205 protein-coding genes, 3 tRNA genes, 3 rRNA genes and 3 pseudogenes (2 of these 214 only partly in view) are annotated in these 230686 nt (G+C 66.1%); 103 read left to right on the top strand and 111 right to left on the bottom strand.

Features of this window, described 5'->3' with window-relative positions:
- Positions 1-632, bottom strand: the start of a protein-coding gene (locus tag J0X25_RS25645; protein ID WP_207290379.1) for a DUF460 domain-containing protein. 1345 nt of this gene lie to the left of the window's left edge; the window shows 632 of its 1977 coding nt (coding positions 1-632); it begins with the start codon at positions 630-632; its stop codon lies off the left edge, out of view.
- A gap of 367 nt (positions 633-999) precedes the next feature.
- Complete coding sequence (gene rnz / locus J0X25_RS25640; protein ID WP_207290378.1) at positions 1000-1941, bottom strand: ribonuclease Z; 942 nt, start codon at positions 1939-1941, stop codon at positions 1000-1002.
- A 152-nt stretch (positions 1942-2093) separates the two neighbouring features.
- On the opposite strand from rnz, the gene J0X25_RS25635 reads away from it, so the two are divergent.
- From J0X25_RS25635 to J0X25_RS25625, 3 genes are all read left to right on the top strand, one after another.
- Positions 2094-3224 (top strand): DUF7282 domain-containing protein, encoded by a 1131-nt coding sequence (locus J0X25_RS25635; RefSeq protein ID WP_207290377.1) that lies wholly within the window; start codon positions 2094-2096, stop codon positions 3222-3224.
- Between the two features lie 59 nt (positions 3225-3283).
- Positions 3284-4288: an AAA family ATPase gene (locus J0X25_RS25630; RefSeq protein WP_207290376.1), complete on the top strand. Its 1005-nt coding sequence runs from the start codon at positions 3284-3286 to the stop codon at positions 4286-4288.
- A gap of 75 nt (positions 4289-4363) precedes the next feature.
- Positions 4364-4849 carry an acyl-CoA thioesterase gene (locus tag J0X25_RS25625; protein WP_207290375.1) on the top strand — a complete coding sequence of 162 codons (486 nt, stop codon included), beginning with the start codon at positions 4364-4366 and terminating at the stop codon, positions 4847-4849.
- Here the strand turns inward: J0X25_RS25625 and J0X25_RS25620 are convergent, their stop codons facing one another.
- Positions 4850-6250 (bottom strand): hemolysin family protein, encoded by a 1401-nt coding sequence (locus J0X25_RS25620; protein WP_207290374.1) that lies wholly within the window; start codon positions 6248-6250, stop codon positions 4850-4852.
- Between the two features lie 111 nt (positions 6251-6361).
- On the opposite strand from J0X25_RS25620, the gene J0X25_RS25615 reads away from it, so the two are divergent.
- The 3 genes from J0X25_RS25615 (at position 6362) to J0X25_RS25605 (ending at position 7929) form a co-directional block, all read left to right on the top strand.
- Positions 6362-6679: a glutathione S-transferase N-terminal domain-containing protein gene (locus tag J0X25_RS25615; protein ID WP_207290373.1), complete on the top strand. Its 318-nt coding sequence runs from the start codon at positions 6362-6364 to the stop codon at positions 6677-6679.
- Positions 6679-7191, top strand: a complete 513-nt coding sequence (locus tag J0X25_RS25610) for a redoxin domain-containing protein (protein ID WP_207290372.1) — start codon at positions 6679-6681, stop codon at positions 7189-7191. The genes J0X25_RS25615 and J0X25_RS25610 overlap by 1 nt, the downstream gene beginning before the upstream one ends.
- A gap of 129 nt (positions 7192-7320) precedes the next feature.
- Positions 7321-7929: an L-threonylcarbamoyladenylate synthase gene (locus J0X25_RS25605; protein ID WP_207290371.1), complete on the top strand. Its 609-nt coding sequence runs from the start codon at positions 7321-7323 to the stop codon at positions 7927-7929.
- A gap of 38 nt (positions 7930-7967) precedes the next feature.
- On the opposite strand, the gene J0X25_RS25600 is transcribed toward J0X25_RS25605, so the two are convergent.
- From J0X25_RS25600 to J0X25_RS25590, 3 genes are all read right to left on the bottom strand, one after another.
- Positions 7968-8327 carry a hypothetical protein gene (locus J0X25_RS25600; protein WP_207290864.1) on the bottom strand — a complete coding sequence of 120 codons (360 nt, stop codon included), beginning with the start codon at positions 8325-8327 and terminating at the stop codon, positions 7968-7970.
- 122 nt (positions 8328-8449) lie between these two features.
- Positions 8450-9142 (bottom strand): CRISPR-associated protein Cas4, encoded by a 693-nt coding sequence (locus J0X25_RS25595; RefSeq protein WP_207290370.1) that lies wholly within the window; start codon positions 9140-9142, stop codon positions 8450-8452.
- A 334-nt stretch (positions 9143-9476) separates the two neighbouring features.
- Positions 9477-10067: a conditioned medium-induced protein 4 gene (locus tag J0X25_RS25590; RefSeq protein ID WP_207290369.1), complete on the bottom strand. Its 591-nt coding sequence runs from the start codon at positions 10065-10067 to the stop codon at positions 9477-9479.
- 181 nt (positions 10068-10248) lie between these two features.
- On the opposite strand from J0X25_RS25590, the gene J0X25_RS25585 reads away from it, so the two are divergent.
- A complete protein-coding gene (locus J0X25_RS25585) occupies positions 10249-12453 on the top strand; it encodes a (Fe-S)-binding protein (RefSeq protein ID WP_207290368.1) in 2205 nt (734 codons plus the stop codon).
- A gap of 180 nt (positions 12454-12633) precedes the next feature.
- Here J0X25_RS25585 and J0X25_RS25580 read toward each other — a convergent pair whose 3' ends face one another.
- The 5 genes from J0X25_RS25580 to alaS form a co-directional block, all read right to left on the bottom strand.
- Positions 12634-12912 (bottom strand): hypothetical protein, encoded by a 279-nt coding sequence (locus J0X25_RS25580; RefSeq protein WP_207290367.1) that lies wholly within the window; start codon positions 12910-12912, stop codon positions 12634-12636.
- A 140-nt stretch (positions 12913-13052) separates the two neighbouring features.
- Positions 13053-13796: a type 1 glutamine amidotransferase gene (locus J0X25_RS25575; RefSeq protein ID WP_207290366.1), complete on the bottom strand. Its 744-nt coding sequence runs from the start codon at positions 13794-13796 to the stop codon at positions 13053-13055.
- 132 nt (positions 13797-13928) lie between these two features.
- Complete coding sequence (locus J0X25_RS25570) at positions 13929-15257, bottom strand: class I adenylate-forming enzyme family protein (protein WP_207290365.1); 1329 nt, start codon at positions 15255-15257, stop codon at positions 13929-13931.
- A 318-nt stretch (positions 15258-15575) separates the two neighbouring features.
- Positions 15576-16361, bottom strand: coding sequence for an alpha/beta fold hydrolase (locus J0X25_RS25565; protein WP_207290364.1), 786 nt, complete (start codon positions 16359-16361; stop codon positions 15576-15578).
- Between the two features lie 110 nt (positions 16362-16471).
- On the bottom strand, positions 16472-19249 hold the full coding sequence (alaS, locus tag J0X25_RS25560) for an alanine--tRNA ligase (RefSeq protein WP_207290363.1): 2778 nt from the start codon (positions 19247-19249) through the stop codon (positions 16472-16474).
- Between the two features lie 269 nt (positions 19250-19518).
- Between alaS and J0X25_RS25555 the strand changes: the two genes are divergently transcribed.
- Positions 19519-21696: a GAF domain-containing protein gene (locus J0X25_RS25555; protein ID WP_207290362.1), complete on the top strand. Its 2178-nt coding sequence runs from the start codon at positions 19519-19521 to the stop codon at positions 21694-21696.
- 84 nt (positions 21697-21780) lie between these two features.
- On the opposite strand, the gene J0X25_RS25550 is transcribed toward J0X25_RS25555, so the two are convergent.
- On the bottom strand, positions 21781-24873 hold the full coding sequence (locus J0X25_RS25550; RefSeq protein WP_207290361.1) for a replication factor C small subunit: 3093 nt from the start codon (positions 24871-24873) through the stop codon (positions 21781-21783).
- Positions 24874-25082: 209 nt separating this feature from the next.
- Between J0X25_RS25550 and samp2 the strand changes: the two genes are divergently transcribed.
- From samp2 to J0X25_RS25530, 4 genes are all read left to right on the top strand, one after another.
- Positions 25083-25382, top strand: a complete 300-nt coding sequence (samp2, locus tag J0X25_RS25545; RefSeq protein ID WP_207290360.1) for a ubiquitin-like small modifier protein SAMP2 — start codon at positions 25083-25085, stop codon at positions 25380-25382.
- Positions 25383-25450: 68 nt separating this feature from the next.
- Complete coding sequence (locus J0X25_RS25540; RefSeq protein ID WP_207290359.1) at positions 25451-25987, top strand: peroxiredoxin family protein; 537 nt, start codon at positions 25451-25453, stop codon at positions 25985-25987.
- Positions 25988-25991: 4 nt separating this feature from the next.
- Entirely contained in the window at positions 25992-26459 is a 468-nt protein-coding gene (locus J0X25_RS25535) for a GNAT family N-acetyltransferase (protein ID WP_207290358.1), read from the top strand.
- 124 nt (positions 26460-26583) lie between these two features.
- Positions 26584-26952 carry a hypothetical protein gene (locus tag J0X25_RS25530; protein WP_207290357.1) on the top strand — a complete coding sequence of 123 codons (369 nt, stop codon included), beginning with the start codon at positions 26584-26586 and terminating at the stop codon, positions 26950-26952.
- Between the two features lie 85 nt (positions 26953-27037).
- Here the strand turns inward: J0X25_RS25530 and J0X25_RS25525 are convergent, their stop codons facing one another.
- The 3 genes from J0X25_RS25525 to J0X25_RS25515 form a co-directional block, all read right to left on the bottom strand.
- Positions 27038-28384, bottom strand: a complete 1347-nt coding sequence (locus J0X25_RS25525) for a tryptophanase (RefSeq protein ID WP_207290356.1) — start codon at positions 28382-28384, stop codon at positions 27038-27040.
- 161 nt (positions 28385-28545) lie between these two features.
- On the bottom strand, positions 28546-29139 hold the full coding sequence (locus J0X25_RS25520) for a sugar ABC transporter substrate-binding protein (RefSeq protein WP_207290355.1): 594 nt from the start codon (positions 29137-29139) through the stop codon (positions 28546-28548).
- A gap of 154 nt (positions 29140-29293) precedes the next feature.
- Positions 29294-30472, bottom strand: coding sequence for an aspartate kinase (locus J0X25_RS25515; RefSeq protein WP_207290354.1), 1179 nt, complete (start codon positions 30470-30472; stop codon positions 29294-29296).
- A gap of 274 nt (positions 30473-30746) precedes the next feature.
- Here J0X25_RS25515 and J0X25_RS25510 point away from each other — a divergent pair, with 274 nt between their 5' ends.
- From J0X25_RS25510 to J0X25_RS25490, 5 genes are all read left to right on the top strand, one after another.
- On the top strand, positions 30747-31184 hold the full coding sequence (locus J0X25_RS25510) for a hypothetical protein (protein ID WP_207290353.1): 438 nt from the start codon (positions 30747-30749) through the stop codon (positions 31182-31184).
- Between the two features lie 284 nt (positions 31185-31468).
- Positions 31469-31639 carry a hypothetical protein gene (locus tag J0X25_RS25505; protein ID WP_207290956.1) on the top strand — a complete coding sequence of 57 codons (171 nt, stop codon included), beginning with the start codon at positions 31469-31471 and terminating at the stop codon, positions 31637-31639.
- A gap of 82 nt (positions 31640-31721) precedes the next feature.
- Complete coding sequence (locus J0X25_RS25500) at positions 31722-32888, top strand: acyl-CoA dehydrogenase family protein (RefSeq protein WP_207290352.1); 1167 nt, start codon at positions 31722-31724, stop codon at positions 32886-32888.
- 139 nt (positions 32889-33027) lie between these two features.
- Positions 33028-34833, top strand: a complete 1806-nt coding sequence (locus J0X25_RS25495; RefSeq protein ID WP_207290351.1) for an acyl-CoA carboxylase subunit beta — start codon at positions 33028-33030, stop codon at positions 34831-34833.
- A gap of 29 nt (positions 34834-34862) precedes the next feature.
- The gene (locus J0X25_RS25490; protein ID WP_207290350.1) at positions 34863-35330 is read left to right on the top strand and encodes a MaoC family dehydratase; all 468 of its coding nucleotides are present in this window, start codon (positions 34863-34865) and stop codon (positions 35328-35330) included.
- 130 nt (positions 35331-35460) lie between these two features.
- On the opposite strand, the gene J0X25_RS25485 is transcribed toward J0X25_RS25490, so the two are convergent.
- The 4 genes from J0X25_RS25485 to J0X25_RS25470 all read right to left on the bottom strand — a co-directional run bounded on the left by J0X25_RS25485 (position 35461) and on the right by J0X25_RS25470 (position 38885).
- Positions 35461-36243, bottom strand: a complete 783-nt coding sequence (locus tag J0X25_RS25485) for a DUF7089 family protein (protein WP_207290349.1) — start codon at positions 36241-36243, stop codon at positions 35461-35463.
- Between the two features lie 603 nt (positions 36244-36846).
- Entirely contained in the window at positions 36847-37839 is a 993-nt protein-coding gene (locus J0X25_RS25480) for an OapC/ArvC family zinc-ribbon domain-containing protein (RefSeq protein WP_207290348.1), read from the bottom strand.
- Positions 37839-38240 carry a DUF2073 domain-containing protein gene (locus J0X25_RS25475; RefSeq protein ID WP_207290347.1) on the bottom strand — a complete coding sequence of 134 codons (402 nt, stop codon included), beginning with the start codon at positions 38238-38240 and terminating at the stop codon, positions 37839-37841. Before J0X25_RS25475 ends, J0X25_RS25480 begins: the two co-directional genes overlap by 1 nt.
- Positions 38241-38246: 6 nt before the next feature.
- Positions 38247-38885 (bottom strand): Era-like GTP-binding protein, encoded by a 639-nt coding sequence (locus tag J0X25_RS25470; protein WP_207290346.1) that lies wholly within the window; start codon positions 38883-38885, stop codon positions 38247-38249.
- 1675 nt (positions 38886-40560) lie between these two features.
- Between J0X25_RS25470 and J0X25_RS25465 the strand changes: the two genes are divergently transcribed.
- The gene (locus J0X25_RS25465; RefSeq protein ID WP_207290345.1) at positions 40561-42372 is read left to right on the top strand and encodes a Cdc6/Cdc18 family protein; all 1812 of its coding nucleotides are present in this window, start codon (positions 40561-40563) and stop codon (positions 42370-42372) included.
- Between the two features lie 82 nt (positions 42373-42454).
- Positions 42455-42916: a hypothetical protein gene (locus tag J0X25_RS25460; RefSeq protein ID WP_207290344.1), complete on the top strand. Its 462-nt coding sequence runs from the start codon at positions 42455-42457 to the stop codon at positions 42914-42916.
- A gap of 149 nt (positions 42917-43065) precedes the next feature.
- On the opposite strand, the gene J0X25_RS25455 is transcribed toward J0X25_RS25460, so the two are convergent.
- Positions 43066-44070 (bottom strand): S24/S26 family peptidase, encoded by a 1005-nt coding sequence (locus tag J0X25_RS25455; protein ID WP_207290343.1) that lies wholly within the window; start codon positions 44068-44070, stop codon positions 43066-43068.
- A 308-nt stretch (positions 44071-44378) separates the two neighbouring features.
- Between J0X25_RS25455 and J0X25_RS25450 the strand changes: the two genes are divergently transcribed.
- On the top strand, positions 44379-46028 hold the full coding sequence (locus J0X25_RS25450) for a DNA-directed DNA polymerase II small subunit (RefSeq protein ID WP_207290342.1): 1650 nt from the start codon (positions 44379-44381) through the stop codon (positions 46026-46028).
- A gap of 218 nt (positions 46029-46246) precedes the next feature.
- Here J0X25_RS25450 and J0X25_RS25445 read toward each other — a convergent pair whose 3' ends face one another.
- Positions 46247-46630, bottom strand: coding sequence for a MaoC/PaaZ C-terminal domain-containing protein (locus J0X25_RS25445; protein WP_207290341.1), 384 nt, complete (start codon positions 46628-46630; stop codon positions 46247-46249).
- A gap of 347 nt (positions 46631-46977) precedes the next feature.
- Complete coding sequence (locus J0X25_RS25440) at positions 46978-47556, bottom strand: DUF7090 family protein (RefSeq protein WP_207290340.1); 579 nt, start codon at positions 47554-47556, stop codon at positions 46978-46980.
- Between the two features lie 301 nt (positions 47557-47857).
- Between J0X25_RS25440 and J0X25_RS25435 the strand changes: the two genes are divergently transcribed.
- A complete protein-coding gene (locus J0X25_RS25435) occupies positions 47858-48538 on the top strand; it encodes a class I SAM-dependent methyltransferase (protein ID WP_207290339.1) in 681 nt (226 codons plus the stop codon).
- A gap of 193 nt (positions 48539-48731) precedes the next feature.
- On the opposite strand, the gene J0X25_RS25430 is transcribed toward J0X25_RS25435, so the two are convergent.
- From J0X25_RS25430 to J0X25_RS25420, 3 genes are all read right to left on the bottom strand, one after another.
- A complete protein-coding gene (locus J0X25_RS25430; protein WP_207290338.1) occupies positions 48732-49307 on the bottom strand; it encodes a DUF1684 domain-containing protein in 576 nt (191 codons plus the stop codon).
- Positions 49308-49356: 49 nt separating this feature from the next.
- Positions 49357-49563 carry a hypothetical protein gene (locus tag J0X25_RS25425; protein ID WP_207290337.1) on the bottom strand — a complete coding sequence of 69 codons (207 nt, stop codon included), beginning with the start codon at positions 49561-49563 and terminating at the stop codon, positions 49357-49359.
- A gap of 118 nt (positions 49564-49681) precedes the next feature.
- The gene (locus J0X25_RS25420) at positions 49682-49921 is read right to left on the bottom strand and encodes a DUF7127 family protein (protein WP_207290336.1); all 240 of its coding nucleotides are present in this window, start codon (positions 49919-49921) and stop codon (positions 49682-49684) included.
- A gap of 257 nt (positions 49922-50178) precedes the next feature.
- Here J0X25_RS25420 and J0X25_RS25415 point away from each other — a divergent pair, with 257 nt between their 5' ends.
- Both J0X25_RS25415 and J0X25_RS25410 read left to right on the top strand, forming a co-directional pair.
- On the top strand, positions 50179-52557 hold the full coding sequence (locus J0X25_RS25415; protein ID WP_207290335.1) for an ATP-dependent DNA helicase: 2379 nt from the start codon (positions 50179-50181) through the stop codon (positions 52555-52557).
- 167 nt (positions 52558-52724) lie between these two features.
- Positions 52725-53849, top strand: coding sequence for an AI-2E family transporter (locus J0X25_RS25410; protein ID WP_207290334.1), 1125 nt, complete (start codon positions 52725-52727; stop codon positions 53847-53849).
- A gap of 49 nt (positions 53850-53898) precedes the next feature.
- On the opposite strand, the gene J0X25_RS25405 is transcribed toward J0X25_RS25410, so the two are convergent.
- Together J0X25_RS25405 and J0X25_RS25400 are read right to left on the bottom strand one after the other, a co-directional pair.
- Positions 53899-55230 carry an ABC transporter permease gene (locus tag J0X25_RS25405; protein ID WP_207290333.1) on the bottom strand — a complete coding sequence of 444 codons (1332 nt, stop codon included), beginning with the start codon at positions 55228-55230 and terminating at the stop codon, positions 53899-53901.
- Entirely contained in the window at positions 55230-56063 is an 834-nt protein-coding gene (locus J0X25_RS25400) for an ABC transporter ATP-binding protein (RefSeq protein WP_207290332.1), read from the bottom strand. The genes J0X25_RS25405 and J0X25_RS25400 overlap by 1 nt, the downstream gene beginning before the upstream one ends.
- Before the next feature lie 173 nt (positions 56064-56236).
- Between J0X25_RS25400 and rpiA the strand changes: the two genes are divergently transcribed.
- Complete coding sequence (rpiA, locus tag J0X25_RS25395; protein ID WP_207290331.1) at positions 56237-56944, top strand: ribose-5-phosphate isomerase RpiA; 708 nt, start codon at positions 56237-56239, stop codon at positions 56942-56944.
- 7 nt (positions 56945-56951) lie between these two features.
- Here the strand turns inward: rpiA and J0X25_RS25390 are convergent, their stop codons facing one another.
- The 3 genes from J0X25_RS25390 to J0X25_RS25380 form a co-directional block, all read right to left on the bottom strand.
- Positions 56952-57374, bottom strand: coding sequence for a hypothetical protein (locus tag J0X25_RS25390; protein WP_207290330.1), 423 nt, complete (start codon positions 57372-57374; stop codon positions 56952-56954).
- Positions 57375-57449: 75 nt separating this feature from the next.
- Positions 57450-57869 carry a hypothetical protein gene (locus J0X25_RS25385; protein WP_207290329.1) on the bottom strand — a complete coding sequence of 140 codons (420 nt, stop codon included), beginning with the start codon at positions 57867-57869 and terminating at the stop codon, positions 57450-57452.
- A gap of 143 nt (positions 57870-58012) precedes the next feature.
- Positions 58013-58180 (bottom strand): DUF1931 domain-containing protein, encoded by a 168-nt coding sequence (locus J0X25_RS25380; protein ID WP_207290328.1) that lies wholly within the window; start codon positions 58178-58180, stop codon positions 58013-58015.
- Positions 58181-58446: 266 nt separating this feature from the next.
- On the opposite strand from J0X25_RS25380, the gene larB reads away from it, so the two are divergent.
- The 4 genes from larB (at position 58447) to J0X25_RS25360 (ending at position 60859) form a co-directional block, all read left to right on the top strand.
- Positions 58447-59205: a nickel pincer cofactor biosynthesis protein LarB gene (gene larB, locus J0X25_RS25375; RefSeq protein WP_207290327.1), complete on the top strand. Its 759-nt coding sequence runs from the start codon at positions 58447-58449 to the stop codon at positions 59203-59205.
- Positions 59206-59333: 128 nt separating this feature from the next.
- On the top strand, positions 59334-59483 hold the full coding sequence (locus J0X25_RS25370) for a DUF7563 family protein (RefSeq protein WP_207290326.1): 150 nt from the start codon (positions 59334-59336) through the stop codon (positions 59481-59483).
- Positions 59484-59561: 78 nt separating this feature from the next.
- Complete coding sequence (locus tag J0X25_RS25365) at positions 59562-59810, top strand: GIY-YIG nuclease family protein (RefSeq protein ID WP_207290325.1); 249 nt, start codon at positions 59562-59564, stop codon at positions 59808-59810.
- 92 nt (positions 59811-59902) lie between these two features.
- Complete coding sequence (locus J0X25_RS25360; RefSeq protein ID WP_207290324.1) at positions 59903-60859, top strand: DUF8054 domain-containing protein; 957 nt, start codon at positions 59903-59905, stop codon at positions 60857-60859.
- A gap of 24 nt (positions 60860-60883) precedes the next feature.
- Here J0X25_RS25360 and J0X25_RS25355 read toward each other — a convergent pair.
- Positions 60884-61526: pseudogene (locus tag J0X25_RS25355) on the bottom strand (NADPH-dependent FMN reductase).
- Positions 61527-61665: 139 nt separating this feature from the next.
- Between J0X25_RS25355 and J0X25_RS25350 the strand changes: the two are divergent.
- Positions 61666-63060 (top strand): phosphoglucomutase/phosphomannomutase family protein, encoded by a 1395-nt coding sequence (locus J0X25_RS25350; RefSeq protein ID WP_207290323.1) that lies wholly within the window; start codon positions 61666-61668, stop codon positions 63058-63060.
- Positions 63061-63083: 23 nt separating this feature from the next.
- Here the strand turns inward: J0X25_RS25350 and J0X25_RS25345 are convergent, their stop codons facing one another.
- Together J0X25_RS25345 and J0X25_RS25340 are read right to left on the bottom strand one after the other, a co-directional pair.
- Complete coding sequence (locus J0X25_RS25345) at positions 63084-63404, bottom strand: hypothetical protein (protein ID WP_207290322.1); 321 nt, start codon at positions 63402-63404, stop codon at positions 63084-63086.
- On the bottom strand, positions 63404-63784 hold the full coding sequence (locus J0X25_RS25340; RefSeq protein ID WP_207290321.1) for a MarR family transcriptional regulator: 381 nt from the start codon (positions 63782-63784) through the stop codon (positions 63404-63406). Before J0X25_RS25340 ends, J0X25_RS25345 begins: the two co-directional genes overlap by 1 nt.
- Positions 63785-64112: 328 nt before the next feature.
- On the opposite strand from J0X25_RS25340, the gene J0X25_RS25335 reads away from it, so the two are divergent.
- The gene (locus J0X25_RS25335; protein ID WP_207290320.1) at positions 64113-64493 is read left to right on the top strand and encodes a hypothetical protein; all 381 of its coding nucleotides are present in this window, start codon (positions 64113-64115) and stop codon (positions 64491-64493) included.
- 64 nt (positions 64494-64557) lie between these two features.
- Here J0X25_RS25335 and cysE read toward each other — a convergent pair whose 3' ends face one another.
- From cysE to J0X25_RS25320, 3 genes are all read right to left on the bottom strand, one after another.
- Positions 64558-65067: a serine O-acetyltransferase gene (gene cysE / locus J0X25_RS25330; protein ID WP_207290319.1), complete on the bottom strand. Its 510-nt coding sequence runs from the start codon at positions 65065-65067 to the stop codon at positions 64558-64560.
- 218 nt (positions 65068-65285) lie between these two features.
- Complete coding sequence (locus J0X25_RS25325; protein WP_207290318.1) at positions 65286-65954, bottom strand: metallophosphoesterase family protein; 669 nt, start codon at positions 65952-65954, stop codon at positions 65286-65288.
- Between the two features lie 342 nt (positions 65955-66296).
- The gene (locus tag J0X25_RS25320; protein ID WP_207290317.1) at positions 66297-66887 is read right to left on the bottom strand and encodes an IMP cyclohydrolase; all 591 of its coding nucleotides are present in this window, start codon (positions 66885-66887) and stop codon (positions 66297-66299) included.
- 121 nt (positions 66888-67008) lie between these two features.
- Between J0X25_RS25320 and J0X25_RS25315 the strand changes: the two genes are divergently transcribed.
- The 3 genes from J0X25_RS25315 (at position 67009) to J0X25_RS25305 (ending at position 68873) form a co-directional block, all read left to right on the top strand.
- Positions 67009-67788, top strand: coding sequence for a homing endonuclease associated repeat-containing protein (locus J0X25_RS25315; protein ID WP_225896741.1), 780 nt, complete (start codon positions 67009-67011; stop codon positions 67786-67788).
- 132 nt (positions 67789-67920) lie between these two features.
- Positions 67921-67993, top strand: a tRNA-Gln gene (locus J0X25_RS25310).
- A gap of 130 nt (positions 67994-68123) precedes the next feature.
- Positions 68124-68873, top strand: coding sequence for a rhodanese-like domain-containing protein (locus J0X25_RS25305; RefSeq protein ID WP_207290316.1), 750 nt, complete (start codon positions 68124-68126; stop codon positions 68871-68873).
- Between the two features lie 6 nt (positions 68874-68879).
- Here J0X25_RS25305 and J0X25_RS25300 read toward each other — a convergent pair whose 3' ends face one another.
- The 3 genes from J0X25_RS25300 to J0X25_RS25290 form a co-directional block, all read right to left on the bottom strand.
- On the bottom strand, positions 68880-70268 hold the full coding sequence (locus J0X25_RS25300; protein WP_207290315.1) for an oxidoreductase: 1389 nt from the start codon (positions 70266-70268) through the stop codon (positions 68880-68882).
- Positions 70269-70582: 314 nt separating this feature from the next.
- A complete protein-coding gene (cgi121, locus tag J0X25_RS25295) occupies positions 70583-71128 on the bottom strand; it encodes a KEOPS complex subunit Cgi121 (RefSeq protein ID WP_207290314.1) in 546 nt (181 codons plus the stop codon).
- A complete protein-coding gene (locus J0X25_RS25290; protein WP_207290313.1) occupies positions 71128-73479 on the bottom strand; it encodes an ATP-dependent DNA helicase in 2352 nt (783 codons plus the stop codon). Before J0X25_RS25290 ends, cgi121 begins: the two co-directional genes overlap by 1 nt.
- 108 nt (positions 73480-73587) lie before the next feature.
- Here J0X25_RS25290 and J0X25_RS25285 point away from each other — a divergent pair, with 108 nt between their 5' ends.
- The gene (locus J0X25_RS25285; RefSeq protein ID WP_207290312.1) at positions 73588-74022 is read left to right on the top strand and encodes a universal stress protein; all 435 of its coding nucleotides are present in this window, start codon (positions 73588-73590) and stop codon (positions 74020-74022) included.
- A 91-nt stretch (positions 74023-74113) separates the two neighbouring features.
- On the opposite strand, the gene J0X25_RS25280 is transcribed toward J0X25_RS25285, so the two are convergent.
- Positions 74114-75322, bottom strand: coding sequence for an inorganic phosphate transporter (locus tag J0X25_RS25280; RefSeq protein ID WP_207290311.1), 1209 nt, complete (start codon positions 75320-75322; stop codon positions 74114-74116).
- Between the two features lie 79 nt (positions 75323-75401).
- A complete protein-coding gene (locus J0X25_RS25275) occupies positions 75402-76139 on the bottom strand; it encodes a class I SAM-dependent methyltransferase (protein ID WP_207290863.1) in 738 nt (245 codons plus the stop codon).
- Between the two features lie 210 nt (positions 76140-76349).
- On the opposite strand from J0X25_RS25275, the gene J0X25_RS25270 reads away from it, so the two are divergent.
- A complete protein-coding gene (locus tag J0X25_RS25270; RefSeq protein WP_207290310.1) occupies positions 76350-76595 on the top strand; it encodes a ferredoxin in 246 nt (81 codons plus the stop codon).
- Positions 76596-76651: 56 nt separating this feature from the next.
- Here J0X25_RS25270 and mdh read toward each other — a convergent pair whose 3' ends face one another.
- Positions 76652-77569, bottom strand: coding sequence for a malate dehydrogenase (gene mdh, locus J0X25_RS25265; RefSeq protein ID WP_207290309.1), 918 nt, complete (start codon positions 77567-77569; stop codon positions 76652-76654).
- Between the two features lie 392 nt (positions 77570-77961).
- Here mdh and J0X25_RS25260 point away from each other — a divergent pair, with 392 nt between their 5' ends.
- From J0X25_RS25260 to J0X25_RS25250, 3 genes and pseudogenes are all read left to right on the top strand, one after another.
- Positions 77962-78432, top strand: coding sequence for an SLOG cluster 4 domain-containing protein (locus tag J0X25_RS25260; RefSeq protein ID WP_207290308.1), 471 nt, complete (start codon positions 77962-77964; stop codon positions 78430-78432).
- A gap of 67 nt (positions 78433-78499) precedes the next feature.
- Positions 78500-79228, top strand: a complete 729-nt coding sequence (locus J0X25_RS25255) for an Sjogren's syndrome/scleroderma autoantigen 1 family protein (protein WP_207290307.1) — start codon at positions 78500-78502, stop codon at positions 79226-79228.
- A 149-nt stretch (positions 79229-79377) separates the two neighbouring features.
- Positions 79378-79923, top strand: a pseudogene (locus J0X25_RS25250) (multicopper oxidase domain-containing protein); the annotation flags it as partial.
- A gap of 152 nt (positions 79924-80075) precedes the next feature.
- Here the strand turns inward: J0X25_RS25250 and J0X25_RS25245 are convergent.
- Positions 80076-82616, bottom strand: coding sequence for a DEAD/DEAH box helicase (locus J0X25_RS25245; RefSeq protein ID WP_207290305.1), 2541 nt, complete (start codon positions 82614-82616; stop codon positions 80076-80078).
- A 141-nt stretch (positions 82617-82757) separates the two neighbouring features.
- On the opposite strand from J0X25_RS25245, the gene J0X25_RS25240 reads away from it, so the two are divergent.
- The 3 genes from J0X25_RS25240 (at position 82758) to ppk1 (ending at position 86398) form a co-directional block, all read left to right on the top strand.
- Entirely contained in the window at positions 82758-83258 is a 501-nt protein-coding gene (locus tag J0X25_RS25240; protein ID WP_207290304.1) for a TspO/MBR family protein, read from the top strand.
- Positions 83259-83373: 115 nt separating this feature from the next.
- The gene (locus J0X25_RS25235) at positions 83374-84072 is read left to right on the top strand and encodes a metallophosphoesterase family protein (RefSeq protein ID WP_207290303.1); all 699 of its coding nucleotides are present in this window, start codon (positions 83374-83376) and stop codon (positions 84070-84072) included.
- A 7-nt stretch (positions 84073-84079) separates the two neighbouring features.
- Complete coding sequence (gene ppk1 / locus J0X25_RS25230) at positions 84080-86398, top strand: polyphosphate kinase 1 (RefSeq protein WP_207290302.1); 2319 nt, start codon at positions 84080-84082, stop codon at positions 86396-86398.
- A gap of 39 nt (positions 86399-86437) precedes the next feature.
- Here ppk1 and J0X25_RS25225 read toward each other — a convergent pair whose 3' ends face one another.
- Positions 86438-87622, bottom strand: a complete 1185-nt coding sequence (locus J0X25_RS25225; protein WP_207290301.1) for an MFS transporter — start codon at positions 87620-87622, stop codon at positions 86438-86440.
- Positions 87623-87784: 162 nt separating this feature from the next.
- Here J0X25_RS25225 and J0X25_RS25220 point away from each other — a divergent pair, with 162 nt between their 5' ends.
- Positions 87785-88720, top strand: coding sequence for an ABC transporter ATP-binding protein (locus J0X25_RS25220; protein ID WP_207290300.1), 936 nt, complete (start codon positions 87785-87787; stop codon positions 88718-88720).
- Positions 88717-89556 (top strand): ABC transporter permease subunit, encoded by an 840-nt coding sequence (locus tag J0X25_RS25215; RefSeq protein WP_207290299.1) that lies wholly within the window; start codon positions 88717-88719, stop codon positions 89554-89556. The genes J0X25_RS25220 and J0X25_RS25215 overlap by 4 nt, the downstream gene beginning before the upstream one ends.
- Before the next feature lie 53 nt (positions 89557-89609).
- Here the strand turns inward: J0X25_RS25215 and J0X25_RS25210 are convergent, their stop codons facing one another.
- The 4 genes from J0X25_RS25210 to J0X25_RS25195 all read right to left on the bottom strand — a co-directional run bounded on the left by J0X25_RS25210 (position 89610) and on the right by J0X25_RS25195 (position 93643).
- Entirely contained in the window at positions 89610-89828 is a 219-nt protein-coding gene (locus J0X25_RS25210) for a hypothetical protein (protein ID WP_207290298.1), read from the bottom strand.
- Between the two features lie 124 nt (positions 89829-89952).
- Positions 89953-90543 carry a diacylglycerol/polyprenol kinase family protein gene (locus J0X25_RS25205; RefSeq protein WP_207290297.1) on the bottom strand — a complete coding sequence of 197 codons (591 nt, stop codon included), beginning with the start codon at positions 90541-90543 and terminating at the stop codon, positions 89953-89955.
- A 414-nt stretch (positions 90544-90957) separates the two neighbouring features.
- The gene (gene glyS / locus J0X25_RS25200) at positions 90958-92742 is read right to left on the bottom strand and encodes a glycine--tRNA ligase (protein ID WP_207290296.1); all 1785 of its coding nucleotides are present in this window, start codon (positions 92740-92742) and stop codon (positions 90958-90960) included.
- Complete coding sequence (locus J0X25_RS25195) at positions 92735-93643, bottom strand: CBS domain-containing protein (protein WP_207290295.1); 909 nt, start codon at positions 93641-93643, stop codon at positions 92735-92737. The genes glyS and J0X25_RS25195 overlap by 8 nt, the downstream gene beginning before the upstream one ends.
- Before the next feature lie 130 nt (positions 93644-93773).
- Between J0X25_RS25195 and J0X25_RS25190 the strand changes: the two genes are divergently transcribed.
- The 4 genes from J0X25_RS25190 (at position 93774) to J0X25_RS25175 (ending at position 95856) form a co-directional block, all read left to right on the top strand.
- Positions 93774-93938, top strand: a complete 165-nt coding sequence (locus tag J0X25_RS25190) for a DUF7556 family protein (RefSeq protein ID WP_207290294.1) — start codon at positions 93774-93776, stop codon at positions 93936-93938.
- A 179-nt stretch (positions 93939-94117) separates the two neighbouring features.
- Positions 94118-94633 carry a DUF7974 family protein gene (locus J0X25_RS25185; protein ID WP_207290293.1) on the top strand — a complete coding sequence of 172 codons (516 nt, stop codon included), beginning with the start codon at positions 94118-94120 and terminating at the stop codon, positions 94631-94633.
- 57 nt (positions 94634-94690) lie between these two features.
- Positions 94691-95197: a hypothetical protein gene (locus J0X25_RS25180; protein ID WP_207290292.1), complete on the top strand. Its 507-nt coding sequence runs from the start codon at positions 94691-94693 to the stop codon at positions 95195-95197.
- A gap of 74 nt (positions 95198-95271) precedes the next feature.
- Entirely contained in the window at positions 95272-95856 is a 585-nt protein-coding gene (locus J0X25_RS25175) for a DUF7437 domain-containing protein (protein WP_207290291.1), read from the top strand.
- 162 nt (positions 95857-96018) lie between these two features.
- Here the strand turns inward: J0X25_RS25175 and J0X25_RS25170 are convergent, their stop codons facing one another.
- The 6 genes from J0X25_RS25170 to J0X25_RS25145 form a co-directional block, all read right to left on the bottom strand.
- Positions 96019-96177, bottom strand: a complete 159-nt coding sequence (locus J0X25_RS25170; protein ID WP_207290290.1) for a hypothetical protein — start codon at positions 96175-96177, stop codon at positions 96019-96021.
- 210 nt (positions 96178-96387) lie between these two features.
- Complete coding sequence (locus J0X25_RS25165) at positions 96388-97743, bottom strand: ABC transporter ATP-binding protein (RefSeq protein WP_207290289.1); 1356 nt, start codon at positions 97741-97743, stop codon at positions 96388-96390.
- Positions 97740-98966 carry an ABC transporter ATP-binding protein gene (locus J0X25_RS25160; protein ID WP_207290288.1) on the bottom strand — a complete coding sequence of 409 codons (1227 nt, stop codon included), beginning with the start codon at positions 98964-98966 and terminating at the stop codon, positions 97740-97742. Before J0X25_RS25160 ends, J0X25_RS25165 begins: the two co-directional genes overlap by 4 nt.
- A 2-nt stretch (positions 98967-98968) precedes the next feature.
- A complete protein-coding gene (locus J0X25_RS25155) occupies positions 98969-100006 on the bottom strand; it encodes an ABC transporter permease (protein WP_207290287.1) in 1038 nt (345 codons plus the stop codon).
- A 2-nt stretch (positions 100007-100008) separates the two neighbouring features.
- A complete protein-coding gene (locus J0X25_RS25150; RefSeq protein ID WP_207290286.1) occupies positions 100009-101010 on the bottom strand; it encodes an ABC transporter permease in 1002 nt (333 codons plus the stop codon).
- 102 nt (positions 101011-101112) lie between these two features.
- Positions 101113-102696, bottom strand: a complete 1584-nt coding sequence (locus J0X25_RS25145; protein ID WP_207290285.1) for an ABC transporter substrate-binding protein — start codon at positions 102694-102696, stop codon at positions 101113-101115.
- A gap of 388 nt (positions 102697-103084) precedes the next feature.
- On the opposite strand from J0X25_RS25145, the gene J0X25_RS25140 reads away from it, so the two are divergent.
- Positions 103085-103504 carry a PPC domain-containing DNA-binding protein gene (locus J0X25_RS25140; protein ID WP_207290284.1) on the top strand — a complete coding sequence of 140 codons (420 nt, stop codon included), beginning with the start codon at positions 103085-103087 and terminating at the stop codon, positions 103502-103504.
- Position 103505: 1 nt separating this feature from the next.
- Positions 103506-109271 (top strand): DNA-directed DNA polymerase II large subunit, encoded by a 5766-nt coding sequence (locus J0X25_RS25135; protein WP_207290283.1) that lies wholly within the window; start codon positions 103506-103508, stop codon positions 109269-109271.
- A 269-nt stretch (positions 109272-109540) separates the two neighbouring features.
- On the opposite strand, the gene J0X25_RS25130 is transcribed toward J0X25_RS25135, so the two are convergent.
- On the bottom strand, positions 109541-110449 hold the full coding sequence (locus J0X25_RS25130; RefSeq protein WP_207290282.1) for an alpha/beta fold hydrolase: 909 nt from the start codon (positions 110447-110449) through the stop codon (positions 109541-109543).
- A 454-nt stretch (positions 110450-110903) separates the two neighbouring features.
- Here J0X25_RS25130 and J0X25_RS25125 point away from each other — a divergent pair, with 454 nt between their 5' ends.
- From J0X25_RS25125 to J0X25_RS39790, 3 genes are all read left to right on the top strand, one after another.
- Positions 110904-111242 carry a DUF7130 family rubredoxin-like protein gene (locus J0X25_RS25125; RefSeq protein WP_207290281.1) on the top strand — a complete coding sequence of 113 codons (339 nt, stop codon included), beginning with the start codon at positions 110904-110906 and terminating at the stop codon, positions 111240-111242.
- A 201-nt stretch (positions 111243-111443) separates the two neighbouring features.
- Positions 111444-112343 carry a ketopantoate reductase family protein gene (locus tag J0X25_RS25120; RefSeq protein ID WP_207290280.1) on the top strand — a complete coding sequence of 300 codons (900 nt, stop codon included), beginning with the start codon at positions 111444-111446 and terminating at the stop codon, positions 112341-112343.
- 97 nt (positions 112344-112440) lie between these two features.
- Positions 112441-112572 carry a hypothetical protein gene (locus J0X25_RS39790; RefSeq protein ID WP_284145190.1) on the top strand — a complete coding sequence of 44 codons (132 nt, stop codon included), beginning with the start codon at positions 112441-112443 and terminating at the stop codon, positions 112570-112572.
- A gap of 322 nt (positions 112573-112894) precedes the next feature.
- On the opposite strand, the gene J0X25_RS25115 is transcribed toward J0X25_RS39790, so the two are convergent.
- Positions 112895-113254: a NifU family protein gene (locus J0X25_RS25115; protein ID WP_207290279.1), complete on the bottom strand. Its 360-nt coding sequence runs from the start codon at positions 113252-113254 to the stop codon at positions 112895-112897.
- Between the two features lie 105 nt (positions 113255-113359).
- Positions 113360-113677, bottom strand: coding sequence for a DUF5783 family protein (locus tag J0X25_RS25110; protein WP_207290278.1), 318 nt, complete (start codon positions 113675-113677; stop codon positions 113360-113362).
- A 166-nt stretch (positions 113678-113843) separates the two neighbouring features.
- On the opposite strand from J0X25_RS25110, the gene J0X25_RS25105 reads away from it, so the two are divergent.
- Positions 113844-114236 carry a hypothetical protein gene (locus tag J0X25_RS25105; RefSeq protein WP_207290277.1) on the top strand — a complete coding sequence of 131 codons (393 nt, stop codon included), beginning with the start codon at positions 113844-113846 and terminating at the stop codon, positions 114234-114236.
- Between the two features lie 39 nt (positions 114237-114275).
- On the opposite strand, the gene J0X25_RS39980 is transcribed toward J0X25_RS25105, so the two are convergent.
- Positions 114276-114551, bottom strand: a complete 276-nt coding sequence (locus J0X25_RS39980; RefSeq protein WP_425600933.1) for a DUF7260 family protein — start codon at positions 114549-114551, stop codon at positions 114276-114278.
- Between the two features lie 265 nt (positions 114552-114816).
- Here J0X25_RS39980 and J0X25_RS25100 point away from each other — a divergent pair, with 265 nt between their 5' ends.
- A complete protein-coding gene (locus J0X25_RS25100) occupies positions 114817-115287 on the top strand; it encodes an NAD(P)H-binding protein (RefSeq protein WP_225896740.1) in 471 nt (156 codons plus the stop codon).
- A gap of 461 nt (positions 115288-115748) precedes the next feature.
- Positions 115749-116504 carry a PHP-associated domain-containing protein gene (locus tag J0X25_RS25095; protein WP_207290276.1) on the top strand — a complete coding sequence of 252 codons (756 nt, stop codon included), beginning with the start codon at positions 115749-115751 and terminating at the stop codon, positions 116502-116504.
- 7 nt (positions 116505-116511) lie between these two features.
- On the opposite strand, the gene recJ is transcribed toward J0X25_RS25095, so the two are convergent.
- From recJ to hemC, 5 genes are all read right to left on the bottom strand, one after another.
- On the bottom strand, positions 116512-118041 hold the full coding sequence (gene recJ, locus J0X25_RS25090) for a RecJ family nuclease (protein ID WP_207290275.1): 1530 nt from the start codon (positions 118039-118041) through the stop codon (positions 116512-116514).
- 50 nt (positions 118042-118091) lie between these two features.
- Positions 118092-118451 (bottom strand): hypothetical protein, encoded by a 360-nt coding sequence (locus J0X25_RS25085; protein WP_207290274.1) that lies wholly within the window; start codon positions 118449-118451, stop codon positions 118092-118094.
- Positions 118452-118621: 170 nt separating this feature from the next.
- Positions 118622-119425, bottom strand: coding sequence for a uroporphyrinogen-III synthase (locus tag J0X25_RS25080; RefSeq protein ID WP_207290273.1), 804 nt, complete (start codon positions 119423-119425; stop codon positions 118622-118624).
- The gene (cobA, locus tag J0X25_RS25075) at positions 119422-120240 is read right to left on the bottom strand and encodes a uroporphyrinogen-III C-methyltransferase (protein ID WP_207290272.1); all 819 of its coding nucleotides are present in this window, start codon (positions 120238-120240) and stop codon (positions 119422-119424) included. Before cobA ends, J0X25_RS25080 begins: the two co-directional genes overlap by 4 nt.
- 15 nt (positions 120241-120255) lie before the next feature.
- On the bottom strand, positions 120256-121389 hold the full coding sequence (gene hemC, locus J0X25_RS25070; RefSeq protein WP_207290271.1) for a hydroxymethylbilane synthase: 1134 nt from the start codon (positions 121387-121389) through the stop codon (positions 120256-120258).
- A 163-nt stretch (positions 121390-121552) separates the two neighbouring features.
- Between hemC and J0X25_RS25065 the strand changes: the two genes are divergently transcribed.
- Positions 121553-121918, top strand: coding sequence for a group I truncated hemoglobin (locus tag J0X25_RS25065; protein ID WP_207290270.1), 366 nt, complete (start codon positions 121553-121555; stop codon positions 121916-121918).
- Positions 121919-122013: 95 nt separating this feature from the next.
- Complete coding sequence (gene pheA, locus J0X25_RS25060) at positions 122014-122820, top strand: prephenate dehydratase (protein ID WP_207290269.1); 807 nt, start codon at positions 122014-122016, stop codon at positions 122818-122820.
- A gap of 158 nt (positions 122821-122978) precedes the next feature.
- Here the strand turns inward: pheA and J0X25_RS25055 are convergent, their stop codons facing one another.
- Positions 122979-123404, bottom strand: coding sequence for a CBS domain-containing protein (locus J0X25_RS25055; RefSeq protein ID WP_207290268.1), 426 nt, complete (start codon positions 123402-123404; stop codon positions 122979-122981).
- A gap of 170 nt (positions 123405-123574) precedes the next feature.
- Here J0X25_RS25055 and J0X25_RS25050 point away from each other — a divergent pair, with 170 nt between their 5' ends.
- Both J0X25_RS25050 and J0X25_RS25045 read left to right on the top strand, forming a co-directional pair.
- Complete coding sequence (locus J0X25_RS25050; protein WP_207290267.1) at positions 123575-124033, top strand: peroxiredoxin; 459 nt, start codon at positions 123575-123577, stop codon at positions 124031-124033.
- A 59-nt stretch (positions 124034-124092) separates the two neighbouring features.
- Positions 124093-124515, top strand: coding sequence for an Hsp20/alpha crystallin family protein (locus J0X25_RS25045; RefSeq protein ID WP_207290266.1), 423 nt, complete (start codon positions 124093-124095; stop codon positions 124513-124515).
- Between the two features lie 170 nt (positions 124516-124685).
- Here the strand turns inward: J0X25_RS25045 and J0X25_RS25040 are convergent, their stop codons facing one another.
- Positions 124686-125456: an SDR family NAD(P)-dependent oxidoreductase gene (locus J0X25_RS25040; protein ID WP_207290265.1), complete on the bottom strand. Its 771-nt coding sequence runs from the start codon at positions 125454-125456 to the stop codon at positions 124686-124688.
- A 190-nt stretch (positions 125457-125646) separates the two neighbouring features.
- On the opposite strand from J0X25_RS25040, the gene leuS reads away from it, so the two are divergent.
- The 5 genes from leuS to J0X25_RS25015 all read left to right on the top strand — a co-directional run bounded on the left by leuS (position 125647) and on the right by J0X25_RS25015 (position 134233).
- Positions 125647-128346, top strand: a complete 2700-nt coding sequence (gene leuS, locus J0X25_RS25035) for a leucine--tRNA ligase (protein ID WP_207290264.1) — start codon at positions 125647-125649, stop codon at positions 128344-128346.
- Positions 128347-128699: 353 nt separating this feature from the next.
- On the top strand, positions 128700-130958 hold the full coding sequence (locus tag J0X25_RS25030) for a methyl-accepting chemotaxis protein (protein ID WP_207290263.1): 2259 nt from the start codon (positions 128700-128702) through the stop codon (positions 130956-130958).
- Positions 130955-131731 carry a bacteriorhodopsin gene (locus J0X25_RS25025; RefSeq protein ID WP_207290262.1) on the top strand — a complete coding sequence of 259 codons (777 nt, stop codon included), beginning with the start codon at positions 130955-130957 and terminating at the stop codon, positions 131729-131731. The genes J0X25_RS25030 and J0X25_RS25025 overlap by 4 nt, the downstream gene beginning before the upstream one ends.
- 162 nt (positions 131732-131893) lie before the next feature.
- Positions 131894-132706 (top strand): YqjF family protein, encoded by an 813-nt coding sequence (locus J0X25_RS25020; protein ID WP_207290261.1) that lies wholly within the window; start codon positions 131894-131896, stop codon positions 132704-132706.
- An 87-nt stretch (positions 132707-132793) separates the two neighbouring features.
- A complete protein-coding gene (locus tag J0X25_RS25015) occupies positions 132794-134233 on the top strand; it encodes a sugar porter family MFS transporter (protein WP_207290260.1) in 1440 nt (479 codons plus the stop codon).
- Positions 134234-134272: 39 nt separating this feature from the next.
- Here J0X25_RS25015 and J0X25_RS25010 read toward each other — a convergent pair whose 3' ends face one another.
- The 3 genes from J0X25_RS25010 to J0X25_RS25000 all read right to left on the bottom strand — a co-directional run bounded on the left by J0X25_RS25010 (position 134273) and on the right by J0X25_RS25000 (position 138426).
- Entirely contained in the window at positions 134273-135325 is a 1053-nt protein-coding gene (locus J0X25_RS25010; protein ID WP_207290259.1) for an ornithine cyclodeaminase family protein, read from the bottom strand.
- A gap of 595 nt (positions 135326-135920) precedes the next feature.
- Positions 135921-137582: a thermosome subunit alpha gene (thsA, locus tag J0X25_RS25005; RefSeq protein WP_207290862.1), complete on the bottom strand. Its 1662-nt coding sequence runs from the start codon at positions 137580-137582 to the stop codon at positions 135921-135923.
- 286 nt (positions 137583-137868) lie between these two features.
- Positions 137869-138426 (bottom strand): KH domain-containing protein, encoded by a 558-nt coding sequence (locus tag J0X25_RS25000; RefSeq protein ID WP_207290258.1) that lies wholly within the window; start codon positions 138424-138426, stop codon positions 137869-137871.
- A gap of 173 nt (positions 138427-138599) precedes the next feature.
- Between J0X25_RS25000 and J0X25_RS24995 the strand changes: the two genes are divergently transcribed.
- A complete protein-coding gene (locus J0X25_RS24995; protein WP_207290257.1) occupies positions 138600-139358 on the top strand; it encodes a proteasome assembly chaperone family protein in 759 nt (252 codons plus the stop codon).
- Positions 139359-139437: 79 nt separating this feature from the next.
- On the opposite strand, the gene J0X25_RS24990 is transcribed toward J0X25_RS24995, so the two are convergent.
- The 4 genes from J0X25_RS24990 to rio1 all read right to left on the bottom strand — a co-directional run bounded on the left by J0X25_RS24990 (position 139438) and on the right by rio1 (position 141836).
- Positions 139438-139803 carry a DUF7344 domain-containing protein gene (locus J0X25_RS24990; RefSeq protein WP_207290256.1) on the bottom strand — a complete coding sequence of 122 codons (366 nt, stop codon included), beginning with the start codon at positions 139801-139803 and terminating at the stop codon, positions 139438-139440.
- A 248-nt stretch (positions 139804-140051) separates the two neighbouring features.
- Complete coding sequence (locus tag J0X25_RS24985; RefSeq protein WP_207290255.1) at positions 140052-140552, bottom strand: metallophosphoesterase; 501 nt, start codon at positions 140550-140552, stop codon at positions 140052-140054.
- 115 nt (positions 140553-140667) lie between these two features.
- Positions 140668-140850, bottom strand: a complete 183-nt coding sequence (locus tag J0X25_RS24980) for a hypothetical protein (protein WP_207290254.1) — start codon at positions 140848-140850, stop codon at positions 140668-140670.
- A gap of 110 nt (positions 140851-140960) precedes the next feature.
- Positions 140961-141836 carry a serine/threonine-protein kinase Rio1 gene (gene rio1, locus J0X25_RS24975; RefSeq protein WP_207290253.1) on the bottom strand — a complete coding sequence of 292 codons (876 nt, stop codon included), beginning with the start codon at positions 141834-141836 and terminating at the stop codon, positions 140961-140963.
- A 164-nt stretch (positions 141837-142000) separates the two neighbouring features.
- On the opposite strand from rio1, the gene J0X25_RS24970 reads away from it, so the two are divergent.
- The 4 genes from J0X25_RS24970 (at position 142001) to ligA (ending at position 146438) form a co-directional block, all read left to right on the top strand.
- On the top strand, positions 142001-142387 hold the full coding sequence (locus J0X25_RS24970) for a 2Fe-2S iron-sulfur cluster-binding protein (RefSeq protein ID WP_207290252.1): 387 nt from the start codon (positions 142001-142003) through the stop codon (positions 142385-142387).
- A 71-nt stretch (positions 142388-142458) separates the two neighbouring features.
- Positions 142459-143865 (top strand): selenium-binding protein SBP56-related protein, encoded by a 1407-nt coding sequence (locus tag J0X25_RS24965; RefSeq protein WP_207290251.1) that lies wholly within the window; start codon positions 142459-142461, stop codon positions 143863-143865.
- Between the two features lie 31 nt (positions 143866-143896).
- Complete coding sequence (locus J0X25_RS24960) at positions 143897-144274, top strand: 2Fe-2S iron-sulfur cluster-binding protein (RefSeq protein ID WP_207290250.1); 378 nt, start codon at positions 143897-143899, stop codon at positions 144272-144274.
- Positions 144275-144359: 85 nt separating this feature from the next.
- A complete protein-coding gene (gene ligA / locus J0X25_RS24955) occupies positions 144360-146438 on the top strand; it encodes an NAD-dependent DNA ligase LigA (protein WP_207290249.1) in 2079 nt (692 codons plus the stop codon).
- A 35-nt stretch (positions 146439-146473) separates the two neighbouring features.
- Here ligA and J0X25_RS24950 read toward each other — a convergent pair whose 3' ends face one another.
- From J0X25_RS24950 to J0X25_RS24925, 6 genes are all read right to left on the bottom strand, one after another.
- Positions 146474-146662 carry a multidrug transporter gene (locus J0X25_RS24950; protein ID WP_207290248.1) on the bottom strand — a complete coding sequence of 63 codons (189 nt, stop codon included), beginning with the start codon at positions 146660-146662 and terminating at the stop codon, positions 146474-146476.
- Between the two features lie 157 nt (positions 146663-146819).
- Positions 146820-146990 carry a hypothetical protein gene (locus J0X25_RS24945; RefSeq protein ID WP_207290247.1) on the bottom strand — a complete coding sequence of 57 codons (171 nt, stop codon included), beginning with the start codon at positions 146988-146990 and terminating at the stop codon, positions 146820-146822.
- Between the two features lie 178 nt (positions 146991-147168).
- Positions 147169-148173 carry an ArsA family ATPase gene (locus J0X25_RS24940; RefSeq protein WP_207290246.1) on the bottom strand — a complete coding sequence of 335 codons (1005 nt, stop codon included), beginning with the start codon at positions 148171-148173 and terminating at the stop codon, positions 147169-147171.
- A gap of 88 nt (positions 148174-148261) precedes the next feature.
- Positions 148262-149134 carry an ABC transporter permease gene (locus J0X25_RS24935; protein WP_207290245.1) on the bottom strand — a complete coding sequence of 291 codons (873 nt, stop codon included), beginning with the start codon at positions 149132-149134 and terminating at the stop codon, positions 148262-148264.
- Positions 149131-150048: an ABC transporter ATP-binding protein gene (locus J0X25_RS24930; RefSeq protein ID WP_207290244.1), complete on the bottom strand. Its 918-nt coding sequence runs from the start codon at positions 150046-150048 to the stop codon at positions 149131-149133. The genes J0X25_RS24935 and J0X25_RS24930 overlap by 4 nt, the downstream gene beginning before the upstream one ends.
- A gap of 188 nt (positions 150049-150236) precedes the next feature.
- Positions 150237-150506, bottom strand: a complete 270-nt coding sequence (locus J0X25_RS24925; protein ID WP_207290243.1) for a DUF7967 family protein — start codon at positions 150504-150506, stop codon at positions 150237-150239.
- A gap of 107 nt (positions 150507-150613) precedes the next feature.
- On the opposite strand from J0X25_RS24925, the gene J0X25_RS24920 reads away from it, so the two are divergent.
- The 7 genes from J0X25_RS24920 to J0X25_RS24890 all read left to right on the top strand — a co-directional run bounded on the left by J0X25_RS24920 (position 150614) and on the right by J0X25_RS24890 (position 157182).
- Positions 150614-151381: a hypothetical protein gene (locus J0X25_RS24920; protein WP_207290242.1), complete on the top strand. Its 768-nt coding sequence runs from the start codon at positions 150614-150616 to the stop codon at positions 151379-151381.
- Positions 151382-151638: 257 nt separating this feature from the next.
- Positions 151639-152790 carry a GNAT family N-acetyltransferase gene (locus J0X25_RS24915; protein ID WP_225896739.1) on the top strand — a complete coding sequence of 384 codons (1152 nt, stop codon included), beginning with the start codon at positions 151639-151641 and terminating at the stop codon, positions 152788-152790.
- Positions 152791-152883: 93 nt separating this feature from the next.
- Complete coding sequence (locus tag J0X25_RS24910) at positions 152884-154665, top strand: excinuclease ABC subunit C (RefSeq protein ID WP_207290240.1); 1782 nt, start codon at positions 152884-152886, stop codon at positions 154663-154665.
- 107 nt (positions 154666-154772) lie between these two features.
- Positions 154773-155324, top strand: coding sequence for a DUF192 domain-containing protein (locus J0X25_RS24905; protein WP_207290239.1), 552 nt, complete (start codon positions 154773-154775; stop codon positions 155322-155324).
- 88 nt (positions 155325-155412) lie between these two features.
- Positions 155413-155709, top strand: a complete 297-nt coding sequence (locus J0X25_RS24900) for an SUI1 family translation initiation factor (RefSeq protein ID WP_207290238.1) — start codon at positions 155413-155415, stop codon at positions 155707-155709.
- Between the two features lie 103 nt (positions 155710-155812).
- Complete coding sequence (locus J0X25_RS24895; RefSeq protein WP_207290237.1) at positions 155813-156292, top strand: GNAT family N-acetyltransferase; 480 nt, start codon at positions 155813-155815, stop codon at positions 156290-156292.
- Between the two features lie 407 nt (positions 156293-156699).
- Entirely contained in the window at positions 156700-157182 is a 483-nt protein-coding gene (locus J0X25_RS24890; RefSeq protein WP_207290235.1) for a GNAT family N-acetyltransferase, read from the top strand.
- 56 nt (positions 157183-157238) lie between these two features.
- Here the strand turns inward: J0X25_RS24890 and J0X25_RS24885 are convergent, their stop codons facing one another.
- Positions 157239-158444 (bottom strand): outer membrane protein assembly factor BamB family protein, encoded by a 1206-nt coding sequence (locus J0X25_RS24885; protein WP_207290234.1) that lies wholly within the window; start codon positions 158442-158444, stop codon positions 157239-157241.
- A 221-nt stretch (positions 158445-158665) separates the two neighbouring features.
- Here J0X25_RS24885 and J0X25_RS24880 point away from each other — a divergent pair.
- Positions 158666-159892 (top strand): annotated as a pseudogene (locus J0X25_RS24880) (putative manganese transporter).
- A 388-nt stretch (positions 159893-160280) separates the two neighbouring features.
- Here J0X25_RS24880 and J0X25_RS24875 read toward each other — a convergent pair.
- From J0X25_RS24875 to uvrB, 4 genes are all read right to left on the bottom strand, one after another.
- Entirely contained in the window at positions 160281-160817 is a 537-nt protein-coding gene (locus J0X25_RS24875) for a hypothetical protein (protein WP_207290233.1), read from the bottom strand.
- 134 nt (positions 160818-160951) lie between these two features.
- Complete coding sequence (locus J0X25_RS24870; RefSeq protein ID WP_226776997.1) at positions 160952-161572, bottom strand: hypothetical protein; 621 nt, start codon at positions 161570-161572, stop codon at positions 160952-160954.
- Between the two features lie 4 nt (positions 161573-161576).
- A complete protein-coding gene (locus tag J0X25_RS24865) occupies positions 161577-165215 on the bottom strand; it encodes a vWA domain-containing protein (RefSeq protein WP_226776996.1) in 3639 nt (1212 codons plus the stop codon).
- Between the two features lie 304 nt (positions 165216-165519).
- Entirely contained in the window at positions 165520-167586 is a 2067-nt protein-coding gene (uvrB, locus tag J0X25_RS24860) for an excinuclease ABC subunit UvrB (protein WP_207290229.1), read from the bottom strand.
- A 477-nt stretch (positions 167587-168063) separates the two neighbouring features.
- On the opposite strand from uvrB, the gene J0X25_RS24855 reads away from it, so the two are divergent.
- Positions 168064-168330: a DUF7553 family protein gene (locus tag J0X25_RS24855; protein ID WP_207290227.1), complete on the top strand. Its 267-nt coding sequence runs from the start codon at positions 168064-168066 to the stop codon at positions 168328-168330.
- Positions 168331-168427: 97 nt separating this feature from the next.
- On the opposite strand, the gene J0X25_RS24850 is transcribed toward J0X25_RS24855, so the two are convergent.
- From J0X25_RS24850 to J0X25_RS24830, 5 genes are all read right to left on the bottom strand, one after another.
- Positions 168428-169579 (bottom strand): saccharopine dehydrogenase family protein, encoded by a 1152-nt coding sequence (locus J0X25_RS24850; protein ID WP_207290226.1) that lies wholly within the window; start codon positions 169577-169579, stop codon positions 168428-168430.
- Positions 169580-169686: 107 nt separating this feature from the next.
- The gene (locus J0X25_RS24845; protein WP_207290225.1) at positions 169687-170817 is read right to left on the bottom strand and encodes an ORC1-type DNA replication protein; all 1131 of its coding nucleotides are present in this window, start codon (positions 170815-170817) and stop codon (positions 169687-169689) included.
- Between the two features lie 115 nt (positions 170818-170932).
- Positions 170933-171100: a DUF1059 domain-containing protein gene (locus J0X25_RS24840; protein WP_207290224.1), complete on the bottom strand. Its 168-nt coding sequence runs from the start codon at positions 171098-171100 to the stop codon at positions 170933-170935.
- Positions 171101-171265: 165 nt separating this feature from the next.
- Positions 171266-172468 carry an MFS transporter gene (locus J0X25_RS24835; RefSeq protein WP_207290223.1) on the bottom strand — a complete coding sequence of 401 codons (1203 nt, stop codon included), beginning with the start codon at positions 172466-172468 and terminating at the stop codon, positions 171266-171268.
- Positions 172469-172817: 349 nt separating this feature from the next.
- On the bottom strand, positions 172818-174890 hold the full coding sequence (locus J0X25_RS24830; RefSeq protein WP_207290222.1) for a MutS-related protein: 2073 nt from the start codon (positions 174888-174890) through the stop codon (positions 172818-172820).
- Between the two features lie 81 nt (positions 174891-174971).
- Between J0X25_RS24830 and J0X25_RS24825 the strand changes: the two genes are divergently transcribed.
- From J0X25_RS24825 to J0X25_RS24810, 4 genes are all read left to right on the top strand, one after another.
- Positions 174972-176666, top strand: coding sequence for a SagB/ThcOx family dehydrogenase (locus J0X25_RS24825; protein WP_207290221.1), 1695 nt, complete (start codon positions 174972-174974; stop codon positions 176664-176666).
- Positions 176667-176759: 93 nt separating this feature from the next.
- Positions 176760-176981: a hypothetical protein gene (locus J0X25_RS24820; protein ID WP_207290220.1), complete on the top strand. Its 222-nt coding sequence runs from the start codon at positions 176760-176762 to the stop codon at positions 176979-176981.
- Between the two features lie 77 nt (positions 176982-177058).
- Positions 177059-177238 (top strand): hypothetical protein, encoded by a 180-nt coding sequence (locus J0X25_RS24815; protein WP_207290219.1) that lies wholly within the window; start codon positions 177059-177061, stop codon positions 177236-177238.
- 129 nt (positions 177239-177367) lie between these two features.
- Complete coding sequence (locus J0X25_RS24810) at positions 177368-177589, top strand: hypothetical protein (protein ID WP_225896738.1); 222 nt, start codon at positions 177368-177370, stop codon at positions 177587-177589.
- Between the two features lie 75 nt (positions 177590-177664).
- On the opposite strand, the gene J0X25_RS24805 is transcribed toward J0X25_RS24810, so the two are convergent.
- Both J0X25_RS24805 and J0X25_RS24800 read right to left on the bottom strand, forming a co-directional pair.
- Entirely contained in the window at positions 177665-179002 is a 1338-nt protein-coding gene (locus J0X25_RS24805; protein WP_207290218.1) for an MFS transporter, read from the bottom strand.
- Between the two features lie 331 nt (positions 179003-179333).
- Positions 179334-179642 carry a non-histone chromosomal MC1 family protein gene (locus J0X25_RS24800; RefSeq protein WP_207290217.1) on the bottom strand — a complete coding sequence of 103 codons (309 nt, stop codon included), beginning with the start codon at positions 179640-179642 and terminating at the stop codon, positions 179334-179336.
- Positions 179643-179872: 230 nt separating this feature from the next.
- Here J0X25_RS24800 and J0X25_RS24795 point away from each other — a divergent pair, with 230 nt between their 5' ends.
- Positions 179873-180070 (top strand): hypothetical protein, encoded by a 198-nt coding sequence (locus tag J0X25_RS24795; RefSeq protein WP_141463834.1) that lies wholly within the window; start codon positions 179873-179875, stop codon positions 180068-180070.
- Between the two features lie 232 nt (positions 180071-180302).
- Here J0X25_RS24795 and pheT read toward each other — a convergent pair whose 3' ends face one another.
- Both pheT and pheS read right to left on the bottom strand, forming a co-directional pair.
- A complete protein-coding gene (gene pheT, locus J0X25_RS24790) occupies positions 180303-182066 on the bottom strand; it encodes a phenylalanine--tRNA ligase subunit beta (RefSeq protein ID WP_207290216.1) in 1764 nt (587 codons plus the stop codon).
- On the bottom strand, positions 182066-183592 hold the full coding sequence (gene pheS, locus J0X25_RS24785) for a phenylalanine--tRNA ligase subunit alpha (RefSeq protein WP_207290215.1): 1527 nt from the start codon (positions 183590-183592) through the stop codon (positions 182066-182068). The genes pheT and pheS overlap by 1 nt, the downstream gene beginning before the upstream one ends.
- Before the next feature lie 461 nt (positions 183593-184053).
- Between pheS and J0X25_RS24780 the strand changes: the two genes are divergently transcribed.
- Together J0X25_RS24780 and J0X25_RS24775 are read left to right on the top strand one after the other, a co-directional pair.
- Positions 184054-184995: a UbiA family prenyltransferase gene (locus tag J0X25_RS24780; protein WP_207290214.1), complete on the top strand. Its 942-nt coding sequence runs from the start codon at positions 184054-184056 to the stop codon at positions 184993-184995.
- A gap of 82 nt (positions 184996-185077) precedes the next feature.
- Complete coding sequence (locus J0X25_RS24775; RefSeq protein ID WP_225896737.1) at positions 185078-186784, top strand: histidine kinase N-terminal 7TM domain-containing protein; 1707 nt, start codon at positions 185078-185080, stop codon at positions 186782-186784.
- Positions 186785-186811: 27 nt separating this feature from the next.
- Here the strand turns inward: J0X25_RS24775 and J0X25_RS24770 are convergent, their stop codons facing one another.
- On the bottom strand, positions 186812-188347 hold the full coding sequence (locus J0X25_RS24770; RefSeq protein ID WP_207290860.1) for a hypothetical protein: 1536 nt from the start codon (positions 188345-188347) through the stop codon (positions 186812-186814).
- Between the two features lie 270 nt (positions 188348-188617).
- Between J0X25_RS24770 and J0X25_RS24765 the strand changes: the two genes are divergently transcribed.
- Positions 188618-189403: an AAC(3) family N-acetyltransferase gene (locus J0X25_RS24765; protein ID WP_207290213.1), complete on the top strand. Its 786-nt coding sequence runs from the start codon at positions 188618-188620 to the stop codon at positions 189401-189403.
- A gap of 42 nt (positions 189404-189445) precedes the next feature.
- On the opposite strand, the gene J0X25_RS24760 is transcribed toward J0X25_RS24765, so the two are convergent.
- From J0X25_RS24760 to J0X25_RS24750, 3 genes are all read right to left on the bottom strand, one after another.
- Entirely contained in the window at positions 189446-190648 is a 1203-nt protein-coding gene (locus tag J0X25_RS24760) for a WD40/YVTN/BNR-like repeat-containing protein (protein WP_207290212.1), read from the bottom strand.
- A 157-nt stretch (positions 190649-190805) separates the two neighbouring features.
- On the bottom strand, positions 190806-192431 hold the full coding sequence (locus J0X25_RS24755) for a tryptophan--tRNA ligase (protein ID WP_207290211.1): 1626 nt from the start codon (positions 192429-192431) through the stop codon (positions 190806-190808).
- 81 nt (positions 192432-192512) lie between these two features.
- Positions 192513-192950 carry a helix-turn-helix domain-containing protein gene (locus tag J0X25_RS24750; protein ID WP_207290210.1) on the bottom strand — a complete coding sequence of 146 codons (438 nt, stop codon included), beginning with the start codon at positions 192948-192950 and terminating at the stop codon, positions 192513-192515.
- A 127-nt stretch (positions 192951-193077) separates the two neighbouring features.
- Between J0X25_RS24750 and J0X25_RS24745 the strand changes: the two genes are divergently transcribed.
- From J0X25_RS24745 to J0X25_RS24735, 3 genes are all read left to right on the top strand, one after another.
- Entirely contained in the window at positions 193078-193683 is a 606-nt protein-coding gene (locus tag J0X25_RS24745; protein ID WP_207290209.1) for a DUF8170 family protein, read from the top strand.
- A gap of 114 nt (positions 193684-193797) precedes the next feature.
- Entirely contained in the window at positions 193798-194199 is a 402-nt protein-coding gene (locus J0X25_RS24740) for a methylated-DNA--[protein]-cysteine S-methyltransferase (protein ID WP_207290208.1), read from the top strand.
- A 57-nt stretch (positions 194200-194256) separates the two neighbouring features.
- On the top strand, positions 194257-195186 hold the full coding sequence (locus J0X25_RS24735; RefSeq protein ID WP_207290207.1) for an ornithine cyclodeaminase family protein: 930 nt from the start codon (positions 194257-194259) through the stop codon (positions 195184-195186).
- Between the two features lie 272 nt (positions 195187-195458).
- Here J0X25_RS24735 and J0X25_RS24730 read toward each other — a convergent pair whose 3' ends face one another.
- The 7 genes from J0X25_RS24730 to J0X25_RS24700 all read right to left on the bottom strand — a co-directional run bounded on the left by J0X25_RS24730 (position 195459) and on the right by J0X25_RS24700 (position 203061).
- Entirely contained in the window at positions 195459-196610 is a 1152-nt protein-coding gene (locus J0X25_RS24730; RefSeq protein WP_207290206.1) for an FtsZ/tubulin family protein, read from the bottom strand.
- Positions 196611-196698: 88 nt separating this feature from the next.
- The gene (gene endA / locus J0X25_RS24725; RefSeq protein ID WP_207290205.1) at positions 196699-197754 is read right to left on the bottom strand and encodes a tRNA-intron lyase; all 1056 of its coding nucleotides are present in this window, start codon (positions 197752-197754) and stop codon (positions 196699-196701) included.
- Positions 197755-198025: 271 nt separating this feature from the next.
- Positions 198026-198802, bottom strand: a complete 777-nt coding sequence (locus J0X25_RS24720; RefSeq protein ID WP_207290204.1) for a DUF91 domain-containing protein — start codon at positions 198800-198802, stop codon at positions 198026-198028.
- A gap of 191 nt (positions 198803-198993) precedes the next feature.
- Entirely contained in the window at positions 198994-199710 is a 717-nt protein-coding gene (locus J0X25_RS24715) for a hypothetical protein (RefSeq protein ID WP_225896736.1), read from the bottom strand.
- A gap of 180 nt (positions 199711-199890) precedes the next feature.
- Positions 199891-201060: a DUF7345 domain-containing protein gene (locus tag J0X25_RS24710; protein WP_207290203.1), complete on the bottom strand. Its 1170-nt coding sequence runs from the start codon at positions 201058-201060 to the stop codon at positions 199891-199893.
- 282 nt (positions 201061-201342) lie between these two features.
- Positions 201343-201945 carry a hypothetical protein gene (locus J0X25_RS24705; protein ID WP_207290202.1) on the bottom strand — a complete coding sequence of 201 codons (603 nt, stop codon included), beginning with the start codon at positions 201943-201945 and terminating at the stop codon, positions 201343-201345.
- A 459-nt stretch (positions 201946-202404) separates the two neighbouring features.
- A complete protein-coding gene (locus J0X25_RS24700; protein ID WP_207290201.1) occupies positions 202405-203061 on the bottom strand; it encodes a TlpA family protein disulfide reductase in 657 nt (218 codons plus the stop codon).
- 358 nt (positions 203062-203419) lie between these two features.
- Between J0X25_RS24700 and J0X25_RS24695 the strand changes: the two genes are divergently transcribed.
- A complete protein-coding gene (locus tag J0X25_RS24695) occupies positions 203420-204013 on the top strand; it encodes a DJ-1/PfpI family protein (protein ID WP_207290859.1) in 594 nt (197 codons plus the stop codon).
- A 345-nt stretch (positions 204014-204358) separates the two neighbouring features.
- A complete protein-coding gene (locus J0X25_RS24690; RefSeq protein WP_207290200.1) occupies positions 204359-205009 on the top strand; it encodes an HAD family hydrolase in 651 nt (216 codons plus the stop codon).
- 583 nt (positions 205010-205592) lie between these two features.
- On the opposite strand, the gene J0X25_RS24685 is transcribed toward J0X25_RS24690, so the two are convergent.
- The 3 genes from J0X25_RS24685 to J0X25_RS24675 all read right to left on the bottom strand — a co-directional run bounded on the left by J0X25_RS24685 (position 205593) and on the right by J0X25_RS24675 (position 209411).
- Positions 205593-207950, bottom strand: coding sequence for a DEAD/DEAH box helicase (locus J0X25_RS24685; RefSeq protein WP_207290199.1), 2358 nt, complete (start codon positions 207948-207950; stop codon positions 205593-205595).
- Positions 207951-208003: 53 nt separating this feature from the next.
- On the bottom strand, positions 208004-208600 hold the full coding sequence (locus J0X25_RS24680; protein ID WP_207290198.1) for a DUF7978 family protein: 597 nt from the start codon (positions 208598-208600) through the stop codon (positions 208004-208006).
- 295 nt (positions 208601-208895) lie between these two features.
- Positions 208896-209411, bottom strand: a complete 516-nt coding sequence (locus tag J0X25_RS24675; protein ID WP_207290197.1) for a PH domain-containing protein — start codon at positions 209409-209411, stop codon at positions 208896-208898.
- 194 nt (positions 209412-209605) lie between these two features.
- Between J0X25_RS24675 and lipA the strand changes: the two genes are divergently transcribed.
- The 4 genes from lipA to J0X25_RS24655 all read left to right on the top strand — a co-directional run bounded on the left by lipA (position 209606) and on the right by J0X25_RS24655 (position 214698).
- Positions 209606-210568, top strand: coding sequence for a lipoyl synthase (gene lipA / locus J0X25_RS24670; RefSeq protein ID WP_207290196.1), 963 nt, complete (start codon positions 209606-209608; stop codon positions 210566-210568).
- A gap of 267 nt (positions 210569-210835) precedes the next feature.
- Entirely contained in the window at positions 210836-211963 is a 1128-nt protein-coding gene (gene pdhA, locus J0X25_RS24665; RefSeq protein ID WP_207290195.1) for a pyruvate dehydrogenase (acetyl-transferring) E1 component subunit alpha, read from the top strand.
- Positions 211964-211967: 4 nt separating this feature from the next.
- On the top strand, positions 211968-212990 hold the full coding sequence (locus tag J0X25_RS24660; RefSeq protein ID WP_207290194.1) for an alpha-ketoacid dehydrogenase subunit beta: 1023 nt from the start codon (positions 211968-211970) through the stop codon (positions 212988-212990).
- A 1-nt stretch (position 212991) separates the two neighbouring features.
- Complete coding sequence (locus tag J0X25_RS24655; protein WP_207290193.1) at positions 212992-214698, top strand: dihydrolipoamide acetyltransferase family protein; 1707 nt, start codon at positions 212992-212994, stop codon at positions 214696-214698.
- Positions 214699-214710: 12 nt separating this feature from the next.
- Here the strand turns inward: J0X25_RS24655 and J0X25_RS24650 are convergent, their stop codons facing one another.
- Complete coding sequence (locus tag J0X25_RS24650) at positions 214711-214971, bottom strand: DUF8150 family protein (RefSeq protein ID WP_207290192.1); 261 nt, start codon at positions 214969-214971, stop codon at positions 214711-214713.
- Complete coding sequence (locus tag J0X25_RS24645) at positions 214949-215593, bottom strand: hypothetical protein (RefSeq protein ID WP_226776995.1); 645 nt, start codon at positions 215591-215593, stop codon at positions 214949-214951. Before J0X25_RS24645 ends, J0X25_RS24650 begins: the two co-directional genes overlap by 23 nt.
- A gap of 128 nt (positions 215594-215721) precedes the next feature.
- Here J0X25_RS24645 and lpdA point away from each other — a divergent pair, with 128 nt between their 5' ends.
- Together lpdA and J0X25_RS24635 are read left to right on the top strand one after the other, a co-directional pair.
- Complete coding sequence (gene lpdA / locus J0X25_RS24640; RefSeq protein WP_207290190.1) at positions 215722-217197, top strand: dihydrolipoyl dehydrogenase; 1476 nt, start codon at positions 215722-215724, stop codon at positions 217195-217197.
- Positions 217198-217439: 242 nt separating this feature from the next.
- Complete coding sequence (locus J0X25_RS24635) at positions 217440-218546, top strand: multicopper oxidase domain-containing protein (RefSeq protein WP_207290858.1); 1107 nt, start codon at positions 217440-217442, stop codon at positions 218544-218546.
- 15 nt (positions 218547-218561) lie between these two features.
- Here the strand turns inward: J0X25_RS24635 and J0X25_RS24630 are convergent, their stop codons facing one another.
- Together J0X25_RS24630 and J0X25_RS24625 are read right to left on the bottom strand one after the other, a co-directional pair.
- Positions 218562-218858: a DUF7521 family protein gene (locus tag J0X25_RS24630; protein WP_207290189.1), complete on the bottom strand. Its 297-nt coding sequence runs from the start codon at positions 218856-218858 to the stop codon at positions 218562-218564.
- Positions 218855-219232 (bottom strand): winged helix-turn-helix domain-containing protein, encoded by a 378-nt coding sequence (locus J0X25_RS24625; RefSeq protein WP_207290188.1) that lies wholly within the window; start codon positions 219230-219232, stop codon positions 218855-218857. Before J0X25_RS24625 ends, J0X25_RS24630 begins: the two co-directional genes overlap by 4 nt.
- A 936-nt stretch (positions 219233-220168) precedes the next feature.
- On the opposite strand from J0X25_RS24625, the gene J0X25_RS24620 reads away from it, so the two are divergent.
- The 6 genes from J0X25_RS24620 (at position 220169) to J0X25_RS24595 (ending at position 230346) form a co-directional block, all read left to right on the top strand.
- A 16S ribosomal RNA gene (locus tag J0X25_RS24620) occupies positions 220169-221643 on the top strand.
- Between the two features lie 157 nt (positions 221644-221800).
- A tRNA-Ala gene (locus tag J0X25_RS24615) sits at positions 221801-221872 on the top strand.
- 223 nt (positions 221873-222095) lie between these two features.
- A 23S ribosomal RNA gene (locus J0X25_RS24610) occupies positions 222096-225015 on the top strand.
- A gap of 141 nt (positions 225016-225156) precedes the next feature.
- Positions 225157-225278, top strand: a 5S ribosomal RNA gene (gene rrf, locus J0X25_RS24605).
- The 16S, 23S and 5S rRNA genes sit together here with 2 tRNA genes alongside, the layout of an rRNA operon.
- A 181-nt stretch (positions 225279-225459) precedes the next feature.
- Positions 225460-225535, top strand: a tRNA-Cys gene (locus J0X25_RS24600).
- Between the two features lie 389 nt (positions 225536-225924).
- Positions 225925-230346 (top strand): hypothetical protein, encoded by a 4422-nt coding sequence (locus tag J0X25_RS24595; protein ID WP_226776994.1) that lies wholly within the window; start codon positions 225925-225927, stop codon positions 230344-230346.
- A 77-nt stretch (positions 230347-230423) separates the two neighbouring features.
- Here J0X25_RS24595 and J0X25_RS24590 read toward each other — a convergent pair whose 3' ends face one another.
- On the bottom strand, positions 230424-230686 hold the 3' portion of the coding sequence (locus tag J0X25_RS24590; RefSeq protein WP_207290186.1) for a winged helix-turn-helix domain-containing protein. It continues 76 nt past the right edge of the window; only the last 263 of its 339 coding nucleotides appear in the window; its start codon lies off the right edge, out of view; its stop codon occupies positions 230424-230426.

Here is a 230686-nt window from a genome sequence, read left to right as displayed (position 1 = left end):
TGGGGCCGGGCCTCGACGGTGAACACGGCGTTCGCGAAGCCGCCGTAGGCCTCCCGGACCTCCCGCTCGTACTCGAGGTTCTCGTCCTCGAGTTCGGACTCGACCTCGCGGGCGCGCTTCTTGACGGAGCCGTGAATGCGGCGGGTGTAGCGGTCCTCGCTCCAGCCGCCGCTGCCCGTGGAACGGCCCCTCGAGACCTTGACCTCCGTCGTGTTCGTGAAGGCCGACACCTCGTGACCGACGTTGTGGGCGGCCAACCGGGCGGCGGCCTCGGCCTCCTGCATCGGGTCCTTGCCGTAGGGGATGCCGTGGCGTTTCGCGACGCGAGAGAGCGGTTCGGGTTGCTCGGCGCCGGTCACCTGCACGAGCTTCGTCCCGGTCGGGAGCGAGCCGAGGAAGTGGATGAGCTGGTCCTTGTCCGCGGCCAGCTCGTACATGTTGTCCGTCGCGACGATCGCCGGCCCCTCGTCGTCGATCAGTCGCCGGAGTTTCCGGTGGGAGACGACGTCTCGAGTGACGTCCTCGCCGTCGTAGACCGCCAGCGCGTACGAGGGGGCGTCCCCGCGCACGTCGCCGCTCTGGATGTCGACCCCGAAGACGACCGCATCGAGCGCACTCGTTCGCGTACTCACGGGCGGCCATAGGTTCGAGTCGGGTATAAATCCGGCGCGGGTTCGCACCCTGCCGTAGCTGTGCGCCTTACACTGTGTACTCGAGTCGAACGGACGGAGAGAGCGTCCTGCGACCGTGGCAACAGGGAACTGCCACACCCTCCCCAGCCGATTCGCTCACTCGCGCTCACGGCAAGGCCGTTCGCGTCCGCGGCGCGTTGCGCCGCGCTCTCGCTCACTCATCCCTCGCGCGAGGTCACCGACGCGTCTTCGCTGCTGCTCAGACGCGTCGTCAGCGCACGCCGCCGCACGGTGGGTCACCAATCGGAACGAAGCGCAAACCTACTCGAGGGAGCGAGCGGCGGAGGCGAACGACGGGGGCGAGCAGTTATTCCTCACTGTCGGGATACGAAATCTCGAGCCCCCGCCCGTCGTCGGGGACGAACACGGCATCGCCGTCACCCGCGAAGATCTCGCGGGCCTGCTCGAGGTGTTCGTCGGTCCGGCCCGCGTAGCGCGAGGAGAGGTGCATCAGCGCGAGTCGATCCGCGCCGGCCCGGTTCGCGATTGCGGCGGCCTGACGGGCCGTCGAGTGGGCCGTCTCGGCCGCGCGGTCGGCCCGATCGTCGGCGAACGTGGCGTCGTGGATCAGCAGATCGGGCTCGTCGGCGACCTCGACCGTTGCCGCCGTGGGACGGGTGTCCCCAGTGTAGACGATCGCTCGACCGGGACGGGGTTCCCCGACGACCTGGTCGGGGTCGACGACGGTGCCGTCCTCGAGTTCGACGGACTCGCCCTCGTGGAGTCGCGAGAACTTCGGCCCTACGGGAACGCCCAGTTCTTCGGCTCGCTCGCGGTCGAATCGACCCTTGCGCTCGTCTTCGACGAGGGCGTAGCCGAGCGAGCGGGTGTCGTGGTCTGTCTCGAACGCGCGGACCTCGTACTCGTCGGCGCGGTAGGGGACGTCGCCGTCGCCGACCTCGTTGATTCGCACGGGAAACCCGGGGCGGTTGCCGAGGGCCTCGACCAGCCCCTTTAGCTGGCGGCGCGTGCCGTGGGGCGCGTGGATCGCGAGCGGCGCCTCGCGGTCGTTGAAGTCCATCGTCTGGAGGAGGCCGGGAATCCCGAGGACGTGATCGCCGTGGAGGTGCGTGACGAACAGGTGCGAGATCGAGAAGCCGGTGCCGAAGCGCATCATCTGGCGCTGGGTCCCCTCGCCGGCGTCGAACAGCAACTCCTCCCCCTCGCGGGCGACGAAGACGCTGCTCGGGTTCCGCTCGGTCGTCGGAATCGCCCCGGCCGTCCCCAGAAACGTCACGCGGAGTGGCATCGTGGGATGATCCGTGAGCCGGCGCTAAACCCCCTTCGAAGCGACGGCGTGGTCGACTCGAGGAGAGAGTGCTCCGAATCGATCCGTCTCGTGCGAAGAAACTCTGCGTTTTACGTCACTCGAGTCCCTATCGGCAGACGATACACCCCCAAATGAGTTCAGGACTGACGTTCGGTACGATCAAGCGGATCGTCGCGATCCTGCTCGCGATCGCGATCGTACTCGCCGCGGGGATCATCGTCTTCCAGGCGCCCGCGATCTTCGGCGTCGAGACCGATCCCGAGGCCTCGATCACGTTCGAGGATCAACGGGGCGACGGCGAGTCGGTGGACGTCGCCGAGGTCACCCTCTCGGAGGGCGGCTTCGTCGTCGTCACGGACAGCGACGGCGAACCGCTGGCCGTCTCCGACTACCTCGAGTCGGGCACCCACGAGAACGTGACCGTCGAGCGCGGGGAGGACGGGGCCGAACTCACCGGTCAACTCACCGCGACGGTCCATCAGGACTCGGACGGCGACGAGAGCTACGACTACGCGGACAGCGACGGCGAGGACGACCGTCCCTACCTCGAGGACGGGAAGCCGGTGGCGGCCACCGCGACGGTGTCGACCAACGAGAGCGACGAGGCGCTGTTGAACTCGTTCAGGGTCGACTCGATGAGCGCTCCCGAGTCGGCGACCACGAACGAGACGATCGAGGTCACCGCCCAGATCACCAACCCGACCGAGTTGACGACCCAGCAGTCCGTCGACGTCCGTCTCGACGGCGCCGTCCTCCAGCAGCGGGCCCTGACCCTCGAGGCCGAGGAGAGCCGCGAGGTGACCTTCGAGATCGACACGAGCGGGACCGCCCCCGGGAACCGGACGATCGGCGTCTACACCGACGCCGACGGCGAACTCGCGCCGATCGAACTCTCGTTCCACACCGATCCCGCCGTCGAGATCACCGGCGCGAACGACAGTTCCCTCTCCGCCGACGTCGCGATTCCCGGCGAAGGGTTCGTCGCCGTCGAAGACGCGAGCGGGGCCATCGTCGCCTCGAGCGACGCGTTAGAACCGGGAGAACACGACGACGTCACCGTCGAGATCGACGAGAACGCCTCGATCGAGGACGACGAGCAACTGACCGCCGTCCTCTACGAGGGCGAGCCGGACGACGCGGAGAACGCGACGCCGCTGACGTATCAGGGGGAGCGCGTCGAAACCACGTTCACGCTCGCGGACGTGCCGAACGAGTCCGGCGACGGAGGGGACGGCGGCGACGGAAACAGTAGCGACGCGTAGCGCGGACCGTCGACGGCCAACCGACCGATTCTTACCCGGGCCGGCCCTACCGACGGGCGATGGACGCGCCGCTGTGGACCGACACCCACGCCCCCGAGCTGGCCGAGTTGCCACAGGACGACGCCCGCGAGTACCTCGAACGGGCCGTCGAGGAGCCGATCAACCTCCTCCTGCAGGGACCGCCCGGTAGCGGGAAGACGGCGGCGGCGCGCGCACTCGCACGCGAAGCGCACGAGGACCCCGACAACGACCTCGTCGAGATCAACGTCGCCGACTTCTTCGGCCGCACGAAGACCGAGATCAAGAACGATCCGCGCTTCGCCCAGTTCCTCGTCGGCCGCTCCTCGATGTCCAAACGGGACATGATCAACCGGGTCCTCAAGGAGTCCGCCAGCTACGCCCCCGTCTCGGGGGAGTACAAGACGATCCTGCTGGACAACGCCGAGGACGTCCGCGAGGACTTCCAGCAGGCCCTGCGTCGAATCATGGAGCAACACCACCGGACGACGCAGTTTATCATCGCCACCCGCCAGCCGACGAAGCTCATCCCGCCGATCCGCTCGCGGTGTTTCCCCGTCTCCATCCGAGCCCCCTCGAGCCCCGAAATCGTCGGCGTCCTCGAGCGCATCGTCGACGCGGAGGACGTCGCGTACGACGACGACGGCCTCGAGTTCGTCGCCGGCTACGCCAACGGTAACCTCCGGCAGGCCATTCTGGCCGCCCAGACGACCGTCGAGGACGAGGGCGAACTGACGATGCAGGCGGCCTACGAGACCATCGGCGAGGTGGGGCTCGAGGACGAGATCGAGTCGATGCTAGACGACGCCGAAGCCGGAGCGTTCACGGACGCTCGCAAGACCCTGGACGACCTGCTCGTCGACGAGGGACTGGACGGCGACGAGGTTCTCGATTCGATCCTCGGGATCGCCCGGAAACGGTATCAGGGCGAGAAACTGGCTCGGATGCACCAGCTGGCCGCCGACGTCGAGTTCGAGATGCAGGAGGGCTCGAGCGACCGGATCCACGTCTCGCACCTGCTGGCGGAACTGGGCCGGGACGCGTAACTGCCGACGAAACCGGCCGGGGGCGCGTAGCTGCCGGCCACACTGCTTTTTCCGATTCGGCCGTCCACTACTCCTATGCCGACCGTCCTCGAGACCCACATCGAGAACCGATTCCGCGTCCAGCCCAACCACGCGAACAACAACGAGACGCTCCACGGCGGCAACCTCATGAAGTGGCTCGACGAGGTCGCCGCGATGTCGGCGATGCGCTTCGCCGGCGAGACCTGCGTCACCGCCCGCGTGAACGAACTCGACTTCGAGCGCCCGATCGGCATCGGCGACACGGCGGTCGTCGAGGCCTTCGTCTACGACGCGGGGCGGACGAGCGTCCACGTCGGCCTGCGCGCGTGGCGCGAAGAGCCCAGAACCGGCGAACGGGAGCGGACGACCGAGTCGTCGTTTACCTTCGTCGCGATCGACGCGGACGGCTCACCGATGTCGGTGCCGGAGTTGACGGTCGACTCCGAACGGGGCCGCAAACTTCGAGATCGGATGCTCGAGGCCGACGGCGACGAGTCGGCCGCGGGTGACGCTGACGACGTCGCTGTCGACGACGGCTGACTACTCCGGTGGCACCGACTCTTCGTCGGTCTCCGTCTCCTCCTCCTCGAGTTCGGGCTCTGGAGACTGCTCGAGTTTCCGCAGTCTGGCCTTCATGATCCGAGTGTTCTCGACGGCCTCGACGGTGATGCGGACGCCGTCGTAGGTGATCTCCTCGCCTTCCTCGACGAGGCGGCCCGCGCGGTTGAAGATGAAGCCGGCGATGGTCTCGAATTCCTCGCCCTCGGGGAGGTCGATGTCGAGGGCCTCGTTGACGTCCTCGATGTTGACCTCGCCGCGGACGATCACGGTGCGGTCGTCGACCTCCTCGACCGGTTCGTCCTCGCCGGATTTGAGAATCTCGCCGACGATTTCCTCGATCATGTCCTCGACGGTGACCAGCCCCTCGGTGGTGCCGAACTCGTCGATGACGATCGCCATGTGCATCCGGTTTTCCCGCATCTCGGTTAGCAGTTCGTCGACGTTCTTCGACTCGGGGACGTGCAGCGTCGGCTGGATGAGGTCCTCGAGGGCCAGATCCTCGGCCTCGGTTTCGCCGTAGTTGAGGTCGCGGACGAGATCGCGGATGTGGACGACGCCGAGCACGTTGTCGAGGCTGCCCTCGTAGACCGGGACGCGGGCGTGGCCGCTCTGGATACAGGTCTCGATGGCCTCGTCGATGTCGGCGTCCTTGGGGACCGCGGTCATATCGAGGCGGGGGGTCATGACCTCCTTGACGATGGTGTTGTTGAACCGGAAGATGCGCTGGAGCATCTCGTGTTCCTCCTCCTCGAGGACGCCCTCGCGCTCGCCGGACTCGATCATCTCCTGAATCTCGTCGCGGGTGACGTAGGGAGACTCGATCGCCCCCGTCGAGCCCGTGAGCCGGTTGACCTGCCGCGTGAGGTAATCGAAGAGGACGATGAGCGGGAACAGGAAGTACTCGGTCGCCTTCAGCGGTCGCGCGATGCGGATCGACCACGACTCGGTGTTCTCGACGGCGTAGGACTTGGGCACGCTCTCGCCGAACAGCAACACCAGGGCGGTGATCCCGAACGTCGCGATCAGGACGCCGACCAGACCGCCGAAGTGCAGCGACAGGATCGCGGTCGCGATCGAGGACATCGCGATGTTGACGATGTTGTTGCCGACGAGGATCGTCACCAGCAGCCGGTGAGGATCGTCCTTGAGCGATTTCACGAGCGCCGCCCCGGGGACGTCGTCCTCGACCATCCCCTCGATGCGGTGTTTCGGGAGGTTGAACATCGCGATCTCCGAGGAGGAGAAGAACGCGGAGAACCCGATCAGCAGGAGTACGGCGACGCTGCCGAGCACCGTCACCGTCGTTTCGTCGAACTCGAGACCCACGACTGGTACCTCGTAGGCAGCGACCACGGCCGCAGACAGCGGAGACAACGCCATTGATGTCGTGGATTGTAGCCGGATCGGTTAACCGTTTACCATTTCGGGGATTTAGGGGCCCGCTTCGCCGACGACGACACGTTTACCCGGCCGTTGCCCGTACGATCGGGTATGGAAGCGTCCGCCAGCGCAGCAAGCGACGCGCCGATCACGTTCTACCGGCTACAGGCGTGTCCGTACTGCGAACGCGTCGCTCGACTGCTCGAGGAGTACGATCTGGAGTACCGATCGCGGTTCGTCGAACCGATGCACTCTCGGCGCGACGTCGTCAAGCGGATCGCCGGCGTCCGCTCCGTCCCCGTCGTCGTCGACGAGAACACCGGCGTGACGATGGCCGAGAGCGCGAACATCGTCGACTACCTCGAGTCGACCTACGGCGAGAACGGCCAACAGCCCGACGCCGCGGCGGAAGCCGGAGGTGACGACTGATGCCTGACTTCGAGGTCACCGAACTCGGCCCCGCGGACCACCTCGAGGCGGGCGAGGAGGTACCCGACTTCACGCGGCCGCTGGTCACCGACGAGTTCTGGGAGGACCGCAGTCTCTCCGACGTCGCCGCCGACGAGGGTCGGACGATCCTCGTCTGCACGCCGATGATCAGCTCCTTCGCCGCCAAGTACATCTGGGACGAACTCGACGAACGGGACTGGTTCGACCGCGCGGACCGGATCGTCGGCCTCACGGCCTCGACGCCGTACGCGGTGTCGTCGTTCCTCGACGACAACGGGTTCCCGTTCGCCGTCTTCGCGGATCCGGCCAACGGCGTCGCCGACTCCCTGGGTATCGTCAACGATCTGGACGGCATGGAAGGCATCAGCGAACCCCGCGCCGCCGTCTTCGGCCTCGAGCCGGATCTCACGATCGACAGCGGCTGGGTCGCCACCGAGTGGCCAGAGTTCCCGCCCTACGACGAACTCGAGTCGGATCTGGGCCTCGAGTAACGTCCCTCGACACGACGCCCCTCGAACTCGCTGGAGCCGCCCCTGCGGCACCGAACGGAAATCGCCCCGACGCCACCGACCCGACGGCGTGACGCTACGTTTTTGTCGTCGACGCGGCGATGATCGAGTATGAACGAGGAGGTCCTCGAGCGCGCCGCAACGGCCATCCGCGCGGGCGAACTGGTGGTGTACCCGACCGAGACGGTCTACGGCCTGGGCGCCGACGCGCTCGACGCCGAGGCGGTCGAGCGCGTCTTCGAGGCCAAGGGCCGGGACCGGTCGAAGCCGGTCTCGGTGGCCGTCCCGACGTTCGAAACGGCCGTCGAAGAAGGGTACGTCCGGGCGAGCGAGCGCGAGCGCGCGTTCGCCGAGGCGTTCCTCCCGGGTCCCGTAACGCTGCTCTGCGAGCGCCGGGAGCCGATCCCCGACGTCGTCACGGCCGGCGGCGATCGGGTCGGCATTCGGGTCCCCGACTGCGAGCCCGCACTCGAATTTCTCGAGCGCGCCGGCAGGCCTGTCACCGCCACGAGCGCCAACGTCAGCGGGGAGCCCAGCGCTCGGCGGGTCGAGGACATCGGTCGACGGGTGCTAGACGACGCGGTCGTCCTCGAGGCCGACGACCTGTACGCGTCGATCGAGGAGACGGTCCCGAGCACCGTCGTCGACCTCGAGGCGGAGACGATCCATCGACGAGGTGCGCTGGCCGACGAGATCGAGGCGTGGCTCGTCGAGCACTGAACGCCAATCGGAGTGAAGTCGAGGGAGAACCGCGAGAATCAGTCGGCCGCCTGGTCGACGTCTGCGGTCGCCGTCGGTCCGATGCCGACGGCGTCGGCCACGGAGCGCCGTGCGCGACCGGGCAGCGAGATGACGAAGCGAGCGACGGCTCTCGGTCCGGTCAGGGGCCCGGGCGAGCGATAGCAGGCGATCAGCGACCACATCGTCGCGACGCCGAGCGAGCCGGCCGCCGAGAAGGTCATGCCCATCGTCGCGTAGGTGAACGAGTAGACGGCCCCGACGGTCATCGACGGAACGCTCGAGCCGAGGGGGACCTGCGCGGTCGGATCGCGCACGGTCGGCGCGAGGAAGGTGATCGAGAGGACGCTGCCGGCGAGGAAGACGAAATCTTGCCACATCATCGTATGATTAGACACTCGGTTATGAGTAAAAGCTTCTCGGTATCAGTTCTGCAGCACTACTAACTCGTCCGAAATAGAGACTTTCACGCCGGTTTACTGTGGTTTTTCGTCTCCAACTCTCACGTGCCGAGCCCCGGCAACAACGAGCGCAACGTTCGCGTCTTGACGCCACACTCCGCGGCGAACTCGCAGGCGTCGCACTTCGAGCGGTTGGTGGTCCGGGCCGGCGGCCCGTCGAGTTCCCACACCGTTCGGAGGGCGCGTCGATACCGCGCCTTTCGACGGGTCGTCAGGTCGATCGAGCGAATTACGCCGTACGCAGGGTACTCGAGCCACGCGCGATCGACCGGTTGCTGGTGTTCCCAGGCCAGCGCCTTCGCGGCCGCGACGGCGTGGACCGACTGGGGCTCCCAGACGCCCTGTGTGGGCGGTTCGCCCGTCGAAATCAGGACCGGCTCGAGGGGGACCTCGAGGACCTTGTGGACGACCCCGTGACAGCGGCGGCCGGCCGCGTAGACGTCCCGCTCGGTCGGCGCTCGCAATCGCTCCCAGTGGCCGTCGTCGGCGAGTCGGTTTCGGGTCGCCCCCAGTCGTTCGCGATACCGAACGGGCGGGACGGCGATCGGTTCGTCCTCGAGCGCGCCCGGCGAGGACTCGAGGAGGCCCTCGTAGCGCCGCTCGAGGCCCCGAATGCGATCGACCGACGGCGGTGACTCGCGATCGTAGTCGTCGCGCGTCCGCTGGTAGTAGCACTTCCGGGCGCAGTAGGCGGCCGTCCGCAGGTCGCTGAAGGGAACGAGGTCTCGAGTCACGGGCGGTCTGGCCGCCCCTTGTCGTAAAAAGTCTCGTCCGAAGCCGGCGGAGACGTTGGCTCTGAGCGGGGCTGCAGTAGTGCTGTGCAGAAGCGCAAGCAGTTGTACCGAGCGCGAGCAGAGCGAGCGCTCGGCCTTCCTCGTGAGTTCCGAAGGAACGAACGAGGGCTCGGGAGAGCCCCGCTCTCCCGGTGTTTTTCATCGAAGTTTTTTGACAGCGTGGGACCTCCGGTCCCACGTGACGTGCGAACGGGCGCGAAGCGCCCGTGAGCAGTCGGGGATTGAGGCTGGCGTCGTAGACGCCAGCCGATGCCCCCGTGAAAAAAGTTCGTCGCTAGAACTCCACGTCCGTCTCCATCCCCTCGGTGGCGTCCTCGAGGCCGTCCTCGCGGACGTCGGTGGTCATCTGCTCGGAGAGTTCGGAGTCGCCGAGGACGCTGTCGAACTCGTCGCGGTAGCGGTCGTTGGCCGCGCGGGACTCGTCCTCGGCGGCGGCGACGCGGCGATAGCGCCGGATCTGGGCCTCGCCGACGTCGTACTCGTCGGCGAGCACGGCGTCGTCCTCCTCCCGGTCGCGAATGGCCGCGAGGTCGACCTCGTCGGCGTCGTTCTCGCTCACGAGGTGCAGGGACATTCGGGCCTCGAAGATGTCGTCCTCGTCGACGCCCAGATCGCTGGCGATTTCGCTGTCGCTGTCACCTTCGTAGAAGGCCTTCGCGACCGAGATCAACTCGTCGTCCGAGAGCGACGTCTCGAACTCGTATCGCTCGCGCATCTGCGTGACGACGCTCTCGAGGCGTTCCTCGGTCGTACGTTCGTCACGCTCGAGCGAGCCGCGGGTGTTCTCCTGGGATTCGGTGACCGTTTCCTCGCCGTCGGTGACGTCGGTGAAGATATCGCGGAGTTCCTCGGTTTTGTCGTTCATGGATGGACACTCCCGACGGGTGGCTATTTAAGCCTGTTGCCAGCTAGGATTGGGGATGGAAATCGAACACGGTCGACTGTTATAAACTCGGAATGGTAGGAAAATTTTCGCAACACGGCGTCGTGTTCGCCTCGCGGACGCTGTAACAAGAATTAAGTTACAGCCCCCCACCTCATTGTACATGAACGTCATAGCGCAATCGGAGGTGACCCGAGACACCTATTTGGGGCTGGGTAACATCGGGTACGCGACCTTCTACCTCCTCGTGTTCATCACCCTCGCGGTCTTCGGGTACGGACTGTACCTGCGGTTCAGTCGCTACACCGAGGGTGACGACGATCCGTTCGCTCGGCTCAACGAACTGCCGGGCCGTATCACCAGCGCGGCCAAGATCGTTATTTCGAACGAGAAGCAGTTCAACAGGGATCTCTACGGCGGATTGATGCACTCGTTTATCCTGTGGGGCTTCCTGACGCTGTTCATCGCGACGCTGATCCTGATGGTCGACGAGTACGCCGCCCGGAAGATCCTGCATATGGCCTTCTGGGAGGGTGACTTCTACCTCGCCTACTCGTTCGTCGTCGACGCGATGGGGCTGCTGTTCGTCGTCGGGATCGGGATGGCGCTCTACCGGCGCTACTGGGTCCAGAACCACCGCCTCTGGGGCCGTCACACCTCCAACGAGGACGACGTCTTCGTCTGGACGCTGTTCGGCCTCGGCGTGGGCGGCTTCCTGCTCGAGGGGACCCGGATCTACATCACCGGAATGCCCGACTTCGAGGTCGTCAGCTTCGTCGGCTACGGGCTGGCGCTGCTCTTCAGCGCGATCGATCTCCCGACGACCGGGGCCGCGCTCGAGAGCGCCGACTACAGCGCGTTCGCCGGGCTCGGGTTCAACGCCGAATCGCTCCACTGGGCCGTCTGGTGGAGTCACTCGCTGCTCGCGCTGTTCTTCATCGCATGGCTCCCCTACGCGGGCAAGCCGTTCCACACGATTTCCTCGTTCGCGAACGTCGTCACCCGCGACGAGAAGGCCGGCAAACGGCTGCCGAACGTCCCCTCGGATCTGGACGCGACCAACGCCGAATCCTTCGACGACTTCACCTGGAAGGAGATCTTGGACCAGGACGCCTGCACCAAGTGCGGTCGCTGTTCGTCGGTCTGTCCCGCGAAGGCCTCCGACCGCCCGCTCGATCCGCGCAACGTCATCCTCGACCTCCGGAAGTATCGCGAGGAACTCGACGCCGGCGCCGAGGAGAAGCCGATCATCGCCGACGGCGGGACCTCGGTGATCAACACGGAGACGATGGAGTCCTGCATGGCCTGCATGGCCTGCATGGACGCCTGTCCCGTCGAGATCGAGCACCTCCAGTCCTTCACCCGGCTGAACCGGCAGATGACCGACCAGGGCGACGTCGCCCCGAGCATGCAGGACGTCTTCCAGAACGTCATGCAGAACGGCAACACGTTCGGCGACTCCCCGCGAAATCGCGGCGACTGGAGCGAGGAACTCGAGTTCGACGTCACAGACGCCCGCGAAGAGAAGGTCGACTACCTCTGGTACGTCGGCGACTTCCCGAGCTACGACGAGCGCAACAAGCAGGTCGCCCGCTCGTTGGCGACGATTCTGAAGGAGGCCGACGTCAGCTTCGGCATCCTCTTCGACGACGAGAAGTACGACGGCAACGACATCCGCCGCGTCGGCGAGGAACTGCTCTACGTCGAACTGGCCGGCCACCACGTCGAGACCTGGGAGGACTGCGAGTTCGACAAAATCGTCTGTACGGACCCCCACTCCTACAACACGTTCAAGAACGAGTATCCGGAGGTCAACTTCGACGAGTTCGCCGACGACCCGATGATGCCCTTCGAGTACGACGAGCAGTGGAACGAAGACGGCGAGATCGAGGTCTACCACTGGACGCAGGCCGTCGAAGAGTTAGTCCAGCAGGGCAGGCTCGACCTGACCGGCACCGAACTCGACTACACGGTCACCTACCACGACCCCTGCCATCTGGGTCGGTACAACGACGAGTACGAGGCCCCGCGCGAACTCATCCGCGCGACGGGCTGTGAACTCGACGAGATGCCCCGCAACCGCGACAACTCCTTCTGTTGTGGCGGCGGCGGCGGCGGCCTCTGGATGGACTTCGAGGAAGAGCCCAAGCCCAGCGAGGAGCGCATTCGGGAAGCGCTCGAGGACACCGACGCCGGCAGCGGGATCGAGAAGTTCGTCGTCGCCTGTCCGATGTGCATGACGATGTACGAGGACGGCCGCAAGACCGGCGGCTACGAGGACGAAATCGAGATCGTCGACATCGCCGAACTCGTCGTCGAAGCGATCGGCGCGGAAGAGAAAGCGAATCTCGAGGTCGCGGCGGACTGATCCCGAGTTCGTATCGTCCGGCCAGTAGCAGTGTTCTTTCGGCGTGTTTCTGACAGAGAGAAGGTATTTCTGAGAGTGCCGGAGCGAGAGGGATCTATACCGACGCCGGATCGATCCGATCGACGGATCCGTCGAAGTCGTCGTCGAAGCAGCGTACAGAATAGATGTCGATAAAAACGCTCAATCTCCGTACAGCACGGTATCGATGTCCTCTTCCGTCGTCTCGATTCCCGAGTCGACGGTTCCGGACAGCCACTGATCGATTTCGTCTTCGGACAATGGATCGAAATCGTCACGGTACGAGTCGATCAACTCTTCTTTCGACTCGTACGTGGCGGTGACGATTCGCTCGAGAAGGTCCTGTTCAGTCACCGTCTGTCCCGTCTCGAGGCGGATTTCCGCCCGGAGTTCCTCGAGTCGGGATTTCGTCGTCTCCGTGACCGTGACCGACGTGCTCATACACGGTAGTAGTGGGTTCCACTGGAAAACTGTTCTCCCGAAGGCGAATAGAGGACTCGAGGCCTCCCGAAGGTGATACCGGTGGCTGATGACTGGGTATCCCGAGTTGGAAGACGGAAATGACGGCTCGGTCGCTACAATTAGTCCGAACAGCCGACGGACGCGGACGCGTCCTGCTCCGCTTCGGCGGAGATGCCGCCGGTCTGTACCTCGCGGACAAATTCGAGGAAGTTGTCAAACACGAGTTTCGCCTCGCAGGCCTTCTGATAGTTCTCGTCGGTGATTTCCTCGAGGACCGACTGGCGACGGTCGTCGGAGAGGTCCTTGCGCTCGACGAGTTCGCGGGCGGTCTTCGGGTCGTACTCGGGGTGGAACTGGACGCCGAAGACCCGGTCCTTGCGGAAGCCGTGGTTGGAGTAGTCGTTCGCGGCGAGGGGTTCCGCGCCGGGGGGCAGTTCGACGACCTCGTCGGAGTGGCTAGTGAAGGCGGTGAAGCTGTCGCTAATGTTCTCGAGCAGCCGCGAATCGGAACCCTCGAGCTGGTCGATCTCGCTGTAGCCGACCTCGTAGGCGCCCATGTCCGCGACGGTGCCGCCGAGGACGTCCGCGAGCAGTTGGTGACCCCAGCAGACGCCGAGGAACGGAATATCCCGGTCGATCGCCTCGCCGACCCACTCCTTGGTGCGCTGCATCCACTCTTCGTCCCAGTACACCGACGACCGCGATCCGGTGACGACGGCGCCGTCGTAGTCGAAATCGTCGGGCACCTCGCCCTCGGTCGCGTCGAACTCGGACAGGGAGGCGTCGAGTTCGCGTCGGAAGTTGCGCGTGGTATTCTCGTCCCGATGGGCCGCGTTCAGGACGGCAATACGGAGCTGACTCATTCGTCCCGTACTGGCTACTCCGAAGGCATATGCTTTCCGTCCGTCGCCGGGGTTGCCGCAACCGCGGACGGCTAGGCGTCCGTCGGTTCTCGAGGTCCGGAACCGATCGGGTTCCGGTAGCGGCGGCGGAACTCACTGCGGATAGTAGCTCCCGTCCGCATCGCGCCGGAACCGTTCCCCCGTGTTGAACCAGCCGTCCTCGAACCGGCCGCCGTCCTCGGATTCGTCGTGCTCCTCGCTCTGCATCTCGGCGGAGGTGTACCAGTTCTCGTCGTCGGTTCCGGCAGCGTTTACGTAGCCGTCGGCCAGGACCGGACCCGATAGCTCGAGTCGCCCCTCGCACTCCCCCTCGAGGACGGTCCCGTCGTCGGCGACCAGTCGCGCACGACAGTCCGGAACCGGGTAGCCGACGCCGGTCGACTCCGAATCCGCGTCGGCCGTCTCGAACGACTGGCTCAACGCGGTCGGACACTCGAGTCGACCGTACGCGCGAGCGACCGACACGCCGGCGTCGCGGTACCGCTCGCGGACGTCGGCGTCCATCGGCCTCTCGACGACGGCCCGCTCGAGCGAGTCGACCGCGTCGGCGAATCCCGATTCGCCCGTCAGATCCGACAGCGCCTGATTCCGGCCGGCGAGGAACGTGGCGCTGGCCGTCTCGACGGCGGTCAGGGTGTCGCCGGGATCGAACGCCCGGTCGAGCAGCAGGGTCCCGCCGACGTACAGGACCGACAGCGCGACGCGAACGAGGCCGTCGGCGGCCGAGAGCGGCGTCACGAGCGGCACGACGTCGGTTCCGGAAAGGCCCCACGCGACCGCGCTCGAGACGCAGTTCCACTCGAGGGCGCGCGCCGAGTAGCCGACGACCGGCCGGCCGTCGTCGCCGTGGAGGACCACCAGCGGCGCCGCGGTCCCGTCGCGGTCGCCGTCCCCGCCGTCGCCGTCTTCGCGGTCCGGGCCCGTGTCTGCCGGAATCGACTCCCGGTCGGCCTCGGCCAGTTCCTCGAGCGTCACCGACCGATCGAAGGGAATCGACCGCACGAGGTCGCGCTGGGCCGCCTCGGAGACGACCAGTTCCGGCTCGAGGACGTCGAACGGGCGCTCGACCGACGCCGGCGTCAGCCAGTGAGAGATCGGTGCGAGGGTGGCCTCGAGGCGACGACAGGCGAACAGCAGCGCCAGCGAGGCGACCCGGTTTCGCGTGACGAGACAGACGGTGTCGCCGGCCTCGACGCCGAGTGCCGCGAGGTGCTCGGCCGTCCGCGTCGCCATGGCCGAGAGTTCGCCGTAGGAGACCCGGTTCTCGTGGACCGTCTCCGCGGGCGCGTACAGCCGCTCCTCGGAGACGTCGACGACCGCCGTCCGATCCGGAAACCGCTCCGCCCGACGAGCCAGCGAGAGCGTCACGACCGGGACTGCCACCCCCGCATCCGTAGAAGCTAGGGGGTCAATCGCAAGCATCAGTAGCGGCTCGTCGACTCGAGAAGTACATCGGCGCGCTGAGCCGTGGTGAGTGAAACGCGAACCACGGCTCGAAACGCGAGGGATGAGCGAGCGGAGCGAGCGAATCGGCTGGGGAGGGTGTGGAAATCCCCGTTGCCACGTTCAGCGAGTCGACTGGAACGGAATCGGATCGGTGGCGACTGGAACGAAATAGAATCACTGCCGACCGAAACGAAATCGGATCGCTGTTGACTGGGATCAAGTTACGTCGACGAGGCCAGCAGTCGAACGTGAAACCGACACTGAACTCGAGTCCGAGTCGATCACGCCACTCGATTACCCGTCTTGGTCGCTGTGGGTCTCGAGAAAGCCCAGCAACCGATCGTTGACCGTCCGCGAGCGCTCGACGAAACAGAGGTGACCGGTGCCCTCGAGTTCGACGAACTGCCCGCGGGGCAACCCGTCCGCGAGCGCCCGTCCCGCCGATGGCGCCACCAGTTCGTCGGCGCCGCCGTGGACGACCAGCGTCGGCTGGGTCACCTCGACCAGCCAGTCGTCGGCGTCGAACCCCTCGAGTGCCGCCGTCTGCGCGGCCCAGCCGGCGCGATCGGCGTCGCCGTCGGCCCGCCAATCGACGATGCCGTCGACCACGTCCGGCTGACCCTCGAGGAAGTCGGCCGAGAGCCCCGACTCGAGGGACGACCGAAGCGCCGATCGATCGTCCGGCGGGGCGGACAGGGGTCCGAGATCGAACGCGTCGCCCCGCGAGGCGGTGCCAAAGAGCGTCAACGTCTCGACGCGGCGCGTGTCTCGAGCGGCGCGGAGCGCGATCGTGCCCCCGAGGCCGCAGCCCACGAGGTGGGCGTTTCGGATCTCACAGTCGGCGAGGACCGCCTCGAGGTCGGCGACGAGCGTCTCGAGGGCGTAGGGGCCGGCCGGCGCGTCGGAGCGGCCGGTACCCCGGAGATCCCAGACGACGGCCTTGTGGGGGCCGGCGACGGCGGCGTGTTGCCAGCCCCACAGCCAGCCGCCGAGGCCGGCCTCGGGGACGAAAACGACCGCCTCGCCGTCGCCGTCGCGGGCGTAGTACAGCGAGACGGAGCCGTTCGTTGCGGTGGGCATACGGAGACTGTGCGGGTGGAGCAAGGCGACAGTTTCGATTCCACGCGATCGGTCGGAACGAGGCGAAAAGCAGGCGACCGTCGGCGTCGGCGGCTCACGCGACGGCGAGGTCAGGCGTCCTGTACTTGCCGCAACACGTCTGGGGCGTCCTCGAGCGCCGCGTCGAGATCCGCGACGTTGGGGCCGCCGCCCTGGGCGAAGTCCGGCGGGCCGCCCCCGCCGCCGCCGACCCTCGAGGCGAGTTCGCCGACGACCTCGCCGGCGTTGACGCCCGAGTCGTCCGGCACCGCGACGACGAACTGGGCGCCGCTCTCGCCGCTGCCCAGCACGGCGATCTTGCCCTCCTCGACGAGGGCGTTGGCGGTCGCGCGGAGTTCGTCCATGTCGGCGTCGATCCGGTCGACGACGGCCGTCGTGTCGCCCACGTCGACCTCCTCGCCGCTGCCGCCGCCGCCGGCGCGAGCCGCGGCGAGCTGTTCCGTCAGGTCGCCGATCTCCTTGCCTCGAGCCTTCCACTCCTCGAAGAACCGCTCGGCGGTCTCGGGGACGTCCTCGGGCGAGACGTCGAGGATGTCGGCGGCCTCGTAGAGCGCGTCCTCTTTCACCTGCGTCGCCTCGATGGCGGCCTCGCCGGCGGCGAAGGTGATTCGCTCGACGCCGTCCTGGACGCGCTCGGTGGCGAGCACTTTGATCGTGCCGATCTCGCCGGTGCGGGCGACGTGGGTGCCGCCACAGGCCTGAACGTCCTCGGCGACCTGAATCAGTCGGATCTGCTCGCCCGGCGGGATGCCCCCCTGGTAGAGGTCGAAGCCGTGTTCGGCCTCGGCCTCGTGGCGGTCGGGCCACTCCTGGGAGACCTGGACGTTGTCCATCACGATTTCGTTGGCGACGCGCTCGATTCGCTTCACGTCCTCGCGGGAGATTCGATCGTAGTGGCTGACGTCGATTCTCGAGGAGTCGACCCCCTTCTGGGCGCCGGCCTGACGAATGTGCTCGCCCAGCACCTGTCGCGCGGCGTGGATGACGACGTGGGTCGCCGTGTGGTGGCGCATCAGCTGTCGGCGGCGGGAGCCGTCGATCTGGCCGTTGACGAACTCGCCCTTGCCGGGGTTCTCGTCGGTCCGGTGGCGGATGACGCCGTTCTCGATCTGGACGTCCTCGACCTCGACGGTCGCGTCGTCGGTCGAGAGCGTCCCGGCGTCGGCGGGCTGGCCCCCGCCTTCGGGATAGAACATCGTCTGGTCGAGGACGACGTCGTAGCCCTCCTCGCGCTCGAAGACGTCCAGCACGACGGCCTCGAACTGGGTGCGCTGCTGGTCGTCGTAGTAGAGCTTCTCGGTCTCGGGGAGGTCCTCGAAGCGCGCTTCCTCCTCCTCGTCGGCCGCCTCGACGCTCTCGGGGGTGTCGTGGCGCTCGGCGACGAGGCTGTAGAAGTCGTCGGGGACGGCGACCTCGGCGCCGGCCTCGTCGGCGATCTCCTCGACCATGTCGGGCTGGATGCCGTGGGAGTCGTAGAGTTCGATCAGTTCCTCGGTGGGAACGGGCTCACCCTTCTCGGCGTACTCCTCGGCCAGCGTCTCGACCCGGCGACCCCCGCGCTCTAAGGTCTCGCGGTACTTCTCGACCTCGGTGCGGACGATGTCGCGGATGGTGTCGCGGTTCTCGTACGCGAGGCGTTCGGCCTGCATGTCGACGAGTTCGTCCAGCGGCGCGTCGACGCCGACCGTATCGCAGAGGCGCTTCGTGCGCCGGAGGACCATCCGGGCGAGGTAGCCCGTGCCGACGTTCGAGGGGACGATGCCGTCCCCGAGCATGTACGCGAGGGTACGACAGTGGTCGGCGATGGCGTAGATGTCCTCGAGCGGTTCCATCAGTTCCTCGAGGTCGCCGGCGTCGACGCCGAGTTCGGCGGCGATCTCGCCGCGGGCGGTCTCCATGTCCTCGGCCTCGTCGATGTCCATGTGGCCCGCGAGCTTGGCGGCGCGGTGGACGAGTTCCTCCTGGTCGTCGGTGTGCTCGAGCCCCGCGTTGTCCTTGAGGAAGGCGATCATGTCGGGGTAGACCGCCTCGTAGACGGTCGGCGTCCCCTGGGAGACCCACGTCCAGCGCTCGAGCCCGTAGCCGGTGTCGACGATGTAGGTGTCCATCGGGCTGTAGCGGTTCCCGTCTTTCATCTCGTACTCGCCGTCTGGGTCCTGTTCCATCGACATGAAGACGAGCGTGGCGAGTTCGACGCCGCGGAAGATGACCTCCATGGCGGGGCCGGCGTTGCCGCCGCCGACCCACGGATCCTCGATGTAGATGACCTCGTCGAGGTCGACGCCCAGCGACTCGAAGAAGCCGTCGCAGAGTTCGACGGTCTCGTCCTTCCAGTAGACCTCGCCGTGGTAGGCGTACTCGTCCTCGGGGACGTCCTCGCGCGTGTTGAACGCGTGGTGGGCCATCATCTCGAAGGCCATCGTGTGCCGGCCCGTCTTGCCGACGTTGTCGATGTCCTGCATCCGGATGCAGGGCTGGGAGACCGTCAGCGGGTTCGCCGGCGGCGGCGTCTGGCCGCTCGTCACCAGCGGCTGGAAGTCGTAGATCGACGCCTGCGTGAGCAGGACGTCGTCTCGCCACCGGTTCGCGGCGACGGGATAGGGCTCGATCCGCTCGTGGCCGTTCTCCTCGAAGTACGAGAGGAACGCCTCGCGCATCTCCTCGAGACTGTACTCGTCGTCGAAGCCGGCGTTCTCGATGAAGCCGTACTCCTCGCACGGCGGCTCACCGCAGGTCACCCGGTCGTGGTCGCGGGTCCAGAAGTGAGCGCCGCACTCCGGGCACTCCTTGCGCTCGAATCCTTCCGCCTCGAAGTACTCGAGACGGTACGCTTCGGCGAGTTCGCTCATTACACAACTGTTGGCCAGCCAGCGCCTAAAACAGTTCCGCAACGTTCACTCACGGTGGTTTCCGCACCGCGATCGGTGGGGATCGCTCGAGCGCAACCCGCTGAATCGGCGGTTTCTGTCAGGCGGTATAACTGCCGTCCCCGGCGAGCGGAGGCTAGTCGGGGCGCCCCGACGCCGGGGTGCGATCGGCGCGACTCACCGTTCGATATCGCCGGAGGACCTTTAGTGAGGGAGCAGGTCAGTCCCGACTAGACACGAGAATCGATTCCATGACCTCGTCGCCGCGATCACCGCCGCGTACGGTCTGCTACCTCGCCGAAACGGACGCGACGGCCCGCGAGGGCGCCGCCGCCCTCGAGCGCGTCCCGTCGGGTCCCGAGCGGTCGGTCCAGCCGCTGACGACCGACGCGGTCGACGGACTGGCCGGCTGGGCGGCCGAAGTGGACTGCGTCGTCTTCGCCGAGACCCCGACGACCGCGGCGGGCGCGACCCTGCTCGAGGTCGTCGAGGCCTGCGGGGAGACGCCGCTGGTGCTCTTTTCCGAGTCGTCGTACGCGCCGACGGCCGCGCGCTCGACCGACGGAATCGACGGCTACGTCCGACGAGACACCGACGACGCCGTCGCCCACCTCGCCGACGAAATCGAGTGGGTCTGTCACGGTGCGAACGAGGCTGACGCGGACGAAACCGAGGGCGATGCGAACGCTGCGGCCGCCGGAACCGGCGAGGCGAGCCCCGACCCCACCCCCATCGCGATGCCCGGTGACCACCCGGCGACGACGGACCCGTCGGCTGAGCGGTTCCTCGAGTCGGTCCCCGACCTAGCTGCCAGTCCGGACCGCGACCACCTCTTCGAACTGCTGGTCGAGACCGCGTCCGACGCCCTCGAGCGCGACTACTGCTGGCTGTCGACGGTCCACTTCGGCGACCTCACGCCGCGAGCGACCGCGCCGGACGTGTCGGCCGACGCCCTCGAGACGCACCCCCGCGACGGCGTCCTCGACGAGTGCCTCCGGTCCGGCGACCCGGTACGAATCGACGACCTCGCGACCGACGACCGGCTGGATCCCCCGCTCGAGGGCGTCAGCTCCGTCTGCTGTGCGCCGGTGAGCGACGTCGGCGTCCTGCTGGTCGCCGCCGAGGAACCGGCGGCGTTCGACGAGCGCGACGCGGAGCGGCTCGCCGCGTGGGGCCGCTTCGGCGCCGCCGTCCTCGAGCGCCTCGAGACCGAGACGCGACTGCGAAACGACCGCAACCGACTGCGGCAGGCGCGGGATCGACTCGAGAGCGAACGGGACGACCTCGAAGCCGACCGCGCCGAACTCGAGGCCGAACTGGACCGGGACCGCACCCTGTTCGCGAACGTGCCGGAGCCGACGATTCGCTACGAGATCGAGGACGGCCGACCGATCGTCCGGGACGTCAACGACGCCTTCACCGCGGTCTTCGACACCGATCCCGAGTCGGTCGTCGATCGTCCCGTCGACGAGGAGACCGTCCCGCCGGGACTCGAGCACCGGCGGGCGGCGCTGACGGACGCGCTGTGCGCCGGCGAGCGTCGTCAACTCGTCAGTCGCCGCGAGACCGTCGACGGCGTCCGCGAGTTCTGCCTGACGCTCGTGCCGCTCGAGGCGGCCGACGGGACGGCGCCGGACGCCGAATCCGCCGGCGCCGGAACCGATGCCGACGCCGGCACGGACGACGGCGCCGACAACCCCGAGGGACTGGTCGTCTACAGCGACGTCACCGAGGCGAACCGCCGCGAACGGGAACTGGCCGCCGCCGAGGACCGCCTCGAGACCATCGCCGAACTGATCGCCGAGGACGTCCGCACCCCGCTGAACGTCGCCCGGGGCTACCTCGAACTCGCCGAGGCGACCGGCGACGCGGAACACTTCGCCGAGATCGAGGCGGCACAGGAGCGACTGCTCGAGCGCGTCGAGCAACTGGACGCCATCGCCCGCCGCGACGAGGTGGTCGCCGAGACCGAACCCGTCGCCATCCACGACGTCGCACGGCGCGCGTGGGTCGCCGTCGAGACCGGCGACGCGCGACTCGTGACCGGAGAGAACCTCGTCCTCGAGGCCGACAAGGCGCGGCTGCGCGAACTGTTCGAACACCTGCTCCGCGCAGCGGTCGAGAGCGTCGCCGACGAAGACGGCGCGAACGGACCCGGGCCCACGAACGGCTCCCCCGTCGTCACGGTCAGCGCGGCCGACGACGGCTTCCTCGTGACCGGACACCGACCGGGCGCGGACGTGAGCCGCGCGGGAGCGGAGACGACGCCCGTCGCCGGTCGACTGACCGCCGCGGACGGGACCGGGTTCGGACTCGGCCCCGTCGAACGCATCGCCGACGCCCACGGCTGGACCGTCGGCGTCGCCGAGGAGGAGGGCACCACCGTCGCCGTTCGGGGCGTCGAGCGCACCGACGTCGACGGCTCCTGACGCCCCCGGTCGCGGACGGCGGTCGCTCGGCGAACGGGAATTTTCAGTCGAAAACGAGCAGCGGTTGGACGGCGTTGTACGCTGTCAGGCCTCGTCCTCGAGCGCCAGCGACGCCAGCAGCGCCTCGAGTTGCAGCCGTTCGTTCGCGCCTTCGGTGATCCGGTAGTCGGCTTCGCCGAGGCGCTCGAGCAGTCGCACGGTCGCCCGTTCCGGGATGTCGAACTGCCACGCCGAGCGGTGGAGTTGATCGATGACGTCGCCGCCGGCGAGGCCGCGCTCCATCAGGAGGTCCTCGAGGGCCGCGCGAGCGGCGGTGAAGTCGCCGTCGATGGCGCGTTCGACCATCTCCTCGACCTCCTCGGGACGGGCCGTGGCGGTGATCGCGAAGACGGTCTCCTCGTCGACGGTCTCGCCCATCACGGCCGCGGCCTGCAGGCCGTTGATCGCCTTGCGCATGTCGCCGTCGGCCGCGTAGACGAGCGCGTCGACGCCGTCGTCCGTGACCTCGATATCCTCGTTCGCCGCGATTTCGCGAACCTGGGCCTCGACGGCGTCCTCGGTGAGTTCGGTAAAGCGGAAGACCGCACAGCGGGATTGGATGGGGTCGATGATCTGGCTCGAGTAGTTACACGAGAGGATGAACCGGGTGTTGTTCGAGAACTGCTCCATCGTCCGGCGCAGGGCGGACTGGGCGTCGGAGGTCAGCGCGTCGGCCTCGTCGAGGAAGATGATGCGGTGGTTGTAGCCGCCGAACGAGGAGCGCGCGAAGTCCTTGATCCGATCGCGCACGACGTCGATCCCGCGCTGGTCGGAGGCGTTGAGCTCGAGGAAGTTCTCCTTCCAATCGTCGTCGTAGAGTTCGCGGGCGATCGCCTTCGCTGCGGTCGTGTTGTGCATGACCGTCGGGACATCCCCTGCGACGTAGTTTCGCGTTCCGGGTACCGTCAGATCGTAAACGCGTTGTTCGTCCTGTATTCCCTCGACGTTCGTCACGCGGTCGAAGTAGAGCGTCCCACGCGAGAGTTGGTCGAGCGCGACCAGCTGTTCAACGACCGCCATCGAGCACATTTCGTCGGCCACCTCGAGAATTCGATCGGCCACGGTCTCGAACCGCGGCAGCGATGCGAGGTCGTGATCGTCGTTTTCGATGAGGTTTCGAACGTCCGTTCCGAGCAACTCCGTTTTCTCCGCAATTCGATTGTCAGAGACGCCGAGTGCGTCGATCGCTTCCTGCACCGACTTCTGGATAGATTCGGTGTCCGGCGTTTCGGTACGCGACTCAAGGGTGACGAGCAATTCACCTGCACGGCTCGCAGTCGGCGACCGTCGTCCGTCGGCGTATTCGAGCAGCCGATCCGTCCGGATGCCGGTCGCCGACTCGACCTCCTTTCGCGCTTCGAGCGGTTCCAGTGCGTCCCGCTGATCGACCCAGGCCGTCGGAACAGTACTCACCGAACGGATATCTGATCGGACCTGCTCGAGCTCCTGTTTGACTCGCTGTGCGGCCTCGAGACGGTCCGACGCCGCCTCGAGCACGCGGTCGATGTCCTCGAGATAGGTCTCGCGGCCGGGATTGTCGGGGTTCAGCGTCTCGGTCACCAGCGGCTCCTTTTTCAGTGCGAGCGTTCGACATAGGTCATCTACGGCCGCCTGTGCGGGTATCGTGTCGTAATTCGGATTCCCGGTGCCGGCCGTCGCGTCTGCGAGCCGAGCGCGCTTGTGGTCGATGGTGAATCCGACGGCGTCCTCGAAGCGCGAGAGCGCCGACACGCCGGAGACGTACAGCGCGTGGTACTCCTGTTTCGGCCCAGATCCGTTCGTCGCTCGCTTCTCGACGCGTTTCCGACGCGTCGGGACTCCGAAGGAGGCGAGCAGATACGAACAGAGTGTGATCAGCGATTCGTCCTTCTGCGTCAGTTCGATCGTTCCCTGATCTGCTACGTACGCTTCCGAATCGAAAACGGCCTGCAGGAACGCCGCTCGAACGTCGTCCGGAGCGTGAACGAGGGTCGAACCGATACTCGACTCCGGCGAGTCACCAAAGACGTCGAAACAGGACTCGAGGAAGTGGTGAAGCGACTTGGTTCGAAGTTCGACGTACGGGACGTCTTTCCGTACGCCACGAGTCGTCTCGACATCTAACAGTTCTCGAGCGATCCGCTCGAACGACTCGCATAGTGCGTCGTCGGTGTTGTAGAATTTGATGCGGCCGTTCTCGATGCGCGCTTCGCTGATCGCAAGCCCGACGAACCGCGCCAGATCCGGCGTGAGTTCCCACGGCGGCGTGATCGGACTGGATCGGTTGTTGTACGGCGTAACGTACTGTACGGATTCGACGTTCGCTCGAAGTTCCGAGTGCGCGGCATCGAGCGAACGGAGGTACGCCAGCGAACAGGTCGTCGACGGCACCTCGAGATCGATCGGGGCGTCTCGCGCGTAGTTTCGGGCAGTTTTACGAGTAATATCGTACTCGGCGACTATCTCGTCGACCGAATAGCCTCGTCGAAGACAGCCGATCACCGTTTTCTTCTGACCGACGTAGTTCTCTTCGGCCGGGATATCGTATCGCTCGGCGAACGACTCGGAAACGGTGACGAACGTTCTGTCGCCGTCCATTGCTGAGGGCCAGCCGAGCGACGCGGACGAGCCGTCGTCAACGACCGGCGTTTCCAGCGGCCGAACGATCCGCTCGTCGCCGGACAACGATCCGGCCTGTCGCCACTCGAGTCCCGCTTCGTCCGCTACGAGGAGTTTGTGTTCCGGCGTGACCGTGAACTCGTTTCCGTCTCGCGTTTCGATCGAGACGAGATCAGTTGCTTCTTTCGAGAAGACGTGGGACGGGGCGACGTACTCGAACGATCCATCATTGTCGTAGGTCAAGATCTCGAGCTCGTCATCCGGCGTAGCAAATCCGTCGACCGTGCCGACGACAGTAGAAATCGGGATGACGCCCTCGTTGGTCAGTACCGGCGTCTCACCGGTGACACACTTCCCTGTTCCCGCTGGGCCAGCGAACAGAAGGTGGGGGAGGTCGTCCTGCTCGACGTACCGCTTCAAACGCGGCACGATGTTCTCGTGACCCTTGATCTCGTCGAGCCGTTCCGGCCGGTACTTCTCGATCCAGACCTCGGTCTTGCCGGGAGTCGGCTCCGCCGCCTCGGCGTCGGCCTCGCTCATACCGCTCGGAAGGGGCGGCCGCCAGATAAAACGACCGAACCCCGCCGTCGGCCTCGGGGAGCGATCGCGTCTCGAGTCGAAAGAGGGGGCCGCGAGACGCCGGCACGCTACCGCGAGCGCCCCCGCGTCGACGGCTAGAGCATCGGGCCCGGCGCGCCGTCGGCCGCCGAGAGCGACGCGCTCAAGTCCGCGCTCGCGCAAGGACGGGCATGCGCGTCACCGTGGACGTCAAGGGCGAGGCCACCCACGAGATCGACCTCGACGACCTCGAGTCGGTGTCGCCGGCGGGGCCGACCGCGGGCGAAGCGGCGACCCCGACTCCGGACGACGAGACGTCTCCGACTTCAGACGACGAGACGACCCCGACGTACGCCGACCTCCTCCGCGAGATCGATCTCAGCCCCCACGAGGTGAGCGTGCTCGTCGACGGGCGGCCGGTTCCCGAGGATCAGCCCGTCGAGAGCGATCGCGTGACGGTCTTACGGCTGATCAAGGGCGGCGCCGCGTGACCGCTCGAGCGGGTGGGGAGGCCACTGAAAGCCCGACCGTTTTGACCGGGCGCGGTGTAGCCGGCGTCATGTCAGGTGACGACCTCGAGGAGCGTCTCCCGAACGTCGGTCCGGGGCCGGATCCGCTCGCGCTCGCCGAACTCGCGGCGCCGGTCGCGCCCGCCGATCCGACGACCACCGACGACGCCGACACGGCCCACGAGGCTCTCGTCCTGTTGCTCCACCGCGATCACCACGCCGGACAGTGTCGCCGGCAGGTCCGGGCCGTCGCCGACCGCTACGACGAGTTCCGCGAGCGGGGCTGTCAGGTCGTCTCGGTCGTCCCCGAACCACGCGAGCGCGTCAGCGAGTGGCAGGAACGCTACGACCTCCCCTACCCGCTCTGTGCCGACCCCGAGGCGACGGTCGGCGAGACCTTCGACCAGCCGGTTCGATTCGGTCCGCTCGGGCGGCACTTCGATTTCTTCGGCCGAATGCCCGCCGCGATCGTCCTCGACATCGACGACGAGGGCGACCTCGAGGTCGTCGCCGCCCACCGCGGCCGGACGAACATGGACCGACCCGACATCGACGAGTTGTTGGCCGCGGTCGACCGACGAACCTGACGAGATGGACGGGGGCGACGGAACGAACGAATCCGAGGAAGCGCCCGGTATCGAGGGAACGGGCGGCTACGTCCGCACCGCAACCGCGGCCGACGCCCTCGAGGTGCGGCGCATCCTCGACGGGGCCATGCTCGAGCCCGGCGACGTCGAACCCCGAATCGCGGAGGGGAGCGTCCTCGTCGCGGGCGACCGGCCCGGCAACGACCGCGACGCCGAGCGAATTCTGGGAACCGTCGTCCTCGAGACCGACGGCGAGGCCGGCGCCCACGTGTCGGCGATCGGCGTGCGCCGGCGCCACCGCGCCCGGGGAATCGGCCGGGCGCTGATCGACCGCGCGCTCGATCGCGAGCGCCGACTGACGGCGCGGTTCGACGAGGGAGTCCGTCCGTTCTACGAGTCGCTGTCGTTCTCGATCGAACAGGTCGACGACCAGCGATATCGCGGCGTCGCGGTCGCGACGGATCGATCGTGACGAGCGACGGGCGACGTCGGCGCGTGGCGGTCCCCGCTCGGGGGTCTCTCGAGGCCGTCATTCCGGGCCGTGCCGGCGTGTTCCAGCGGAGGTTTAACACGCAGAACGTGGTACGTGACGGCGCATGAAACTCGGACGGTTACTCAGCGGCGATCCGTCGCGTAACTCCAAACTCTACCTCGGGATCGGCGCCGTCTCGCTGCTCAAGGCGATCGCGGTCCGCAACGACCGGAACCGGTTCCGCCGGGAACTGGTCGACGCCGCCATGTTCATCGGTGTCGGCCTCGCGTTGCGGAAGTACAGCCAGCTCAAGGCGGAGAAACAACAGGAAATCGAGTCGCAGGTCCCCGACTGGGCGGCCGAGCTCGCGACCTCCGCGGCCGCCAAACAGGGCGTCCGGTCCTTCGCGAAGCAGCGAATGGGAAGCCAGCCCGAACCGGAGTCGTCCTCGAGCCTGCGGGACCGCGCCCGTAGGATGCTCTCGAGTCGCTAACCGGACCCGAGTCGCTAACTGGGCCGACTCGAAGTCGCGGCACCCTCGTTTTCGTCGCGCGGCGTCCGTACTCGGAAGAAGACTCTCACGGCGATACCGGCTCGAGATCCGCCGTGAAGTGCCGGAGTTCGGGCGTCTCGGGTTCGGAGACGATCTCGAGCCCGTCGATCGCCGCTCGGTTCTCGAGGACGGACGCGGCGGTCTCGGCGACGTGTTCGAAGTGCTCCGCGTGGTAGGTGCGACGCGGCACCGCGAGGCGAACCAGTTCCGGCCGGTCGGTGTCGGGGAAGGCGAAGCTCCCGAGTTCGACCCCCCGGACGCCGCCCTCCCGATACAGTTCGCAGACCAGCGCCTGTCCCGGGAACTCGTCGTCCGAGAGGTGCGGGAGCGCCGCGCCGGCGTCGAGGTAGACCGCGTGGCCGCCGGGGGGCGTGTAGATCGGGACGCCGGCGTCCTCGAGCAGGCCGGCGAACGCGCCGACGCTATCGAGGCGGTCGGTCACGTAGGCCTCCTCGACGGCCTCCCGGAGACCGACGGCCATCGCGGCGACGTCCCGGCCGGACATCCCGCCGTACGTGGGAAAGCCCTCGAAGAGGATCGCGCGCTGCTTGCACCGCTCGAAGAGCCCCTCGTCGTCCGTCGCGACGAAGCCGCCCGCGTTGGCCAGCCCGTCTTTCTTTCCGCTCATCACGATCGCGTCGGCGTAGGAAAGCTGTTCTCGAGCGATCTCCGCGATCTCGGCCTCGGCGAACTCGTCCTCCCGCCGCCGGACGAAGCCGGCGTTCTCGGCGAACCGACAGGCGTCGATCACGAACCTCGCATCGATCTCGTCCGCGAATTCACGGACGCGGCGCGTGTTCTCGACGCTGACCGGCTGGCCCGCCGTCGAGTTGTTCGTGATCGTCGAGATGACCAGCGGCACGCGCTCGGCGCCCACGTCGTCGACGACCGACCGGGCGCGCTCGAGCGAGAGGTTCCCCTTGAACGGCTCGTCGGACTGGCGGTCGTGTGCGCCCTCGGCGGGGCAGTCGACCGGCTCGGCCCCCTGATTCGCGACGTGGGCCCGCGTCGTGTCGAAGTGGGTGTTGTTGATCGCGACGTCGCCCGCCTCGAGGAGGGCGCCGTAGAGGACGTTCTCCGCGCCCCGGCCCTGGTGGGTCGGGACGACGCGCTCGAACCCCATGACGTCCCGGACGGCCGATTCGAGTTCGGCGAAGCTCCGCGACCCGGCGTAGGACTCGTCCCCGCGCATCACCGCCGCCCACTGGGCGTCGCTCATCGCGCCGGTGCCGCTGTCGGTCAACAGATCGACGAAGACGTCCTCGGCGGCGAGGTCGAAGACGTTGTAGCCGGCCTCGGCGAGCGCTCGCTCGCGTCGGTCCCTGGAAGGTAACTCGATCCGCTCGACGACCTTCGACTTGTAGGCGACCATACCCGCACGACGCCGCCGAGCGTGTTCAGTCTAGTTGGGAGTTCGTGTCCATCGATGGGTCGAACCGTCCGGTTCGGAACGGATCGGCTCATCGAGGGCGAACGTTGGATCGTCCCGCTCCGCGTCGGCGCGATCGAACGCTCTTGTGACCGGACATCCGATCAGTCGCCGTCCGCGTCGGCGCGACTGAACGCGTCGTTGTCGACCCGCGTCGGCGTCGGGTCGGGTCCCACGAGCGTCAGCCCGTCCGTGGTCGTTCCGGCGTCGACCTCGTCCCCATCGACTGTCTCGTCGGCTTCGTCCGCATGGCTCGCCTCGCCAGCCTCGTCGTCGGTGGCCGTCCCGTCGGAGGTGAACACCCGCTCGGCGACGGCGTTCAGTTCGGCGGCCGTCGACTCGACGAGCTCGTCGTCCTCGCGGCCCGTGACCGCGGGCTCGCCGACGAACGCCGCCTCGAACTCCTCGAAAACCGGCGGGGACTCGTCGTCGAACGAATCGTCGACCGCATCGATGGCGCTCTCGTCGGATTCCTGTTCCTCGAGTTCCTGCGTCTCGCGGGCCTGCGCCGCGAGATCCGCGAACAGTTCCGCCGCCGTCGTGTCGTCGGCGTCAACGTGACCGTCGGGGATCGGGTCGTGGGCGCCGCCGGCGTCGGCGACGTCCTCGGGCGATTCCACGTCGAACTCGGCGAGGACCGCGTCGGGATCGGGGTCGACGTCCTCGAACACTTCGGTCGGGGTCGAATCTGTGCTCATGGGATGTGCTCCCACGGAACTCACCTTCGTTACGACCACCGTTACCGCGCTTCCGATCCGGTAATTCACGCATTAAAATCAGTCACGGGATCGGGGTGGTCGACTCGAGGGTCGCCGCGGCAATTCGGGATCGAAAAAACCAGCCGCTCGGTGTCTAGAAGAGGTCCTGGGTCAGCTCGAGGGTCTTCTCGCGGTCGTCCCAGTCGACGAACAGGGCCACGCTCGTCGCGCTGGTGATGATGTCGTTGAGGTGGATCCGGGCCTCGGAGAGGGGGTTGACGATCTCGCTGATGATCCCCGGCTGATTGGGGAGTTCGCCGCCGGTGACGCGGACGACCGCCACCGGCGAGTCGACGGTGACGGAAGAGAGTTCGTCGCGGGCGATGACCTCGCGATGGAGGATGTTCTCGGCGCGCTCGGCCTCCTCCTCGTCGATGTAGAAGGTGACCGTGTCCATCCCGCTGGCGACGGCGTCGATGTTGACGTCGCTCTCGGCGAGCGCTTCGGAGAGGTGGTTGAAGATGCCGGGCTGATTGCGGATCGCACGCCCTGCGACCGTGAGGCAGGCCAGCGGTCGCTCGCGCAGGTCGACGAGGTTCTTGAACTCGCCCTCGATGCTCGTCCCGCCGGAGAGCAGGTCGCCGTGCTGGTAGTGGACGACCCGAACGTCGAGTTTGCCGTCCTTGTAGGAGAGCGCGGAGGGGGCGACGACCTCGGCGCCGCGGAACGAGAGGTTGCGGAGTTCGTCGACCGAAATTTCGCCGACGTTCCGGGCGCCCTCGACGACGTGGGGGTCGCCGGTCATGACGCCCTCGACGTCGGTGACGATGACGACCTCGTCGGCGTCCATGTACTTGCCCATCATGACCGCCGTGGTGTCGCTGCCACCCCGTCCCAGCGTCGTGATCGAGCCGTCGGGGCCCTCGGCGAGGAAGCCCGTAATCACCGGTACCGTGTCCTCGAGTTCGGCGGCGACCTCGAGGGCGCGCTCGCGGGTCTCCTCGACGTTGACCTCGCCGTACTCGTCGGTGACGATCGGCCAGTCGTCGCCGCCCGGTTCGAGGAAGGTCGCGTCGATGTCCCGCGCCGATAGCGCGGCCTTGAGCATCCGAACGGAGGTCCGCTCGCCCATGCTGACGATCTGGGCGCGGTCGGCCTCGTCGGTCTCGAAGGTGATCTCGTCGAGCAGGTCGTCGGTGGTCGACCCCATGGCGCTGGCGACGATCGCGATCTCGTGGCCGTCCTCGACGGCGGCGGCGATCGAGTCCGCCGCGCGGTTGATTCGATCCCCGCTGCCGAGGCTCGTCCCGCCGAACTTGGCGACTACGCGCATACTGCCACCCCGTCCGCGGATCGCGTGACGATAGCTTGGCTCATATGCACTCCCGTTACCAGAGCGGGCAGATAACTGTGTCCCATCGTTCGTATTTTTACGGCCGACTCGAGGCGAATCCCTCGCCCGCCGGGACGGGAAGGTGGCTACCCGGCAGCGATCGATCCGCACGCGTACTCGACACAGTCGGGGGATCGATTCCCTCGAGATCCGACATCTTTGCCTCGCGAGCGCGGACGGGATTTATGTTTGTGCATGGCATTACCACACGACAATGAACGTACGGGACGCTCTCGAGGCCGACGCGGACGCACTGGCGTCGATCGCCGACTCGCCGACCGACGTGATGCGGAACCTGGTCCACGATCGAACCGTCCGCGTCGCCGAGGACGGCAGTCACGATCCGAACGCGGACGTTTCGGACTCGCAGTACGGCGGCTCCGATCCGGAGGACTTGCTGGGCTTCATCAGCTTCGACGCTCGCGAGGACACCGTCCACGTCACCCAGCTCGACGGCACGGCCGAGGCGTGCGAGCGACTGCTCGGCGAGCCGGTCCGCTTCGCCGAGCGCGAATCGATGGCCGTCGAAGTCCTCGTCTCGCCCGGCTCGGAGATTATCGAAGACGCCGCCGAGAAACTCGGCTTCGAGCGACGCGGTCCCGGGCCGCGATTCGACGGCTCACCGACCGTTCGGTTTCGAATGGAACCGTAGGACCGGGTGCCACAGTGGCAGCCACCGTCGACGCGGCGGCGCTCGAGTCCGAGTCGGGCGTCGACGGTCCACCCGGAAGCTTCCGATTCGCGACGACCTGAACGCAACGTCGAGCGCCACCAGTACCACTAGCGCGCTCCACCGTTCTGAGTACGTCTAACGGGACTGGGCACAATGGGATCGGACGGTAACAGCGTTCGACGCCGCGTTGGCAGTTTTAATACGCCCTATTGACATTGCAACTATCCGTAGCGATTATTGCCGCAAGCGGTGGCGTCCGTGATATGGTGTCGGACCACAATATGCCCGACTACGAGCAGGTCCGCGACGGCTTCGCGTGGGAGGACAACCCCCGCGAGATCGAGTTCCGCGACGAACTGCCGAAGACCGTCACCGGGAAGATCCGCCGCACGGAGCTTCAGGACGAGGTCGAGGAGGAAGCCGAGGCCGCCTGACGCCCGCTCGAGGGACGGCGTTCGACTCGAACTCGAGGACTCGAGCGACGACTGACGATATTTCACCACACTATCACAGACCATGAACTTCGAAGACACGCAGGAACGGAAGCTAATTCGACAGACGGCGACCGAAATCGCCGAGCGGTACGGACCCGAGCACTGGCGCGAAAAGGAGGAGGCCGGCGAGTTCTCGAGCGAGTTCTGGGACGAACTCGGCGAGGCGGGCTTTCACGGTCTGCTGGTCCCCGAGGCGTACGACGGCGCCGACATGGGGATGGAGGAGATGGGGCTGGCGATGGAGACCCTCTGCGCCGAGGGCTGCGGGATGGCCGGCACGTGGTACCTCGTGCTGACGGCCGGGATGGCCGCGGTCGGCATCCGCGAGTACGGCACCGACGAACAGAAGGAGCGGTATCTGCCCGACATCGCCACCGGCGAGCGCAACTTTTCGATCGGTATCACGGAGCCGGAAGCGGGGACGAACACGCTGAACGTGGCGACTCGAGCGGAGCAGGACGGTGACGAGTACGTCCTCAACGGCAAGAAGGCGTGGATCACCTTCGCGGATCGGGCCGACAACATGATTCTCGTGACGCGGACGACCCCGCGTTCCGAGGTCGAGCGCGGTACCGACGGCATCAGCCTCTTCGTCGTCGACATGGACGACCCGAACATCGACGTCTCGCCGATTCCGAAGCACGCGATGAACTACTCGAACTCCTGCGAGGTCTTCCTCGAGGACGTTCGCGTTCCCGCGGCGAACCTGCTTGGCGACGAGGACGACGGCTGGTGGGTGCTCGTGGACATGCTCAACCCCGAGCGGATCGGGTTCTCGGCGGCCGCGACCGGGATCGGCAAACTCGCGGCCGACGCCGCGATCGAGTACGCGAACGACCGCGAGATCTTCGGCGCGCCGATCGGGACCCATCAGGCCGTCTCCTTCCCCATCACCGAAGCCTACGCGAGGATGGAGACCGCCGCGCTGATGCGCGAGAAGGCCGCGTGGCTCTACGACCAAGGCGAGGACTGTGGCTACGAGACCAACGTGGCGAAGGCGACGGCCGTCGAGGCCGGCATCGACGCGGTGAGACACGCGATGCAGGCCTTCGGCGGCTGGGGGTACGCCACGGAGTACGACGTCGAACGCTGGTGGCGCGAGATCAACCTCACGCGACTCGCCCCGGTCACCCAGCAGATGGCCTACAACCACATCGGCCGACAGCTCGGCTTCCCGAAATCGTACTGATGCTCGAGATCCGCCATACGGACCGCACGGACCGAATAGACCGCATGGTCTGCTCGACTGTGGCCGTCGCTCGCGGGGCAACACTCGCCACAGCCGATAAGAACGACCCCCTCGTAGGAGCCGTCTAACGGAGCACGAAATGGAACTCAGAGTCAACACCGCCGCGACGGACCAGGAGGCACAGGCGATCGCGAAGGCGCTAGCGTCCCACTTCGGGGAGGAGGTGGAGCTCTACGCGAAGCGGGGCGACGACCTCCTCGCGACGGCGTCGCCGGATTCGAGCGAGGCCGCTGGGGAGGCCGCCAGTGCCTCGGCGGCCGGCAACGGCGGCACGCGAGACGTTGACGATGCGGGCGAGGACGACCTCGGGCCGACCGACCGCGAGCGACGGCTCCGCGAGGAGATCGACGACATCCTCGAGGGCGGCCCCGAGAAGTACCGTGAACGCCTGTCGGAGCAGGGGAAACTGTTCGTTCGGGATCGACTGAACCTCTGGTTCGGTGAGGACGGCGTGGCCTTCGAGGACGGGAAGTTCGCCAACTTCGATTCGTGGCACCCCAGCGGCCAGGACGGCGAGGCGGACTCGGGAGATCGGCTGCCGGCTGACGGCCTGATCACCGGCGCCGCCGAGTTCGAGGGCCGGGACGTCCACTTCATGGCCAACGACTTCACCGTCAAGGCGGGGTCGATGGCCGAGAAGGGCGTCGAGAAGTTCCTCCGGATGCAACAGCGCGCGCTGAAGACAGGCCGCCCCGTCCTCTACCTGATGGACTCCTCGGGCGGACGGATCGACCAGCAGTCGGGGTTCTTCGCCAATCGGGAGGGGATCGGGAAGTACTACTACAACCACTCGATGCTCTCCGGGCGCGTCCCCCAGATCTGCGTGCTCTACGGGCCCTGCATCGCGGGGGCCGCGTACACCCCCGTCTTCGCGGACTTCACGATCATGGTCCGGGACATGTCCGCGATGGCCATCGCCAGCCCGCGGATGGTCGAGATGGTCACCGGCGAGCAGATCGACCTCGACGAGCTCGGGGGGCCGGACGTCCACGCCCGCCACTCCGGCAGCGCGGACCTCATCGCCGAGGACGAGGAACACGCCCGCGAACTCGTCGCGAAGCTGATCGGCTACCTGCCCGACAACGCCGACGAGAACCCGCCACAGACGGAGGGTCGCGAGCCGAAACGGTCGCCCGCGGGGATCGACTCCGTCGTGCCGCAGGCGCCCAACCGCGGCTACGACATGTTCGACGTCATCGAGCGCGTCGTCGACGCCGACTCGGTGCTCGAGTTGCGCCCCGAGTACGGATCGGAGATCATCACCGCGTTTGCCCGCATCGACGGCCGGCCGGTCGGCATCGTCGCCAACCAGCCGAAACAGCGCGCGGGGGCGATCTTTCCCGACGCCGCCGAGAAGGCCGCGCAGTTCATCTGGACCTGCGACGCCTACGACGTGCCGCTGCTGTACCTCTGTGACACCCCCGGCTTCATGGCCGGCTCCGGCGTCGAGAAGGAGGGGATCCTCGAGCAGGGCAAGCGAATGATCTACGCGACCTCCTCGGCGACGGTGCCCAAGCAGTCCGTCGTGGTCCGGAAGGCCTACGGCGCGGGGATCTACGCGATGTCCGGGCCCGCGTACGACCCCGAGAGCGTGCTCGGCCTTCCCAGCGGCGAGATCGCCATTATGGGCCCCGAAGCGGCGATCAACGCGGTCTACGCGAACAAGCTGGCCGCGATCGACGACCCCGAGGAGCGGGCCGAGAAGGAGCAAGAGCTCCGGAAGGAGTACCGCGAGGACATCGACGTTCACCGGATGGCCAGCGAGGTCGTCATCGACGAGATCGTGCCGCCCAGCGAGCTTCGAGACGAACTCGAGGCCCGCTTCGCGTTCTACGAGACCGTTGAGAAGGACCTGCCGGACAAGAAACACGGGACGATCCTGTAACGCGCACTGAGAACACCACAATCCAATCCATGACAGGACGCTACTACGAGGAGTTCGAGGTCGGCGAGACCATCGAACACGAACGACGGCGCACGATCACGGAGAGCGACAACCAGCGCTTCTGCGACATGACGATGAACCAGCAGCCGCTACACCTCGACGCGGAGTTCGCGGGCGACACCGATTTCGGCGAGCGGCTGGTTAACGGGCTCTACACCATGAGCCTCGCGGTCGGGATCACGATCCCCGAAACGACCGACGGGACCATCGTCGCCAACCTCTCCTACGATAACGTCGAGCACCCCGCGCCGGTGTTCCACGGCGACACGATCCGCGTGCAGTCGACCGTCACGGACAAGCGTGAGACCAGCGACGGCGAGCGCGGAATCGTCACTATGCACGTCGAGGCCTTCAAGGTGAACGAGCCGGACGAGCCGCTGGTCTGCCAGTTCGATCGAACCGCGCTCTCGCTGAAACGCGAACACGCCGAGGAGTGAGCGGACAGACACCGAGGAGGCACAGGAACAACGACCCTCACACTACTCCACTTCGGACTGACAATCCGGCGGCCCGTGAGCAGACACCGCGAACGAGGTGGAGACGGTCACGGGGACCGTATTCGGGGCGCTATTCGGCGAGCGAATCGAACGTCTTCTCGGCCCACCGGATCGCGTACTCGGGACCGTGATCCCGGTACGCGTCGGTGTCCAGCGCCGCGAACGGCGCCGGGAGCTCGATCGCGTGCTTGATCGCCGCACACGCCAGTTCCGTCGCGTCGGCGAACTCGGTCTCGCCGCGCGCGACTGCCCTCGGTAGTCCGGCGACGCGGTCCTCGAGTCGCGTCCCGGCGTCCTGCCACGCGTCGGCCAGTTCGGGGTGATCGCCGTGCCACTCCGCGAAGACTTCGCGGCTCTGCAGGCCGACCCAGCCGTCGTACAGGGCCGCGGCCACCTGGTAGGTGCCGTTCGGGCCGAGATCGACCGCGCGGTTCAACTCCGGATACGTCTCCTCGAAGAAGCCGATGAAGTGCTCGGAAACCTCGAGGTCGAGTTCGACGAACGCCTCGGCGAGCAGGAAGTCGATAAACGATTCGGGCGACCCCTGGACCCGCGGTTTCACGATCACGATCGGCGGATCGGTCTGGCGCGTCCAGACGACGCTGCCGTCGCCCGGCATCCCGACGGTGAAATCCGAACTCGCGTACCGGGCGAGCAACTGGGGGGCGTCCGCGGGCAGCCAGTCGGCGGGGTAGCTCGCCGGCTCGAGGGTGTCGACGAGGAGTCCGAGATCCTCGGCTTGCGCCGGCGGGAGGGTCTCGAAATCGCGCTCGCAGTCGACGACCTGAACGTCCGGCGCGTGCTCGTCGCGAATCGCCGCGACCGGCGTCGAGAGGTCGCGAGCCTCGAACATCAGACGAGGACGGTCTGAGCGACGATCAGCAGCGCCAGTAGTGCTGCGACGGCGATCGTGGTGACGACGACCTTGGTGGGAGTGCTCATACGTATGCGCAATCAGTCACGTCGCTTAAATCCATCTTTCTCCGCCAACTATCGGCCGAACGGTCGACCGGAGCGCGGTGCTAAACGGTTGGACAGACCACTATTTCCGCTGGAACCCGATTTTCAAGTGTACTACAATAAGAGATAGTGATATTGAATATTGCAGTCGAAATGGTGGGGTAGGCGGCTCGACCGATCGAGTGAGGGGCAGTCGGATCGGTCGCTGGCTCGGTCGAGGCGGCGACTGTCTCACTCGAGGCGCCAGTCGAACCCGAATCCCGCCGTCTCGCGCTAGCCACTCGGGCCGTGCGTCCCGCCGTCTCGCGCTAGACGCTCGAGCCGTGCGTCACATCGGAGTGTACGCCATCGGATGGGAGTGGACGCCATCGAATGAGAGTGCACGCCATCGGACTGAGTGTCCATTCAACACGAGTCCGTTTCCGACTGTCGATCCGAGAAGCGTCCGTCGTCGAGTCCGAATTCCTCGAGGGGGCGCCGATTCGACGCCGTCGCGTCACTCCTCGTCGGCACGCCACGAATCGGGGACGTCGATGACGTATCGGCCGTCCTCCTGCAGCGAGATGATGTACTCCTCGCGGTTGTAGAGTTCCATCAGATTGAGTTCGTACTGGCCCGGGCTGACGATTTTGATGCTCTCGAACTGCTCGTTGAGCTCCGCGCGCAGTTCCTCGATCGAGGGTTGCTCGCCCGAGGGTTCGCTGACGACCCGGCCGTGTTCCGGCGGCCGGTCACCGGTCTCGTGGACCGGGGCGTCGGTTCGACTGGAGCCGCCACCCATCCCTCGGTCCGACCGGTCGGACCCGGCGGGCAGATCGTCCGAGGAAACGACTTCGCTTCGGGCGTCGGCCTGCGCCGTGTTCTCGTCGTCCGCCATGATCGACCCGTCGTCGACCGCGGCCGAGCGATCGGGCGTCGGTTCGGATGCAGACGCAGTCTGTGAGGTGCCGCGGGCATCGTCACTCGGTGGCGTCGATCGATCCTCGGGCCGTCGCGCCGTCTCCGGCCACTCTGTGAACTCGCCGGTTTCGGCGGACGCGTCCGAATCTGGTCGCTCGTCGCTCGAGGGCCAGGCCGACGTCGACGAATCGCGGTTCGCGTCTGCCGCTGGGTTGCGGTTCGCGTCCGCGGTCGGATCGCCGTTTGTCGCGGTGGTCGGATCGCGGTTCGCGTCGGCCGCAGGCTCCTGACTCGCGTCGGCCGAGTCGGCCGGTCGAGCCGAGCCGGACGAGACCCAGTCGCGAACGGTTTCGGCCGCGCGCTCGACGGTTCCGGTCGACTCTGCGGATCCGGCCGTCCCGGTCGCGTCCGGACGTGACTCGGCCGTCGTCTCGGCCGCCGTCGACTGGGCCGCGTTGCTCGAGCCGGTCGACGCCCGGCCGGCGGGGGCGAACTGGAACTTGTTCCCGCCGCAGTCCGGACAGCCCGACAGCATCTCCTTGGAGCCGTCGGGGAACGTCCGGCCGCAGGTCGTGCATTCGTGAGGCATTAGTCTCGTGACACGAGCGCGCTGATGAGCGTTTCGTCCTTGTGGAGCGTTTCGATCTGGTTGGCCGGTCCGATGACCGTCAGCTTCGCCGCCGACTCGTCGCCGCCCATGATCCGGCCGAGCAGCGAGGAATCGTTCGCCTTGGATTTGGGGTAGGTCTCGATCTCGATCCCGTTGAACTCGTCGGGACTGATCTCGGACATCGTCACCTCGATGAGCCGACTCTCCTCGTCGGGAGTCAGCCCCTCCTCGAGGATGACGATGTTGCCGTCGTGGACGCCGTCGAGGATCATTCGGATCTTCTCCATCGTCGCCATCCCGTCCATGCGTTCGCCGCTGATCAGATCGATCTGGACACCGTCTGGAGCGTCGGGATCGTCCGCGTTAGTTGCTTTTGGCATCGGTAATCACCCGAAGTACTCCGCGATGTTCTCGTAGACTTCGTCCATGTTTTCGCCTTCCTTCGCGGAGAGCGGGATCGTCTTGTGCTGTGGGAACGCGTCCTCGATCCGTTTCACGCTCGAGTCGTCGAGGTCGATCTTGTTCGCGAAGATGAGAACCGGGAGATCGCGAGATTCGATGATACCGATCAGCATCGTGTTGACCTGCGTGATCGGATCCTCGGCACTGTCGAGCACGTAGATAACGCCATCGACGTCCTCGCGGAGCCAGTGCATCGCTTCGGCGACGCCTTCGGTGGCCTCGCGGGAGCGACGGATCGCGTCGTCTTCCTCCATCTCGTCGGTGAATTCCTCGTAGTCGACTTTCGTCGTCACACCGGGCGTGTCGACGATATCGATCGTCACCGACTTGCCGTTGCGTTCGATCTCGACGTCTTCTTTCCTGCGTGCGCGTCGCGTTTCGTGTGGAATGTGACTCTCCGCACCGACGGCGTCACCGGTCCAGTCGCGAGCGATTCGGTTCGCAAGCGTCGTCTTTCCAGCGTTCGGCGGACCGTAGATACCGATACGTTTGGGTTCCTCTTCCGAGAAGAGGCGGTCCGTAACCCGAGAGATACTATCTTTGAGTTCTGTGAACAGTCCCATCTGTGGGGCCCTCCAGCACCGCGGGGTGGTGCATCTGCGCGTACTACAAACTGAACCCACTTAAGCCTACGTCAGACGTGTAGACAATTCAATTCAACTACGTTGTCAGTATGCCAAAAGAGTGATAGGATGGTGTCCAAGGAGTTACCGAACGATACGTCGTTGGACGGTACGGGAAGGAGAGGGTGGGAACCAGTGAACGAGTGAACGAGTGAACGAGGGAGTGTGTGAGCGTGTATCAGTACCTCCGTTCGAGCGGAGAGAATGTGAGATGGTACCAATTGATCTGTGATGTGGTACCAGCCGTGACCGAAGCAGAGATGGGAAAGCTCTCGAGACGGAACCGAACTGGATGGCAAACCGATCGAGCGGTCTCTGTTGTTCGCCCGAACCACCCCCACCCCTTCGTTTCGACTGGAGAGTAGTGAGGGTGTGGGTGAGTGTTCGGTGATGATCGCCGCCGATAGCCCGATACGACACTGCCAGCCGTCCACGAGCAGTCCAGAGAGACGGTGAAGCCGATGAACTCGAGGGTTGAGAGAGTTCTAGTAACATGGGTCGTCAAATAGAGCTATTCTAGCAGAAACTAGTAACAGTATCTAACCGATCTAGTAAAATATTCGCTTTGCTAGTGCTACGGACCGAGTTTCTTCCCCAGATAGATAAAACTGCCTGTCCTAGAACACCCCTCTCCCCCCACCCCCTCCTTCTCCGCGTTCCACCTGAAACGAAGGGGTGGGGGGCTAGCCACGTTACCAGTCAACCAGATCACACAAACAGATCACATCTATTCCGCTGAACGAATCCTTCCTAATTCGCTCTCAGTGATGGACGAACGATTCCGTCGATTCGCCTTGATCGGATCCGAATCGATACGATTCGATCGTCGATTCCAATCCATCACCCGTCAGCGGCTCACCCGTTTCCGATCACGTCTACCAGTGGGACTGCAGATCACGTCAAGCAGTTGGACCGCATTGCGTGCTCGAGTCGGTTCTCGACTCGAACCAATCCGCGTCGCCCTCCGTCTGGTCTCGTGAATTCATCCCCGGGGTCGACGACTGCATGCTGGACGACTCCGTCATTTCCTGACTACGGTCTCTCTTGACTGTGTCATCTTGCGTCTCGCGGGTGGCCCCAGCGCTTCGATGAAGACGATCGTCGATCGTTCGCAGAGCCGCAATCGATATCACTCCGAGGCTTCGAGATATCTCCGCGCGTTAGCAACGCTCGCGCGTATCACCAATATAGATGCTCGAATGAGCGTCTCTCTTCGGAGAGGATGTGGATCCGTTCGCATCAGCCGTCGCTTCGTTTCCCCGATTCCATTCTGAGAACCGAACAATCACATATCCAACAATACCATCCATTCGTGAGTCACATATCGACCTGAAACGGACGTCACGATACCGTCCGCCGCCTTGCGAATTGTCTATAGTTCGGCAATTTGCCCGTTTTAGCCGTTCTCGAGGCTCAACCAATCTCTCCTGGGAGGGTCGGTGCAGTGTGAAGGGAAGAATTTAATAGCGTGGTTTTCCTCTGTTTCGGTTGCATCAACTGGACCCGGGCCGGGGACGCACTGTAGTGGGATGGCCGATTCGGACCACTAACCGAGCGATATTCCTGCTTTCTGGCCCGGCATTCCACTCGAAACGAGGGGGTATGTATACGACGGATGTCAGACGAAGAATCAGAACCCACGGGCTCGGAGCCGGTCGATATCGACGAGAAACGGGAGTTCTCGACCTTCGATAGCGCCGACCTCGCCGAGGAGGAATCGAGTCAGGGATTGTTCGACGACTTGCTCAGCGGCGAACCGATCTTCGAGAACAAGGAAGTGCTTCGGCCGTCCTATACGCCACACGAGCTCCCACACCGGAGCGACCAGATCAACAAGATGGCGACGATCCTGGTCGCCGCGCTGCGCGGCGAAACCCCGTCGAACATCCTGATCTACGGGAAGACCGGAACCGGAAAGACCGCGAGCGCGAAGTTCGTCAGCAAGGAACTCGAGAGCACCTCCCAGAAGTACAGCGTCCCGTGTGACGTCGAGTACATCAACTGCGAGGTCACGGACACCCAGTACCGGGTGCTCGCCCAGTTGGCGAACAAGTTCATCGAGAAGAACGAGGCCCGCATCGACGAGCAGGTCGAGGAACTCGAGCGCCTGCTCGAGGCCGTCGACGAGTACGAAGCCGCTGCGGAAGCCGATTCGGCGGCCGACGCCGGCGACGAGGACGGACTCTTCGAGGAGTTCGACGCGCTCGAGTCGGCACCCGATTCCGACGAATCGGACAGTTCGACTGGAACCACGACCGACGACGAGTCTCGTGATTCTCCAGTCGAAACGGAGGGGTCTTCGGACAATCCGGATACATCGGCGACGGCCGACGGAGCAGCAAGCGACACCACCGACGGCGACCTGACCGACGAGTTCCAGTCGGACGGAACCGAGACGGACGGAATCGAGTCGAACCCGCCGACCGATTCGACCGACGACCGTCAACCGGAACATCCACTCGCGTCGACCGGATTCGAGTCCCGCGCCGCGGTCGAGGCCCGGATCGAGGACCTCGAGGACGACAAGGAGTCCTTCGAGGAGGTCCCGATGACCGGGTGGCCGACCGATCGGGTTTACAGCGTCTTCTTCGACGCCGTCGACTACGACGAGCGGGTCGTCGTCATCATGTTAGACGAGATCGACAAACTCGTCGAGAAGAGCGGCGACGACACCCTCTACAACCTCTCGCGGATGAACTCCGAACTCGAGAACTCCCGGGTCTCGATCATCGGCATCTCGAACGACTTGAAGTTCACCGACTTCCTCGACCCCCGCGTCAAGTCATCCCTCGGCGAGGAGGAGATCGTCTTCCCGCCCTACGACGCCAACCAGCTGCGGGACATTCTCGAGCACCGCTCGGAGGTCGCGTTCAAGGGCGGCGCGCTCTCCGACGACGTGATCCCGCTGTGTGCGGCCTTCGCCGCGCAGGAACACGGGGACGCGCGCCGCGCGCTCGACCTCCTCCGGACCGCGGGCGAACTGGCCGAACGCTCCCAGACCGAGACCATCGTCGAGGAGCACGTCCGGCAGGCCCAGGACAAGATCGAACTCGACCGCGTCGTCGAGGTCGTCCGCACCCTCCCCACGCAGTCGAAACTCGTCCTCTTCGCGATCATCCTCCTCGAGAAGAACGGCGTTCACAGCATCAACACGGGCGAGGTGTTCAACATCTACAAGCGCCTCTGCGAGGAGATCGACGCCGACGTGCTCACCCAGCGACGGGTCACGGACCTCATCAGCGAACTCGACATGCTCGGGATCGTCAACGCCGTCGTCGTCTCGAAGGGGCGCTACGGCCGGACCAAGGAGATCAGCCTCTCCGTACCCATCGAGGAGACGGAGGCCGTCCTCCTCTCGGACTCGCGGCTGAGCGACATCGACGACATCCAACCGTTCGTGCAGGCGCGCTTCGAGAACGGATCGTGACGCCTCGAGAACTGCTCGGGGTCACACGACCACGATCCGACGCGAGGATTCGAGGTCGATCTACGTCGTATCCCGATTCCACATGAAGCGACGGCCCCTCACGAGGCGACGGACGCTCGGTGCCGCGACGGCCAGCCTCGTCGCCCTCGCCGGGTGCGTCTTCACGGACGGCGAGGTCGAGTTCGACCGCGGCGAACTCTCGGTGGTCGTCGACGGCGATCCGGTCGACCTCTCCGCGGATCGATTTCAGGCGGAGAACGTCGACAACGACTCCGTCGCCTTTCACCTCCACGAGCGCGACGAGTACTGGTACATGGAGGGCGAGGAACCCGTGACGTTCGCCGAGGGGATCGATCTGCTCCCCCGCTTCGCCTACGCGAATCGGGAGGACGCTCACGTCGTGACCGTCGACGGAACCGAGTACGACGGTCGCGACTCGAGCACGGCGATCACGTTTCTCGTCGACGACGAGGTGGTGGACCCGACGACCTACGAGGTCCAGAACGGCGAGTCGCTTCGACTCGAGATCGAGACCGACGCGTAGATCATGGTTGACGCGTGAATCGGGAGCCCGTCGTTTCGACTCGAGCAGGGAGAACGCGGAGGAGAGCCGTCTGCCGTCGATAGCGTCGTCAATTCCTGTCGCGTTCGAGTACGGCCGCGGGACGCTTCGACTGCGGCCGAAACGCCGGTTCAGTTCCGGTAGCGTCCGACGGCGACGACGGCGCCGGCGCCGACACCGGCGACGCCGGTTACGCCGGCGAATTCGGCTCCCGGGGATGTCGCTTCCGGACCGGCGGTCGGCGTCTGCGTCGATGTCCCGTCGATCAGCGGCGAGGGAACGACCATCCCGCCGAAGAGGCTGTCGAACGCGAGGCGGACGTGTCCGAGCCACGGGATGCGGAACATCGCCTTGCCGGCGATCCACTCGGGCTTCACGATGTGCGTTCTCGGTCCTCCCGGCCCTCTCTGGGACAGTTGGTCGTAGCTGGGGTTCGCGTCGCCTTTCGTGATGAATCCGGCGTGATCCGCCGGACAGATCCTGTCGTCGACGTCCTCGCAGGTGAGATCACCCACGAGGTCCTCGTCTGCCTTGGTGTCGACCCAGTTCTCGTCTTCTTCGACCCAGAAGTGGGCGCGATGGATTATCGGCGTCTGGCGGTCGTTTCCGTTCGGCTGGAAGACGATCACGTCGCCGGGATTGCCGAATTTATCGTGACCGCTGTCCTGGCCGTTCTCGAGCGTGACCACTCCGGTACCGTCCGTGGCCCCGTCGCCGGCGTACCGATCGTCGTCGACGACGAAGATGAGGTCGCCCCGCTCCATGTTCGGCTCCATGCTGCCGCTCTCGACGGCGACCAGCGGCGGCCAGACGCCGCTGACCGCGAACAGCAGCAGGCCGACGACCGCGACGATCGCGACGCTGCTCAACACGTCCCGAACGAAGATGACGTTGCCGTCCTGCGAGTTGAGAAACCAGCGGACGGCGCCGTCGTCCTCGATCGTCACGGGATCGCCGTCCGTCTCGGCGCCGGACCCGTCGGCTTCGCGTGGATTCGACGAGGTCCCGGCGTCAGCCGGCCCGTCGTCGGTCGCCGGGTCGTCGGTCCCGTTCCGGGCCGGCCGATCGGTGGCGGAATCGGAATTGCCGTCGTCACCGGGTCCGTCGGGAGGGTCGCCGCGGTTAGAACCGCTCATCGTCACCCGTTTTGCCGGGCCACCCAATCAACCTTCTGCTCCAGTAATCGTCACTGATTCCGGCTGTTCCCACCGGGATTGCACCGATTCGGGCGTCGGTAGTCGTCCGGTCGGAGTCACCGATTCCGTCTTCGCGCCCGTCGAATTCGTCGCAGGCTCTATCGCTGAGAGCGTGAGCGATCAACATTGTATCTGGTACGAATTTGATGGAAATAACGCTACTGGTCCGTCTCGCTTCAGGTGGCCCCCCACCGGCCACGGACGCCAATTACGGTATCCTTTTCTCCCCGCTCACGAATGCGAGGGGTGTGCCACTCGAGGCGACGGCCAGGATCGTCAGCGAACTCACGAGCCGCGGCTACAACGCCGAACGCGAGGCCGTGACCCTGCTCGCCTCGGCCGACGATCCGCAGGCGGCCCTCGAGCGCGTCGTCGAGGACCTCCCCGAGGACGCGCTGGTCGTCCGGACCGACCACGTCGACGCGGCGCTCGCCGCCGCGCCGGCAGCCAACCCTGCCGCCGGCGACGGTAGCGCCCCCGATACCGAACGCGCCACTGACGAGAGCGCCGCCGGAAGCGCTCTCGACACGTCGCTCGGGGACGACGACCGAGGCGCCGATGCGTCCCCAGACGCGACCGAAGATCCCTCAATTTCGACTGGAGGCCAATCGGCAGATCACGGGGCAACGGGTGGGAATACTCCAGTCGAAACGAAGGGGGGCGTAACGGTCGAGCGATCGGTCGATCCCGAGTTGCGCTCCCTCGAGATCGCGGGCGACATGACCGGCGAAAGCACGGGGACCGGCGAGTACGAGGATTTCGTCTCGGTGTTCCGGGATCGACTCGAGCGCGTGGGGTCGAAACTGCGCGGCCGGATCAACCACCGGCCGGCGTCGGCCATCCAGAGCATGCCCGGCGGCGACGACGTCGCGATGGTCGGCCTGGTCAACGACATCCGCTCGACCGCCAGCGGTCACTGGTTGATCGAACTCGAGGACGCGACGGGAACCTTCCCGTGGCTGGTGATGAAGGACCGGGAGTACGTCGATCTCGTCGACGAGTTGCTCTGCGACGAGGTGCTGGCGATGGAGGGGACGCTGGCGGACGACTCGGGGATCGCGTTCGTCGACTCGATGTACTTCCCCGATATCCCCAGAACGCACGAACCCTCGACCGCCGACCGCCACGTCCAGGCGGCGCTGATCAGCGACATCCACGTCGGCAGCGAGGAGTTCATGGCCGACGCCTGGAACGCCTTCGCCGACTGGCTCCACACCGAGCAGGCCCAGCACGTCGAGTACCTGCTGATCGCCGGCGACATGGTCGAGGGCGTCGGCGTCTACCCGAACCAAGACGAGGAACTCGACATCGTCGACATCTACGAGCAGTACGAGGCGTTCAACGAGTACCTAAAGAAGGTCCCCGGCGACCTCGAGATCGTCATGATCCCGGGAAACCACGACGCGGTCCGCCTCGCGGAGCCTCAACCGGGGTTCGACGAGGAACTGCGAGCGATCATGTCCGCCCACGATCCGCGGATCGTGAGCAACCCCTCGACGGTCACCCTCGAGGGCGTCTCCGTGCTGATGTACCACGGTGTGAGCCTGGACGAAGTGATCGCCGAACTTCCCGAGGAGAAGGCGAGTTACGACGACCCGCACAAGGCGATGTACCAGTTGCTCAAGAAGCGCCACGTCGCCCCGCAGTTCGGGGGTCACACGCGACTCGCGCCGGAGGAGGAGGACTACCTCGTCATCGACGAGGTGCCCGACATCTTCCACACCGGCCACGTCCACAAACTCGGATTCGGGAAGTACCACAACGTCCTCGCCATCAATTCGGGCTGTTGGCAGGCCCAGACCGACTTCCAGAAGAGCGTCAACATCGACCCCGACGCCGGCTACGCGCCCATCGTCGACCTCGATACGCTGGACGTGACGGTTCAGAAGTTCAGCTAGGACTCGCTTCGCTCTGCCTCAAGGAATCCGACACGCTCTCGATCCGCGTACCGGAGGTGTTTTATGGCGCCACCCGCGAGGAGGAAAGGACGGCACGGCCAGCAGCTACCTTTCAGCGCGCGTGGGTTACCACGGGCGTTCACCTGACTGGCCTACCCCGTTCTCAACAACCCAGAGCGGTTGCTATCGCGGTCGCCGGAATACGCCAAAGCCGTCTATCATTCCCTCCAGATGAGTCCCTCGGTACTGCCGGTCAGCACCGTTTTCCCGTCCCCGTTCTCGCAGTTCACGTCGACGACGATCTCGTAGCGATCGTCGCGCTCCGCGACGGACTCGAACGTCCACCTACAGGTGATCCGCTCGCCGGTGTAAACCGGACGGACGAACTCCAGGTCCATCCGCTGGGCGAGCACCTCGAGGTCGCCGCCGATCTTCGTCGGCAGGGTCGCGGTCAGCAGTCCGTGGACCATCAGGCGGCCCTCCTCGTCAGGTTCGGTGTGGATGTCCTGTCTGTCGCCGGAGAGGTCCGCGAACCGCTCGACGTCGTCGGTCGTGAACGTCCGCTCGAACGTGTGAGTCTCACCTTCTACTGGCCGTGCCATGCGGTGGTCTACCGGCTCTCTCCACCTCGGCAGTGATAATTCCGCGGGATAGCGGGTACGAGGGGAGTCCGTACGTGGGCGGAGACGTCTTCGAGGAACTGCTCGAGTCCGACCCCGAGCTGCGGGTCTGTTGTGCACACGTGGGCACCGACGAGGTCGATCGGTTCCTCGAGTTCGTCCGCAACCTCGAGTTCGCCCACGAGTACGAGCACGCCTCACTCGACACGACGTTCGCGATGTCGACGGCTGCACCGGAAACGATGGGGTTCGCTCCGTCGTCGATTTCCGACGAGACGCTCGGCACGAGCCATCAATACACCGCCCAAAAGCGATTCCGACTGCGACTCTCAGAACTCGGCGTCGATGCTGCCGTCCTCGTCGAGGTCGATGACCCCGTCGAACAGCTCGCGGAACTCGTCGACGAGCGCCTCGTCGTGGGGTTCTTCCGAGACGTGGAAGAGACCGATGGCGTCGTACTCATCGAGCAACTCGAGGATGCGTTCGACCGCCTCGAGGGCCTGGTCGTCGCCGGCGTAGTAGGCGAGTTCGGTGACGGAGTCGAAACTGAGCCGGAGTTTGCCGTCGTGGGCGTCGAGGAAGCCGTCGATGTGGTCGACGATCCCGTCGACGTCGTCGGGGGCGGCGACGTAGTGGACGGTGTCGCTCTTGCGCCGCGAGTAGCCGTGTTCGATGCTCAGCGTGTCCAGAATTTCGGCGCGGTCCTCGTCGACGTCGTAGTACTCGAGTTTCTGTCTGACTTCGCGGGCCGTGGTTCGCGTGGAGACGACGAGGAAGTGATCCGTGTCGACTTTGAGAAAGTCGGTGTCGATACGGTCCGTTTCCCCGGTGCTCGGGTGGAGAAGGAGCACCCCGGTGCCGCCCGGTACCGTCTCCGGCGTGCCATCTATCTCAAGTGAATAGTCCATATTGGAGTGAACAACTTTCGGCACTGACTTAATAGTGCGGATGTCAGTAGTTACTGTTCGCTGTCGGGTCCAGCGACGTCTGATTCGCACGGAAAGAGGATCCACAGGAGCAGTTCGCCCGACCGATATCCGATGCCCACGGAGTTTCGGCCGACCTAAACCTCTCCACTCCTCTCTATTTAGGCCAACCTAAAAAGTCTGTCGGCCTCGAGCGACGCGTCACTGCGGTCACCCGCCGGCGCGTCGATCCGTCGGCGCGTCGACCGAACGCGTTTTCCTCGCCCGGCGTGACGCCTCGAGTATGAGCGTTCGCGAGGAGTTCGACGAGTGGGCCGCGAGCGGCCGGGACAGGGGGATGGAGGAACGCCACTGGCACACCGCGAAGCACGCGCTCGCGCGGATGCCGGTCGAACCCGGTGACGTCGTCCTCGACCTCGGCTGTGGCAGCGGGTACGCCGGTCGCGCGCTTCGCGATACCCAGGATGCCGGGCGCGTCTACGGCCTCGACGGGTCGCCGGAGATGGCCCGCAACGCCGCGGGGTACACGAACGATCCGCAGGCCGGGTTCCTCGTCGGCGACTTCGACGCCCTTCCCTTCGCGGACGACTCGATCGATCACGTGTTTTCGATGGAGGCGTTCTACTACGCCAGCGATCCCCACCGCACGCTCGAGGAGATCGCCCGGATCCTCCGACCCGGCGGCACCTTCCACTGCGCCGTCAACTACTACGAGGAAAACGTCCACTCCCACGAGTGGAAGGAGTTCATCTCGATCGAGATGACCCGCTGGGATCGCCAGCAGTACCGCGCGGCCTTCCGCGACGCCGGCCTCCACGTCGCCGAACAGGACTCCATCCCCGACCGCGAGATTTCGATCCCCGCCGAGTCCGAGTTCCCGACGGACGACTGGGAGACTCGCGAGGCGATGGTCGAACGCTACCGCGAGTTCGGCACGTTGCTCACGGTCGGCGTCGCTCCCTGAACGCCGGGTTCGGCCCCCGGTCTTGCGGTTCGTTCCACGGTCCTGCGGTCCGTTCGCACGCCCCGGTTTCCACTCGAGCTAGCCGCCGACTGACAACCCCCTCGCTTCCGGTCGAGTACCGTCGCAGTCGTCGGGTTTTCGGGCTAGTACTCGACTCGAAACTACCCGTGAACGTCGCGGTCACGCGGTGGCGTTACTCGAACCGTTCGCCGGCCGGAATCGCCACGTCGAGCCAGTTCTCCTCGGGCGGGAGCGGACAGTCGAAGGTCTCGCTGTAGGCACAGAACGGCGAGTACGCGAGGTTGAAATCGATCACGAGTTCGTCTCCATTTTCGAGGTCGCGATCCGACGACAGTTCCATGTACCGGCCGCCGTCGTAGCTCTGCTGCCCGGTCGTCTTGTCCCGGAACGGGACGAAGAGGGGTTCCTCGTTCGGGCTCTCCTGTTGGTAGGCCGCGAGTTCGAAGGTGCCGTCCTCGAGGTCCTCGTCCGCCCGATCCAACTCGAATTCCAGCGTCGCGACACGCAGATACCGCATCTCTCGACCCGCGGTCGTGTCCATCAACACGACCTCTGGGTCGTCGTGGACCGTCGCGGTCGCGGCCACCCGATAGTCGGGAGCGGGCGGGAAGTAGTCGAGTCCGTCGAACGCGTCGCGCCCCTCGGGCGGGATCGGCGACTGCGGGTGGTTCGCGAAGAACTCGTCCTTCTCGGCGCGTTTCGACTCGAGTTCCTCGCGCCAGCGGTCGACGTCGTCGAGAGTGCTCATATCTTCCGTTGGGCGTCGCGACTGGAGTGCGTTGCGTTTGTCGTCGACGCTAGAGGCGATTGAACAGTACCAGTCCGCCGACGAGAAGCGGCCCCCAGAGCATCGTCGAGAGAATCAGGCGGACGACGTGGTGGCTCCCCTTGCCAGTGCCCTCACCGACGTGGAGAAACCCCGCGGCGAGGGTCACGAGGATCAGGACCAGGAGCACGTTCGTCGTCCGTGTCTCGCGTTCCGGCCGCCGATTCGTATCCGACATCAGTCGCCGATAGTCGGTCGAATGACAAATCCGTTTTCATGAATGGCGTTCCGGAAAATCGGCGACGTCTCTTCCCGCGTATCGGTCCCGGTATCGATATCACGTCGCTGATCGCTGGCTATTCGTTGATTGTGAGCACGCCGTTGTGCGCGGAGACGTCGCTGGCCTCCGGCGGCAGTTCGAACTCGAACTGCTCGCCGTTCGCGACGATGATCGCTGTCGACCCGACGATGTCGATCTCGATATCCGCGGCGGCGTTCCCGAAGTCGACGGCGATGACGCTGCCGTCGTCGTATTCGAACGTGCGGATGACCGCGTCGTCGTCGTCGACGTTCTTGAGTGAGTTTGGGACTTTCATGCTCGAGCGTAGGGACCGACCCAATTAAAGGACCACGCTGGCAGCCTCCGGCCGCGACCCGTTCCCGCTAATCGGAAATTACGGGACGTGATATCCGTTAAACCGACGACTGTTCGCACTCGCCGACTACCGCACTCGTGACCAGACGGACGGTCCGCATTCGAGCGATCCATCCATCCATCCACCAGTTTATATATCGGGGCGCGGCCAACTGAGTCCGTCAACGCTATGGCCAACCACCCCCGAGTAGGCGAAGCATGACGGACTGGCGCTCGATCTTCGGCCACGAGCACCCCTACGACGAGCAGGTCGACGGCATCGAAACCGTCGTCGACACCGCTCGAGACGGCGGCTACGCCGTCGTCGAGGGTGCCTGTGGCACCGGAAAGACGATGATCGCGCTCACGGCCGGAATCGACCTCGTGCGCGATCCGGACACCGACTACGAGCGCGTGTTCGTGCTCACGAGCGTCAAGCAGCAACTGCGCCAGTTCGAAGCCGACCTCGAGACGATCAACGAGAACCTCCCGGACGACGATAGACCCGTCTCGGGGCTCACCCTCGTCGGCAAGGCCGACGTCTGTCCGTACAACCGGGAGAACGCGGCCGGGATCGACGACGGCAACGTCTACGACCGCTGTGAGACCCTCCGGGATCGCACTCGCGATCTGACCGGCGAGGGCGGCGAGACGACCGCCGGGAGCCTGACCGCCCAGGCCCGCAGCCAGCAGATGGGATTAGCGGACAGCGGCGCTCAGGGTCGCGGACCGCGACTCCTCCAGACAGCCGACGAGACGGCCCCCTACGCGCCGGATCTTCCCGAGTATAGCGACGGCGGACCCGTCGACGTCTCGACGGAGTACTGCCCGTTCTACGCCCAATACCTCGAGGACCTGCCCGAGGAAGGCAGCGACGGCGACGCAGTCGAAGCGGTCCCCTACGACTTCACCGAAGCGGGGATGATTACGCCCGAGGACCTCGTCGCCCGCTCGGTCGCCCACGGCACCTGTCCGCACTCGGTGATGGGCGCCGTCCTCGGCCACGTCGAGGTCGTCATCGGAAACTACTACCACGCGTTCGACCCCCGGACGGTCGGCTCCTTCACCGGCGCCCTGCTCGACGACTCCACGTTCGTCGTCTGCGACGAAGCTCATATGCTCGAGCCGCGAGTCCGCGACCTGGTCAGCGACGGCGTCGCCGATCGAACCCTGCGCGACGCCGAGACCGAACTCTCGCGAGTCATCCAGCCGATCAAGTTCGAGCGCGAGGGCCGAAACGCGCAAGGCGGCTCCAAAACCGCCGACGCGGACCTCGTCCGCGCGGAACTGAACGACAGCGACGTTTCCTACGACGAACTGAACCGCACCCTCGAGTTCGTCCGGGACCTCCGGAGCGAACTCGATCGCCGAGTCACGGCGCATCTCGACCGGAAACACAGGGGGTGGCAGTCGAACCTCACCGACCTCGGGGACGACGAGATTCCGCTGCGCGATCCCGCGAAACCGGCCGAAGACGAACTGTCCGAGTGGGCTCGCGAGGCGGGGTACAGCGATGCCGACTGGGTCCGCGCCGAGTCCGTCGGCGCCGTCGTCGAGCGAATTCTCAACGAGGCCGAAGACGAGGACCGCACCCGCGCCGCCCCCGCCGTCGGCCGCGTTCTCGGCGAGTGGTACCGTCGGGGTCACACCGACTACTTCCGGGAGATCGAACTCGAGCGCACCTGGGACGACACCGAACCCGCCGATTCGTGGCGCAGAGCGTACAACGCCCGCCTCGCCTTGCACAACTGCGTCCCCAGCGACGCCATCGGCGAGCGCCTCGGGATGTTCGGCGGCGGGATCCTCATGAGCGCGACCCTCGAGCCGATCGAGGCCTTTACCGAGGTGACGGGGCTGGACTACCTCGAGTCCGAAGAAGACCGGCCGGTCGTCGAACGCCGCTACGGGCTTCACTTCCCCGCGGAGAACCGCGAGAGCTTCGCGGTCGCGGCGCCGAAGTACACCTACGACAACCGAGGCCGGCCGGGCGAGGAGAATCCGACCCGAACGCACTACGCCGACGCTGTCGCGAACGTCGCCGACCTCCCGGGAAACGTTCTCGTCGGGATGCCCAGTTACGCCGAGGCGGACTGGATCGCCGGCGTCCTCGAGGACCGCGTCGACAAACCCGTCCTGCTCGACGCGGCCAGCGACGACGAGACCACGCAGGCGCTCAAGCGCGACTTCTTCGCGGGCGAGGGGAAGGTGCTGGTCACCAGCCTCCGGGGCACGCTCACCGAGGGCGTCGACTACAGCGGCGACCGCCTCGCGGCGGCGGTCGTCTGCGGCGTCCCCATCGTCAACACCTCGAGCCCGCGCACGAAAGCGGTCCGGCGGGCCTACGACGACGAGTTCGGGGACGGCTTCACGTACGCGCTGACGATCCCCGCGGTTCGCAAAGCCCGACAGGCCATCGGTCGCGTCATCCGCTCGCCGGAGGACGTCGGCGTCCGGGTCCTCCTGGACGAGCGCTACGCGCGCGACAGCTGGGACTCGGTGCGACCGTACCTGCCCGACGACGGCGAGTTCCAGACGGTGAGCCCCGACATGCTCGAGTTCGGCCTCGAGCGGTTCCGCGACCGGCTCGAGGCCGAGTGAGCGGGCTCGGTCCCGTCGCCCGGCGCGGGCGGAGTCGGATCGGGCGGAATCGGATCGGTTCGACCGTCAGCAGTTCGGTCAGTCGGATCGCTCGAGCGTGACCGTAACTGTCGTCCCAACGTTCACCGGATCCGAAAGGTTTTGTCGTCTCGGTTCCACCCTCGCCTGTGACTGGGAACGCGACTGCGGCCAGAAATCGGCGGTACGTGCTCGCGGGTATCGTCGCGATACTCGGGATCGTGACCGGTGGGATCCTGCTCGACGTGTTGGGAACGATCATGTTCGCGCTGACGGTAGCGTACGTCCTGTTGCCCGTCCAGGGCTGGCTGCACAGACGCGGGCTCTCGGAGTGGCTGTCGGCCGCCGCGGCGACCGTGCTCGGATTCCTCGGCGCCGTCGCCGTCTTCGCGCCGCTGGTCGTCGCCCTCTACGTGCGGTTCGATCAGGTACGAGAGGTCGTCGAAGGCATTCCGCCCGAGGTGACGGTTACGGTGCTGGACGTCGCCTACACCGTCGAGGTCGCCGACGCCAGGTCGATGGCGCTGGACGTCCTCGGGGATGTGGCCGTCTCCTTCGCCGCGTCGTTACCGGTGCTCGCGATCAAGTTCGCGCTGTTCGTCATGGTGTTGTTCGCGCTGCTGTTGAAGGCCGACGACGCCGGCCGCGCGACCATCGCACCGGTCCCCCACGGCTACCGAGACATCGTCTTCGCGCTCGCCACGCGCATCCGCGAGACGCTGTACGCGATCTACGTCCTCCAGCTCGCGACGTCGGTCGCGACGTTCGCCGTCGCCTACCCGTTGTTCTGGCTACTCGGCTACGAGGCGGCCTTCACCCTCGGGTTCGTCGCGGCAATCCTCCAGTTCATCCCGATGATCGGTCCCAGCCTGCTGATCCTGCCGATCGCGCTCTACCATCTCGCCGTCGGCGAACTCGCCGCTGGACTCCTCGTCGGCGTCCTCGGAATGGTCTTCGTCGCCTCGCTCCCCGACGTGGTCGTCCGGCCGCGACTGGCCCGCCGCTCCGCCGGCCTGCCCGGCAGCCTCTACTTCGTCGGCTTCACCGGTGGACTGTTCACCCTCGGCGCGATCGGCGTCGTCGTCGGCCCGCTGATCGTCGCCGTCTTCGTCGAGGCCGTCGACCTGCTCGCCGACGAAGTCAACGGCGACGCGACCTTCGCCGAACTCGCCGAGACCGACCTCGAGGAGCCCCCGGCCGACTCCGTCGAAACCGCCTCCGAGCCGTCGATCCCCTCGCCCGACGAGTCGGGATCGCGACCGGCCGACGACTGACGACTCGCCCTTCGTTTCCGAACCCGCCGCCGATCGCTCGTCTCACCGCTCACTCGTACCGGAGCGCGTCGATCGGATCCGTTCGCGCCGCCCGCCAGGCCGGGTACAGCCCCGCGAGGATTCCGACGAGTACGCCGACGGCGATCGCCACCGCGACGTACTCGTAAGGGTAGACCAGCGGGAGATCGATGTACCAGACGCCGACGTAGCCCGCGAGGAGGCCCAGCAGCGTGCCGAGGATCGCCCCGATGATGCCGAGGATCACCGCCTCGGCGAGGAACAGCCCGAGGACCTCCCGGTTCTGGGCGCCGATGGCCTTCATGATGCCGATCTCGCGGGTTCGCTCCGTTACGGAGACGAGCATGATGTTGGCGATTCCGATCGATCCCACGACCAGCGAGATCGCCGCGATGCCGACGATGAAGTTCTGCAGCAGGTCCAGCACGTCCTCGAGTTGCTGGAGCAACTCCTCGCTCGTCTGGAGAGTGATGGCGAGATCGTCTGTCAGCAGATCGCTCGCGTCGGACTCCTCGCTCTCGAGGTAGGCGGTCGCGCTCTCCTTGGCCCGGTCGATCGCCGCCTCGTCGGCCGACGGGGCCTCGATGACGATCGCGAGGAACAGCGCGTCGGCCGCGTCGCCCCCGTCCCCGTTCGACTGCGTCCCGTTGCCGTCGCTGGCGTTCTCGCCACCGTCGCCCTCGCTATCGCCGCCGCTCGGGAACGCCCCGGCCGCGTCCTCCGTGTAGAAGGGGTCGGTCGGGACGTAGACCTGCGGCGAGGGTTCGAACCCCTCGAACGGGCTCAGTCCCTCCGAGGAGTCGGTGATCCCGACCACGGTGACGGTCGTCCGCTCGCCGCCTTGCAGGGCGATCGTCAGTTCGTCGCCGACCGAGACGGGTTCCTCGAACTGTCCGGCGACGGCCGGATTGATGACCGCCTCGCGTTCGCCCTGTCGGAACTGTCGGCCCTCGTCGAGCGTGTTCTCCCTGATGTAGGACGGTCCCGCGGCGACCAACGCGTCGCTCTGGGGCGAGATCTCTCCCTCGTAGATCAGCGCCTGGGTCGACAGCGGCATGTAGCCGTAGGCCGCGTCGATCCCCTCTCGCTCCTCGAGCGCGTCGAGGTCCGACTGGCTGAATACCGGCTGGGCGCCGGCCAGCGGTCCGCCATCGGTGTCGGGGTCGGCGGCCCAGCCGTAGACGTTGCGCCGGTCGTCGGGGCTGATGTCGCCGATGACCCCCGCCTGCAGGCTCGCGCCCAGCGTGACGAACGCGATGACCGCCGCGATGCCGATGACGATTCCCAGCGTCGTCAGCGCCGAGCGCAGTTTGTGCCCGCGGATCGAACGCCACGAGAGGCGCAGACTCTCGAGGATTCGCATCAGGAACTCGCCCCGTCGTCCCCGTCGGCCGCGTCGGACGGACTCGCGCCGCCACCGATCGACCTCGAGCCCTCACCGGCCGGACGCGAGGCCCCCTCGTCCGACCCATCCAGTTCCTCGATGCGCTCGAGTGTTCCGTCGAGCAGGTGGACGATCCGCTCGGCGCGCTCGGCGACGTGGCGCTCGTGGGTGACGACGATCATCGTCGTTCCGGCGTCGTGAAACTCCGCGAAGAGGTCGAGGATGTCGGCCTCGGTTTCGGTGTCGAGGTTGCCCGACGGTTCGTCGGCCAGCACGAGTGCGGGATCGTTGACCAGCGCCCGCGCCAGCGCGACCCGCTGGCGCTGCCCGCCCGAGAGTTCGTTGGGCAGGTGGTCCGCCCGATCGGCGAGACCGACCCGCTCGAGGAGGTCACGCGCCCGCTCGCGGCGGGTTCCCCGGTCGACGTCCTGGAACAACTGGGGGAGCGCGACGTTCTCGAGGGCGGTCAGTCTGGGCATGAGGTTGAACGTCTGGAAGACGAAGCCGACGGTCGTCCCCCGCAGCGTCGTTCGCTCGCGGTCGGTCAGCGCGGCCACGTCCTCCCCGTCGACGACGACGGTACCCTCGGTCGGCGTGTCCAGGCAACCGACGAGGTTCATCAGCGTCGACTTCCCCGAGCCGCTGGGCCCCATGATCGCCGTGTAGGACCCGCGCGGAATCTCGAGCGAGACGCCGTCTAACGCGTGGACCGGTTCGCCCAGCTGGTAGGTCTTGCGGACGTTCTCGAGGGCCACTGCGGTGCCGATACTGGCGTCGTCACCGTCGGTGCCCCCTGATCCCGATGTCGCCATAGCGGGTCGACCACGGCCCTGACGAAAAAGGTTCGACTGGCGGACGATACCGGCGACGCTCGTCGCGGACCCGACGTTCGCCAGGAGCGCGTTACGGACTCGACGTTCGCCGAGAGGATGTCACCGACCGCGAGAGTACAACGTTTTTCCCGTCGCCGGTCGCGGTAGTAGCCATGAAGACGGCAGGCGGGTCCGACGCAGCGAAACGGGCGGCCGGCGAACGCGCCGCCGAGGCGGTCGAAGACGGGTTCGTCGTCGGACTCGGGACCGGCTCGACGACGGCCTACGCGATCGAGGCCCTCGGCCGGGCCGTCGCCGACGGCCTCGAGATCCGGGGAATTCCGACCTCATTCCAGTCTCGCCGGCTGGCGCTCGAGGTCGGAATCGAACTGACGACGCTCGACGCGGTCGAGACCGTCGACCTGGCGATCGACGGGGCCGATCAGGTGGTCGACGCTCCCGACGCCGACGGCCACGGCGCGCTGATCAAGGGCGGCGGCGCCGCGCACGCACGCGAGAAACTGGTCGATACGGCGGCTGATCGGTTCGTCGTCGTCGCCGATCCCTCAAAACTCGCGCCGACGCTCGAGCGATCGGTGCCGGTCGAAGTACTCCCCGACGCGCACACGGTCATCGCCGATCGAGTCCGCGATCTGGGCAGCGAGCCGACGCTTCGCGCAGCCGAGGGGAAGGACGGCCCGGTCGTCACCGACAACGGCAACCTCGTGCTCGATTGCGCGTTCGGCTCGATCGAGGATCCGGACACCCTCGCGACGCACCTCTCGCGCCTGCCGGGCGTCGTCGAACACGGACTGTTCGTCGGGCTGGCGGACGCGACCTACGTCGGAACCGCCGACGGCGTCGACGTCCGCGAGTACTGACCGACGCTCAGCGGGCGATCGACGCCGATTCCTCGCGGTCGTCCGGCGCGGTCGCGCGCCCCGCGAACAGCCCGACGGCCAGGTAGCACACCCCCAGCACTCGCGCCGCCGGCACCACCCACGGTTTCACCTCGAGGTCGTCGGAATTCTCGTAGGCGATCCGGAGGCCGACGGCGAGCGCGCTGCGGGGTGCCAGCGCGAGGAGCGCGCCCAGCCCCGCGACCGCCGCCGGGAGGACCCTCGGGTTCTCGGATCGCCGTCCCAGCAGCCGGACGAACAGCAGTCCCTTCAGGCGAGCAATCGGGAGCGTCCACGGTCGCAGCCGGCCCGCGTCGGGGTTCTCGAAGGCGAGCCGTTCGGCGGGCTCGACGATCCGTTCCGGGGCGATGGTCACGAGCAGTCCCAGACCGAGTGCGATGGGGCGTCGCATACGGGGAGTTCGCGCGCAGGTCGCAAAACAGTTGTTCGAGAGCGATCCGTCGCAGTCCGAGGGCGGCGCACCTCGCTACGCCGTCGCGATCTCCGCGTCTTCCGCCGCGTCGTCGTCGCTGCGCACCGAGAGGACGACGACGAGCAGGTAGAGCGCACCGAGGGCGCGGGCCGCGGGCTCGATCCACGGCTTCACCTCGAGGTCGTCGGTGTTCTCGTAAACCAGCCGCTGGCTGAGTTCGATGACCGGTTGGGGGAGCAGTACCAGCACGGTCCCGGCCAGCGCGAGCAGCGCGCTGACGAGCGTCGATCCCTCCCGGCCGCGTACCAGCAGCCAGACGAACAGGAGTCCCTCGAGTCGGGCGCCCCACAGGGCCCGCTCTCGCAACTGGACGTCCTCGGGGTTTTGCAGGCCGATCCGTTCGCACATATCGAGGACCGGCTGGGGCCTGACGATCTCGATACAGCCGAAGCCGATCAACAGTTTCCGAAGCATGCTCGACTGACCGGTACCGCGGCCAGCGTCAAAAAACTCGACTCGGCAGCGCCACTGCGAGACGCCGACGCGACCGGATCGCCGGAGAAGGCAGTGGCTACTCGCACACTGGCGTCGATAAAAAACGACTCGCGTGGCGTCCCTTACAGGTCGCGGGGCTGGACCGTCTTCCGGTCGTTGGATTCGGCTCGTCGCGCAGCGTCGTCGAGCAGCTCGGACACTTCGTCGTCGAGTGCGTCGTAGAAATCCGAGGCGACGTTTTTGTCATCGAGCGCTTCTTTTACGGCGGCTTTGACGATAAGGTCTGCCATACGATCTACGGATTCCGCTTAACCCAATATAAGTGCTGTGGTTATGGATTGGAATACGGGGGTTGCAGCGGTTGACCCGGCTGTTTCGGGGGTGGATATCACCGGAAAGTATATGTCCGATGAATCAGCGGGCAGGATTCGACCCTCGATTGCGGGGCGAATCGGACTCGCGCGCGCCGTACGTCCATCTCGCGCGCGCTTTCGTCGCGTCTCGTCTCGAGCGAACGTGTCGACGGATTCGAGTGCGTCCGCCCCCGAGGAATCGTATGCGCGAACTCCTCGAGGCCGTCGCCGACGGCTCGCTGTCGCCGGCGGAGGCCGAAGCCGAACTCAGGGGGTACGTCACCGACGACGCCGGTCGGTTCGACGCGGCCCGCCAGCAACGTCGCGGCATTCCGGAGGCGATTTTGGCGGAGGGGAAATCTCCGCCGCAGGTCGTCGCCCTCGCCGAAACCGCCCTCGAGACCACCGGTCGAGCGCTGGTTACTCGCGCTGCCGACCGGCAGGTCGAGGCGCTCGAGTCGAGTCTCGGAGAGACGTTCCCCGACGCCACCGTCGAGCGACGGGGATCGACGGTTCGGATCGTAACGGCCGACTACGAGGCGCCCTCGCTGTCGGCGACGGTCGGTATCGTCACGGCGGGGACCGTCGACGGGCCGGTCGCCGACGAGGCCGAAGTCGTCTGCCTCGACGCGGGGGCGACGATCGATCGGATCGACGACGTCGGCGTCGCGGCGCTGGACCGCACGCTCGATCAGGTCGATCGACTCCGCGAGGTGGACGTGTTGATCGTCGCGGCGGGCCGGGAGGGTGCGCTGCCGACCGTTATCGCCGGACTGGTCGACACCCCGGTCATCGCCGTCCCCGTCTCGAGCGGCTACGGCCACGGGGGCGACGGCGAAGCGGCCCTGGCGGGGATGCTCCAGTCGTGTACCGTCCTGTCGGTCGTCAACATCGACGCCGGATTCGTCGCCGGCGCCCAGGCGACGTTGATCGCGCGTGCGATCGACGGGGCTCGTGGCTGAGCCGCTCCTGCGCCAATACGAAAAATAATATTCGGGAACCGAAAAGCCAAACAGCGTTTGGGGAAGGTTATTTATCTCCACACCCAGTAGGATTGGGTACCGGCTTCGGCCGGTGTGACCATTGCCCAATGCCCACCTGTGACCATTGCGGCGCGCACGTCTCCGAACGCTTCGCACGCGTCTTCGCCGACGAAAACGGCGAGATTCGGGCGTGTGTGAGCTGTTCGGCCAACGCCGGGATCGCAGAGGCCGCCAGACAGCGCGGCCGCGGCACCTGATCCCGTCGACGTATCGCGACGACGACCATGCGCCCCCGTTGCGTGATGCTTTTTGTGTCCCGGTTCGACCGTGCTCTCATGGCGGATCACGTCGTCTACGTCCTCGAGTGCGCCGACGGCTCGCTTTACACCGGCTACACGAGCGACCTCGAGCGACGGGTCGCCGAACACGACGCCGGCGAGGGAGCGAAGTACACGCGAGGACGGACGCCCGTCGAACTGCGGTACCACGAGCGCTACGCGACGAAATCGACCGCGATGTCCCGCGAGTACGAGATCAAACAGCTGAGCCGACGGGAGAAGGAGCGACTCGTCGGCCTCGAGTGAGGCTGTCGACGCTCCCGAGTTCTTCGTCCATAGTATCTACCGTAAATAGTCCCGAAAAATAGATACTATCGCGGGTCCGTTATCGGGACGAAATGGACCTCGAGATCGTCGACGACCTCAAACAACCGGAGTACACCGGCGAAAACCGGTGTGAACCGTGTACGATACTGAACCTGGCTATCGCCGCGGTCGTCGGATCGCTGATCGCGCGCAAGAGCAGGGTCGGCGGTGCGCTCGCGGTCGGGATCTCGATCGCGCTCATCTCCCTCCGCGGGTATCTCGTTCCCGGAACGCCGACGCTGACGAAGCGATACCTCCCGCCGGAAGTGCTGCGCTGGTTCGGGAAGGAGCCGGATCCCGAACTCGCCAGCGGGCTCGGCCCCGTCGATACCGGGTCCGCCGACGACGAGGACCCCGCTGCCACGGGAGGCGGGACTGATGCCGGCGCGGGGTCGACCGAGGACGCCACCGCGACCGAATCGACGTCATCGATCGATGCCGAGACGCAACCCGAGGCCACTCTCGATCCCACCGACCTCGAGACGTACTTCCTGGAACGCGACGTCCTCGAGCCCTGCGAGACGGTCGACGATCTCTGCGTTACCGACGCGTTCGAGGCGGCGTGGCTCGAGGCGATCGAGGCGCTCGACGAGTCGGGGCTCGACGCGGCCGACGCCATCGACGCCTTCGGCTTCGACGCCGACCCCGAGGAGTTCGCCATCGAGTCCCGCGAGGACGTCCAGTTGCTCGTCTCCCCGGGCGGGATGGCCGGCCGCTGGCCGTCCCGGGCGGCGCTCCTGGCCGACGTCGCCGCCAGCCGGGCCCTCGAGACGTGGACCGACGACTGGGAGGTCTACGAACCCGAAACGAAGGGGCAGGTGCTCAACGGACTCCGGATGTTCATCGAGACGTGTCCGACCGGCGGCGATATCAGCATGACCGAGGAGACGGTCGAGTCCTGCTGTACCTCACACGAGGTCTTCGCGGTGGTCTGCGAGGAGTCGGGCGAACGGCTGTTCGAACAGCGCCTCGACGCCGTCGAGGCCTGATCGGTATCGAACGAGGGTCGCTCGTCAGTCGTCGGCCGCCGCGGACTGCGCCGAGGTGACGCTGGGATCGATGAAGGCGTACTCGGCGAGGCTGCGGCCGAGTTTTTCGACCCGTTCCTGCAGGCCGGGGTCGCGGAACCGTCGGCCGTCGATGGCGTTCGGATCGGACTCGAACTTCTCGCTCGCGTTCCGGAGTCCGACCTGATGAGGCAGGACCCAGCCGTGAACGCCACGGACGGTGATCCGAAGGTGGTCGAGCGTCGATCCGTAGCTGCCGCCGCCGGCGCTGGCCAGCAGACCGACGGTCGTGCCCTCGTACTCGTCGAACCCGCAGTAATCGTGGAAGTTTTTCAGCGCCCCGGAGTAAGAGCCGTGGTACACTGGCGTTCCGAGAGCGAGGCGCGTAGCGCCTCGGAACGGCGAGCGGTGACGAGCCGCAGCGAGCGACGGCGTCCGCCTCCCGGACCAGCCGGGTCGCTTCGGCGGCGTCGCCCTGCTCCTCGAGGTCCGGATCGTAGACGGGAATGTCGTACTCGCGCAGGTCGAACAGCGTCGTCTCCGCCCCGGCCACCTCGGCGGCCCGCAGGACGTACTGCAGGGCCGTCCGCGTGTAGCTGGTATCGCGGAGACTACCGCTGACGGCGACGACGGAGGGAGTGCGGCTCATGGATACGGGGAGGGGCGCGGGCCGGAAAACGGCGCTGCAGTCAGCCGTCGGGTGCGACCCGACCGCTTCGAGCGCCGAATCGGGGTCTGCGTTCGTCGGAGGGCGTCGCCTTTTTCGCCGGCGAGGTAGACCAACACGTATGGAGGCGATCAACTTCGGCACCGACGGCTGGCGGGCGACGCTCGAGGAGTTCACGACGCCGCGGGTGCGAATGGTCGGACAGGCCGTGGCGACGTACCTTCGCGACGAGGGTCTCGACGGCACGGTCGTCGTCGGCTACGACGCTCGGGAGACTTCCCGCGGATTCGCCGAAGAGCTGGCGCGGGTGCTGTGCGCGAACGGCTTCGACGTGATCGTCCCGGAACGCGACCGGCCGACGCCGCTGGTCGCCCACGCGATCGTCGAGCGCGACCTCGCCGGCGGCCTCGTGATCACCGCTTCGCACAATCCACCGGAGTACAACGGCGTGAAGTTCATCCCCGAGGTCGGCGCGCCCGCGCTCCCCGAGGTCACGGACGCAATCGCGGACCGCCTCGCCGAACCCGACCCGCTTCCGGCGGACGAACACGGCGCCGTCGAGGAGGTCGACCTCGTCACCCCCCACGCCGACGCCGCCCTCGAGCTGGTCGAGTCGATCACCGGGACGACCGACCTCTCGGGGCTGCCCGTCGCCTACGACGCCATGCACGGCAGCGGTCGCGGGACGACCGACGCCCTCCTCGAGCGCGCCGGGGCGTCGATCGAACGCCTGCGCTGCGAGCGCGACCCCGAGTTCGGCGGCGGCGCGCCCGAACCCGCGCCGGAGAACCTCGAGACGCTGATCGAGCTGGTGACCGACGACGGCGCGGAGCCGGCGCTCGGCATCGCGAACGACGGCGACGCCGACCGCCTCGCCGTCGTCACACCCGGGCGGGGCTACCTCGACGAGAACCTGTTCTTCGCCGCGCTCTACGACTACCTGCTCGAGGACGACGCGGGCTCGGTCGTCCGGACCGTCTCCACGACCTTCTTGATCGACCGCGTCGCCGAGGCCCACGGCGAGAGCGTCCACGAGGTCCCGGTCGGCTTCAAGTGGGTCGCCGAGGCGATGGGCGACCACGACGCCCTCGTCGGCGGCGAGGAGTCCGGCGGGTTCACCGTGCGCGGGCACGTCCGCGAGAAGGACGGCGTCCTCATGGCCCTGCTCGCGGCCGCGATGCACGCCGCCGAACCGCTCGACGATCGCGTGGATCGGCTGCTCGAGGAGCACGGCACGGTCGTTCAGGACAAGATCAGCGTCGCCTGCCCCGACCACGAGAAGGCGCGGGTGCTCTCCGACCTCGAGGAGGAAATCCCCGACTCGGTCGCGGGAACCGACGTCGAGGGCGTCAACACCGCCGACGGCTTCAAGCTGCAACTCGCCGACGGCTCGTGGCTGTTGATCCGCCCCAGCGGGACCGAGCCCGTGTTGCGGGTCTACGCCGAGGCCGAAGACGAGGAGCGGGTCGGGGAGTTGCTCGAGGCCGGCGAGGAACTGATCGAACCGCTGATCTAAGGAAAACTCGTCTCCCGCGTTCGCTATCTGCCGACGTACTGCGTCATTTCGTCGATGGCGGTTTCCGTTAGCTCCTCGGTCACACGAGCAACCGCACGATCGATATCGATACCCTGTATGGAGACGACGGCCCACGGTGAGACGAACGATTCGCGATTCAACGTTCCCGTTTCGAACGAGCCGGCAAGCGGGAGGCTCTCTGCGTACTCTTTCGTCGTTATCCCCAATGCGATGCACTGCCTCCCGGCGAACGGATGGGTTCCGTCGCTCACGATCAGATACGGGCGGCGCGGCGTGTTCCCGAACGGATCAGCAGCGACGCCGATGACGCCGCGCTCGTGCATTATTCGGCCTCTGGCGAGTTTTCGTCGTTCTCCCGCTCACTGAGATCGATGAGGTTGGCGTCCCAGTCCGGATTCCGATCGTAATAATCCCCCTCGAACTGATCCGCGACGGATCGCAGTCCGATGACGCTCGCCGTGTGAGCGTCGTACGCTTCTGGATTGATCGCCCAGTACTCTCCTTTGTGTCGGACGAATCCTCGACTTTCGAGTCGACTCAGTGTAGTTCCGACGCTCCCTCGGGGAATGTCGAGTTCCTCGGCGAGTTCGCCGGCTCGATACCCCAGTTCGGGATTGGCGGCCAGAAACTCGAGGATCCGTCGACCGTTCGTGTCCTCGTCCGGCAGCTCCGTCGGCTGGTAGTTCTCGAAATCGACGGGCATGTGTAACAGCTAGTCACAGAACGTAATAGGTTTATTGCTGAGGTGATCAATCGTATTGGGTCTGCCGCAGTCGACGAACCAAGTTCTCGAGGTGCTCGGCTGCCGTGGTTGCGATCCAGACTGGGTATGGTCCGTTGTACGTCATTGCTGGTGCAGCCGTAACCGTTCTGCGAGACCACCGGTAACTCGGTCCAACTGACCGTCTGAACACCAGCCAGCTCGGTCGTAGTGGACCTGAAACGAAGCGGTTCCCTCGCAGTCGGCGGGTTGCTACCGGGTTGCGTGCTCCGGGTTCCTTTTTACCAGTTTCGGGCTGTTCTGTACGGGTATGAGCGAACGCGAGCACGCGGACGCCGCGTACACGGAACTCACGCCGGACTCGTGGCACCAGAACGACGAGGGCGGCTACTACCTCGATTGCCCGGAGTGTGGCTCCGCGGCGACGCTGATGAACATCGTCAAACACGGCCGCTGTAACGGCTACATGGACCAACGGGAGGAGGAGACCGAACTCGACGAGGAGGGGGAGGAAGGGCTCGACTGTACGGCGAAACTCACCCTCGAGCTCGGCTACACGTCCGATCCCGATCCCGAGGCGACCGAGTCGGACGCCGAACAGTCTTCCGAGAGCGTCTCGACGGGTGAGGGCGTCCCCGGGGATGGATCCCCAGCGGGCTCGGACGGGACCGTAAGCAACGAGCAACAGTAGGAACCCGGCGAATCCGTGCGTCGACGCTCAGACGGACTGTTGGAAATCGGTACAGCAGCCCGTTTCAGTCGACCCGTTCTGCCGGCACCCCGACGACCGTCGCGCCCGGGTCGACGTCGCTCGTGACGACCGAACCCGCGCCGACGGCCGCGTCCTTCCCGACCGTGATATCGCCCAGCAGCGTCGCGTTCGCGCCGATGTGAACGCCCGTCTCGACCGTCGGGTGGCGCTTGACCGGCTCGTTCGTGTCGCCGCCGAGCGTGACGCCGTGGTACATGTGGACGTCGTCGCCGATCTCGGCGGTCTCGCCGATCACCACGCCCATCCCGTGGTCGATCGTCACCCGGCGACCGATCGTCGCGCCGGGGTGGATCTCGACGCCCGTCAGCAGGCGGACGACGTTCGACAGCAGCCGCGCGGTCAGTTCGAAGCCGGCGTTCCAGAGCCGGTGGAGCAAGAGGTGGGCCCAGACGGCGTGGAGTCCCGGGTAGCACAGCAGGACCTCGAGGCGCCCGGTCGCCGCGGGATCGCGGGCGGCCATCGCCCGAACGTCCTCACGCAGCCGTCGGACCATCGCTCACCTCGGAAGCGAGAGCGGCCGGTACGGTCGCGACACGACGGCGGCGCGGCGTCCCGGTGGAACGGGGCCGACAACAGCACCGGCCAGTGACGCGACGAGGCTGGTCCCTGTCGGTACACGCGGTCTGGCCGGTGAATACCATGTTCGGGCATACCGGCGAGGTCGCCTAAAAGGGTTCGTTTCCCCGCGGTCGGCGTTCGATCAGTGTGCCCTCACTTCCCGCGTGCGAGTCGGCGACCGATCCGGTCGGGGAGGCCGGCCTCCTCGACGGCCGCCTGCACGGCCTCGATATCGTACTCGACGCGGTGGGTCTCGACCGTCAGCGCGTCGAGGTCGACGACCGCGTAGCCCGCCCGCGGGTCGCCGTCGCGGGGCTGGCCGACGCTGCCCGGGTTGACGACGATCCCCTCCGCGAACTTTCTGACGCCCTGGACGTGGGTATGGCCCAGCACCAGCACGTCCTCGTCGCCGAGCAGCCGCGGCGAGAACTCGTCCGGGTGGGTGTAGCGCGTGTACCGGTCCGGATCGTCCGGGTGGCCGTGGACGAGTTTCACCCGCCCGTCGCACTCGAATCGTTCTGCGGGCAGGGCCTCGAGCCACGCCAGTTGGTCGTCGTCGAGGCGTCGCTTCGCGTGTTCGACGCCCGCCCGGGCCATCCCGTTGAAGCGAAACGGCGCGTCGCCCGCGACCGCGGCGTCGTGGTTCCCCATCACCGTCGGGACGTCCCGCTCCCGGAGTTCGTCGACGCACGCCGCGGGCCAGGGGTTGTAGCCGACCGCGTCGCCGGCACACAGCAGTTCGTCGACCGGCGGCATCTCCGCGAGGACCGTCTCGAGGGCGACCCGGTTGCTGTGGACGTCCGAAATGAGTCCGACCTTCATGCTCGGAGATAAGGGGTGCGAGGGGTTTGTAGGTTGGCCGAGTACTCACTCGAGGGGTCTACGTATCACTGGGCACTCGACTATCCGGCGTGCGGTGGCGCGCGCTGTCGGCCGGCCGAACGATAGTGAGGCCGGCTGACGACAGCGCGCGAGGGATGAGCGAGTGAAACGAGCGAATCGGCTGGGGAGGGCGTGGCGATTCCCTGTTGCCACGCTAGCAGAACACGCTGTTCCCTTCTGATCTCCTCCAATTACACCGTTCAATAAGCAAATCGATCGAACAGTGTCAATTACAATCGAAGTGAGTTCGCCGTTCGAAACCCGTGAATCTCGAGGAGTCGATCAGTCGCCGTTCTCGATGGCCGTCTCGAACCCGTCGTCGGTGCGCGCGACGCCGGCCGCGCAGACGGCGTGTTCGAACTCGAGGCCATACGCCTCGCTCGCGGCCGCGTCTGCAGTATCGGCCTCGAACTCGAACGACTCGGGAGCGTTCTTCTCGTAGGTCGCGACCAGCGTCGGCTCGTCGACGGTTTCGACGAGCAGGGCGTCCTTCCGGACGGTGCCGATCAGCGCCTCGCCGTCGGCACCGATCGTCGCCGCGATTCGGGGCGTGTCGTAGTCGTCCTTCTCGTAGTCCAGCGCCAGCAGGCTCTCGGCCAGCGCGTCGCGGGCCGGGTAGCCCAGCTCGAGTTTCTCCGCGATCGGATCGACGTGCGAGCCGTTCCCGAACGCGGCCGTCTCGCCGGTCGGCGTCTCGACGACGCGCAGGCAGTTGTACGAGACGTAGGGGTTGTCCGTCTCCGGGGCGTCCTCGGTGGGGCCGACCGTGAGCGCCTCGTCTCGAGCGGTGAGCTTGCGGTTCGGAAACGAGCGCGAGGAGACGCGGTAGGCGCCGACCTCGGGACCGACGACGACGAATCGTCCGACGTACATACGCGTGAGTGTGCTCGAGCGGGAAAAAGGGGTATCGGTTCGCGTTCGTCGCTCGTCTCCGCCGGCGCCGTTCCGAACGCGCTCGCGAGAGTTTATATTGGAAGGCGCAGCCAACGGGGGTGTGACGACGGAGGCGGACTGTCTCGAGGCGCTGCGGGAGGCCGCCGAGCGACTCGGCGAGTCGCCGACGAAGGCGCAGTACGAGGAGTTGGGATTGACGCCGGCTTCTGCCACGATTATTCGGGCGTGTGGCGGGTGGAACGATGCGAAGGAGAAAGCGGGGCTAGAAACGGCTCCGTCTACTGGATCTCGTGTGAAGCCAAAGTCGGACGACGTCGATCTCCCCGCTGATCTCGTTTGGACGGACCTCTCGGTAGACCAGCGGTGGCACTATCGAAACGTCGAGTGGAATACCGAACGATCGTTACGTCGTCGATCTCGACTTCGTTCGTGGCTCAATCAGGTGAAACGAGGCTGTTCGCAGTGTGAAGTCGATACACCGGCGTGTCTCGATTTCCATCATACCGACGAAACGACGAAAGTGATGGCGGTCGGTCGCATGGTTACGTTCGGCTACGGAAAAGACGCCCTTCGCGACGAAGTCGAGAAGTGTATCGTTCTCTGTGCGAATTGTCACCGCAAGGAACACTACGAGCTACCGCAACGCGAGCCTCGACGATGGATTCATGACCGAAAACGCGATATCGGAGGGTGCGAACGATGTAGAGAGTCGGATCTCGCCTGCTTAGATTTTCATCACAGAAACGATGAGAAGGAATCTACTATCGCAAGATTGGTCTCGGATGACCGAGCGAAAGAGCGAATTCGCACGGAGATTGAACGATGTTCTGTTCTCTGTGCGAACTGCCACCGAATGGAACACACCGATCCCCCATCGTGATAATCGCCGTAAGAGACGAGGATAGATTGAGATGCATCCTCATATCGATCCCGACTGAGTCCGTAACACTCTAATACGAACCCAGACTACAGACTGGTACGTCGTCGGTAATCGAGACCGGCGAACATGTCAAGTCCATTAGGGTAGCGGCCAATCCTGAAGCCTTCTGGGGGCTTCGACGCTGGTTCGAATCCAGCATGGACTACTCCTCCCGTTTTTTCGATTCGAGGCATCCCGCAGCCCCGTCTCTCGATCTCCAGTCGAAACGAAGGGGTCCCGCAGTGACTACTCCCCGACCAGAACCCATATTGAAGTCGAATCCCTACCGTACATCGATGAATCGACGGCAGTTTCTGGTGACAGGGGCCGCGGCCACCGCCGCGAGCGTCGCCGGGTGTCTGAGTGGCGGCGGTGAGAGCGGTGACAACGACGGGTACGGTCCGGAACCGGAGTCGGTCCCCGAAGAACGGTCGATCGACACCAGCGCCTACCGGACGAAGGTGTTCGACGGAACCGAGGTTCCGCTGGCACCGATTGCCGACGTCTTCTACTGGTACCAGCGACGGGAAGCGCGAGTGGCGGATGCGCGCGGTTCGAACCAGTACGAGAACGCACACATCGTCGGTGCGCCGCTGAGCCCCGCCCCGGACGGGGGCTCGGACGACCCGATCGCGGAGTGGTCGACGGACGACCGAATCGTGACCTACTGTGGCTGTCCCCACCACCTCTCCGGACTGCGCGCTGCGTCCCTGATCGACAACGGTTACGAGGAGGTGTACGCGCTCGACGACGGCTTTCAGGCGTGGATCGACCGCGGTTATCCGCTCGCGGGCTCGGAAGTATCGGAGGACCGGGCAACCTACCGCATTCGCGGCCAGTCCGACGTCGCCTACGCCGGCGAGATGGTCATGCTCGAGCAGGTCGACGTCGACCGGCGCGAAGCGGCGCCGATCGCCGACGACGGCTCGTACACGCTGCAACTCCACTACGCGGGCTCGACCGATTCCCGATTCAGAGTCGAAGCCCCGGACTACACGGTCGAGAAGACGCTCGAGGAATTGACGACCACTACCGTTACGGCCTGAGCCGGTTCACTTCGACTCGGCTCGCTCGTAGGCGCCCTCGCGCTCGAGGTCGCCGCGCTTCCGCAACACGTCCGGCGTCCGACAAATTCCGGGTGCGCCCGTGACCTGCGGCACGGTACAGTTGTTACAGCTCTCACAGAGGACGCGTCGATCCTCGCTCGTTCGAGCATCGCCCTCAGTTGCGGACTCGTCCTCGAGCAGCCGCGCCCCTAGCCGCGGTTCGGCGTAGAAGGGGCGAGCCATGCCGACCATGTCGCAGGCCGGTTCGCGATCAGTATCTCCCGTGTCGTCGCTCGAGTCCCCCAGCAGCCGATCCATCCGTGCCCGTTCGCGGATCCCGCCCTCCGCGAGGACGGGGATCGACACCCGCTCTCGTACGCGCCGACAGAAGTCCGCGTTCCACGCGGGTTCGAAATCGTACTGCAGCGACTCGAGCCAATTACCCAGCGCGACGAGTCGTCTGCGCGTCGCGCCGCCGAACGCCGCGTCGTACGCCTCGCGTAGCTGCTCGTTCGACCACGCTCGATCGGGGTACTCCCCGCGGACGATGCTCATGTCCCAGACGACCGACGTCTGGACGGGGACGACCGCGTCGTAGCCGATTTTTTCGAGTCGGCGGGCGATCTCGACGCCGTCCTCGAGCGACAGCTTCCGCCGAACGACCGGCCGCGGAGGTGCCGGCGTCTCCGCCGGCACCTTGGTCATCAATGGGACGTCCCCGGCCCGGTCGCGGATCTCGTCGTGGACGACGGCGAGGAACTCGAGTCTGGCCTCCGGCGAGCCGCCGAACTCGTCGTCCCGACGGTTGTAGAACGGCGACAGGAACTGCTGGACGATTCCCATGTTCGCTCCTGAGAGGTGGATCCCGTCGTAACCCGCGTCGACCGCGGACGCGGCGGCGCGACCGAAATCGGCCGCGAGGTCGTACACCTCGTCGGTCGAGAGGACGTGCGGGTCGTAGGAGAGGAAACCGAGGCGATCGAACAGGCGCAACTGCCACGGCGGCCGCGAGACGGCGAGTTGGTGGAGGTCGGGGTGCTCCCGGCGGTACTCGGCGTGCCAGGTCTCCATGCTCCGCAGGCCGCCGTGCTCGAGTTGGACGAAGATTCGGCTCCCGTGATCGTGGATGCGATGCGTCAGGCGGGAGAGCCGCGAGACGAACTCTGGGTCGTGGACGCGGGTCATCCCCGGCGCGGCGCAGCCGCCGTCGCCGTGGACGATCGTCGCGCCCTGGCAGATGAGCCCGACGCCCGACTCGGCGGCCGGCTCGAGGTCGTCGATCAGGGTATCGACCGCGTCGGGGCCGTTGCCCGCACACTCGAGCAGCGGCGCCCGGTAGAGCCGGTTGGGGATCCGTACGCCGCCGATCTCGATGGGGTTCTCGAGGGTGGCCATGCAGGGCGTATCAGGTGCCCGTACAAGAGGATAGCGCCGATTCGGAGTCGACGGGTGGGTTTCTCGCGTCGAACGCTACGATGTGGTCGGATTCGGTTCCGTCTCGAACCGAAGGAGGGCGGAGAAGAGTGTTCTGCGTACGTGGCCACAGGGGATTTCCACGTCCTCCCCAACCGATTCGCTCCCGCTCTCCGAGCGCTCGCTCATCCCTCGCGTGCATTCGAGCGACAGTTCGCCAGCGGCTCACTGTCGCTCAGCACGCGCCACCGCACGGGGTTCGTCAGGGTGGGGTGTGAGCGCTCCTCGTACCGCGACTACTTCTCGACCTCGAGCAACGCCACTCGTTCGCGGACCAGCGCCGATAGCGAGGCGTCGGTGGCCCCGCGTTCGGCGTCCGTGATCTCGAAGTACGAGCAGAGCGTTTCCTCGTCGGCTTCCGCGAGGGTCGGCCCGGTCGCGACGACGGCCTCGAGGTCGGCGAGGTCCTCGAGCGCGGCCGTCTCGTCAGCCTCGGCGTCACCGCCGTCGCGACCCCCTTCGTTTCCGGTGGAACCGCCGCCGTCGACGAGGATTACGGCCCGATTCTCGCCCTCGTCGACGCCCATCTCGAGGGCGCGATCGATCTGCCGGCGGCCGGCGGCGTAGAGCAGGATCTCGACGGCCCGATCCCGGGCGACGTTCTCGCCGCGGGCGACGGCGCGGTCTGCCAGTTCGACGGCCCGCTCGAGGTGGGCGCGGTCGGCGACGTAGCGCGCGTCGAAGGCCTGCACCGTCACGCCGTGGCGCTCCCCGATCTCGCCCAGATCGGCGACGAACGCGTCGAGGTCGTCGATCGAGAGGGAACACTCCAGAAGTTCCATCAGAAGTCACCCAGGCTCGACTGGCCGTCGTCCGCGTCGTCCGTCTCGCCGGCTTCGCTCGAGGCGGTCGTCACGGCGCCGGCGTCGGCGTCTCCCTCGGCCGCCTCGACGCCGTCCATCGAGGGGTCTTCGCGGCCGGCGTTCTCGAGGATGTTCTCGGCGGTTTTCTTCCCTTTCAGCGCGCCGAGGATCACGCTCTTGTCGGCGCTCCGGAGGTCGGCGGGCTCCTCGATGCCCCGCTCGTAGAGCCGGCGGGCGCGCTTGCGGCCCACGCCGCCGACCGAGACGAGTTCGAGCAACTCCTCGCCGACGCCGTGTTCGACGCGGGCGCGGGCCTCGCGGACGGCGACGGTCCACTCGCTGCCGATCTCGCTCGCCAGCGACTCCGCCGCGCCCAGCAGCCACTCGGCGGTGTCGACCTTCCCGCGGAGGTCGCCGGGCCCGATCTTGTACCGGTCGGTGATCGTCTCCTCGTCGGTCTCGTCGGCCCAGTCCTCGAGCAGTTTGCCCGTCTTCAGCGCGGCCAGCCAGTCCTCGAAGCGGTCCTCCTCGAACTCGCCGGGGGCGTCGCCGAGCAGTTCGGCCTCGCGCTCGTAGAAGAGTTCGCCGAACTTCTCGTCCTCCCCGGAGCGCAGGTAGAGTTCGTACATATCGGGCGTCCGCGAGACCAGCTGATAGAGGCCGAGCGCGGTCGGACGCTCGTCGGCGCGCTCGAGCCCGTGGACGATTTCGGCGGCGCTCATCGGATCGAGGTAGAGCCGCGAGACGGTGTGGCCGAGGCTGGTGGCCTCGAGAGTCTCCTCGCGCGTCGCGGCCTGCTGTTCGGCGAGGTCGGCCGCGGAGGTGAACGCGCCGTCGTCGTCTTCCTCCTCCTCGGTTACGTCGCCTCGCTCGCGCTCGATGAAGTCGTTCCGCTCGAGGTAGTCCAGCACGTCGTCGGTCACGGACTCGAGTCGGCCCGCCTCGGTCGACTGGCTCGCGTAGAGGGTGGCCTCGAGGAACTCGAGGAGGCCGCCGCGCGTGCGGGCGAAGCCGGAGGCGATGGTCGCGAGCACGTGGGTTCTGAGTGCGGGTTCGGCCGCCAGTTTCGAGCGGACGGGCTCCGGGTCGGCCCAGACGTAGCGGTCGAACAGCTCCTCGCTCTCGTCGTGGCTCTTCGCGAGCAGGACGGCCTCGCCGTAGGGGTCGAGGCCGGGTCGGCCGGCCCGGCCCATCATCTGGTGGACCTCGAGGACGTCCAGCGGGGCCATCCCGCCCGCGCTGGGGTCGAAGCGCCGCCAGTCGCGGACGATGACGCGCCGGGCTGGCGTGTTGACGCCGGCCGCGAGCGTCGGCGTCGCCGAGATGACCTTCAGCAGGCGGTCGCGAAAGGCGTCCTCGACGATCGAGCGCTGGGTGCTCGAGAGGCCGGCGTGGTGGAAGGCCGCACCGCGCTCGACGCAGTCGGCCAGATCCGCGCTGGTCTCGGTGTCGCTGTCGTCGCGAATGTCGTCGGCGAGGGCGGCCAGTTCCGCGCGTTCGTCGTCGGTGAGTTCGCGACTCGAGACCTGCCCCAGCCGACTCGCGGCGGCCTCCGCGTTTCGGCGGGAGTTGACGAAGACGAGCGAGGAGCCGCCCTCCTGCAGGATGTCGCGGACGAGCCCGGCCTCCTGCTTCTCCGATCCCTCGACGGGCACCTCGCGGGTCGAGCCGTCGTCGAAGTTCAGCGCGTTCCCGTAGTGGACGCCCATTCGCAGGTCGATGGGGCGCCAGTCGGTGTCGACGAGCGCGGCGTCGAGCCAGTCGGCGATCTCGCCGGCGTTGCCGACCGTCGCCGAGAGCGCGACGACCTGCATGCCGGGGTTGAGCTTCCGGAGTTTCGCGAGGGTGACCTCGAGGGTCGGCCCCCGGTTGCGGTCGTCGATGAGGTGGACCTCGTCGCTGACGACGCAGGTCAGATCGGAGAGCCAGTCGGCGCCGTTGCGCACGAGCGAGTCGACCTTTTCGCTGGTCGCCACGATGATATCCTTCGTCGCGAGCCAGTCGTCGGTGCTCTCGTAGTTGCCGGTCGTGACGCCGACCGTGACGCCGAACTTCTCGTAGGCCTCGAACTCCTCCTTTTTCTCGCTGGCCAGCGCTCGCAGGGGAACGATGTAGAGGGCTTTTCCGCCCCGCTGGATCGCCGACAGCATCGAGAGCGCGGCGATCATCGTCTTCCCGCTGGCGGTGGGGACGGCCGCGACGAGGTTCTCCCCGTCGGTCGCGCCGGCCTCGACCGCGTCGGCCTGGGGCGGGTAGAGCTCCTCGATTCCCTCCGCCCGAAAGTGGTCGGTCGCGCCGGGCGGGAGCCCCGACAGCTCCTCGATATTCATTGTCCGTCCTTGGCGCGTCCCGGGGTTTAAACTGTCGTCTTGGCAGCCCGTCGCGACTCGAGCCCGCGCGGCGATAGACCGATGGGCGTGGCGACCGAACTCGTAGCTATGGTCGATCCAGATCGCGTCCTCGTCCCCACGCTCGGCCGCCCGCGGGAGGACGAGGCATTGGCCTACGCCCTCGAGACGTTTCCCGACGCCGACGTCACCCTGCTGGCGGTCGTGACGCCGCTGGACGCGCCGCTCAGCGAGGGCGGCGTCCTCGAGCGAAGCGAGGAGCGGACTGCACGGGCGAGAGCCAGCGCAACGGACCTGCTCGAGTCGGTCGCGGATCCGACGGCGACGGAGCGGATCCGGGTCGAGACCGCCGACGGACGGCCCGGAACCGTCATCCCGCAGTACGCGAGCACCGAAGGCGTCGATCACGTCGTCATGTACGGCCACGGAACCGACACGAGCGGGTTCGTCCGACGAATCCTCGGTCGGGGAATCGCCGCCACGGTCGTCGAACGGACCGACGAGCCGGTGACGGTCCTCGAGTGAGGCGCTGCGCCTCGAGCGGCTCGACGTCGGCTCTTGCCCCGGTTGCTCACCTCTCACCCGGTTGCTCATTGCTCACCCCTCGTCCGGTGGTTCACCCGCCGATGACCGCCGCGAGCAGCCGGTACAGACCGAAGCCGACGACGATCGAACTCCCCAGCGTCAGCAGCCAGAACGTGATCGTGACGCCGATCTTGCGCCGCGAGACGCCGGCCGACCCGCCGGCCAGACCGCCGCCGATGACCCCGGAGAGAATGATGTTGTTCAGCGAGACCGGAATCCCGAGCGCGATGGCTAGCTGTGCGACGACGAAGCCCGGCACGAGTGCCGCGATCGAACGCCGCACGCCCAGTTGCGCGTACTCCCGTGAGGTCGCCTGCAGCAGCCGCGGCGCGGCCATCCAGGCGCCGGCGAGGATGCCGGTCGCGCCGATGCCGAGCAGGACGCTTCCCGGGAGGCCGAGTTCGACGCGAAAGAGGTTCTCGAGCGGGCCGGTCGCGAGGCCGACCTGCGAGCCGCCCGAGGAGAAGGCGACGATGCCGCCTAACACGAGCAGGAACGAGCGAATTCCGTCCTCGACGGAGGCGCGGACCCGCTGGCGAACCCAGTGGAACGCGGCGGCGCCGGCGGCGACCGTCACGAGGGCGGTTTCCAGATCGAACCCTCCGACGAGCGCCGGTCCGCCGCCGAACTGTCGAGCGACGAAGCCGGCGAGGGTTCCCTGATCGGCCGCGGGATCCGGGATGATCCCGAGGCGGACGTTGGCGACGATCGCGCCGACGAGTCCGGCCAGCAGCGGCACCCCGACCGTTTCGGGAACGTCGTCGCGTCGCAGGACCGTCGCCGTCACGTACGCCAGTCCGCCGGACATGATCGGGACGAGCGCCCAGAAGGTCCCGAGCCGACGATAGGTATCCATCGCCGGGTCCCCGCCCAGCGAGAGGCCGACGCCGACCATCGCGCCCGTCGTCGCGAACGCCGCGGGGATCGGATACCGCGTGTAGATCCCGATCGCCATGAACGTCGCCGCCGTCAGCAGGCCCGCGGTGGCGGCGAGGGACGTGATCGTGACGCCGTCGATGAGGTCCGCGCCGACGGTCTCGGAGATGCTGCCGCCCTGCATGAGCGCTCCCGCGGCTGCGAGCAGTCCGATGACGAACGCCGCCTGCATCGTCGAAATCGCGTTCGCGCCGATCGCCGGGGCGAACGGCGGCGAGTTGCTGTTCGCCCCGAGCACCCACGCCATGAACAGGCAGGTGACGACGGCGGTCCCGACGAGTATGGCGGAAGACAGTGCGACCATTCCGTTTCGTGTCCCGTCGTTTTACGACCCGAAAGAAAAGCGTTGGCTCGGCGGCGACCGTCTGACGACGCCCGTCCGGTCACGCGCGCCCGGTGGGCCGCTTCTCGAGCACCGCTCTGTAATGGGCTCGCCCGTCAGCCCGGAGCACCTCGCGCACGCGCCACGGCGTGTCGGCCGTCGCGGCCCGCAGTCGAGCGGGCGAACACAGCAGGAAGTGCAGCGTTCGCCCGATCTCGCGGAACCGGTCGCCGCTCGCCTGCTCGCCCTCGAATTCGAGGTGAAAACACCGGTGGGCGACGCCCTCGCGGGGATCGGGCCGGTAGCCGAGGAACTCGTCGTCCAGCCGCGTCGGATCGTAATTATCGACGACGGCCACGCCGCCGTCGTCGGTGACGCGAGCGAATTCGCGGCACAGGTCGCGAATTCCGGCCAGCGACCCGCCGAGTCCCAGTTGGGTCCCGACGGCGTGGACGGCTCCGAACGCGCTCGTGTCGACGGGGAGATCGAACATGTCGCCGACGAGAACGTCCTCGAGGCCCCGTTTGCGGGCCGTTAACACCGCGTTCGCACTCGCGTCGACGCCGACGGCGGTCACGTCGCGCTCGGCCCACCACAGGAGGTGTTTGCCCGCGCCACAGCCGACGTCGAGGATCGGTCCGCGGTCGGTGCGACCGACGAGACGCTCGAGAACCTCGATCGTCTCCCGATCCCACGATTCGGCCGCGGAGAAGTAGAACTCCTCGACGTTGCCGTCCCGAATGTCGGCGCCGTCGCGATAGGTGAGCCCTCCCGGTTCCCCGCGGTGGTGAGCCAGCATCGCCCGGCCGAGCGGATCCGCGGTCGCCCGCGTTCCGTTCTGATTCGCCGGCGCTCTCGCCTGCGATTCGGCCGGTTCGGGGCCGTTCCCTCCCATGCTCGAGCAGACGACTCGACCGATAATAAAAACACGATGACGTGTGGTTTCTGTTACCGCGCACCACATCTACCGACCGCTACCGATTTACGGCGATCAGTCCAACCCGCACGCATGAAGGTCGAATTCGACGAGGAGACCTGTATCGGGATGTACCAGTGCGTCGCCGAGTGGGACGCCTTCACTGCGGACAAGTCGAAGGGGAAGGCGATCCTCGAGGACAGCGAGGAGGTCGAGGACGGCATCTTCGTCCGCGAGGTGCCCGAGGACGCGGAACTGGACGCGAAGTTCGCCGCCCGGACCTGTCCCGTCGACGCGATCGCGATCTACGACGACGACGGCGAGCAGCTGATTCCGTAATCTCGAGCGACAGCGGACGAGAGTGACGGCGAAAAAAGCGCACGAATCCGGCTCGACTACGAGATCTCGTCGTACTGGTCCGAGAGCTTCTCGGCGGCCTCGCCGAGCTGGTTGCGCTCGTACTCGGTGAGGTCCCACTCGACGATCTCTTCGACGCCGTCGGAACCGAGCTTGACGGGAACGCCGAAGGCGGTGTCCTCGTGGCCGTACTCGCCCTCGAGTGTGACGCTCGCGGGGAGCACTTCGCCCGTATCGCGGAGGATGGCCTCGACCATGTGGCCGACGCCGGTCGCGGGGCCCCACTCCGTGGCGCCTTTCTTCTCGATGACGTTCATCGCCGAGGCCTGGAGCTCCTCGAGCAGCTCCTCCTTCTCGTTCTCGTCGAACTCGGGGTCCTGGCCGTTGACGCGGACCTTCGAGAACACGGGGACCTGGGCGTCGCCGTGTTCGCCGAGGATGGTCGCTTCGACGTTCTGGACCGGCGCGTCGAAGCGCTGGGAGATCACGTAGCGAAAGCGGGCGGAGTCCAGCCGGCCGCCGAAGCCGATCACCTGCTCGCGGGCGCGATCGCCCGTCTCGTAGAGGTGACGGTTGAGCAAGTCGACGGGGTTCGACGTGGTGACGGTGACGAAGTCGTCGTCGTTGTGCTCGGCCAGCGAGGAGCCGATGTCCTCCATGATCGGCGCGTTGTCTTCCGCCAGATCGATCCGCGTCTGGCCCGGCTGGCGCGGAATGCCGGCCGTGATGACGACGACGTCGGAACCGGCGGTGTCCTCGTAGCCGCCCTGGCGGATCGTCGTGTTCGAGTCGTAGGCCGCGCCGTGGTTGGTGTCGGCGGCCTGCCCGATCGTGTCGTCTTCCTTGTCCGGGATATCGACGAGTACCAGTTCGTCCGCGACGTCCCGAAGCGCGATGTTGTAGCCCGCAGCGGCCCCGACCGTTCCGGCCGCGCCGACCACGCTAACTTTCGTCATACCACGTAATCCTTCACCACCCTACTCGTTAAATCCGTCGGAACCCCCACTATCGCACGGTCTGACGATGGATATTTCGTCAGTCGTCGAACACAACCGGTACCACGCCGTTGCCGTCCCGTTTCGCCCCTCGGAACCGGACGAATCGAGAGGAATACCGCCGATACCGGTGACGAATCGAACGAACGCCGACTCCGGCGCCGTGAGGCAACCACGGCATGAACGACGACGTCGGCGTTCAGCTGGCGGTTCCTCGAGACCCACCGACTCCGACTCGAGGCGCGCCGACGCCGAATTGATCACCCACCGATTCCGAGCCGATCCTCGCCGACGCCAAATCGCGACGCGCCGACACCGAATCGATGATTGTCGAGGCCCGCGGACGCTTCCGTATGCGCGTCAGTGTCATCGGCGGCGGCGTCATCACCGACGAACAGGCGAACCGCGCCGAAGCCCTCGGACGGGAACTCGGAGCCCGCGGTCACACGGTCGTCTGTGGCGGCCGCGGCGGGACGATGGAGGCGGTCTGTCGCGGCGCGAAGGCGGCGGGCGCCGCGACGATCGGGATCCTTCCCGGCGAGCACCCCGAGGCGGCGAACGAGTACGTCGACCACCCGATCGCGACCGGTCTCGGCCACGCTCGCAACGCGCTCGTTCCGCTGAACGGAGACGCGGTCGTCGCGCTCACCGGCGGGGTCGGTACCCTCACGGAGATCGGGTTCGCCGGCATCTACGACCGCCCCGTCGTCGGCCTCGAGACCCACGACGTCTCCGACGTCGATCTCGAGATCACGACGGTCGACGCGCCGGAAGCGGCCGTGGACGCCGTCGAGGCGGCGACCGACGGTCGATCCGAACGGTAACGGCCGCGATCGAACCGCGCCGTCCCCCTTCGCAGCTTTTTCGACGTTCCACCGTCTCTAGACGAGTATGAGCGACTTCGACAAGGAAGCCGAGCGCGAGAAACTCCGGGAGAAGTACGAGCGCGACCAGGAGGAGCGCCAGGCCACCCAGCGCATGAGCGACCTGCTGCTCAAGGGGGCCACGATGACCAACGCCCATTGCGGGACCTGCGGCGACCCGCTCTTCCAGCAGGACGGCACCACCTTCTGCCCGAGCTGTCACGGCAACCCCGACGCCGTCGAGGGAACGGACCTCGAGGCCCGACCGGCCGACGACGCGTCCCCCGAGGGGGCCGCCGACTCTCACGCCGACCGCGAGGCCGCCAGCGGGTCCGCCGCCGAATCCCCAGCGACCGATACCGGCGACGCCGAAGCCGCCGGTACGAACCGACAGCGCAGTCAGGGGACCGACGCCCGCCCCGCGGGGGACGCCCGTTCCTCGAGCGAGGACGCGTCGGCCGCCGCGCCGTCGCGCGAGGCGCGGACGCAGTCGGGCCCGTCGGAGTCGGCGCCCCGAACCGACGCGGGCGCTCCCGACGACGCGGCGTCGTCGACGGCCCGCGAACGGCCCTCGAGCGACCGTCGCGCGTCGGCCGGACGCTCTTCGGACGGCGACCTCGAGACCGCCCACGCCTCGCTCGTCGCCGCGCTCGAGACGTTCGCGGCGAAGGCCGCCGCGACGGACGACCCCCGGTACGCGACGGAGTGTCTCGAGGCCGCCCGCGAGGCCGCCGAGACGCTCGAGACGCTGCGGTGAGTCGCCTGGTCTCGGGTGGACGCCGTCGCTCGTTCGGCAGCGCGGGAGGCCTCCCATGACCGTTCCGGGGAACACGTTCGCGGGACTTCCCACCGGTCAAGAACGGGCTCGCCCCGTTATACATCGGGTGTACTTACGACCGAGTGTCTATGACCGATCGCATCGGCGCACCCGGATCCGGACTCACGCGACGCGACCTGCTGATTGCCACCGGTGGCGCGGCGGCGCTGGCCGGCTGTCTGTCCCGCGGGAACGAGAGCGACGCACAGCCCACGGAAACGGCGGCCGAGGATGCTGACGACGCGTCGTCTGGCCTCCCGTGGACGAGCGCTCCCGAAGTCGTCCAGGCCGACGAGCAGGGCGGTAGCGTGACGCTGCGCTCGGTGACCTCCAGTCACGCCGTCCACCCGCTGGATTCGATGGGCGGGCCTGTCGAACTCCCGCAGGTCTGGGCCTTTCAGGCGGACGACCGCGACCCCAGCGTCCCGGGGCCGATCATCCGGACGACGGAGGGCAACGACGTCGAGGTCACGCTGGACAACACGGACGCCGATCACCCGCACACGCTGCACTTCCACGGGGCGCAGAAGACCTGGGAGAACGACGGCGTGCCGACGACGACGGGGATCACGGTCAACCCCGGCGAGAAGCACACCTACACGATTCCGGCGAACGTTCCGGGGACGCACCTCTACGCGGGCGAACGAATCGTCGCCCGCTCGGAAGACGAGACCGGTCGGATCTCCGTCCCCGGCGACCGGGAGGAGGGGATCGCGTCCGACGCGAGCGATTGAGGCCGTCCCGCTGCGAGCGACCGGGGGTCGACCGCCGGTCAACTGCCGGTCGACTACCCCGTGTAGTCGCTGCCGATGACCTCCCGAATCCGCTCGGCGGTCACCGTCCCGACGCCGTCGGCCTCCCGTAACTCCTCCTCGGTCGCGATCATCATCTCCTCGACGGTGCCGAACTCCTCGAGCAGCGATCGCGCCGTCACGGGACCGATATCGGCGATCGAGGAGACGACGTACTCCTGCTGTTCGGCCAGCGTCTTGGACTGCTTCTCGCCGTGGACGGAGACTTCCCGGTCGGCGGTCTCCTGCTCGCGGCCCGCGATCACCGCGAGCAGTTCGGTCGTCTCGTCCTCGCCCTCGGTCCGCAGGACGCTCGCGCCGAAGTCGACGGCCAGACTCGAGAGCGCGCCGCGGATCGCGTTCGGGTGGACGTCCCGCTGTTCGTAGAGGCCGTCGCCCTCGACGATCACGATCGGTCGCGAGTAGTGGCGGGCCATCGCGCCGACCTGCTCGAAGACCGATCGGTCGCCCCCCACGAGCGAGTCGACGAAGTCCGCGACGGACTTGCGCTCGACGACCACCCGATCCGAGCAGACGTAGTCGCCCACGTCCAGCGTCTCGAGGCGCACCTCGATCTCCTCGCGTCGCGAGAGGTCCCGCGCGATGTTGGCGTCCATCTCCCGCTGGTCGGCGACGATCTCGATCCGGTCGCCCTCGGCGTGGGGTTCGTGGGTCTCGACCGGGTCGGCTTCGGTCTCGGTAACGTCGGCAGCGCCCCCGGTATCGGCCGTCGTCTCGTCGCCGTCAGTCTCACTCGAGTCCGAGTTCTCGGTCGCGAACTCCTGTAGTCCGGGCCGTGTCGAAACCCCTTCAGTTCCGGTGGAAGAATCGCTGACAGCGTCGGGGTTTTCGCCTTGTCCATTCACTTTCACTTCGCCCTCCGCCGCGCCTCGGCTCGCGGCTCCGCCGCTCGCCCCGTCCGAGGAGCGTCGCTCCTCGCTCCCGTCGAAGTCCGTCAGCGCCTGCTGGGAGTCGTCCAGTTCCTCCTCGAGGTCGTCGGCGACCCCCTTCAGGTCGCGCAGTTCCGACTCCATCTCCTTCTCGCGGCGACGGGAGATCCAGAAGTAGGCCTCGTCGCGGGTGTCCTCGGCCATCAGGACGACGACCCGACCCTCGGATTGGCGACCCGTCCGGCCCTTGCGCTGGATCGACCGGATCGCGGTGGGAACGGGTTCGTAGAAGAGCACGAGGTCGACCTCCGGGACGTCCAGTCCCTCCTCGGCGACGGAGGTCGAGACCAGCACCTCGAACTCGCCGGCACGGAAGGCGTCCAGCACCTCCTGCTGTTCCTTCTGAGTCATGCCGTCCGACCCCTCGCGGTCGCCCTGCCCGACGAACCGCTTGGCGTCGAAACTGTCGTTCAGGAACTCCGTCAGCGCCTCCGCGGTGTCTCGGGACTCGGTGAAGACGATGACCCGCTCGCCGCCCTCGAGCCCGAGCGTCTCGGCGAGCAGCATTCTGGTCTTGCGGTACTTGGGGTGTAGCTGGTCGAAGCTCTCGGCCTTGCGCATGGCCTCCCGGACGCGCGGGTCGGAGACCAGCCGCTGGCTCGCCTTCGACGCGCCCGAGGAGCGGGCCTGGTTGCGCTGGCGCTCGAAGTACCGACAGACGGCCTCGACGCTCTGGGTCTCGACGAGCGTCACGGCCTGCCGGAGCTTCATCACCTCCGCGTGGATCGACATCCCCTCGAACCCCTCCGACTGGTCGTTGTTGATCAGTTTCTGGAGTTCGGCGCGCATCCGGTTGAGGTCCTTCTGGGACTGGTCGGGCTGGGTCGAGGACGCGACGCCCAGCTCTTTGAGTTTCTCGAGGCGGTCTTTGATCACCTCGTTGAGCGCGTCGCGGATCTCGAGGACCGCCTCGGGGAGGTCGATGCGCTCCCACTCGACGTCGGTGTCGTGGGTGAACTCGTCGACGTCGGCGTCCTCCTCGGTCATCACCTCGACCTCCTGCAGGCCGAGGTTCTCGCAGACCTCGAGGATGGCCTCCTCGTCGCCGCCGGGGGAGGCCGACATTCCGGTCACGAGCGGGTCGCGCGCGTCGGCGTGGTAGCGCTCGGCGATGTAGTTGTAGGCGTAGTCGCCGGTCGCGCGGTGGCACTCGTCGAAGGTGATGTGGGTCACGTCGGCGAGCGAGATGCGGCTCCCGACGAGGTCGTTCTCGATCACCTGCGGGGTCGCCATCACGACCGTCGCCTCCTCCCACATCGCGGCGCGGTCGTCCGGACTCACGTCGCCCGTAAACACCACGATCTCCTCGTCGGGAATCTGTAGGGCCTCGCGGTAGAAATCGGCGTGTTGCTGGACGAGGGGCTTGGTCGGGGCGAGCATCAGCGACTTCCCGCCGACCTCCTCGAGTCTGCGCGCGGTGACGAGCAGGCTCACCGTCGTCTTCCCCAGTCCCGTGGGGAGACAGACGAGCGTGTGGTCGTTCGCGGCCGTCCCCGCGAGTTTCAACTGGTAGAGTCGGCGCTCGAGGAAGTCCGGCTCGAGGAGTGGATGCTCGATCGAGGGCGGTTCCTCGTCCTGTGCTGCCATTGCCGGCGATTCGAGACGGCTGCGGTTAAGCGTTGAGAAAGCACGGTGGAAGTGAACGCGGTCGCCGCGCGAAGGGCGCCGTCTCCGTGCGAGTCCCGATCGGGACCGCCGCTATAAGCACCTCCGAGACGTAGCGACCGTATGGCTACCCGGACGAGTACCCGTCGCCGTCCCGACCGTTACTCGCTCCTTCGTGCGATCGGCTTCGTCGTGCTGGTAAACGTCGTCGGCGCCGTTCCCGGCGTCCTCTCTTCTCCTAATAGCCCCTGGCTTCGGAGCCTCGAGAAGCCGCCGTTCTATCCCCCGAGCATCGCGTTTCCGATCGTCTGGACGGCGCTGTTTACGCTCATGGGGATCGCCCTGTGGCTGGTCTGGCGCAGCGATAGCGCCGGTCGACGGCTCGCGCTCGGCCTGTTCGCCGTCCAGATGGCGTTCAACGTCGTCTGGACCCCCGCGTTCTTCGCGCTCGAGGCGCCGCTGTTCGCACTCGGGATCATCCTCGTCCTCTGGGCGCTGGTCGTCGGGACTATCGTCGCCTTCGACCGGGTCGACCGTCGCGCCGCGGCGCTGCTCGTGCCGTATCTCGCGTGGGTGACGTTCGCGACCGCCCTCAACTTCGAACTCTGGCGGCTGAACGCCTAATCGGTCCCGCCGCGTCGGGGGCTCGGTACGCTGGCCTACGTAGCGGTACGTACTGCAATTTATCAAACATATAACGGCTTATCATAGATTTTCCGAAACGTCCGGTAGGGAATCCGTGATCGTTCCATCCGCGGCCGACGCCGAAGTATCGATCGACCAGCGCCGAATCGACATCGACGCCTACGACGACGTCTACGTCGTCGGCGACGTCCACGGCTGTCTCGAGGGACTCGAACGGCTGCTCTCGACGCTCGAGTTCGGCGCGGACGACCTCGCGGTGTTCGTCGGCGACCTGGTGCGGAAGGGACCGGAGAGCAAGGCGGTCCTCGAGCGGGTCCGGGAGTCGCCGAACCTGCAGTCGGTCCGCGGGAACAACGAGCAGAAACTCGTCGACGGCGAGGCCGACCTGCCGGGCCTCGAGTCCGCCGACTACCGGTTCATCGAGTCGCTGCCGACCGCCATCTCGTGGGACGACCACCTCGTCGTCCACGGCGGCGTCGATCCGGCGCGGCCGCTGTCCGCCCACTCGGGCGATGAGGTGCTGACGATGCGGAGTCCGGACGGCGACGGCTACGACGGACCGTTCTGGTTCGACGAGTACGCGGGCCCGCCGCGGGTCTTCTTCGGCCACACGGTCCTCGAGGAACCACTCGAGCGCGAGTGGGCGGTCGGTCTCGATACGGGTTGCGTCTACGGCGGCCACCTCACGGCCTACGACGTCCGACGAGAGCGGTTCGTGAGCGTCTCGACGCCCGAACACGAACCGCGTCCGGACGAGAAGTTCGCGACTGCGTCCGAGCACACACACGAGTGACACGGGGATGACTGGGAACGACACGTCCGAATTCGACCGCGCGGAACGGGGGGATCGACCGGTCGAACCGGCGGAGCGACCGACTGAACGGGGTGACGGAACGAACCGCGACGACGCTCCGGCCGTTCGAGCGATGAGCGACGGCGGATCGTCGGCCGACGACGAGGCGGACGAAGAAGGGGTCGACGAGAAGACGCAACTGGCGTTCAGCGCGAGCGCCAGCGGGGAGACTGTCGACCCCGGAGCCGACGTGCCCGAGTCCGTCGACCTCTCCGATCCGAACTACTATCTCAACCGGGAACGCAGCGAACTCGCCTTCCAGCGCCGAGTCCTCCGCGAGGCGCTCGACGAGAAGAATCCCTTGCTCGAGCGCGTGAAGTTCCTCGCGATCTTCACGACGAACGTCGACGAGTTCATCCGCAAGCGCGTCGGCGGCCTGAAACAGCAGATCGCCGCGGGGATCATCGAGGAGACGCCCGACGGGCTCACGCCCCGCGAGCAGTGGCGGGCGGTCCTCGAGGAGGCCCGCTCGCTGCTCGAGCGCCAGAGCCGCTGTTACCGCGAACAGATCCGGCCCGCCCTCGACGAGGCCGGCATCCACATCGTCGACTACGACGAGCTCTCGGCAACCGAGCGACGGGAGGTTCGCGACTACTTCGAGAATTCGGTCCTGCCGACCCTGACCCCGCTGACATTCGATCCGGCCCATCCGTTCCCGTTCATCTCGAACCAGAGCCTCTCGTTGGCCGTCCTGACCCGCGAGCACCCCGGCGACGATCTGACCTTCTCCCGCGTGAAGATCCCGCGCAATCAGGTTCGGTTCGTTCGGATCGGCGAGGACGACCGCTACGTGCTCCTCGAGGACGTCGTCCGGGCGAACCTCGACCTGCTGTTTCCGGACGTGGAGGTCGTCGAAACGACCCTGTTCCGGGTGACGCGCAACGCCGAGGTCGGCCGGGACGAGGAGGTCGCCGAGGACCTCATCGAGATGATCGAGGAGGTCATCGAGGAGCGCCGGTTCGCCACCGTCGTGCGCCTCGAGATCGAACCCGACGCGCCCGATGGCATCCTCGAGATTCTCACGCGGGAACTCGAACTCGACGAGCGGGAGGTCTTCCGCCTCGACGGGCCGCTGGACTACCGCGACTTCTTCGAACTGGCCGACCTCGATCGCGAGGCGTTGCGGCTCCCCGGCTGGACGCCCCAGCCTCATCCGCGGCTCGGCACCCGCGAGGACGGCCGTCCGATCTTCGACGTGATTCGCGACCGCGACGTCCTCGTCCACCACCCCTACCACTCCTTCGAGGACACCGTCCAGCGCTTCCTCGAGGAGGCGGCCGCGGACCCGGACGTGCTGGCGATCAAGGCCGCGATCTATCGCACCGCGAGCGATTCGAAGGTCATCGAGACGCTCATCGACGCCGCCCGCAACGGCAAACAGGTCGCGGTCATGGTCGAACTCAAAGCCCGCTTTGACGAGAAGAACAACCTCGAGTGGGCCAAGAAACTCGAGGAGGAGGGCATCCACGTCGCCTACGGGACGATCGGCTACAAGACCCACACGAAGACGTCGCTGGTCGTCCGCGAGGAAGACGACGGCGTACAGCTCTACTCCCACGTCGGCACCGGTAACTACCACTCCGAGACCGCGAAACAGTACGAGGACCTCGGCCTGCTGACCGCCGACCGCGACATCGGCCAGGACCTCGTGCGGGTGTTCAACTACTTCACCGGCCACTCGATGTACCGCGACTACCGGAAACTCCTCGTCGCGCCCGGCAACATGCGCGAGCGGTTCGTCGACCTCGTCCGCGAGGAAGCCCGGCGCGACCGGAACGGCGAGGATGCCCGTATCATCGCCAAGATGAATCGCCTGGAGGATCCGGAACTCGTCCGGGAACTCTACCGGGCGTCGATGGCCGGCGTCGACATCGACCTGATCGTTCGCGACATCTGCCGGCTCCGGCCCGGTCTCGAGGACGTCAGCGAGACCATCTCCGTCCACAGCGTCGTCGGCCGCTTCCTCGAACACTCGCGGATCTTCTACTTCCGGGCGGGCGGCGAGGAACGCTACTACATCGGGTCGGCCGACTGGATGACCCGCAATCTCGACAACCGCGTCGAGGCCATCGCACCGATCGAGGACCCGCGGCTCCGCTCGCGTCTCGACGAGATCCTCGAGACGCTGCTGGCGGACACCCGGAACCGGTGGGTGATGCGACCGGACGGCTCGTACGAGCCCTGTCGGGAGCGGGTCGACGAGGCGACGACCGACGTGCACGCGACCTTCACGGCGGCGGCCCGGGAGCACACCACGCGCCGCTGAGCGGCCGCGAGGTCGTCGGGGTCCCACATCGACCGGCGATCACCGATCCTCGAGTTCGGGCAGCCATCGAATCAGCACCGTCGCGACGATCGCGAAGCCGGCCAGAACGAAATACCCCTCGTCGAAGTAGCCCCGTTCGGCGAACGCACCGAATAGGACCGGACTCGCGGCGCCGATGGTCATGTAGGTGCTCCGCAGGAATCCAACCCCCGTCCCCTGCATGTCCGCGGGAAACGCCGCCGTCATGTACGGCAGGGTGATCGTCCCGTAGCCGAGGATGCTCGAGAGGAGGACGGTGCCGGCGACGATCGGCCAGAACCCCTCGAGGAACGGCAGTACGACCAGCGCGGCGGCGACGACGAGCAGGATGACCGGCAGCGACCGCCGAATCCCGAGTCGGTCGTAGAGGCGTCCGGTCGCCGGCTGGACGACGATCCCGAGCGCGAAGAACGTGCTGAACAGCGCCGTCGCCACTCCCTCTGAGAACCCCTTGATCTCGATCAGGTACGTCGGGTAAAAGCCCGTAAACGCCTGCCAGACGCAGTAGGTAAGGATCTGGATCGCCGTCACGACGACGATTTCTCGGCGCCGTACCTGCGCGAGGACGTACCGGGCCGTCTCGAGCGAGAGGTCGTCGACGGCGCTGGTCGTCCCCGACGTTCGCCCGGGGACGACGAGCCGGAGCAGGACCGCGACGAGCAGGAAGACGGGAACGGCCAGCCCGAACCCGTACTGCCAGGTGAACGCGCCGGCGATGGCGCCGGCAGCCAGGGGGAGGACGGCGTTGCCGACCTCGCCGGCGCCCATCGTGACGCCGATCGCGGTGCCGTCGTTGTTCGGGAAGACGTCCGAGAGGATCGTGAAGCGAGCGACGCCGTACAGCGCCGTCCCGAAGCCGAAGGCCGCCGTCGCGAGGTAGACGATGGCTGCCGAGTCGGCGAGGGCGACGAGGCTCAACGTCCCCGCCGAGATGAGCGTGCTCAGGACGAGGATGTTCCCCTCGCCGAGTCGGTCGGCGAGGATCCCGCCCGGAAGCTGTCCGAGCGCGTACGCGAGCCACAGCGCCGTCAACAGGAACCCGGCCGTCGTCAGGTCGAGCCCGTAGGCCTCGCGCAGGTAGGGGAGCAACACCGGATAGGCGAGCCGGACGCCGATCGAGAAACACCAGCCAGTCGCGACGGCGAACAGGATCTTCCCGCGGCCGTTCGCGAGTACCGCCTGCATCTTCGATATCCGCTCGGATCCCTGCAACTGAGCCACGGATACGACCCTTCGCCGGTGACGGTGTTGAGGGCTCCTGAACGGTACGGTGTTGCCGATACCGGAACTCGAGACGCCGACTTAATTATCAAAAGACTCATAATATCTCACAGACGTGTCGTCGACATGTCAGCGATCGAACTCCGCGGCGTGACCAAACGCTACGAGCGGTTCGGCCTCTTCGGAAGCCGATCGGTCACCGCCCTCCGCGACGTGGATCTCACCGTTCGCTCCGGGGAGATATTCGGCTTCCTCGGTCCGAACGGCGCCGGGAAGTCGACCACAATCGACCTCCTGCTCGACTACGCCGCCCCGACCGCCGGGTCGGTTCGCGTCCTCGGCCACGACGTCGCGACCGACGGGGCTGCCGTCCGCGACCGAATCGGCGTCCTCCCCGACGGCTACGGTCCGATCGGCGAACGCACGGGCCGCGAACACGTCGAGTTCGCCATCGACGCCAAGGGCGCCGACGACGACCCCGACGACCTCATCGAGCGCGTCGGGATGACCGGCCCGGCCGAGTACCCCGTCACGGAGTACTCGAAGGGGATGACCCAGCGGCTCGTGCTCGCCGTGGCGCTCGCGGGCGACCCGGATCTGCTGATACTCGACGAACCCTCGACCGGTCTCGACCCCAACGGCGCCCGGACCATGCGTCGGATCGTCCGCGAGGAGAACGAGCGCGGCGCGACCGTCTTCTTCTCGAGTCACATCATGGAGCAAGTCGAGGCGGTCTGCGACCGCGTCGCCATCCTCGACGGCGGCGAACTCGTCGCCGTGGACGCCATCGACGCGCTGCGCGAGTCCGCCGGCGGTTCGGCGGCCGTGACGGTCGACCTCTCGTCGGTTCCCGCCGACGTCGTCGACTACGTCCGGTCGATCGAGGGCGTGGTCGGCATCGAGACCAACGGCACGTCGGTGACGATCGCCTGCGACGACGCCGCGAAGGCCCCCGTCGTCGCGGCGTTCCACGACTCGCCGGCGACCGTGACGGACGTCACCACGAGCGAGACGTCGCTCGAGGATCTGTTCGAGCGCTACACCCGGGGTGTCGCCCAGTGAGCCGACTCGCCACCCTCGCGCTGTTCGTCCGCGAGGACGTCCGCGACACCCGTCGCGATCGTCAGCTGTACCTGTTGATCGGCATCTACGCCGTCGTCGGCGTGTTGCTGATCTACTCCGAGGGACGGTCGGTTGGCTTCCGGAGTCGCGGTCCCGAACTGGCGCCGGCGCTGTTCGTGATCTACACGATGCTGACGCCGCTGCTCGCGCTGGCCTTCTTCGCCTCGTCGGTCGTCGAAAAGCGAACGAACGGCGCCCTCAAGATCGTCCTCGGGTTGCCGATCGATCGCGCCTCGGTGGTCGTCGGGACGTTCGTCGCGCGCAGCCTCGTCATCTGCGGAGCCATCCTCGTCTCGATGATCGCCGCCGTTCCGGTTGGACTGCTCGTCGGCGTGGGCGTCGACCCCGTTCAGTTCGCCGGCGTCGCCGCGGTGCTCGCGCTGCTGGCCGTCACGTTCACCGCCCTCGCCGTCGGGCTCTCCGCGGTCGTGAGCACGTCGACGCGGGCGACCGTCGCCGCGTTCGGCGTCTTCGTGCTCTTCTTCTTCCAGCTGTGGGACCAGCTTCCCCGGATCGCGCTCTACGTTCGCCACGGCTTTTCCGCCCCCAGAACGACGCCGGAGTGGGTCTCCATCGTCGACGCGTTGAACCCGATGACGGCGTACTCCTTCCTCGTCGAGGGGTTGTTTCCCCACATCCGGAGCGGGACCTTCGTCAGCCCGCCACGGGAGACGGCGTTCTATCAGGAACCGACGTTCGCGCTCGCGGTGCTCGTCGGGTGGATCGTCCTCTCCGTCGGCGTCGGCTACTGGCGGTTCCGGGCGACGGATCTCTGACGGTCGCTCGGAGCGGCTGTCCGGCGTTCGAAACGAGTCGCGCGAGCGGAGCGTTACCGCTCTCGCAACCCGTCCACGAAGAGATCGAAGATCCAGTAGGCCGCGACCCCTGCGAGTGCGACCCCCAGAACGCCGTACAGCACGCTCCCGTCGGAAATCGCTTCTCTCACTCCACCGATACCGACGAGCCCTGCTGCCGCGAGTAACGCGCCGAGTATCGTGCGGTGGAGCGAGGCGACGAACGTCTCACTGCTGGTATCGTCGGCGCCCATACGTCAACTATACAACTGGATGACAGTAACTCTTCCGTCGTTCGGTTCGCACGGGTGCGGCCAATCGAGTGCTACAGCGTCCGCTTCGAGCCGAATCGAACCGCCCGGACCGGCCACGAGTCCATCAGACCGGCACGAACTCGAGGGCCAGATACGCCAGCACGCCGGCGTAGATGGGGATCGTCAGGTTGTCGTCGACGATGTAGTCGCCCAACTGGAGTTTGACGCCGTCGGCGAGGGTCGCGCCCAGCGCCGCCGCGACGATTGCGGCCGGATGCTCGTGGAGGAACGGGACGGCGATGAGCGCGCTCACGACGAACATCGTCACGAGCACCTTCGCGCTCTTGACCTGCCTGAGCGTGTTGTCTGAGACGGCGCCGCTGATCGGATCGCCGAGCGAGAGCATCAGCATCGCCGGCAGCGCGATCTGCGAGTCGAACAGCAGGACCACGACGGCCATACTGATCATGTAGAGCCCGTAGCCGGCCAGCTGATCTTGTTCGTACTCTCGGGTCAGCGTGTCGTAGAGCGCCCAGTCCAGTCCGATCCGCAGCCGAATGAACTCGAGGACGAGCGCGCCGAGGGCGAGGGCGCCGACGAGGAGCTGAAACCGGCCCCAGGTCAGCCCGAGCTCGAGAGAGTCCGCCAGCAGATAGAGGACGACCAGTCCGGACCCGCTCGCGTGGACGAGCCGTCGCTTGATTTCGTCGGCCATCACGTCACCCCTCGAAGGTGACTACCTTCAGTGCGTCGGTTATCTGTCGGCAACAAGCCTCGAACGTGTGGGGAACGGTCGCCGTCTTCACTGTGCTGGCCGCGGGCGACGCGAACGAAACCGAGCGTCCTGCTCCCGCGGACACTGGGGATTCCACACCCTCCCCAGTCGACTCGCTCAGTCACGTCGTTCCTTCGCTCGTCCAACGGAAGACGCTTCGCGTCTTCCGAGCCGTTCGCTCGCGAGACTCGCGAAGACCTCGCGCAGGTTCGTCGGTGATTCTCGGTATCCCTCGAACCACCGACAGCGCGCGCCACCGCACGCCGGCTGCGCGGCGTGGCGTGAGACGTTCTCAGCGGATATCGACTGGAAAACGTCGCTCGACGAGCCCTCGTTCTCGAGGTCCGCCTCCGACTACAGCTCCTCGAACTCGAGGTCGCCGTCCCGAATCGCCGACAGCGTCTCCGCGAGGTCCTCGACGGGCAGTCGCTTCTGGTCGGTCGAGTCGCGCTCGCGAACGGTGACGGTCGTCTCGTCGTCTTCGATCGTCTCGTAGTCGACGGTCACGCAGAACGGCGTGCCGACCTCGTCCTGCCGGCGGTAGCGCCGGCCGATGTTGCCCGAGTCGTCGTAGGCGACGGAGAGACCGGCCGCCCGCAGGTCGGCGACGATCTCGTCGGCCTGCGCCTCGAGGCCGTCGTCGTTCTGCAGCGGGAAGACGCCGACGAACGTGGGCGCGACCTCGGGCTCGAGCTCGAGGTAGGTCCGTTCCTCGCCGTCGACCTCGTCCTCGCGGTAGGCGTGGTGGAGGACGGTGTAGACGAGCCGATCCACGCCGAAGGAGGGTTCGATGACGTGCGGGATGATGTGCTCGCCCGCTTCGGTCTGCTCTTCGACGGCGAAGCCGGTCTTTTCGACGGGGAGTTCGTGGGTCTCTCCCTCAAGATCGATCTCGACGGTGTCCCCCTCGAACGCGGCGCGGTCGCGAGCCGCGAGGTCCTCGAGTTCCGCGACGACGGCCTGCGCGTCGCCGCCGAACTCCGGTCCCAGATAGCTCATGTCGGGGTCGACCGTGGCGCGCTCGACCGTTTTGGGCTCGTCGTACTGCTTGAAGACGGTGAAGCGGTCGCCGGAGTGTTCGGCGTGCTTCGAGAGGTCGTAGTCGCTGCGGTAGGCGAAGCCGGCCATCTCGATCCAGTTTCCGTCGATTTCGCTTTCGGCGTCCCAGCAGTCGGCCGCGTAGTGGGCGCGCTCGCCCGAGAGGTGCTGGCGGAACCGGAACCGGTCCATGTCGACGCCGACCGCGTCGTACCACGGCTTGGCGACGCCGAGGAAGTAGGCGACCCACGGGCTGGTGATGACGTCGTCTTCGACGGCCTCGCCGATCGTCGTCTGAATCTCCGAGCCGTCCTCGGCGTTCTGCTCGCTGGCCGGATAGAGCGTCACTTCGACGTCCGCGACGCTCTCGAGGTCGGGCTCGTCCGTTTCGGGGTCGATGAAGTACTCGAGTTCGGCCTGCGTGAACTCCCGCGTCCGAATGATCGAGCGGCGCGGGCTGATCTCGTTGCGGTAGGCCCGGCCGATCTGGGTGACGCCGAAGGGAAGCTGGTTGCGGGCGTACTCCTTGAGTCGGGGAAACTCGACGAAGATGCCCTGGGCGGTCTCGGGGCGCAGGTAGCCGGGATCGGAGTCGCCGGGGCCGATGTTCGTCGCGAACATGAGGTTGAAGGTCTCGACGGCCTGGCCCGCCAGTCCCGCACCGCAGTTCGGACAGACGAGTTCGTACTCGGCGATGACGTCCTCGACCTCCGGAATGGGGAGGCTCTCGGCGTCCTCGTACTCCGTGTTATCTTCGATGACGTGGTCCGCGCGGTGGCTCTCACCGCACTCGGGACACTCGACGAGCATGTCGTCGAAGCCCTCGAGGTGGCCCGAGGCCTCGAAGACGGGTTCGGGCATGATCGTCGGCGCGTCGATTTCCATGTTGCCCTCGGCGACGGCGAACCGGTCGCGCCAGGCGTCCTCGACGTTGCCCTTCAGGGACGCGCCCTGCGGGCCGAAGGTGTAGAAGCCGCCGACGCCGCCGTAGGCCCCGCTGGACTGGAAGAAGTAGCCCCGACGCTTGGCCAGTTCGACCAGTTTCTCGCTCGTCGCGTCCGTTTCGTGTTCGGCTTCGTCCGCGTGTTCGTGCTCACTCATAGAGCGCCTCGAGGATGTCGACGTCGCAGACGATGCCGACGAGCTGCTCGCCGGTCACCATCGGGATCTGTTCGATGTCGTTGCTGATCATCCGCTGGGCGGCCTCCTGGATGGGCGTCTGGCCCGAGACCGTCACCACGTCGTCGCTCATGAACTCCCGGACGGGCCCGGCGGGGATCTCGATGTCACGCGTCGGGAGGTAGCGGCTGCCGACGGCCTTGATCCCCTCCCAGGACCACTCGTCGTCCTGGTCTCCGAAGTTGTCGCCGGTTTCCTCTTCGCCCTCGACGATGCGAGCGACGTCGATGACGTCGACCTCGGTGAGGACGCCGCTCATCTCGCCGTCGTCGTCCAGCGCGACGGTGTAGGGGACGTTCGCGTAGGAGAGTTCGCGCTCGGCGACCGGCAGCGGCGCCCCCTCGTAGGTCGTGTTCACGTTCTCGCTCGCGTAGGCGTCGACGGTGCCGTCGGTTTCCTGATCGCCCGTCGCGATCGCGTGGATCACGTCGGTCACGGTGACGATCCCCTCGAACTGGTCGGCGTCGGTCGACTCGTCGCCGTCCGTCGGGTCGGCGCCGGTCGGTTCCGTGCTCCCGACCACGGGGACGCGGCGCGCGCCCTCCCTGACCATCGTCTGCGCGACCTCCTCGAGCGGGGTGCTCGCGGTCGTGGTCGGGACGGTCTCATCCATCAGCATGACGAGCTGGTCCTCGTCGGGCTGTTCGATCAGGACCTTGCGCGAGATCAGTCCCCTGTACTCGGGGCCGTCGTCGGTCGAATCGACGACCGGAACGGACGAGAACGACTGTTCTTGCAGGTACTCGAGGACGTCCGTGCGAGTACCGGGTAGTTCGACGGTTACCACGTCCTCGCGGGGCGTCATCGCGTCGGCTACGTTCATGTCCCCACGGTACGCCCAAAATAAGTATAAACCCAGTGTTTCGCGGGCCCGCGACCGGCCGCCCGATCGGTCGCCGGAACGAACAGTTCGATTCGATGAGTTTATGTGTGGGTGGGAGACTGTCCCATACATGGCGACGAACCCCCACGCCATGACGCCCGACGACGAGACCGTCGTCGGTTCGATCGACTCGACGGACTCGAGTACGGAATACGTCATCGCCGACATCTCGGCCGATGGCGCCTGGCTTTCGATGCGAGCGGACGACGCGCCGACGCTACCGGCATGGCGATAACTGGGGGAGTGGAGGGATTTCGGCGCGGGTTACGCGTCGATCGGTTTCGACCGCGCGGTCACCGTTTTCGATTCACCGTTCGACGAGTCCGGTAGCGACCGGCGTCGACGGCCCCGAGGACCGGCGAGCAACCGCTCGAGGGAACGAATTTTAGTATGTGACCGTTGCAATCCCGGTCGATGGTCGGTCCACAGCCCCGGCGCGACGTCGGGACCGACGCGAGCGACGAGTTCGGCGTCGACCCCGGCGACTCGCGGTCCGGTCTCGCCACGCGCCTCTCGTCGCTCGTCCCCGCAGCGCTCGCCCGGCGCGCGGTCGCCGTCTCCCTCGAGACCGATCGGGACGTCTACGCGCGCGACGACCCCGTCGAGATCACCGTCACCTTCGAGAATCGGCTCCCGGTGCCCGTCGCGATTCCGACGCCCCGGCGGCGCCGCTGGGGGTGGACGGTCGACGGCGATCTCGAGGCCAGCGACGAGCGCCGGTACACCCGCGAGCGGCCCGCGGCGTTTCGCTTCGACGGCGGCGAGCGCAAACGGATCCGGTTCACCTGGCACGGCCGCCTCGAGCGCACCGCCGGCGACGCCCACGAATCGATCGTTCCCGACCCCGGCGAGTACGAACTCCGCGCGTTCGTCGCGACCCACGAGGGGCGATATCGGCCGAGCGACTCGACGACGATTCGCCTCGAGTAGCGACGAGGATCCGCGCCCGTCGGTAACCGTATAATCGTGTGCGCCGTGAGACCGCACATGTCCCTCGAGCAGGTGTTCGTCGGACTGCCGGATCCCCGCTCGCACTCGTTTCCCGACTACTCGCTCCCGCAGGGCGATCCCGTCATGCCCGTCGCCGTGACGCGCGAGGAACTCGATACGGTCCTCGACCTCTACGAGTCCTTCCGGCGCGTCGACCCGACCGGGCTGGACGCGAACCCGTTGCTCGAGGCGGCGACGACGTACATGCAGCAGTCGTTCGGCGTCCCCCAGTATCGGCCGGACGAGCAGTTACACGACGATATCGGGGCGTTGCTCAACGACTTCTCGGACGACCTCGGCGGTCGATCGATGGGCGTCGTCGACGCCACGCCCGACCACCACCGGACGCTGTACTTCTTCCTGATCAGCTGTCGCGGCTATCACGCCGCGCCGCACATCCGATTCGATCCCGACGAGGCGGCTGTCGCGACGCTCTACGACTGGTACCAGCGGGTGACCGACCAGGACGCGTATCTGAAGGATCCGCTCTCGGTGCTCGAGTGAGCGTCGGTTCGCGGGCCGACGGTATCGGGCTGTTCGATCCCAAGGTCTATTACTCAATACACGAATTATGAATTATGTCGAAAGCGGCCGGTGATCCCGAGCGCGCCATCAACGGATTCATATCGATCGCTCGACTGCTCGAGGAGCCGCGGCTCGCGCGGCTCTATACGTACGTCCTTCGGATCGGGGAAGCCACGATCGACGAGATTACAGCCGATCTCGATACGCCTCGAACGACGGCCTACGCCGACACGGCGACGCTCGTCGATCTGGGAGCGCTCGAGCGCGACGACGAGCAGAAGACGCACACGTATACCGCCGTTCCACTCGCGCTCACTGCGACCCTCGATGGCGACGAGTACACGATTACGCCGACGTTCATCGAAGCGTTCGGCCGCACACCGCGAGCGCAGGATCTCGAGTTTCTAATCGACAAACACGGGATCGGCAAACTCGCGGCTGCGCTCACGTATGCCGTTCCCTACGTCGAAGGAAGGATGTCCGAGCGAGTCGCCGCTCGCGAACTGAACCTCCAGCCCGCGGTCGGTATCGCCGTCCTTCAGGCCCTCCGCGAGGTGATCCTCGAGATGCGAGCGCACGATCCGTACTTCGATCGGATTCGAAACGCGCGCGAGCACCCGTCGAACGAGGACGCGTAGGCACCTGCGAGATGGCTGCTGTAGACTACGGCGACGAGACCGCAACGTGGGTGGCGAATCTCGAGTAGCGTCGTCAGTGCCGCGTGAGTCGAGACTGGTCACCGTCGAGTAGCGGGTGGAAAAGGGGAGTCCGCGTCCGCGCGGTCGGTCATCGAGTCGTCCTCACCCGGTGAGGAAGCCACCCGGCGGAATTCGCGTCGCCGGAGTGCCGTCCTCGTTCGTCGCTCGGTCCTCACCGAGCGCCGGGGAGTGCTGGATCGTTCGTCGGGCCTTCGCGATTCGCTGCGTGCCTGCCGTGACGGTTGCGAGTATCTTACTCATACATGAGTAAAAGGGCCGGCGGGTACATAAGTATTTTCGAGATGAAAGTTCGTGTCCTTTCGGCGCGGTTATCCGGGAATCGCCGTACAGAGTAAATCTACTCCCTGAGCCTTTTCGATGAAGAATGCGGGTGATTATCTCCTGACTATTCTCGAATCTAGCGGGCTATTCACAAATATATGAAATCAGACAAAACAATCCTCGTGACCGTCACCGATGCAGGTGACACGCCGCGAAGTGGGTCTCCGTCCCGAGTTCCGACTCGAGGTCGTAGGCGGGTCGTTCGCGAGCGCAGATGCTCCGCTCGGCGAACGACTCGAGCAGGAGATCGGCCGCGTCCGTCCAGCCGTCGCGGTCCGCATCGGTATCGCCAGCCTCGGAACTGTTACCGCCCTCCCGATCGGACGCGACGAGTTCGACGGCGTCCGCGACGATCTCGCCGGCCTCACCGCGCGGGAGGTCGCCGCCGAAGAACTCCCGGCGAATTTCGGTTGCGGGCATCGGCTCGAACGTCCGCCGTTTGACGGCGCGCATGAACGCCCGGGTGTGCGCCCACTCCTCGTCGGTCAGGTCGTACTCGTCGGGCGCGATCAGCTGCGGACATCTGGTCCGAAACCGACACCCCGATGGCGGATTCTGCGGGCTCGGTACTTCGCCCTCGAGGACGCCCCGGACGCCCGACTCTCGGGGATCGGGGACGGGGATCGACTCGAGCAGCGCCTTCGTGTAGGGGTGTTTGGGATTCTCGAACAGCTCCTCCTTCTCGGCGACCTCGACGATGTGGCCCAGATACATCACCGCCACGCGGTCGGAGATGTACCGGATCACGGAGAGGTCGTGGGCGATGAAGAGGTAGGTGAGGCCGAACTCCTCCTGGAGTTCCTCCATCGTGTTCATCACCTGCGCCTGGATGGAGACGTCGAGCGCGGAGACGGGTTCGTCACAGACCACGAAGTCGGGGTCGACCGACAGCGCCCGCGCGAGGTTGATCCGCTGGCGCTGGCCGCCCGAGAACGCGTGGGGGTGGCGGTTGTAGTGGCGCGGATCGAGGCCGACCTTCTCGAGCAACTCCTTCGCGCGGGCCTCCCGGCCCTCGTCGTCGAACATGCCGTGGGCCCGCATCGGCTCCTCGATGATCTGGCCGATCTTCATGCGGGGATCCAGCGAGGACTGGGGATCCTGGAAGATCATCTGGATCTCCGAGCGCTTCCGTCGGAGTTGCTCGTCGCTCATCTCGGAGAGGTCCTCGCCCTTGAACCGGATCGTCCCGTCGGTCGGGTCGATCAGGCGGAGGATCGTCCGCCCGAGCGTGCTCTTGCCACAGCCGGACTCGCCGACCAGCCCCAGCGTCTCGCCCATCTCGATCTCGAGCGAGACGTCGTCGACCGCCTCGACGCGGTCGACCCCGAAACTCACCGGCGGGAACCGATCGGGATCGAAGTTCACGCCCGCGAACAGCCCCGAGTCGGCCGCGAAGTGTTTCGTCAGCCCGTCGACCTCGAGTACCGTCTCGCCGTGCTCGAGGTCGGTGTCACCGAACCCGATGGGTTCGTCCGGTCGGCTCATCGCTGTGACTCACCTCCGTCGGACCGCAGGTCCGACGAGGATCGACTCGCTTCGCTCGTCTCACCCCCGTCAGCCGACGCCTTTTCCCCACTCGCGTCCGACGGCGACTCCGCGTTCGCCTCGGTACCCGCCTGGCCGACCACCGTCTCGTCGCCGCCCTCGAGCGGCGCGCTCTCGGCGTAGCCCACGTCGAAGGCGTCGTGTTTCACGCAGGCCGCGCGGTGGGGCTCGCCGTCGGCCCGGTCGACCTCGAGCGGTTCGGGGTGGACGCGGGCGCAGACCTCGCGCGCGTCGGGACAACGAGGGTGGAACCGACAGCCCGAGGGCGGGTTGATCGCCTCGGGCATCACGCCCTCGATGGGGTCGAGTTCCGCGACGGTCCGGTCGGGGCGGGGAATCGAGTTCAGCAGCGCCTCGGTGTAGGGGTGTTTGGTGTCGTAGAACAGTTCGTCCACGGGCGCCTGTTCGACGATCTCGCCGAGGTACATCACGTTCACCCGGTCGCAGATCTCGGCGACGACGCCCATGTCGTGGGTGACCCAGAGGAGGCTCGTTCCGTACTTCGACTGGAGGTCGTCGACGAGCTCGAGGATCTGTCCCTCGACGGTGACGTCGAGCGCCGTCGTCGGCTCGTCGGCGATGATGAGGCTGGGTTCGCAGGCCAGCGCCATCGCGATGAGCACGCGCTGGCGCATCCCACCCGAGAACTGGTGGGGGTACTCCTCGTAGCGCTGCTCGGGGTCGGGAATGCCGACTTCCCGGAGCATGTCGATCGCCTCCGCTTTCGCCTCGTCTTTCGGGAGTCCGCGGTTGAGTTCGATGAACTCCCGCAGTTGGCCGCCGACGGTGAAGACGGGGTTGAGCGTCTCCATCGGGTCCTGGAAGATCACCGCGATCTCGTTACCCCGGATCCGGGTGCGGATCTCCTCGTTCGAGAGCACGTCGTCGCGCTCCCGGAGTTCGCCGTCGGGACCTTCCTCGAGGCCGAAGATGGTCTCGCCCTTGTAGGTGATCTCGCCGGCGACGATCTCGCCGGGACTTTCGACGAGCCGCAGCAGACTCATCGAGGCGACCGACTTGCCGGCGCCGCTCTCGCCGACGAGGCCGACGATCTCGCCCTCGCGGATCTCGAAGGAGATGCCGTCGACGGCGCGTACTGTACCGGTTTCCGTGAAGAACTGCGTCTTGAGGTTCTCGACGCGAAGGAGTGGTTCGGAGCTCATTGTTAATCGTCGATTCGGGGGTCGAGGGCGTCCTGCAGGCCGTCGCCGAACAGGTTGAAGCCCATGATGGTGATCATGATCGCCAGTCCCGGCCAGATCGAGAGCCAGATGTTCGAGTGCATGTGGTTGCTGTGGGCGACGTTGAGCATCTGGCCCCAGTCGGGGGTCGGCGGCTGTGCGCCGTAGCCGAGGAAGGAGAGGCCGGCGACGATGAGGATCGTCACGCCGATCTGGAGCGTCGCGTACACCAGCACCGGCGCGAAGCTGTTCGGGACGACGTGTCGCATGATGATGTTTCGATCCTTCACGCCGGCCGCCCGGGCCGCCTCGATGTAGTCCATCTCGCGGATACTCAGCACGCGGCTCCGGATGATGCGGGCGAAGACGGGCACGAACGCGATGCCGACGCCGAGCACGGCGTACCAGATGTTCGCGCCGCCGACGAAGACGGTGAAAACGATGATGAGGATCAGCGGCGGAATCGCGTACACCGTCTCGACCATCCGCATCAGGACGTCGTCGACCCGGCCGCCGTAGTAGCCGGCGACCGCACCGATGACCGTCCCGCCGGAGAGCCCGATGAACGTCGAGGCCAGGCCGACGAACACCGACACCTGCGTGCCGTACACGATCCGGGTGAAGTAGTCCCGGCCCGCGGGATCGGTACCCAGCGGGTACTCGAGCGTGCCGCCCGCCGGTAACGGGTTCCACGGCTGCTCGGCGAGCGGGAAGTACGGCGGGACGTTCTGCTGCCCCTCGCCCGGCGGCGGGATGCGCGTGGGGTGATCGAAGATCGGCAGCAACTGCGCGAACGCGTAGTCGGAGAACTGCCCGAACGTGAGCCGCGAGAGGTTGCTGTCGATCAGCGCGTACACCGCGACGACCAGGACGAGCGCGACGACGTATAGCCCCCAGCGGGCCGTCGTGTCCCGCTTGATCCGCGCGACGGTGTAGCGCCAGCCCACGCGGGCTTCGACCTCCTCCTCGTCGTCCGATACCGAATCAGTACCGCTTCCGAGTTGTGATTCGCCGACTGCCATGGTTACTCCCTCTCACCGTAGGTGACCCGCGGATCGACGTACGCGTACGAGATGTCGGTGATGATGACGCCGATCACGAACAGCGCGCCGAGCATCATCGTGATCCCCATCACCAGCTGGTAGTCGTTCGACTGAATCGCGTCGATGAACAGTCGCCCCATTCCGTTGATGTCGAACACCGTCTCGACCAGCACCGCGCCGCCGATGGCGGTCGACAGGTTGAGACCGACGATCGTGATGATCGGCAACTGGGCCGGCTGGAAGGCGTGCTTTCGCAGGATCGTCCGCTCGGGCACGCCGTACGCGCGGGCCAGCCTGACGTACTCGCCCTGCAGCGACTCGATCATCTGCGTGCGCTCGACGCGCATGATCGTCGCCATCTGCAGGGTCCCCAGCGCGATCATCGGCAACAGCAGGTGTCGCAGCGACTGGTAGTACAGCTCGAGGTGGCCGTCGATCCACCGGTAGGCACTGGGCGGTCGCCACGGGTAGACGAGCCCGCTCGAGGGGAGCCACCCGAGCGTGACCGCGAAGACGAGGATCAGGACGATCCCGATCCAGAACGACGGGGTGCTGACGCCGACGAGCGCGGCGACCCGCGAGGCGTGATCGGTCGGTTCGTTGCGCCTGTCGGCGGCGATGACGCCGAGCGGGATCGCCGTGACCAGCGCGAACGCGTACGCCGACAGCACCAGCAGGAGCGTCGGCCCGACCCGCTCCAGCATCAGGTCGGCGACCGGCCGCTGGTAGTGGATGCTCCGGCCGAGATCGCCCTGCACCAGGTTGGACATGTACGTCACGTACCGCTCGTGGAGCGGTTTGTCGAGGCCGTACCGCTGTTCGATCGACCGAACCAGTTCCTCGCTGTGTTCCTGTCCCTGCAGCATGAGGCTGACCGGATCGCCCGGGCCGAGGTTCGCGAGCAGGAACGTGATGACGGAGATCCCGATCAGGACGGGGATCGCCTGCAAGACCCTGTATATCGTGTACTTGAGCAGTTTCATGTGTTCGCGAATCGGTCGGTGATCTCGTCGTCGGTCGAGGCCGACGGTCGTCGCGGCCGCGAGACCGATCGACGCCCCGACGGCGGCGTCGAGTCGCTGTCCTCACTCCATCGAGACGTTGGCGTGGTCGGCGACGAGGTCCGGGTTCCTCGTCACCTCCGGGTGGGCCTGCAGGTCCTGGACGTAGTCCCGCGAGGCCATCGTGTTGTCCTGCGTGAACGCCGGGAGCGCGGGTAACTGTTCGACGATCTCCCGGATGACGGGCTCGTAGAGGTCGTAGCGCTCCTGCTGGTCCGCCGAGTTACGCCCGTCGGCGATCGCCTGGTGGAAGCCGTCGCTGCCCCCGTAGTAGTGGCCCTGGTTCACCCCGGCCGCGCTCTCGTGGAACAGCGGGTAGAGGTAGTAATCGGGGTCGGGACCGCCGGTCCAGCCCAGCAGGTACATCTGGTAGTCGTCCGCGTTCCCGCTGGTGTAGGTGTCGACGAGCGTCGCGAAGTCCAGCACCTGCACGTCCGCGCCGTAGCCGATCTCGTCCAATCGGGTCGCGATGCGCTCGGCCAGTTGCGCGCGAATCCCCTCCGGCGTGATGATCGTCGGCGTGAAGCCGTCGGGGGCGTGCTCGTCGAGCAGCGACTGGGCCTGCTCGGGGTCGTACGACGGCAGGAGCTCCTGATACTCGTCCTCCGGGAACTCCCAGATCTCGTTGACGACCGGCGGAATCGGACTGTACATCGGCGACGCCACGTTCCCCGCGTTGGACTCGATGAAGTCCGACATCGAGAACGAGTGGGCGATCGCCCGCCGCACCTCCGGATTCGTCGTCGGTCCCTCGTTGCAGTTAAAGGCCATGTACATGAACGTCGGACTCTCCGCCGAGTGGAGGGTGACGTTCTCCTCGTTCTCGAGGACGCTCCAGTCCTCGTTGGGCACGCCGGCGATGGCGTCGGTGTTCCCCGACCGGATGTCGGAGACGCGACCCGCGTTGTCGTCGTGGGCCTCGAAGCGTACCCGCGGGAGGTTCGGCTCGAGGTCGTCCCAGTAGTCGTCCCGCCGTTCGATCTCGACGTACTCGTTCTCCTGGAGGTCGGCGAACGTGAACGGCCCGGAGCCGACCGGATCCGTGTTGAACGCCTCGCGGTCCTCGGTCCGAACCGACTCCGGAACGACCGTCACGCCCATCGTCTGGAGTTCGAACGGGCCGTAGGGATCCTCCCCGAGGTCGACCTGTAACTGGTAGTCGTCGATGACCTCGGTGCTCTCGATCATGTCGTACTCGGAGGCGTTCTCCGTCTCCTCCTCGACCGGCGCGGTAAAGGAGTGGGCGACGTCCGAGGCGGTCACCTCGTCGCCGTTGTGGAACGTGGCACCCTCCACGAGTTCGAAGATGTACCGTGTCCCGTCGCGCTCGACGGTCGGCTCGCCCGCCGCGAGTTTGGGCTGGAGCTCGAGGTCCTCGCCGAACTCGTAGAGCCCGTCGAAGACGAGCTGAATCACCTGAAAACTGTACGCGTCGTTCGAGACGACGGGATCGAACTGTTCCTCTCGGGACTGCTCCTGTGTGAAGTGGAACGTGTCTCCGCCGCCGCCACCGCTCCCACCGATGCACCCTGCGATAACCGACGCGGAGACGGCGGCCCCCGACGCGAGGAGTCGTCGCCGCGTCGTCGGTAACTGATTTCGCACCATCTTGATTCGTGTTACCAACCATCCTATTTTGGTATCTACCGGGTAAAGAATGCAAATCGGTTGTTACTAACTCATAATGGACTAGTACTAGATCGTATTAGTCTAATTAGTGGACGTTGGTGGATTTTATTGTACATAGATGGCTATCTTCTCCGCGACTGTAGAAGCAGTAATGTTGATATGTTCGCGTAATGGTTGGAAACCGTAGACGATCGGCGCGCTCGAGTCGCGCGCCGAGCGTCGGGCGCGACGGCTCGTCGAACGGATCGATGGAGTCGGTCGTCCCGTTGCCGCCGCGGGAGGCCCTCGAGACGGATCGATATCGTACCTGCCGTCGGCGTGCCACAACCCGTGGTCTTTTTCTCTCAGCCGAACACAGCACATTGGTATGAACTATCGAGCCGTCGAAACCACGGGCGAGTACGTCGCCCGCCTCGAGACCGGCGCCGACTGGCGGGCCGAGATCGAGTCGCTCGCGAACGACGTCGAGGCCGACGCGGCCTGGTTTACCGCCCTCGGCGCGGTGCAGGACGCCGAACTCTGGTTCTACGATCAGGACACCTGCGAGTACGCTCCCATCGAGTTCGACGAGTCGCTCGAGGTCGCGAGCTGCGTCGGGAACGTCTCCTGGCTGGATGACGGACGGTTCGCGCACACTCACGCGGTCCTCTCTGACGACGAGGGCGTCACGTACGCCGGGCACCTGAACGAGGCGACCGTCTGGGCCGGCGAGGTACACATGCGCGTCTTCGCGTACTCCCTCGAGCGCGAGTACGACGAGACGACCGAACTGGACCTCTGGCTCTGACATGCGCGAGGAAGACACGCGGTACTTTCAGCGGCTCGAATCCGGCCTCGACGAGGCGCTCGCGGTCGCCGAACGGGCCAAGGAACGCGGCGCCGATCCGAAGCCGGAGGTCGAGATTCCGATCGCGAAGGACATGGCCGACCGCGTCGAGAACATCCTCGGCATCGACGGCGTCGCCGAGCGCGTCCGCGAGCTCGAGGGGAAGATGAGCCGCGAGGAGGCCGCGCTCGAACTCGCCGAGGATTTTGCCGAGGGCCGGGTCGGCGACTACGAGACGAAAGCCGGCAAGGTCGAGGGCGCCGTCCGGACCGCGGTCGCCCTGCTGACCGAGGGGGTCGTCGCAGCGCCCATCGAGGGGATCGACAAGGTCGAGATCCTCACCAACGACGACGGGACGGAGTTCGTCAACGTCTACTACGCCGGCCCGATCCGCTCGGCGGGCGGGACGGCGCAGGCCCTCTCCGTCCTCGTCGCCGACTACACCCGCGCCCTCGTGGGCATCGAGCAGTTCGACGCCCGACAGGAAGAGGTCGAACGCTACGCCGAGGAAATTTCGCTATACGACAAGGAGACCGGCCTCCAGTACACGCCCAAGGACAAGGAGACGAAGTTCATCGCGAAACACATGCCGATCATGCTGGACGGCGAGGCCACGGGCGACGAGGAGGTCTCGGGCTTTCGGGACCTAGAGCGGGTCGACACCAACAGCGCCCGCGGCGGGATGTGCCTGGTCATGGCGGAGGGGATCGCGCTCAAGGCCCCGAAGATCCAGCGCTACACCCGCAATCTCGACGAGATCGACTGGCCGTGGCTGCAGGACCTGATCGACGGCAACTACGACGACGGCGTCGGCGACGCGGAGAGTACGGACGAGGGCGACGAGGACGACGCGGTCGACGAGAGCGACGCGGAGGGCGCGGACGAGGGAGACGAGGCCGAGTCCGATACCGACGAGTCCGACGGCCCCCCGCGCGTCGAGACGTCCCAGAAGTTCCTCCGCGACCTGATCGCCGGCCGCCCCGTCTTCTCCCACCCCTGCGCGGAGGGCGGCTTCCGCCTGCGTTACGGCCGCGCGCGCAACCACGGGTTCGCGACCGCCGGCGTCCACCCCGCCGCGATGCATCTGGTCGACGACTTCCTCGCGACCGGCACGCAGATCAAGACCGAGCGGCCCGGCAAGGCGGCGGGGGTCGTCCCCGTCGACTCCATCGAGGGGCCGACCGTCAAACTCGCCAACGGCGACGTCCGCCGGATCGACGACCCAGAGGACGCCCTCGAGATCAGAAACGGCGTCGAGAAGATCCTCGACCTGGGCGAGTACCTCGTCAACTACGGCGAGTTCGTCGAGAACAACCACCCGCTCGCGCCGGCCTCCTACACCTACGAGTGGTGGGTCCAGGACCTCGCGGCCGCCGGCGCCGACGTGCAGGCCTTCGAGGACGACCCGCGGATCGACCTCGAGTTCCCCACCCCCGAGGAGGCCCTCGAGTGGGCGCTGGAGTACGACGCGCCCCTGCATCCGGAGTACACGTACCTCTGGCACGACATCTCGGTCGACGCCTTCCGCGACCTCGCGGTGGCGGTCGCCGACGGACGGATCGAGCGCGACGGCGACGGCAGCGTGAACGGGAACGGCGACGACAGCGTCCTCGTCCTCGCGCACGACGACGCCGTCGCCGACGCCCTCGAGACGATCGTCATCGAACACCGGCAACGACCCGACGCGGACCGCATCGAGATCGACGACTGGCGGCCGTTCGTCCGCACGGTCGGCTGCGAGCCGCGGCAGGCGGTCACCGACGGGGCCGCGCTCGATCCCGACTCCGACGGCCGGGGCGAGGACCACGAGGAGCCGACCGTCGAACTCGAGCGCACGTGGTCCGACGAGGACCTCTCGGAACGCGCCCGCACCTGGGGCCACGAGACCGAGGGCGACAACGCCATCGAGGCGGTCAACGAGGTCGCCCCCGTCCGGGTCCGCGAGCGCGCCCCCACGCGGATCGGCAACCGGATGGGCCGCCCCGAGAAATCGGAGAGCCGCGACCTGAGCCCGGCGGTCCACACCCTGTTCCCGATCGGCGAGGCCGGCGGCACGCAGCGCAACGTCGCCGACGCGGCCACGCACGCCGAGACGATGCAGGACACGCCCGGCGTCGTCGAGGTGCAGGTCGGCCGCAAGCGCTGTCCCGACTGCGCGACGGAGACGTTCAAGAACCGCTGTCCCGACTGCGACGCCCGCACCGAACCCGACTACCGCTGTCCCGACTGCGACGACTCGCTCGAGCCCGACGAAGCCGGCCGCGTCGAGTGCGACCGCTGCGACCGCGAGGGCACCTGCGTCGAGGTCCGCGATATCGACGTCAACGACGAGTTCCGCTCCGCGCTCGAGTCCGTCGGCGAGCGCGAGAACGCCTTCGACATTCTGAAAGGCGTCAAGGGGCTGTCCTCGACGAACAAGATCCCCGAACCGATCGAGAAGGGGATCCTGCGGGCGAAACACGACGTCTCCTCGTTCAAGGACGGCACCGTCCGCTACGACATGACGGACCTCCCCGTGACGTCGGTCCGGGCCAGCGAACTCGACGTCGACGTCGGCCAGCTCCAGGCGCTGGGCTACGAGGAGGACATCCACGGCGAACCGCTGACCCACGAGGACCAACTGGTCGAGCTGAAAATCCAGGACATCGTCCTCTCGGACGGCGCCGCCGAGCACATGATGCAGACCGCCGACTTCATCGACGATCTGTTGGAGCAGTACTACGGGCTCGAGCCGTTCTACGAGATCGACGACCGGCAGGAACTGGTCGGCGAACTCGTCTTCGGGATGGCACCCCACACGAGCGCGGCAACTGTCGGCCGAGTGATCGGGTTCACGAGCGCGGCGGTTGGCTACGCGCATCCGTATTTCCACGCCGCGAAGCGCCGGAATTGCTTCCATCCCGAAACGACGATTCGATACGAAGACGAATCGGGAATCGCTCGTGAGGAACCGATCGAGACGTTCGTCGAATCGCGGCTCACTGATCCTCGCGAGGACGACTTCGGGACGCTCGTTCAGGATCTCGAGGGATCGGTCACCGTTCCGTCGATCGACGACGACGGACGACGCCTGAGCCGACCGGTCGAAGCCGTTTCCAAGCATCCTGCACCCGATCACCTCATCCAGATCGAAACTCGCGGTGGTCGGTCGCTGACGGTGACTCCGGACCACACGATGGTCGTCTGGAACGACGGTCTCGAACGAATCGCTGCGAGCGAACTCGAGGCCGGTGACGAGATTCCGACGCCGGCTCGAGCCGACTCGACCGTCGACTCGAGTCCGCAAGCGGAGGGGATTTCGGACGGCGGTCGTCCGGGGGTTGATATAGTAGAACGAACCGAAATCGTCCCATCCGATGTCGAGTATACCTACTGTCTCACGGTTTCGGACACGCACACACTCGTCGCGAACGGTCTACACACAGCGCAATGCGATGGAGATGAGGACTGCGTGATGCTACTCATGGACGGACTCTTGAACTTCTCGCGGTCGTATCTTCCGGACCAACGCGGCGGTAGCGTCGCGGAGGACTCGCGACTGATTGCGTTCGATCCCGACGGCAACCTTCGGTTCATGACCTTCGACGAGTTCTGGGACGAACTCGACGCACCGATCGAAATCGACGGTAAGTTCCAGAAGAAAACGGCTGCGCTCGAGGGATGGACGACCTACGCCTTCGACGACGACCACGAAGCGGCACCGAAACCCATCGAGAAGGCGATCCGGTATGAGGCCGACGACGACGAAGAACTACTGCGTATCTCCACGCAGTTCGGGCGCGAACTCGAGATCACGACCGACCACAGCCTCTTCCGGTACGACGACGGAATCGAGGAAGTCGCCGGGTCGGATCTTGACGAGGGTGATCTGATCGTCGCACCTCGAAACCTCGATGTTGACCCAGTCGAGACGACGATCGACGCACTGGAGTGCGTCGATGATCCGTATATCCTGCTCGACGACGATCACGAGGAATGGCTGATCGACGTCTGGGACGGTGCGGAACGCGGTGGCGACACTCGAGTGGCGTTCGATGGCGGACTTTCGTACCGGCTCTCGAAAAAGAAGGTCTGCCGATCGACCCTCGAAGAAATCAAATCCGAACATGGTGAAACCGCCCTTCCAGACGCGTGTTCAGTCGGCTGGAAAGGATCGTCGGACTGTATCAACCGCTCCATCGATGTCGACGAGGACTTCGCGTGGCTACTCGGAATGTTCGTCGCCGAAGGATCACTTTCCGGAACTCGACCAGCGATTCACAACGGCGACGAAGCACTCGTCGATCGCGTCGTCGAGGCGACAACGGCCTCGCTCGGCTGTGAACCGAGCGTTCGCTGGTCGAACAAAGCGTACGAGGTCGCGTTCCCCGCCGTCTTCTTCGACGTGTTGCACGATCTCGGCTTCGAGGACCGTGATTCGTACAACTCGAGTGAGAAGATCATTCCCGACTGTATCCTACGAGCCGAGCGAGATGTCGCAATCGCGTTCCTCCGTGGCTTTATCGCTGGCGACGGTTCGGAGCCGAGCGACGACAATTACACGGGGATGAACTTCCACACAACGAGCGAAGACGTCAAAGACGGAATCGTCTTCCTCTGTCATCGACTCGGTCTCGTCGCGAACGTCTCGCGACGGGAACGCGACGCGTCGCGACAGCCGATCTACACCGTCTCCGTGTCCGGCGGTGCGTCGGATAACCCTCTTGAGCGAATCCTCGACGGCGAGGCCTCGTACCATCCGAAGAGCCTCGTCGTCACGATCCCGGAGGAACTGATGGAGATTCGCGAGATGGATATCGACGGGATCAAACAGCTCGTTCCGAAGTACCTGAAACGACGCGACAATATCTCGCTCGAGAAACTCGGAGAGATCGTCGACGAACTCGATACGCGCGACCTTCCGGACGAAGCCAAAGCGAAACTCGAGGAAATCCGTCCGCTGGTCGACGGTGACCTCTCCTACCTCCGAATCACGTCCATCGAGCGCGCCGACTACGACGGCTTCCTCTACGATCTGCAGGTTGGGGGCGATCCGATCTTCACTGCTAACTGGCTCTATGCGCACAACTCGATGGACGCCCCGCTCGTCATGTCCTCCCGCATCGACCCCTCGGAGATCGACGACGAGGCCCACAACATGGACGTCGTCTCGCAGTACCCCCGCGAGTTCTACCTCGCGACCCGCGAGCAGGCCGACCCCGAGGACGTCGACGTCGAGATCGCCGAGGACACCCTCGGTACCGACACCGAGTACACCGGCTTCGAGCACACCCACGACACCACCGACATCGCGATGGGTCCCGACCTCTCCGCCTACAAGACGCTGGGCTCGATGATGGACAAGATGGACGCCCAGCTCGAGCTCTCGCGCAAACTCGAGGCCGTCGACGAGACCGACGTCGCGGAACGGGTCATCGAGTACCACTTCCTGCCGGACCTGATCGGGAACCTGCGCGCGTTCTCCCGGCAGGAGACCCGCTGTCTCGACTGCGGCGAGAAGTTCCGCCGGATGCCGCTGACCGGCGACTGCCGGGAGTGTGGCGGCCGCGTCAACCTCACCGTCCACAAGGGCTCCGTGAACAAGTACATGCAGACCGCGATTCAGGTCGCCGACGAGTACGACTGCCGCCCCTACACGAAACAGCGCTTAGAGGTGCTCGAGCGCGCACTCGAGAGCATCTTCGAGAACGACAAGAACAAGCAGAGCGGCATCGAGGATTTCATGTAGGACCTTTTGCACTGCGGTCTGTCGCGCTGACGGCAGCTACGCTGCCGCACAGCTCGACGTCCCTCGGCAAAAGCTCCACCAAAAGCACTCCTCCTTCTTCTCCGTTCGCTTCACTCACTCCGAGTCAGTCGTCGGCCCCCTCGAGAGCGCCTGCGGCGCTCTCTCGCGGTCGGTATCGGTGAATCGCCTGCCCTTCCCCGAGTCGCACGGCTCTCGCGGTGCTCGAGCCGTGCTCCCGGCCATACAGTTAGAAACGTAGACGCGTTCGCTCAGTCGCCGACGCGAGTGATCCCGGGCATCTCGGCCGTCGGATAGTGCGGCGTCGGTGCACAGCGGGGGTCCGGCAGCCAGTTCAGGAGGCTCTCGTTGAACCGCTCGGGACGCTCCCGCGGGGCCCAGTGGCCGCAGTTCTCGACGACGTCCAGTTCGGCCTCCGGGATCAGGTCGGCCGCTCGCACCGACCACTCGAGGGGGACGAGCGGATCGTCCTCGCCGTGGATCAGCAGCGTCGGGACCGACAGCGACTCGAGGTCGTCGACGAAGTTCGTCGCGACCCGGCCGTTGAAGGAGAGTTCGTTGTTCTGGAACTCCTTGAACGCCTGAATCGATCCGGGTTCCATCAGCTTCTCCCTGGCGTCGGCGACGAACGCGTCGGACAGGTCGTCGGCGTCGGCGACGAGGCTGTCCAGGACCATCCGGACGCTGTCGGTGGTGACGCTGGCGGCGATCTTGCCGAATTCGGTCATCCCGGGGATCTGCGACAGCAGTTTCCACGAGAGCGCGCTGGGCAGCCGCCCGCCCAGCCCGTAGCTGTCCACCAGCGCCAGCCGGTCGACGCGCTCGGGGTGCTCGAGCGCGTAGCCCAGCACCGCGCCCCCGCCCATCGAAATTCCCGCCAGCGAGACGCGCTCGTAGGGGAGCGTCTCGAGGAAGCCCCCGAGGACGTCGACGTAGGTCTCGATGGTGTGGGTGACGTCGCCCGTACTGTTCCCGTACTCGGGCCAGTCGATCCCGTAGACGCGGTAGTCCTCGGCCAGCGCATCGACGGCGTGTCGCCACGAGACCGTCGTGTCGTCGATACCCGCCCCGTGACAGAGGACGACCGGCGGGCCGCTCGTCCCCGCGCGTCGGTAGGCGATCCGACAGTCGCCGACGGTCGCGACGCCGGTTCCCGTCATACGCGCATCGCGCCTCCGTCGCGGCGGTTCGACGGCGGTCCGTCGGTCGAACGGCACCCGCGGTCGTCGGTCGCGTCCTTGGGTGGGTTCACGTCTGTCGAACGTGCTGACCACTTGTTGGTCTTTCCCCTGGGTCCGACTGCCCTCGGTTCGCGTTCCTCGCGGTTTCCCGGTTTGACTGGCCGCTGCGCGTCGGGCGGGCCAGTTGTGCGCCCGGCTCTCACACCACGAGGATCCGAACGGAGGATGTATATTGGTTTCTATTAACACAGCCCTTCCCATTGGAAATTCATCACGATACGTACCTTGGTTCGGGTTCGGTCATCGATCCCCGACCGGGCATCCCTCAGCGGTCCATCCCGCTCACCCAGTACGGACGGGTTCACCGGGCTCGAGGGGCCGCTCGCACAATGCGCGCTGTGACTTTATCGCCGTCGCTGGCGTATCCGCGTTCATGGTCGAAACTGGGGAGACGCCGGCGAAAGAGGGCGAGGAAGCGGCCGTCGAGGAGGTCCTGGAACTCGACTTCGGGCAGGCCGTCTACGACGAGGACGGGGAGAAACTCGGAACGATCCGCGGCTTCGAGCGGAGCGGTTTCTTCGTCACCACGCGCGAGGGGGCGGAGTCGATGAGCGTCGAGCACGCCCGCTCGGGCCACGAGTTCGGCGAGGCCGAGTTGATGTGGCGCTGCATGGAGTGCGGCGAGATGGGCGAGATCGACGAGGGACTGCCCGAGGACTGCCCGAACTGCGGCACCGAGCGGGAGAACCTGATGTACTGGACCGAGGACTGAGCCGCCGCCGGTCGGGAGCCCACCGGCGGGCAGCCGATTTGGTATCGTACTCTTCCGTTTATCTCCCTCCTAACGCGGAATCCGTCCGTGAGCCGCCCCAGACTCGAGACGCAGCCGCGAGCGGGCCTGACCACCCGATTCCAGCGCGGGCGACGCGCCCGACCCTCGTTTTTATTTCTAATGCGCTGCCAACCTCCGACCATGGAAATCGTCGTCTTCGGGGCCGGGAGCCTCGGCAGCCTCGTCGGGGGCCTCCTCGCGCGCGAGCACGCGGTGACGCTCGTCGGCCGCGATCCGCACGCCGAGACCGTCCGCGAGACGGGGCTAGAACTGGTCGGCGAGTGCGAGGCGACGGTCGAACCGGACGCGACGACCGACGCCCGGAACGTGCAGGCTGACCTCGCGATCGTCACGGTCAAAGCCGCCGACACGGCCGCGGCCGCCGAGACGCTCGCGACGGGGTCGTACGACGCCGTGCTGTCGCTGCAAAACGGCGTGGGTAACGAGGAGACGCTGGCGTCCGCGCTCGAGTGTCCCGTCCTCGCCGGAACCGCCTCCTACGGCGCGGTTCTCGAGGCGCCGGGCCGCGTCCGGTGTACCGGCGTCGGCGAGATCGTTCTCGGCGCGCGGACCGGCGGCCCCTCGGATCGGGCTGACCGGATCGCCGCGCAGTTCGCGGCGGCCGGCCTCGAGACGACCGTCGACGACGACATGCCCCGCCGCCTCTGGGAGAAACTCGCCGTCAACGCCGGGATCAACCCCGTCACGGCGCTGGCGGACGTCGACAACGGCGCGGTCCTCGAGTCGCCCGTTGACGACCTCGCTCGGGGGGCCGCCCGCGAGACGGCGCGGGTCGCGCGAGCCTGCGACGTCGGCCTCTCGAACCGCGAGGCGCTGGCCGCGCTGGCGTCGGTCGCGAGCGAGACGGCCGCGAACACCTCGTCGATGCGCCAGGACGTGCTCGCCGAGCGACGCACGGAGATCGACGCCATCAACGGCTACGTGGTCGATCGGGCGGCCGAACGGGGACTCGAGGTCCCGACGAATCGGCTGTTGACGTCGCTGGTGCGGACGTGGGAACGCGGTCGCGGCCTGCGGTGAGCGTCGAACGTCGGATCCGAATTCGCAGTCCGAATCGAACGCTGAGTCGATCCGTACGTTCTTCTCCCGGGAGCTGTTATTCGAGGATGACACAGGGATGGTTCCGAAACCGGTGACACGCGACGCCGTCTCCGCACTCTCGCCAGTCGTCGGCTTCGGTCTCTCCGTCGCGATCACGTTGACGGCGGCGGTCGCCGTCAGTTTCCTCGCAGTTCTGGTCGTGGGTTGAGGTACTCTCAGTTTGTCTGCTCGTTGAGCCGTGTAGCCGTGGATATTGGGATGCACACGTGTGCGCTGCTATCGTGGCAACAGGGAATCGCCTCGTCCTCCCCAGCCGATTCGCTCACTCCTTGAGGTCGTTCGCTCATCCCTCGCGCGACTCCGGGCCGCGGCTCACTCTGCGCTCGCCGCGGCCCAGCACGCGCCACCGCGCTGGGCTCTCAACCCGAAGCGGTGCGTTCGCCCCCTCAACGTAGTGTATCGAGGAGTACAGACGACTCTCGAGGAGTGAAATAGCGAAAACTCGAGTCGAACTTCGCGAACCGACCGGCTCAGAACGGTGCTTCGGGGCCTTCGTCGGCGCCGCCGTCGTCGTCGACGGTCTCGCCGGGGAACGAGGGGCTCATGCCGCCGCCCATCTCGTCGCCGCCGTCCATGCCGGTGCTCGCGTTGACCTTCTCGATCTCGGGAATCTCCTTGACCATGCGGCTCTTGATCGCCTGAATCGTCATCGGCGAGATACCACAGCCGCTGCAGGCGCCGCCGAGGGCGATGGAGACCTCACCGGTCTCGCGGTCGAGGTCCTGAATCGCCGCACTGCCGCCGTGCATCTGGATCTGCGGGAAGTTCCGCCGCAGGAAGTTCGCAACGCGGTCCTCGAGGTCGTCCCCGTCCTGTGTCTCGGTGCTCATACGACACCGTTGGGGTTGCGAACCCCTAAACCTTCCGTCCTACCCGTTCGGCTGTCGACGCTCGAGACGTCGGAATCGACTGTCTCGAGGTGTTCGTCTCCCTCCTCAGGCGAACCCGAAGACCCGCTGGAGTTCGGTCTCGATCTCCTCGACGTGGCGCTCGAGGACCTGCTCGAAGCGCTCCTCTTCGACGAGGACGCCGGAGAGTCGGCCGTGGGGATCCTCGGGCAGTTCGACGCGGAACTCGCCGTCGCCCTCGTAGAAGGGTTCGCTCTCGTTGAGCACCTGCTGGTCGATCGCGTGGACGAGTTCGGAGTCGTACTGATCGTTCATCCGATTGAACGCGTTCTTGTACGCCTGCTGGAGTTCGGGGAAGTAGTTGGCGTACTTGTCCTCAAACTGCTCGGGATCGAAGTCGGTCATACGCGAACCGAGGGCGAGCGGAGACAAAAGTCGGACGATCGGTCGTCTGCGCGCCGTTCGGTCGTGACCGACGAGACAGACTGCTGTCCCGTTAGGGGGATCCTATATACGAACGATGCGCTTGCAAGCGGAATCGACACTCCCGTTACGCTCGGATTCGTGAGTCATGTCTCCCGATCAGCCCCCCATTCCGCACGAAGCGTTGCCGCCGGGATGGGGTCCCGCCGACTGCTGTGACGGGCGATTCGTCTACCGTTCCAGTCAGCCGCCGATCAAGCTTATCGCGGATCGGACGGCGGCGAACCGGGCGCACCCGGGGCTCGGCCTCTGTCGGTACTGGGAACTCCGATATCGATACTTCCTCGCGGACCGGGCGATCACCGAGTCGATCGGCCGCGTCTCGACCCGTCGAGCCGCCGTCGACGGCCTGCTCGAGTGTATGCAGCGCATTAACCGGACCGTCTCGAAGGTCGACGGCCCGGTCGAGGTCGGGGACGTTCTCGATCGCGTTTCCCTCTCGGATTTCGTTCCGGACGGACTGTCCCGCTCGTCGCCGTAGCGGTAGACGAGTTCGGGTCCCCGATCTGTTGCCACCTGCTCACACGCGTCGCGTCAGATGTACACGCACCGTCCGCTGACAGTCGGCACAGATCCCGTCCAGGCGGACCGCGGTCGACAGGATCGGATACCGAACGGACAGCTCCGAGTAAATCGTCGCTACCAGCGACCGGTATCGAGGTCCCGCCGGTCCGCTGTGGGCCGTCGGGTCGGTAACCATCGCTTGTCGCTCCTCGATGCGGGTCTCGAGTCGGTCGCGGTAGGCCTCGAGTCGCTCGTATTTCTCCCGCAGGTCGTCGAAATCACACTGTAGCAGCGACTTTAGGCTAACCTAAAAAATCATAACCCCACCGGATTTTGGGCCCACCTGCGTCGTTCCGGCGCCACGGAGGCTCGCAACATTTAGTATATCGAAATTTGGTTTATATCTGCCGATCCGGCAATCCCGCGGAAGCGAGGCCCTACCGGTGTAGCCGCCCACGAGCGGCGACTGACGTCCGCGTAATCGGATGACGCGAGCGTTCGCGAGAGCGCCCAGTACCGTTCCGAGCGGTGACTCGAGGAGGAACATCCTGCTATCGGTGCGCGGACGAACCGGCCAACGAATCGCGGCCGAACTGCTCGAACACGAACACGCCGTCACCGGCGTCTCCCGGAGCGGCGAACTTGGCCTCGATCCTCCCGAGTTCGAGTCCGTCGCCGGGGATATGACCGCTCCGGACGCCCTCGCGCAACTGGTCGTCGGCCACGACGTCGTCGCGTCGGCGCTCGGCCCGGGTGAGAACCCCGACGTCGACGTCCCGACGGACCTGGTTGAAGGGTTCGTCGAGGGGCTCCGACGAACCGACATCTATCGGCTGCTGGGTCGGCGGTGCCGGCAGCCTCGCGATCGGTCCGGAGACGACGCTGATCGAGACCGACGAGTTCCGGGACGACCTCGTTCCCCTCGCCAAGCCCACCTCGAGGCCCTCGCGAGTATCCGGGACGCAGACGCCCTCGAGCGGTCGTCTCTCGTCCCGGCGGCTGATCGAACCCGGCGAGCACACGAGTGATACCTGTCGCGGTCGAATTGGTCGCCGACCGGGACGGCGAGAGCTACGTTCTCGGGGAAGACTCCGCCGTCGCTTCGTCGACGAACTCGAGAACGCCGACGCCGGTACGCCCACTGGGCGTCGGCTACTGATCTCGGTTCTCGGGCCAGCCCGTGAGTGCCCGATCGCCGCTGGCGCACGCGGGTGACGAATATCGGGGACGACAGCATCGGGGATGACAACGGGGTGTCGGCGCGGAAGCGGGCGTGGCAGCGTGGTAGCGGGCGGTTTCACCCCGGAAACGCGCGGTGAGCGACGCTCGCGGCGTGTCTCTCCTGGGGGCTCCGAACGCAGGATCTCCAACAATAAATTCCATAATGCTATATTGAATACCGGGATCCTCACGCGGAGCGCGTCAGCACAGTGTTTATGAGGAGCAACGGATTATTGGGCGTACTGACACCCGCTGTCCCTGATATCTTATGACGACTCCACTCCCGTTCGCGATCGATTTTCACGTCCACTCCGACGACTCCTACGACGGACACGAACCGATCGAACTCATCTTAGAACACGCCGCGGACATCGGCCTCGACGGGGTGGTCATCACCGACCACGACGAGATCAGCGAGTCGATTCGCGCCGCCAACCTCGCCCCGGAGTACGGATTGATCGGCATTCCGGGCGTCGAGGTCTCGACGCGCCACGGCCACCTCCTGGCGATCGGCGTCGAAGAGCGCCCCGACCCCGGCCGACCGGTCATGGAAACCGTCGACCGAGTCCGCGAACTCGGCGGAATCGCCATCGTTCCCCATCCGTTCCAGCGCAGTCGCCACGGCGTCCGCAAACGCCACATCGAGGACGCCGACGCGATCGAGACGTTCAATTCGATGGTCTTCACCGGCTACCGCAACCGGCGCGCCCGAACGTTCGCCCGCCGCCGGGGCTACCCCGAGATCGGCGCCAGCGACGCTCACTACCTGCCCAACGTCGGCAAGGCCTACACCGAGATCCTCGTGACCCCCGACGCCGCGAACCCGACCAAGGCCGACATCGCCGGCGCCGACCTCGTCGAAGCCATCCTCGAGGGGCGGACGCAGATCCGGGGCAAGCGCACGCCGATCCACAAGAGCACGGTCCAGTACGCCAAGGGCGCGGTCCGGAAGGGGACGTACCTCCTGACCTCTCACGCGCCGCTGGTGCCGACGGTTCCGGCCTCGATGGAACGGTCGACGTGAGCGGCCGTTAGGAGAGTTGCTCGCCGACGATGTCGTCGGCGCGTTCGACGAACGGTTCTTCTTCGCCTTTCGGGACGGTCGCACCGGCCGCGACGTCGTGACCGCCGCCGTCGCCACCCGCCGCTCGCGAGGCCTCGCCCATGACGGCCGAGAGGTCGAGCCCCTGGCGGACGAGGCTGTGCGTGCCGCGAGCGGAGACCTTCACCTCCTCGTCGTTCTTTTCGGCGAACGCGACGATCGGCTTCGACCGGCTGATCCCCGCGTTGCCCATCGCCATGCCGGCGACGATCCCGACGATGGTCTCGCGGATCTCGTCGCCGGCGTGGAACCACTGGACGTGGTCCTCGTGGGTGACCCCCTCGCGCGTGACGAGGTCGATCCCCTGCGAGAGGTTGCGCCGGTGGTTTCGGAGGAGTTTCCGCGCCCGCTCGAGGGCCGCGTCGCGGTCGCCGAGACAGACGCCGAGGCCGACGTCGGCGCGCTCGTAGCGGGCCGTCGCGTTGAGGAGTGTCGAGAACTCGCTGGCGTCCCGGAGTTCGGTGCCGACCGGCTCCTCGGGGAGGACGTAGGCGGTGCTGACGAGCTGGTCGATCTTCGTCGCGGGCACGCCGCTGGAGACGGCTCGCTTGACGAGCGCGCTGGCGACGGTCTGCTTCTCGTCGTTGGTCAGTCCCGACCAGCGGCGCCACTCCCCGTCGCGTTTCAACTCGAGATCGAGCCCGTCGAGGAATCGCAGCGCGCCGCTTTCGTCGTTCGAAATGCCGGGGATGTGGACGTCGGTGGCGTACTCGAGCAGTTTCGGGAGGGGACGGGTCTGTTTCCCGTAGAGCGCGAGGTCCTTGCCCGTCTCGAGGACGCCCGCCTCGACGCCCTCTGCGACGATCTTCTCGTTGGCGCCGTGGAGTTCGCCGCCGGAGGCCTGCATGTCGCCGACGGCGCCGACGACGGCCAGCGCGGCCAGATCGCGGTTGTCTGCGCGGGGCGTGGTGGCCGCGTCAGCCACGACGGTTCCGCCGTCGGAGCGGGGCTCCGACGAGGATGGGCTCATCTCGTTCGCCTCACCCCCGTCCGCCGCGACGGCCGGCTCGGAATCCGAGACCTCGGCGAGCGCCCGCGCGAGCACGTAACTCGCGCCGGCACCCGACAGCTCCGAGGCGCCGTTGATCCCGAACAGGAGGGGGTTGAGGTGGTACTCGGTCTCGCGATCGGCGGGCTGGTGGTGGTCGGCGACGACGGGCGTGAACGCGCCTTCGTCCTCGTGTTCGCCGATGATATCGAGCTGGCCGCTCCCGAAGTCCGTGAAGAGCACCGTCTCGTAGTCGGTGGCCGCGATCGCGGCGATCGCGTCCGCGTCGAGTTGCTTCTCGAAGACCGTCTCGAAGGGGAGCCCCGCGCGCTCGAGGGCCTGCGCGGCGATCGCGGCGCTGGTCAGTCCGTCGGCGTCGATGTGGGAGGCGAGCAGGACGCGATCGGCCTCGCACAGTCGCTCGGCGCACGCCATCGCGCGATCCTCGAGTTCGGGAACGGGGCCAGCCATCGAGCTATCGTAGGCGCGGCTTCGGTCATAAACCTGCGGTCCCGGTGCGATCAGAGGTGGAGCAGCTCCGGCAACGTCTCCTCGAACAGGATCAGGGGGACGTTGTTCAGCGCGAACGCGGCGTACGCGACCACGATCAGGCCGACGAAGGCGACGTCGAGGGGATGGGAGAGGAAGTGGCCGACCGCCATCACGACCGCGGCGTAGCAGACGGCGGCGGCCGCGACGCCTGGCAGGCCGAACAGCTCGTAGAAGAAGACGGTGACCGGGTTGAGTTCCGTCGCGTACGGCAGGACGAAGAACAGGGTGGCGGCGACGGCGTCGACCAGCCAGAGCGCCAGAAAGGCGAACTGCAGCCCGATCGAGTCCGGCGGGTCCAGTTCCATCGAGGGGAACGTTGCTGCTGACATACTCGTCGTTTGGCCGTCGACGGGAGTATGGGTTGACCTTGCCACCGCTGGCGTCGCTTTCGCCGGTATCGGCGTGCTAGCGTCCACCACCCGACGGGAACGGCTTCGATATGTCGATGAAAAAGCAGGCCGAGGGGCGAAGCGATGAGTCCCGCCGAAATCGAGGCTGGCTACTCGAGTCGTCGGTCGAGGGCCGCGAGCGTCTCGCGGGCGAGCGCGTCGAACGTGGCCTCGCTGGGCACCACGTCGACGTCGACTCCCAGTTCGGCGGCCGTCTCGGCCGTCGGGTCGCCGATGACGCCGACGGTGGCATCGGCGAGTCCCTCGAGCGCCGCGTCGCGAACCCCCCGTTCGGTGGCTGCCTCGAGGAAGTGCTCGACGGTCAACGACGAGGTGAAGCAGGCGGCGTCGAGGTCGCCGGCGGCGGCGCGTTCGGTCGATTCGCCGCTCCACTCGGGTCGGACCAGCCGGTAGAGGATCGTCTCGTGAACGTACGCGCCCGCGTCCGCGAGGCCGTCGAGTAGCACGGGGCTGCCGTGGTCGCTGCGAGCGACCTCGACGCGGGCGCCATCGACCTCAGCTCGCGGCTCATCGCCGCTCGCTCGTTCCGCGGAGCGTGGCTCCGCGCTTCCCGCCAGCGTGTCGACGAGCCCGCTCGAGGTGTACGCTTCGGGGACGATATCGACTGCGTACCCTTCCTCGCGCAGCGCGTCGGCCGTCGCGGGGCCGATCGCACAGACCGTCTCGTCGGCCGGCTCCCAGCCGGCCGCGGAGACGAGTTCCGCGCCGGTCTTGCTCGTGAAGACCACGTAGTCGGCGTCGGTTCGGGGCGTCGCGTCGGTCGCCTCGACGGCGAGCATCGGGTCCGGCACCGGCTCCGCACCGAGATCGGCGAGCAGCGCGACGGCGTCCGCGAGGCGCTCGTCGTCGGGTCGAAAGACCGCGACCGTCGGGGCGTCGGCACGCTCGTTCATTGCTCCGCCTCGTCGGGCCACTCGGCGGGATCGGCCGTGCTGTAGTCGTTCTCCAGAAAGTCGACGACGGTCTCGCGCGTGCTCGCGACGTCGCCGATCACCGTCACCGCGGGCGGCTTGATCCCCTCTTCGTCGCGGGCGTCGACGATCGTCTCGAGGGTGCCCGTCGCGACCTGCTGGGCGGGCCAGGTCGCGCGTTCGACGAGCGCGACCGGCGTCTCCGGCGTCATTCCGGCCTCGCGCAACGCCTTCGTGTAGTCGGGGAGGCGCGTGACACCCATCAGGACGACGATGGTTCCGCCGGTCGCGGCCAGGGCCTCCCAGTCGACCGCGGACTCCTCCTTGGTCGGGTCCTCGTGGCCCGTGACGAACGTGACGGAGGAGGCGTGATCGCGGTGCGTGACGGGGATGCCGGCGACGGCGGGCGCGGCGATGGCCGAGGTGACCGCGGGGACGACCTCGAAGGGGACCTCGTGGGCCGCCAGGTACTCGGCCTCCTCGCCGCCGCGGCCGAAGACGAAGGAGTCGCCGCCCTTGAGTCGCGCGACCGACTTCCCCTCGCGGGCGAGTTCGACCAGCCGTTCGTTGATCTCCGACTGGGGCGTGCGGTCGCCGTTGGCGCGCTTGCCGACGTCGATGCGTCGCTCCTCGGGGAGCAACTGGAGGATCTCCGGTCCGGGGAGTTTGTCGTGGAGCACGACGTCGGCCTTCTCGAGGAGCGCCCGGGCCCTGACGGTCAACAGGCCCGGATCGCCGGGACCGCTACCGACGAGGTAGACGGTGCCCGAATCGGGTTCGATGGAGTCCGGCAACATGTACGTGTGCGCTAGCTATTTCCCCTTCGGCTTATCTTCCGCGGAGGCGTCGTCGTTTGCAGCGTCGTCGCGAGCGGCTTCGATCAGTTCCGCTGCACCGCGGTCCGCGAGGTCGCGAGCGAACTCGCGGGCGGCCTCGGCGTGGTGCTCGACCGGGAGGTCGCGACCGGCCTCGACCGACTCCTCGCCGTCCCGATCGAAGACCTGGACCGTCGCGTGGACGTACTCGCCCTGAACGACGGCGTAGATCCCGACGGGGGCGATACAGCCGCCGCCCAGTTCCGCGAGGATCGTCCGTTCGACCGTCGTCTCGACCCGACTGCGCGGGAAATCGATCGCCGACTGCATATCACGGGCCGTCTCGCCGTCGCGCGCGGTGACGGCCAGCGCGCCCTGACCCGGTGCGGGAACGAACGTTTCGACCGGGAGTTCCCGGTACTCGACGGAGTGCTGGAGGCCGCTGCGCTCGAGTCCCGACTGTGCGAGCACGATGGCGTCGTACTCGGTCTCGACCTCCCGCCCCAGCGCCTGCCGCTCGAGTTCCGAGAGGTCGTCGAACCACTCGTCGACGGTGCGGTCGTACTCGGGTTCGAAGTCCTCGTCTCCAGTGTTCGCCTTGCGCTCCTTGTCCGCTTCCGAGCGCTCCTGGTGTTCGGCCTGGAGCGCGGGTGCGAGCAACTTCTCGAGGCGCGTGTCCACGTTCCCTCGCAGTGGTTCGACCTCGAGGTCGGGTCGCTCAGAGAGGAGTTGGGCCCGTCGGCGCAGACTCGAGGTGCCGACGGTCGCGCCGCGGGAAAGCTCCTCGAGCGTCGACCCGTCGGGCGTGAGCAGGACGTCGCCCGGCGGCCCGCGTTCGGGTACCGCCGCGGTGACGAGCTCCTGGGGCTGTTCGGTCGGCATGTCCTTCATCGAGTGGACGGCGCCGTCGAGGTCGCCCTCGAGGACGCGTTCGTCGAGTTCGCGGACGAACGCACCGGTCTTTCCCAGCCGGTGGATGAGTTCGTCCCTGATCTGGTCGCCCGTCGTCTCGACGGTGACCAGCTCCACCTCGTAGCGCCGGTCCTCCAGGGCCTCCTTCACCAGCGAGGCCTGTCGCCGGGCGAGTGTGGACCCCCGCGTCGCCAGTCGCAGCGTCCCGCGCGTTCTCATAGGAGAACAGTCGGCGCCTGGGGTATGAAAAGCGCACGCTTGTCGGACGCCCCGCGGCGGGCGTTCGATCCGGAACTTGCTACATGTGATCATACAACATGAATTTTGGGGCGAACACGTTCGAACTACAATTTAACCATCTACCGTTAGTAGGGACGGGCGGATGAGCGAAACTCTGTACGAACGACTCGGCGGACGGGACGCCATCGGCGCCGTGGTCGACCGGTTCTACGAACGCGTGATCGAGGACGAACAGGTGGCTCACTACTTCGAGGACGTCGACATGCAGAAACAGCGCGCCCACCAAACCCAGTTCATCAGCGCGGTCGCGGGCGGTCCCGTCGACTACTCCGGCGACGACATGGAATCCGCACACGACGAGCTCGGAATCACGAAACCCGACTTCTACGCCATCGTCGAGCACCTGGACGCGACGATGCAGGAGTTCGACGTCGACTCCGACGACCGGGAAGCGGTCCTGGACGCCATCGCCGAGTACGAGGGCGACATCGTCACGGCGACGGCCTGATCCGGCGCGACACCGCGGTGCGATTCGCCGAACCGGCAGGCAGCGAACGGGGCGGACCCGAGGTATTTTGATCCTCTCTCCGCTATCACCAGCCAATGGTCGTAGTTACGCTGGGTCCCGAAGGCACCTACTCACACCGGGCGGCGACGGCGGTCGACGACGAGATCGAGTTCCGGCAGTCGGTCACCTCGATCGTCGACGCCGTCGCCAGCGGCGAGTACGAGCGCGGCGTCATCCCCATCGAGAACAGCATCGAGGGAAGCGTCACGGAGAGTCTCGACGCGCTAGCGGAGTACGACGTCGCCGTCGTCCGGGAGATCGTCACCCCGATCAAACACGCTCTGCTCGCCCAGGGACCGGGGTTCGACACCGTCGCCAGCCACTCCCAGGCGCTCGCCCAGTGTCGCTCCTATCTCGATCGCGAGTATCCCGACGCCACGCTCGAGGCCGTCGCGAGCACGGCACAGAGCGTCGAACTCGCCCGCGACGACCCCTCGATCGCGGGCGTCGCTCACCCGGACAACGGCGGCGACGACATCCAGGTGATCGCCGAGGACATCCAGGATCGGGACTCGAACGCGACGCGGTTCCTCGCGCTCGCGCCCGCCGAGGAGCGCTCGAAGGGCGGCGGCAAGACCTCGCTGGTCGTCTACCCGAACGCGAACTACCCCGGACTGCTGCTCGAGTTGCTCGAGCCCTTCGCCGACCGCGACATCAACCTCACCCGCGTCGAGTCCCGCCCCAGCGGCCAGCGACTCGGCGACTACGTCTTCCACGTCGACTTCGAGGCCGGCCTCTACGAGTCCCGGACGAAGGAGGCGATCGAGGACTTGGAGGAACTCGCGGAGAAGGGATGGGTCCGCCGGCTGGGTTCCTACGACACCGAGCACGTCGTCGGGTAGCGATCGGCGGTCCGACGCGCACTGCTCGTTCGCTGGGGGGAGTACCGCCGGTATGCTCCGTGCGCCCATCGCCATCCCGCCGGAAACGCTCGAGTTGGAACAGACCCGAGCGCCGTCCCCGAGATCGAGATCGGGACCGCGGCCGCGACGTGGTCGGACTACGGGCTGTAGTCGGGCGACTGCGATTCGATCGTGTCCGCGACGTTCTCGAGTTGTTCGCCGATGGTCGCGACGAGGTCGTCGAGGGTGACGATGCCGGTGAGCGTCCCGTCGTCGTCGACGACCGGGAACCGACGCGCGTTCTCCGCCTTGATAGCCTGCGAGATCTCGAGTGCGTCCGCGTCCGCCTGTAACGTCGTCAGTCCGCCCGTCATCACGTCTTCGGCGGGCGTCGCGGCGACGTCGTCGCTCTGGCCCACCTCGAGGGCGATGTCGCGGTCGGTGACGATGCCGACCGGCGCGTCGTTCTCGGTGACGACCGCGGTGCCGACGTTGTTCGAGGCCAGTCGCTGTGCGACCGTTCCGAGTTCTGTGTCGGGGCCTGCCGTTACGACGTCGTTCGGACCGAGTTCACTGGCGGACATAGCGGGAACACACAGCGCCGGCGCGGTATTCAACGCGAGGCTTTCACCTGAACCGGTCGACCGTCGGTTGCGGTGACGCGGCTCACACGGTGGCGGTATCGACCGCAAACGGTTTTCCGCGTCCCGTTCGACCGCAAACGGTTTTCCGGCTCCCCGCGGTAGCCCCGCACATGACGCTCGAGGAAGGCGACGACGCCCCGACCGTGACCGCACCGAATCAGGACGGCGACGAGCGCACCCTCGCGTTCGAGGAGCCGACGGTCCTTTACTTCTACCCGAAGGACGACACCCCCGGCTGTACGGTCGAGGCGAACCAGTTCCAGCGCGAGCGCGAGAGCTACGCGGACGCCGGCGTCGAGGTCTACGGCGTCTCGCGGGACGACGCCGACTCCCACGAGTCGTTCTGCCAGCAGGAGGGCCTCGAGTTCGACCTGCTGGCCGACCCGGACGCCGAAATCGCCGACGCCTTCGGCGTCGAACTGCGCGACAGCGGCGTCACCGCGCGAACGACCTTCGTCCTCGCCGACGGTGAGGTGAAAGCCGTCTACGAGAACGTCGATCCCGACGGCCACGCGCGCGACGTTTTGATGGATGCGCTCGACGACGGACTGGTGACGCTGCCCGAGTAGGCGATTGTGACGGCGGACGGCGGGCAGAATTTATCTCGCTCGAGGCCGTACCGACGAGCATGCGACGAAACCCGTTCCAGGACATCGAGGAGATGCTCGACCGCGTCAGCCGACAGGTCGAGGAGGGGATGACCAGCGGCGGCCTGCAGGTACCCGGCTCCGTCCCGGTCGACGTCGCCGACACCGGCGACGAGTACCTCGTGACGGCCGATCTGCCCGGCTACGAGACCGACGACATCGACCTGACCCTCTCGGAGGGGACCCTGCGCCTCGAGGCCAGCCGGGACGAGGAGTCCGAGTACGCCGAGGGTCGGTACCTCCGCCGCGAACGGACCCGCACGTCGGCGAACCGCCGGATCCGCCTGCCGGAACCGGTCGAGGAGGAGTCGGTCTCGGCCGGCTACGAGGACGGCGTGTTGACCGTCCGCCTCCCGAAGGTCGGGGGCGGCGACGACGAGTCGAAGCAGATCGACATCGAGTGAGCGGAGAGTAGCGGTTCGAATCCTCGAGGCGGCCGATCGACGCGGTATCGAGGCGTTGCGGCAGACGCTAGGGGTCGTCAGCGTCGCCGATCGGCGCGTCCTCGGTACGGCGCTGCAGGTCGGTCGCCACCGACCGCACGGAGACACCGACCGTCCGGTCGCCACAGGCGTTAGTACCAGGCCCCGCCCGACGAGACATTGATATCTTGGCCCGTGACGTGGCGCGACGCCTCGGACGCGAGGTGGACGGCCATGTCGGCGACCTCCTCGGGCGGGACCAGCTCCTCGATCATGAGACTGTCCAGGACCTCGCCCTCGACGGCCTCCACGGGGACGCCCGCCGCCTCGGCCTGTCGCTCGAAGACGCCCCGGATCCGCTCGCCCTCGACCGGCCCGGGACAGATCGCGTTGACGGTGACGCCGTCGTCGCCGAACTCGGCCGCCAGCGCGCGAGTCACGCCGATCAACCCCATCTTCGAGGCGGCGTACGGGCCCCGATTGGCGTAGGGCCGCTTGCCGCCGATCGAGGAGATGTTGACGACGCTGCCCCGCTCGGACTCGCGCAGGTGCGGAGCCGCTTCCCGCGTGACGCGGGCAACCCCGACGACGTTGACGTCCAGGGTCTCGAGCCACTCGTCGTCGGTCGTCTCCTCGAGCGGCGCGGTGGGGCCGGCGATGCCGGCGTTGTTCACGAGACAGTCCAGGCCGCCGAAGGTCTCGATCGTCTCGTCGACGGCGTCGGCGACCGAATCGGGCTCGGTCACGTCGGTCTCGACCGCCAGCGTTCGCTCGGGGGCGTCGATCAGTTCCGCGGTCTCGTAGATGCCGTCGCTCCTGGCCGCGAGGACGACGTTCGCACCCGCCTCGGCGAACGCGACGGCGATTTCGCGGCCCAATCCTTGACTCGCACCCGTGACGAAGACAGTGGTGTCTGCTACCATGCATCGTGATGGCGGGAGGCGGGACTAAAACATCTCGGCTACCGGAACCGCCGAATCGCGACCGCTCGGGGCCCGACGATGATCGGGCGCGACGACTCGAGGCGGCGATCGACGGCGGCGGTCGACGGATCGAGGGGCTAGTGTATGGAAAGGTATAGGGCGGCGTCCCCGCCTATAGCTATATAAGCAAATGAGCGACGCGGGATACGACCACGCGACGGTCGAACGGCGCTGGCAGGAGGCGTGGGACGAGGCGGACGCCTATCGGACGCCCGATGACGTCGAGGACCCGACGTACGTCCTCGGCATGTACCCGTATCCGTCGGGCAAACTCCACATGGGCCACGTCCGAAACTACACGATCACGGACGCCTACGCCCGATTCCGACGAATGTGCGGCGACGAAGTCCTCCACCCGATGGGGTGGGACGCCTTCGGCCTCCCCGCGGAGAACGCGGCCAAGGAACGCGACACGAACCCGCGGGACTGGACGTTCGACTGCATCGACACGATGCGCGACCAGATGGAGGCGATGGGCTTCGGCTACGACTGGGATCGAGAGATCGCCACCTGCACGCCGGAGTACTACCAGTGGAACCAGTGGCTCTTCGAGCGGTTCCACGAGGAAGGGCTGGTCGAGCGCCGCGACGCCGAGGTCAACTGGTGTCCCCACTGCGAGACCGTCCTCGCGGACGAGCAGGTCGAGGGCGAGGCCGAACTCTGCTGGCGCTGCGATACGCCCGTCGAACAGCGCGAACTCGAGCAGTGGTTCCTGAAGATCACCGAGTACGCCGACGAGTTGCTGGACGCGATCGACGACCTCGAGGGGTGGCCCAACTCGGTTCGGCAGATGCAGCGCAACTGGATCGGCCGCCAGTACGGGACCGAACTACAGTTCGATATCGAGGATCACGGGCCGGTGACGGCATTTACCACCCGCGTCGACACCGTCTACGGCGCGACGTTCTTCGCGCTCGCGCCGGATCACCCGATCAGCGAAGAACTCGCGGAGCAGGACGACGACGTTCGCCGCTTCATCGAGGAGGTGGCCGACCCCGACGGCGACGAACCCAACGGCGTCGAGACGGGTTTGACCGCCACGAACCCCGTGACCGGCGAGGAGATTCCGGTCTACGTCGCCGACTTCGTCCTCTCGGACGTCGGAACCGGCGCGCTGATGGCGGTGCCGGCCCACGACGAGCGCGACCACGCCTTCGCCGAGAAGAAGGGGATCGAGATCAGGCCCGTCATCGCGCCCGAACCCGACGACGGCGAGGAGCCCGCGGCCCCCGACGTCGAGGACGAAGCGTTCACCGAGGACGGCGTCCTGATCGACTCCGACGACTACTCGGGGCTCGACAGCGAGACCGCTCGAGAGCGCCTGACCGCAGACATCGAAAGCGCCGAGGAAGCGAAGCAGTACCAACTGCGCGACTGGGGAATCTCCCGGCAGCGCTACTGGGGAACGCCGATTCCGGTGATCCACTGCGACGAGTGTGGCCCCGTCATGGTCCCCGAAGATGACCTCCCCGTCGAACTGCCGGAGTTCATCAACACCACCGGAAACCCGTTGGACGCCGCCGAGGAGTGGAAGCAGACGACCTGTCCCGACTGCGGCGCCGACGCCACCCGCGAGACGGACACGATGGACACCTTCGTCGACTCCTCGTGGTACTTCCTGCGGTACGTCTCGCCGGGCCTCGAGGAGACTCCCTTCGACCGCGAGCAGGCCAACGACTGGATGCCCGTCGACCAGTACGTCGGCGGCATCGAACACGCCGTGATGCACCTGCTGTACTCCCGGTTCTTCACGAAGGTGCTGGCCGACCACGAGGACCTCGAGCACCGCGAGCCGTTCACGAACCTGCTCGCCCAGGGGATGGTCCAGCTCGAGGGCGAGAAGATGTCCAAGTCGAAGGGTAACGTCGTCTCGCCCCAGCGGATCGTCGAGGAGTACGGGGCCGACACGGCGCGGCTGTTCATGATGCAGGCCGCCCAGCCCGAGCGCGACTTCGACTGGAGAGAGGAGGGCGTCCGCTCGACGAACGCGTTCCTCGGTCGGCTGAAGGAGATGGTCGAGGAGTTCGTGGCGGGCGCGGCGCCACGCGCCGCGGAAGAGGCGAGCGGCGACGAGCCGCGAGCGAACGCGCCCGCCGGCGACGACGATTCGATCGCCAACTACGTCGAGAGCGAAATCGACGCGACGATCGCCATCGCCACCGACGAGTACGACGACCTGACGTTCAACCGGGCGCTGCGGGAGACCCAGGATCTGACCCGGACGCTGCGACAGTACGTCGACTACGCAGAGCCACACGCCGGGACCCTCGAGCGCGGGCTGTCGGCCGTCGTCCGCCTGCTCGCGCCGGTCGTACCCCACCTCGCCGAGGAACTGTGGGACGAACTGGGCAACGACGGCCTCGTCGTCGACGCCGCGTGGCCGACCGCCGAGGTCGACCGCGATCACGTCGCCAAGCGCCGCCGTCTGGTCGAAAACACCCGCGAGGACGTCCGCGACATCGTCGAGGTGGCCGGCATCGAGGACCCGCAGGCGATCGACGTCGTCGTCGCCCCCGAGTGGAAGTACGACGCCCTCGGGATCGCGATCGAGAGCGACGCCGACAACCTGATCGGCGAACTCATGCAGGAGAGCCACATCCGCGAGCAGGGCGACGCCGCGGCCGACTACGGGCAGGACCTGCAGGCCGAACGGGAGGCGCTGTCGATGACGCTGTCCCCCGAGGCGGAGTACGAGGCGCTCGAGGCCGCCGCGTGGCTGATCGAACGCGAGTTCGAGGCGCCGGTGACCGTCGTCGCCGCCGAGGAGGCCCCCGACGCCGTCCTGAAAAACGCCGCACCCGGTCGACCGGCGATCGAGATCGAGGACTGATCGACGGTTCCCCCGCGAGTGGCTACCGCTTCGAATCGGGTCAGCCGTCCGTTCCGGCAAGCGGTCGGCCAATATCAAATCGGAGATGTATCGCCTATTCGACCACAGAACGACGCCCATCGAGTAACGATCGTCCACTAGCGACAACGGCCGGATTCGAATCAGCGTCGGCGGGGGTTACCACCCGCTGATACTTCGCCTCTCTCGCTACCTCTGCTCCGTTGATACTAACTCCTACAGCCGATTAAATTAACAGATATTGTGGAGTTCATCTCCACCAATACATTCAATTGGCTTGCCTGTTCAGTATCACGAAAGAGCGTTCGCAGCATCGGCTGCTCGACTCAGGTACAATGGCACTCGAGGACTACATCCCCGATCGGTTCAGGCAATCGTACAGTGTAAAGATCGGTCTCATATTCGTCGCGATCGCCCTGGTGACGCTGGTCGTCTCGGCGGTCTTCTTCGCGCACGTTTCCGGTGCGGTCGGTCCGACGGCGGCGGACCACTTCAGCGACCGGACCGACGACCGCAGCGACGTCGCGGAGACGTGGCTCGAGACGAACGCGGAGACGGCCGCGGGGCTGTCCGCGGACGCGACCGTCCGCGACGGCGATCCCGATGCGATCGGCGATCGACTCGCCACCGCGCAGGATACTCGCGGCGATCGCGTCGCCGAGCTCCACTACCTCGGCGCCGACGGCGAGGTACTCGCGAGCAGCGACGAGGCGGCGACCGGCCAGAACTTCTTCGACGCCGCCGGCGTCGAGGGGGCGACCGACGGTCCAACGACGCCCCACGAGGCGCTCGCGACCGACGACGAGGTACTCTCGTTCGTCTCGAGCGTTCCCGGCGAGGACCGCTACGTCGCCCTCTCGGCGCCGGTCGGCGCCTTCGCGTCGGCCCTCGAGACGAGTGACGACTATCGAACCGTCGTCACCGGTGCCGACGGCGAGCAGATCGTCGGCGTCGGCGACGCCGAGGTCGACGCGACCGACGAGGCCGTGCTCGGCGCGCTGGGTGACGACGCGTCGGAGGTCGCGAGGGTGACGCCCGACGGAAGCGAGCAGGAAGTCGCCGCGACGACGGCGACGATCGGCAGCGGCGAAGCGACGATGCGGGTCACGACCTACGGCGCCGCGGACGACGTCTTCGCGGCACAGAACGTCGCGACGGCCGGCATCGCGACGGTGGTGTTCGTCTTCATCGTCAACCTCGGATTCGTCGGCATCGTCCTCGGCGGGAACCTCTCGCTGAAACTCCGCCGACTCGCGGACAAGGCCGAACAGATGGGTGACGGCGATCTCGAGGTCGACCTCGAGACGGACCGCGTCGACGAGGTCGGGAGCCTCTACGACTCCTTCGGAACGATGCGCGACGACCTCCGGACGACGCTGAGCGATCTCGAGGACGAACGCGAGCGCGCACGCGAGGCCCAGCGCCGCACCGAGCAGCGCAACCGCGAACTCGAGGCCGAGGCCGAGCGGTTCGGCGCGGTGATGGCCGACTGCGCCGACGGCGACCTCCAGAAGCGCCTCGACCCGCAGACCGACCACGAGGCGATGGCCGCCATCGCCGAGGCGTTCAACGAGATGATCGCCGATCTGGAGTCGGCGGTCACGCAGGTCAAGGACATCTCGCGGGACGTCGCGCAGACGAGCACCGAGTTCCAGACCAGTTCTGAGGAGATCAGCCGCGCCAGTGAGGAGGTCAGCGCGTCGATTCAGGAGATTTCCGACGGGTCCGCGGAGCAGGCCGAGGACCTGGAGACGGCGACGCGGGAAGTCAAGGAGATGTCGACGACCGTCGAGGAGGTCGCCGCCGCGACGAGTACGATCGCCGACCAGTCCGGGCAGGTCGACGAACTCGCGACGGCCGGCCAGGCGGCCGCGGAGGAGACCACCGAGGAGATGCACACCGCCGCCGACCAGACGGAAACCGTCGCCGAGACGATCCACGAACTCGAGCGCGAGGCCGAACAGATTCAGGAGATCGTCGAGCTGATCGACGAGATCGCCGAGCAGACGAACATGCTGGCGCTGAACGCGGCGATCGAGTCGGCCCGGTCCAAGAGCGCCTCGAGCGAGGACGGCGGCTTCCAGGCCGTCGCCGACGAGGTCAAGGAACTGGCGGAGCAGACGCAGGCGGCAGTCGACGACGTCGAAGCCATGATCGAATCGATACAGCAGCGGGCGACGGAGAGCGCAGCGGGGATCGAGGAAACCGAGGAGCGGATCGGCTCGGCTACCCATCGGGTCGACTCCCTCGCGACCAAACTCGACCGGATCGCCGGCGAGATCGAGCAGGTCGCCACCGGGGTCACCCAGATCGACCAGGCGACGGACGAGCAGGCCGAGTCCGCCGAGGAACTCGCGACGATCATCCAGGACGTCGCCAGCGTCGCCAACGAGACGACCTCGCAGTCCCAGCAGGTTGCGGCGGCCGCCGAGGAGACCACCGCGACGATCACCGACGTCTCCGCGGAGGCGACGCGACTCGACCAACGGGCGACGGACCTGGCCGACGCCGTCGACGAGTTCAGCGTCTCGGGCGAGTCGGGATCCGAGCGACCACGGGCGCCCGCCGCGGAAACCGGAGGTGAGAGCCGATGATTCCCGAACTCGAGATGTACCGTCTCGCCTTCTACGTGACGGCGGTGGCGACGCTGGCGTTCGTCGGCTGGGTCGCCAGTAAACCGGCAGGGACGCGCCGGTACTATCTGCCGGCCCCGATCGTCTGCGGGACGCTCTCGCTCGCGTACTTCGGGATGTCGATCGAGTTGCTCCGCGTGACGACGCCGACCGGGCAACCGCTGCCGATGACCCGGTACGTCGATTACTTCGTCGCGACGACGATCATGATCCTCGTGGCAGGGAAGGTCGCGGGCGCGAACCGACGCCAGTTGGCCGCTCTCGTCGTCCTGACGGAGGCGTGGATCGGACTCAGTCTCGTCCGATACTTCCTCACGGGGACGGCCGTGCTCGCCGCGACCCTGGGCACGGTCGTCGTCCTCGCGGCACTCCTCTACGTGATGGTCCAGCCGGTGACGAAACAGTCCGGCCGGACCACCGGTGAGCGGGTACTCCTCTACGGAAAGCTCCGGAACCTGCTCATCCTGCTCTGGGTCGCCTACCTCGTCATCGGGGTCATCTCGCGGCAGGGGGTCGGACTCCTCGACGCGTTCGGCGGCATCTTCATCGGTGCCTACCTCGACATCGCCACCCGGATCGGCTTCGGGCTGTTGCTCCTCCAGGCGACCGACGCCGTGGAACAGCTCGTCACCGAGGAATCGGGCGGCGCATCCGACGACGGCGACACCGGCGACGAGGTGACGTTCGCCGAGCCGTCCGGTAGCGATCCCGACCCGGACGTGGCGGCCGACTGAGGCGCCGGCGCGATCGATCGACTCCTCTTTCGACCTCCCGACTGGGCGATTCGACCGTCCGTTTCGCGATGTGTGACTACCATCGATATTGACACTCAACTGTTTCTTTTATGCCTCTGGTCGACATATCGTCGCGAACAGCCCTCGCGCTGGCTCTCGAGGATGACGAAATTGAACGAACGACGAGTACGACAGCGGACACGAACGGATCCCTTCCGCTGGACGTTCGCCGACGGATCGTCGCCGACCGCCCCGCACGTCGCCTCGATGACGTGGCGCGACGGTCTCTTCGTCCACTGGCCCGTCGATCCCGACGAACTCCGCCCCCACGTTCCCGACGAACTGACGCTCGAGACCCGGGACGGCGAGGCGTGGCTCTCCGTGATCCCGTTCGTGCTCGCGGACGTCGGTATCCGCGGCGCACCGTCGATCACCAGAACGGCCTTCCCCGAACTCAACGTTCGGACGTACGTCCGGTATCGCGGCGACCCCGGTCTATTCTTCTTCAGTATCGACGTGGGGAGCCCCCTCGTCGCCGCGACTCTCGGCCGGACGACCCGGTTGCCGGTCTATCACGCCCACATGCGAGTCAGCGCCGAAGGCGGGGAGGTCGCGTTCAGGAGCACGCGAGGCCAGACCGCCGCCGGCGCGCGACCACAGTTCGCCGACGATCCGCCGACGGCCCGCTTCGACGCGACGTATCGTTCCGACGGGGAGCCCTTCACGGCCGAACCGGGCACGCTAGCCTACTGGCTCTCCGAGCGGCGCCGGTTTTACGCCGCCGAAGCGCGCGGCGTCCTGGCCGGCGAAATCTCGCACGATCCGTGGCCGCTCCAGCAAGCGACCGTGACGATCAACGAGAACACCATGTTCGCGGTCAACGACCTGCCGGAACCGACCGGCGACCCGGTGGCCTACTACTGCAAGGAACTTCCGATGACGGGGTCGATTCCGCGGCGGCTTGGCAGCGAGTGACGGCGCGCCGCGGCGCTCCGGTCTGCGCCGCGTCGGCCGAGTACCGTTGGCTTTGTTAGCCGCGGTGTGGTCGACGCGACCGTATCTATGTCTGCACCATCGGCCGGAGCGACGGCCGAGGCGCGAAACTCGTTCGTCTACGTCGCTGCGGCACTGGCCGCGCTCAACGGACTCCTGTTCGGCTTCGACACCGGCGTCATCTCCGGCGCGATGCTCTACATTCGGGAGACGTTCGAACTGGCCACGATCCTCGGGTACGCGGTCAATCCGTCGTACATCGAGGGGATCATCGTCAGCGGCGCGATGGTCGGCGCCATCATCGGGGCGGCCTTCGGCGGCCGTCTGGCGGACCGACTCGGTCGGCGACGACTCATTCTGGTCGGCGCCGTCGTCTTCTTCGTCGGATCGCTCATCATGGCCGTCGCGCCGAACGTCGAAGTCCTGATCCTCGGACGGATCGTCGACGGGATCGGCGTCGGCTTCGCCTCGGTCGTCGGCCCGCTGTACATCTCGGAGATTTCGCCGCCGAAGATCCGCGGCTCGCTGGTCTCGCTGAACCAGTTGACGATCACCAGCGGCATCCTGATCGCGTACCTCGTGAACTACGCGCTCTCCAGCGGCGGCCGGTGGCGCTGGATGCTCGGGCTCGGCATGGTTCCCGCGGCGGTGCTGTTCCTCGGGATGGTCTTCATGCCCGAAAGCCCCAGATGGCTCTACGAACAGGGGCGGGAGGCGGACGCCCGCGAGGTGCTCGCTCGGACCCGCGCGGAGAGTCAGGTCGCCGACGAACTCCGCGAGATCAAGGAGACCATCCGGACCGAGTCCGGGTCGCTCCGCGACCTGCTCCAGCCGTGGGTCCGGCCGATGCTCGTCGTCGGGATCGGCCTCGCCGCGTTCCAGCAGATCACCGGCATCAACACGGTCATGTACTACGCGCCGACGATCCTCGAGTCGACCGGGTTCGCGGACACCGCCTCGATCCTCGCGACCGTCGGCATCGGCGCCGTCAACGTCGCCCTGACCGTCGTCGCGGTCCTGCTGATCGACCGGACCGGCCGGCGACCGCTGTTGCTCTCGGGGCTGGCCGGCATGACCGTCATGCTCGCCGTCCTGGGGGCCGTGTTCTATCTCCCCGGTCTCTCCGGGGCGCTCGGCTGGCTCGCGACCGGGAGCCTGATGCTGTACGTCGCCTCCTTCGCCATCGGGCTCGGGCCGGTGTTCTGGCTCATGATATCGGAGATCTACCCGATGGAGGTCCGTGGAACGGCGATGGGCGTCGTCACGGTCGTCAACTGGGCCGCGAACCTGGTCGTGTCGTTGACCTTCCTTCGGCTCGTCGACGTCTTCGGTCAGTCCGGAACGTTCTGGCTGTACGGCGTCCTGACGCTGCTCGCGCTCCTCTTCTGTTACCGACTCGTCCCCGAGACGAAGGGGCGCTCGCTCGAGGCGATCGAGGCCGACCTGCGGGAGACGGCGTTCGGAACCGACGCGGACGGGAGCCCGCCCCCCGCGAAGACCGACGACTGACCGGCGCGGGAGAGAGTACTCGAGCGGTCGCCCGCCCCGTTACTGCGTTTCGGTATCGATCATCTCGAACGCGTACCCCTCGCCGGCGTCGCGCGCGCGGTCGTAGACGACGTGAGCCGCGGCCACGTCCTGGATGGCGAGTCCGGTCGAGTCGAAGACGGTGATTCCCGTCTCGTCCGTCCGGCCGGCTTTCGAACCGACGACGATCTCGCCGATCTCGGCGTGGATGTCGTCGTCGGTCAGCGTGCCCTCGCCGTAGGGGACGTTGATCTCGCCCGAGTGGGTGCACTGCTCGTGGTCGTCGATGACGATCGTCGCCGCCGCGAGTAACTCGTCGCGCAGTTCGTGTTTCCCCTCGGCGTCGGCGCCGATGGCGTTGACGTGGGTGTGCTCGCCGACGTCCTCGCGGCCGACGATGGGGTCCTCGACGGGCGTCACCGTCGAGAGCACGTCGCAGTGGCCGGCTTCCGAGATGGACCCCGCACGAACGTCGAACTCGTCCGCGAAGGCGTCGACGAACCGCTCGACGCGCTCCGCGTCGGGGTCAGAGACGACGACCTCCTCGATCGGGCGCACCTCGCTGATCGCCCGCAGTTGCGTGTACGACTGGACGCCGGCGCCGACGATACCCAGACTCGAGGCGTCCGCGACGGCCAGATGGTCGGTCGCGACGGCCGCCGCTGCGCCGGTCCGCTTCATGGTGAGCATCGTCCCGTCCATGATCGCGAGCGGGAAGGCGGTCTCGGGGTCGGAGTAGATCATCGTCCCCAGCACCGTCGGCAGGTCGTGATCCGCCGGGTTGTCGGGGTGGACGTTGACCCACTTCAGCCCCGCCGCGTCCCACTCCTCGGCAGCGTCAGAATCGCGCTGCGATCCTGACTGGCTCGAGGAAGCGTCGCTTCCTCGAACCTCGAGGTAGGCCGGCATCGACCGAAAGTCGCCGTTGTACTGCGGGAGGTCGATGTAGGACTTCGCGGGCATCTGCGTGGTCCCGCGCTCGAAGGCCGCGAAGGCCTGCTCGACGGCGTCGATGACGTCGCCGAGTGCGGCGTACTCGTCGACGGCCTCGCTGTCCAATAGAAGCGTATTCATAGTGGCGAATATTGCGGGCCGCTACTTAATTCGTCCTGAATCGGCGCCTCGGATGCGGACTGATGGCTCTCGACACTGGTCGAGTCGACGACTCAAGGAGAGCAAGAACGATGGGCACTGGATCGACGACTAGCGCGGTACGGCTGCTGAAAAGCGACTGCAAATTCGAAATCGTCCGAGAGTTACGACGAATCCGCAGGAGCGGATCGAATGGACCGACTCGAGGCGGTAGTCGACGACTCGAGCGGTAGCAGGCAAGCCCCCTCCCGTGAACCGACGCCGGTGAATCGTTTCCGGTTAGGGCGTCGGCGAGTGAGCGGTTCGGAGAACCCGAACGAAGGCGTTCTCCGCGAGGGCCGCAGGCCCGAGCGGGCCGACGACCGACGTGGAGGCTCCAGAGGGGCCGGAACGGAGGGAGGAGTGCTTTAATCGAATTTTTGCCGAGGGCGCGGCGAAGCCGCGCCCGTGGTTCGAAAGGCGCTTCGCGCCTTTCGTCATCAAGCGAGACCTTCGGTCTCGCGGACCTCGCGAATCTCCGATTCGCTCAGTCACGAGAGAGCGAAGCTCTCTCGACCGACAGAGCAAAACTTCGTTCCTACATCATGCCGCCCATGCCGCCGCCCATACCGCCCATGCCGCCGCCCATGCCACCGCCGCCCGGCGGCATCTCTTCGTCATCGTCGTCGTGGGAGACCGCGAGGTCGCCCGCGGCGATGACGTCGTCGATGCGCAGCAGCATGACGGCCGCCTCGGTGGCGGACTCGATCGCCTGGGTCTTCACGCGAAGCGGCTCGTAGACGCCCTCCTCGGCCATGTCGATGGTGTCGCCGGTGAAGGCGTCGAGGCCGGAGGCGGTGTCGCCGCCGTCGTGGTCGGCGCGGAGCTCCACGAGGGAGTCGATGGGGTCCAGCCCGGCGTTCTCGGCCAGCGTGCGCGGGATGACCTCGAGCGCGTCCGCGAAGGCCTCGACGGCGAGCTGCTCGCGGCCGCCGACGGAGTCGGCGTAGTCACGGAGCGCGAGCGAGAGTTCGACTTCGGGGGCGCCGCCGCCCGCGAGGACCTTGCCGTCCTCGAGGGTCGTGCGAACGACGCCCAGCGAGTCCTCGATGGCGCGGTCGACTTCGTCGATGACGTGCTCGGTGCCGCCGCGGAGGATGAGGGTGACCGCCTTGGCGTCGTCGACCTCCTCGACGAAGATGCGCTGGTCGCCGGCGATCTCCTTCTGGGCGACGCTCCCGGCGAAGCCGAGATCGTCCTCGGTCAGGTCGTCGACCGTCGAGACGGGCGTGGCGCCGGTCGCGCGGGCCAGTTGTCCCTGGTCGCTGGACTTGACGCGGCGGACGGCGATGATGCCCTCCTGGGCGAGGTAGTGCTGAGCCATGTCGTCGATGCCGCCGTCGACGAAGACGACGTCGGCGCCGACCTCGGCGACTTTCTCGGCCATCTCGCGCAGCTGGGCCTCCTCCTGCTCTAAGAACTGCTCGAGCTGGTCGGGGTCGGTGACGTTGACCTCGGCGTCGATCTCGGTCTCTTTGATCTCGAGGTCGCCGTCGACGATCGCGATGTCGGCGTCCTCGGCGAAGTAGGGCATGCTATCGGAGACGCGCTCCTTGTCGACGATGACGCCTTCGACGAGTTCGGAGTTCTCGATGGAGCTGCCGACGACCTTCTCGACTTTGATGTTGTCCGTGTCGACGCCGTCGTCGTCCGCGACGGACTGGACCGCATCGACGACGAGTTCGGCGAGCAGGTCGCGGGCGCTCTCGGCGCCCTTGCCCGTCATCGCGGTGGCGGCGATCTGTCGGAGGATCTCCTCGTCGTCCTCCTCGACGTCGATGGCGATCTCCTCGAGGGCCTCGGTGGCCTCTTCGGCGGCCTGTCGGTACCCCTGGGCGAGGGTGGTCGCGTGGATGTCCTGGTCGAGGAGTTCCTCGGCCTGGCTGAGGAGTTCGCCGGCGATGACGACGGCGCTGGTCGTCCCGTCGCCGACCTCGTCCTCCTGAGTCTCGGCGACTTCGACGATCATGTCGGCCGCGGGATGGTCGATCTCCATCTCCGAGAGCAGCGTGACGCCGTCGTTCGTGACGATCACGTTGCCCGACGAGTCGACGAGCATCTTGTCCATCCCCTTCGGACCCAGCGTGGTCCGTACGGACTCGGCGACGGCCTTCCCGGCCTGAATGTTCATCGACTGCGCGTCTTTGCCGGATGTCCGCTGACTGTCCTCCGAGAGAACGATAAGGGGCTGATTGCCCATCTGCTGTTGTGCCATAGTCAACCGAAGGATTGTTTGTGATTCTATATAAAACCTTCGAGACCGATCGAAACTAATCCCAGTACAGCGCCACTGTACGGCTGTTTCACGCTCAGCCAGTGCTGGTATTTATATCCCTCTCGCTGGATCGCTCGGTGAGACGGGTCGCGATCCGAGCCGATGTCGAGGGCTGCGGTGGAACGCGACCGATTCGAGGCGACGGAGGTCGAGCGCGAGGAGGGATCGAGCGGGGAGAACCGATAGAGAGCGGCCGATCAGGACTGGCCGATCAGGACTGACCGCCGGGGAACCGGTGGTACTCCATCCCCTTGTGTTTCATCTCGTTGTGTCGCTCCTCGAGGAAGGAGTAGACGGCGCCGTGGGGCGCGCCGTCGAGCAGCATCTCGGCGGCGCTCCGGACGGCGTCGACCTGCTCGGGCCCGCCGATGATCCCCAGCGTCGAGCCGTAGATGACGACGTCGGCGCCGGTCAATTCCTCCATGAGTTCGCGCGTGCGGCCACCCTCGCCGATGAGCCGTCCCTTCTTGCGCTTCATGTCGTTCTTGTTTCGCGCGGCGGCGTCGATGTCGACGATATCGAACAGCATCATGTCGTCCTCGAGCAGGCGAAGCGCCGCGTCCGGGGGGAAGCCGCGGCCGATGGCGCGGACGATTTCGGGGCCCTTGAGCCCGAGAACGGGGTCGCCGACGGTCTCGACGGCGACGGAGCCGTTCTCCGAGTCGATGTCGAGTCGCACCTCCGCTTCGGCCTCGATCTCGCGCATCGTCTCGCCGCCCTCGCCGATGAGGACGCCGATGCGGTCCTGCGGAATCTTCACGTGTTGCATACCAAACGGTACTGGCTGGGCGAGGTTAAGCGCTTGGTCCGAGCGGTCCGGGCCGGTAGGAGCCGTCCCCGAACGGCGGGGTTCGCCCGTGCGGCGGCCGCCGGCGGGACGACGACCCCACCGGTGGAAGATGGAGGTGTGACGTTGAAGGGGCGCTCTCGCGTACGGGCAGCATGGCGTCCGACCCAGCGTACACCGTCTCCGTCGAAACCGATGAACCGATCGAGGGCCCCCTGTTCGTCGGGCTCTCGAACGTGGGCATGGCCGGGCTCACGGCCGTCGATTTCCTCGTTACCCACCTCGAGTTCGAGCGGATCGGTCACGTTCGGGCCCGCGGGTTGCCTGACATCACGCCGGTCGAAGACGGGGTCCCGAGACATCCGATGCGCGTGTACGCGTCTCCGCAGGCCGAGTACTGCGTGTTGCTCAGCGAACTGTTCGTGCCGGTGTGGGCGGCCGACGCCTTCGCCGACGGAATCCTGGCGTGGATCGACTCGACCGAGATCGACGAGATGGCCGTCTTCCACGGGATTCCGTTTCCGCACGGGCCGGACGGACACGACGTCTTCTACGTCGCCACGCCGACGTACAGGAACCGCCGACTCGAGGGGACCGACGTCCCGCCGGCCAGCGGCGGCGTCCTCGACGGCGTCGCCGGCGAACTGGCGGCCCGCAGCCTCGACGGGGAGGCCCCGCCGCTCGGGGCGTACGTCACCCCGACGCATCCGCCCGGGCCGGATCTCGAGGCGTCGCTCCGGTATCTGGACCTCCTGCGAACCGTCTACGGCCTCGAGATCGACGACGACCAGCTCCGCGAACGCGCCGCGGAACTGCAGCGGTACTACGCCGAACTCGCGGATCGCATGGCATCGCTGGAGGCCCAGGAGGGTCCCGGGAGCCAGAACTTCCCGGAGGATCGGATGTTCATGTGACGGCTCCGCTCGAGCGCTTCCGTACGGAAGCGCCGTCCGCGACGATCGTCGCGTTCCGGTTCGCACGCCGGAAGCGTCGTCACTCCGGAAGGTCGCGGTCGGTACAGAGATCGAGGAGCGCTCTGACGATATCCGGCGGGTCGCGATAGACGACCAGCGAAGCGCGTCGGTCGTACTGGACGAGATCCGCTTCGCGTAACCGCGGGAGGTGCGTGTGGACCAGTTCGATCTCGATTCGGTCGGCCAGGTCCCCGGAAACCTCTTCGGATCGATACGCACGTTCCCACGCCGCGATCTGCCGAGCGATGCCCCCGAGCGACGCACGCTCTTCCTCCCGGAGATAGTGTAGTACGTATCGACGCCGATAGTTCGCGAAGACGGCGAAGACGCCGTCGAGGGTCGGACCGCCCCCGAATCCGTCGACGGCTGATCGATGTCCCGTCATTATTAGAAATTGTCACCCACTATACGCTACGAACTGTCGCATATCTACAATACGTTTGCGGCCATTCACGCCAGTACGCGACGCGGATGCCCATTCAGCGGGCTATTTCCCACCTATACTGTCGAATGAAAGTCCGGAACTCGCCCGAAGTCCGCGTCGGAACGACGCTCGAGCGGAATCTAACCGCTGTTCTCCGGATCGACGGACGCCATCGCGCGTCGCTCGCACGGCGTTCGCGACGAACTGGCTCACTCGAGGACCGACCGGAACCGAACCGATTCCGAGCGCGTGTCGACGACCGCGACCGTGCGGTCCTCGTCGCTCGCCAGCACGTGTGCGCCGGGGTTCAGTACCGTCGTTCGCCCCTCCTCCGATAGCTCGCGCTGGTGGTGGTGACCGTAACAGACGAAATCGAACATCTCGCCGGCGGCGATCGCCTCGACCTCCTCGAGACTCTCACCGTGGAGGACGGCGAACGAGAGGCCGTCGAACTCGAGGCTCGCGAAGCGGCCGTGGAGTTCGCTCTCGCCGCCCAGCGCGTCGAATCTCGACTGGAGGTTCGCGACGTCGCCGTCGTTATTCCCGAGGACGCCGTGGAGCTCGAATTCCTCGAAGTAGTCGATCATCAGCGGTGCGACGAAATCGCCGCAGTGGACGACGATCTCGACGCCCTCCTCGGCGAAGATCTCGGTCGCGCGCTCGATGGCCTCGACGTTGTCGTGGGTGTCGGAGACGATCCCGATGTTCATACGCAGTCGCGCGATGGGGAGCCACTAATGCGTTCGGGAGGTGTCGCGTATCCAGCGGGGAAAATCGGGGCTCGACTCCCGGAACTACACGGGCTCGTTCAGAACGCTCGCCGAGTCAGGATAACGACTCCGTTTCGACGACGTCGAACCACTCGCTCGCGTCCAGGCGCTGCGTTTCCGTTCGAAAGTGGCCGGTGCAGTAGTGCCAGTAGACGGTGACGTCGCTCAGCATGTGCGTGACGCCGATCCGATAGCTCGCACACCGCTGGCACGGCTCGTCGCTTTCGCACCCGGGCATGCTCACACCGTCGCGATCTGTCGGCGAAAAGGCGACACTTTCGATGTCGTGGCGGATATATGGGCGTCGATAGCGGTTTCGTCGGTTTCGGGCCGAAAACGTCGTCTCAGTCAGTCCCGCGACGGATCCGGCTCCGGGCTCGTGACGAACTCGAGCAACTCGTCCTCGGTGACGTCCATCCCCTGCCGGGCGAAGAAACTCGCCACGTTCCGGCAGTCGCGCTCGAGGAACTCCCGACTGTTGGGGTGGTGGACGGTGACGGCCTGCCCGAGATCGATGACAACCAGTTGGCCGTCGGCCGCGTCGAAGACGACGTTGTACTCGCTCAGATCGCCGTGGATCAGCCCGGCCGAGTAGAGCCGGCGCATGTACTCGCGCATGACCCGGTAGGCGGTCTGGGGGTTCTCGATGTGGACCTCGCCGAGCCGTTTCGCCCGCCCGTCCTCGGTTCCGATGTACTCCATGACGAGCACGTTGCGCTCGGTCGCGATCGGTTCCGGGACGCGAACGCCCGCGGCCCTCGCGCGCTCGAGGTTCGCCAGTTCCTTCTTCGTCCAGGCGAGGACGACGTCCTTCTTTTTGCCGCCCAGCCCCTCGAAGCGCGGGTCGCCCTCGAGGTAGTCGCGCATCTGCCGGAAGTTCGAGGCGTTGATCCGGTAGATCTTGACCGCGACCTCGCGGTCGTCGCCCAGCGCGTGGTAGACGTTGGCCTCCTTGCCCGTCGACAGGGGCCCGCCGAAGGCCTCGACGTAACCGTCCTGGACCAGTTTGTACAGCGCCGCGAAGGTCGCGTCGTCGAACACCGACTGCTCGACCTTGAACTGGTCGGCGTCCTTGATCCGCTCCTCGAACTGTTCGAACTCGCGGTCGCGCTTCCGGGCGATCCGATCGGCCTCGGTGTCCGAGACGTCGATCTCCTCCCACTCGTCGCCCGGCGTGTCGACCTCCTCGAGGTCGACCAGTCCGAATTCCGTGCCCTCTCCCATCTGTCCGGTGCTACGGGCCGAGTGCGGGTAAAGACTGGGTCTCCCGGGCCGTCCTCGAGTCGGCGACGGTCGAGCGACCGAAGGGCCGCGCTTTTTCCGCTGTCCGTCGTATCGTTGCCCATGAGTAGCGTCTCCGAGCGGCGTCTCGAAGCGGAGGGCGAACGATGACGAGCCACGACGTGACCCTCGAGCGGACCGACGGTCCGAACCGAACGATCGAGGTCACCGACGACGAGACCGTCCTCGAGGCGGCTGGGCGGGCCGGCGTTCGGCTACCGTACGACTGCCGAAAGGGGACCTGTATCACCTGCGTCGGTCGGTTGATCGAGATCGAGGGCGCGGACACGGACGTCGACGCTGACGCAGATGGCGCGGCCCGTACCGCCGATCCCGCGGACGCGTTCACGTACCGGCGGTCGCCGGCCGCGCTCACGGACCGCGAGCGGGCCGACGGCTACGTTCTGCTCTGTATCGCACAGCCGCGAGTCGATTGTCGCCTCGAGGTCGGGCCGCGGGTCCGCTCGGAAGTCGGAGACAGTCCGTGGGCGTAGCTCCCGCGCCCGTTCCCGTCCCGAGACGACCCCCGACCAGACTTATCTACGTGTTCGTGGTCGGGTATCCCATGAGTGACGTTAGCACACCAGAGGGCGTCGAACCGGAGCACGACCACGAACACCACCACGATCACGAGGGACCGGGCTACGCGACGCCCCAGGCCGCCATCGAGGAGAGCGAACGGGAGAAACTGGCCTACGTGATGAGCCTCTACGTCGGCACCGACGTCGACGCGCCGGACTTCGTCTCGGTCGTCGACCTCGATCCCGACTCGGACACCTACTGCGAGATCGTCGACCGTATCGAACTGCCGAACCGGGGAGACGAACTCCACCACTTCGGGTGGAACGCCTGCTCCTCGTCCTGCCATATGGAGGGCCTCGAGCGGCGACACCTGATCGTCCCGGGCCAGCGCTCCTCCCGGATCCACGTGATCGACGCGGCGGACCGGCGGAATCCCGAACTCGAGACGGTGATCGAACCCGAGGAAGTCTTCGAGCACGACCTCTCGGCACCGCACACCGTCCACTGCATCCCGGACGGGAAGATCCTGATCAGCATGCTCGGGGACGCCGACGGCGAGCTTCCGGGCGGCTTCCTCGAACTGAACGACGACTTCGAGATCGAGGGCCGCTGGGAGCCGCCGGGCGAGATCGAGATGAACTACGACTACTGGTACCAGCCCCGGCAGAACGTGATGGTCTCGAGCGAGTGGGCCGCCCCCAAGACGTACTACCCCGGGTTCGACCTCGAGGACGTCGAGGCGGGTAACTACGGCCAGCGACTCCACTTCTGGGACTGGGAGGACGGCACCGTCGAGCAGACGATCGACCTCGGCGAGGAGGGGTTGATTCCCCTCGAGGTCCGATTCCTCCACACGCCCGAATCGACCCACGGGTTCGTCGGCGCCGCGCTGTCGTCGAACGTATTCCACTTCTGGCGGGATGATGACGCAGGAGAGTACCGCGCCGAGAAGGTAATCGACTTCGAGAGCCGGGAACACGACGACTGGGACATGCCGGTCCCCGCGCTGCCGACGGACATCCTGATCTCGATGGACGACCGCTACCTCTTCGGCTCGAACTGGCTCCACGGCGAGGTCTGGATGTACGACGTCTCGGACCCGTCGAACCCGCGACGGGCCGACTCGCTGTCCGTCGGCGGCACCTTCGGCGAGATACAGGAGGTCCAGGGCCGCGAGTTGGCCGCCGGCCCCCAGATGGTCCAGCTCTCACTCGACGGCGAGCGACTCTACTGGACCACCTCGCTGTTCTCCTCGTGGGACGAGCAGTTCTACCCCGAGGAGGGCGAGCGCGGTTCGGTGATGCTGAAAGCCGACGTCGACCCCCGGAAGGGGACGATGGAACTCGACGAGGACTTCCTCGTCGACTGGGGCGAGTGTCCCGAGGGTCCGGCCCGCGCCCACGAGATCCGGTGGCCCGACGGCGACTGCACGAGCGACGTCTGGCAGTGAACGGCCGCACAACCGGTACTCGGCTGAGCACATGACGAGCCACGACGTGACCCTCGAGTGGCCCGACGGACGAACCCGGACGATCGCGGTACGCGAGGACGAGACGGTCCTCGAGGCCGCCGAGCGCGTCGGTATCGCCCTTCCCTTCGGTTGTCGGACCGGCGCCTGCGGGACCTGTACGGGACGCCTGCTCGAGGCGGAGGGGACGGAACCCGGGGACGGTGCCGGTAACTCGGGAGGGGTCGACATCGAGGCCGCGTTCGCGCACCGCCGTCCGCCGCGAGCGTTCAAGGACCGCCACCGAGAGGACGGCTACGTGCTGCTGTGTATCGCCTCGCCGCGGACCAGCTGTCGGATCGCCGTCGGCTCGAGCGTCCACACCGAACTGATGGAGAACCCGTGGAAGTGACGCGCAAGTCGCTCGAGGCGATATCGGAAGCCCCGCCGAGCGCCGGTCAGTAACGTTAACGGGTCCGAGCAGCAACCCTCGAGCAATGTCTGTCGCCGACGAGGACGAAGAGAACCCCTATCTCCGGGAGCCGTCGACCGACTTCCGGTCGGTCGAGGAGCTTTCGGAAGACGAGGCCCGCGAGCAGGTGGAACTGCTCCGCGAGGCGATCCGCGAGCACGACCGCCGGTACTACGTCGAGAGCGATCCCGTCATCGCCGACCGAACGTACGACGCACTCTTCGCTCGCCTGCGAGACCTCGAGGACGCCTTCGACCTCTCCCATCCCGACAGCCCGACCCGGAGCGTCGGCGGTGAACCGCTCGAGGCGTTCGAGACGGTCGAGCACGTCGCGCCGATGCTGTCGATCGACCAGAGCGGCGAGGAGGAAGACGTTCGCGAGTTCGCTGACCGCGTTCGCCGTGAGGTGGGTGCTGTCCAGTACGTCTGCGAACCGAAGTTCGACGGCGTCTCGATGGAGTTCGTCTACGAGAACGGCTCGCTCGAGCGGGCGGCGACCCGCGGCGACGGCCGCGAGGGAGACGACGTGACGCGTAACGCACGCACCATCGGCTCCGTCCCCCAGAAACTCCACGGCGACTACCCCGACTTCCTCGCCGTCCGCGGTGAGGTCTACATGCCCAAGGACGCGTTTCAGGCCCACAACCGCGAGCGCATCGAGCGCGGAGAGGACCCCTTCGCCAACCCCCGGAACGCGACCGCGGGGACGATCCGGCAGCTCGACCCCTCGGTCGTCGCCGACCGCCCGCTCGAGGTGTTCTTCTTCGACGTGCTCGAGGCCAGCGACCTCGAGGACTCCCACAGCGCCGAACTCGAGCGGTTCCCCGAATGGGGGCTGCGGGTCACCGACCACGTCGAGTTCGCGGCCGACATCGACGAGGCTATCGACTACCGCGACCGGATGCTCGAGGCCCGCGACGACCTGAACTACGAAATCGACGGCACCGTGATCAAGGTCGATGACCGCGAGGCCCGCGAGGAACTCGGTCGAACCGCGCGCCACGACCGCTACGCCTTCGCCTACAAGTTCCCCGCCCGCGCGGAGGTGACGCCGATCGTTGACGTCGCGGTGCAGGTGGGCCGAACTGGTCGATTGACGCCGGTGGCCCTGCTCGAGCCGGTCGACGTCGGCGGCGTGACGGTCTCCCGGGCGAGCTTGCACAACCCCGACGAGATCGAGGAGAAGAACGTGAATATCGGCGACACCGTCCGCGTCCAGCGGGCCGGCGACGTCATCCCCTACGTCGAGGAGGTCGTCGAAAAGTCGAGCGAGGGCCACTACGAACTCCCGGATCACTGCCCCGTCTGCGACAGCCCCGTCGAGCGCGACGGCCCGATCGCCTTCTGTACCGGCGGGCTAGCCTGCGACGCACAGCTCCGGCGCTCGATCGAGTACTACGCCGGCGACGACGGCCTCGACCTCGAGGGACTCGGCGAGAAGAGCGTCCGCCAACTCGTCGACGCCGGCTTGCTCGAGTCCGTCGCGGACCTCTACGAACTCGATCGCGAGGATCTCACGGACCTCGAGGGCTGGGGCGAAACGAGCGCCGAGAACGTCATCAGCGAAATCGAAGCCAGCCGCGAGCCCCCGCTGGCGGCATTTCTCTCCGCGCTGGGCATCCCCCACGTCGGCCCGACGACGGCCCGCGAACTCGCCCGCGAGTTCGGCACGTTCGAGGCGTTCCGTGAAGCTGCCGAGAACGATCTTGAGCGACTCGAGGACGTACCGGACGTCGGCGAGACCGTCGCCGAACAGCTCCACGAGTTTTTCGCCAGCGAGGCCAACGCCGCGGCCGTCGACGACCTGCTCGAGCACGTCTCACCGCAGGAATCCGATCTCGAGAGCGGCGGCGACGAACTCGAGGGGCAGACGTTCGTTTTCACGGGATCGCTCGAGGGCCTCACACGGTCCGAAGCCCAGGAGACCGTCGAAGCCCACGGCGCCAACGCGACGGGCAGCGTTTCGGGGAACACGGACTACCTCGTCGTCGGCGACAACCCCGGCCAGACGAAACGGGACGATGCGGCGGCGAACGACGTGCCGATCGTCGACGAGGACGAGTTTCGCGAGTTGCTTGCCGAGCGCGGGATCGACCTCGAGTGACTAGTCGCGGCCTCCGGCGATCCGACGCGGCGCACTCAGCCGCGTCGGTAGAAGAATACGACGACGGCGATCGCGGCGGCGACGACGCCGATCATCGTCGGCAGGAATCGACCGTCGCCCCACTCCCAGCCGAGGAACTGGGTGCCGCCGATCGCGACTATCGCGACGGCCAGTCCGACCGCGGTCTCGAGACGGCTCGGGTTCCGTCCGTTGGAAATCGTCATGTGTGTCGTTTGACGTTCCAACGACAAAACAACTGGGTACTCCTCGGTCTGCTCGAGCCGGCGGACATCGTCCCGGTGGGAATCGTGCCAAATACGGATACTGTTCGTAGCCCCGTGTAAGAGACAATGTGTGTGTTCCACCCCGCTGTATCATTGATTAGTTGGCAATGATCCGGGCGATCAAGACGATCGGGATCACCGGGATGGCCAATCCGGTGACCAGAAGCACGATGGCGATCACGATTTTCTCGGTGCGACCCGACTCGTGCCAGATCGACTGCCACATGTCATCGATCGCCTGTGCCGTTCGCTGGATTAATCCGGCCATAGCTGATGCTGAAGGGATAGCGACGGAAAATCTCACGGCATGCAACGGAGGGCACCCCCGTTTCATAGCGTCTGAGACGTTCGCCTTCACAGCTCCGCTTCTACTTCTCTCCGGGAAATACGAGCAGAATCAAATCGCGCTATTCTGCTGGCTACACCCACTATATTCAACACTCTGTTCAGGACGGCAGACTGGAACCGGGCAACCGCGCCGCGATCTCCGCCAGCGACTCGAGTCCCTGCACCTCGCCCTCCCGTTCGGGCAACGTCACGACCTCGCGGTCCGAAAACGTCTCCCGAATCTCCGCCACGCGCTGGGTATGCCGCTCGTGGCGCGACCGACAGCGCGAGCAGTCGTCCTCGGGGTCCTCGAAGACCCGGTTCACGACGAGGCGGTCGACCCGCACGTCGGCCTCGCCGAGGGTCTCGACGAGGCGCTCGGATTCGGCGATGGCCATCCCCTCCGGGAGCAGGACGACGCGGAACTCGGTTCGCTCGGGATCGGTCAGCAGGTCGCGGGCGCGCTCGAGGCGCGCGCGGAACGCCTCGAGGCTCTCCTCCTCGTCCTCGCCGCTGCCCGTCATCAGCGACATCGGGCCGAGCACCGCCGTCCGGGCGGCGTCGCCGATCCGCTTCGCCTGTCCGCGCAGCGACTGGACCGTCTCGAGGGCCAGCCCCATCACGTCGGGCATGTCGAACAGCCGGAGGGTGTGGCCCGTCGGTGCGGTGTCGAAGACGACGACGTCCCACGCTCCTTCGTCCACGTACTCGACGAGCAGGTCCAGCGCCGCGATCTCGTCGCTGCCGGCCGGCGCGCCCGAGGCGAACAGGCGCTCGATCTCCTCGTCGTCGAGTCGGATCCCGGCGCTGCGGAGGTCCTTCGCCAGCGCTCGAGCGAGTTTCTCGTAGCGGTCTCGCTGCGTCTCGGCGTCGATCTCGACGGCCCAGAGGGAGCCGCCGGCGGTGTCGGTCCCGTCACTCCGGGCCTCGGTCTCGCCCGCGTACTCGAGTTCGCGCGGTTCGGGGCCGAGATCGGCCTCGAGGGAGTCGGACAGCGAGTGGGCCGGGTCGGTCGAGACGAGCAGCGTCTCCCGCCCGTCGGCGGCGAGTCGCAGGGCGGTCGCCGCCGCGCAGGTCGTCTTGCCGACGCCGCCCTTGCCGCCGTAGAAGATGCAGTCGGTCACGGACCGACGTACCACCCACAGTTGCTAAAATAATCGCCGCGTATCGTCCCGTCGGTTCGTCGCCTCGAGAGCGAGAACGACTTGCCGCTCAGAGGTCGGTGCGCTCGAAGCGCCAGTAGCCGATCCCCAGCGGGACGGCGACCCAGAGCGCGAGGATCACGAACGCGAACCAGTGCTGGAGGTAGAACGGCTGATCGGCGATGGCGGCGCCTCCCGGCCCTTGCGCCATCGACTGGCCGATCGCGGCGAGCGACGCGTTCGGAATCTCCTCGTATCGGATCGACAGAATCGCCATCAGCGAGTCGTAGAAGACGTTCATCAGGTGGAACCGTTGAATAAACATGAACGCATCACCCGTCGGCGAGAAGAGGTCCAGCTGGCCGTTCAGCCAGTTGAAGATGCCCTGCCAGAAGTACAGCAGGAAGAACGCCGTGATTCCGCCGATGGTCGCGCGCGTCTCCGTTTCCGTCAGCGCGGAGACGCTCAACCCGACGGCGACGAACATGACGCCGAACAGGATCGTCACGAGGACGAACGCCGCGTACTCGAACAGCGGGAAGTCGCTGACCCGGACCATGAACAGCAGGCCGGCCGGGATGAAGCCCGCGAGGATCGCGACGGTCAGCAGGCCGACGCGGCCGATGAACTTTCCGGCGACGACCTCCGCGCGGGTGTGGGGCAGCGACAGCAGGATCCTGATGCTGCCGAGTTCGCGCTCGCGAACGATCGACTTGATGCTGACGACCAGTCCGGTCAGCGGAACGAGGAAGACGACGGCCAACAGGGCCGAGATGCCGAGGATGCCGATGAGTGCGACCGCGCCTCCCTGGTCCGGCGAGGACCGCGTCGCGATGAAGCCGAACCCGCCGATGGAGAGGACGAACAGCGCGATCAGTCCCCAGAGGAGCCGGGAGCGGATGCCGTCCCTGAAGTCCTTTCGGGCGACGGCGGCGACGCTCATGCCGTCACCTCCGTGTAGGAACGGAAGACGTCGTCGAGCGACGCTTCCTCCGTCGAGAAGTCCTCGACCACGATGCCGGCGTCCTCGAGCGCCTCGAGGACCGCCGTCTTCGATCCCTCGACCTCGACGAGGATCGTCCGTTCGCCGTCTCGCTCGCGGGTGTCGACGGAGCCGGTCCCGGACAGCGAGCGGACGGCCGAGAGCGCCTCGTCCGTAATCCGGTCGACGGAGACCTGGAGCACGGTCGCGGAACTGACGGAGTCGCGCAGCCCCTCGATACTGTCGACGGCGACCATCTCCCCGTCGCGGACGATGCCGACCCGGTCACAGACCGCCTCGACCTGTTCCAGGATGTGACTCGAGAAGAAGACGGTCACGCCGCGCGCGTTTTCCTCCCGGATGATCTCCCGCATCTCTCGGGCGCCGTTGGGATCGAGGCCGGTCGAGGGTTCGTCGAGAACCAGCAGGTCGGGGTCGCCGACCAGCGCCATCGCGAGCAGGAGTCGCTGTGCCATCCCCTTCGAGTAGCCGCCGGTCTTCTGGTCGGCCGCGTCGAGGATGCCGACTCGCTCGAGCAGTTCCTCCGGGGAATCGGACGCGTCCTTGGACTCGATGGCGAACTCGAGGTGCTGGCGACCGGTCAACCGGTCGTAGGTCTCGAACCCCTCTGGGAGGACGCCGATGCGCTGGCGGATCGCCTTGCTGTTCTCCTGGGCGTCGTAGCCGAGGATCGACGCCGACCCGGCGGTCGGACGGAGGAAATCGAGCATGATGTTGATTGTCGTCGATTTCCCCGCGCCGTTCGGACCGAGGAAGCCGAAGACTTCGCCTTCCTCGACCGCCAGCGAGAGGCCGTTCAGGGCGACGACGTCGCCGAATCGCTTCTCGACACTGTCGAGTTCGATCGCGCTCATATGTAGCGTGTGAAACCGAATACTATTAAGCATGGTGACATACTTGTAAAAACTCCGTCAGCGACCGCATTCGGGAGCAATAGCCGATGATACCGAAGAATTCGGCGATTAAATGTAAGGCGGTGCGGGTGCGTTCGAATCCGACTCTCGTCCCCGGTGCCGCTCGAGTCGCGACGGTCGGTCCGGTTTTAGATCGGGTCGTCCGGGTCGTACTGCTCGGCGGTTCGCTCGGCCTCGGTCGCGTATCGTTCTCTGGTCTCCTCGTCGGTGACCGGCTCGAGTTCGTCCTCGTCGACTTCTACGGCCGCGGTGACGTCGGGACCGCTCCGGAGCGCGGTCGAGGACCGCTCGCGCTGCTGGTAGCGCGAGCCGTCGGGCGTCGCGTAGACGAGCGTCACGATGTTTCGGCTGTCGAAGTCGCGTTCCACGAGCCAGCACCGCACCGTCGAGTCACTCATACGAACCCGTTGCGCGCCGACGACCGAAAACGTACCGCGTCCTCGCTGCAGCGAGTGGAACGTGCCGCGAGCTACTTGCCGCTCGACGACGAACCTCCGAGAGAGTCATGCTCGGGACCTGGAGCGAGCGCGTCGACGAGTTGTTGTACGACGGCGAGCGCGAGCGACACCGCGTCGAGTTCGATTCCGCGACGGTCGTCGTCACGAACCAGCGCGTGCTCACGTTCACGCCCGACGGCGACGAAGCCAACTTCCGAGACGTCGCCCGTCCCAACGTCACGCGGGTCTCCGTCGAAACCGAGAGTGCGCCCGCGCGGCTCGTCTGGGCGTCCGTCCTGCTGGGATTGGGCCTCGGCCTGGTCGTCCTCGCGCAGACGTTCGACCTCGACGGACTGCTCGACGACCTCGCCGGGAGCACCGAAACGCCCGCCGTCGCCGACGGGGCCCTCGAGACCGCCGCGACGGTTCTGACCGCGGTCGATCTGTCCATTCTCGTGGCCGGGATCGTGCTGCTGGTCCTCGCGGGCGTGTTCGTCGTTCGCTACGCCCGCTCGCGCTCGCGACGGCTCGTGCTCCGGGTCAGCGGCGGTGACGATCTCTCGCTGCCGGTGACCGACGCCGACATCGAGTCCGGCCGGACGATGGAACTCGAGGAGGCGATCAGCCCCGGACCGGCGCCGGCGGCCGACGACGGAGAACCGGCCGACGGGAACGATCCGAGCAGCGGGAGCGGAGCAGTCGATGGCGGAGCTGTAACGAGAAGATCGAGCGACGATACCGTGCCCGACGACACCGTGACCGACGACACTGCGGGGGTCGATCGCGACTCGAGCGCCGACCGGGATTCGACCACCGATTCCGACGAGTCGCGCTGAGAGCTCGGCCGCCGCTCGAGAGTCACCGCCACTCTCCGTTTCTCGATCGGAGCGGATCAAGGTCGGATTATTCGCCAGTAGACGGTCTGTTGTGTCCGAATCTGGCGCGGCGGACGCGTTCAGTAGACGCCCTGTACGGGTCGGTAACGATACACATACCGACGGTATCGCACGAACAACCCCGCGATACGTCGGTGTACGCGTCCTATTACTATAGGTGATTGAACGCAGTTCCGGCTATGTCCGAACGCGCTCGAGTGACATCCGGCGATTCCGAACCGCTCCCGGACGGGTACACCGTTCGTCCGTATCGCCGCCAGGATCGCGAGGGGCTCCTCTCGCTGTATCAGGACGTGTTGTCAGAGCGGCTGACGGACCGCTGGTTCGAGTGGAAGTACGAGGCCAATCCGTACGCCGACGACGTTCACGTCTTCGTCGCGGAGTTCGACGGCCGTATCGTGGGCGCGGCGGGGTTCTGGCACCTGGATCTGTCCACCGGCGACCGGACGATGCGCGTCATCCAGTCGTGCGACGGCGCGGTTCGGAGCGATCACCGACGACGGGGGATCTACACGAACCTCTTCGAGGCGGGACTCGGGTACTACGCCGACGCCGGTATCGAGTTCGTATTCGACTTTCCGAACGAACTGACCAAGGCGACGTTCGAGAAACACGGCTGGCGTCTCGTCGAAGAGCGGGAGGCGCACTACCGACTGCAACGACCCGCCGCCGTGGTCGGCGATCGGCTCGACGGCCCCGGGGCAGGGGTGGTTCGCAAGGGGGCGGAACTGGTCGCCCGCGGCTACCACGCCGCCAAGTCGCGCCGGCGAAGCGCTCCCACCGGCATCGACGTCGAGCGAACCGACGGCGTTCCCCCGGCCACGCTCGCGTCCGTCTACCGCCGCGACGTTCCCGACCGGTTTCACCTGGTTCGCGACGAGACGTTCTACCGCTGGCGGTTCGACAATCCGCACTGGGACTACACGACGTACGTCGGTCGCTACGAGGGGACGCCGCTCGCCGCGATCGTGACCGGAACGCGGACGATCGACGGCGCGAACGTGACTCGCCTGACGGACGTCGTCCCCCTCTCGTCGGACTCGTCCGCCGGTCGAAAGCGGGCGCTCGCCGCGGCCCTCGAGTCGGTGCTCGAGGCGAACGCCGACGCGGCGCTCGTCGTCGCGCCGTCGGGGGTCCTCCCGTCGTCGCTCCGCTCCCGGTACGGGTTCCACAGCAACCAGCGGTTCCCCCTCTCGCGATTCACGACGCCGACCGCCCACGGCGTCTATCTGCTCTCGGCCATCGGGTCCGAGGGCGACGCGGACGGCGAGGAGTGGCGGGTCGACGGGAAGCGGCTCACGGATCCCGACTCCTGGCGGATCACGTTCGCGGAGTACGACACCGGGTAAGTCGGGTTGGCGCGGCAAACTGTCCGCTCGGCGAGACGGATTCCGCGGCCGCGATGAGTCAGGCTGAAAGCCTCCGATGCCCTAGGCCCGCCGATGAACGCCGACGCGGTTCGCGAGCGCGCAGGGTCGTTACCCCGCGAGCCCGGGGTCTACCAGTTCCGGGCCGACGGAACGACGCTCTACGTCGGGAAGGCCGTCGACCTCCGGAGTCGGGTCCGCTCTTACGCCGACCCGCGAACGGCCCGGATCCGGCGGATGGTCGACCGCGCCGACGAGATCGAGATCGCCGTCACCGACACCGAGACGCAGGCGCTGTTGCTCGAGGCGAACCTGATCAAGCGCCACCAGCCCCGGTACAACGTCCGGCTGAAGGACGACAAGTCCTATCCGATGGTCCAGTTGACGGCCCACGAGGCACCCCGCATCGAGATCACACGCGATCCCGCGGAGTCCGCGACCGTCTTCGGTCCCTTCACGAACAAGGGACAGGTCGAGACCGTCGTGAAAGCGCTGCGAGAGACGTACGGCGTCCGCGGCTGTTCGGACCACAAGTACAGCGGTCGCGAGCGCCCCTGTCTGGACTACGAGATGGGGCTGTGCACCGCGCCCTGTACCCGCGAGATCGACCTCGAGAGCTACGCGCAGGACGTCACCGCCGTCGAGCGCTTCTTCGAGGGCGAGACGGGCATCCTCGCGGACCCGCTGCGCCGCGAGATGGAGGCCGCCGCGCAGGATCAGAACTTCGAACGGGCGGCCAATCTTCGGGACCGCCTCGAGACCGTCGAGGCGTTCCACGGCGAGGGCGGCGAGGCGGTCCAGTCGGTCGGCGACGAGCGCAGCGTCGACGTCCTCGGGGCCGCGATCGAGGGCGAGGACGCGACCGTCGCCCGCCTGCGCGCCGAGCGCGGCAAACTGGTGGACCGGGATCGGCACACGCTCGAGGCGCCGGGTGCGGATAGTAGGGTCGGTCCGACAGGGGGCGCCGGCCCGGAAGACACCGAGGAGGGCGGCGTTCCCGCCGTGCTGGCCGCCTTCATCGTGCAGTACTACGCCGAGCGGGACATGCCCGACGCCCTGCTCCTGCCCGAACGCCACGGCGACGACGAGGTCGCGGCGTGGCTCGAGGCCGAGGGCGTCTCGGTCCGCGTCCCCGGGGCCGGCCGGGAGGCCAAACTGGTCGATCTGGCGCTGAAGAACGCCCGCCGGAACGTCGGCGGTCGCGACGAGTGTGCGATGCTCGCCGACGCGCTCGACCTCGAGTCGGCCGGGCGCATCGAGGGGTTCGACGTGAGCCACGCCCAGGGGAAGTCGGCCGTGGGCAGTAACGTGACGTTCGTCGACGGCAGCGCCGAGAAGGCCGACTACCGCCGGAAGAAGCTGACAGACCAGAACGACGACTACGACAACATGCGGGCCTTGCTCGAGTGGCGCGCCAGCCGCGTCGTCGAGGGACGGGACGACCGGCCCGACCCCGACCTGCTCCTGATCGACGGCGGGGCGGGACAGCTCGAGGCCGCTCGAGACGCGCTCGCTACTGTGGGGTGGGACGTGCCAGCGGTCGCGCTGGCGAAGGCCGAAGAACGCGTCGTGACGCCGGACCGCCAGTTCTCGTGGCCCAGCGACGCGCCCCACCTGCACCTCCTCCAGCGGGTCCGCGACGAGGCCCATCGGTTCGCCGTGCAGTACCACCAGACCGTCCGCGACGAGGTCAAGACCGTGCTGGACGACGTGCCCGGCGTCGGCCCCGAAACGCGAAAGCGCCTGCTCGGGCGGTTCGGGAGCGTCGAAAACGTCCGCGAGGCGAGCGTGGACGACCTCGAGAGCGTCTCCGGAATCGGCGAGAAGACGGCCGAGACGATCAAGTCGCGCCTGTAACGGCCGATCGGCGGTAGCGCTGTTCTCGACCGGCGACAGTGATTCTCGCAGATTGTTTCAACCGGCGTTGCAAAACTAATTTATCCCGCAGCGTCGGAATCACGGACATGCACGACGGGGTAACTCGACGACGCCTCCTCGGCGTCTCCGGTGCGGTCGCGGTCGCCGGCTGTCTGGGGGAGGACGACTCGGCCCAACCGAACGACACTGACTCGAACGATTCGAACGACTCGAACGACGAGAACGAATCGACGATTCACGAGGAGTACGACACGACCGAGGTCCGGGCCGTGTCGGCGGACGGCGACGAACTCGGTTCGGTGACGGCGGCGATCGCCGACACGGACGACCTCCGGTACCTCGGACTGAGCGATACCGAGGACCTCCCCGCCGACCGCGGGATGCTGTTCGTCTTCGAGTCGGCTTCGGAGCGCACCTTCGTCATGCGAGAGATGGACTTCGGCATCGACATCGTCTACGCCGACGAAGACGGCACGATCACCGGTATCCACCACGCGCCGGCGCCCGGACCGGACGAGGACGGGGGCGAACAGGAGTATCCCGGTCGAGGGCAGTACGTCCTCGAGGTCGTCTACGAGTGGACGACCGACCACGACGTCAGCGAGGGCGACGTCCTCGAGTTCGACCTGGAGGCGTGATCCACGCGGGGGCGTCGCCGTCCGCGATTCTCCGACGGTTGCGAAGGCAAGGACAGGCCTATCCCCCCTCCCGAACCTATGCCACCGTATGTCAAACGACGACGAACTCGACGACCTGCTCGACGAACTCGATACCCAGGGCGACCTCGAGACGTCCCAGCAGGTGCTGTCGATCCGGACGGAGAGCCGCCGGTACGACAAACCGGTGACGATCGTCGAGGGGTTCGACCTCGAGTCGGACGAGATCGAATCGATCGCCTCGGATCTGAAGAGTTCGATGGGAACGGGAGGAACCGTCGACGAGGGACGGATCGAACTCCAGGGCGACCACCGCGATCGGGTCCCCGATCTGCTCCGGGACCGGGGATTCGACGTCCGCGAGTGAGGGAATCTCGGGAGGGGTCGGACGATCCCGACCGCGGCGGCTCGGCGCTGGCAGCTGATACCAGGGTCGAAGTCGCTTTAACCCCGTCCTGTCAAGTACCACCATGCACATTCGATCGGCGGACGCCGACGATTTCGCGGCCATCAAGGCGGTCGCTCGCGAGACCTGGCACGACACCTACGACGAACTCGACGACGCCCTGATCGACCGGACCGTCGACAACTGGTACACCGACGACTCGATGCCGCTCGAGGCGCCCGGGACGGTCGTCCTCGTCGTGGAAAGGGACGACGGCGAGATCGTCGGCTTCACCCACGCGGTCGCGCAGGGCGAGACGGCCGACATCCTCCGGATGTACGTCGCACCCGACGCGCAGGGCGAGGGGATCGGGGCCGACCTCCACGAACGGCTGGTCGACCGACTCGAGGCCTACGACGCCGACCGACTCCGCTCGTTCGACTTCGCGTTCAACGACGCCAGCCGCCGGTTCTACGAGGGACTGGGCTTCGAGCAGACCGACACCGGGGAGGTCGAAATCGACGGCGAGTACTACGACGAAGCGGTCTACACCCTCGAGCTATAGGATCCGATTTTCACCGCAAGCGTCGCTGTCGACTCGAACAGCCCACTCCGTAGCAGGGTTCTCCGTGGCGCTTCGGTCCGATCGTCCGCTGTGCTGTGGCGCGCGCTGTCGGTCGTGTCCGAGCGAAAGCGAGGGCCGACCGCCGATACTGCGCGAGGGATGAGCGAACGAACGAAAGCGAGTGAGCGAATCGGCTGGGGAGGGTGTGGCGATTCCCAGTTGCCACGATAGCAGGATACCACTTTTCGCCTTCTGCGTCGATCGACGCGTCGTTTCGTTCCTACCCCGAGTCCCCTATCCACACCCCCACGGGGTGATACCACTTTGTCGACCCCCACGGGGTGATACCACTTTGTCGACCCCCACGGGGTGATACCACTTTGTCGATCGCCGGTGTAGCGCGCGGTATGGAGATCCGACCAGCCACCACGGACGACCGCGAGGCCATCAGACGCGTCGCTCGAGATGCGTGGCACGACACATACGACGAACTCGAGGCCGAGACGATCGACGAGACCGTCGACGACTGGTACGGCGACGAGACGCTCGAGCGAGCGCTGTCGGAACCCGGGACGGCGTTTCTGGTCGCGGAGGAGGACGAGGTGATCGTCGGTTTCACCCACGGCGTCGTCTCCGGGGATGAAGGCGACGTCCTGCGGATGGCCGTCCACCCCGACCATCAGGACCAGGGAATCGGGACGGCGCTACACGAGCGGCTCTGTACGGACCTGCAGGACTTCAACATGGACCGCATGCGGGCGATGGACCTCGCCTCGAACGAGGGCGGCCAGCGGTTCTACGAGGAACAGGGGTTCGAGCAGACCGGCGAAGGCACCGTCGAAATCGGCGGCGAGGAGCGTCAGGAGGTCGTCTACACGCTCGAGTTGTGAGGGGGGCGGCGAGGGGGAGACACCGGCCCGATTGGTACCGCTGTGATACCCCGCCCTCACTCGAACGCGACCAGTCGGCCCGCGTCCGTCCCGACGAAGACGGCCCCCTCGGCGACCGCCGGCCCGGACGCGTCCTCCCCCTCGAGCGAACGCGTCCAGAGCGTTTCGCCGCTCTCGCGGGACATCGCACACAGGAGCCCGGTCTCGAGCGCGACGTAGACGGCGTCGTCGGTGATGGCCGGTGCGGACGCGACGGGGTGCTCGAGGTCGATCCCCCAGTGAACGCCGACGTCGTCGCGCTTGTACGCGGAGAATCGGCCGCCAGTCGACCCCGCGAAGTACGCGTCCGACGAGACCGCCGGTGACGCGGCGTTGCTCCCCCGTCCGCTGAATCCGCCGCGCGGGAATCTGTCGTGTCGGTAGATCCGAACCGTCGTGGACGGGATCATGACGAGGGAGCCGCTGACGGTCGGCGGACCCGCCCGCGTCACCTCGCGCGTCCACGCCTCGGTCCCCTTGCTCCGATCAAGCGCGTGAAGCCGCGCCTCGATGACGGCTTCCGTGCCGACGAAGACGTGGTCGTCGGTCACGGCCGGGTAGTTCACGACGTCGAACGCCGGCTCGGGCTCGAACGTCCAGCTCACGTCCCCCGACGCGGCGTCGACGGCGTGGACGGCCGGCTCCTCGCGCGTTCCGACGTAGACCGTCCCGTCGGCCGCGGTCGGCCCCATCGCCGGCCCCGAGAGATCGGCCGTCCACACCTCGTCGCCGGATTCGAGGTCGAGCGCGACCAGTGACCCCGATTCGGTGCCGACGACGACCCGCCCGTCGACGACGCACGGACACTGCGATCGACCGCCGTCGACGGTCGTCGACCACCGTTCGTCGCCCGAGTCCGCCTCGAGCGCGTGGACCGTTCCCGCATCGGTAGAGACACAGACCGTCCCGTCGACGACGGCGACCTGATCGGTGACCGCGCCGGGGAGCGTCGCTCGCCAGCGCTCGGTCGGCTCCGTCGTCGGCGCGGCCGTCGATCCGGCGTTGCCCGTATTCCCCGGGGATCCCTGAAACGACGGCCAGCCATTCGGCGCCATCTCGACGACGGGTTCGTTGTCCCTGTCGTCCCCGCCGGGGTCGTCACCGCCCCCGTTGGATTCGTCCGGTTCGGCGGAGTCTTCCCGGAGCGAACTCACACAGCCCGCGCCCGCCGCCAGTAGCGCGACGCTCCCCGCACGGAGGACGGTCCGCCTCGAGCGATTCATATTTCCGAATACGAATCCGATTACTAAATAGTATCTACCTACTGAATGTTTCCGGGTGTCGGGTACCGTGTGATGGTGGTACTCCCGGAGCGGGCTCCCGACGACGATCACCGGGCGGGCCAGCACGAGCCACCAGCAACTATATGTCGTATGATGCTAAACACATCTTTAGAGATTTCTAATCTTTTGTTCGAAACCTCACAAACCGCGGGTGAGTCCCCGTGAACGACCTCCTGACGGTCCTCCTCGAGTCGCTCCGGGATGGCTACGTGCAGGTGAGCGCGTTCGTCGCGGTGACGGTGCTGGCCTTCGGGCTGGTGCAGTACTGGACCGACGGCGCGGTGATCGGTGCCATCGAGGACAACGAGCGACTACAGGTGCTGTTCGGCGGCCTGCTCGGGCTGACGCCCGGCTGCGGCGGCGCCATCGTCGTGATGCCGCTGTACGTCCGCGGGACGGTCAGTTTCGGGACCGTGGTCGCGACGCTGGGGGCGACCGCCGGCGACTCGGCGTTCGTCATCCTCGCGCTCGCGCCCGAGGCCGCGCTGTACGCCTACGCGATCGCGTTCGCGGCCTCCGTCGCGACCGGCTACCTCGTCGACTCGTTCGGGCTGGGCGTCTCGCGGGTCGACGCCGCCGTCGCACGGCTCTCACCCGCCGCGACGCCCGACGGCGGTACTGCCGTCAACGGCGGCGTCGGGCCGAACCCGGCCCACGACTACGGCGGGCCGGCGCCCACCCACGCCCACGAGACGGGGCCGGATCGCGAGTCTCGAGTCCTCACGCCGCTCTCCCACCTCGCACACGTCGCGTAGTGGCTCACCGCCGTCGCGGGCCTCGTCCTCGGGAGTCTCTATCTACTCCGTGGCGGTCCCGAGGTCGCGCTCGCCGTCGACCTCGGGTTCGACGGTCTGTTCACCGTCGCCGGCGTCGTCGGCGCGGTGCTGTCGCTCTACCTCTACCTGATCGGTCGCCACTACGTCGGCGAGGGGGAGATCGCCCGCGCTCGAGACTCGTTCGGATCCGTCTACGACACGCTCACCCACGCGGCGATGGAGACGAGTTTCGTCACGGTCTGGGTGCTCGTGGCCTTCCTCGTCTACGAGTACGCCGTCCTCTTCACGGGTATCAACGTCGCCACCGTCGCCGCGGTGGCGGGCGTGCTGGCGCCGATCGGCGGCGCGGTCGTCGGGCTGATTCCCGGCTGTGGCCCCCAGATTCTGCTGGCCAGCGTCTACGCCGAAGGCTGGTTGCCCTTCTCCGCCCTGTCGGCGAACGCGATCGCCCAGGACGGCGACGCCCTGTTCCCGCTGCTTGCCGTCGACGCCAAGGCGGCGATCGTCGCGACGATCTACAACTTCCTGCCCGCCGTCGTCGTCGGCGTCGCGCTCCACTTCCTGTGGGGACCGGTCTTCGGGATGGCGGAGTTCGGGTTCGGCGTGCTGTGATATCCCGTCGCTCTCGACCGTGACTGGTTTCTTGTCCGACTCTACCTTGTAGACGAAGACCGCTTTACCATCGCTAGTGGTCATGACTCTGTCCGGGTTTCGGATGATACTGTTCACGAGACTCTCGACGTCGTCAATCCATCCGAGAGGGTCGTCGGAACCGAATTCCACCTGCTCTCGGAGTTCGCTGTCGTATCGGACGACGATATCGAACGTGTCTATAGTAGGTCCTATAGTTCGTTTACAAGTTATCTCCCCACCCTTGCTGGTCCCTGATCCAGACTTTGACATCCGGATCTTCTTCAGGAACGCCGACTCTATCTTCGCCTTTAGCGTTCACACGGACCGGCATCTCGATCACCCCGGTCGTTTCTGGTATGCACGTCTTCTACGAGGCTCGATCGGTGTTGCTTCTGAACTCTTCAGCCCTGGCGATTTCTTCCCGAATTTGCTCCATCACGTCCCGAGTCCGCAGGTTCGGATTCATCCCGATAACTGTATCGTGAAAGTCTCGAGCAGTTTCTACGACTTCCTCGATCCACGCTTCTTTTAATACAGGTCGGGAGGTGTCAATATCGAGGCGGTCGTCCGGGTTTCGAGCACCCATCAAGGTCGAACTTTTCGCCACGTTGACCGCTTCGTCGTCCCACGGTTCGACTACCATCCAGGATGGTCCGAATTCGAACTCGATTATGTAGCGCTCGTCAGAGAGTACCGCATCCACTGAGTCGAGTAGGTTGAGGACGATTCCGCATGCGAATCCCGTCACGCCGCCGTCGGAACTCCCCCATATGTACGTCTCGCCGACCGCTATCGAGACCTCGATCCATCCGTCCGGATTTTGCTTCTCGGAAACTCTCTGCCGGTACTCCGAGTCGTAGTGGAATGTGATCGTCGCGGTCGCCGAAGGTGAGGTTCCGGTCATGCTGTGTCGACAAACCCTCCTTCTCCGTCGTTCAGTTCCGGCACCCACCGCTTGACTGCTGGGCCACTAAGTGGATATGCCGTTTCTACTTCACCGTTGGGAAACACCACTGATACAACTATCAGAGGATCGACCTACGGGGGCCACGCCCCGGACTGACTTACGTTCTCGAGTAGTGATGGGTACGATTCCTGCTTCTTTTCGACCCACTTTGTAAGCGTCAAATCGTTGTCGAAGTCGTCGATTGGACCGGGGTCCTTATCGGCCGCTTTCGCTACTTCTCGATAAACGGCCATCGTATAGCAATGCTCCTGTTCACTGTACCCCGTATCGGGGTCGTCTGCTGCCTCGTATACTTCGATTGCTTCCTCGTATGCCGCTGCAGGATCGCCGACGTTTCCAATACATCGGAAATCACCGATATACTCGTACCAGACGCCTCGTCGCGCTCTGTCGTAAGCGTTGTCTGGTGGGTCCATACGAAACACTCGATCGATCAGATCCTCGGCGATCAGGATCCCCTGCCGACAGCGGTTCCGACAGCGATCCAAACGATGGGCGAGACGATAACAGATCGCTGCTCTCAGGAGATTTGCTTCTCCACCGCTAATTCGAGTCCCGTACGTTCCCGGGAGACCTTCGCTAAACCGATCGTATGCGACGAGCGAATAATACTCACCGGCTTCGAGATACTCGCCGTTTCGTCGATGGTCAATTGCCTGCTCCCAATACGACTGACTCGTGTCTTCAGTCATCGATTCAACACTCTACCCCGTTTTCCGGGTCGTGAATGATCTCGTAGTCGTCACCATGCGTATCTCTGATTTCGTCCATTGCAGTATCGATAGTTTTGAACGCGTTATCCGGCCCGTTTCCTGTGAGTGCTGTCCTTAGAACCTGATACGCATCGGAGACGAGTTTCGTGGAGAGCATCACGACCCTGTTCGTACCTAACTTCAGAATATAGTAGCGTTTATGTCCTGCGTCGACGATCCGGGTCGGATTCTCGAGTATTTCGATAAGGGTACTCACCTCATCGATCGGTTTCCCGTCGCGAAGTGAGTGCTCGGGATTGTCGTGCTGATTGATGTCAATCGTTGCACCGCAATCGTCGTTGTACGCCGGTGTATGACTCGCTGCCATCACCGTGCCGCCGATAATCGAGAGAATCACCTTCTCGTCCGAACCGATCTGACCGCCGATGATATACCGAATTTCGCCGTTTTCGTAGATGACCTCGTCTTGGGTCAGGATCGCATACCCGAGCGCCGTCTGAGTGAGCGACGTCGTCTCCTGGATGTACTCCCAGCCGTATCCGCGCACGTGGTCGGTGTAGTAGGACTGCTCGTGGATCTCACCGGTAGGCAGCGCGATCTCAGTTCCGTCGTTCGTTTCCCACGTCCGCTCCGTGCTCTGATGGATATCGTCTACGGGAACTTCTTCGACCTGAGACGACGATCCGAAGTACCCCTGTTCGCTCGCGATCAGTATCGTGCCGCTTCCGACCAGTGTCAGGATACCCACGACCGCGCTCGCCGGTGCGGTCGGTCCGTCGACGGGCATCGAGACCGTTCCGCCGGCGACGACCCCTGCTTTCGCTAGTTCCGCTCCGTTAGCGTCCACCTCGACCAGGAATGAAACCTCGTTGTCGTATTCGTCAGTCACGTTGACGTAGTACTTCTCCGGGCTGGTACCCCAATGGGTGTCGAACTCGATCGAGTAGTCGTCGTCGTCCCGTACCATACCGAGGTTCTTGTAGACCCACTTCTCGATATCGCCGAGTTCGTCGTCGAGGTCGTACGTTGTCGCTTGGCTCGAATCCCACGTCGAGTCGGCGGGCCACGGTGGATCGTAGTACGGGTTCCCTTCGACCGATTCGATTGCCGACTTATCGTCCACCGCGACCAGAACCCCCTCGGTGAAGTCCGCCGAAGAGAGACGAACCTCCGGCGGCGAACTGTCCTCGGTCGGGTACGGATCGATCGGATCGATGAAACCGTCGCTGGACGTGTCCATCCTGAGCGGGTTCGTTCCCCAGAGCCTGCGTTCCTCGTAATCGGTGAGCGTATCCCCATCGGTATCAGCCTTCGACGGACGCGCGTGGTATTCGTCGACCGTCGCTCTGAGTTTCCATTCGCCGTCGTCCTGATAGACTGTGTAGTCGGTATCGACTTGCTCGTTGTCGGGCAGTCCGTCACCGCTGGTGTCGCGCACGTCCGGGTTGATGGACAGCGGCATGTCGACGATCCCACCGCCCCGCGGATCGGGGACGTATAGGTTCGCGTCGGCGACAGCGTCCGGAATGCCGTCGTCACTGGTGTCCTTGAGTATCGGTTCGGACTCATTCTCGGCGACCCGTTCGAACGTCTCTGGGAGGTCCTTCTCGTCCGCGACGTGATAGTAATCGCCGCCCGTACTGTCGGCGATGCTCCGCAATTCGTCTTCGTCGATGCTGTTCCCGAGTCCGACGGTGCTGATCTGGATCCCGCGGTCGGCGGCGTCTTCAGCGACGCGTCGCGGATACGACCCGTAGTTCGACTTTCCATCCGATAACAGGAGCATCACCTGCGACCGGTTCTCCATCCCGTTCGCCTCGAGGTGCTGAAGCCCTGTTCGAAGTCCCGCTTCCGTGTGTGTACCGCCGCCAGCGGACAGTGACTCGATGCTCGCGTTCAGGGAGTCGTGATCGCGCGTCAGTTCCTGAAGCAGGTTCGCGTTCGAATCGTATCCGACGAGTCCGGCTCGGTCGCCGTCGAGCAGCGCGTCGACAAAGCGCTTCGCGGCCAGTCGAGAGTAGTAGATCGGCGAGCCACTCATCGAACCGCTTTCGTCCATCACGAACACGAAGTCCGTCTGCTGGGGATCTCCCGCCCCGTCGTCCCCGCCGCCTGTGACGAGGTGTTCGTCCTTGAGTGTGAGGATATCGCAACCGGGTGAGGTATAGCAGAGACCGCGGTTATCAGGCTCGTTCGAGTCCGAGAGGAAGATTGAGAAGTACGAGAACGATTCGACCTCAGCGATTGCAACGCCCTCGTCGGCGTCGATCGTCGTCTCGACCGGCCGCCACGTTTCATTGTCGTGGGGATCCCACTTGACTACCGTGAGGTTCTCGTCGTTCGGATCGATTCCCGCGTCGAGAGGAATTCTCACGGTCGCCCGATCGATCGGCCGCCGGTTCTCGATGTGAACGACCGGGCCAGCGCGATACTCTGGGTCGGTGTCGGGCGTTCGATTCGTGACTGAAATATCGCCCTCATGGAGTCCGTCACCGCCGACGTCAACGGTCGCACCGGACTCCGGGTCCGAGACTGATACCTCGCGATACTCGTCCGGATCGGGTCGTGGCCGAGCAACTTCGTCTTCGTCAACGCTGAGCGTGAGCGTTCCCTCGACGGTCCGGTCCGGGTCGCGCGTCGATGCCGCCGACACGGTGACTGTTCGGTCATCGAGCGTGGAATCGAGTTCGATCAGTGTGACTCCGCTTGCCGTGCCGCCCGCGAGGGGAGACGCCGACAGATTGACGCTCCTTGATTCGCCGCCGTCGATCGTCACGTCGGCTTCATCGTATGCGTACGGACGAACGTCGGTGATCTGTATCCGCGCCGCGACATGCACGCTTCCGTTTCGTTCGATCGCTCGTCCCTGCGTGAGCGATAGGTCGGGCCCCGTGTTCGCCTCGACAGTCGTTATCGCCTTCGCCGCCTGTTTCCACGCCTTCCGGTACTGGGTCGTCGCGTCTGCACCGGCGGCGTCGTCGCCGCGCTCGATCGCGTCCCCGGCGTTTCCGAGAGCGCTCTCGGCCTTCTGTCGTTGCCCGCGGTTATTGAATTCGCCCTCGTACTCGGCGACCAGTTCGTACGCTTCGCGCGTCGCGAGGCGCGCGCTCAGATTGCTCGCCCGAGCCAATTCGTCGTTCGCGCGTTCGATCTCGTCGGCGCTCTCCCCCTCGGTTTTCGCGGCCAATCGGTCGAGGTCCCGCTGGGCGTCCCGAACGTGATCGAACGCGGCCGGCGAGTCGGCGAATATCCGATGGCGGTATGCGGCGGCGGACCTGTTTATCGATTCGATAGCGTCGTCCCGAATCCCTACGGTGGATTCGTCTGCGACGTCGAGACGCTCGAGTCGATCCCGCGCGTCGAGGAGAAGTTCGACGGTAGAGTTGGCGTCAAGGTCGGGAACCGTGACGTTCGCACTGTCACCGCGGTCGTGCCTTGGCGGCCCGCCGCTGTTCGATTTTCCCGGAGGTCCGTTCGCGTTCGCCTGATCCGGAACCGACGCGAACTGGTCTTCGGACGATGCTGCGCTCGGTCCACTCGCGAGTGCGGGCGTGACAATCAGTGTCGTCGCCACGAGCACTGCGAAGAATAATGCAATCCATTTTCCCCCTGAAACTTCCATAGAATATCATTACATTATTATATTATAATAGTTTCTATTGGATGGTAAATCGGAGAATCCGGATGGTATAACTCGTGACACGATATCTGTACGACAGTTCGAAACGGGAAATACGACCAGGACCGTCGACTGTAGACTGTACTGCGATCGATCTAATTTCTCGTGGACTAAACCCGGAACGAACGTCTGGTACTGTGACTCGTTCGTGACGCGATCTAACTCCTCAGTCTGTCGTGATCTCGCGTCCCCGTCGTCGGTCGGATCGTAATCGCTGCGAACGACCGGTGGCCGCTGCCGTCCGCTCTCAGAACTCCTCGGTCGGCGGCGCGATCCCCTCGTCCTCGCCACTGCCCCCGAGTTCGAACTCCTCGCGCACTTCGCGGATGCGGTCGCGGATATCGGCCGCTAACTCGAACTCGAGGTTGCTCGCGGCCTCCTCCATGCGGTCCTCGAGTTCGGCGATGTAGCGTTCGGCCTCCTCTTCGTCTTCGATCTCGCGGCCCGAGACCTTTGTGGTCTCGGTCTTGCTGCCGGGCAGGTTGGTCTCGCCGACCTCCTTCTCGATCGTGGTGGGTTCGAAACCGTGCTCCTCGTTGTACGCTTGCTGGATCTCGCGGCGCCGCTGGGTCTCCTCGATGGCCGATTCCATCGCGTTCGAGGGGTCGTCGGCGTAGAGGACGACCTTTCCGTTGACGTTTCGGGCGGCCCGTCCCATCGTCTGGACGAGCGTCGTTTCGCTCCGGAGGAATCCCTCCTGGTCAGCGTCTAAGATCGCCACCAGCGAGACCTCGGGGATGTCCAGCCCCTCCCGCAGGAGGTTGATGCCGACGAGGACGTCGATCTCTCCCAGTCGCAGCGAGCGGATGATCTCGTGGCGCTCGAGGGTGTCCGTCTCGTCGTGCATGTAGGCCACGTCGACGCCTGCCTCCTCGAGGTACTCGGTCAGGTCCTCGGCCATCCGCTTGGTGAGGGTGGTGACGAGGGTGCGCTCGTCGCGCTCGATGCGCTCGTCGATGCGGTCCATCAGGTCGTCGATCTGTCCGCTGGCCGGCGAGACCTCGATCTCGGGGTCGACGAGGTGGGTGGGACGAACGATCTGCTCGACGATCTGCTCGCTCTCCTCGCGCTCGTAGTCGCCGGGCGTCGCCGAGACGTACAGCGTCTGGTTGGTCTTCTCCTGGAACTCCTCGAACGTGAGGGGCCGGTTGTCGTACGCTGTGGGCAGTCGGAACCCGTTCTCGACCAGCGAGTCCTTCCGGGACTTGTCGCCGGCGTACTGCCCGCGGACCTGCGGGAGGGTGACGTGGGACTCGTCGACCACGGTCAGGAAGTCGTCCGGGAAGTAGTCCAGCAGCGTGTAGGGGGCCTCGCCGGACTCCCGATCCGAGAGGTAGACCGAGTAGTTCTCGATGCCCGAACAGTAGCCCGTCTCCTGCATCATCTCGAGGTCGAAACTCGTCCGCTCTTCGATGCGCTGGGCGGCGATCATGTCCCCCTTGCGCTCGAAGTAGGAGATGCGACTGTCGAGGTCCTCGCGGATCTCGTCCATCGCGTCCTCGAGCGTGGTCTCGGGAATCGAGTAGTGCTCCGCGGGGTGGACGAGCACGGCCTGCTGGTCGCCCTGGGTCTTGCCCTCGAGGGGGTCGACCTTGACCATGCGGTCGATCTCGTCGCCCCACAGCTCCACGCGGACGGCGTAGCGGCCGTACATCGGGTAGATCTCGACGGTGTCGCCCCGGACGCGGAAGGTGCCCTGCGTGAAGTCGACGTCGTTGCGCTCGTAGTTCAGATCGACCAGCCGCTTGAGGAGTTCGTCGCGACCGACCTCCTCGCCGACCTCGAGTCGCAGGGACATGTCGACGTAGTTTCGCGGGTCACCGAGGCCGTAGATGGCGGAGACGCTCGCGACCACGATGACGTCTTCCCGCGTGAGCAGCGAGCGCGTCGCGGAGTGGCGCAGGCGGTCGATCTCGTCGTTGATCGAGGCGTCCTTGTCGATGTAGGTGTCGCTCTGCTCGACGTAGGCTTCGGGCTGGTAGTAGTCGTAGTAGGAGACGAAGTACTCGACGGCGTTCTCCGGAAAGAGGTTCCGGAACTCCTCGTACAACTGCGCCGCCAGCGTCTTGTTGTGGGCGATCACCAGCGTCGGCTTCTGGACCTCCTCGATCACCCACGAGACGGTGTTGGTCTTCCCGGAGCCGGTCACCCCGAGCAGGGTCTGCCTGTCCATGCCCTGTTGGAACCCCTCGGCTAACTGCGCGATCGCTTCGGGCTGATCGCCCGCGGGCTCGAAGGGGGCGTCGACCGCGAACGGCCGATCGACGTCGGGACGATCCGGCTGGAGGGGACCGCGAGAATCGGAATCGCTCATTAGCGGGATCAGGGCCTCGAGCTACTTTACGCGCTCGCATTGGGTGGAGTCGCGTTTGCGTGTGAGATCGGAATTGTAGTGATGGTCACTACCACTACGAAAGCCCCTGCTGCTATCGAGTCGGGCGACTTGCTGCGCTCCTCAGCCTTCGGCTTGCGGTGCTTACGTCGTCGGCCTTCCTCGATAGCAGCAGCCCCTTTCATTCCCACCCATACCGGCTGGCCGATCATGCCACCGCGGGTGGGAATGAAAGGGGCTGCCGTTGTCGATCCCTCCCGGACGATGTAAGCACGCGACCAAAGGGAGCGCGCGCAACGAGGCCCGGAGTGGTCGACAACGGCAGGGGCTTTCGTGGTGGTCTCGACCCGTTCAGCGTCGGGAACGTAATCACGAAACGGCATCCTCATCCCATTCGAATAGACGAACGTAGACAATGCCCGCCCAACCGTTATGGGTGGCCTCGCCCTGGATCCGATCATGACAGAGCAACTCCAGCAGGCCCGCGACGACCTCGAGGAAGCGGCGAAGTCGGCCGACGACGACGTCCGCGGCGACATTCGCGAGACGACCGACGCGTTCGCCGACTACGTGATGAGCGACAGCGCACCCGATCACGCGATTCTGGACGAGCGGCTCAACACCCTCCGGCAGGTCCGCGAGCAAGCCGACGGCAACACGCGAGACAAGGTCGAGGAGGCGATCGAGGAAGTCGAGGACTACCGCGAACAGGTCGATCAGGCCTGAAGCGGTCGCTATTTTCGCCGCCGATCGCACTCCATCGCTCACTCGAGGATTCGGGGTGGTTCGTGTCGATGGCGTTCGGTGTACGTCTCGAGCGACCTCACTGGAGCAGCGGGTTCACCGGTGACGCACCCTCCGGCGTCTCCTCGTCGAAGAAGCCTTCCACGCCCTCGAGTTCGAAGACCAATTCCGGTCCGAACGCGCCGGCGGGCGTCTGGAACCCGGCGTCGGCGTCGTCCGCGAGCACTCGCTCGGCGACCGTCACCGCGCCGTCGACGGTGACGACGTACGGATCGGGCGTTACCAGCCGGGAGACGACGCGCTCGCCGCCCTTACCGTCTGCACCGTCCGCGCCGCCTTCGCCGTCTCGGTCGGCTTCCTCGTCTCCGCGTTCGACGCGCGCCTCGCCCCAGACGTACGCCGACCCTCGTTCGCGCGCCCGCTCGGAGGGGCCGTCGCGGACGCCGACCAGCTGTTTCAGCGTCCAGCGCACCGGTTTCGACTCGAACAGCGGCGAGAGGTAGCGATGCGACCGTAGCGCGAGGCGAGCGGGCTGGGGCATCACCGCGTACATCTCGACGTTCGGGATTCCGGTCGTGTAGTGGGCCGTCGAGATATCGCCCATCGGCATCGTCACTGCCGGCCGCTGGCCGCGGCCGAAATCGATCTCGCGCGTCTTCCACCCCGTGGGTGCGCTCTCGAGGTCGCCGTCGCGGCGGACGGCATCCTCGGTGTCGGCCCCCTCGAGCACCGTCCGGAGCGTCCCGATCGAGGGCACGCGGAACGAGTCGACGCCGAGCGCGAGGTGTGTCGCGTCCGGCAATCGCTCGGCGAGGTGGGCGGCCAGACAGTCCATCGGAATCGTCGAGAGGGCGGCCGCCGGTAGCAGCGTGACGCCGACGCCGGTCGCCTCGCCGTCGCGGTCGTGGATCGCCTCGATGACCGGAATCTCGCCGGTGATGTCGACGTAGTCCGTCTCGCTTCGCAGACAGCCCTCGACGAGCGCTTCGGCGGTGTTCGAGAACGGTCCCGCGCAGTTGAGGACGCAGTCGACGTCCTCGAGGGCCGTCGCGACGGTTACGGGGTCCCCGAGCGAGAAGCGTCGGCCCGGCTGGCCCAGTTCGTCGACCTGTTCGCGGACCCGTTCGCGGTCGCGGCCGGCGAGGATCGGGTCCAACCCGCGGTCGATCGCCTCCTCGGCGATCAGGTTCCCGACGAAGCCGTACGAGCCGTAGACGAGCAGCGAGGGCATACCGCGAGTACGACGCATCGGTGGTTAAGGCCGCGGCCAGCATTGCGCTCGTCCGTCGTGCTGCGAGAAATAGTCCGCGTAATCTCGCCGCGTCTCGTCGATCGCCCTTACTCGAGTCGATCGAGCACCGCGTCCTTCTCGTAGGACAGCGTCAGCGACCGCGAGCGTCCGCGGCCGTCGACCTCGGCGTAGTCGGCGTCGATCAGCCCCAACTGGTCGAGTTTGTTGACGATCTCGGAGTAGCGCGTGTAGCCGAGGTCGGTCTGTTCGTGGAAGGCGTCGTAGACGTCGCCGGCCTGTTCACCGTCGTTGTGGGCGATCACCTCGAGTAGCGCCTGCTCGGTGTCGGTCAGCCCCGACAGCGAGCGCGAGAGGTTGATGTACTTGGACTTCTCGTAGGCGTCTTCGACGTCCTCCATCTCGACGGTGCGGCTGGCGCGCATCTCGGCGTTCAGCCCGGCCCGGCGCAGCAGGTCGATCCCGACCCGGAGGTCGCCGCTGTCGGCCGTGAGTTCGGCGACGTGCTCGAGGGTCTCCCGGGAGATGACGCCGTCGTGGAAGCCCCGCTGGACGCGTTCGTCGAGGATGTCGACGATCTCGGGCTGATCGTAGACGGGGAAGTAGACGTCTTCGGGCCGGAAGACGCTCTGGACCCGCGAGTCGAGTTCGTCGATGACGTTCAGGGCGGGATCGGAGGAGACGACGACGACGCCGATCTTGGCGCCGGGGTACTCCTCGTGGGCTCGCAACAGCGAGTACAGCGTGTCCGAAGCCTCATTTTCGTAGAAGAGGTAGTTGACGTCGTCCAGCGCGACGACGAGGACGCGGTCCTCCTCGACGAGTTTCTCGGCGATCTGGCCGAACAGCTTCTTGAACGAGATCCCCGAGGAGGGCGGTTCGTAGTCGAACGTCCCCTCGAACAGCCGCGAGAACACCGAGTAGCGCGTCGCGTTGACCTGACAGTTGACGCGGATCGTGCGGACGTCGCTGGTCTGGGCGCCCACCTCGTCGAACAGTTTCTGAATGGCCGTGGTCTTCCCGGTGCCGGGCGGTCCGCGGACCACGACGTTCAGCGGTCGCGACCCGCGCACCGCCGGCCGAAGCGCGTACGTCAGGCTCTGGGTCTGGCCCTCGCGGTGCTTGAACGTCTCGGGGACGTAGTCGATTTCGAAGACGTGCTCGTTCCTGAACACGGATTCGTCCCACGACAACATCCCCTCGTCGGGGTCGTCCACCATCACTTTCACCACGCTGTCGGAGCTACTTAGTTCTTCGCAGCGACCGCCACCGTTCGGCCTCGTCCGGACGATCTTCGACCGATTCGACGCCGCTCGGTCCCCCGAGTGGCCGCCGTCAGGCCAGTTCGATGCGGTCCGTCTCGCGTTCGATATCGGCGACTGCGATCCGGCCGTTGTGGGTCATCCGCACGTGCGCTCGCACCAGTCGTTCCACCTCGTCGGAACTGCTCGAGCGAACCATGAACTGACAGTTGCCTTTCGAACACGAGAATTGATAGGGCATACCACACCATCGCGCGAGGACGCCGGTAGACGTTTCACTTGCATAGTGCGGGTCGCGACCTCGTCGGAGGGTCGGATTCCGGACCGCGGATTCGAACGACCAGCACCGCCCAACGGCCGCGATCGACCGTCGATTACCGGTCGGTGAGTAGCGACCGTCCGTCGATCAGCGGTCGGTGAGCACCGCGCCGACGAGCCCCGCCGTGAGGACGGCGAGGGCGCCGCCCGTCGCGAACAACACCGAATAGGAACTCGCGGAGAGGAGCAGGCCGAACGCGATCGGCGACAGCGAGATGGCGCCGGTCTTGCCGACCTCGAGGACGCTGACGACGCGGCCGCGGACGTCCGGGGCCGCGGTCGCGGTGACGACGTCGTTGGCGATCGGATCGAACAGGCCGTCGCCGACGCTGGCGATCCCGAGGATGGCGACGACGAGCCACGGCTCGAGCGTCAAGAGCAGCGCCGCGGTGCCGACCCCGAACAGGACGAGGCTCCCGACGAGGAGGGGCGGTCGGCCGAACCGGGCGGCGAGGCGGCCCGCCGAGGGCGCGACGACCAGTCGGCCGAGTCCCAGCACGGCGACGGTGACGCCGCCGAGCAGTTCGCTGGCGCCGAGGACGGTGACCGCGTACAGCGGCATGAACGTGAAGAGCGCGTACCGAACGAGAAAGAGGACGACGACGCCGACGATGACGACCCGCGCCTCGACGGAGAGGGCGTCGCGGACCTCGCGGCCCATCTCGAGGAACCGCGACGGCGAAGGGAGGATCGATCTCGATAGTCCACCGTCCGTCGCCGGCGCTGCTTGCGGTTCCGGGAGCCACCGGTAACAGACCCCGAACGCGACGAACGACAGGGCGTAGATGCCGAAGGGGAGTCGCCAGGAGACGTCGACCAGCGCGCCGGACAGGAGCGGGGAGACGACGCCGACCAGCCCGGTGACGCTCGTCAGAAATCCCTGCGCCGTCGTCGCGACCCGCCCCTCGTAGAGGTCGCCGATCAGCGTGATCGACATCGGCAGCAGGCCGGGAAACGCACACCCTTGAATCGCCCGCAGCAGGAGAATCGCGCCGAAGGCGTCGACGAAACCGATGAGGACGCCCGCGAGGCCGAAGACGACCAACGACGTGAGAAACACCGCGCGCCGGCCCACCACGTCCGCCAGCGAGCCGACGATCGGAATCGCGACGACCGCGGTGAGGAAGAACGACGTCATCACCAGCCCGACCCGCGCCTCCGTCAGTTCGAAGGCCGCGGCCATCCCGGGCAGCGCCGGCGAGACCAGCGTGCTCGCGAAGACGCCCATCCCGGCGAGCCCGAGGACGGCGTACAGCTTCGGATCGCCGGTGAGATCCGCGCTACGGCTCATACGGGGTCGCGGCCGCCACGCTCGAGATGCCGTCGCTCGTCGGCCGGAACGGATGCGGCGCTCCACATGACGCTTGCCCACGTGACGCCTGCCCACGTGACGCTTGCCCACGTGACGCTTGCCCACGTGACGCTTGCCCACGTGACGCTTGCGACACTCGCGACGTTCGCGCCGCTCGGTGACGCGTTCGGCGTCGACGGAGCCGTCGATCTTCGAACGCGTTCACGCGCATCTCCGTCCGATCGAACGACACACGCCACTGCCCACCTATTTGCGAACAGTTCACGAATGACGTGTTCGGACAGACCAGTAAATAGCTGCTGGAAGCGGAAGGGTCGCGGCGCGGGTCTCACTCGAACTTCTCGAGCAGGCGGTCGTAGAAGACGGGTTCCGGGTCGCCCTCGGGTGCGCCACCGTTGGCCGCCACCGCCTCGTCCCGGGCCTCGCCGGCCAGTTTCTCGACGATCAGTTCGGGCGTCGATCGGGCGAGGTGGTCCTTGACGGGCGAGCGGTTCACCTCGAGTTCGCCGTCCACGAGGCCGACGGCTTCGATACCGTCGACGGTCACGTCGTAGTCGGCCATCTCGCGGATCTCGCCTGCGAGGTGGGAAACGAAGACGCCCGTCGCGCCGTTCTCCGAGAGCGCCTCGAGGATGCCGGCGATGATCTTCGCGGAGGCCCCGGGTTCGGTGATGCTCTCGAGTTCGTCGACCAGCACGAGCGAGCCCTCGCCGCCCTGCGCGAGGTCGGCGAACTCCCGCACCGTCGACTCGAAGGCGCCCGCGTCGAGCGTCCCCTGGGTCTTGGCGTGGTAGTGGAGGTCGTCGAACCGCTGTAAGCGCACGCGCTCGGCGGGAACGGGCAGGCCCATGTGGGCCAGCACGACGACGCTGGCGACCAGATCCAGCGTCGAGGTTTTTCCGCCGCTGTTCACCCCCGAGAGTAGCGCCACCCCCGCGACCTCGTAGTCGACGGGGTCGATGGCCTCGAGCGGTTCGTCCAGCAGCGGCGACTGGCCGCCGTCGATGGCGAAGCCGGCGGAATCGGCCGCGTCGTCGAGTTCGCCTTCCGAGGCGCGTGGCGCCTCGCTCTCCACGAACTCCGGCATCGTACACTCGAACTCTCGGGCGAAGCGGGCGACGGCGAGTTCGACGTCCAACTCGAGGGCGTCCCGCACCAGCTCTCGGGCCCCCTCGCGCTGGTCGGCCAGCTCCGCCGCGAGTTCGCGTTTGAGCCGGCCGGCGCGGCGTTCCTTCGCTGCCGTCATCTCCTCGCGCAGCCGGGAGACGACCGCCTCGTCGCGTTCGACCGGGAACGTCGGTTCGTCGCTGAACGCCCGCCGGGCGATCTCGCTCTCCCCCTGATCGAGGTCGAGCGCGTCGGCGAGGTGATCCCGCGCGGCCTCGACGGCCGCGGCGTACTCGTCGGCCAGTTCGCGGGACAGGAGGGAGTCGACGCCCGCGCCGCGTTCGACCAGCGAGAGCAGATCCGAGCCCTCGATGGTGACGTCCTGCTCGCGGATCGCCTCCCGCAAGCGGTCGTTCGCGACGCTCTCGGCCGCGCTCGCCGCCGCATCGAGGTCGTCGACCGCCGTCGTCAGCCGGTCGAGTTCGTCGTCGCCCGCGACGGTGCCGTCCTCGTCGAGCCGCGAGAGGCCGTCCTCGAGCGCGTCGAGGTCGCAAGCGGGCTCTAATCCCGCGGCCTGATGGACCTCGACGGCCGCCTGCAGGCGGTCCCGATTGCGCGCGAAGAAGGCCAGCGGCCGCTCTGGGACGACCTCGGCGGGGGTCTCGAGCGCGTCGGGCTCGACCTGCACGTCTCCCTCGAGGGTGACGCCGGCGAAGGATTCGTCGAGCGCGATCACCGTGGAGTACCCGCGCGCGAGTTCGGCCAGTCCCTGCGCGTCCTCGACGATTTCGACGGAGAGTTCCGGGATCGCTTCTTTCGCCTCGCTGTAGCGCTCGGCGTCCGTCGTCGCCAGACAGCGCTCGCGCACGTGGACGTCGCCCGGGTTCCGGAGGGGTTCGAGCCCCTCGAGGGCCTCGAGCACGTCGTCGTCGTACTCGCGCTCGAGCGCCTCGTCGGCGAAGGCCTGCACTTCCTCGATGCGCGAGCGGCGCGGACTCGGGTAGATCGTCTCGAGTCGCTGGGCGGCGTAGTCGGTGACCGTCCGCTCTTTGAGCAGCGCGAGGACGTCCCGGTAGACCTCGCGGGCGCGGTCGGTCGCGAGGAAGCCGCCGGGGTCGTCGTGTTCCTGGCGGATCGCGCCGCGCGCGATGCGGGCTGCCCGCCCCTGGGTGATCCCCGGTGCCGTCGCGATCGTCGCGACGTCGCCTCGCCGTAGCGCGCGCTCGGGGTCGTCGAGCGCTTCCAGCGCCCGGGCGGTCTTTTCGCCCACGCCCGGGATCGTCTCGAGGTCCATTGCTTCTCGAGGGTCGTATCAAACCGGAGCGAGAAAAACCTCCCGCCCGGGTTTTTCGTGATCGCCGTGGTAGCCCTGCGCATGCCGACCGGGGCGCTCGAGTACCACGAACGGACGAAGCACTCCCCCAGAAGCGTCCGCGAGGGGAGTAAGGGATTAGACTTCGACAACAAACCGACGCCGTACAAGGAGTACGTCGACCTGCCGACGAGACCGCTCGCCGAGCGGATTCGACCGCCCCAGCAGCCCGCGCTGTCGGCGGTCGCCGAGTCGACGCCGGACGGGGAACCGAGTCGCGGACACGATCGAGCACCGGACCTCGAGACGGTCACGACCCTCTGTTACTACGCCGCGGGGATCACCAAGGAGATCGAACTGCGCAACCGGACGAAGTTGTTCCGCGCCGCGGCGACCACCGGTGCGCTCTATCACGTCGATCTCTACGTCGTCTGTGGGGACCTCGAGGGCGGCGAGTCGGACACTGCGACCACCGAATCGCTCGAGGCCGGCGTCTACCACTTTGATCCCCGAACGTGCTCGCTGGACGTCCTCCGCGAGGGCGACTACCGCGGCGTCCTCGTGGCCGCCACCGAGTACGATGCCGTCGCCGACGCCCCGCTGTCGGTCGTCGCGACCTCGACGTGGTGGCGCAACGCGTGGAAATACGAGGAGCGAACCTTCCGCCATGCCTTCTGGGACTCGGGGACGACGCTGGCGAACCTGCTCGCGGTCGCCCACGCGCTGGACTACCGCGCGGAGGTCATCACCGGCTTCGCCGACCGGCCCGTCGCCGACCTGCTCGGCGTCGATCCCGAGCGCGAGGCGCCCCTCGAGATCGTGCCGATCGGCGCCGGCGAGCCTCTTTCGGACGAGACGAGCGCCGATATTGATCCGATCGATCCTGACACCGACCCCCTCTCATCGAACGAGAAAGAGTTCCCGCTGATCCACGAGGCGTGGCGAGCCGGCGTGCTCAAGGACGGCGCCGCCGCCGACGCGTGGCGCACTGGCGGACCGACGGCACACCGACCGATCGGGACTCGCGACCCCGGCGACGGCGAGCGCGTTCCGCTCGAGCCGGTCGGCCCGGAGACGGCCTCGAGTCGGCCGCTGCACCGAACGATCCGACGGCGGGGCTCCTGTCGCGAGTACGAGCGTGATCCGATCAGTTTCCGGAAGCTGTCGACTGTGCTCGATCGGGCCGTCCGTGGCGTGCCGATTGACGTTCGTCGCGAGGCCGAACGACGTGAGGTCTCGGAAGAGCGAGCGGGAGTCGCGGGGTCCGAGCGAAGCGAGGGCCACGGTAAAGCGAGCGGTGAAACCGCGAGCGAGCAGCGACACGCGAGCCGGGACGACGATCCGCCGCTGTCGTTCTGCGACGCCTACCTGATCGTCAACGGCGTCGACGGTCTCGAGGCCGGCACCTACCACTACCACCCCGACGGGGGCGAACTCGAGCGACTCCGGGCGGGCGAATTCCGGCAAGAGGCGAGCCACCTCGCGTTGGACCAGCGGCTGGCCGGCGACGCGGCGGTCTGCGTCTATTTCCTCACGGACCTCGAGGAGATCGTCGACTCGTTCGGCGACCGCGGCTACCGCGCGGCGCAACTCGAGGCCGCGCTGACTGCGGGACGGCTGTATCTGGGGACCTACGCTCACCTGAGGCTGGGCGGGACGGGACTGACCTTCTACGACGACGTCGTGACCGACTTCTTCGCGCCGCGGGCCACTGGACAGACGCCGCTGTTCCTGTACACAATGGGACGACCGGCGTAGTCGAGCGGCGCGAGATCGGCGGCTCCGACGGGCCGCTCGAGGCTTGCGCGGGCCGGGACGCTCGTTATTCGGTCGGCTCCCCCGAGGACGGATATGGTACTCAAAAAGCTCCTCGGCTCGAAGGCGACGCGATCGCTGACGGTCGTCTCGATCCTCTCGGACGCGAAGCAGGCGTTCGCTAGCGGCAACAGGACGCGGGGACTCCTGCTGGTCGTCGTTGCCGTTCTCGCGTGGAAGTGGGCGATGCTCGGTATGGTCGCGCAGGGCGTCCTCAAACTGTTCCGCGGCGGCTCGTCGGCCTCGAGTCCCGCGTAACCGAGCGGTTCGGATCGACCGACTGACTCACTCGAGACGGCGTAACGCCTTCCCCGGTGACGACCCACTGGTTCAGTATGGAGACTGACTGCACCTACTGCGGCTGTGACGTCGAACGCCACGACCCGGTATTCGTGAGCGAAGGGACCCCTGATGATCTGACGGGGCGATTCTGCAATTACGGCTGTCTCGCGGCGCACATCGAGGAGGAGGCGTTAGCCACCGGCACGACTTGCGAGTGGACGCCGTCCGGGTGACGCGCCGTTTCGAATACCGCGGCCGATACTCGTGTCGTCGACTACCCCGCCGGCGATCCGCTCTTCGACGGCGTCTCGTCGGTCGTTCCCGTCACGCGCGGCGACGTCGTCACCGATCCCGGCGACCGGATGGACGTGATCGCCTCGGCCGACTACTACCCCGCGTTCGCGACGCGCCACCGGACGGCGCCGCTGTGGACGGTGCAGTTTCACCCCGAGTACACCGCTGATCTCCGCGAGCGACTCGAGACCGACTTCGGCTGGACCGAGGTCGAGTCCGGGTTCGCCGACGTGAACGCGAGCCGCGTCGTCGAGAACTTCGCGTCGATCGGCGCCGACTCGAGCGAGTGATCTCGGGACGGTTCCCCATCGGCGAGCACCGACTCGAGCGTCTCGACGGCGTCGAAACGGTCGCGGGAGCCCTCGTCAATCGTTGCTGGTCGGACCGGGACTGTTTCCGTTAACGGCGGCGGGGTTCTCGGAGATGAACCAGCCGGTTTCGGTCGCGCGCTCGGCGATGTGGGGCTGGAAGACCCACGCGGCAAGGGCGATGATCGGGACCATCGTGAGCCCGACGACCGCGTAGCCGTAGTGAATGTTCAGGAACGACGCGGAGAAGATCAGCGGGTAGATCGACCCACCCGAGGAGCCGATTCCGCCGACGAAGCCGGCGACCGACCCCGAGTTGTCGGGGAATACCGCGGGCACCTGCGCGAAGATCGCACCCTCGGAGAACGCACACCCGACGCCGACGAAGAAGCCGGCGACGACGGCGACGTAGACGTTGTCGGTCAGTCCGGCCGCCGTCATGCCGAACATCGCGAGCACGACGAACACGAGCGTCGCGAACGTCCACTGCTCGCGGTAGCGACCCGTGAACACCGGGAGGATGTCTTTCTCCTTGCGCGCGACGAGGTCGCTGACGTAGCCGCCGATCGGGCGGAGCAACCCGGCCGCGATCGAGAACGTCGCCGCGATCACGATGTCGCTCTGGCCGAACGCCTCGCGGTAGTAGGTGCCCAGCCAGCCGTTCATCGCCAGTTCGAGGCCGAAGGTCATGACGTACGCCACCGCGAGCACGACGGCGCCGTGGCGCGTCGCGATGTAGAACCACTGCTCCCGGCTGACGCCCTGTTGGGTCTCCGCGCGTTTCGCGTCGCTTTTCGCCGCGTCGCCGAAGACGAAGTAGAGCACGCCGAGGACGACGGCGAGCACGCCGAGGACGACGGCGAGCACGCCGGTGTAGAAGAACGCGGCGCGCCAGTTCGACGAGAACGGCGGCCCGGCGTACCCCTCACCGAAGATTCGCGGGAGGGTGAAGTACGCGCCCAGTCCCGCGCCGGCGTTGCCGATTCCGGCGAAGATCCCCTCCGCAGTGCCCAGGTTTTCCGCTTCGAACCACTCGGAGACGTGCTGGATACCGATGACGAAGGTGATCCCCGCTAGCGAGGCGACGATTCGCGAGGCCGTGAACACATCGTAGGTCTGTGCGAACGCGCTGATGATCGCGAAGGTTCCGACGAGGAGCATCGTTCCCCCCGCGGTCACCGGCGCGCCGTACCTGTCGGTCAGGGGCCCGATGACGATCCGACCCAGCGGCACGGCGATGACCGCCGCACTCGAGACGACCCCCAGTTGGGGCACCGAGAGGCCGAACTCGTTTGCGATCTCCCCCGTGAACGGCGCGAAGGAGAACCAGATCACGAAGCCGAGGTTGAACATCGCCGTCGCGAGGAGCAAGTTCTTGTACTTCGCGGGGATCATGCGATCTCCTCACCCCCGATCGACGAGCCACGGCACGTTTGCGGACCGCGTATCGCACGCAAATCGGAAGCACAATCGTTCACCTTCTCTCGAATTTGACTTCCGTCTAAGCACATATTACGAATTAATCTGGCTGTTCGAACCCGTATATGCGTATTTCTTAGACGATCCTAATACTGCTGTGCAATAGCTATCGGACTATATCCCTTCTAGGACTCCGACGGAGTCGACAATCCGGAGGATAGAACATCACAACCACAATCAAAAATCTGAATACGTGGACAAATGTCTCTACCGAGGTTGAGTACGAGAAAAACCTCCGGCCGATTCCTTACTCGTCCAGGTGTTCGATACCTTTCTTCGAGACGTTGGCCTCCGTGATCTCGCCTGGCATCCAGTCGGGTTTGTCGTCGGGAGCCGTCTCCTCCCAGGCCCAGCCGTCGTAGATGTGGACTTTGTCGGTCCCCTTCTCGCGCAACTTGAGTTCGACTCGCTCGGCCGATTCCTCGCTCGAGCCGGGCTCGAGCCGCCGGGCCGCCTTGAGGGCAGCCTGCCGGGGTGTGTTACCGGAGAAGACGCTGGATTCTTCACCGGACGACTCGCGCAGTGCAAAGTTTCGTTTCCCGTCTTCGCGTACCATGGTTTCGCCTCCGTGTCAATCCAGCACACGATCCGACATAAAGATATCCCCCAAAACCGACTGACTGCGGCGGTATCTTTAAGTATATCGCCTTCGCAACTCTTCCGCAGCATTCGTTTTCCACCCGCTCACACCGTCGGTCTCTCTGCTGTCCCCCGGTACGGTCATCCGTCAAGGCGTCGAAAACACTTAAGTATATCCTACGGCGAAGTTCGGAATAGAATCCCGCGATGGTACGGAAAAAGAAGCTGAGTCCAAGCGGTGCCAAAGACGACGACGGTAACTACCACAACGTCCATCTCAACCTCCACGAGGACGAACTGGCAGTCGCGGGCATGGATATCGGTGACGAGGTCTTCGTCCGGGTCCGGGACGGCAAGATCATCATCCAGAAAGCCGACGAGGAGGACGTCGAACACGAATTCTAACGAACGACCTTTTACTCTGCAGTCTGTTGCGCTGGCGGCAGCGTAGCTGCCGCACAGCGCAACGTCCCTCGGTAAAAGGTCGATCAAAAGCGCTCCTCCTTCCTCTCCGTTCGCTTCACTCACTCCGAGTCAGTCGTCGGCCCGCTCGCTCACTCCGTTCGCTCGCGGTACAATAGATTGAACCGCGACCGCGGACCGACTCCCGAACTCGAGAAGAACGACCGCTAGCCGACTACTGCAGCGCCTCGAGGTCGAACTCGAAGGCCGCGACGGGTACCTCGAGATCGTGCTCGACGAGCACCTTCGGGTGGACCTCGCCGATCACGCCGACGTTTTCGCCGTCGATGACGACTGCGGCTGTTCGACCCGAAATGAAGCTCGGGTGGTCGGTCGGCGGCGTCTCGAGGTCGACGTCGAAGTTCTCCGCGAGCGCCTGCAGCCGGGCTTTGGCGTCCTCGTAGCCGGCATCGTGGCTCGCGAGGACGGCCCCGACGTGACGGTTCTCGCCGACGCCGGTGTTCTCGCGCTCGTCGAGGCGAGCCGTGAACCCGATCTCGGCGAGGTGCTGGGGGTACGAGCGGTGGGTGTTGCGCTCGAGGACCATCAGCAGCGAGGGCAGCGTCCACGTCCGCAGCATCGTGTAGTCTTCGCTGTAGGCCTCCTTGATCGTCGCGGGTTCGCCGGTGCCGTAGGCGTCTGCGCCCGGCTCCACCTCGAGGCGTTCGTAATTCTCCGCCTCGTTGATCATGTGGAAGTTCAGCATGTCCTCGAAGCCCAGCCCGACCAGTTGGGTCCGCGCGGCCCGCTCGAGGCGGGAGCGCTCGTGGCGGCCGCCGACGGTCCCCACGTCGGGGTAGGTCGGCTCGAGGTCGTTGAAGCCGTAGGCCCGCCCGAGGTCGTCGATGACGTCCAGCGGGTGGAGGACGTCGACGCGGTACGGCGGGATGGTGACCTCGTAGACGAGGTCGCCCTCGTCGTTTTCGTCTCGTTCCGCCTCGAGTCCGGAGCGCTCGGCGAGGTCGATCACCTCTTCGGGGTCGAGACCGATGCCGAGGATGGTCTCGATGCGGTCGTGGGCGACCGTCTTCGTCTTCGTCGAGAGGTCGGGGCGAACGATTTCGCCGTCAGGATACTCGACGCGGACGTCCTCGAGCGTGGCTCCCCGCGCGGCCAGCGCGTAGCAGACGATGTTCAGCATCTTGTCGATCGTCCACTGGTCGGTGCCCGTCATCTCGACGAACAGGTCCCGCGAGTCGGTCGAGACCTCGGTGCGCCGGCCGTTGACCACCGGCGGGAACGAGAACAGCCCGAGATCGTCGTAGATCGCCGGGTAGCGTTCGTACTCGCTGACGAGGTCGGCGTAGGTCTGGCCGGTCTGGTGGTCCTCGAGCACCTGCGCCGGCGTCATCTCCCGATCGGCGTCGAGGGGGACGAACGTGTCCTCCTCGGGTTCGACGCCGACGTACTGAATGGTGGGGTTGCCCTCCGTCGCGGGGTTCGCTCGCGGCTCATCGCCGCTCGCGTTTTCCGATGCGCGTAGCGCATCGCTACCCTTCAGCATCGTCAGGTCGTGGATCCCGATCGCGCCCTTCGCGCGCTTGCGGCCCATCGTCGCGTGGAGCTTCTCCTGTAACTGGATGAGCGACTCGAGGGCCTCCTCGTCGAGGTCGACGTCGCGGATCACCGCGCCCGTCACGTAGGGGCGCTCGTCGGGCACCGACTCGTCGACCTCGATGGTCCAGTCGGCGTCGTTCGTCGAGGGGACGTGGACACCACGCGAGTCGCCGTACTGGTAGCGCATCGAGCGCGCCACGCCCTCGACCGAGAGCCGGTCGAGGCGGTCGGGGGCGAACTCGAGTTCGAACGCGCCCTCTTCGGTTCGGCCCTCGAACTCGAGGCCGAGGCCGAACAGGTCGTCTTTGAGTTCGTCGTCGCTTTTCTCCTCGCGACCGGTCAGGCCGCGCAGTTCGTCGGGGTCGATGTCGACGGTGGGCATCAGTAGGTCACCTCCGCGTTCCGCAGGAACTCGAGATCGGCCAGCGTGCCGTGGAGGTCGCGGATGTCCTCCGCGCCGGTGGTGAGCATGGCGAGTCGCTCCAGCGCGAGCCCCCAGGCCATCACGTCGCAGTCGACGCCGAGGGGCTCGAGCATCTCCTCGCGGAAGATGCCGGAGTTCCCGATCTCGATCAGTTCGCCCGTCGTGGGGTGGGTACCGAACAGCTCGAAGCTCGGTTCGGTGTAGGGGTTGTAGTGTGGTTTGAACCGGATGTCTTCGATGCCGAACTGGGCGTAGAACTCCTCGAAGGTGCCCATCAGATCCCGCACCGAGAGGTCCTCGGCCATCACCCAGCCCTCGATCTGGTAGAACTCGAGTAGGTGGGTCGCGTCGAGCGTGTCGTTGCGGTAGGCCTTCTCGACGCTGAAAAAGCGCGCTGGCGGTTCGATCTCGCCGATCTCGGTCCCGGAGAGGTAGCGGGTCGACAGCGAGGTGGTGTGGCCGCGCAGGGCGAGCGCGCGGGCGAAGTCCTCGTCCCACGGCGAGTGATAGCCCTCGCTGTCCTCGCCGAGTCCCTCGCGGTGGACGCGCTCGACGGCCTCGACGAGGTCCTCGGGCAACTCGTCGATGTGGCTGGGCCGCTCCATCGCAAAGCGGTCCCAGTGCGTGCGCGCCGGGTGGTCTTGGGGCATGAACAGGCAGTCGTTGATCCAGAAGTCCGCGTCGACGTGGGGGCCGTCCATCTCCTGGAACCCCATCCCGACGAGGACGTCCTTCACGCGCTCGGACATCTGCCGGAGGACGTGCACCTTCCCGCTCTCGATCGCCTCGGCGTCTGCCTCGACGTTGTACTCGGCGAACTCGACGTCTTCCCACTCGCCGCTGGTGAGCAGTTCGGTGGTGACCTGGCCGACCGTTTCGGCGGTCTCGATCCCGGCCATCAGCTCCGTGACGCCGCGCTCGGTCAGCGTCACCTCGCGGACGGTCGACTCCCGGCGCTCGAGCAGGCCGCGCCGTTCGAGTTGCTCGAGCGTGTCCGAATCGACGTCGACGCCGTCGACGGGCGCCTCGTCCGCGCCGGTGAGCGCCTCGAGCGCCGCGGCCTCCGCGTCCGCCGACGGATCGGCGTCCGGATCGGCCGTGATCTCGCCGCTGTCGATCGTTCCGTACCCCTTGCGGGCGTAGTTCGAGAGCGCGATGTCGACCTGCGGTCCCTCGAGCCTGGAGGCGCCGATGACCTGTCCCATCTGGACGGGGTCGGCGTCGGCGCCGGCCTCGAGGGCGGCCTCGTAGAGTCGCACCTCGGGGAGGACGTCATCCGCGTACTCCGCACCCTCGTCGGTCAGCGCGACCGTTTCGTCGACGCGCTCCTCGACGGCGACCAGCCCCTCGTCCGCGAGTTCGAAGACCGCGCCGGTGACGGTCTCCGGAGGGAGGTCGGTCGCCGCAGCGAGGGCCTCGACGGACTGTGCCTCGTCTGCGCTCGCGGCCTCGACGACCGCGACCTGTTGTTCGGGAAGTTGCATTCGCTTGTTCGTATGGCTGCGTGTCGGTCAGTTAGCGGTTCCGATACTGCCGCCCGAGAACCGTTCGGACGGCCCGCGGACGACGGCCGGTTTCGCCGCGAGCACCCGTCAGGGTCGCTCGCGACTCCACTGGCCCGAACTCACCGGGCGAAGAAGAAGCCGAATCCCGGAGCGCACTGCGGCGATCGACTGCCGATACCGGATCGAACGCGGGATTCGGCTACCATACGTTGGGCCTCTCGAGGATCGCTCAAAAGCCTTGCGCTCAGCGCGGCGCTGGCCGCCTCGAGTCGCCGGCATTTCGCCGCAGGTGTATCAGACCTGCGGTCGTCCCCATTGAATCGATAGCTGTCCACCGTTAATGCAATGCCAGCGTAATACATACGTATATCAGTCAGTGGTGGCGACATATTCGGTGCGGGGCCGCCGGCGGACGGCCGCTCGGGGCCCCGAACGGAACTATGGGACGAAAAAATCACACGTTCTCGGACGACGGGAGTACGGCCGCAGCGGTCCACAGTGCGCTGTTCGCTCGGCTCCCCTCGAGTACGGAACGGCTCTGGAACGCCTTGGTGTACAGTTCTGCCTATCTCTCACTGATCGCGATGGCGGAGGTGGTCGTCGTCGCGGTCCTCCTCTCGGTGTCGCCCACTCCGGCGGCGATCGTCGTCGGGCTGGTCGTCTTCGCCGTCTACGCCAACGATCGCCTCGCGGACGCCGACACCGACGCGGTGTCGAATCCCCGACAGGCGGCGTTCGTCAGCCGACATCGAGACGCGCTGTACGTGCTCGCCTCGATCGCGTACGGCCTCGCCGTGGCGCTCTCCGTCCTCGGCGGACCGATCGCCCTCGCGATCACCCTCCTCCCGGGGGCGCTCTGGGTGTGCTACGCGACGGACTGGATTCCCGGCACCGGGGTCCACGTCCGGCGGCTGAAAGACCGCTTCCTCGTCAATACGATCGTGGTCGCGCTCGCGTGGGCCGCGACGCTGACGTTCCTCCCCCTCGCGTTCGCCGGGAGCGCCGTCACGCCGCCGGCGCTGATCGTCTTCGGGTACTTCTTCCTCCGGGTGTTCACGAACACGGAGATTCCGAACGTCCGCGATATCGAGGGCGACCGGGCGATCGGCGTCCTGACGATCCCGGTCGTCTTCGGCGTCGACCGGACGCGACAGATCCTCGCCGGCATCGACTGCTGTACGGGCGCGCTGGTCGTCTTCGCGGTCGCTACCGGACAGCTGTCTCTCGCTCTGGGGCTCCCGCTGTTCGTCGGACTCGGTTACTCGCTGTGCGTCACGTCGCGTATCGGCCGGACCGACGACGTGCAGTTGCTGGCGAGAGCGGCGGAGTGCGAGTACCTCGTCGTCTTCACCGCCCTCGTGATCGTCGTTCTGTCGGGATAATTCAACGACAACTGGGTGTTATTTTCACGTGGTTGAACGCTCCCGTAGCTTTAATACTGCCGGAGGCATTCCTCCCGTATCGGTGTTCTCTCACGTTCTCCTCTCCGGAATCTTACTGGCGACCATTGCCGTCGGGACAGCGGCGGCGCTTCTGGCGTGGCGTGAACGGCCAGAACCCGGCGCCGTTCCGCTCGTCGTGATGCTCGTCGGGCAGTGCTGGTGGTCGATCTTCCTCGTGTTCGATCTGCAGGCGTCGACGCTCGAGGCGAAGGTCTTCTGGGCGAACCTCCGCTGGATCGGCGTCGTCGCCATTCCGATCGGCTGGATGCTCTTCTCGCTGGAGTACACCGGCCGCGATCGGTACGTTCGACCGCGGTACGTCGCGCTCCTCTCGCTCGTTCCGGCGCTCACCGTCTGGTTCGCGCTCACCGACAGTCCGCTGCTCTACACCGACTCGAGACTGGTTCGCGAGAGCGGAACGCTGTTTCTCGCTCGGACGCCCGGTCCCTGGTTCTGGGTGATCGCCGCCTACACGTACCTGCTGGGACTGCTCGGGTCGCTCCCGCTCCTCGAGTTGATCTGGAACGATTCGCTGCCGTTCAGGGGGCAAAGCGCCGCACTCCTCGTGGGGATCGCAGCGCCGTGGGTGAGCAACGTCCTCTTTCTCGTCGGGGCGATTCCGCTGCCGGGGCTCGATCCCACACCGGTCGCGTTCATGATCTCGGGCGTCGCCTACCTCGGTGCCCTTACGCGCTTTCAGCTCTTCGGGACGAGTCCGTCGCCGACGCCTCGCGCGCGCCGCCTGCTCTTCGAGCGGATGCCCGACGGCGCCGTCGTCACCGACAGTCACGACTCCGTCGTCGACATCAACGGTACCGCCGCAGCGATCCTAGGGACGGCGCGCCGTCCCGCGCTCGGACGGCCGCTTCGGGAGATCGTTCCCGACGACTCGCTCGTCCCGACGGACGGCTCGGTTCCGCGGCGACGCCCCTTCCGGAGCCGTCACGACGACCGGCTGTACGACGTGACGGCGACCCACATCACCGATATCCGCGATCGGACGATCGGACACATCATCACGTTTCACGATATCAGCGAACACGTCCGACAGCAACAGCGACACGAGGTCCTCAACCGCGTCTTCCGGCACAACATCCGCACCGAAACGAACGTCATCAGCAGCTACGCGGAGTTGCTCGCGGACGTCGAGCGACGGGGCGCGGCCGACGAAATCACGGACAGCGCGGCGCGGATCGAGGAGTTGGCGGCCAAGGCCCGCGAAATCATCGACCTCTTCGAACGGGGACGGGAGTCGACCGACGCCGTCCCCCTCGAGTCGCTCCTCGACGAGGCGGTCGTGACCGTCCGCGAGGAGTATCCGGACGCTCGCATCGAACGCGAGCGGGGGCCGGACGACGTCTACGTCGACAGCGTTCTCGAGTCGGTGTTCGCGAACCTCCTCGAGAACGGCGTCGAGCACAACACCGGTTCGAACCCCGTCGTTCGAATCTCCGCCGAGACCGACGACGAGTGGGTCCGGGTTCGGATCGCGGACGACGGTCCCGGGATCGACGACTACGAACGGTCGGTCCTCGAGCGCGGCACCGAGACGCCGCTCGAACACGGGAGCGGTCTCGGCCTCTGGCTGGCCAAGTGGGGTGCCGAAATCGCCGGCGGGTCGGTGCGCTTCGCGGCGAACGAGCCGACCGGATCGATCGTTACCGTCTCGGTGCCAGTGTTGACTCCGTCCGGCGAGTCGCGGGACGAATCGGCCGCGCCCGCGCGGTGAGGCGTTTACTGATTGTCAGTGGCACCGTTAGCCATCCGGGAGCCGCGTCGTCTCGAGCGAGCCGGAATCGACCCACTCGAACCCCTCTCGTTCGGCGCTGGCGGTCGCCGCCTCGACCGCGTCGGGGTCGAACGACTCCGCGAACTCGATGCGGGTCTCGGTCGGCCCGGCCGCCGGCAGTTCCGGGAGGAAGTCGTCGTCCTCGAGCAGCCCCCGCACGGAGACCGCGCCGCCGGCGCCGAGGGCGATCCCGAGCGCGCGGTAGCGGTCGTCCGCCGTCGCGAACTCCTCGCCGGTCCCGAAGGAGTCGTTGGTCACGCGAGCCGTCTTCGTGGACCCCGAGAGCGTCCCGAACCCGTCGTTCGCGTCGTCGCCGTTCTCGGCGGCGTCGGCTCGACTATCGTCCGACGCTCGCCCCACTGCGGACTCCGTCTCGCGCTCGCGCTGGTCCTCGAGCATCGAGTCGGCGACGTCCCGCGGCGACACGTCGGTATCCGGGCCGTCACCGTCGCCCACCCGCGAGACGGTCGGCGACCCGCCCCGGATCTCGAACCCGCCGGCCTCCGTCGACGGGTTCGACGTCGCAGCCGGTTCCGATGGTTTCGACGCGGCCGCCGACTTCGACGGTTCGGACGGTGCCGCCGACTCCGACGGTTCGGACGGTGCCGTCGATTTCGACGCCGACGCGGACGACGAATTCGAGGCGCCCGTCGGCGTCGCGGCGCGATCCGGTTCGGCCTCGTCGATGAGCGAGCCGACGGCGGAGCGGTCGTCGCCCGCGTCCGCGGCCGACGCGTCGACAGCGCTGCCGAGGGAGCCCGAGTGACGTTCAGCGCGTTCCAGCGCCCACGGCGGCCACGGGTCCGACTCGGTCGCGTTCGCCGGATCGAGACGGTCGCGATCGGGATCGTCGGGAACGTACGCCTCGAGTCCGTGCGCCGGGAGCAGCGGTCGGTCGAACGCCGAGAGCCGCGGCCCGTACCGGTCGCGGAGGTCGTCGAGTTCGCTCGTCTCGACCAGCGCGGCCCGCCAGCGGTCGACGCCCGTCGACAGGAGCACCATCGTCGCGTCGGTGCCCGCGAGCAGGCGTTCGTCGACCGCTCGGAGGACGGCCGGCAGGTTGTCGTCGGCCAGCGGCGTCTCCGGATAGGTTATCGTCGTCTCTCGAGACCGCCCGTTCGGGTCCGTCGCGGTGAGTTCCAGTCGATCGCGGCCGTTTTCGGTCGGTCCCGTTCGCGTCCACTCGAACGACCAGCCGATCGCCTCGAAGAGGGCCTCGAGTTCGCGTCCCAGCGCTCGCTGGGCGTATCGCGCCGAACAGGAGAGGCCGCGGTCGCTCCGGCCGATCAGGTGGCTCACCAGGGCGCTCCGGTCGCGCGCGTCGGCGAGCACCTCCGCGAGGATCGTCTCGAGCGACGCGTCGTCGGCCGCTCCGGGCGGCACCGTGGTTCGGTACTCCCGTCGCTGCGCGCGAACGTCGGCGGGCGTGACGCCGAACGACCCGAGCAGGTCGGCACAGCGCAGGACGTCGCGGGAGTGCTCGCCGGAGCGGTCTCGTCGCATCGAGACGGCGTTCATCGGTCACCACTGTATATTTTCCGCTTAGTCCGTTGAGAGAAACCGCCGCTCCGCGGCGATGACCGACCGGTACTCCCGGGGCGACGGCCGATCGGCACTCCGGGACGATGGCCGACCGGTATTCCCACGGTGACGGTCGAACGGCACTCCCGGACGACGGCCGACCAACATTTCCGCGACGACCGACCAGTAAGGACGACATACTCGATCTATCTCCGGGTTACTTATGTTTTCGAGCGTGTTTTCCGTCTCCTAATGAAGCCCACTCGGTGGTCAACGATCGCCATCAATAAGGCGTGGGAGAAACGGCCCCGTCGGATCGGGACCAGCGACGAACGCCAACTCGAGGCGGTGCTGGAGTCGTACTCCGCCTACGACGAGGTGTTCGTCCACGTCGGGTTGAGCGACGTCAACGCGGCCTTCGACGGCAATCCCTACGAGGTGCTCCGGGACGCGTTGACCGGTTCGTTCGAGTCGGTGCTCGCACCTGGATTCACGGATTACTTCCGGGAGTCCGGCGTCTTCGACAGGCAGCACTCGAAACCGATGCACGGGACGTTCTCCAAACTCCTCCTCGAGGACGCCGAGTATCGGACGCGGGATCCGTGCAAGTCGATCCTCGTCGACGGTCCGTACCGGTTCGACGACCGTACCCACCGGGACACGTTCGCCGACGACGGCTGTTTCGAGCAGCTCTACGAGGACGACGTGCTCGTCGCCGCGATCGGCACGCCCCACTGGAAGTGTTCGTACCTCCACCATCTCGAGGCCAAGTACGGCGCGCCGTACTCGGTCGAACAAACGTTCGAAGGGGTGATTCACGACGACGGCGAGATGGAAGAGGTAGAACTCCGAACCAACTACTACGACAGCATTTTCTGGAGTTTCAACAAGCTCAAACTCCAGCGGGACCTCGCGAACGCGGGGATCCTCGAGACCCTCGATCTGAACGGGCTTCCGCTGTACGTCACGCCGATCAGGGAACTCGATCAGTTTATCGGGCAGAAAATGGCGGAGGAGCCGTACTATCTCGTGACGTGAGCCGGCTTCGAACGGGTCCCGTCTCTCACCGATTCCCGTCTCTCACCGATAGTCGTCGCCGCCGGGCGACACCTCGGCTCGGTCCGACTGCGCCTCGCGCTCGACGGGTCGTTCGCGCACGTCGTCGGTCGTCAGCGCGGTGAGCGCGTTCGGTGACACCGAGAGGATCTCGCCGTGGTGTGACGTCGTGTTGAACGGGTTGACGAGCAGTTTCTCGCTCTCGGTCGACTCGAGGTAGACGTACGCGCTCGCGTTCGGCAGGTCGGAGAGGTGTTCGTTGAGCGTTCGCTGGCGTTCGAAGGAGTACAGTTCGTACCAGGTCTCGTACTCCGATTCGGGACCGGCGACGATCACTCGAGCGGACCGCGAACAGGTGTTTTCCGACCCGGGCGGCGACGTGTCGTCGACGCCGACCTCCGCCGCGGTCGCCATCGCGACCCAGTCGTCGCCGTCGACCGAGACGGTGTCGGCGTAGTAGACCGAGGCGTCGGTCGTTCCGATCTGCTCAGGGGTCGGGTCCGACTCGGTGATCTCGTACCGCGAGAGTCGGAACAGCCGAACCTCCTCGGCGTACGAACAGTCCATCCCCCAGAAGATCGACTCCGGCGTGAACGCCAGTTCCACCGCTCGCCACTGCTGGCTCCCCTCGAGCACCGGGCGGAACTCGCCGCCCTCGAGGAGGCCGATGGCGCTCTCGTCGTCGGTATCGCCCGTCGTCGCCCAGACGGTCCCCGAGTACTCGTCGTAGAAGATTCCGTGGAAGTGACGGCGCTCCTCGGTCTCGAGGTAGGTCTCCCAGGTCGCCCCCTCGTCCTCGCTGACGAGGACGCGAGCGGGTTCCGCCTCGAAGGTGTACTCCGCGAGGAAGACGCGATCGTCGGCGGCGCACACCGACGTCGGCAACGCGCCCATCGGCCCGGAATCGAACGGGAGTTCGTGGACGTGGCTCCACGTTCGCCCGTCGTCGATCGACCGGTAGAGGTGGTGGCCGACGGTCGCCAGCAACACCCCGTCGGCGACCGGCCAGACGTTCGTCGTCGTGTACCAGCCGGTGACCCGATTGAGCAGCCGCTTCGTCCACCAGCGGTTCAGCGGCCCGTAGTTGACGCGCTGTTTGCCGGCGAACTCGACGTCGGGGTTCGGCAGGGTTCCGGTGGGCTCGAACCCCCCTCGAGGCGTCATGCGGCCGACGGTCAGTCCGCGCGTCGCGTAGACGGTGTCGCCGCGGGTCGCACCGAGCTTCATACGTCGGCGACCATCTATCCCGTCTTAATTATAGAGTGGTTGATCGAATTGGTAACGTTGCACGCGAACGTGACTGAGTACCAAGTAGGAGCCTGTTACATGACGGTGGATCGAGACGAGGGGACCAACCAGCGTTCGAAACGGAAAATCGAACCCGCTAGCGACGTCGCGGCGACTCGAGTTCGATGTCGGCTGCCTCGAGTAACTCCGCGACCTCCTCGCGTTTCTCCTGGTGGTCCTCGAGGAACTCCCGCATGAGCTGGGCGGCCTGCTCCTTGCAGTCGCCACAGAGCCGCTCCCCGCCGGTACACTCGTCGTAGACGCGCTTGGCGAACTCGTCGTCGTCGCCGGCCAGCAGGTAGGCGTAGAGTTCGTAGACGGGACACTCGTCGGCTTTCCCGCCTTTCTCGCGGTGTTCCTCCGCAGTCTCGCGGCCGCCGGTCGAGGCTGCCTTCACCTTGTCGTAGCCGTCTTCGGGGTCGTCCAGCAGCGAGATGTGGCTGGCGGGGATCGAGGAGGACATCTTCCCGCCCGTCAACCCGGTCATGAACCGGTGGTAGATCGACGACGGCGGCTGGAACCCGTAGCCGCCGTTGTCGACCTCGATCTCGCGGGCGAGTTCCTCGGCCGCGGCGCGGTCCAGTTCGAAGGCGTCGACGTGATTCTCGTAGACCCGCTTCTCGCCCTCGACGGCCTCGATCAGGGCGTCGAAGGCCTCGTCGGTCGCGCGCCGGTCGAAAAAGCGGGTGCGGGGCCGGATCGGTTCCATGCCGGCCTCCTGAAGTTTCGTCAGCACGGAGCTCAGCGTATCGGCGCCGACCTCGAGTTCCGAGAGCGGCGTCTCCTCGAGCGCCTCGGCGACGTGGACGCAGCGCAGGGTGTCGTCGTCGAACTCGGCGGGGTCGAGCCGGTCGTAGAAGTCGGCCACGAGCGCTCGTTCCTCGTCCTCGAGTTCGAAACTGGCGTACGCTTCGCTCACCTTGAAAAATCGCATCCGTTCGGCCAGATCCCGGGCCAGCCGGACGTGGGGGTCCTGATCGGGGCCGACGGGGATCACGGTGGGCTTTGGCTCCTCGAGTTGCGGGTAGAGTATGTCGGCCATCTGGGTGACGACCGACTGCATGTGGGAGACGTCGGTCTCGCCGTCGAAGCCGTAGATCGCCTGAAACTCCGAGAAGTTCGCCTCCGCGCCGAGTTCGAACGCCAGATCCTGCAGTTCGCGGTTCGCCGACTGACGGTAGAGCTCGCCCTCTTCGAGGTCGAAGCCGAGCGCGAGCAGCGAGAGCAGGTAGTCCCGGGCGTGTTCGTCGATCTCGTCCCAACTCATCCCGCGGGCCGAGTTGGCCTCGAGGTCGGCGATCAGCGCGTAGGCGTCCGCCCCCTGCTGCTGGTGCCAGATGATCTCGTCGAAGACCAGCTTGTGGCCGATGTGGGGGTCGCCGGTGGGCATGAACCCCGAGAGGACGGCCGCGGGCTCGTCGTTCTGGAGCGCTCGAGCGACCGGCCGGTAGTCCCGGTGGCCGAAGATGACGCCCCGGCGCATCAGGTAGTGGGGGTTGGGTACCTCCTCGAGCACCTCGTCGAACTCCTCGATGCCGAACTCCTCGAAGAGTTTGCGGTAGTCGGAGACGCTCGAGGAGCCCCAGGGATCCAGCGCGACGTCGTCGGCACCGGCAGCACCGCCGTCGGAACGGAGTTCCGACTGTGGCGCTGCGGTTTCGTCACCTCCATCGGTCAACGGTTCCCCTGACTCGGACTCCTCGAGCGGGTCGTCTCCGGTCATTACTGGTTTGTTTCGCTCGCCGTCGCGCAAAAGCCTTCGGCTTCGCCGTTCGAGAGGCGATTGACGGCGGACGCCGCCGGATCAGGCGTCGGGACGTGGCATCGATTCGATCTCTCGAATTCGGGCTGTCTTCTCGACGGCCCGGTACTGGCGTTGCCACGCCTCCTCCGGGAACAGGCCGTTGCGATCGAACAGGTCACGGGCCGCGTCGGTGATCTCGTAGAATTTGTAGGGGTAGTCCCGAAGCCGCTCGCCGGGTTCGAATTCGCGCTCTCGGACGACGCCGACCTCGGTCAGCGTATTGAGGTGCCGACGGATGGCGTCGTCACTGAGGGGCGGATTCATGTAGTCCAACTCCTCGACGCTCGGCATCCCCGTCGGATGCCCGACGATATCAGCGAGGAGGTCTGCCCGTTTCTTGTCAGTCGCCTTCTGGAGTGCTCGCCACGTATCGAACTCAGCGTCGGTGGCGCGGTGAGTCCCATGGGATGGGACAGCTACCGGTGTCTCCGGCCTCATATGTCTTCGTTAGGGAGCCATCATCATAAACACTCGCATTCAAATGAGGTTAGTAGCACAAATAGTACCATGATTAATTGAACGGAGAACGTACAATTGATATCGGTTCCGACACGACGGCTGAATGATGGACGCCGACGACGAGCGCTTCGACGCTCCCGAAACCGATGGGAGCGCTATTCCGGCTGAGGACGAACTGATAGCCGAACTCGAGACGGTAAGCCTCTCCCCGAGCGAACACCAGCGGATCAAGGACCTGCTGAACGGCGAACAGATGGACCGTATCAAGGGCCACGATCGGCGATATCTGGTAGTCGGTGCGGGCGGTGAGACTGGGGCCGCAACGCGACGCGAGATCGTCTACGACCTGCTCGATACACGAACCGACCCTCCGTCAGTCGCTATGCAACTGGAGGACTTCGGACTCACGCCAGCGGAAATCCGCCTCTGGACCCGCGTGTTCGATATTCTCTGCGGGCGGGCGACACACGTCGTCGGCGTTATCGAGGATTTCGATGGTGGCTACGTCTGGGAACTGGGGCTGTTGTTTGCCCCGTCCTATCGGAGCAAGGTCTGGGTGTTGAAACGTCGATATCCTGACGAAGCGACCGAGCGTGAACGGTACGCCAACGGAATGGCCGCCTCACACGTCGAGGTCCTCCTGACCGGTGACCGATCCCACGAATGGGTCGACACCGACGAACTTCGGAGCGTTGTCGACGAAATCCCGTGACCCGAGGGTTGCGAACGACTCTGATGATCGCCTTTGACGGTGGTTACGGAAGCATTTCGTAGTGATACGGCCGGATGCGTAGAGTGAAGCACAGCGGCGACGAAGTCGCTGCAAATGCAAGTTCCGGTATTCGGCCGCGACCGCGAGATCGACGCCTCGAGGATCGACGCGGACCCCGCAACGATCCGCGAGCAGGTTCGGGAGTACGAGGACGGAGTCCGAACGGAATTCGACCTCGAGATCGACTATCCGGACGACTTCACGGGCGCCGTCATGCGAGCGATGGCGCGAATTCCGCCGGGTGAGACGCGAACCTACGGTGATCTCGCGGCCGAACTCGAGACGGCCCCCGTCGCGGTCGGGCAAGCCTGTGGCCGCAATCCGATCCCCGTCATCGTTCCCTGCCATCGGGTCGTCGGGCGCGATTCGCTCACCGGCTACATGGGCGGGCTGGACCTGAAACGGCAGTTGCTCGAGCACGAGGGCGCGGCGATTCCGGGCGACCCCGAGGCGTAGTTCGGTTCGCTCGAGCGTTCCTCGAACCGTTATTACCGTCCCGTCCGATGTCCGTGTATGGTCGATTTCCCGATTCTCACCGACGGCGACGTTTACTCGCGGTTCGACTACGAGACGGTCGTCGACGCCATGCGCGACGCGTTCGCCGAACGGGCCGCCGGAACGCTCGAGGCGCCCCCGCGCTGGCGGGTCGACGCCGGCGCGGGCGACCTCGTCTTCACCGCCGGCGCCGCGACGGGGCCGACGAACGCCGCCGGGTTCCGGGTCTACGGGACCCATCCGGGCGCTGCCGACGGTCAGACGGAACTGGTGACGGTCTTCGACGCGACCGCCGGCGGCCTCGAGGGCCTGCTCGTCGGCCACGCGATCGGCGGCCTCCGGACGGGGGGCATCGGCGGGGTCGCGATCGATTGCCTCGCGCGCGAGGACAGCGAGACCCTCGGAATTCTGGGATCGGGGTTTCAGGCGCGTGCGCAGGTCGGCGCGGCCTGTGCGGCCCGCGACTTCGCGGCGGTGCTGGTCTACAGTCCGACCCCGGAAAGCCGCGAATCGTTCGTCAAAACCGCCGACGAGGACGTCGAACCGCCGGTCCGCGCGGTCGACGATCCGGAACCGGTCGTCCGCGGAGCCGACGCGCTCGTCTGTGCGACGAACAGCACCGACCCCGTGTTCGACCCCGACTGGCTCGAGGCCGGGACCCACATCACGACCATCGGGCCGCGATTCCGGGACGCTCACGAACTCCCCCTCGCGGTCGTCGACCGCGCCGACGCCATCGCGACCGACTCGATCCCGCAGGTCGACGCCTACGACCGCGAGTATCTCGTTTCCGGCGACGACTACGAACGAATGGTCGAACTGGCGGACGTGCTCGACGATCCGCAACTGGGTCGGACGGACGAAACCGACGTCACGCTGTTTTGCTCCGTCGGACTCGCGGGGACGGAAGTCGTGCTCGGGAAACGGTTCCTCGAGCAATTCGCGTAACTGTAAATGGAGGGATCGTTCACCAGGGCTACCGACGTCTCGCGGCGTCCCCGTCACCCGGTGTGCGGTGGCGCGCGCTGGCGGCCGCCCGAACGACAGTGAGGGTGGCCGCCGGTCATGCGCGAGGGATGAGCGAACGAGCGACGCGAGAGAGCGAATCGGCTGGGGAGGGTGTGGCGATTCTTCGTTGCCACGAGAGCAGACCACGCCCGTTCGCCTTCAGTCCCATCGATCCACGCGTTTCGTCCTTCCGTGCGATCGTTCGTTCGATCTCACGCGGTCCGATCGGCGGCGGCACGCAGTTCCTCGAGTCGGTCCGATTCGACCCCGGCGAGCACGACCGCGGCGAATACCGTCTCGCCGTCGGGACGCGGCGCGTCGCCGCCGAGTACGCCGTTGCCGCCGACGGTCGACTGGAGCACTCCCCGGCCCTCGGCGATCGCCCGCCGGTTGAGCCACGCCGGCGGCCCGCCGACGATCAACAGCCCGCGGTCGGCCGACTCGGGCTCGCACTCGAGGGAGAGCTTGCCGCGAATCCCCTTCCGAACGACGGTCTCGACGGCGCTGACCGCTTCGCTCGTCTCGACGTCCGGCTCCGAGGGGATGAGTCCGAGGCCAAATCGGGAACCGCTCGTTTCGACCGTCTGGTCGCCGTAGCCCAATGCGACGATCGCCGACTCGTTGCCGACGATTCGCTCGACGTCGCTCGCGTCGATCACGTTCTGGGCCACGGGGCCGTCCGATTCTCCGCCGCCGGCGAAGACGGCCGTCACGCGCCGCGCCAGTTCCCGATTGCACCGATCGCGTGCGTCGGTGATCGTCTCGCCCGGCCGGAGCCACGCCTCGTTGTCGAAACAGACGATCGCGCTCGCCAGTCCGTCGAGTCGCTCGAGCGTGGCGACCGCGTTCGCCGCCGCGTTCGGTCGCGGCGGCCCGCTGGACGCGGCGGTCGGACTCGCGGTCGCCCCCGAGTGTGGACCGGTGTCCCCCGCGTCGGCGTCGGGATCGAACTCCCGGTCGGCCGGCAGCGTCGCGAGGACGTAGACCGGAGCGTCGTCCCGCCGTTGCAATGCGGCGACGAGCGCGGGGGCCACGCCGCCGCCGGTCACGCCCCCGAGGCCCACCGCGACGAGGCGGGCGTCGGCCGCCGTCGACGATTCGCGCTCGACTGCCTCGAGGAGTTCGCCGGCGTGACTCTCGCCGAGTTCGAACCGGCGCTCGAGGTCGTCCGCGGCGTCGAGGCCGGTCCCCTGGCCGTACCGGTGGCGGTGTGACTCGGGAACGACCGTCCGTTTCAGGTCCGACTCGTCGGTGTCGAACGCGAAGACGTCCGTGAGAAACGCGTGGTCGGCCGGCTCCGCGGCCCGGATCGCGTCGGCGATCCGACAGCCCGCGCCGCCGACGCCGATCACCTCGAGTTGCATGACCGGAATACTCGTCCGATGGGTTTTCACGTTTCCGCTCGCTCGAGTCGACGGTCTCGAGTCCGCTCCCGGTAGCTGCGCGGCGCGTTCAGGGCGTCAATCGCTCGAGCGACCACCAGTCGACGCCGCCGGACTCGCCGACCAGCGCGAACACCATCGTCTTGCGGACGCCGTGGGCCAGCCGCACGTCGAGCGCGAGGTCTCGCGGCTCGAAGACGTAGCCGGCCGGATGTACCCGGACCAGCAGTTCGGAGTGGCCGAGGTTCTCGACGGACTCGACGTCGGCGTAGGTCCGGAAGTCGGCGCCGAACTTGTACCCCGTCTTGGGGACGACGTCGCGCTCGCGCAGGGTGGTGTAGACCGTCAGCCGGCGGTCGAACCGTTCGCCCTCGACCGACCGGCCCCGCTCGCGAACCGTCTCCGGATCGAGGTCGATCGCCCCGCGCGCTGCCAGGTAGGCCGCCTCGAGCAGCGAACACTGGAGCGTCGGCCGCTCGTACTCCCGCCCCTCGAGCGGCTGGCCGTAGAAGGCCGACTCGTAGAGGTCCAGCGGGGGCTCCCAGACGACGACCCGGTCGGCCAACAGATCGGCCTCGCAGCGGTCGGGCAGCGAGGCCTCTGAGGTCCCCGACGGCTCCCGCCGAGAGACGTCGAAGTACGTGATATCGCTCTCCTCGTCGACCACCGCCAGAACGCCGTCGGCGAGTTCGTCGGCGGGGATATCGGTCCGCTCGCCGATCACTCGCAGCGCGTACTCGACCTCGCCGTCGCCCGGTCCCTTCCCGCGCGGGAAGACCGCGAAATCGGCCTCGCCGCCGGGCGGATCGGCCAGCCACGGCTCCGCGGCCGGCGACAGGTAGAACCCCCGCGACCGCAGGTCGGCGTAGACGAGAAACCGCACGCCGAACTTTCGGCCCGGCTCGCGGGCCACGAACGTCCGGAAATCGAGCCGCTCGCCCCCGTCGTCGACGACCGCCTCGAGGTCCCCGCGGAAGAGCAGGTGGGCCGCCTCGACCGGCGCGAGCGCGATCTCGTTCCCCTCGAGCGGGTAGCCGTAGCCCCGCGAATCGTGGTAGCGCTGGCGCGCGTCGTCGCCCACGCGAACGACGCCCGCCGCTTCGTCGAACCGCCCCTCGAGTCCCATAGCCGGGGTTTGTCGGTCCGGGATTAAGTGGCTGCGGATCGATTCCTCTTCTCGACTGCTACTCGAGTGGCTACATCCGATTCGAACACCTCGAAAGCCCCTGACCCCGTCCGGTCGCAGGACTCGCTGTGGTCCTCGCCTCACTCCGTTCGGCTGCGGTCCTTGCGTCGTCCGGCTTCCCGGACGGGGACAGCCCCTTTCAGTCCCACCCACCGCACGCCGGTTGGTCGGGCGGCTGTCGCCGGTGGGAATTCGCTCTGTCGGGAGGATGTTAGTCGTCGGCCGCGGAGTCGGCCTCGAGCGCCCTCGCTAGCCCTTTTTGGCACGTGGCGTCGAGGCAGCGCGTTCCGCTGGCGGTCTCGAACGTGGGGAGGCCGCAGCCGCACTCGCCGTCGACGACGCCGGCGGGGACGGCGAAGCCGGTGTCGCAGTCGGGGTAGTGCTCGCAGCCGGCGATGAGGCCGCCCCGGCGGAGGATCCGGAGGTCGCCGTCGCAGTCGGGTTCGGGACAGTCCCACTCGCGGTCGAAGGCCTCGCGGACCGCCGCGTCGAGGGACTCGCAGGCCCGGTCGAGGCAGACGTTGAAGGCGAGACCGCGCTCGACGCGCATTCTGGGGAGGCCGCAGTCGCAGTCGCACTGCTCGTCGCGGATCGTGGCGTCGGCGGGCACGCCGTAGCGCTCTCCGCAGCCGACGCAGTGGACGCCGCTCGAGCGCACGAGGGCGGCGCCGCAGTCGGGACACCGCCCGACGGGCGTCCCCGCGGCGGAGGTGGGATAGCTGGCGAACCCGTCCCGGTCGTGGGCGGCGATCCGCAGCGTCTGGGTGTCCTTCTTCGCGACGAGCGTGAAGTCGTTCGCACGATCGCTCGAGACGCTGTCGGCGCGGGTGAGCCACGCGACCGGCTGGTAGCCGTCGGCGTCGTGGACCAGCACGGTGTTGTCGGGCTTGACGATGGTCGTCACCCGACCGCGGTACTCCTCCCGGTCGGCGCTCTCGGCGATGACGGTGCAGTCGCCCGCGAGCACGCGGATCGAATCGTCGATCATGGGCGGTCTGGCCGCGTTCTGGTACTTAAACTCGCGGACGAACGGCCGCCTGTCGTCGTGCGTTCAGTGCTCAAAAACACGTTCTCGGCGGTTCCGGCCGCGGTATCGACCGTCACGTACGCGTCGACTACGACTATTCACTTGCCCACGGTACCGAACACCATCGAACGGCTGCACGACTGCGGTCGCTCTCAGCTATCGTTCGATTCTCCGCCCGTCTCGTTTCCGTTTTCGAGATCCCGTTCGTCGCTGAGACCTCGTTCGTCGGACCGATTCGCGCCGGGGACGTCGGTCGGAGCGCCAGGCCCGCGGTCGGTACTCGCCGGCCGCCCGACGTCGTCGCCGGCGATCGAGCGAGCGATCGACGCGGTGTTCGGCCCGCCGAGTTCACCGGCGCGGTCTCGCAGCGTTCGGATCGACTCGCGGTCGATCCCGCGCTCGGCCAGCTCGGCCGACAGTCCGACCGCGCCCCGTTCGGCTACCGTCGCCTGTCGCTCGATCGCGCGCATCTCGGCGACGATCGTCGCGACCTTCGCCCGGTACCGCCCGTCGCTGAGGTCGCCGGCCTCGCGGGACTCGTTCAACGTCTCGAGCCTGTCCTCGAGTTTCGCCAGTCGCGTCTCGCTCTCCTCGACGTGCGTCGCGATGACGGCCGCTTTTGACTCGTTCGTCTCGGCGTTCGAGATCCTGGCGCCGAGGGCGCGTTCCGAGACGTCGCCCTCGATTTCGGCGTTCTGGACGCCGACGGCGGCGGCGAACCGTTCGCCGGGTGCGATCGACTCGTTGCCACCGTCAGCGGGATTGTTCTGGGTACTGCCGCTCGAGACGACGCTCGCCGCAGCGAGGGGGGCTGCGACCGTCGCGACGAGGAGGACCGCTGCCAGTGCGATCGATGTGGTTCGATTCATTGGTGTTCGTTGTCTTCGGGTGGTGATATACTCGTGAGACGATGCCTTGGGTTCTCCGACGGTTAACGCCATTCAACGCCGTTTTCGATCCGCCGCCGTCCGTCGATTTCGACCGATTTCGGCCGATCCGTTCGGCCGCCCGCTTGGTACCCGACTCGACGTGGTCGGTCGTCCCAGCCGTCATTCGACACCGTCACTTCCGGCCTCCGTTCCGGCCTCGTTCGTGCCAGTCTCGTTCGTGCCAGTCTCGTCCGTCTCGGGGAGCGAGAGCACGTTCTCGCGGCCGAGTCGGAACGACTCGAGTTTTCCGTCCTCGCGGAGTCCGCTGACCACCTTGCTGGTCTTCGCGTCGGTCCACTCGAGTTCCTCGACGACTGCCTGCTGTTTCATCCGGCCGCCGCGGTCCCTGACGAGTCGGAGGACCTGTTCCTCGTTGCTGAGGAGTTCCATATCCGGCCGATCGGTACCGCCCGTCGCCGCCGATTCGTCGGTCGTCGACGCTGCGACGGGGCCGGAATCCGTGACGGAATCGGGGTCGGAACCCGTACCGGAATCGCGCCCCGAGTCCTCGTCACCGTCGGCCGCTCGCTCCGCCGTCGACGCGCGGTTTCGGTACCACCACGCGCCGGCGGCGAGGCCGATCGCGACGACTGCGGCTCCGGCGAACATCGCCGTGCTGAGTCCGCTTTCGGCGGCGGTAACGACGACTCGGGGCTCGCCGGAGACGAAGTCGGTCTCGCCGCCCCGCCAGATCACCGCGCGGTCGCGTTCGTCGTCCGGATCGGGCGCGACGGACGTTCGCTCGTACCCCTCCGGCCACTCGATCAGCAGCCGCGTTCCGTCGTCGAGGAAGATTCCCTCGAGGGCGTCGCCGGCGCGGAGTTCGTCGCCATCGACGGCCGCGAACCCGTGCCAGCGGAACGTGTACCTGACGACGCCGTACTCCCGCGCGAGCGACTGGCGCTCGGTACTCGCGTCGAACCCGTCGGCGGCCATCTCCCGGCCCGTCGCCTCGCTCGCCGTCGCGACCGTCTCGTTCATCCGGTCGGCGAACGACTGCGTGTGGTTTTCCGGCTCGTCCCGGATGTCAGCCTGCAGCGACTCGAACGCCGTCGTGCTCTCCTCGTCGTCGAGCCGGATCCAGAACTCGAGGGTCCACTCCGCGGTCCCGTTGGACCGGAGCGCGAGGTCCATCCGGACTTCGTCGGCGTCTATTTGATCCTGCTGGAGCGTCAGCGGGCTCGGCTGTGGCCGTTCGGTACCCGGAGCACCGGTGATGGCGACGGCCGGTCCCGTTCCGACGAGGAGTACCGCGACGACCACGAGCGCAACGCCGGCGCGACCGTTCATACCGGTCGATGCCTGTGCCATCGCTTAAAGTACTCGAAAGGTGGCGTTTCGCGTCAACCGTCGAACTAACGCGGACCGTCCGCTTGCGGCACGCTCTCGGACCGGTGATCGACTCGAGAAACGCGGATTCGGAGCGACAGTGGCGTCAACGGGGGTGAGTGGAGGGGTTCCATTGCGCGTCAGCAGGAGCGTGTGGGGGTGTCGCGGAGGGTCAGCAGGAGCGTGTGGGGGTGCGGTGAAGCGTCAGCGGGGAGGTGATCCGTGGATCAGGAACGCACCTGTTTATTCGTCGCTGTCCTCCGATTCGGTCTCGTCGTCGGACTGCTCAGTCTCGTCTTCGTCCGATTCGTCGGTATCGTCGCCGTCGGTGTCGTCATCGACGTCGTCAGCATCGTCGCTGTCAGCGTCGTTAGCGTCGTCCTCGTCTGCCTCATCGGTGTCGTCGCTCTCGTTTTCGTCCGATTCGTCGGCTTCGTCGCTGTCAGAGTCGTCGGCCTCGTCTTCCTCGATCTCGTCAGCGTCCTCGTCGTCCGGGGTGACCTCGCTGATCGCCTCGCCGAGCGGGTTCTCGAGGGCACCGTTCAGGAACGACGAGATCACGTCGTGAATCGCGGAGACGTGTTCGGGCACCTGGGCGGGGAGCTCGCCGTTCGGACCCTGTCCGTTCCGCTCGTCTGCGGCGCCGGCAGCGGACTCGTTCTCGCTTCGATCCGCCTGTTCGTTCGCGTGTCGTTCGTCGGTCGAGTGTCGTTCGTCGGTACTGTTCGCGTTTGCGTTTGCGTCCGCATCCAGGGACACGGATGCGTTGCCGGGTGCTGCAGCGACGAACCCGGTTGCGACGATCAGTACTGCGAAGACGGCTGCGATGAGCGTTGTTCGTTTCATAGCTCGCATCTCCCTCTGGGTCGCCGGATCGACTTGAAGGGGGACGCTCGTCAACGCGGTTTTCGAGCATTTGAAGCCGTTTACCGGACGTTTTCTTCGGTTTGGTCGCCATTTGAGACCGATCGAACCGGGCTGCGACCACGACAGCAGTGGTGCAGCGGAACTGCCGGGTGTGTCGGGCGCGCGCGACAGCGCATAGACGAACTGGCCGCGGACGGGGCCGACGGAGACCGAACTGGGCCGACGGAGACCGAACTGGGCCGACGGAGACCGAACTGGGCCGACGGAGACCGAACTGGGCCGACGGAGACCGAACTGGGCCGACGGAGACCGAACTGGGCCGACGGCGGAGTGTCTGAGAGGAACCACCGCCGTCGCCCCTCTCACCGTCAGTTTCCACTTGTACAGAACTGATTCCCGAAATAGTGTGCACGTGAGCGGTCTCGCGGAGCGGTCGCGTTACCGCTCGTTCGCTGCCGCGGCGACGGCTTCGGTCTCGTTCCCCGAAGCCGACGCAGACTCGTTTCCGGCCGTCGACTCGCCGGCGTCATCGTCGGATTCCTCGAGCGCCCGTTCGACGCCCTCGACCATGTTGCCCGCCGTAGTGCCGCCCCTGTCGCGCCAGTGAACCTCGCCGGTGTCGTCGACGGCGACCGTCGTGGGGGTTCCGGTGACGTCGTAGTGATCGAACAGGGCGCCCGGTTCGTCGATGCCGACGGTCCAGTGGCCGTCCTGTTCGATCCAGAAGTCGGTCAGTTCGCTCGGCGACGGCTGTGGCCCCGCACTCCCGTTGACGACGGTCATGACGAGGACCTCCTCGTCGGGGCCGACGTCGTGAGCGTCCGCGAGCCGATCGCGAGCCTCGCCGACGTACGAGAGCATCCCCCGGCTGGTCGGACAGGTGGTCCGAATGAAGTTGATCAGTTGCACCTGTCCGTCGGTCGGGACGCTGACGGTCCCGGCCTCGCTGCCCGGCGCGTCGACGGTGGTGACCTCGAACGGCGGTCCGGACTGGTCGGACTCGGCGTCATCGTCGTCGTTCGGCTCGTCGTCGTTGAGACAGCCGGCACCAGCCGCCAGTACCGCCGTCCCCGCGATAAGCGCTCGTCGTTTCATGTCGGTAACCCACGGCCGGCAGTCGTCGGGACGTGCCGTTGATTCGAACTTACCGCGGACGCAGGTGTTTGTTTCGTCTCGTCGTCTCGAGCATCTCGAGGACGAGGTGGCGATGCTGAAGCGGGCGCTGCGATCGAACGGCGACGGCGCCGGTGCCGGCGACGGCGCCGGTGACGGACCCGAGAACGATGCCGGCGAGTGGTTCGTCGGCGGCGCCAACGGCGCGGTGTTCGACGCGCTGCTCGAGACCACGCGAGAGAACATCTATCGGGGCTGCGCGAGTCGCTCGCGGGGTGCGTCCCTCGATCCGTTCCGTTTCGGCGCAACGCGTTTATCCCGCGACGGCGAGGATCGTAACATGGCCGATACCACCGCCGAAATCGTGCTGTTCGACGGCTTCGACGAACTGGACGCGATCGGACCGTACGAAGTGTTCGAGAACGCTGCCCTGGCCGGCGCCGACCTCGAGACGACTCTGGTGACGCTCGAGGAGACGGACATGGTCACCGCGAGCCACGACCTGCGCGTGGAGTCCCAGGGAACGCTCGGCCAGCCCGACATCCTGCTCGTTCCCGGCGGCGGCTGGACGAGCGCCAACGAGGGCGTCCGAGCGGTCGTCGAGGACGGCGAGTTACCAGACCGGGTCGACGAGTGTTACACCGAGGGCGCGACGGTTGCGTCGGTCTGTACCGGCGCGATGGTGCTGGCCGAAGCGGCTCTGCTCGAGGGTCGGCCGGCGGCCACCCATCAGGTCGCGGAGGAGGACCTCGAGGCCCACGCGGCGAACGTGGTCGACGAGCGGGTCGTCGACGACGGCGACGTGCTGACGTCGGGCGGCGTGACGGCGGGGCTCGATCTGGCCCTGTGGCTGGTCGAGCGGGAGTTCGGCGAGGACGTCTCGAGCGCGGTCAGCGAGGAGATGGAGTACGAACGCGGCGAAGTGTTCGGGTAATCTCGTTCGATCTGGAAACCGTCGACGGTATCGCTCTCGTCCCGAGTGAGTCTGTGAGATGCGTCTCTCGTTTCGACCGAGTACGGAACGCGTTCTGCTATCGTGGCAACAGGGGATCGCCACGCCCTCCCCAGCCGATTCGCTCACTCCCGGGGGTCGTTCGCTCATCCCTCGCGCATCGTCGGCGACGCCCCCTCGCAGTGCTCGGGTGCGACGCCAGCGCGCGCCACCGCACGTGAGGCGGCCAGTACGCTGTCGGATGTCACTCCACTGTCGTCGCTGGAACCGCGAATCCGATTGCTCCTTGCCAAACGGCTATCCGTGACGGCCGGGTAGCCGGCCCACATGAACGCAGTGCTGTTCGACATGGACGGCGTCCTCGTGGACAGCGAGGACTACTGGGTCGAGTTCGAGCGCGAGGACCTCTTTCCCGACGCGGTTCCGGACGACGACGTGGACCTCGCCGAGACGAGCGGCATGAACTTCCGCGAGATCTACGACTACCTCGAGGCCGAGTACGGAACCGCCATCTCCCGCGAGGAGTGGGAGGACCGCTTCGGCGAGGCCGCCGAGGAGATCTACACCGAGCGCGTCGAGTTGCTCGACGGCCTCCCCGACCTCCTCGCGGAACTCGACGAGCGCGGGATCACCACCGCGGTCGTCTCCTCCTCGCCCCACGAGTGGATCGACCTGGTCCTCGAGCGCTTCGACCTCGAGGGCGAGTTCGATCGCGTGATCAGCGCCGACGACATCGAGGCGGCGAGCAAGCCGGCGCCGGACGTCTTCGAGTACGCGACCGACGAAGTGGGGGTTCCCGCCGAGGACTGCGTGGTCGTCGAGGACTCCGAAAACGGAATCGAGGCGGGGGCCCGCGCCGGGACGGTCGTCGTCGCCTACCGGATCGCCGCCCACGGCGACATCGATCGTTCGTCGGCCGACGAGGTCGTCGACTCGCCCGCGGAGCTTCGAGAGACGGTGCTCGAGTTAGCCGACTGATCGCCGCGGAGCGTTGCCGACGCACCGTCAGTGATTGGCGACACTCCCGAGCCTGACTTCTACTGGTACTCCCTTCGGGAATCGGCTCTAGTTTCCGATGAATTACCATAAATCCTATAATAGGGCCACCGCATCAGTTAGATATGGTTCGGAATCCTGACGGGCGATGTCTCGAATGCGGTGAGAGAACGTTTTCTCGGCTGGATGGTTCTGAGTGGTGTCCGAACTGCGATCAGCGTCGATCCATGGACTACGCCGATCGATAGGGGAATCGGCTCTCGCTTCGTCGTCTTGTCGAATCTCCAATATCACGCACTCTGATCCTGTAGCGTCCTCTTTCAAGCCGTTCGAGATCGTGTCGGGAATCGTTGTCTCTCGAGTGTCGGGAAGCGATGCAAACGACGACGTCGCCGTCGGCGAAAATTTGCTCCGATAGTGGTGGTCGATAGGTAGTACCTGTATTCGAGGAGAACCCGAACACGTCGATATAACCATTCTGAACCTCGAATACGGTCATATAATACTATCGACAACTAGCCACGATTCATGAGATGCGTCGTGTTGCAGCCGGTTGTGAAATCGATCAGACGACATCGACCGTCCGACTCGCTTCGATCGGCACCAGCGGCTCCTCGGGGAAGGCGACGCTGACGGTGTACTCAAGGACGTCTGCGTCGGCGCCGAAGACGCCGACCGGAACGGTGTCCGTATCGCGCAGGTAGCTGTTCGTGCTGGTCATTTCGACTCCGTTGACGGCCACCCGAATGCCGGCCCGCGCGGGTTCGCCGACGTTGCGGATCGTCACCTCGCACACTTCGTTCTCGCCGGTCGCGATCGACTCGGGGAAGTCGCCCCAGTCGATCTCGATAGCGGGCAGCGACTGGGCGCCCTCGTAGACGCGCTCGGCGACGCCCTCCGAGAGGCCGGCGTCGACCAGTCCCGTAACGCCGGCCCGGACGACGTCGCCGGGGGTCGACAGCCCGCCTTTCGCGAGTTTGCTCGTCCGGCCGGGGCCGACGCCGTCGATGGCCGTCAGCCCGACCGCGTCCTCGGCGACGCCGTTCTCGATCCGGGCCTCGACTCGCTGTGCGAGGTTCGCCGCATGCGGGCCGACGAACCGGTCGAGGAACGCGCCCAGCGCCGAGAGCAGTCGCGTCGCGTTGCGCCGGATCACCCAGGCGTCGCTGGCCAGCTCCGAGGGGGTCGAGCCGTCGGCGGCCCCCCGAAGGATCGCCAGCACCTTCCGCTGGCCCGCCTCGAGGTCATCCGTCTCCTGGCCGACCAGCACGGCGTCGATCGCGTCCCGCTCGGACTGGCGGGACGACACCGAGTCGAACTCCTCGGCGGTCGCGACCGTCCGGAGGAGGTCGTCGGTCTCGAGGTCCTCGCCGTCCGCGGCGCGGTCACAGAGCGCGGCGAACCGGGCGGCCGTCTCGAGGCGCAGGTAGTACTTCGAGGCGAGCACGCCCCGCGGCGTCGCCTCGATCGAGAGGTCTTCCGCGCCCATCTCGACGAAGCCGCGCTCGACGAGGTCCTCGAGGCAGTCCCGGACGCGCCGGCGCAGGTTCGGGAAGTCGTACTCCTCCGGCTTCGACTGGCCGCGGACGTAGTAGAAGGTGGTCTCGAGCCAGTCCATCACCTCCTCTAAATCGGTGATGGTCCCCATCGCGATCTCGGCGTTGAGGTGGGTCTCCAAGGTCTCCGCGAGGCGGGACTCGATCTCCTTGCCGTCGCGCAGCAGTTTCCGGTACTTGTCCGCGTCCGCGCCGTCGCAGACGACCCAGCCGTAGCCGACGTCGTCGTAGCCCGGGCGGCCCGCGCGGCCGAGCATCTGGAGGACGTCGAGGGGACTCATGTCGACCTCGCCCTCGAGGGGGTCGTGGATCTTCGTATCCCGGATCACGACGCAGCGGGCGGGGAGGTTGACCCCCCAGGCCAGCGTCGACGTCGAGAAGAGGAGTTCGACGTGGCCCGCCTTGAACCACTCCTCGACGAGGTCGCGGTCGTTCTTCGAGAGCCCCGCGTGGTGGAAGGCGACGCCGTCCAGTACGGAGTTACGGAGGGTGTCGTTCTCGAGTTTCTTCGATTCCGTATGAAAATCGTAGTCGCCGCGGGCGCCCATCGGGATATCGCGCTCGGCGATCTCGTCTCGGGCCTTCTTGGCCGCCTGCACGGTGTCCTGCCGGGAGGAGACGAAGACGAGCGCCTGCCCGTCCTCCCGGAGGTGGGGTTCCGCGAGATCCAGCGCGCGGTAGAGTCGACGGTACTTGTCCGCGAAGGCGTTGTCGCCGTGCGTGTAGGTCTTGACGCCCGATTTGAGATCGACGGGTCGGTACTCGTCGCCGAACTCGAAGGTGGTCTCCGCGGGCGCGTCGAGCCAGTCGGCCACGTCGTCGACGTTGGGCATCGTCGCCGAGAGGGCGATGACGCGGGGATCACAGAGCCGCCGGAGGCGGGAGATCGTGACCTCGAGGACCGAGCCCCGCCGATCGGCGTCCAGCAGGTGGACCTCGTCGATGACGCAGACGTCGACGTCGGTGACGAAGTCGTATCGTCGAGAATCGTGTTTTCGCGTCGCCGAGTCGAGTTTCTCGGGGGTCATCACGAGAATGTCGGCGCGTCGCGCGCGGCGCGGGTTCAGGTCCCGCTCGCCGGTGACGACGTACACCGAGTAATCCAGGTCCTCGAAGCGGTCCCAGTCGTCTTCCTTCTCGTTCGTCAGGGCCCGCAGCGGCGCGATAAAGAGCGCGGTGCCGCCGTCGGCGAGCGCCTTGCAGATCGCCAGTTCCGCGAGGGCGGTCTTGCCCGAGGCCGTCGGGGCGCTCGCGACCACGTTTTCCTCGGACTCGAGCAGTGCTGGCAGTGCCTCGCGTTGCATCCGGTTGAACTCCTCGAAGGCGAAGGCGTCGGCGAATTCGGGGAGAACCTCGGCGACCTCCATCACACGGTAACGGGAAGCGGCGGGTCAAAGGCGTTTCCTTCGAGTCGCCGAACCTACCGCTCGGCGAACAGGAGTGCCAGCGCCGCCCCGGTCGGGGCGAACACCAGCGGGTAGAGGATACCGCCGAGGAGGACGGCGGGGGCCAGTTCCGGGGCCATCGATCCGCTCAGGCCGATGCCGAAGAACGACCCCTCGGCGCCGGTCTCGGCGACGACCGCGCCGATCCCCATCACGACCGCGTAGCCGATCGCCACCGGCGCGCCGACCGCGACGGCCTCGCCGAAATCGGCCGCGTGCAGGCGGCGCGCCAGCAGCGCGCCCGCGGCGAGGAGCGCGAGCGGCGGGACGACGTACAGCAGGCCGGCGTTCGTCGCACTCGACTCCGCGATGAGGTTCATCGTGTCCGTACCGCCGAACGAGCCGACCGATCCGCTCACCTCGATATCGACCAGATGCGCGTTGTAGAAGTACCAGGCGACGCCCTTCCACGTGGCGACGTCGCCGTCGAAGGCCTCCCGCACGTCGCTCCCGATCAGCAGGTACGTCAGGAGGTAGCCGACCGCGGCCGCGAGGACGCCCAGTCCCGCGCTCGCGGCGATACTCGAGCGTCGCGGTGTCGTTCCGTCGGATACCGTCGGCTGTCGACTCATTGTATCGACTCCGGAAGCGGTTTGATATTATGGGTTTTGTGGTTCGACTCTCTCGATCAGTGATCGGCAACGATGCTCGAGCGTCGCCGTCCGAGTCGCAGTCACGTACCGTCGCTCGAGTCCCATCGTCGGCGGTACCACGCGAAAGATCTGCGAGACCCCCTGATCTCGCACTGGTCGCGCCTCGCCGGCAGCGCGCGCTACCGCACGCTGGTTGCACCGTCCCGACGAGGTGTTCGAACGCCGGCCCGACCTCGAGGAAACGGCTCCTCGTCGCTGCCCGACGCCTGCTCAGTCAGACCGCCGACTTTTCGGCCGTCGTCTCCTCGAGCTGGTCGCTCAACAGCTTCGAGGCGCGTTCGGGTTCGGAGACGTGCTCGAAGACGAGTTCCGGTTCGCCGGAGCCGGCGGTGTAGACGGTCAGGTCGCCGTAGCCGAGCACGCGCCCGGCGACGCTCTGGCTGAGACTGATGTTCTGGACGCGGTCGAGGCGAAACTGGGTGACGTCTCGCGAGACGACGCCGTACTTCTTGTAGAGCTCGTCGGTCGTGATCACGTAGCGCGTGTTCGTCCAGACGAGGTAGCGGGCGCCCGCCAGGGCCGTGCCGGCGACCGCTACGACGACGCCGACGATAGTCAGGAGGCCGACGCCGTCGGTCCCCGTCGAGCCGGCGAGGACGAGTCCAACGAGCGCGAGCGCGACGCCGACCAGCAACCGCGACCCCATCGAGATCGGATGGGGACGGCTCTCCCAGACGATGTCCTCGTCGTCGCTGATGTGGAACCAGTCGGGCGTCGTGCTGAACGCCATTGCTCGCCGGTATTCCGTTCGATCCCGTAAAGCTATGGGTCCGCTGCGGGACGCGGACTCGAGACCCGGACGCTCGTCTCGTCGCTCGAGGGGCGATCTCGACCGGGCAGTTTCCGGATCTCGGGCAGCCCCCGCGGCCCGCGGCACCCGCTCGAGTGCCACAGTTTTTCACGGGTCGCCGCTAGAGGACGTGTATGAGCAGCGCACGCAAGCCCGACTGGCTGAAGAGCCGTCCGCCGTCGGGCCGGGAGTTCGCCGGCATTCGGGAGACGCTGCGCGAGCGGAACCTGCACACCGTCTGCGAGGAGGCCAACTGTCCCAATTTGGGTGAATGCTGGTCCGGGGGCGCCGGGACGGGAGAGAGCGAGGGTGGGACGGCCACGTTCATGCTGATGGGGGACCGCTGCTCTCGAGCCTGTAACTTCTGTGACGTCGAGACCGGCGGGATGGAGCCGCTCGATCCCGACGAACCCGCGAACGTCGCCGACGCGATCGCCGAGATCGGGCTGGACTACGTGGTCCTGACGAGCGTCGACCGGGACGACCTGCCCGATCAGGGTGCGGGCCACTTCGCGGAGACGATCCGCGAGATCAAAGAGCGCCATCCGGGCATCCTCGTCGAGGTCCTGATTCCCGACTTTCAGGGCGAAGAGCGGCTCGTGCGGAAGATCATCGACGCCGACCCGGACGTGATCGCCCACAACGTCGAGACCGTCGAGCGCCTGCAGTTTCCCGTCCGAGATCGGCGGGCCGGCTACGAACAGAGCCTCTCGGTGCTCGAGCAGGTCGATCGCGAGTCCGACATCTACACGAAAACGTCGATCATGCTCGGCCACGGGGAGTACGACCACGAGGTCTATCAGACGCTGGCCGACTGCCGCGAGCGCGGCGTCGACGTCGTTACGCTCGGACAGTATCTCCGTCCCTCGATGGATCACCTCGAGGTGCGCCGCTACGACCACCCGGACAAGTACGAGACGTGGCGTCGGGTCGCCGAGGAGGAGTTGGGCTTCCTCTACTGCGCCAGCGGGCCGATGGTGCGCTCGTCGTACAAGGCCGGCGAACTGTTCGTCGACGCCGTGTTGCGCGAGGGCAAGACCGTCGCGGAGGCGCGGGAACGGGCGCGCGACTCGAGTCCGCAGCGAACCGAATCCTGACCCGCGAGCGGACGTAAATCCTTGCTAATTGGTGCCATGTCTCCCACTTTTGAACTGGCTTTTCGTCCAGTCTCCCGCCTTCCTTTCGATCACAATTGGGCGAACGGGCTGAAATGTCGGTATCAGTAGAATATAGTCCAAACGTGGCGGATGACGGCCGAAAATTCTGAATCGGGCAGGCAAGAATCTCGAGTATAGTAAAATATTTTGGGAAACTCCTTTATCCCGAGCGATAGTTCGTACGGGTATGTACAGGTGGGTCTCTCCGTGAGTACGATACAGCGCGACCCCCGGGAACGAGTGCAGGTGCTCGACGAGGACGGTCGGGTCCTCGAGGGCGCCACGGTCCCCGACCTGAGCGACGAGTCGCTCGTCGAGATGTACGAGCAGATGCGGCTGGTTCGCCACTTCGACGAGCGGGCGGTGAGCCTCCAGCGACAGGGGCGAATGGGCACCTATCCGCCGCTGTCGGGCCAGGAAGGGTCTCAGATCGGCAGCGCCCACGCGCTCGCCGAGGAGGACTGGGTCTTCCCCAGCTACCGCGAGCACGGCGTCGGCCTCGTTCGCGGGATGAGCCTCGAGCGAACGCTGCTCTACTGGATGGGTCACGAGCAGGGCAACTACATTCCGGAGGACGTCAACATGTTCTCCGTCGCGGTGCCAATCGCGACCCAGATCCCCCACGCGACCGGTGCCGCGTGGGCCTCGAAACTCAAGGGCGAGGAGAAGGCCTTCATGTGTTACTTCGGCGACGGCGCGACGTCGGAAGGAGACTTCCACGAGGGGCTGAACTTCGCCGGCGTCTTCGACACGCCGAACGTCTTCTTCTGTAACAACAACCAGTGGGCCATCTCGGTGCCTCGAGAGCGCCAGACGGCCAGCGCCACGCTGGCCCAGAAGGCCGAGGCCTACGGCTTCGAGGGCGTGCAGGTCGACGGGATGGATCCGCTGGCCGTCTACAAGGTCACGAAGGAAGCCGTCGAGAAGGCCAAGCAGCCGGAGGCGGTCGCGGACGATTCGCCCGGCCGCGCGACGCGGCCCACGCTCATCGAGGCGGTCCAGTACCGGTTCGGCGCCCACACCACCGCCGACGACCCCACCGTCTACCGGGACGACGAGGAGGTCGAACGCTGGAAGGCGAAGGACCCCATCCCGCGACTCGAGGCGTACCTCCGCCGCGAGGGCATCCTCGACGACGAGCGCGTCGACGCGATCGAGTCCCGCGTGCGGGAGGACGTCGCCGACGCCGTCGACGCCGCGGAGTCGATCGAACGCCCGGATCCCGAGGAGATCTTCGCGCACGTCTACGAGGGGATGCCCCGGCGCCTGGAACGGCAACTCGAGTACTTCGAATCGATTCGCGACCGACACGGCGACGACGCGCTCCTGGAGTGATACCATGGCAGCAGAGACCGGAACTCAATCGGCATCGGACGTATCGGAGACGGAGAACCTCACGCTGGTACAGGCGGTCCGGGACGGTCTGTACACCGAGATGCAACGCGACGACGACGTCGTCGTCATGGGCGAGGACGTCGGGAAGAACGGCGGCGTCTTCCGCGCGACGGAAGGGCTGTACGACGAGTTCGGCGAGAACCGGGTGATCGACACCCCGCTGGCCGAATCGGGCATCGTCGGCACGGCGATCGGGATGGCCGCCTACGGGATGCGCCCGGTCCCCGAAATCCAGTTCCTCGGCTTCATCTACCCCGCGTTCGACCAGATCGTCTCGCACGCCGCGCGCCTGCGGACGCGCTCGCGCGGACGATTCACCTGCCCGATGGTCATCCGCGCGCCCTACGGCGGCGGCATCCGGGCGCCCGAGCACCACTCCGAGTCGTCGGAAGCGATGTTCGTCCACCAGCCGGGGCTCAAGGTCGTCATCCCGTCGACGCCCTACGACGCGAAGGGGCTCCTCGCGAGCGCGATCCGCTCGCCGGATCCCGTGATCTTCCTCGAGCCGAAACTCATCTACCGGGCGTTCCGCGAGGACGTCCCCACGGAGTCGTACGAGGTCCCCCTCGGCGAGGCGGCGGTCCGCCGCGAAGGCAGCGACATCTCGGTCTACACGTGGGGTGCGATGACCCGGCCGACGCTCGAGGCCGCCGAGAATCTCGCCGAGGAGGGGATCGACGCCGAGGTGGTCGACCTGCGGACGCTGTCGCCGTTAGACGAGGAGACGATCGTCGAGTCATTTAAAAAGACCGGGCGGGCCGCGGTCGTCCACGAGGCCCCCAAGACGGGCGGACTGGGCGCCGAGATCGCGTCGACCCTGCAGGAGGAAGCACTGCTGTATCAGGAGGCGCCGGTGGAACGCATCACGGGATTCGACACGCCGTTCCCGCTGTACGCGCTCGAGGACTACTACCTGCCCGAGCCGGCGCGCATCGAGGACGGCGTTCGCAACGCGGTGGAGTTCTAACATGGTCAGAGAATTCGAACTACCGGACGTCGGCGAAGGAGTCGCGGAGGGCGAACTGGTGTCGTGGCTGGTCGCGGAGGGCGACCCGGTCTCCGAGGACCAGCCCGTCGCGGAGGTCGAGACCGACAAAGCCCTCGTGGAGGTTCCCGCGCCGGTCGACGGTACGGTCCGCGAGTTACACGTCGAGGAGGGCGAGGTCGTCCCTGTCGGGACGGTCATTATTTCCTTCGACGTAGAGGGAGAAGAGTCGGAGCAAACGACCGACGAGGAACAGGAGCGAGCGAGCGAGCCGGCAGGCGTCGACGCGCCCGAGGAGGCGACGTCGGCCGAACCTGCGGCCGAGGGTGATGCCGACGCCGGCGAACCGGCCGGCAGCCCCGAAGCGATCGGCGCCGAAAACGAGGAAACCGCGACGCCGCAGGATCGCGTTTTCGCACCCCCGCGCGTTCGAAAGCTGGCCCGCGAGGAGGGGATCGACCTCTCGAGCATCCCGGGCAGCGGTCCCGGCGGCCGAATCACGGCCGCCGACGTGCGGGCCGCGGCGGGTGGCGATTCCGCCGGCGCACAGGCACAGGCGTCCGCGGCGTCGGCGGGAGACGCCGAATCCGCCACTGCGACCGGCGACTCGAGCGACACCGAGACCGAAGCCGACGCCGGCGGGGCGGAGGTCGAAACGGCGGCCTCGAGCGGGCAGCAGTCGGCCGGCGGTAGTTCGCAACAGCGGTCCGGAACCGGCAGTCCGACACAGGCTCAGGTTGACTCGGCTGACCGCGAGAAGACCCTCGCCGCACCCGCGACCCGGCGGATTGCCGAGGAGGAGGGGATCGATCTCGACGCCGTGCCTACCGACGAGGAGCGCGACGGCGAGGCGTTCGTGACGCCCGAGGCGGTCCGCGAGTACGCAGAGGCCCAGAAGAAAGCGCAAGAGGCCGACCGGGAGGCCGTCGAGGCTGGCGAACCAGTCGGGACGAAGGGGACCGACTTCGCCCCCGGCGAGCGCGAGCGCCGCGAACCGTTCAAAGGAGTCCGCAAGCGGATCGCCGAGGCGATGGTCGAGTCGAAGTTCAGCGCGCCCCACGTCTCCCACCACGACGACGCCGACGTCACCGACCTCGTCGAGGCCCGCGAGGAACTCAAACCGCGCGCCGAGGACCGGGGCATCCGGTTGACCTACATGCCCTTCATCATGAAGGCCGTGATCGCGGGGCTCAAGGAGTATCCGGAGATGAACGCGGTCATCGACGAGGCGAACGACGAGATCGTCTACCGCGACTACTACAACATGGGGATCGCCACGGCGACCGACGTCGGCCTGATGGTGCCGGTTCTCGAGAACGCCGACGAGAAGGGGCTGCTCCAGTTGGCCTCCGAGATGAACGAACTCGTCCAGAAGGCCCGCGAGCGCACGATCAGCCCCGACGAACTGCAGGGGTCGACGTTCACCATCACCAACATCGGCGGCATCGGCGGCGAGTACGCCACGCCGATCATCAACTACCCCGAGGCGGGGATCCTCGCGATCGGCGAGATCAACCGCAAACCGCGCGTCGTCACCGACGAAAACGGCGCGGAATCGATCGAACCGCGCTCGGTCATGACCATCTCGGCGTCGTTCGACCACCGGCTGATCGACGGCGCGGTGGCCGCCGGCTTCGTCAATACGGTGATCGAATACCTCGAGAACCCACACCTACTATTGCTCGAGTGATCGCCTCGGCAGTTACGAGTCGCCGTCGTCGTCCGGACGGTCGGCGTCGACCGATTCGGCGAACTCCCGGACTCGCCGTTCGTGTTCGACACCGAGATCGGCCGCGCTCGCGCTCTCGAGTTGTGCGTTCACGACGGCGTTCTGTTGTGGCCCCCACACGTCGGCCGGATTGTCGGCGATGTAGTCCGCCCAGCGTTTGATAGCAGCGAGGCGCTGTCGCCGATTCCGCTCGTGTTTCTCGTCCAGCGCGTCAAATTTCTCTGAGTTGCTCATACCGGTCTGTGACGTCCAGTTCGTTCACCCACTTTTCGAGTGCGTCTCGCCTAAGCGTTTCCCCGAACAGCGCGTACAGGTGTGCAGCGTCCTCGAGGTCCTTCTGGCTACCGAGATAGAGTTTATACGCGATCTGGAGTTCGAGCGGTCCGATCGGAACGGTTGCGCCGCCGATCTGCGCGTCGATGGCGTTCGCGAGTGACGCGCGATCGAACTCGTCGGTCGGAAATTTCACCTCGAGATGTGGCGTCATTTGCTCGTCCGGTGCGATCCAGATGTTCGTTCCCTCCGAGAGGTTTTCGTACATCGAATCGAGTGGCATCGCGGGGCCCCAGTAGTCGCTCGCTCGTAGTTTCTCGACGAGCGCGTCGATCTCTTCCGCCGAGAGTCGCTCGATGAGGACGTCGATATCGTCGGTTGCTCTGGCTCGCCCGGTTAGAATTGCGATATAGCCCGCGATGAACACGTGGTCGACGTCGCAGTCCGATAGCAGAGACGAGAACTCGATTGCCAGTTCGTCGAGCGCGTTCGGCGGTCGCTCGACGATTAGTTCGTCGTCCTGCAGTTCGATACCGCCCATATCCCTTTGTGAGAGAGCGAGCCGAATAGTTCTATCTACCACCCGAGCGAGCGATTCGTGCGTTTCGGCTAGTCACGGTCCGTCAGTCGACTGATGACGATCCGCCCCGATCGTGTCGACAGAGAAATGGTTTGCAACAGTTACACCGTCTTCGGGGTGCAAGGGGGCCTATGGTCGTCGGAGATGTCACCACTGGAACGGACGTCCTGGTCGTCGGCGCCGGCCCCGCCGGCTACACCGCCGCGATCCGGGCCGGACAGCTCGATCTGGACGTCACGCTCGTCGAAAAGGAGGCCTACGGAGGCACCTGTCTGAATCACGGCTGTATTCCCTCGAAGGCGCTGATCACGGCGACCGACGTCGCCCACGAGGCCGCCACCGCCGAGGAGATGGGGATCCACGCCGACCCCGCGATCGATCTCGCCGGGATGGTCGACTGGAAGGACGGCGTCGTCGACCAGCTCACCGGCGGGGTCGAAAAGCTCTGCAAGGCCAACGGGGTCAACCTGCTCGAGGGGCGGGCCACCTTCACGGACGAGCACACGGCCCGGGTCTCTCACAGCGGCGAGGGACAGGGATCGGAGACGCTGGAGTTCGAACACGCCATCGTCGCCACCGGCTCGCGGCCCATCTCGATCCCCGACTTCTCGTTCGACGACGATCCCGTGTTGAACTCGCGACAGGCGCTCGCGCTCGACTCCGTCCCCGACTCGCTCGCGGTCGTCGGCGCGGGCTACATCGGCATGGAACTGGCGAGCGTCTACGCCAAACTGGGGACCGACGTCACGGTCGTCGAGATGCTCGACTCGGCCTTGCCGGGGTACGACGACGACCTCACACGGCCGGTCAAAAAACGAGCGGAGGAACTCGGGATCGAGTTCCACTTCGGCTACACCGCCTCGGAGTGGTACGAACCCGGAGACGGCATCCGCGTCGTCGCCGAGCCTGTCGACACTGCCGCTGCAGATGGGGGAAGTGCCGAAGCCGAAACGATCGAAGAGGAGGACGAGCGCCTCAACATCGACGTCGAGACGGTGCTCGTCGCCGTCGGCCGCGAACCCGTCTCGGACACGCTCGACCTCGAGGCGGCCGGCGTCGAGACGGACGACCGCGGCTTCATTCGGACCGATTCGCGCGCACGCACGAACGTCGATCACATCTTCGCCGTCGGCGACGTTGCGGGCGAACCGATGCTCGCCCACAAGGGAAGCACGGAGGGACAGGTCGCCGCCGAGGTCATCGCCGGCGAACCCGCGGCGATCGACTACCAGGCGATGCCGGCGGTCGTCTTCACCGATCCCGAGATCGCGACGGTCGGGATGACCGAGTCCGAGGCCCAGGAGGCCGGCTTCGAAACCGTCGTCGGGCAGTTCCCGTTCCGAGCGAGCGGCCGCGCGCTGACCACCGGAGACTCGGACGGCTTCGTCAAGGTCGTCGCCGAGGAATCCGAGGGGTACGTCCTCGGCGCCTCCATCGTCGGCCCCGAGGCCTCCGAACTGATCGCGGAACTCGGCCTCGCGATCGAACTGGGTGCGACCCTCGAGGACGTCGCCGCGACGGTTCACGCCCATCCGACCCTCTCGGAGTCGGTGATGGAGGCCGCCGAGAACGCGCTCGGCCACGCGATTCACACGCTGAACCGGTAGGCGGGCGGCCGCTCGACGCGCGACGGCGCTCTGTCCGTCTGCGACGATCGGTTCACGGTTCTCTTCCCGTTTCTCGAGCCAGCGTCGGTCTTCTGTGGCCCGTGTTAACGGGCCGTAGCGGCCTGCTATTTCCCGATCGACGGGAATTACCGTATTACTCCTTTAGTAGGGGGATCCTCTACTCAAATATGACCACACCGTCCACCACGTCCCCTGCGCTCCACCGCCGAACGCTCCTCTCGATGGCCGGTGCGGGCGCGCTCGGTGCGCTCGCCGGCTGTACGTCCACCCTCTCGAGTCCCGACGACGGAAGCGGTGACGAACCCGAGAACGGGACCGAGAACGAGGACGCGGGTCCGCTGACCGACTACGAGTACACCGCACCGCCCCAGATCGTCGACCTCGCCGAGCGGGACCACACGTCGACGCTTCGGACCGTCTCCGCTCGCCACCAGCTCGTCACCGACGAGGCGAAGGGCGGGCCGGTGGAACTCCCCGAAGTGTGGGCGTGGCAGGCCGACGACCTCCCGCCGAGCGCGCCGGGCCCGATCTACCGCATGCAGGAAGGCGAATCGTTCGAACTCACGTTCGACAATACTCACGAACGCCCGCACACCGTCCACGTCCACGCGGTCGGCAAGTCCTGGAAAGACGACGGCGCACCCGTCACCACCCGGACGAAAGTCAACCCGGGCGAGCAGAAGACGTACGTCTTCGAGGGAGACGTCCCCGGGACGCACTTCTATCACTGCCACGTGCAGACCCACAACCACCTCGACATGGGGATGTACGGCGTCATCCGCGTCGATCCCGAGGGGTACGAGGCTCCCGACCGCGAGTACTTCCTGACGCTCCGGGAGTGGGACGGCCGACTCCACGAGATGGAAGCGGGCGGCGACGCCGAGTACGACGCCGGGGACCGACGGCCGAACTTCTACACCGTCAACGGCCGGAGCGCTCCGTCGACGTTCCACCCCGAACTCGGGTCGCCGCTCGTGCTCTCCCAGGGCGAGACGGTTCGGGTCCACGTCGTCAACGCGGGGTACGAGACCCACGCGTTCCACACCCACGGCCACCGGTTCACGGTCGTCGAAGAGGAGGGCAGTTCGATTCCCGAGGCGGCCCGCTACGAACAGGACGTCGTCCCCATCGCCCCCGCCGAGCGACTCACCCTCGAGTTCACGGCCGACGGCGATCCCGGCATCTACCCGGTCCACTGTCACAAGGTCGATCACGTCACCACCGACGGCCGCTACCCCGGCGGGATGGCGACCGCGATCGTCTACGAAGAGGCGATGGGGTCCGACGAGTTCGCAGAAGTCATGGTCGACGCCGGCTACGAGGGCTGATCCCGCCCTCGGCGCTCACTGAACGTACAACGAGTAGGCGATCACGAGGAACCCGGCCAGTACGAGCAGACTTTCGAGCAAGATCCCCATCGCGAGCTGGACCCCGAGGAGTTCGTAGAGCATCCCCGCGAGCACGAGTCCGAGCGTCACGAGTCCGAAGCCGCCGGCGAGATACCCCAGCGCACGCTGTCGCGTCCGACGGTACGCCTTGAACGCGAAGTACGTGATAACGCTGCCGACCACGAGCACGAGCGTTTTGACGACCGCCAGCGCGAGTGCTACCTCGGTGGCGTTCGTATCGTACGGTATCATGTCTCCTTTCGCACCTCCGACCACAGCTCGGCCAGCCGTTCGTCCGCCGTCCGGGCCGGTCGTTCGATCTGGACCGCCAGCGATCGATCCTCGTCCAGCGTCAGCGTGATCTCGTCGAACGCGACCGCGTACTTGCTCGCGTGGTGTCCGTCTTGGCGAATTTCCGTCGACTCCTCGAGCAGCGTCGAGTCGGTCAACAACTCGAGCTTGCGATACAGCGTCGATTGGGGGATCTCACACCGATTCGTCAACTCCGAAGCCGTCATGGGTTCGTCGAGATTGCGGATGATCTCACGGCAGTCGGGATCGTCGAGCGCAGAGCAGATCTCCTCTGCAGACGGCGTCGACTCCGAAGTGATCGGGTCCCGGACCATTCGTGTACTCGTTACGACGCACGTGGTTTATCGGCATCGATGCGTTCGTCCTCGAGGGCCTGACACACCCGTCGGCCGTCGCTCGCGTCGCGACACCTTCTTGCGCGTGCGCGCTCGAGTACGACCCACGCGGGTCTCATTCGGCCAGACCGCGTCTGCGAGGACGGGATGACCGGTCGACCTCCGCCCGCGTGATATACCCGTCGGCACCGTCGGCTGATGCTCCGTTCTCCACTGGCTCGTACACCGCCACAGGTACGAGTGGAGCTGCCGTAACGGCCGGTGAAAAACCGTGCCATGGTAGCGGGTTCCGATGGTCGTCCGCTTCGACGGCCTTATATACGAACCCGGGCTTCCACACTAATGCGAACGACGTGGCGCAACTCGCCGCGTCCCCTCCGGCCGCGTTCCGGCACGGAGGCAGGCACTGCATCCACTCCCGTACACGGCCCGTCGGTTCGATCCGATGGCCTTATCCGTATCAGGGCATTTCGAACGTGATGTGCTCGCAGCCGGCCACGCCGGTTGCAGTGATCCGTTGCCCTTATCCGTGACCGGGCGTTCAGTTCGGATCGCAAACGCCTCGCCGGATGCGGCTTTCGGCGCGGCAGCGATCCGACGCCCTTATATGTGTACGGGGCTTCGGATGTGATTGCAAAGAAGATGTGATCGACGGGACGTTCAACTCGTTCCGTCATCTCGGACCACTCGCAGTCCGAAGGGGTTATGTACCCCCGAAGACTTACGAATAGGTCCGAAGGAGATGAGGATTCCACCCCTGCGGTCCGCCGTACAGATGGGATCTGATGTTAGCCTTGGTAGTTCGGTGACGCCCGATCGGTCGGCGATCAACGGTCACCGAACGTGGACCCATGTGTGAGTGTGTACCAACATTCACCGCCAACAGACCCTCCCCACACGGGGAGATCAGATAGCATTCCGGTTGATCCTGCCGGAGGTCATTGCTATTGGAGTCCGATTTAGCCATGCTAGTTGTACGAGTTTAGACTCGTAGCAGATAGCTCAGTAACACGTGGCCAAACTACCCTATGGATCCGAACAACCTCGGGAAACTGAGGCTAATTCGGAATAGGATTCCCAGGCTGGAACTGCCGGGAATTCGAAACGCTCCGGCGCCATAGGATGTGGCTGCGGCCGATTAGGTAGACGGTGGGGTAACGGCCCACCGTGCCAATAATCGGTACGGGTTGTGAGAGCAAGAGCCCGGAGACGGTATCTGAGACAAGATACCGGGCCCTACGGGGCGCAGCAGGCGCGAAACCTTTACACTGCACGCCAGTGCGATAAGGGGACTCCGAGTGCGAGGGCATATAGTCCTCGCTTTTCGCGACCGTAAGGTGGTCGCAGAATAAGTGCTGGGCAAGACCGGTGCCAGCCGCCGCGGTAATACCGGCAGCACGAGTGATGACCGCTATTATTGGGCCTAAAGCGTCCGTAGCTGGCCAGCCAAGTCCATCGGGAAATCCGCGCGCTTAACGCGCGGGCGTCCGGTGGAAACTGGATGGCTTGGGACCGGAAGACCAGAGGGGTACGTCCGGGGTAGGAGTGAAATCCCGTAATCCTGGACGGACCACCGGTGGCGAAAGCGCCTCTGGAAGACGGATCCGACGGTGAGGGACGAAAGCTCGGGTCACGAACCGGATTAGATACCCGGGTAGTCCGAGCTGTAAACGATGTCTGCTAGGTGTGGCACAGGCTACGAGCCTGTGCTGTGCCGTAGGGAAGCCGTGAAGCAGACCGCCTGGGAAGTACGTCCGCAAGGATGAAACTTAAAGGAATTGGCGGGGGAGCACTACAACCGGAGGAGCCTGCGGTTTAATTGGACTCAACGCCGGACATCTCACCAGCATCGACAGTGTACTGTGAAGGTCAGTGTGATGAGCTTACTGGAGTCACTGAGAGGAGGTGCATGGCCGCCGTCAGCTCGTACCGTGAGGCGTCCTGTTAAGTCAGGCAACGAGCGAGACCCACGTCCCTAATTGCCAGCAACACCCTTGCGGTGGTTGGGTACATTAGGGAGACTGCCAGTGCCAAACTGGAGGAAGGAATGGGCAACGGTAGGTCAGTATGCCCCGAATGTGCTGGGCGACACGCGGGCTACAATGGCCGAGACAGTGGGATGCAACCCCGAAAGGGGGCGCTAATCTCCGAAACTCGGTCGTAGTTCGGATTGAGGGCTGAAACTCGCCCTCATGAAGCTGGATTCGGTAGTAATCGCGCCTCAGAAGGGCGCGGTGAATACGTCCCTGCTCCTTGCACACACCGCCCGTCAAAGCACCCGAGTGGGGTCCGGATGAGGCCGGCGCAACGCCGGTCGAATCTGGGCTCCGCAAGGGGGCTTAAGTCGTAACAAGGTAGCCGTAGGGGAATCTGCGGCTGGATCACCTCCACAGACCGGGACTGGGGCGCCGCCCCAGCCCACAAGTCGTGGCGCGTCGCGCCACGCAGTCCACGTTCGATCGACCATCCGTTCGGCCGATCGGGCACCTTTGAACTACCAAGGCTAACATTTCGCTCCCTACCGAGCCGTGACGGCTCGGTAGGGGTGGGCCCATAGCTCAGTGGTAGAGTGCCTCCTTTGCAAGGAGGATGCCCAGGGTTCGAATCCCTGTGGGTCCATGACTCGGAGCGGATCGGGATCGTGTCCCTTAAGTGGGACAGGCACTTCCGATCTAATCCGAACGCAAACCGATGCACCAGCCCGTGTAAACGTGGCTGGGAAGGGTTAATGCACGCCGCGTCTACGGCGTGCAGATGAGACCGTGTGTACGTGTAGTCCAGGCGTCCACTGGACCCGTTCCCGGGTCACATACGTGATTGCATCTCGCAATCGCCGATCCGATGAACGTGGCTACTGTGCCAGCTGGTGGATCGCTCGGCTTGAGAGCTGAAGAAGGACGTGCCAAGCTGCGATAAGCCTGAGGGAGCCGCACGGAGGCGAAGAACTCAGGATCTCCGAATGGGAATCCCCACCGCAATTGCTTCGCGCAATGGGGAACGTCGAGAATTGAAACATCTTAGTATCGACAGGAAAAGAAAGCAAACGCGATGTCGTTAGTAATGGCGAATGAAGGCGACAGAGTCCAAACCGAAGCCCTCACGGGCAATGTGGTGTTCGGACTGACGATCACTTTCCGAACGGCGACGCGAAGTCTCTTGGAACAGAGCACGAAACAGGGTGACAGTCCCGTACCGTCGACGAGTAAGGAACGAGTCAGCTCCAGAGTATCGGGGGTTGGATATCCCTCGTGAATATCGCGGGCATCGACCGCGAAGACTAAACACTCCTCAAGACCGATAGCGAACAAGTAGCGTGAGCGAACGCTGAAAAGCACCCCACGAAGGGAGGTGCAATAGGGCGTGAAATCAGTTGGCGATGGAGCGACAGGGCACGAAAGGTCCCGGACGAAACGAACCAGGCGCGAGCCTCAAGTAGGAAGTTTGGGAAGCCGGTGTTCTGTCGTACGTTTTGAAAAACGAACCAGGGAGTGTGCCTGTTTGACGAGTCTAACCCGATCATCGGGGAAGGCGTAGGGAAACCGACATGGCCGCAGTGCTTTGCACGAGGGCCGCCGTATTCAAGTGCGGGGAGTCAAACGGGCACGACCCGAAACCGGATGATCTAGGCATGGGCAGGGTGAAGCGTGGCGAAAGCCACGTGGAGGCCCGCTAGCGTTGGTGTCCTACAATACCCTCGCGTGACCTATGTCTAGGGGTGAAAGGCCCATCGAATCCGGAAACAGCTGGTTCCAACCGAAACATGTCGAAGCATGACCTCTGCCGAGGTAGTTTGTGGGGTAGAGCGACGGATTGGGGGACCGCACTCCGAGAGGAGTGCGCCCCCCTGTCCAACTCCAAACCTACAAACGCCGTTCGACGCAGGGAGTCCGGTGCGCGGGGTAAGCCTGTGTACCGTGAGGGAGACAACCCAGAGCTGGGTTAAGGTCCCCAAGTGTGGACTAAGTGCGATCGAAGGTGGTCTCAAGCCCTAGACAGCCGGGAGGTGAGCTTAGAAGCAGCTACCCTCTAAGAAAAGCGTAACAGCTTACCGGCCGAGGTTTGAGGCGCCCAAAATGATCGGGGCTCAAGTCCACCACCGAGACCTAGCGGCACTCTTGATCGAGTGATCCCGTAGGTTGGCGTTCTGTTCGGATGGAAGCACGGCCGAGAGGTCGTGTGGACCGTTCAGTAACGAAAATCCTGGTCATAGTAGCAGCGTTAGTCGGGTGAGAACCCCGACGGCCGAACGAGTAAGGGTTCCTCAGCAATGCTAATCAGCTGAGGGTTAGCCGGTCCTAAGTCAGCCCGTAAGTCGAAGCTGACAACAGGGAAATAGGTTAATAGTCCTATGCCAGTGTGCACTCAAAGCCGACGCTTTGGGGTCGCCTCTGCCGGGCATTCGCCCGGTCGAACAGTCGAACGTCGTGGAAGCCGTAATGGCACGAAGCGACCGAAAGGCTGGATAGCGCAAGAGAGGTCAACCTAGAGCCCGTGAAAAGGCGAGCACACTGTCCGTACCGAGATCCGACACAGGTACTCGTGGCGGCGAAAGCCAAGGTCTGTCGGGAGCAACCGACGTTAGGGAATTCGGCAAGTTAGTCCCGTACGTTCGCAATAAGGGATGCCTGCCTCGGAAAGAGGCAGGTCGCAGTGACTCGGGCGCTCCAACTGTCTAGTAACAACATAGGTGACCGCAAATCCGTAAGGACTCGTACGGTCACTGAATCCTGCCCAGTGCGGGTATCTGAACACCCAGTACAATGGGACGAAGGACCCGTTAACGGCGGGGGTAACTATGACCCTCTTAAGGTAGCGTAGTACCTTGCCGCTTCAGTAGCGGCTTGCATGAATGGATCAATGAGAGCGCCACTGTCCCAACGTTGGGCCCGGTGAACTGTACGTTCCAGTGCGGAGTCTGGAGACCCCCAAGGGGAAGCGAAGACCCTATAGAGCTTTACTGCAGGCTGTCACTGAGACGTGGTCGCCATTGTGCAGCATAGGTAGGAGGCGCTACACAGGTACCCGCGCTAGCGGGCCACCGAGCCAGCATTGAAATACTACCCGATGGTGACTGCGACTCTCACTCCTGGCGGAGGACACTGGTAGCCGGGCAGTTTGACTGGGGCGGTACGCGCTTGAAAAGATATCGAGCGCGCCCCAAGGTTTCCTCACTCGGGTCGGAGACCCGAGAAAGAGCGCAAGAGCATACGGAAGCCTGACAGTGTCGAACACAACGATCGACGCTGACGCGAAAGCGTGGTCTAGCGAACCAATCAGCCTGCTTGATGCGGGCGATTGCTGACAGAAAAGCTACCTTAGGGATAACAGAGTCGTCACCCGCAAGAGCACATATCGACCGGGTGGCTTGCTACCTCGATGTCGGTTCCCTCCATCCTGCCTGTGCAGAAGCAGGCAAGGGTGAGGTTGTTCGCCTATTAAAGGAGGTCGTGAGCTGGGTTTAGACCGTCGTGAGACAGGTCGGCTGCTATCTATTGGGGGTGTGAGGTTCCTGACAGGAACGTTCGTATAGTACGAGAGGAACTACGAATGGGCGCCACTCGTGTACCGGCTGTTCGAAAGAGCACGTGCCGGGCAGCGACGCACCACGGGGTAAGAGCTGAACGCATCTAAGCTCGAAACCCACCTGGAAAAGAGGAACCACCGAGGCCACTCGTAGAAGACGAGTTCGATAGACTCGGGGTGTACGCACCAAGGCAACGAGGTGTTGAGCCCGCGAGCACTAACCGGCCAAGCCACACATTCATACTACAATCGCATTGGATCCGTGACGCGGTGAACGGGTCCGGACGCAAACTGGACTACACGTACACAACGGTCAGAGACACGAGACACTAGCCGAGACCGATATTGGTATGGCGACGGTTCGATTCCGTTGATCGGCGTTCGGCGGCCACAGCGGCGGGGTTCCTCCCGTACCCATCCCGAACACGGAAGATAAGCCCGCCTGCGTTTCGGTGAGTACTGGAGTGCGCGAGCCTCTGGGAGACCCGATTCGCCGCCACCTATTCATACTCCATTTCACTACTCAGCAGGGACGGCTCCGTCACTCGGAGGCGTCCCCAGTTTTTCGCCCGACGAGCAGCGGCGCTCGCTCGGATATTCATATTTTCGGACGGTACAGTCGTAGCGTAACGATTGTGCCGTACCGCTATGCTTAAACGACCGCAGTGACAAGGAACGACTGCGCCAAGGTGGCAGAGTCCGGCCGAACGCAGCGGCCTGCAGAGCCGCCCACCGCCGGTTCAAATCCGGCCCTTGGCTTATACCAATTTCCTAACAATCCAACAGCGACCGCGCTGTTGTTGGGGGATACCATTTCCTCGTAGTTGTAACAGTGTCTCTCTACGACCCCCACTCACTTCACAGCGGAGGTCCTCGACATGACGGTGGTGCCGCCCGCCCGGCAGTGTACGCTCCCGCATTGCGATCGCGAGGCTGTTGACCCGACTAGTCCCGGGAGCCTTTGCGCCCAGCACCTTCCCGCGGACACCGACGCCAAAAGCGGCAGCCGGGAGACCGAAGTAGGTGTTCAAATCCCAGAGGCAGGGACAGACGAGTCAGGCGGCCAGGGTGAAGGGTGGGACGGTGCTGAGTTCACTGCTCCCGAGACCAACGTCTGGCCACCCGCTTGGGAAAAGCGCGACTTCTGGATGGCCCGTCAGGACAAGATGCCTTGGGCGCCGTGGAACAACTCTCGGAAGTGGAGCAACGCGGAGAACTGGGCGAACAAAGCGACCGTCGACGAATGGGTAGAGACCGACCCACGGGTAGATGGCCATATAGCGATCCTCGAACGGGAAGATGACCCGTATACCGACGACCCAGATCCGTTCGCGTTCATCGACGGCGACGACGTCCGATGTCCCAAGAGTGGCGAGGTACATCCCCAATTTGTCGCCGTCCTCAAGCGGTTGGGTATCACATACGCCGACGTTTCGACGTCCGGGAGCGGCGTTCACGCGCTCTACGTAGGCAAACTCCCGACCGGGTACAAGCAAGCGAAGTTCGCCATCGACGACGAGCCCTGGGGCACAAACGAGGACGTCCCGGAGATCGAAATCTACGACGGCAAGCGTGTCTGTGTCGTAACTGGCGAGCATGTTCCCGGAACGCCACTCGAGGTCAACCCGTGGGATGAAGAGGAGCTAAAGGCACTGCTCGAGGAGCGCGTTCCCGAAGCGGATAAGCACGATATCGAAGGGTACGATACGGACCGCGAACGGCCGGAGCTCGACGACTATGAACCCAGTGCGACCGGTGACGAAACGACTGACGATGTCCGAGACGTCTTCTACGCGATCGAGCAACTACGGCCGAGCGACCTCCCACTCTGTACCCGACAGGTCGGAACAGACGCGACGGGCTGGGAGAAGTGGGACCCGTCGAGCTACCGACCGAGTAGCGGGGGCGACAGCCTCCACCGTCCGCCGGGCGAACCTGTCTTTCACGACCATAAGACGGGCCACGCATTCAGTCTATTGAGCCTGTTCGCTGCCGAGCAAGGGATCATCTCGAAACCGTGGCATCCGCTTGAAGGCGCGGAGTTCAGGGAAACCGTCACCAAGGCTCGTGAGGCGGGCGCGCCGATCCCCAAATACGTCGAAGAGAAGGACGACCCGCGCGACCTTCTCGATCAGGCGGTCATCGTTGATCCCGACGACGCCGTGCGGGCCGCGCGGGCTGTCCAACCCTCCGACCTCGAGAAGCCTGTCGAGACGCTCGAAGATGCTGGCGACGTAGCCCTCGCTGTCGCGACCACCGAGGAGATGGTAACCTCGCCAGAGGAGGGCGCCACCTATCAGGAGTACACTCGCGGCTACGAGCTGGCCCGGGAGAAGTACGGCGCTCCACTCCCGAAGTATCTCGACGAGACGGCGCTCACCGATAACACGAGCTACGTCTTCGGTGCCGTCAGTCAACTCGACCCCGAGCTCGTTCTCGAGCGGGCTAAGTCGACCGTCACCGTCGAGAACCCGATCGGCACGGCGACCGCGAAGATCAATCCTGTCTGGGAAGAAAGCGATAGCGGTGAGCGCGTTCTTGCCGGCTACGGACGCGGCTTTTGGTGTGTCGAGCACGAGGTATCCTTCTCTCCGCTCGAGTTCATCGCTCTCGAGAACGACCTACTCGACGACGAGGGTGAACGGCTCCGGGGGGAGGCGTTCAAGCGCGCCTATACCTTGGCTCGGGAGGACTACGGCGCTCCACTGCCCAAGTGGTGTGCCACGCTCCTTGAGCACGTCGCAGTTCTCCCCCCGGCCGCTCGCGTTCTCGACGATGCGAGCGCTGAAATCGGTATTGAGACGCTCGAAGAGGCACGTGATCGCGTCGAGGAACTCCTGTTGGACGCCGGGACAGTTCGCGATCGTGCCCAGCTCGTTACCACACTCCCGGCACTCGGAAAAACCTACTCGGCGATCAAAGCCGCCGAGGAGAACCCGACGACCTATTTGGCCGGGCGCAACGAGCTCAAAGAGCAAGCCGTCGAGTACGCTCGCGAGACTGGCGTGAGCTTTGCCCATCTCCCCGTGTTGGCCAAGAACCGCGTCGACGACGCGGCGCTTGTTGAGGCCGTCTGTGCCGTTCGCGAGCAGGACAAGACACTTCTCAAGGACCGCGACGCGCTCCTCAGCGTCGTCGAAGCACCTCTCGACCCCAAGAGTGACGAGGAGGCGGCCGATGACGGTGCCGAACTCGAACGTGGGAGCTGCCCCACTGCGAACGGCGAGTACGGCGACGCTTGGCGGCTCGTCATTCAAACCGCACGAGCACTGGGCCACACTCCCGCCGAGATACATATCCATGCCACCGCGCTGTTCGGCGAGGAGCTCCCCTGTCAGGAGAGCGGAGACTGCGAGTATAGCCGCGCCTGGGAACGGCTGACGGATCCCGACGCGCCGATCGATCTTCTCATTGGCGGCCACGGCCACGCACACGTCGAAAGTGCCCGGACCTGGTACGGCAGAAACGAGAACGGCGATCAGATAACGCGCCCCCGCGCCGTGGTCATCGACGAGTTCCCCGGCCTCGAATACGCCAACGGTTACGGCGAGGCCTGGCGCGATCACGCGACCTGGCTCGCCAGCTGCCTTACCGATGACGTTGGTGACGTCGAGAGTCTCTTGGACGCGAACCTCGCCGATGATTCTTGGGTATCGGCGTGGCTCGACGGCGAGGCAAGCGATCTCCCACAAATTCATGCAACCGTAGCTCGTCTCCGAGCTGCCACCGGTGCAATTGATGCGATCGACGCCGCTGAGGATGTTCTTGAGGATATGCGCGGTCTTTGCGGAGGAGTGAAAGTCCTGCAAGACCTCGAGACAGCGCTCCTTGACCTGACCGACCTTCCGACCGAGCTTCCCGTCGATACACTCGGAAACGCTCGTGACGCCGTTGAGACGGCGAAGGACCGCGCCGAGGAGGCAACAAATGCCGTCTATGGCGAGCGCCAGGCAGCTGAGCGTCTCGGTGCCGATCCCATCGAGGTGTACGGCGTGCTCAACGACGTTGAGGATTGCATCACCGATCGCCTGACCAGTGCACTCGAGAGCGCGACCGAGGCGTCGTTCACTGAAGGCCAAGCGGGCAACGACCTGTCCGGCTACGAGGCGATCGACATCGACCTCGCTCCCGACGAACTCGACGCTGAGCTCCCTATCGCCGGTGACCTTGAGAAACTGGTCCAGGCGGCCACAGAGGCTGTCCGCGAATGCCGCGACGCCAGCGATCTCGTTAAGGCGGCAGCAACCGCTCTTGAGGGTGGGAGTGAGGGGTGTCGCGAGCTCGCTGTCTTTTCCGAGGACGGGTATGCCCATCCGCGTGCTTGGCTACTCCTCGCCGGCGCGATCGGCGACGGGAGCGATATTACTACTATGGAGTATTCCCTCGACCGCGAGGCCGGTACGAACCTAAAGCGCGTCACGCACGCCGGTGCTACGGTCATCGTCGACCGGAACCACCACGGCGCTATCGTCCACAACCCGCCGGAGTTCGTCGCGCGAGGCGGCGAGAAGTGCCCACTGATCGGTCTCGACGCGACCGCTCGACCGAAACTCTGGCGACTAGCGATCGGCCGCGACGCCGAGCGTCGGGACGTCCACGACACTGCGGGTGATCGCCGTCGGTTCCTCGAGCAGACGATGAACACGAGGGTTGTCCAGACGAGCAGGAACATCAATACCTACGGCGGAGACTTGGACGGCAACAACTTCGGCGGGCCGCTTGCCGTCCTCGATGCTGCTTGCGAGAAGTATGACGAAGAACCCGCCGTGATCACTACCAAGAAAGCACGCGAGTATCTCGGCGATGACCTCGAGAATCGGGCCAATGTCGTCGATCACTATCTCAACGTGACCGGCAGCGATGCCCTCGGCGAGCGGAACGTTGGTGCGATCCTCGGCGTGCAGCACTTCGGCGATCAGGTCGTCGAGAAGTGGGCAGCTCTCGCCGGCGAGGAAGTTGAGCGTACCGGCCACGGGAATAGTCTCGACTACGGTGGTGAGATCGCGAACGACTACCGCGATCATATGCTCAAAGATCAGACGATGCAGGCCGCCCTTCGCTTTGGCCGATCCGATGAGCCGACGGTCGTCTTTACCCACACTTCGGCTCTTCGCGACGATCTACCGGTCGTTGCCGAAGCTTCGGTTGTCAGTGCCCACTCGAAAGCGACACTCGCCGTCGCTAAGACTGCCCGCAAGTTGGGGCATGGCCAGTTCTCTTCTGGCGAGGTTTACGAGCGTATGGAGGACGACTATACCCGGCGCACGATTCGAAATGTCCTTGCGAACCTGACCAACCTTGGCTATCTCAAGCGCGACGAGGCCAACCCTGGAACGGCGCACGCTTACACACTTACCGAGGACCCTGGTACAGGTGAGGCCGATTGGTCGGAGGTCGACCTTGAGATCGATGAAGAGGCGGAAAACCCGCGTATGTGTGTTAACTATACGTGGAATTTCCTGGTGACGCGGGAGGGAGGTGTTTCCGCTGGTGCAATTGCGCCGCCGACACCCGTGATCTGTTCGTCGGCCATCCTTGGCAAGCCGCCCAACATAGCATCGAGCGGGTAGTCTGCTCCAGTAGTTAGGTGCACGCCTCGGTGTCGTTAGCCGACGGTATCTTTCTCACCAACGCAGCTATTCGTCTCCTAACCGTTCGTCATCGTTTGTTCGTTTGTTCTGGGATCTGATGTTTGAAAATCTCCAAGGGCAGCTTGGGACGTAATTTCTACTATCTCTTTATCTTGAAGATAGTCTAAGGCCTTAATTGGATCGTCAATTGTCCAATACAGGGTCTTGTTGGAAACAATACCCATCTTCCGAAGGACTGTTAGACGTTTAGACGTACACCCTTTGCTGATGCCTGTTCTCTCTGCAATCTCTGCTGCTTTATACGCTTTATCTCGATGCT

Origin of the sequence: Haloterrigena alkaliphila, assembly GCF_017352155.2 — an archaeon.
GTDB classification, from domain to species: Archaea; Halobacteriota; Halobacteria; order Halobacteriales; family Natrialbaceae; genus Haloterrigena; species Haloterrigena alkaliphila.
Note: the sequence above shows the minus strand (reverse complement) of the source record. Positions and strands in the feature narration are given on the sequence as shown.

Coding starts and splice junctions, on each gene's coding strand:
- rnz (WP_207290378.1), bottom strand. CDS start 1,941: ATGCCACTCCGCGTGACGTTTCTGGGGACGGCCGGGGCGATTCCGACG.
- J0X25_RS25635 (WP_207290377.1), top strand. CDS start 2,094: ATGAGTTCAGGACTGACGTTCGGTACGATCAAGCGGATCGTCGCGATC.
- J0X25_RS25630 (WP_207290376.1), top strand. CDS start 3,284: ATGGACGCGCCGCTGTGGACCGACACCCACGCCCCCGAGCTGGCCGAG.
- J0X25_RS25625 (WP_207290375.1), top strand. CDS start 4,364: ATGCCGACCGTCCTCGAGACCCACATCGAGAACCGATTCCGCGTCCAG.
- J0X25_RS25620 (WP_207290374.1), bottom strand. CDS start 6,250: ATGGCGTTGTCTCCGCTGTCTGCGGCCGTGGTCGCTGCCTACGAGGTA.
- J0X25_RS25615 (WP_207290373.1), top strand. CDS start 6,362: ATGGAAGCGTCCGCCAGCGCAGCAAGCGACGCGCCGATCACGTTCTAC.
- J0X25_RS25610 (WP_207290372.1), top strand. CDS start 6,679: ATGCCTGACTTCGAGGTCACCGAACTCGGCCCCGCGGACCACCTCGAG.
- J0X25_RS25605 (WP_207290371.1), top strand. CDS start 7,321: ATGAACGAGGAGGTCCTCGAGCGCGCCGCAACGGCCATCCGCGCGGGC.
- J0X25_RS25600 (WP_207290864.1), bottom strand. CDS start 8,327: ATGTGGCAAGATTTCGTCTTCCTCGCCGGCAGCGTCCTCTCGATCACC.
- J0X25_RS25590 (WP_207290369.1), bottom strand. CDS start 10,067: ATGAACGACAAAACCGAGGAACTCCGCGATATCTTCACCGACGTCACC.
- J0X25_RS25585 (WP_207290368.1), top strand. CDS start 10,249: ATGAACGTCATAGCGCAATCGGAGGTGACCCGAGACACCTATTTGGGG.
- J0X25_RS25580 (WP_207290367.1), bottom strand. CDS start 12,912: ATGAGCACGTCGGTCACGGTCACGGAGACGACGAAATCCCGACTCGAG.
- J0X25_RS25575 (WP_207290366.1), bottom strand. CDS start 13,796: ATGAGTCAGCTCCGTATTGCCGTCCTGAACGCGGCCCATCGGGACGAG.
- J0X25_RS25570 (WP_207290365.1), bottom strand. CDS start 15,257: ATGCTTGCGATTGACCCCCTAGCTTCTACGGATGCGGGGGTGGCAGTC.
- J0X25_RS25565 (WP_207290364.1), bottom strand. CDS start 16,361: ATGCCCACCGCAACGAACGGCTCCGTCTCGCTGTACTACGCCCGCGAC.
- alaS (WP_207290363.1), bottom strand. CDS start 19,249: ATGAGCGAACTCGCCGAAGCGTACCGTCTCGAGTACTTCGAGGCGGAA.
- J0X25_RS25555 (WP_207290362.1), top strand. CDS start 19,519: ATGACCTCGTCGCCGCGATCACCGCCGCGTACGGTCTGCTACCTCGCC.
- J0X25_RS25550 (WP_207290361.1), bottom strand. CDS start 24,873: ATGAGCGAGGCCGACGCCGAGGCGGCGGAGCCGACTCCCGGCAAGACC.
- samp2 (WP_207290360.1), top strand. CDS start 25,083: ATGCGCGTCACCGTGGACGTCAAGGGCGAGGCCACCCACGAGATCGAC.
- J0X25_RS25540 (WP_207290359.1), top strand. CDS start 25,451: ATGTCAGGTGACGACCTCGAGGAGCGTCTCCCGAACGTCGGTCCGGGG.
- J0X25_RS25535 (WP_207290358.1), top strand. CDS start 25,992: ATGGACGGGGGCGACGGAACGAACGAATCCGAGGAAGCGCCCGGTATC.
- J0X25_RS25530 (WP_207290357.1), top strand. CDS start 26,584: ATGAAACTCGGACGGTTACTCAGCGGCGATCCGTCGCGTAACTCCAAA.
- J0X25_RS25525 (WP_207290356.1), bottom strand. CDS start 28,384: ATGGTCGCCTACAAGTCGAAGGTCGTCGAGCGGATCGAGTTACCTTCC.
- J0X25_RS25520 (WP_207290355.1), bottom strand. CDS start 29,139: ATGAGCACAGATTCGACCCCGACCGAAGTGTTCGAGGACGTCGACCCC.
- J0X25_RS25515 (WP_207290354.1), bottom strand. CDS start 30,472: ATGCGCGTAGTCGCCAAGTTCGGCGGGACGAGCCTCGGCAGCGGGGAT.
- J0X25_RS25510 (WP_207290353.1), top strand. CDS start 30,747: ATGAACGTACGGGACGCTCTCGAGGCCGACGCGGACGCACTGGCGTCG.
- J0X25_RS25505 (WP_207290956.1), top strand. CDS start 31,469: ATGGTGTCGGACCACAATATGCCCGACTACGAGCAGGTCCGCGACGGC.
- J0X25_RS25500 (WP_207290352.1), top strand. CDS start 31,722: ATGAACTTCGAAGACACGCAGGAACGGAAGCTAATTCGACAGACGGCG.
- J0X25_RS25495 (WP_207290351.1), top strand. CDS start 33,028: ATGGAACTCAGAGTCAACACCGCCGCGACGGACCAGGAGGCACAGGCG.
- J0X25_RS25490 (WP_207290350.1), top strand. CDS start 34,863: ATGACAGGACGCTACTACGAGGAGTTCGAGGTCGGCGAGACCATCGAA.
- J0X25_RS25485 (WP_207290349.1), bottom strand. CDS start 36,243: ATGTTCGAGGCTCGCGACCTCTCGACGCCGGTCGCGGCGATTCGCGAC.
- J0X25_RS25480 (WP_207290348.1), bottom strand. CDS start 37,839: ATGCCTCACGAATGCACGACCTGCGGCCGGACGTTCCCCGACGGCTCC.
- J0X25_RS25475 (WP_207290347.1), bottom strand. CDS start 38,240: ATGCCAAAAGCAACTAACGCGGACGATCCCGACGCTCCAGACGGTGTC.
- J0X25_RS25470 (WP_207290346.1), bottom strand. CDS start 38,885: ATGGGACTGTTCACAGAACTCAAAGATAGTATCTCTCGGGTTACGGAC.
- J0X25_RS25465 (WP_207290345.1), top strand. CDS start 40,561: ATGTCAGACGAAGAATCAGAACCCACGGGCTCGGAGCCGGTCGATATC.
- J0X25_RS25460 (WP_207290344.1), top strand. CDS start 42,455: ATGAAGCGACGGCCCCTCACGAGGCGACGGACGCTCGGTGCCGCGACG.
- J0X25_RS25455 (WP_207290343.1), bottom strand. CDS start 44,070: ATGAGCGGTTCTAACCGCGGCGACCCTCCCGACGGACCCGGTGACGAC.
- J0X25_RS25445 (WP_207290341.1), bottom strand. CDS start 46,630: ATGGCACGGCCAGTAGAAGGTGAGACTCACACGTTCGAGCGGACGTTC.
- J0X25_RS25440 (WP_207290340.1), bottom strand. CDS start 47,556: ATGGACTATTCACTTGAGATAGATGGCACGCCGGAGACGGTACCGGGC.
- J0X25_RS25435 (WP_207290339.1), top strand. CDS start 47,858: ATGAGCGTTCGCGAGGAGTTCGACGAGTGGGCCGCGAGCGGCCGGGAC.
- J0X25_RS25430 (WP_207290338.1), bottom strand. CDS start 49,307: ATGAGCACTCTCGACGACGTCGACCGCTGGCGCGAGGAACTCGAGTCG.
- J0X25_RS25425 (WP_207290337.1), bottom strand. CDS start 49,563: ATGTCGGATACGAATCGGCGGCCGGAACGCGAGACACGGACGACGAAC.
- J0X25_RS25420 (WP_207290336.1), bottom strand. CDS start 49,921: ATGAAAGTCCCAAACTCACTCAAGAACGTCGACGACGACGACGCGGTC.
- J0X25_RS25415 (WP_207290335.1), top strand. CDS start 50,179: ATGACGGACTGGCGCTCGATCTTCGGCCACGAGCACCCCTACGACGAG.
- J0X25_RS25405 (WP_207290333.1), bottom strand. CDS start 55,230: ATGCGAATCCTCGAGAGTCTGCGCCTCTCGTGGCGTTCGATCCGCGGG.
- J0X25_RS25400 (WP_207290332.1), bottom strand. CDS start 56,063: ATGGCGACATCGGGATCAGGGGGCACCGACGGTGACGACGCCAGTATC.
- rpiA (WP_207290331.1), top strand. CDS start 56,237: ATGAAGACGGCAGGCGGGTCCGACGCAGCGAAACGGGCGGCCGGCGAA.
- J0X25_RS25390 (WP_207290330.1), bottom strand. CDS start 57,374: ATGCGACGCCCCATCGCACTCGGTCTGGGACTGCTCGTGACCATCGCC.
- J0X25_RS25385 (WP_207290329.1), bottom strand. CDS start 57,869: ATGCTTCGGAAACTGTTGATCGGCTTCGGCTGTATCGAGATCGTCAGG.
- J0X25_RS25380 (WP_207290328.1), bottom strand. CDS start 58,180: ATGGCAGACCTTATCGTCAAAGCCGCCGTAAAAGAAGCGCTCGATGAC.
- larB (WP_207290327.1), top strand. CDS start 58,447: ATGCGCGAACTCCTCGAGGCCGTCGCCGACGGCTCGCTGTCGCCGGCG.
- J0X25_RS25370 (WP_207290326.1), top strand. CDS start 59,334: ATGCCCACCTGTGACCATTGCGGCGCGCACGTCTCCGAACGCTTCGCA.
- J0X25_RS25365 (WP_207290325.1), top strand. CDS start 59,562: ATGGCGGATCACGTCGTCTACGTCCTCGAGTGCGCCGACGGCTCGCTT.
- J0X25_RS25360 (WP_207290324.1), top strand. CDS start 59,903: ATGGACCTCGAGATCGTCGACGACCTCAAACAACCGGAGTACACCGGC.
- J0X25_RS25350 (WP_207290323.1), top strand. CDS start 61,666: ATGGAGGCGATCAACTTCGGCACCGACGGCTGGCGGGCGACGCTCGAG.
- J0X25_RS25345 (WP_207290322.1), bottom strand. CDS start 63,404: ATGCACGAGCGCGGCGTCATCGGCGTCGCTGCTGATCCGTTCGGGAAC.
- J0X25_RS25340 (WP_207290321.1), bottom strand. CDS start 63,784: ATGCCCGTCGATTTCGAGAACTACCAGCCGACGGAGCTGCCGGACGAG.
- J0X25_RS25335 (WP_207290320.1), top strand. CDS start 64,113: ATGAGCGAACGCGAGCACGCGGACGCCGCGTACACGGAACTCACGCCG.
- cysE (WP_207290319.1), bottom strand. CDS start 65,067: ATGGTCCGACGGCTGCGTGAGGACGTTCGGGCGATGGCCGCCCGCGAT.
- J0X25_RS25325 (WP_207290318.1), bottom strand. CDS start 65,954: ATGAAGGTCGGACTCATTTCGGACGTCCACAGCAACCGGGTCGCCCTC.
- J0X25_RS25320 (WP_207290317.1), bottom strand. CDS start 66,887: ATGTACGTCGGACGATTCGTCGTCGTCGGTCCCGAGGTCGGCGCCTAC.
- J0X25_RS25305 (WP_207290316.1), top strand. CDS start 68,124: ATGAATCGACGGCAGTTTCTGGTGACAGGGGCCGCGGCCACCGCCGCG.
- J0X25_RS25300 (WP_207290315.1), bottom strand. CDS start 70,268: ATGGCCACCCTCGAGAACCCCATCGAGATCGGCGGCGTACGGATCCCC.
- cgi121 (WP_207290314.1), bottom strand. CDS start 71,128: ATGGAACTTCTGGAGTGTTCCCTCTCGATCGACGACCTCGACGCGTTC.
- J0X25_RS25290 (WP_207290313.1), bottom strand. CDS start 73,479: ATGAATATCGAGGAGCTGTCGGGGCTCCCGCCCGGCGCGACCGACCAC.
- J0X25_RS25285 (WP_207290312.1), top strand. CDS start 73,588: ATGGTCGATCCAGATCGCGTCCTCGTCCCCACGCTCGGCCGCCCGCGG.
- J0X25_RS25280 (WP_207290311.1), bottom strand. CDS start 75,322: ATGGTCGCACTGTCTTCCGCCATACTCGTCGGGACCGCCGTCGTCACC.
- J0X25_RS25275 (WP_207290863.1), bottom strand. CDS start 76,139: ATGCTGGCTCACCACCGCGGGGAACCGGGAGGGCTCACCTATCGCGAC.
- J0X25_RS25270 (WP_207290310.1), top strand. CDS start 76,350: ATGAAGGTCGAATTCGACGAGGAGACCTGTATCGGGATGTACCAGTGC.
- mdh (WP_207290309.1), bottom strand. CDS start 77,569: ATGACGAAAGTTAGCGTGGTCGGCGCGGCCGGAACGGTCGGGGCCGCT.
- J0X25_RS25260 (WP_207290308.1), top strand. CDS start 77,962: ATGCGCGTCAGTGTCATCGGCGGCGGCGTCATCACCGACGAACAGGCG.
- J0X25_RS25255 (WP_207290307.1), top strand. CDS start 78,500: ATGAGCGACTTCGACAAGGAAGCCGAGCGCGAGAAACTCCGGGAGAAG.
- J0X25_RS25245 (WP_207290305.1), bottom strand. CDS start 82,616: ATGGCAGCACAGGACGAGGAACCGCCCTCGATCGAGCATCCACTCCTC.
- J0X25_RS25240 (WP_207290304.1), top strand. CDS start 82,758: ATGGCTACCCGGACGAGTACCCGTCGCCGTCCCGACCGTTACTCGCTC.
- ppk1 (WP_207290302.1), top strand. CDS start 84,080: ATGACTGGGAACGACACGTCCGAATTCGACCGCGCGGAACGGGGGGAT.
- J0X25_RS25225 (WP_207290301.1), bottom strand. CDS start 87,622: ATGCAGGCGGTACTCGCGAACGGCCGCGGGAAGATCCTGTTCGCCGTC.
- J0X25_RS25220 (WP_207290300.1), top strand. CDS start 87,785: ATGTCAGCGATCGAACTCCGCGGCGTGACCAAACGCTACGAGCGGTTC.
- J0X25_RS25210 (WP_207290298.1), bottom strand. CDS start 89,828: ATGGGCGCCGACGATACCAGCAGTGAGACGTTCGTCGCCTCGCTCCAC.
- J0X25_RS25205 (WP_207290297.1), bottom strand. CDS start 90,543: ATGGCCGACGAAATCAAGCGACGGCTCGTCCACGCGAGCGGGTCCGGA.
- glyS (WP_207290296.1), bottom strand. CDS start 92,742: ATGAGTGAGCACGAACACGCGGACGAAGCCGAACACGAAACGGACGCG.
- J0X25_RS25195 (WP_207290295.1), bottom strand. CDS start 93,643: ATGAACGTAGCCGACGCGATGACGCCCCGCGAGGACGTGGTAACCGTC.
- J0X25_RS25190 (WP_207290294.1), top strand. CDS start 93,774: ATGGCGACGAACCCCCACGCCATGACGCCCGACGACGAGACCGTCGTC.
- J0X25_RS25185 (WP_207290293.1), top strand. CDS start 94,118: ATGGTCGGTCCACAGCCCCGGCGCGACGTCGGGACCGACGCGAGCGAC.
- J0X25_RS25180 (WP_207290292.1), top strand. CDS start 94,691: ATGTCCCTCGAGCAGGTGTTCGTCGGACTGCCGGATCCCCGCTCGCAC.
- J0X25_RS25175 (WP_207290291.1), top strand. CDS start 95,272: ATGTCGAAAGCGGCCGGTGATCCCGAGCGCGCCATCAACGGATTCATA.
- J0X25_RS25170 (WP_207290290.1), bottom strand. CDS start 96,177: ATGAGTAAGATACTCGCAACCGTCACGGCAGGCACGCAGCGAATCGCG.
- J0X25_RS25165 (WP_207290289.1), bottom strand. CDS start 97,743: ATGAGCCGACCGGACGAACCCATCGGGTTCGGTGACACCGACCTCGAG.
- J0X25_RS25160 (WP_207290288.1), bottom strand. CDS start 98,966: ATGAGCTCCGAACCACTCCTTCGCGTCGAGAACCTCAAGACGCAGTTC.
- J0X25_RS25155 (WP_207290287.1), bottom strand. CDS start 100,006: ATGGCAGTCGGCGAATCACAACTCGGAAGCGGTACTGATTCGGTATCG.
- J0X25_RS25150 (WP_207290286.1), bottom strand. CDS start 101,010: ATGAAACTGCTCAAGTACACGATATACAGGGTCTTGCAGGCGATCCCC.
- J0X25_RS25145 (WP_207290285.1), bottom strand. CDS start 102,696: ATGGTGCGAAATCAGTTACCGACGACGCGGCGACGACTCCTCGCGTCG.
- J0X25_RS25140 (WP_207290284.1), top strand. CDS start 103,085: ATGAACTATCGAGCCGTCGAAACCACGGGCGAGTACGTCGCCCGCCTC.
- J0X25_RS25135 (WP_207290283.1), top strand. CDS start 103,506: ATGCGCGAGGAAGACACGCGGTACTTTCAGCGGCTCGAATCCGGCCTC.
- J0X25_RS25130 (WP_207290282.1), bottom strand. CDS start 110,449: ATGACGGGAACCGGCGTCGCGACCGTCGGCGACTGTCGGATCGCCTAC.
- J0X25_RS25125 (WP_207290281.1), top strand. CDS start 110,904: ATGGTCGAAACTGGGGAGACGCCGGCGAAAGAGGGCGAGGAAGCGGCC.
- J0X25_RS25120 (WP_207290280.1), top strand. CDS start 111,444: ATGGAAATCGTCGTCTTCGGGGCCGGGAGCCTCGGCAGCCTCGTCGGG.
- J0X25_RS39790 (WP_284145190.1), top strand. CDS start 112,441: ATGGTTCCGAAACCGGTGACACGCGACGCCGTCTCCGCACTCTCGCCA.
- J0X25_RS25115 (WP_207290279.1), bottom strand. CDS start 113,254: ATGAGCACCGAGACACAGGACGGGGACGACCTCGAGGACCGCGTTGCG.
- J0X25_RS25110 (WP_207290278.1), bottom strand. CDS start 113,677: ATGACCGACTTCGATCCCGAGCAGTTTGAGGACAAGTACGCCAACTAC.
- J0X25_RS25105 (WP_207290277.1), top strand. CDS start 113,844: ATGTCTCCCGATCAGCCCCCCATTCCGCACGAAGCGTTGCCGCCGGGA.
- J0X25_RS25095 (WP_207290276.1), top strand. CDS start 115,749: ATGACGACTCCACTCCCGTTCGCGATCGATTTTCACGTCCACTCCGAC.
- recJ (WP_207290275.1), bottom strand. CDS start 118,041: ATGGCTGGCCCCGTTCCCGAACTCGAGGATCGCGCGATGGCGTGCGCC.
- J0X25_RS25085 (WP_207290274.1), bottom strand. CDS start 118,451: ATGTCAGCAGCAACGTTCCCCTCGATGGAACTGGACCCGCCGGACTCG.
- J0X25_RS25080 (WP_207290273.1), bottom strand. CDS start 119,425: ATGAACGAGCGTGCCGACGCCCCGACGGTCGCGGTCTTTCGACCCGAC.
- cobA (WP_207290272.1), bottom strand. CDS start 120,240: ATGTTGCCGGACTCCATCGAACCCGATTCGGGCACCGTCTACCTCGTC.
- hemC (WP_207290271.1), bottom strand. CDS start 121,389: ATGAGAACGCGCGGGACGCTGCGACTGGCGACGCGGGGGTCCACACTC.
- J0X25_RS25065 (WP_207290270.1), top strand. CDS start 121,553: ATGAGCGAAACTCTGTACGAACGACTCGGCGGACGGGACGCCATCGGC.
- pheA (WP_207290269.1), top strand. CDS start 122,014: ATGGTCGTAGTTACGCTGGGTCCCGAAGGCACCTACTCACACCGGGCG.
- J0X25_RS25055 (WP_207290268.1), bottom strand. CDS start 123,404: ATGTCCGCCAGTGAACTCGGTCCGAACGACGTCGTAACGGCAGGCCCC.
- J0X25_RS25050 (WP_207290267.1), top strand. CDS start 123,575: ATGACGCTCGAGGAAGGCGACGACGCCCCGACCGTGACCGCACCGAAT.
- J0X25_RS25045 (WP_207290266.1), top strand. CDS start 124,093: ATGCGACGAAACCCGTTCCAGGACATCGAGGAGATGCTCGACCGCGTC.
- J0X25_RS25040 (WP_207290265.1), bottom strand. CDS start 125,456: ATGGTAGCAGACACCACTGTCTTCGTCACGGGTGCGAGTCAAGGATTG.
- leuS (WP_207290264.1), top strand. CDS start 125,647: ATGAGCGACGCGGGATACGACCACGCGACGGTCGAACGGCGCTGGCAG.
- J0X25_RS25030 (WP_207290263.1), top strand. CDS start 128,700: ATGGCACTCGAGGACTACATCCCCGATCGGTTCAGGCAATCGTACAGT.
- J0X25_RS25025 (WP_207290262.1), top strand. CDS start 130,955: ATGATTCCCGAACTCGAGATGTACCGTCTCGCCTTCTACGTGACGGCG.
- J0X25_RS25020 (WP_207290261.1), top strand. CDS start 131,894: ATGACGAAATTGAACGAACGACGAGTACGACAGCGGACACGAACGGAT.
- J0X25_RS25015 (WP_207290260.1), top strand. CDS start 132,794: ATGTCTGCACCATCGGCCGGAGCGACGGCCGAGGCGCGAAACTCGTTC.
- J0X25_RS25010 (WP_207290259.1), bottom strand. CDS start 135,325: ATGAATACGCTTCTATTGGACAGCGAGGCCGTCGACGAGTACGCCGCA.
- thsA (WP_207290862.1), bottom strand. CDS start 137,582: ATGGGCAATCAGCCCCTTATCGTTCTCTCGGAGGACAGTCAGCGGACA.
- J0X25_RS25000 (WP_207290258.1), bottom strand. CDS start 138,426: ATGCAACACGTGAAGATTCCGCAGGACCGCATCGGCGTCCTCATCGGC.
- J0X25_RS24995 (WP_207290257.1), top strand. CDS start 138,600: ATGGCGTCCGACCCAGCGTACACCGTCTCCGTCGAAACCGATGAACCG.
- J0X25_RS24990 (WP_207290256.1), bottom strand. CDS start 139,803: ATGACGGGACATCGATCAGCCGTCGACGGATTCGGGGGCGGTCCGACC.
- J0X25_RS24985 (WP_207290255.1), bottom strand. CDS start 140,552: ATGAACATCGGGATCGTCTCCGACACCCACGACAACGTCGAGGCCATC.
- J0X25_RS24980 (WP_207290254.1), bottom strand. CDS start 140,850: ATGCCCGGGTGCGAAAGCGACGAGCCGTGCCAGCGGTGTGCGAGCTAT.
- rio1 (WP_207290253.1), bottom strand. CDS start 141,836: ATGGGAGAGGGCACGGAATTCGGACTGGTCGACCTCGAGGAGGTCGAC.
- J0X25_RS24970 (WP_207290252.1), top strand. CDS start 142,001: ATGACGAGCCACGACGTGACCCTCGAGCGGACCGACGGTCCGAACCGA.
- J0X25_RS24965 (WP_207290251.1), top strand. CDS start 142,459: ATGAGTGACGTTAGCACACCAGAGGGCGTCGAACCGGAGCACGACCAC.
- J0X25_RS24960 (WP_207290250.1), top strand. CDS start 143,897: ATGACGAGCCACGACGTGACCCTCGAGTGGCCCGACGGACGAACCCGG.
- ligA (WP_207290249.1), top strand. CDS start 144,360: ATGTCTGTCGCCGACGAGGACGAAGAGAACCCCTATCTCCGGGAGCCG.
- J0X25_RS24950 (WP_207290248.1), bottom strand. CDS start 146,662: ATGACGATTTCCAACGGACGGAACCCGAGCCGTCTCGAGACCGCGGTC.
- J0X25_RS24945 (WP_207290247.1), bottom strand. CDS start 146,990: ATGGCCGGATTAATCCAGCGAACGGCACAGGCGATCGATGACATGTGG.
- J0X25_RS24935 (WP_207290245.1), bottom strand. CDS start 149,134: ATGAGCGTCGCCGCCGTCGCCCGAAAGGACTTCAGGGACGGCATCCGC.
- J0X25_RS24930 (WP_207290244.1), bottom strand. CDS start 150,048: ATGAGCGCGATCGAACTCGACAGTGTCGAGAAGCGATTCGGCGACGTC.
- J0X25_RS24925 (WP_207290243.1), bottom strand. CDS start 150,506: ATGAGTGACTCGACGGTGCGGTGCTGGCTCGTGGAACGCGACTTCGAC.
- J0X25_RS24920 (WP_207290242.1), top strand. CDS start 150,614: ATGCTCGGGACCTGGAGCGAGCGCGTCGACGAGTTGTTGTACGACGGC.
- J0X25_RS24910 (WP_207290240.1), top strand. CDS start 152,884: ATGAACGCCGACGCGGTTCGCGAGCGCGCAGGGTCGTTACCCCGCGAG.
- J0X25_RS24905 (WP_207290239.1), top strand. CDS start 154,773: ATGCACGACGGGGTAACTCGACGACGCCTCCTCGGCGTCTCCGGTGCG.
- J0X25_RS24900 (WP_207290238.1), top strand. CDS start 155,413: ATGTCAAACGACGACGAACTCGACGACCTGCTCGACGAACTCGATACC.
- J0X25_RS24895 (WP_207290237.1), top strand. CDS start 155,813: ATGCACATTCGATCGGCGGACGCCGACGATTTCGCGGCCATCAAGGCG.
- J0X25_RS24890 (WP_207290235.1), top strand. CDS start 156,700: ATGGAGATCCGACCAGCCACCACGGACGACCGCGAGGCCATCAGACGC.
- J0X25_RS24885 (WP_207290234.1), bottom strand. CDS start 158,444: ATGAATCGCTCGAGGCGGACCGTCCTCCGTGCGGGGAGCGTCGCGCTA.
- J0X25_RS24875 (WP_207290233.1), bottom strand. CDS start 160,817: ATGACCGGAACCTCACCTTCGGCGACCGCGACGATCACATTCCACTAC.
- J0X25_RS24870 (WP_226776997.1), bottom strand. CDS start 161,572: ATGACTGAAGACACGAGTCAGTCGTATTGGGAGCAGGCAATTGACCAT.
- J0X25_RS24865 (WP_226776996.1), bottom strand. CDS start 165,215: ATGGAAGTTTCAGGGGGAAAATGGATTGCATTATTCTTCGCAGTGCTC.
- uvrB (WP_207290229.1), bottom strand. CDS start 167,586: ATGAGCGATTCCGATTCTCGCGGTCCCCTCCAGCCGGATCGTCCCGAC.
- J0X25_RS24855 (WP_207290227.1), top strand. CDS start 168,064: ATGACAGAGCAACTCCAGCAGGCCCGCGACGACCTCGAGGAAGCGGCG.
- J0X25_RS24850 (WP_207290226.1), bottom strand. CDS start 169,579: ATGCCCTCGCTGCTCGTCTACGGCTCGTACGGCTTCGTCGGGAACCTG.
- J0X25_RS24845 (WP_207290225.1), bottom strand. CDS start 170,817: ATGGTGGACGACCCCGACGAGGGGATGTTGTCGTGGGACGAATCCGTG.
- J0X25_RS24840 (WP_207290224.1), bottom strand. CDS start 171,100: ATGCCCTATCAATTCTCGTGTTCGAAAGGCAACTGTCAGTTCATGGTT.
- J0X25_RS24835 (WP_207290223.1), bottom strand. CDS start 172,468: ATGAGCCGTAGCGCGGATCTCACCGGCGATCCGAAGCTGTACGCCGTC.
- J0X25_RS24830 (WP_207290222.1), bottom strand. CDS start 174,890: ATGGACCTCGAGACGATCCCGGGCGTGGGCGAAAAGACCGCCCGGGCG.
- J0X25_RS24825 (WP_207290221.1), top strand. CDS start 174,972: ATGCCGACCGGGGCGCTCGAGTACCACGAACGGACGAAGCACTCCCCC.
- J0X25_RS24820 (WP_207290220.1), top strand. CDS start 176,760: ATGGTACTCAAAAAGCTCCTCGGCTCGAAGGCGACGCGATCGCTGACG.
- J0X25_RS24815 (WP_207290219.1), top strand. CDS start 177,059: ATGGAGACTGACTGCACCTACTGCGGCTGTGACGTCGAACGCCACGAC.
- J0X25_RS24810 (WP_225896738.1), top strand. CDS start 177,368: ATGGACGTGATCGCCTCGGCCGACTACTACCCCGCGTTCGCGACGCGC.
- J0X25_RS24805 (WP_207290218.1), bottom strand. CDS start 179,002: ATGATCCCCGCGAAGTACAAGAACTTGCTCCTCGCGACGGCGATGTTC.
- J0X25_RS24800 (WP_207290217.1), bottom strand. CDS start 179,642: ATGGTACGCGAAGACGGGAAACGAAACTTTGCACTGCGCGAGTCGTCC.
- J0X25_RS24795 (WP_141463834.1), top strand. CDS start 179,873: ATGGTACGGAAAAAGAAGCTGAGTCCAAGCGGTGCCAAAGACGACGAC.
- pheT (WP_207290216.1), bottom strand. CDS start 182,066: ATGCCCACCGTCGACATCGACCCCGACGAACTGCGCGGCCTGACCGGT.
- pheS (WP_207290215.1), bottom strand. CDS start 183,592: ATGCAACTTCCCGAACAACAGGTCGCGGTCGTCGAGGCCGCGAGCGCA.
- J0X25_RS24780 (WP_207290214.1), top strand. CDS start 184,054: ATGGGACGAAAAAATCACACGTTCTCGGACGACGGGAGTACGGCCGCA.
- J0X25_RS24770 (WP_207290860.1), bottom strand. CDS start 188,347: ATGCGACGAGACCGCTCCGGCGAGCACTCCCGCGACGTCCTGCGCTGT.
- J0X25_RS24765 (WP_207290213.1), top strand. CDS start 188,618: ATGAAGCCCACTCGGTGGTCAACGATCGCCATCAATAAGGCGTGGGAG.
- J0X25_RS24760 (WP_207290212.1), bottom strand. CDS start 190,648: ATGAAGCTCGGTGCGACCCGCGGCGACACCGTCTACGCGACGCGCGGA.
- J0X25_RS24755 (WP_207290211.1), bottom strand. CDS start 192,431: ATGACCGGAGACGACCCGCTCGAGGAGTCCGAGTCAGGGGAACCGTTG.
- J0X25_RS24750 (WP_207290210.1), bottom strand. CDS start 192,950: ATGAGGCCGGAGACACCGGTAGCTGTCCCATCCCATGGGACTCACCGC.
- J0X25_RS24745 (WP_207290209.1), top strand. CDS start 193,078: ATGGACGCCGACGACGAGCGCTTCGACGCTCCCGAAACCGATGGGAGC.
- J0X25_RS24740 (WP_207290208.1), top strand. CDS start 193,798: ATGCAAGTTCCGGTATTCGGCCGCGACCGCGAGATCGACGCCTCGAGG.
- J0X25_RS24735 (WP_207290207.1), top strand. CDS start 194,257: ATGGTCGATTTCCCGATTCTCACCGACGGCGACGTTTACTCGCGGTTC.
- J0X25_RS24730 (WP_207290206.1), bottom strand. CDS start 196,610: ATGCAACTCGAGGTGATCGGCGTCGGCGGCGCGGGCTGTCGGATCGCC.
- endA (WP_207290205.1), bottom strand. CDS start 197,754: ATGGGACTCGAGGGGCGGTTCGACGAAGCGGCGGGCGTCGTTCGCGTG.
- J0X25_RS24720 (WP_207290204.1), bottom strand. CDS start 198,802: ATGATCGACGATTCGATCCGCGTGCTCGCGGGCGACTGCACCGTCATC.
- J0X25_RS24715 (WP_225896736.1), bottom strand. CDS start 199,710: ATGAATCGAACCACATCGATCGCACTGGCAGCGGTCCTCCTCGTCGCG.
- J0X25_RS24710 (WP_207290203.1), bottom strand. CDS start 201,060: ATGAACGGTCGCGCCGGCGTTGCGCTCGTGGTCGTCGCGGTACTCCTC.
- J0X25_RS24705 (WP_207290202.1), bottom strand. CDS start 201,945: ATGAAACGAACAACGCTCATCGCAGCCGTCTTCGCAGTACTGATCGTC.
- J0X25_RS24700 (WP_207290201.1), bottom strand. CDS start 203,061: ATGAAACGACGAGCGCTTATCGCGGGGACGGCGGTACTGGCGGCTGGT.
- J0X25_RS24695 (WP_207290859.1), top strand. CDS start 203,420: ATGGCCGATACCACCGCCGAAATCGTGCTGTTCGACGGCTTCGACGAA.
- J0X25_RS24690 (WP_207290200.1), top strand. CDS start 204,359: ATGAACGCAGTGCTGTTCGACATGGACGGCGTCCTCGTGGACAGCGAG.
- J0X25_RS24685 (WP_207290199.1), bottom strand. CDS start 207,950: ATGGAGGTCGCCGAGGTTCTCCCCGAATTCGCCGACGCCTTCGCCTTC.
- J0X25_RS24680 (WP_207290198.1), bottom strand. CDS start 208,600: ATGAGTCGACAGCCGACGGTATCCGACGGAACGACACCGCGACGCTCG.
- J0X25_RS24675 (WP_207290197.1), bottom strand. CDS start 209,411: ATGGCGTTCAGCACGACGCCCGACTGGTTCCACATCAGCGACGACGAG.
- lipA (WP_207290196.1), top strand. CDS start 209,606: ATGAGCAGCGCACGCAAGCCCGACTGGCTGAAGAGCCGTCCGCCGTCG.
- J0X25_RS24660 (WP_207290194.1), top strand. CDS start 211,968: ATGGCAGCAGAGACCGGAACTCAATCGGCATCGGACGTATCGGAGACG.
- J0X25_RS24655 (WP_207290193.1), top strand. CDS start 212,992: ATGGTCAGAGAATTCGAACTACCGGACGTCGGCGAAGGAGTCGCGGAG.
- J0X25_RS24650 (WP_207290192.1), bottom strand. CDS start 214,971: ATGAGCAACTCAGAGAAATTTGACGCGCTGGACGAGAAACACGAGCGG.
- lpdA (WP_207290190.1), top strand. CDS start 215,722: ATGGTCGTCGGAGATGTCACCACTGGAACGGACGTCCTGGTCGTCGGC.
- J0X25_RS24635 (WP_207290858.1), top strand. CDS start 217,440: ATGGCCGGTGCGGGCGCGCTCGGTGCGCTCGCCGGCTGTACGTCCACC.
- J0X25_RS24630 (WP_207290189.1), bottom strand. CDS start 218,858: ATGATACCGTACGATACGAACGCCACCGAGGTAGCACTCGCGCTGGCG.
- J0X25_RS24625 (WP_207290188.1), bottom strand. CDS start 219,232: ATGGTCCGGGACCCGATCACTTCGGAGTCGACGCCGTCTGCAGAGGAG.
- J0X25_RS24595 (WP_226776994.1), top strand. CDS start 225,925: ATGGCCCGTCAGGACAAGATGCCTTGGGCGCCGTGGAACAACTCTCGG.